Annotated in this window: 192 protein-coding genes, 6 tRNA genes, 2 rRNA genes, 4 pseudogenes and 1 riboswitch (1 of these 205 cut by a window edge); of the genes and pseudogenes, 123 read left to right on the top strand and 81 right to left on the bottom strand. The window is 64.3% G+C overall.

Annotated elements, in window-relative coordinates; all coding sequences use genetic code 11:
* Positions 1-44 precede the first annotated feature (44 nt).
* Positions 45-3,201 (top strand): 23S ribosomal RNA (locus tag ASH04_RS07845).
* Positions 3,202-3,336: 135 nt separating this feature from the next.
* Positions 3,337-3,453 (top strand): 5S ribosomal RNA (rrf, locus tag ASH04_RS07850).
* 602 nt (positions 3,454-4,055) lie between these two features.
* On the opposite strand, the gene ASH04_RS07855 is transcribed toward rrf, so the two are convergent.
* Positions 4,056-5,645, bottom strand: coding sequence for an adenylate/guanylate cyclase domain-containing protein (locus ASH04_RS07855; RefSeq protein ID WP_057473446.1), 1,590 nt, complete (start codon positions 5,643-5,645; stop codon positions 4,056-4,058).
* 42 nt (positions 5,646-5,687) lie between these two features.
* On the opposite strand from ASH04_RS07855, the gene nucS reads away from it, so the two are divergent.
* Entirely contained in the window at positions 5,688-6,359 is a 672-nt protein-coding gene (gene nucS, locus ASH04_RS07860; protein WP_027497682.1) for an endonuclease NucS, read from the top strand.
* Between the two features lie 41 nt (positions 6,360-6,400).
* A complete protein-coding gene (locus tag ASH04_RS26100) occupies positions 6,401-6,718 on the top strand; it encodes an ATP/GTP-binding protein (protein WP_082519195.1) in 318 nt (105 codons plus the stop codon).
* 28 nt (positions 6,719-6,746) lie between these two features.
* Here the strand turns inward: ASH04_RS26100 and ASH04_RS07865 are convergent, their stop codons facing one another.
* Positions 6,747-7,709 (bottom strand): hypothetical protein, encoded by a 963-nt coding sequence (locus ASH04_RS07865; protein ID WP_057473228.1) that lies wholly within the window; start codon positions 7,707-7,709, stop codon positions 6,747-6,749.
* A gap of 59 nt (positions 7,710-7,768) precedes the next feature.
* Complete coding sequence (gene mce / locus ASH04_RS07870; protein ID WP_057473229.1) at positions 7,769-8,245, bottom strand: methylmalonyl-CoA epimerase; 477 nt, start codon at positions 8,243-8,245, stop codon at positions 7,769-7,771.
* A 112-nt stretch (positions 8,246-8,357) separates the two neighbouring features.
* Here mce and ASH04_RS07875 point away from each other — a divergent pair, with 112 nt between their 5' ends.
* The 3 genes from ASH04_RS07875 (at position 8,358) to ASH04_RS07885 (ending at position 10,980) form a co-directional block, all read left to right on the top strand.
* Complete coding sequence (locus tag ASH04_RS07875) at positions 8,358-9,548, top strand: acetyl-CoA C-acetyltransferase (RefSeq protein ID WP_027497679.1); 1,191 nt, start codon at positions 8,358-8,360, stop codon at positions 9,546-9,548.
* A 74-nt stretch (positions 9,549-9,622) separates the two neighbouring features.
* Positions 9,623-9,985: a DUF3817 domain-containing protein gene (locus ASH04_RS07880; RefSeq protein ID WP_032399482.1), complete on the top strand. Its 363-nt coding sequence runs from the start codon at positions 9,623-9,625 to the stop codon at positions 9,983-9,985.
* 47 nt (positions 9,986-10,032) lie between these two features.
* Complete coding sequence (locus tag ASH04_RS07885; protein WP_235579965.1) at positions 10,033-10,980, top strand: tetratricopeptide repeat protein; 948 nt, start codon at positions 10,033-10,035, stop codon at positions 10,978-10,980.
* 5 nt (positions 10,981-10,985) lie between these two features.
* Here the strand turns inward: ASH04_RS07885 and ASH04_RS07890 are convergent, their stop codons facing one another.
* The 3 genes from ASH04_RS07890 to ASH04_RS07900 are packed head-to-tail and all read right to left on the bottom strand — an operon-like array spanning position 10,986 to position 16,654.
* Positions 10,986-12,434 (bottom strand): hypothetical protein, encoded by a 1,449-nt coding sequence (locus ASH04_RS07890; protein WP_057473230.1) that lies wholly within the window; start codon positions 12,432-12,434, stop codon positions 10,986-10,988.
* Positions 12,435-14,636, bottom strand: coding sequence for a 1,4-alpha-glucan branching protein GlgB (gene glgB, locus ASH04_RS07895; protein WP_057473448.1), 2,202 nt, complete (start codon positions 14,634-14,636; stop codon positions 12,435-12,437).
* Between the two features lie 11 nt (positions 14,637-14,647).
* Positions 14,648-16,654, bottom strand: coding sequence for a maltotransferase domain-containing protein (locus ASH04_RS07900; protein WP_027497674.1), 2,007 nt, complete (start codon positions 16,652-16,654; stop codon positions 14,648-14,650).
* A gap of 204 nt (positions 16,655-16,858) precedes the next feature.
* On the opposite strand from ASH04_RS07900, the gene glgP reads away from it, so the two are divergent.
* The gene (gene glgP, locus ASH04_RS07905) at positions 16,859-19,396 is read left to right on the top strand and encodes an alpha-glucan family phosphorylase (protein ID WP_057473231.1); all 2,538 of its coding nucleotides are present in this window, start codon (positions 16,859-16,861) and stop codon (positions 19,394-19,396) included.
* Positions 19,397-19,403: 7 nt separating this feature from the next.
* Here glgP and ASH04_RS07910 read toward each other — a convergent pair whose 3' ends face one another.
* Complete coding sequence (locus tag ASH04_RS07910; RefSeq protein ID WP_032368391.1) at positions 19,404-21,452, bottom strand: ATP-dependent DNA helicase; 2,049 nt, start codon at positions 21,450-21,452, stop codon at positions 19,404-19,406.
* A 50-nt stretch (positions 21,453-21,502) separates the two neighbouring features.
* On the bottom strand, positions 21,503-22,759 hold the full coding sequence (locus tag ASH04_RS07915; protein WP_235579983.1) for a nicotinate phosphoribosyltransferase: 1,257 nt from the start codon (positions 22,757-22,759) through the stop codon (positions 21,503-21,505).
* Between the two features lie 150 nt (positions 22,760-22,909).
* On the opposite strand from ASH04_RS07915, the gene clpS reads away from it, so the two are divergent.
* From clpS to ASH04_RS07955, 8 genes are all read left to right on the top strand, one after another.
* A complete protein-coding gene (gene clpS / locus ASH04_RS07920; protein WP_228139244.1) occupies positions 22,910-23,269 on the top strand; it encodes an ATP-dependent Clp protease adapter ClpS in 360 nt (119 codons plus the stop codon).
* A gap of 48 nt (positions 23,270-23,317) precedes the next feature.
* Entirely contained in the window at positions 23,318-23,887 is a 570-nt protein-coding gene (aosR, locus tag ASH04_RS07925; RefSeq protein ID WP_027497669.1) for an oxidative stress transcriptional regulator AosR, read from the top strand.
* 9 nt (positions 23,888-23,896) lie between these two features.
* Complete coding sequence (locus tag ASH04_RS07930) at positions 23,897-24,982, top strand: P1 family peptidase (RefSeq protein WP_057473233.1); 1,086 nt, start codon at positions 23,897-23,899, stop codon at positions 24,980-24,982.
* A 100-nt stretch (positions 24,983-25,082) separates the two neighbouring features.
* Positions 25,083-25,664 (top strand): rhomboid family intramembrane serine protease, encoded by a 582-nt coding sequence (locus ASH04_RS07935; RefSeq protein WP_288124427.1) that lies wholly within the window; start codon positions 25,083-25,085, stop codon positions 25,662-25,664.
* Between the two features lie 112 nt (positions 25,665-25,776).
* A complete protein-coding gene (locus ASH04_RS07940) occupies positions 25,777-26,535 on the top strand; it encodes a cyclic nucleotide-degrading phosphodiesterase (protein WP_027497666.1) in 759 nt (252 codons plus the stop codon).
* A gap of 21 nt (positions 26,536-26,556) precedes the next feature.
* A complete protein-coding gene (gene rph / locus ASH04_RS07945; RefSeq protein WP_027497665.1) occupies positions 26,557-27,342 on the top strand; it encodes a ribonuclease PH in 786 nt (261 codons plus the stop codon).
* A complete protein-coding gene (gene rdgB / locus ASH04_RS07950; RefSeq protein WP_032370160.1) occupies positions 27,335-27,949 on the top strand; it encodes an RdgB/HAM1 family non-canonical purine NTP pyrophosphatase in 615 nt (204 codons plus the stop codon). The genes rph and rdgB overlap by 8 nt, the downstream gene beginning before the upstream one ends.
* 2 nt (positions 27,950-27,951) lie before the next feature.
* Complete coding sequence (locus ASH04_RS07955; RefSeq protein ID WP_057473235.1) at positions 27,952-28,761, top strand: esterase/lipase family protein; 810 nt, start codon at positions 27,952-27,954, stop codon at positions 28,759-28,761.
* 2 nt (positions 28,762-28,763) lie between these two features.
* Here ASH04_RS07955 and ASH04_RS07960 read toward each other — a convergent pair whose 3' ends face one another.
* The 4 genes from ASH04_RS07960 to ASH04_RS07975 all read right to left on the bottom strand — a co-directional run bounded on the left by ASH04_RS07960 (position 28,764) and on the right by ASH04_RS07975 (position 30,417).
* Positions 28,764-29,117 (bottom strand): DUF3817 domain-containing protein, encoded by a 354-nt coding sequence (locus ASH04_RS07960; RefSeq protein WP_027497662.1) that lies wholly within the window; start codon positions 29,115-29,117, stop codon positions 28,764-28,766.
* Positions 29,114-29,515, bottom strand: a complete 402-nt coding sequence (locus tag ASH04_RS07965) for a glucitol operon activator (protein WP_032368537.1) — start codon at positions 29,513-29,515, stop codon at positions 29,114-29,116. The genes ASH04_RS07960 and ASH04_RS07965 overlap by 4 nt, the downstream gene beginning before the upstream one ends.
* An 89-nt stretch (positions 29,516-29,604) precedes the next feature.
* Complete coding sequence (locus tag ASH04_RS07970; RefSeq protein ID WP_032384564.1) at positions 29,605-30,264, bottom strand: maleylpyruvate isomerase family mycothiol-dependent enzyme; 660 nt, start codon at positions 30,262-30,264, stop codon at positions 29,605-29,607.
* A gap of 71 nt (positions 30,265-30,335) precedes the next feature.
* Positions 30,336-30,417, bottom strand: a tRNA-Leu gene (locus ASH04_RS07975).
* 83 nt (positions 30,418-30,500) lie between these two features.
* Here ASH04_RS07975 and ASH04_RS07980 point away from each other — a divergent pair.
* Positions 30,501-31,262 carry a TetR/AcrR family transcriptional regulator gene (locus ASH04_RS07980; RefSeq protein ID WP_027497659.1) on the top strand — a complete coding sequence of 254 codons (762 nt, stop codon included), beginning with the start codon at positions 30,501-30,503 and terminating at the stop codon, positions 31,260-31,262.
* A gap of 10 nt (positions 31,263-31,272) precedes the next feature.
* Here ASH04_RS07980 and ASH04_RS07985 read toward each other — a convergent pair whose 3' ends face one another.
* Complete coding sequence (locus ASH04_RS07985; protein ID WP_057473236.1) at positions 31,273-31,956, bottom strand: hypothetical protein; 684 nt, start codon at positions 31,954-31,956, stop codon at positions 31,273-31,275.
* A gap of 481 nt (positions 31,957-32,437) precedes the next feature.
* Between ASH04_RS07985 and ASH04_RS07990 the strand changes: the two genes are divergently transcribed.
* Both ASH04_RS07990 and acpS read left to right on the top strand, forming a co-directional pair.
* On the top strand, positions 32,438-41,737 hold the full coding sequence (locus ASH04_RS07990; protein ID WP_057473237.1) for a type I polyketide synthase: 9,300 nt from the start codon (positions 32,438-32,440) through the stop codon (positions 41,735-41,737).
* On the top strand, positions 41,737-42,129 hold the full coding sequence (acpS, locus tag ASH04_RS07995; RefSeq protein WP_008715184.1) for a holo-ACP synthase AcpS: 393 nt from the start codon (positions 41,737-41,739) through the stop codon (positions 42,127-42,129). The genes ASH04_RS07990 and acpS overlap by 1 nt, the downstream gene beginning before the upstream one ends.
* 77 nt (positions 42,130-42,206) lie before the next feature.
* Here acpS and ASH04_RS08000 read toward each other — a convergent pair whose 3' ends face one another.
* Positions 42,207-42,845, bottom strand: a complete 639-nt coding sequence (locus ASH04_RS08000) for a TetR/AcrR family transcriptional regulator (protein ID WP_080729227.1) — start codon at positions 42,843-42,845, stop codon at positions 42,207-42,209.
* Positions 42,846-43,203: 358 nt separating this feature from the next.
* Here ASH04_RS08000 and ASH04_RS08005 point away from each other — a divergent pair, with 358 nt between their 5' ends.
* Together ASH04_RS08005 and ASH04_RS08010 are read left to right on the top strand one after the other, a co-directional pair.
* Positions 43,204-44,490 carry a hypothetical protein gene (locus ASH04_RS08005; protein WP_057473238.1) on the top strand — a complete coding sequence of 429 codons (1,287 nt, stop codon included), beginning with the start codon at positions 43,204-43,206 and terminating at the stop codon, positions 44,488-44,490.
* A gap of 74 nt (positions 44,491-44,564) precedes the next feature.
* Positions 44,565-45,929 carry a dipeptidase gene (locus tag ASH04_RS08010; protein ID WP_057473239.1) on the top strand — a complete coding sequence of 455 codons (1,365 nt, stop codon included), beginning with the start codon at positions 44,565-44,567 and terminating at the stop codon, positions 45,927-45,929.
* On the opposite strand, the gene bcp is transcribed toward ASH04_RS08010, so the two are convergent.
* On the bottom strand, positions 45,918-46,391 hold the full coding sequence (bcp, locus tag ASH04_RS08015; protein WP_057473240.1) for a thioredoxin-dependent thiol peroxidase: 474 nt from the start codon (positions 46,389-46,391) through the stop codon (positions 45,918-45,920). The genes ASH04_RS08010 and bcp overlap by 12 nt on opposite strands.
* A gap of 78 nt (positions 46,392-46,469) precedes the next feature.
* Between bcp and ASH04_RS08020 the strand changes: the two genes are divergently transcribed.
* From ASH04_RS08020 to ASH04_RS08045, 6 genes are all read left to right on the top strand, one after another.
* The gene (locus ASH04_RS08020; protein WP_027497653.1) at positions 46,470-46,691 is read left to right on the top strand and encodes a DUF3618 domain-containing protein; all 222 of its coding nucleotides are present in this window, start codon (positions 46,470-46,472) and stop codon (positions 46,689-46,691) included.
* Between the two features lie 92 nt (positions 46,692-46,783).
* Positions 46,784-46,857: transfer RNA gene (locus tag ASH04_RS08025), tRNA-Lys, on the top strand.
* Between the two features lie 580 nt (positions 46,858-47,437).
* A complete protein-coding gene (locus tag ASH04_RS08030) occupies positions 47,438-48,250 on the top strand; it encodes a hypothetical protein (RefSeq protein ID WP_057473241.1) in 813 nt (270 codons plus the stop codon).
* A gap of 7 nt (positions 48,251-48,257) precedes the next feature.
* Positions 48,258-48,950, top strand: a complete 693-nt coding sequence (locus ASH04_RS08035) for a hypothetical protein (protein ID WP_235579966.1) — start codon at positions 48,258-48,260, stop codon at positions 48,948-48,950.
* Positions 48,951-49,315: 365 nt separating this feature from the next.
* A complete protein-coding gene (locus ASH04_RS08040) occupies positions 49,316-49,915 on the top strand; it encodes a hypothetical protein (protein WP_156394502.1) in 600 nt (199 codons plus the stop codon).
* A gap of 95 nt (positions 49,916-50,010) precedes the next feature.
* Positions 50,011-50,388 carry a histone-like nucleoid-structuring protein Lsr2 gene (locus ASH04_RS08045; RefSeq protein WP_057473244.1) on the top strand — a complete coding sequence of 126 codons (378 nt, stop codon included), beginning with the start codon at positions 50,011-50,013 and terminating at the stop codon, positions 50,386-50,388.
* A gap of 656 nt (positions 50,389-51,044) precedes the next feature.
* Here ASH04_RS08045 and ASH04_RS08050 read toward each other — a convergent pair.
* Positions 51,045-55,082, bottom strand: coding sequence for an NACHT domain-containing protein (locus tag ASH04_RS08050; protein WP_156394503.1), 4,038 nt, complete (start codon positions 55,080-55,082; stop codon positions 51,045-51,047).
* 436 nt (positions 55,083-55,518) lie between these two features.
* On the opposite strand from ASH04_RS08050, the gene ASH04_RS08055 reads away from it, so the two are divergent.
* The 11 genes and pseudogenes from ASH04_RS08055 (at position 55,519) to ASH04_RS27430 (ending at position 66,414) form a co-directional block, all read left to right on the top strand.
* Positions 55,519-57,117, top strand: a complete 1,599-nt coding sequence (locus ASH04_RS08055; RefSeq protein WP_156394504.1) for a hypothetical protein — start codon at positions 55,519-55,521, stop codon at positions 57,115-57,117.
* A gap of 531 nt (positions 57,118-57,648) precedes the next feature.
* A complete protein-coding gene (locus ASH04_RS08060) occupies positions 57,649-59,547 on the top strand; it encodes a hypothetical protein (protein ID WP_156394505.1) in 1,899 nt (632 codons plus the stop codon).
* A gap of 570 nt (positions 59,548-60,117) precedes the next feature.
* Entirely contained in the window at positions 60,118-60,300 is a 183-nt protein-coding gene (locus ASH04_RS26105; RefSeq protein WP_082519196.1) for an antitoxin VbhA family protein, read from the top strand.
* A pseudogene (locus ASH04_RS08065) lies at positions 60,233-60,975 on the top strand (Fic/DOC family protein). Before ASH04_RS26105 ends, ASH04_RS08065 begins: the two are co-directional and overlap by 68 nt.
* Before the next feature lie 1,207 nt (positions 60,976-62,182).
* Entirely contained in the window at positions 62,183-62,530 is a 348-nt protein-coding gene (locus ASH04_RS08080; RefSeq protein ID WP_057473250.1) for a carboxymuconolactone decarboxylase family protein, read from the top strand.
* Between the two features lie 46 nt (positions 62,531-62,576).
* Positions 62,577-62,978: a (R)-mandelonitrile lyase gene (locus ASH04_RS08085; protein ID WP_048318543.1), complete on the top strand. Its 402-nt coding sequence runs from the start codon at positions 62,577-62,579 to the stop codon at positions 62,976-62,978.
* 131 nt (positions 62,979-63,109) lie between these two features.
* Positions 63,110-63,571: a lipocalin-like domain-containing protein gene (locus ASH04_RS08090; protein WP_228139243.1), complete on the top strand. Its 462-nt coding sequence runs from the start codon at positions 63,110-63,112 to the stop codon at positions 63,569-63,571.
* On the top strand, positions 63,568-64,140 hold the full coding sequence (locus ASH04_RS08095; RefSeq protein WP_057473251.1) for a cyclophilin-like fold protein: 573 nt from the start codon (positions 63,568-63,570) through the stop codon (positions 64,138-64,140). Before ASH04_RS08090 ends, ASH04_RS08095 begins: the two co-directional genes overlap by 4 nt.
* Positions 64,141-64,642: 502 nt before the next feature.
* Complete coding sequence (locus ASH04_RS08105) at positions 64,643-65,380, top strand: SDR family NAD(P)-dependent oxidoreductase (RefSeq protein WP_048318546.1); 738 nt, start codon at positions 64,643-64,645, stop codon at positions 65,378-65,380.
* Between the two features lie 24 nt (positions 65,381-65,404).
* Entirely contained in the window at positions 65,405-66,172 is a 768-nt protein-coding gene (locus tag ASH04_RS08110) for an SDR family NAD(P)-dependent oxidoreductase (RefSeq protein ID WP_057473252.1), read from the top strand.
* Positions 66,173-66,285: 113 nt separating this feature from the next.
* Positions 66,286-66,414 (top strand): hypothetical protein, encoded by a 129-nt coding sequence (locus ASH04_RS27430; RefSeq protein ID WP_255032538.1) that lies wholly within the window; start codon positions 66,286-66,288, stop codon positions 66,412-66,414.
* Positions 66,415-66,439: 25 nt separating this feature from the next.
* On the opposite strand, the gene ASH04_RS08120 is transcribed toward ASH04_RS27430, so the two are convergent.
* Entirely contained in the window at positions 66,440-67,303 is an 864-nt protein-coding gene (locus tag ASH04_RS08120) for a helix-turn-helix transcriptional regulator (RefSeq protein WP_048318549.1), read from the bottom strand.
* Positions 67,304-67,399: 96 nt separating this feature from the next.
* On the opposite strand from ASH04_RS08120, the pseudogene ASH04_RS27495 reads away from it, so the two are divergent.
* Positions 67,400-67,637, top strand: a pseudogene (locus ASH04_RS27495) (XdhC family protein); the annotation flags it as partial.
* Here ASH04_RS27495 and ASH04_RS08125 read toward each other — a convergent pair.
* Positions 67,638-68,684 carry an NAD(P)-dependent alcohol dehydrogenase gene (locus tag ASH04_RS08125; RefSeq protein WP_048318551.1) on the bottom strand — a complete coding sequence of 349 codons (1,047 nt, stop codon included), beginning with the start codon at positions 68,682-68,684 and terminating at the stop codon, positions 67,638-67,640.
* A gap of 570 nt (positions 68,685-69,254) precedes the next feature.
* Between ASH04_RS08125 and ASH04_RS27435 the strand changes: the two genes are divergently transcribed.
* Entirely contained in the window at positions 69,255-69,389 is a 135-nt protein-coding gene (locus tag ASH04_RS27435) for a hypothetical protein (RefSeq protein WP_268793673.1), read from the top strand.
* On the opposite strand, the gene ASH04_RS08130 is transcribed toward ASH04_RS27435, so the two are convergent.
* Together ASH04_RS08130 and ASH04_RS08140 are read right to left on the bottom strand one after the other, a co-directional pair.
* On the bottom strand, positions 69,384-70,634 hold the full coding sequence (locus tag ASH04_RS08130; RefSeq protein WP_235579967.1) for an MFS transporter: 1,251 nt from the start codon (positions 70,632-70,634) through the stop codon (positions 69,384-69,386). The genes ASH04_RS27435 and ASH04_RS08130 overlap by 6 nt on opposite strands.
* A 913-nt stretch (positions 70,635-71,547) precedes the next feature.
* A complete protein-coding gene (locus tag ASH04_RS08140) occupies positions 71,548-72,123 on the bottom strand; it encodes a DUF6461 domain-containing protein (protein WP_057473255.1) in 576 nt (191 codons plus the stop codon).
* 92 nt (positions 72,124-72,215) lie between these two features.
* Here ASH04_RS08140 and ASH04_RS08145 point away from each other — a divergent pair, with 92 nt between their 5' ends.
* Complete coding sequence (locus ASH04_RS08145) at positions 72,216-72,674, top strand: SRPBCC family protein (protein WP_057473256.1); 459 nt, start codon at positions 72,216-72,218, stop codon at positions 72,672-72,674.
* A gap of 160 nt (positions 72,675-72,834) precedes the next feature.
* Positions 72,835-73,305: a hypothetical protein gene (locus ASH04_RS08150; RefSeq protein ID WP_057473257.1), complete on the top strand. Its 471-nt coding sequence runs from the start codon at positions 72,835-72,837 to the stop codon at positions 73,303-73,305.
* Positions 73,306-73,375: 70 nt separating this feature from the next.
* Here ASH04_RS08150 and ASH04_RS08155 read toward each other — a convergent pair whose 3' ends face one another.
* Genes ASH04_RS08155 through ASH04_RS08165 form a run of 3 tightly spaced genes read right to left on the bottom strand, consistent with a single transcriptional unit; the run spans position 73,376 to position 76,202 of the window.
* Positions 73,376-74,395: an ABC transporter substrate-binding protein gene (locus tag ASH04_RS08155; protein ID WP_057473258.1), complete on the bottom strand. Its 1,020-nt coding sequence runs from the start codon at positions 74,393-74,395 to the stop codon at positions 73,376-73,378.
* Positions 74,392-75,165: an ABC transporter ATP-binding protein gene (locus ASH04_RS08160; protein ID WP_032389284.1), complete on the bottom strand. Its 774-nt coding sequence runs from the start codon at positions 75,163-75,165 to the stop codon at positions 74,392-74,394. Before ASH04_RS08160 ends, ASH04_RS08155 begins: the two co-directional genes overlap by 4 nt.
* Positions 75,165-76,202 (bottom strand): FecCD family ABC transporter permease, encoded by a 1,038-nt coding sequence (locus tag ASH04_RS08165; protein ID WP_057473450.1) that lies wholly within the window; start codon positions 76,200-76,202, stop codon positions 75,165-75,167. The genes ASH04_RS08160 and ASH04_RS08165 overlap by 1 nt, the downstream gene beginning before the upstream one ends.
* A gap of 126 nt (positions 76,203-76,328) precedes the next feature.
* A riboswitch (cobalamin riboswitch) is annotated at positions 76,329-76,552 on the bottom strand.
* 176 nt (positions 76,553-76,728) lie between these two features.
* Here ASH04_RS08165 and ASH04_RS08170 point away from each other — a divergent pair.
* Positions 76,729-77,757 (top strand): LLM class flavin-dependent oxidoreductase, encoded by a 1,029-nt coding sequence (locus tag ASH04_RS08170; protein ID WP_032370179.1) that lies wholly within the window; start codon positions 76,729-76,731, stop codon positions 77,755-77,757.
* 17 nt (positions 77,758-77,774) lie between these two features.
* On the opposite strand, the gene ASH04_RS08175 is transcribed toward ASH04_RS08170, so the two are convergent.
* Entirely contained in the window at positions 77,775-78,482 is a 708-nt protein-coding gene (locus ASH04_RS08175) for an enoyl-CoA hydratase-related protein (RefSeq protein WP_057473259.1), read from the bottom strand.
* A gap of 116 nt (positions 78,483-78,598) precedes the next feature.
* On the opposite strand from ASH04_RS08175, the gene ASH04_RS08180 reads away from it, so the two are divergent.
* A complete protein-coding gene (locus ASH04_RS08180; RefSeq protein WP_057473260.1) occupies positions 78,599-78,868 on the top strand; it encodes a DUF7218 family protein in 270 nt (89 codons plus the stop codon).
* A gap of 2 nt (positions 78,869-78,870) precedes the next feature.
* Here ASH04_RS08180 and ASH04_RS08185 read toward each other — a convergent pair whose 3' ends face one another.
* Both ASH04_RS08185 and ASH04_RS08190 read right to left on the bottom strand, forming a co-directional pair.
* Positions 78,871-79,359, bottom strand: a complete 489-nt coding sequence (locus tag ASH04_RS08185; protein ID WP_037146609.1) for an SRPBCC family protein — start codon at positions 79,357-79,359, stop codon at positions 78,871-78,873.
* A 48-nt stretch (positions 79,360-79,407) separates the two neighbouring features.
* Positions 79,408-81,096 (bottom strand): nitroreductase family deazaflavin-dependent oxidoreductase, encoded by a 1,689-nt coding sequence (locus ASH04_RS08190; RefSeq protein ID WP_057473261.1) that lies wholly within the window; start codon positions 81,094-81,096, stop codon positions 79,408-79,410.
* Between the two features lie 113 nt (positions 81,097-81,209).
* Here ASH04_RS08190 and ASH04_RS08195 point away from each other — a divergent pair, with 113 nt between their 5' ends.
* Together ASH04_RS08195 and ASH04_RS08200 are read left to right on the top strand one after the other, a co-directional pair.
* Positions 81,210-81,806 carry a TetR/AcrR family transcriptional regulator gene (locus ASH04_RS08195; protein WP_230591484.1) on the top strand — a complete coding sequence of 199 codons (597 nt, stop codon included), beginning with the start codon at positions 81,210-81,212 and terminating at the stop codon, positions 81,804-81,806.
* Positions 81,807-81,884: 78 nt separating this feature from the next.
* A complete protein-coding gene (locus ASH04_RS08200) occupies positions 81,885-83,507 on the top strand; it encodes an MFS transporter (protein WP_032382703.1) in 1,623 nt (540 codons plus the stop codon).
* Here ASH04_RS08200 and ASH04_RS08205 read toward each other — a convergent pair.
* From ASH04_RS08205 to ASH04_RS08215, 3 genes are all read right to left on the bottom strand, one after another.
* Entirely contained in the window at positions 83,500-84,396 is an 897-nt protein-coding gene (locus ASH04_RS08205) for a glucose 1-dehydrogenase (RefSeq protein WP_057473262.1), read from the bottom strand. The genes ASH04_RS08200 and ASH04_RS08205 overlap by 8 nt on opposite strands.
* Before the next feature lie 144 nt (positions 84,397-84,540).
* Positions 84,541-84,894: an STAS domain-containing protein gene (locus ASH04_RS08210; protein WP_027497637.1), complete on the bottom strand. Its 354-nt coding sequence runs from the start codon at positions 84,892-84,894 to the stop codon at positions 84,541-84,543.
* Between the two features lie 185 nt (positions 84,895-85,079).
* Positions 85,080-86,009: an aldo/keto reductase gene (locus ASH04_RS08215; protein WP_057473263.1), complete on the bottom strand. Its 930-nt coding sequence runs from the start codon at positions 86,007-86,009 to the stop codon at positions 85,080-85,082.
* Positions 86,010-86,162: 153 nt separating this feature from the next.
* On the opposite strand from ASH04_RS08215, the gene ASH04_RS08220 reads away from it, so the two are divergent.
* The 6 genes from ASH04_RS08220 to ASH04_RS08245 are packed head-to-tail and all read left to right on the top strand — an operon-like array spanning position 86,163 to position 93,420.
* Positions 86,163-87,179 carry a LacI family DNA-binding transcriptional regulator gene (locus ASH04_RS08220; protein ID WP_057473264.1) on the top strand — a complete coding sequence of 339 codons (1,017 nt, stop codon included), beginning with the start codon at positions 86,163-86,165 and terminating at the stop codon, positions 87,177-87,179.
* Positions 87,176-88,183 carry a 2-hydroxyacid dehydrogenase gene (locus tag ASH04_RS08225; RefSeq protein WP_051365189.1) on the top strand — a complete coding sequence of 336 codons (1,008 nt, stop codon included), beginning with the start codon at positions 87,176-87,178 and terminating at the stop codon, positions 88,181-88,183. The genes ASH04_RS08220 and ASH04_RS08225 overlap by 4 nt, the downstream gene beginning before the upstream one ends.
* The gene (gene manD, locus ASH04_RS08230; protein ID WP_032390914.1) at positions 88,180-89,397 is read left to right on the top strand and encodes a D-mannonate dehydratase ManD; all 1,218 of its coding nucleotides are present in this window, start codon (positions 88,180-88,182) and stop codon (positions 89,395-89,397) included. The genes ASH04_RS08225 and manD overlap by 4 nt, the downstream gene beginning before the upstream one ends.
* 4 nt (positions 89,398-89,401) lie before the next feature.
* Positions 89,402-90,919 carry a mannitol dehydrogenase family protein gene (locus ASH04_RS08235; protein ID WP_057473265.1) on the top strand — a complete coding sequence of 506 codons (1,518 nt, stop codon included), beginning with the start codon at positions 89,402-89,404 and terminating at the stop codon, positions 90,917-90,919.
* A gap of 52 nt (positions 90,920-90,971) precedes the next feature.
* Positions 90,972-92,336, top strand: a complete 1,365-nt coding sequence (locus ASH04_RS08240; RefSeq protein ID WP_057473266.1) for an MFS transporter — start codon at positions 90,972-90,974, stop codon at positions 92,334-92,336.
* 31 nt (positions 92,337-92,367) lie between these two features.
* Positions 92,368-93,420, top strand: a complete 1,053-nt coding sequence (locus tag ASH04_RS08245) for a zinc-binding dehydrogenase (RefSeq protein ID WP_057473267.1) — start codon at positions 92,368-92,370, stop codon at positions 93,418-93,420.
* A gap of 7 nt (positions 93,421-93,427) precedes the next feature.
* On the opposite strand, the gene ASH04_RS08250 is transcribed toward ASH04_RS08245, so the two are convergent.
* The 10 genes from ASH04_RS08250 to ASH04_RS08295 form a co-directional block, all read right to left on the bottom strand.
* On the bottom strand, positions 93,428-94,012 hold the full coding sequence (locus ASH04_RS08250) for a hypothetical protein (RefSeq protein ID WP_027497630.1): 585 nt from the start codon (positions 94,010-94,012) through the stop codon (positions 93,428-93,430).
* Between the two features lie 94 nt (positions 94,013-94,106).
* A complete protein-coding gene (locus ASH04_RS08255) occupies positions 94,107-95,192 on the bottom strand; it encodes a glycosyltransferase family 4 protein (protein ID WP_032368234.1) in 1,086 nt (361 codons plus the stop codon).
* Positions 95,193-95,231: 39 nt separating this feature from the next.
* Entirely contained in the window at positions 95,232-96,497 is a 1,266-nt protein-coding gene (locus tag ASH04_RS08260) for a hypothetical protein (protein WP_057473268.1), read from the bottom strand.
* Positions 96,484-97,593, bottom strand: a complete 1,110-nt coding sequence (locus ASH04_RS08265) for a glycosyltransferase (protein WP_057473269.1) — start codon at positions 97,591-97,593, stop codon at positions 96,484-96,486. Before ASH04_RS08265 ends, ASH04_RS08260 begins: the two co-directional genes overlap by 14 nt.
* Complete coding sequence (locus ASH04_RS08270; protein WP_230592963.1) at positions 97,583-98,848, bottom strand: hypothetical protein; 1,266 nt, start codon at positions 98,846-98,848, stop codon at positions 97,583-97,585. Before ASH04_RS08270 ends, ASH04_RS08265 begins: the two co-directional genes overlap by 11 nt.
* Positions 98,849-99,091: 243 nt before the next feature.
* Complete coding sequence (locus ASH04_RS08275; protein WP_057473270.1) at positions 99,092-100,618, bottom strand: flippase; 1,527 nt, start codon at positions 100,616-100,618, stop codon at positions 99,092-99,094.
* Positions 100,618-101,670: a glycosyltransferase family 4 protein gene (locus ASH04_RS08280; protein WP_057473271.1), complete on the bottom strand. Its 1,053-nt coding sequence runs from the start codon at positions 101,668-101,670 to the stop codon at positions 100,618-100,620. The genes ASH04_RS08275 and ASH04_RS08280 overlap by 1 nt, the downstream gene beginning before the upstream one ends.
* On the bottom strand, positions 101,580-102,953 hold the full coding sequence (locus ASH04_RS08285; protein WP_048318571.1) for an O-antigen ligase family protein: 1,374 nt from the start codon (positions 102,951-102,953) through the stop codon (positions 101,580-101,582). The genes ASH04_RS08280 and ASH04_RS08285 overlap by 91 nt, the downstream gene beginning before the upstream one ends.
* A 40-nt stretch (positions 102,954-102,993) precedes the next feature.
* Entirely contained in the window at positions 102,994-104,472 is a 1,479-nt protein-coding gene (locus tag ASH04_RS08290; protein WP_235579968.1) for a sugar transferase, read from the bottom strand.
* Positions 104,473-104,626: 154 nt separating this feature from the next.
* Positions 104,627-105,334 carry a GAF domain-containing protein gene (locus ASH04_RS08295; RefSeq protein WP_027497622.1) on the bottom strand — a complete coding sequence of 236 codons (708 nt, stop codon included), beginning with the start codon at positions 105,332-105,334 and terminating at the stop codon, positions 104,627-104,629.
* Positions 105,335-105,483: 149 nt separating this feature from the next.
* On the opposite strand from ASH04_RS08295, the gene ASH04_RS08300 reads away from it, so the two are divergent.
* Complete coding sequence (locus ASH04_RS08300; protein WP_037219422.1) at positions 105,484-106,593, top strand: cellulase family glycosylhydrolase; 1,110 nt, start codon at positions 105,484-105,486, stop codon at positions 106,591-106,593.
* Positions 106,594-106,637: 44 nt separating this feature from the next.
* Positions 106,638-107,570 (top strand): alpha/beta hydrolase, encoded by a 933-nt coding sequence (locus ASH04_RS08305; RefSeq protein ID WP_057473452.1) that lies wholly within the window; start codon positions 106,638-106,640, stop codon positions 107,568-107,570.
* Here the strand turns inward: ASH04_RS08305 and ASH04_RS08310 are convergent.
* A complete protein-coding gene (locus ASH04_RS08310) occupies positions 107,564-111,745 on the bottom strand; it encodes a bifunctional nitrate reductase/sulfite reductase flavoprotein subunit alpha (RefSeq protein ID WP_057473272.1) in 4,182 nt (1,393 codons plus the stop codon). The two genes, ASH04_RS08305 and ASH04_RS08310, sit on opposite strands and share 7 nt — an antisense overlap.
* A 223-nt stretch (positions 111,746-111,968) precedes the next feature.
* Between ASH04_RS08310 and ASH04_RS08315 the strand changes: the two genes are divergently transcribed.
* The gene (locus tag ASH04_RS08315) at positions 111,969-113,162 is read left to right on the top strand and encodes a L,D-transpeptidase (protein WP_032370364.1); all 1,194 of its coding nucleotides are present in this window, start codon (positions 111,969-111,971) and stop codon (positions 113,160-113,162) included.
* Positions 113,163-113,172: 10 nt separating this feature from the next.
* Here ASH04_RS08315 and ASH04_RS08320 read toward each other — a convergent pair whose 3' ends face one another.
* From ASH04_RS08320 to orn, 3 genes are all read right to left on the bottom strand, one after another.
* Positions 113,173-113,925: a M23 family metallopeptidase gene (locus tag ASH04_RS08320; RefSeq protein ID WP_027497617.1), complete on the bottom strand. Its 753-nt coding sequence runs from the start codon at positions 113,923-113,925 to the stop codon at positions 113,173-113,175.
* Positions 113,926-114,243: 318 nt separating this feature from the next.
* Positions 114,244-114,319: transfer RNA gene (locus ASH04_RS08325), tRNA-His, on the bottom strand.
* 78 nt (positions 114,320-114,397) lie between these two features.
* Positions 114,398-115,009, bottom strand: coding sequence for an oligoribonuclease (gene orn / locus ASH04_RS08330; protein WP_027497616.1), 612 nt, complete (start codon positions 115,007-115,009; stop codon positions 114,398-114,400).
* A 94-nt stretch (positions 115,010-115,103) separates the two neighbouring features.
* Between orn and ASH04_RS08335 the strand changes: the two genes are divergently transcribed.
* Positions 115,104-116,831, top strand: a complete 1,728-nt coding sequence (locus ASH04_RS08335; RefSeq protein WP_057473273.1) for a helicase HerA-like domain-containing protein — start codon at positions 115,104-115,106, stop codon at positions 116,829-116,831.
* Positions 116,832-116,879: 48 nt separating this feature from the next.
* Here ASH04_RS08335 and cmrA read toward each other — a convergent pair whose 3' ends face one another.
* Genes cmrA through ASH04_RS08350 form a run of 3 tightly spaced genes read right to left on the bottom strand, consistent with a single transcriptional unit; the run spans position 116,880 to position 120,276 of the window.
* Positions 116,880-117,683: a mycolate reductase gene (gene cmrA, locus ASH04_RS08340; RefSeq protein WP_057473274.1), complete on the bottom strand. Its 804-nt coding sequence runs from the start codon at positions 117,681-117,683 to the stop codon at positions 116,880-116,882.
* Positions 117,684-117,706: 23 nt separating this feature from the next.
* Positions 117,707-119,752, bottom strand: coding sequence for an NADPH-dependent 2,4-dienoyl-CoA reductase (locus ASH04_RS08345; RefSeq protein ID WP_235579969.1), 2,046 nt, complete (start codon positions 119,750-119,752; stop codon positions 117,707-117,709).
* The gene (locus ASH04_RS08350; protein WP_045194555.1) at positions 119,749-120,276 is read right to left on the bottom strand and encodes a PadR family transcriptional regulator; all 528 of its coding nucleotides are present in this window, start codon (positions 120,274-120,276) and stop codon (positions 119,749-119,751) included. The genes ASH04_RS08345 and ASH04_RS08350 overlap by 4 nt, the downstream gene beginning before the upstream one ends.
* A gap of 83 nt (positions 120,277-120,359) precedes the next feature.
* Here ASH04_RS08350 and ASH04_RS08355 point away from each other — a divergent pair, with 83 nt between their 5' ends.
* Positions 120,360-121,682 carry an MFS transporter gene (locus tag ASH04_RS08355; protein WP_027497611.1) on the top strand — a complete coding sequence of 441 codons (1,323 nt, stop codon included), beginning with the start codon at positions 120,360-120,362 and terminating at the stop codon, positions 121,680-121,682.
* On the opposite strand, the gene ASH04_RS08360 is transcribed toward ASH04_RS08355, so the two are convergent.
* Complete coding sequence (locus ASH04_RS08360) at positions 121,679-122,500, bottom strand: alpha/beta fold hydrolase (protein WP_057473453.1); 822 nt, start codon at positions 122,498-122,500, stop codon at positions 121,679-121,681. The genes ASH04_RS08355 and ASH04_RS08360 overlap by 4 nt on opposite strands.
* A 35-nt stretch (positions 122,501-122,535) precedes the next feature.
* Complete coding sequence (locus ASH04_RS08365) at positions 122,536-123,162, bottom strand: TetR family transcriptional regulator (protein WP_027497609.1); 627 nt, start codon at positions 123,160-123,162, stop codon at positions 122,536-122,538.
* Between the two features lie 195 nt (positions 123,163-123,357).
* On the opposite strand from ASH04_RS08365, the gene ASH04_RS08370 reads away from it, so the two are divergent.
* Genes ASH04_RS08370 through ASH04_RS08380 form a run of 3 tightly spaced genes read left to right on the top strand, consistent with a single transcriptional unit; the run spans position 123,358 to position 125,960 of the window.
* Complete coding sequence (locus tag ASH04_RS08370) at positions 123,358-124,470, top strand: ferredoxin reductase (protein ID WP_032384515.1); 1,113 nt, start codon at positions 123,358-123,360, stop codon at positions 124,468-124,470.
* A 45-nt stretch (positions 124,471-124,515) separates the two neighbouring features.
* Positions 124,516-125,700: a fatty acid desaturase family protein gene (locus ASH04_RS08375; protein ID WP_032368223.1), complete on the top strand. Its 1,185-nt coding sequence runs from the start codon at positions 124,516-124,518 to the stop codon at positions 125,698-125,700.
* Positions 125,701-125,723: 23 nt separating this feature from the next.
* The gene (locus tag ASH04_RS08380) at positions 125,724-125,960 is read left to right on the top strand and encodes a hypothetical protein (RefSeq protein ID WP_027497606.1); all 237 of its coding nucleotides are present in this window, start codon (positions 125,724-125,726) and stop codon (positions 125,958-125,960) included.
* A gap of 68 nt (positions 125,961-126,028) precedes the next feature.
* On the opposite strand, the gene ASH04_RS08385 is transcribed toward ASH04_RS08380, so the two are convergent.
* The 3 genes from ASH04_RS08385 to ASH04_RS08395 form a co-directional block, all read right to left on the bottom strand.
* The gene (locus tag ASH04_RS08385) at positions 126,029-127,138 is read right to left on the bottom strand and encodes a methyltransferase (protein ID WP_057473276.1); all 1,110 of its coding nucleotides are present in this window, start codon (positions 127,136-127,138) and stop codon (positions 126,029-126,031) included.
* Complete coding sequence (locus tag ASH04_RS08390; RefSeq protein ID WP_057473277.1) at positions 127,135-128,277, bottom strand: N(5)-(carboxyethyl)ornithine synthase; 1,143 nt, start codon at positions 128,275-128,277, stop codon at positions 127,135-127,137. Before ASH04_RS08390 ends, ASH04_RS08385 begins: the two co-directional genes overlap by 4 nt.
* A gap of 70 nt (positions 128,278-128,347) precedes the next feature.
* Positions 128,348-128,420, bottom strand: a tRNA-Arg gene (locus ASH04_RS08395).
* 146 nt (positions 128,421-128,566) lie between these two features.
* Between ASH04_RS08395 and ASH04_RS08400 the strand changes: the two genes are divergently transcribed.
* Together ASH04_RS08400 and ASH04_RS08405 are read left to right on the top strand one after the other, a co-directional pair.
* A complete protein-coding gene (locus ASH04_RS08400; RefSeq protein WP_057473454.1) occupies positions 128,567-129,724 on the top strand; it encodes an XdhC family protein in 1,158 nt (385 codons plus the stop codon).
* A gap of 209 nt (positions 129,725-129,933) precedes the next feature.
* Complete coding sequence (locus ASH04_RS08405) at positions 129,934-131,847, top strand: cytochrome c oxidase assembly protein (RefSeq protein ID WP_371827926.1); 1,914 nt, start codon at positions 129,934-129,936, stop codon at positions 131,845-131,847.
* Between the two features lie 7 nt (positions 131,848-131,854).
* Here the strand turns inward: ASH04_RS08405 and ASH04_RS08410 are convergent, their stop codons facing one another.
* Entirely contained in the window at positions 131,855-132,280 is a 426-nt protein-coding gene (locus tag ASH04_RS08410; protein ID WP_057473278.1) for a MarR family winged helix-turn-helix transcriptional regulator, read from the bottom strand.
* Positions 132,281-132,362: 82 nt separating this feature from the next.
* Between ASH04_RS08410 and ASH04_RS08415 the strand changes: the two genes are divergently transcribed.
* From ASH04_RS08415 to ASH04_RS08450, 8 genes are all read left to right on the top strand, one after another.
* A complete protein-coding gene (locus ASH04_RS08415) occupies positions 132,363-134,159 on the top strand; it encodes an ABC transporter ATP-binding protein (RefSeq protein WP_057473279.1) in 1,797 nt (598 codons plus the stop codon).
* A 50-nt stretch (positions 134,160-134,209) separates the two neighbouring features.
* Positions 134,210-134,866: an IMPACT family protein gene (locus tag ASH04_RS08420; RefSeq protein ID WP_057473280.1), complete on the top strand. Its 657-nt coding sequence runs from the start codon at positions 134,210-134,212 to the stop codon at positions 134,864-134,866.
* 165 nt (positions 134,867-135,031) lie between these two features.
* The gene (gene ssb / locus ASH04_RS08425; RefSeq protein WP_057473281.1) at positions 135,032-135,520 is read left to right on the top strand and encodes a single-stranded DNA-binding protein; all 489 of its coding nucleotides are present in this window, start codon (positions 135,032-135,034) and stop codon (positions 135,518-135,520) included.
* Between the two features lie 125 nt (positions 135,521-135,645).
* Positions 135,646-137,325 carry an energy-dependent translational throttle protein EttA gene (ettA, locus tag ASH04_RS08430; RefSeq protein WP_032368469.1) on the top strand — a complete coding sequence of 560 codons (1,680 nt, stop codon included), beginning with the start codon at positions 135,646-135,648 and terminating at the stop codon, positions 137,323-137,325.
* A 1-nt stretch (position 137,326) separates the two neighbouring features.
* Positions 137,327-137,743, top strand: coding sequence for an acyl-CoA thioesterase (locus ASH04_RS08435; protein ID WP_027497596.1), 417 nt, complete (start codon positions 137,327-137,329; stop codon positions 137,741-137,743).
* A 135-nt stretch (positions 137,744-137,878) separates the two neighbouring features.
* Positions 137,879-142,711, top strand: a complete 4,833-nt coding sequence (locus ASH04_RS08440; protein ID WP_057473282.1) for an NAD-glutamate dehydrogenase — start codon at positions 137,879-137,881, stop codon at positions 142,709-142,711.
* A 42-nt stretch (positions 142,712-142,753) separates the two neighbouring features.
* Positions 142,754-143,218, top strand: a complete 465-nt coding sequence (locus tag ASH04_RS08445) for an acyl-CoA thioesterase (RefSeq protein WP_045841282.1) — start codon at positions 142,754-142,756, stop codon at positions 143,216-143,218.
* Complete coding sequence (locus ASH04_RS08450; protein WP_057473283.1) at positions 143,211-143,900, top strand: hypothetical protein; 690 nt, start codon at positions 143,211-143,213, stop codon at positions 143,898-143,900. The genes ASH04_RS08445 and ASH04_RS08450 overlap by 8 nt, the downstream gene beginning before the upstream one ends.
* A 41-nt stretch (positions 143,901-143,941) precedes the next feature.
* Here ASH04_RS08450 and ASH04_RS08455 read toward each other — a convergent pair whose 3' ends face one another.
* A complete protein-coding gene (locus ASH04_RS08455; protein WP_442971189.1) occupies positions 143,942-145,549 on the bottom strand; it encodes a glycoside hydrolase family 13 protein in 1,608 nt (535 codons plus the stop codon).
* A 189-nt stretch (positions 145,550-145,738) separates the two neighbouring features.
* On the opposite strand from ASH04_RS08455, the gene ASH04_RS08460 reads away from it, so the two are divergent.
* The gene (locus ASH04_RS08460; protein WP_027497591.1) at positions 145,739-146,200 is read left to right on the top strand and encodes a cupin domain-containing protein; all 462 of its coding nucleotides are present in this window, start codon (positions 145,739-145,741) and stop codon (positions 146,198-146,200) included.
* Positions 146,201-146,248: 48 nt separating this feature from the next.
* Here ASH04_RS08460 and ASH04_RS08465 read toward each other — a convergent pair whose 3' ends face one another.
* Entirely contained in the window at positions 146,249-146,644 is a 396-nt protein-coding gene (locus ASH04_RS08465; RefSeq protein ID WP_027497590.1) for a globin, read from the bottom strand.
* A 50-nt stretch (positions 146,645-146,694) separates the two neighbouring features.
* On the bottom strand, positions 146,695-147,654 hold the full coding sequence (locus tag ASH04_RS08470; protein WP_045841372.1) for a mechanosensitive ion channel family protein: 960 nt from the start codon (positions 147,652-147,654) through the stop codon (positions 146,695-146,697).
* Between the two features lie 231 nt (positions 147,655-147,885).
* On the opposite strand from ASH04_RS08470, the gene ASH04_RS08475 reads away from it, so the two are divergent.
* From ASH04_RS08475 to ASH04_RS08485, 3 genes are all read left to right on the top strand, one after another.
* Positions 147,886-148,548, top strand: coding sequence for an HNH endonuclease (locus ASH04_RS08475; protein ID WP_174557300.1), 663 nt, complete (start codon positions 147,886-147,888; stop codon positions 148,546-148,548).
* An 81-nt stretch (positions 148,549-148,629) separates the two neighbouring features.
* The gene (gene ctaJ / locus ASH04_RS08480) at positions 148,630-148,881 is read left to right on the top strand and encodes an aa3-type cytochrome oxidase subunit CtaJ (protein WP_027497587.1); all 252 of its coding nucleotides are present in this window, start codon (positions 148,630-148,632) and stop codon (positions 148,879-148,881) included.
* Positions 148,868-149,347 (top strand): DUF5130 family protein, encoded by a 480-nt coding sequence (locus tag ASH04_RS08485; RefSeq protein WP_032368213.1) that lies wholly within the window; start codon positions 148,868-148,870, stop codon positions 149,345-149,347. Before ctaJ ends, ASH04_RS08485 begins: the two co-directional genes overlap by 14 nt.
* Positions 149,348-149,464: 117 nt before the next feature.
* On the opposite strand, the gene pepN is transcribed toward ASH04_RS08485, so the two are convergent.
* A complete protein-coding gene (gene pepN / locus ASH04_RS08490) occupies positions 149,465-152,038 on the bottom strand; it encodes an aminopeptidase N (protein ID WP_045841279.1) in 2,574 nt (857 codons plus the stop codon).
* 157 nt (positions 152,039-152,195) lie between these two features.
* On the opposite strand from pepN, the gene ASH04_RS08495 reads away from it, so the two are divergent.
* Entirely contained in the window at positions 152,196-152,813 is a 618-nt protein-coding gene (locus tag ASH04_RS08495; protein WP_032370209.1) for a mycothiol-dependent nitroreductase Rv2466c family protein, read from the top strand.
* A gap of 97 nt (positions 152,814-152,910) precedes the next feature.
* Here the strand turns inward: ASH04_RS08495 and ASH04_RS08500 are convergent, their stop codons facing one another.
* Complete coding sequence (locus ASH04_RS08500; protein ID WP_057473455.1) at positions 152,911-153,570, bottom strand: DUF429 domain-containing protein; 660 nt, start codon at positions 153,568-153,570, stop codon at positions 152,911-152,913.
* A gap of 19 nt (positions 153,571-153,589) precedes the next feature.
* Between ASH04_RS08500 and ASH04_RS08505 the strand changes: the two genes are divergently transcribed.
* A complete protein-coding gene (locus ASH04_RS08505; RefSeq protein ID WP_032374451.1) occupies positions 153,590-154,069 on the top strand; it encodes a ribose-5-phosphate isomerase in 480 nt (159 codons plus the stop codon).
* Complete coding sequence (locus ASH04_RS08510) at positions 154,070-154,864, top strand: Fpg/Nei family DNA glycosylase (RefSeq protein ID WP_032368209.1); 795 nt, start codon at positions 154,070-154,072, stop codon at positions 154,862-154,864.
* A 10-nt stretch (positions 154,865-154,874) separates the two neighbouring features.
* On the opposite strand, the gene ASH04_RS08515 is transcribed toward ASH04_RS08510, so the two are convergent.
* Both ASH04_RS08515 and ASH04_RS08520 read right to left on the bottom strand, forming a co-directional pair.
* Positions 154,875-155,669 (bottom strand): hypothetical protein, encoded by a 795-nt coding sequence (locus ASH04_RS08515; protein ID WP_057473456.1) that lies wholly within the window; start codon positions 155,667-155,669, stop codon positions 154,875-154,877.
* Between the two features lie 111 nt (positions 155,670-155,780).
* Positions 155,781-155,854: transfer RNA gene (locus tag ASH04_RS08520), tRNA-Gly, on the bottom strand.
* A gap of 170 nt (positions 155,855-156,024) precedes the next feature.
* Between ASH04_RS08520 and ASH04_RS08525 the strand changes: the two genes are divergently transcribed.
* From ASH04_RS08525 to clpX, 5 genes are all read left to right on the top strand, one after another.
* Positions 156,025-156,098: transfer RNA gene (locus tag ASH04_RS08525), tRNA-Pro, on the top strand.
* Positions 156,099-156,199: 101 nt separating this feature from the next.
* Positions 156,200-157,579 carry a trigger factor gene (gene tig / locus ASH04_RS08530; RefSeq protein ID WP_057473285.1) on the top strand — a complete coding sequence of 460 codons (1,380 nt, stop codon included), beginning with the start codon at positions 156,200-156,202 and terminating at the stop codon, positions 157,577-157,579.
* Positions 157,580-157,662: 83 nt separating this feature from the next.
* A complete protein-coding gene (locus ASH04_RS08535) occupies positions 157,663-158,313 on the top strand; it encodes an ATP-dependent Clp protease proteolytic subunit (protein WP_072692168.1) in 651 nt (216 codons plus the stop codon).
* Positions 158,314-158,360: 47 nt separating this feature from the next.
* The gene (locus ASH04_RS08540; protein ID WP_008715342.1) at positions 158,361-159,002 is read left to right on the top strand and encodes an ATP-dependent Clp protease proteolytic subunit; all 642 of its coding nucleotides are present in this window, start codon (positions 158,361-158,363) and stop codon (positions 159,000-159,002) included.
* A 296-nt stretch (positions 159,003-159,298) separates the two neighbouring features.
* On the top strand, positions 159,299-160,579 hold the full coding sequence (clpX, locus tag ASH04_RS08545) for an ATP-dependent Clp protease ATP-binding subunit ClpX (protein ID WP_027497577.1): 1,281 nt from the start codon (positions 159,299-159,301) through the stop codon (positions 160,577-160,579).
* 91 nt (positions 160,580-160,670) lie between these two features.
* Here the strand turns inward: clpX and ASH04_RS08550 are convergent, their stop codons facing one another.
* The 3 genes from ASH04_RS08550 to ASH04_RS08560 all read right to left on the bottom strand — a co-directional run bounded on the left by ASH04_RS08550 (position 160,671) and on the right by ASH04_RS08560 (position 163,685).
* The gene (locus ASH04_RS08550; RefSeq protein WP_032406767.1) at positions 160,671-161,474 is read right to left on the bottom strand and encodes an N-acyl homoserine lactonase family protein; all 804 of its coding nucleotides are present in this window, start codon (positions 161,472-161,474) and stop codon (positions 160,671-160,673) included.
* Between the two features lie 6 nt (positions 161,475-161,480).
* Positions 161,481-162,842, bottom strand: a complete 1,362-nt coding sequence (locus tag ASH04_RS08555) for an MFS transporter (RefSeq protein WP_032368463.1) — start codon at positions 162,840-162,842, stop codon at positions 161,481-161,483.
* A 168-nt stretch (positions 162,843-163,010) separates the two neighbouring features.
* Positions 163,011-163,685 carry a TetR/AcrR family transcriptional regulator gene (locus ASH04_RS08560; RefSeq protein WP_027497575.1) on the bottom strand — a complete coding sequence of 225 codons (675 nt, stop codon included), beginning with the start codon at positions 163,683-163,685 and terminating at the stop codon, positions 163,011-163,013.
* A 109-nt stretch (positions 163,686-163,794) separates the two neighbouring features.
* On the opposite strand from ASH04_RS08560, the gene ASH04_RS08565 reads away from it, so the two are divergent.
* Both ASH04_RS08565 and ASH04_RS08570 read left to right on the top strand, forming a co-directional pair.
* Complete coding sequence (locus tag ASH04_RS08565) at positions 163,795-164,685, top strand: shikimate dehydrogenase (RefSeq protein ID WP_057473286.1); 891 nt, start codon at positions 163,795-163,797, stop codon at positions 164,683-164,685.
* A complete protein-coding gene (locus ASH04_RS08570; protein WP_057473287.1) occupies positions 164,682-166,574 on the top strand; it encodes a sugar phosphate isomerase/epimerase and 4-hydroxyphenylpyruvate domain-containing protein in 1,893 nt (630 codons plus the stop codon). The genes ASH04_RS08565 and ASH04_RS08570 overlap by 4 nt, the downstream gene beginning before the upstream one ends.
* 7 nt (positions 166,575-166,581) lie before the next feature.
* Here the strand turns inward: ASH04_RS08570 and ASH04_RS08575 are convergent, their stop codons facing one another.
* The 6 genes from ASH04_RS08575 to pcaH are packed head-to-tail and all read right to left on the bottom strand — an operon-like array spanning position 166,582 to position 172,500.
* Positions 166,582-167,793 carry an acetyl-CoA C-acetyltransferase gene (locus ASH04_RS08575; RefSeq protein WP_057473288.1) on the bottom strand — a complete coding sequence of 404 codons (1,212 nt, stop codon included), beginning with the start codon at positions 167,791-167,793 and terminating at the stop codon, positions 166,582-166,584.
* A complete protein-coding gene (locus tag ASH04_RS08580; protein ID WP_027497571.1) occupies positions 167,786-168,604 on the bottom strand; it encodes an IclR family transcriptional regulator domain-containing protein in 819 nt (272 codons plus the stop codon). The genes ASH04_RS08575 and ASH04_RS08580 overlap by 8 nt, the downstream gene beginning before the upstream one ends.
* Positions 168,601-169,764 (bottom strand): bifunctional 3-oxoadipate enol-lactonase/4-carboxymuconolactone decarboxylase PcaDC, encoded by a 1,164-nt coding sequence (pcaDC, locus tag ASH04_RS08585; RefSeq protein WP_057473289.1) that lies wholly within the window; start codon positions 169,762-169,764, stop codon positions 168,601-168,603. The genes ASH04_RS08580 and pcaDC overlap by 4 nt, the downstream gene beginning before the upstream one ends.
* A complete protein-coding gene (pcaB, locus tag ASH04_RS08590; protein WP_057473290.1) occupies positions 169,764-171,110 on the bottom strand; it encodes a 3-carboxy-cis,cis-muconate cycloisomerase in 1,347 nt (448 codons plus the stop codon). Before pcaB ends, pcaDC begins: the two co-directional genes overlap by 1 nt.
* A 42-nt stretch (positions 171,111-171,152) precedes the next feature.
* Entirely contained in the window at positions 171,153-171,791 is a 639-nt protein-coding gene (pcaG, locus tag ASH04_RS08595) for a protocatechuate 3,4-dioxygenase subunit alpha (RefSeq protein ID WP_032389268.1), read from the bottom strand.
* The gene (pcaH, locus tag ASH04_RS08600; protein WP_027497567.1) at positions 171,784-172,500 is read right to left on the bottom strand and encodes a protocatechuate 3,4-dioxygenase subunit beta; all 717 of its coding nucleotides are present in this window, start codon (positions 172,498-172,500) and stop codon (positions 171,784-171,786) included. The genes pcaG and pcaH overlap by 8 nt, the downstream gene beginning before the upstream one ends.
* A gap of 109 nt (positions 172,501-172,609) precedes the next feature.
* On the opposite strand from pcaH, the gene ASH04_RS08605 reads away from it, so the two are divergent.
* Positions 172,610-173,359, top strand: coding sequence for a CoA transferase subunit A (locus ASH04_RS08605; RefSeq protein WP_179271310.1), 750 nt, complete (start codon positions 172,610-172,612; stop codon positions 173,357-173,359).
* A pseudogene (locus ASH04_RS08610) lies at positions 173,356-173,988 on the top strand (CoA transferase subunit B); the annotation flags it as partial. The gene ASH04_RS08605 and the pseudogene ASH04_RS08610, both read left to right, overlap by 4 nt.
* A 33-nt stretch (positions 173,989-174,021) precedes the next feature.
* On the opposite strand, the gene fdhD reads toward ASH04_RS08610, so the two are convergent.
* Together fdhD and malQ are read right to left on the bottom strand one after the other, a co-directional pair.
* Positions 174,022-174,861, bottom strand: coding sequence for a formate dehydrogenase accessory sulfurtransferase FdhD (fdhD, locus tag ASH04_RS26115; RefSeq protein ID WP_082519199.1), 840 nt, complete (start codon positions 174,859-174,861; stop codon positions 174,022-174,024).
* Between the two features lie 60 nt (positions 174,862-174,921).
* Entirely contained in the window at positions 174,922-177,081 is a 2,160-nt protein-coding gene (gene malQ, locus ASH04_RS08620; protein WP_032368459.1) for a 4-alpha-glucanotransferase, read from the bottom strand.
* 183 nt (positions 177,082-177,264) lie between these two features.
* Between malQ and ASH04_RS08625 the strand changes: the two genes are divergently transcribed.
* The 12 genes from ASH04_RS08625 (at position 177,265) to proB (ending at position 193,234) form a co-directional block, all read left to right on the top strand.
* Entirely contained in the window at positions 177,265-177,696 is a 432-nt protein-coding gene (locus ASH04_RS08625; RefSeq protein ID WP_027497563.1) for an ATP-binding protein, read from the top strand.
* On the top strand, positions 177,696-178,481 hold the full coding sequence (locus ASH04_RS08630; protein WP_032368200.1) for a SigB/SigF/SigG family RNA polymerase sigma factor: 786 nt from the start codon (positions 177,696-177,698) through the stop codon (positions 178,479-178,481). Before ASH04_RS08625 ends, ASH04_RS08630 begins: the two co-directional genes overlap by 1 nt.
* Before the next feature lie 49 nt (positions 178,482-178,530).
* Positions 178,531-180,531, top strand: a complete 2,001-nt coding sequence (locus ASH04_RS08635) for a S9 family peptidase (protein WP_057473292.1) — start codon at positions 178,531-178,533, stop codon at positions 180,529-180,531.
* Between the two features lie 9 nt (positions 180,532-180,540).
* A complete protein-coding gene (locus tag ASH04_RS08640; RefSeq protein ID WP_057473293.1) occupies positions 180,541-183,210 on the top strand; it encodes a valine--tRNA ligase in 2,670 nt (889 codons plus the stop codon).
* Positions 183,211-184,641 (top strand): bifunctional tetrahydrofolate synthase/dihydrofolate synthase, encoded by a 1,431-nt coding sequence (gene folC / locus ASH04_RS08645; RefSeq protein WP_052053192.1) that lies wholly within the window; start codon positions 183,211-183,213, stop codon positions 184,639-184,641.
* Positions 184,638-185,027, top strand: coding sequence for a DUF4233 domain-containing protein (locus tag ASH04_RS08650; RefSeq protein WP_027497558.1), 390 nt, complete (start codon positions 184,638-184,640; stop codon positions 185,025-185,027). The genes folC and ASH04_RS08650 overlap by 4 nt, the downstream gene beginning before the upstream one ends.
* A 67-nt stretch (positions 185,028-185,094) precedes the next feature.
* Positions 185,095-185,514, top strand: coding sequence for a nucleoside-diphosphate kinase (gene ndk, locus ASH04_RS08655; protein WP_027497557.1), 420 nt, complete (start codon positions 185,095-185,097; stop codon positions 185,512-185,514).
* 487 nt (positions 185,515-186,001) lie between these two features.
* The gene (locus ASH04_RS08660; RefSeq protein ID WP_057473294.1) at positions 186,002-189,601 is read left to right on the top strand and encodes a translation initiation factor IF-2 N-terminal domain-containing protein; all 3,600 of its coding nucleotides are present in this window, start codon (positions 186,002-186,004) and stop codon (positions 189,599-189,601) included.
* 233 nt (positions 189,602-189,834) lie between these two features.
* Positions 189,835-190,146 (top strand): 50S ribosomal protein L21, encoded by a 312-nt coding sequence (gene rplU / locus ASH04_RS08665; protein WP_027497555.1) that lies wholly within the window; start codon positions 189,835-189,837, stop codon positions 190,144-190,146.
* A gap of 59 nt (positions 190,147-190,205) precedes the next feature.
* Positions 190,206-190,469, top strand: coding sequence for a 50S ribosomal protein L27 (rpmA, locus tag ASH04_RS08670; protein ID WP_027497554.1), 264 nt, complete (start codon positions 190,206-190,208; stop codon positions 190,467-190,469).
* A 171-nt stretch (positions 190,470-190,640) separates the two neighbouring features.
* On the top strand, positions 190,641-192,092 hold the full coding sequence (gene obgE / locus ASH04_RS08675) for a GTPase ObgE (protein WP_032368196.1): 1,452 nt from the start codon (positions 190,641-190,643) through the stop codon (positions 192,090-192,092).
* A gap of 62 nt (positions 192,093-192,154) precedes the next feature.
* Complete coding sequence (gene proB / locus ASH04_RS08680; RefSeq protein ID WP_371831437.1) at positions 192,155-193,234, top strand: glutamate 5-kinase; 1,080 nt, start codon at positions 192,155-192,157, stop codon at positions 193,232-193,234.
* Here the strand turns inward: proB and ASH04_RS08685 are convergent.
* The 5 genes and pseudogenes from ASH04_RS08685 to ASH04_RS08700 form a co-directional block, all read right to left on the bottom strand.
* Positions 193,207-194,025 (bottom strand): Sir2 family NAD-dependent protein deacetylase, encoded by an 819-nt coding sequence (locus ASH04_RS08685; RefSeq protein ID WP_032368456.1) that lies wholly within the window; start codon positions 194,023-194,025, stop codon positions 193,207-193,209. The genes proB and ASH04_RS08685 overlap by 28 nt on opposite strands.
* Positions 194,026-194,179: 154 nt before the next feature.
* Entirely contained in the window at positions 194,180-194,578 is a 399-nt protein-coding gene (locus ASH04_RS08690) for an ectoine synthase (RefSeq protein ID WP_027497550.1), read from the bottom strand.
* Positions 194,579-194,616: 38 nt separating this feature from the next.
* Positions 194,617-195,894 (bottom strand): diaminobutyrate--2-oxoglutarate transaminase, encoded by a 1,278-nt coding sequence (gene ectB, locus ASH04_RS08695; RefSeq protein ID WP_045841368.1) that lies wholly within the window; start codon positions 195,892-195,894, stop codon positions 194,617-194,619.
* 48 nt (positions 195,895-195,942) lie between these two features.
* A pseudogene (gene ectA, locus ASH04_RS27150) lies at positions 195,943-196,605 on the bottom strand (diaminobutyrate acetyltransferase); the annotation flags it as partial.
* A gap of 36 nt (positions 196,606-196,641) precedes the next feature.
* Entirely contained in the window at positions 196,642-198,759 is a 2,118-nt protein-coding gene (locus ASH04_RS08700; RefSeq protein WP_057473295.1) for a RecQ family ATP-dependent DNA helicase, read from the bottom strand.
* 45 nt (positions 198,760-198,804) lie between these two features.
* Here ASH04_RS08700 and ASH04_RS08705 point away from each other — a divergent pair, with 45 nt between their 5' ends.
* The gene (locus ASH04_RS08705) at positions 198,805-199,218 is read left to right on the top strand and encodes a CrcB family protein (protein WP_080729950.1); all 414 of its coding nucleotides are present in this window, start codon (positions 198,805-198,807) and stop codon (positions 199,216-199,218) included.
* Positions 199,215-199,589, top strand: coding sequence for a fluoride efflux transporter CrcB (gene crcB / locus ASH04_RS08710; protein WP_027497547.1), 375 nt, complete (start codon positions 199,215-199,217; stop codon positions 199,587-199,589). Before ASH04_RS08705 ends, crcB begins: the two co-directional genes overlap by 4 nt.
* 19 nt (positions 199,590-199,608) lie before the next feature.
* Here crcB and ASH04_RS08715 read toward each other — a convergent pair whose 3' ends face one another.
* The 3 genes from ASH04_RS08715 to ASH04_RS08725 are packed head-to-tail and all read right to left on the bottom strand — an operon-like array spanning position 199,609 to position 201,377.
* On the bottom strand, positions 199,609-200,013 hold the full coding sequence (locus ASH04_RS08715; RefSeq protein WP_027497546.1) for a VOC family protein: 405 nt from the start codon (positions 200,011-200,013) through the stop codon (positions 199,609-199,611).
* 9 nt (positions 200,014-200,022) lie between these two features.
* Positions 200,023-200,493, bottom strand: coding sequence for a helix-turn-helix transcriptional regulator (locus ASH04_RS08720; RefSeq protein ID WP_027497545.1), 471 nt, complete (start codon positions 200,491-200,493; stop codon positions 200,023-200,025).
* Positions 200,490-201,377 (bottom strand): ribokinase, encoded by an 888-nt coding sequence (locus tag ASH04_RS08725; RefSeq protein ID WP_082519200.1) that lies wholly within the window; start codon positions 201,375-201,377, stop codon positions 200,490-200,492. The genes ASH04_RS08720 and ASH04_RS08725 overlap by 4 nt, the downstream gene beginning before the upstream one ends.
* A 105-nt stretch (positions 201,378-201,482) precedes the next feature.
* Here ASH04_RS08725 and ASH04_RS08730 point away from each other — a divergent pair, with 105 nt between their 5' ends.
* The 9 genes from ASH04_RS08730 to ASH04_RS08770 all read left to right on the top strand — a co-directional run bounded on the left by ASH04_RS08730 (position 201,483) and on the right by ASH04_RS08770 (position 214,264).
* Positions 201,483-202,748, top strand: coding sequence for an aspartate aminotransferase family protein (locus ASH04_RS08730; protein WP_057473458.1), 1,266 nt, complete (start codon positions 201,483-201,485; stop codon positions 202,746-202,748).
* On the top strand, positions 202,745-205,657 hold the full coding sequence (locus ASH04_RS08735; protein WP_082519201.1) for an FAD-binding and (Fe-S)-binding domain-containing protein: 2,913 nt from the start codon (positions 202,745-202,747) through the stop codon (positions 205,655-205,657). The genes ASH04_RS08730 and ASH04_RS08735 overlap by 4 nt, the downstream gene beginning before the upstream one ends.
* The gene (locus ASH04_RS08740; protein WP_057473296.1) at positions 205,654-207,129 is read left to right on the top strand and encodes an NAD-dependent succinate-semialdehyde dehydrogenase; all 1,476 of its coding nucleotides are present in this window, start codon (positions 205,654-205,656) and stop codon (positions 207,127-207,129) included. The genes ASH04_RS08735 and ASH04_RS08740 overlap by 4 nt, the downstream gene beginning before the upstream one ends.
* 14 nt (positions 207,130-207,143) lie before the next feature.
* Positions 207,144-207,857 carry a GntR family transcriptional regulator gene (locus ASH04_RS08745; protein WP_230590991.1) on the top strand — a complete coding sequence of 238 codons (714 nt, stop codon included), beginning with the start codon at positions 207,144-207,146 and terminating at the stop codon, positions 207,855-207,857.
* A 221-nt stretch (positions 207,858-208,078) separates the two neighbouring features.
* Positions 208,079-209,257: a M24 family metallopeptidase gene (locus ASH04_RS08750; protein ID WP_057473460.1), complete on the top strand. Its 1,179-nt coding sequence runs from the start codon at positions 208,079-208,081 to the stop codon at positions 209,255-209,257.
* Positions 209,258-209,260: 3 nt separating this feature from the next.
* Positions 209,261-210,574: an aminotransferase-like domain-containing protein gene (locus ASH04_RS08755; protein WP_235579970.1), complete on the top strand. Its 1,314-nt coding sequence runs from the start codon at positions 209,261-209,263 to the stop codon at positions 210,572-210,574.
* Positions 210,571-211,767 (top strand): M20 family metallopeptidase, encoded by a 1,197-nt coding sequence (locus tag ASH04_RS08760; RefSeq protein WP_057473297.1) that lies wholly within the window; start codon positions 210,571-210,573, stop codon positions 211,765-211,767. The genes ASH04_RS08755 and ASH04_RS08760 overlap by 4 nt, the downstream gene beginning before the upstream one ends.
* A 110-nt stretch (positions 211,768-211,877) precedes the next feature.
* Complete coding sequence (locus tag ASH04_RS08765; protein WP_051365181.1) at positions 211,878-213,308, top strand: MFS transporter; 1,431 nt, start codon at positions 211,878-211,880, stop codon at positions 213,306-213,308.
* Positions 213,308-214,264 carry a D-2-hydroxyacid dehydrogenase gene (locus tag ASH04_RS08770; RefSeq protein WP_082519203.1) on the top strand — a complete coding sequence of 319 codons (957 nt, stop codon included), beginning with the start codon at positions 213,308-213,310 and terminating at the stop codon, positions 214,262-214,264. The genes ASH04_RS08765 and ASH04_RS08770 overlap by 1 nt, the downstream gene beginning before the upstream one ends.
* A 20-nt stretch (positions 214,265-214,284) precedes the next feature.
* Here the strand turns inward: ASH04_RS08770 and ASH04_RS08775 are convergent, their stop codons facing one another.
* Positions 214,285-215,403: an NADH:flavin oxidoreductase/NADH oxidase gene (locus ASH04_RS08775; RefSeq protein WP_057473462.1), complete on the bottom strand. Its 1,119-nt coding sequence runs from the start codon at positions 215,401-215,403 to the stop codon at positions 214,285-214,287.
* A 114-nt stretch (positions 215,404-215,517) separates the two neighbouring features.
* On the opposite strand from ASH04_RS08775, the gene ASH04_RS08780 reads away from it, so the two are divergent.
* The 11 genes from ASH04_RS08780 to holA all read left to right on the top strand — a co-directional run bounded on the left by ASH04_RS08780 (position 215,518) and on the right by holA (position 226,264).
* On the top strand, positions 215,518-216,798 hold the full coding sequence (locus ASH04_RS08780; RefSeq protein WP_057473299.1) for a glutamate-5-semialdehyde dehydrogenase: 1,281 nt from the start codon (positions 215,518-215,520) through the stop codon (positions 216,796-216,798).
* 51 nt (positions 216,799-216,849) lie between these two features.
* Entirely contained in the window at positions 216,850-217,731 is an 882-nt protein-coding gene (locus ASH04_RS08785; RefSeq protein WP_057473300.1) for an AAA family ATPase, read from the top strand.
* A gap of 1 nt (position 217,732) precedes the next feature.
* A complete protein-coding gene (locus ASH04_RS08790) occupies positions 217,733-219,148 on the top strand; it encodes a vWA domain-containing protein (protein WP_032370229.1) in 1,416 nt (471 codons plus the stop codon).
* Positions 219,149-219,255: 107 nt separating this feature from the next.
* Positions 219,256-219,969 carry a nicotinate-nucleotide adenylyltransferase gene (gene nadD / locus ASH04_RS08795; protein ID WP_027497530.1) on the top strand — a complete coding sequence of 238 codons (714 nt, stop codon included), beginning with the start codon at positions 219,256-219,258 and terminating at the stop codon, positions 219,967-219,969.
* The gene (gene rsfS / locus ASH04_RS08800; RefSeq protein ID WP_027497529.1) at positions 219,966-220,355 is read left to right on the top strand and encodes a ribosome silencing factor; all 390 of its coding nucleotides are present in this window, start codon (positions 219,966-219,968) and stop codon (positions 220,353-220,355) included. The genes nadD and rsfS overlap by 4 nt, the downstream gene beginning before the upstream one ends.
* Entirely contained in the window at positions 220,352-221,005 is a 654-nt protein-coding gene (locus tag ASH04_RS08805) for a histidine phosphatase family protein (protein ID WP_032384542.1), read from the top strand. Before rsfS ends, ASH04_RS08805 begins: the two co-directional genes overlap by 4 nt.
* Positions 220,992-221,744 (top strand): diglucosylglycerate octanoyltransferase, encoded by a 753-nt coding sequence (gene octT / locus ASH04_RS08810; protein ID WP_048318610.1) that lies wholly within the window; start codon positions 220,992-220,994, stop codon positions 221,742-221,744. Before ASH04_RS08805 ends, octT begins: the two co-directional genes overlap by 14 nt.
* Positions 221,741-222,589: a DegV family protein gene (locus ASH04_RS08815; protein WP_057473301.1), complete on the top strand. Its 849-nt coding sequence runs from the start codon at positions 221,741-221,743 to the stop codon at positions 222,587-222,589. Before octT ends, ASH04_RS08815 begins: the two co-directional genes overlap by 4 nt.
* 107 nt (positions 222,590-222,696) lie before the next feature.
* Entirely contained in the window at positions 222,697-223,653 is a 957-nt protein-coding gene (locus ASH04_RS08820) for a ComEA family DNA-binding protein (protein ID WP_082519204.1), read from the top strand.
* Positions 223,650-225,236 carry a ComEC/Rec2 family competence protein gene (locus ASH04_RS08825; protein ID WP_094694966.1) on the top strand — a complete coding sequence of 529 codons (1,587 nt, stop codon included), beginning with the start codon at positions 223,650-223,652 and terminating at the stop codon, positions 225,234-225,236. The genes ASH04_RS08820 and ASH04_RS08825 overlap by 4 nt, the downstream gene beginning before the upstream one ends.
* 50 nt (positions 225,237-225,286) lie before the next feature.
* The gene (holA, locus tag ASH04_RS08830) at positions 225,287-226,264 is read left to right on the top strand and encodes a DNA polymerase III subunit delta (protein WP_179273972.1); all 978 of its coding nucleotides are present in this window, start codon (positions 225,287-225,289) and stop codon (positions 226,262-226,264) included.
* A gap of 75 nt (positions 226,265-226,339) precedes the next feature.
* On the opposite strand, the gene rpsT is transcribed toward holA, so the two are convergent.
* Positions 226,340-226,600, bottom strand: coding sequence for a 30S ribosomal protein S20 (rpsT, locus tag ASH04_RS08835; protein WP_027497522.1), 261 nt, complete (start codon positions 226,598-226,600; stop codon positions 226,340-226,342).
* A 355-nt stretch (positions 226,601-226,955) separates the two neighbouring features.
* On the opposite strand from rpsT, the gene ASH04_RS08840 reads away from it, so the two are divergent.
* Genes ASH04_RS08840 through ASH04_RS08850 form a run of 3 tightly spaced genes read left to right on the top strand, consistent with a single transcriptional unit; the run spans position 226,956 to position 230,329 of the window.
* Positions 226,956-228,515: a circularly permuted type 2 ATP-grasp protein gene (locus tag ASH04_RS08840; protein WP_235579986.1), complete on the top strand. Its 1,560-nt coding sequence runs from the start codon at positions 226,956-226,958 to the stop codon at positions 228,513-228,515.
* Entirely contained in the window at positions 228,516-229,490 is a 975-nt protein-coding gene (locus tag ASH04_RS08845; RefSeq protein WP_032368183.1) for an alpha-E domain-containing protein, read from the top strand. It begins immediately after the preceding gene.
* On the top strand, positions 229,487-230,329 hold the full coding sequence (locus ASH04_RS08850; protein WP_196248540.1) for a transglutaminase family protein: 843 nt from the start codon (positions 229,487-229,489) through the stop codon (positions 230,327-230,329). The genes ASH04_RS08845 and ASH04_RS08850 overlap by 4 nt, the downstream gene beginning before the upstream one ends.
* A gap of 48 nt (positions 230,330-230,377) precedes the next feature.
* Here the strand turns inward: ASH04_RS08850 and ASH04_RS08855 are convergent, their stop codons facing one another.
* On the bottom strand, positions 230,378-230,686 hold the 3' portion of the coding sequence (locus ASH04_RS08855; RefSeq protein ID WP_027497518.1) for a type II toxin-antitoxin system PemK/MazF family toxin. Its footprint extends 261 nt past the window's final position; only the last 309 of its 570 coding nucleotides appear in the window; its start codon lies off the right edge, out of view; the stop codon is at positions 230,378-230,380.

A 230,686-nucleotide genomic window follows, 5' to 3' on the forward strand; every position in this document is an offset into this window, starting at 1 on the left:
GTGTGTGTTGTTTGAGAATTGCACAGTGGACGCGAGCATCTTTGTTGTAAGTAATGAAGAGCGTACGGTGGATGCCTTGGCACCAGGAGCCGATGAAGGACGTAGGAGGCTGCGATAAGCCTCGGGGAGCTGTCAACCGAGCTGTGATCCGAGGGTGTCCGAATGGGGAAACCCAGCACGAGTGATGTCGTGTTACCCGCATCTGAATATATAGGGTGTGTGGAGGGAACGTGGGGAAGTGAAACATCTCAGTACCCACAGGAAGAGAAAACAATAGTGATTCCGTGAGTAGTGGCGAGCGAAAGCGGATGAGGCCAAACTTTGTGCGTGTGATACCCGGCAGGGGTTGCGTATGGAGGGTTGTGGGGTTTGCATTGTCGATTCTGCCGGATCGGCCGACAGTGAGAAATTGTGGTGTTAGTCGAAGTGGTCTGGAACGGCCTGTCGTAGAGGGTGAGAGTCCCGTAGACGAAAACATTGCAACTGTCGTTGTGGATACCCAAGTAGCAGCGGGCCCGTGAAATCTGCTGTGAATCTGTCGGGACCACCCGATAAGCCTGAATACTCCCTGGTGACCGATAGCGGACTAGTACCGTGAGGGAAAGGTGAAAAGTACCCCGGGAGGGGAGTGAAATAGTACCTGAAACCGTGCGCTTACAATCCGTCAAAGCCGTCGAGCAGTTTATTCTGTTGGTGGTGATGGCGTGCCTTTTGAAGAATGAGCCTGCGAGTTAGTGGCATGTCGCGAGGTTAACCCGTGTGGGGTAGCCGTAGCGAAAGCGAGTCCGAATAGGGCGTATCCACSTTGTGTGGTGTAGTGGCGTGTTCTAGACCCGAAGCGGAGTGATCTACCCATGGCCAGGTTGAAGCGACGGTAAGACGTCGTGGAGGACCGAACCCACTTAGGTTGAAAACTGAGGGGATGAGTTGTGGGTAGGGGTGAAAGGCCAATCAAACTCCGTGATAGCTGGTTCTCCCCGAAATGCATTTAGGTGCAGCGTCACGTGTTTCTCACCGGAGGTAGAGCTACTGGATGGTCTAGGGGGCCTACAAGCTTACCGAAATCAGCCAAACTCCGAATGCCGGTGAGTGAGAGCGTGGCAGTGAGACTGCGGGCGATAAGGTTCGTAGTCGAGAGGGAAACAGCCCAGATCGCCAGCTAAGGTCCCTAAGCGTGTACTAAGTGGAAAAGGATGTGGGGTCGCGAAGACAACCAGGAGGTTGGCTTAGAAGCAGCCACCCTTGAAAGAGTGCGTAATAGCTCACTGGTCAAGTGATCCTGCGCCGACAATGTAGCGGGGCTCAAGTACACCACCGAAGCTGCGGCACTCACACAATAGCCCCATTCAGGTCTGCGGATCTGTGTGCAGGTGTGTGGGTGGGTAGGGGAGCGTCGTGCAGCCATGGAAGCATCGGAGTGATCCAGGTGTGGAGGCTGCGCGAGTGAGAATGCAGGCATGAGTAGCGAAAGACGAGTGAGAAACTCGTCCGCCGAATGACCAAGGGTTCCTGGGCCAGGTTAATCCGCCCAGGGTGAGTCGGGACCTAAGACGAGGCCGACAGGCGTAGCCGATGGACAACGGGTTGATATTCCCGTACCCGTGTAACCGCGCCCATGGTGAATCAGTGACACTAACCACCCTGAATCCATATGACCGATCTCTTTCGAGAGTGAGGCGTGTGGTGGATGCGTGGGACCTGATCTGGTAGTAGCCAAGCGATGGGGTGACGCAGGAAGGTAGCTGGGCCAGTCAGTGGTTGTACTGGTGTAAGCCTGTAGGGCGAACGGTAGGCAAATCCGCCGTTCAYMWAGCCTGAGAGGTGATGCGTAGCCGATTGAGGCGAATTCAGTGATCCTATGCTGCCGAGAAAAGCCTCTAGTGAGTTGTTACACGGCCCGTACCCCAAACCGACACAGGTGGTCAGGTAGAGAATACTAAGGCGATCGAGATAACTATGGTTAAGGAACTCGGCAAAATGCCCCCGTAACTTCGGGAGAAGGGGGGCCCCTGCCGGTGATCACTCTTGCAGTGTGAGCTGGTGTGGGCCGCAGAGACCAGTGAGAAGCGACTGTTTACTAAAAACACAGGTCCGTGCGAAGTCGTAAGACGATGTATACGGACTGACGCCTGCCCGGTGCTGGAAGGTTAAGAGGACCGGTTAGCCAGTAATGGCGAAGCTGAGAATTTAAGCCCCAGTAAACGGCGGTGGTAACTATAACCATCCTAAGGTAGCGAAATTCCTTGTCGGGTAAGTTCCGACCTGCACGAATGGCGTAACGACTTCTCAGCTGTCTCAACCATAGACTCGGCGAAATTGCATTACGAGTAAAGATGCTCGTTACGCGCGGCAGGACGAAAAGACCCCGGGACCTTCACTACAGCTTGGTATTGGTGTTCGGTTCGGTTTGTGTAGGATAGGTGGGAGACTGTGAAGCGGTGACGCCAGTTACTGTGGAGTCGTTGTTGAAATACCACTCTGATCGTATTGGATACCTCAACCTCGGACCATGATCTGGTTCAGGGACAGTGCCTGGTGGGTAGTTTAACTGGGGCGGTTGCCTCCTAAAATGTAACGGAGGCGCCCAAAGGTTCCCTCAGCCTGGTTGGCAATCAGGTGTCGAGTGCAAGTGCACAAGGGAGCTTGACTGTGAGACTGACAAGTCGAGCAGGGACGAAAGTCGGGACTAGTGATCCGGCACCGGCAAGTGGAAGCGGTGTCGCTCAACGGATAAAAGGTACCCCGGGGATAACAGGCTGATCTTCCCCAAGAGTCCATATCGACGGGATGGTTTGGCACCTCGATGTCGGCTCGTCGCATCCTGGGGCTGGAGTAGGTCCCAAGGGTTGGGCTGTTCGCCCATTAAAGCGGCACGCGAGCTGGGTTTAGAACGTCGTGAGACAGTTCGGTCTCTATCCGCCGCGCGCGTAAGAAACTTGAGGAAGGCTGTCCCTAGTACGAGAGGACCGGGACGGACGAACCTCTGGTGTGCCAGTTGTTCCACCAGGAGCACCGCTGGTTGGCTACGTTCGGAAGGGATAACCGCTGAAAGCATCTAAGCGGGAAGCCTGTTCCAAGATGAGGTTTCTCACCCCCTCGAGGGGGTAAGGCCCCCGGCAGACCACCGGGTTGATAGGCCAGAACTGGAAGTACAGCAATGTATGCAGGTGACTGGTACTAATAGGCCGAGGACTTACCACAAAGAAGCTACGCGTCCACTGTGCAATATCTGAAACAACACACGAGTAGTTGTTCAGYAAGCACAACCGAATACACGAATCCGCCACCCACACGWGTGTGGGTGACAGGTTCGCTCGTGACACTGTTTCGCAGAGTTACGGCGGCCATAGCGGAGGGGAAACGCCCGGTCCCATTCCGAACCCGGAAGCTAAGCCCTCCAGCGCCGATGGTACTGCACTCGACAGGGTGTGGGAGAGTAGGACACCGCCGAACACAGCTAAGCCCTCCAGCGCCGATGGTACTGCACTCGACAGGGTGTGGGAGAGTAGGACACCGCCGAACACAACATCCCAAAATGCCCCTGACCACCCGTGGTCAGGGGCATTTTGCATTCGAAACCATGGACAGCCGCAACAGGATTCAGGCGGTCGAGCTGAATGCGTAGGCGCCGGAATGCGCAGGCATCGACACCTGCACCCCCAGTCCCATCATCGCCATACGGACCCCCTTCCCCTCGCCCCCGGGGCGCGAACGCGCGCGCACTCGCCACACGCGAGCAGAACAGCGACACCAGACCGCGCGCACCCGACAAACGCGCGCGCGTTCGCGGGCCGTCGAACAGAACCCAACCCCAACAAGTCGACTACTGCCATCGAAGCTTGGCGACCAAGCGTCAGTCGGCTCACTCGACACCTGAAATCTGCACATGCGCTCGCATTCGCGAGGCGCGCGCAGAATCGTCAGCGATGTCGTGAGCGTTCGACAAACGCGCGCGCATTCGCGAGGGGGACCGGTCACAGGACGGCCGAGTCGTCAGTGATGAAAACGGCAGGTGCACAGTGCACTACACGTACTGCGCCCAGTGATCGGGTGGATCAGACGTGAACGGATTCGGCCTCGTCTGCGGAAACCTTCACGTCCTTGGGGTTCGCCAGAACTGTCTCTGCGGATCGCCCTCGAAGGGTTACTCGATCACCGAATTCCCAGCGGTCCGCTTCGTTCTTGGCAGCACCGTCTACCGCTGTCTTGGAAGCGAGTATCGCACCGGGAGCACTCTTGGCCAGTTCCGATAATCGCGCAGCCTCGTTGACCGGATCGCCGATGACGGTGTACTCGAATCTCGACTTTGCTCCCACATTGCCGGCAACGGCTCGGCCGGCTGCAACGCCGACGGCTGCGCTGCACTCGGGTACTTCGACCAGCAATCGGCGGGCAATGGCACGTGCGGCCGAGAGTGCCGATCCGCAGTGATCCGGAATGTCGTTCGGTGCTCCGAAGATGGCGAGCGCCGCGTCGCCCTCGAATTTGTTGATGAAGCCGCCGTGTTCGTCCACCTCGTCCACGACGACGGCGAAGAAGCGGTTCAGTAGATCCACCACCTCGGTCGGCGGTCGTGATGCGGCCAATTCGGTGGAGCCCACCAGGTCGATGAAGAACACTGCAATATCGCGCTCCTGGCCCCCGAGTTCGCTCTCGGACTGCAGGGCCTTCTCGGCTACCTCGTGTCCGACGTGTCGTCCGAACAGGTCGCGGATCTTCTCTCGATCGCGCACACCGTCGGCCATGCGGTTGAAACCGCTCTGCAGTTCGCCGAGCTCGGTGCCGTCGTACACCGCGAGTCGGACATCCATGTTGCCCTTCTCGACTTCGGCCATGCCCGCCCGCACGTTGTTGATGGGGGAGGTGGTCGCGAAACCGCCCAGGACGGTCAGCGCGAATCCGAAGACGATGGTGATGCCGCCGAGCGCGAGGATGGACACAGCGAGCTGGTTTGCACTGGTCTCGGGTCGAAGGAAGCGGAACACCGCGATCATCATTAGTCCGGAGACCGGAACGCCGGTTCCCAGCAACCACGACAGGATGGAACGCCCCATGACACCGGCGATCCGGATGCGCCGTGGGTCGCCCGCTTGCAGGGCACGAGCCGCGATGGGCCGCAGAGCGAACTCGCTGAGCAGGTAGCTGAAGGCACATACGACTGTGCCGCCCGCGGCGATGGTGAACGCCACCTTCGGGATTGCCTGGGGGTCGATGATGCCGTCGATCGTGGTGAGCAGAATCAGTCCACCGGTCCACAGCGCAATCTGCATGCGCGTCAGGCGCCAGGGCATTGCCAGCGTCGCAACCTGCTCGGATCGGGTGGGTTCGCGATCCTCGATGCCCCACCGCAGACTGCTGAGCGCACGTGTGGTGCCCCAGACGACACCGACCAGGAATGCCAGAAAGACGTACACCGGGACGACGATGAAGTTGACCCACCAGTAGCGGTCCATCTTCAGAACGTCCGGGCCTGGAACGACGACACTGATGAGGACACCGACGATCACCGCACCGATCAGGTTGGACAGGACCAGGAACACCGTCAGCAACAGCTGGATTCGGATCCGGCGTCGGCGCGGCGATTCGGTGGTGTCTCCGAGCAGCCGGGAACCCAGCGGAGCGGCAGATCGTCTGAATTGGGGCATGGTGGTCACAGAGTAACGGCCGTGCTGCCTTATGGTGGTCGAGTGCGTTTAGTTATTGCTCGTTGCCAAGTGGACTACATCGGCCGCCTCACCGCACATCTCCCTTCCGCTCGACGCCTGCTGCTCGTCAAGTCCGACGGATCGGTCAGTGTGCACGCGGACGACAGGGCGTACAAGCCCCTCAACTGGATGTCTCCGCCCTGTTGGATGGTCGAGACCACCGAGGACGAGACCATCAAATGGGTCGTCACCAACAAGGCGGGCGAAGAACTTCGCATCACGATCGACGACGTCGAACTCGATTCCAGTCATGAATTGGGGATCGATCCAGGGTTGGTCAAAGACGGTGTCGAGGCTCATCTGCAGGAGTTGCTCGCAGAACACGTCAACACCCTCGGTGAGGGGTACACCCTGGTGCGGCGTGAATACATGACGGCAATCGGACCGGTGGATCTGTTGTGCCGCAACGCAGATGGTGGCACTGTCGCCGTCGAGATCAAGCGTCGCGGTGAAATCGATGGTGTGGAGCAGTTGACTCGGTACCTCGAACTGCTCAATCGTGACCCGTTGCTGGCACCGGTCAGCGGTGTGTTCGCCGCACAGGTCATCAAGCCGCAGGCGAAGACTCTGGCCACCGATCGCGGTATACGTTGTCTGACGCTCGACTACGACGTTCTCCGCGGCACCGACAGCACCGAGTTCCGGCTCTTCTGACGTCTGTCTGCCGAAGCGGCGCGATTCTCTACACTGGATGCGTGCCTCGTCGCAATCAGCCCCGCAAAGCGAGTCGGAGTGGTCCGAGCAGTCTCGGCCCGGCTACCGATTCCGTCCTGGGCGGCAATCGCGTCGAGGTGGGTCCTGACGGGGACACGTACACGACTCGGATGATTCCCGGTGCCAAGGCCGTCAAGACCTACCGTTGCCCAGGCTGCGATCACGAGGTGCGGCCAGGGGTCGCCCACATCGTGGCGTGGCCGGCGGACGACTTCGGGGGAGCCGACAACCGCAGACATTGGCACACCGGGTGTTGGAGCGGCAGAAACACGCGAGGCCTCACCCGTAGATGGTCCTAGCGGGGGAGGCCGAGCGTGTGCTGCGAAGTCAGGACGCCGAGTCGGCGGATTCCGTCTCTTCGTCGTTGTCCTTCTCGGCCTTCGCCGCAGCCTTCTCTTCTTCTTTCTTGAGGATGGCCGTCGGGTCGGGGTTGTCCAGCAACTCGCTTTCGCGGTTGACCGAGGCCAGCATGGCCGGTACCGAATCGAGCTGGCCCCGGATACCCAGTAGCTGAGCGAGGACGCGACTTCGCAGCACGCGCAGCTCCTCGGCCAATTCCTTCGAGTGCGCGATGCGGCGCTCGGCCTGCTCGCTGGCGGACTGCAGCCGGCGTGCGGCCTCGGTCGTCGCCTCTTCGATACGGCGAGCAGCATCGGCCTTGCTCGACGCTTCCAGTTCTTCGAGCGCGGTGAGCACCTTGGTGCGGCGCTCGGCCATCGTGATCTCGAAGTCTTCCTGAACCTCGGCGCGCTTGGCCTCGGACTCGGCAGCCAGCTTGTCGCGCTCAGCCTGTGCGGCCTCGACGACGCGCGCAGCCTCGGTGCGTGCCTGAGCCATGGTCTGCTCGTGCTCGGTTTCGAGTGCCGTGCGGCGCTCCTCGAGTTCTGCGACCAACGACTCGTGACGGCTTCGCAGGCGAGTGCTCTCCTGCTGCGCAACCGAGATCATCTCCTCGGACTCCGCATGTGCCTTCGCGCGAACCTCGGAGGCCTCGTCCGACGCCAGTCGCAACATGCGGGAGATGCGATCGCTCATGCCTTCCGCGGTGGTCGGCGGCACCGAGAGACGGTCGATGTCCTTGCGCAGTTCGTCGATCTCGTCGCGAGCGTCGTCGAGTTGCTTGGCCAGATCACGCGCCTGTGCCGCGGCGGCATCACGGTCGGCCGTCGTCAGCCGTAATTCGGCGTCGAATCGCTCGAAGTAGTTGGTGACTTCGTCGCGATCGAACCCCTTCCGAACGATGGAAAAGGGGAGTTGCACCGTGGAAGTGCGTTCATGATCGATGGCCATGGCCGTCAATTTACCGGTGAGTCAAGTGGAGAGCCATACGGCGTAATCACCGAGTTCGGTCAGTGCGCGTTGTGGTTCGGTTCGACCAGTTCGATCAGTACTCCGCCTGCGTCCTTGGGGTGTACGAAGTTGATACGCGAATCGGCCGTACCGCGGCGGGGGGCGTCGTAGAGCAATCGAACGCCGCGGGCGCGCAACTCGGAGGAGATCTCCTCGATGTCGGTGACCCGATACGCCAACTGTTGGAGTCCGGGGCCGTTTCGGTCGATGAACTTCGCGATGGTCGAGGATTCGTCGATGGGCGCGAGCAACTGCAGTGCTGCCGACTTTTCGCCTGCCCCGGGGAACGAGAGCATCGCCTCGCGCACGCCCTGTTCCTCGTTGACTTCCTCGTGCACCGCAACCATCCCCAGGTGGTCGGTGTACCAGGCGATTGCGGCATCGAGATCGGGTACCGCGATGCCGACGTGGTCGATAGCCGTCACCAGGTCGGAGCGGAGTGGGGTGCCCGTGTAAGACTGCGTGCTGGAGGTCATGGACAAGACGTTAGCGTCAGCTGCGTCACGGTGTTCCGCCAGGCTGGTATCGGTAGGGAGCCTGGCGAGCGTTGATCTCCACAAGGCCGTCTTCACACTTTCGGAGGAAATCGTGACCACAACAGTCATCGTCGCCGGTGCTCGTACGCCCGTCGGGCGCTTCTCGGGTGCGCTCAAGGACTTCTCGGGTTCCGACCTCGGCGGAATTGCCATCAAGGGCGCACTCGAGAAGGCCGGCGTCGCTCCGGATCAGGTCGACTACGTCATCATGGGCCAGGTCCTCACTGCGGGTGCCGGGCAGATCCCGGCCCGACAGGCCGCCGTCGCTGCAGGTATCCCGATGACCGTTCCGGCCCTGACCATCAACAAGGTGTGTCTCTCCGGCGTCGACGCCATCGCGCTCGCTGACCAGCTCATTCGCGCGGGGGAGTTCGAGATCGTCGTCGCCGGCGGCCAGGAATCGATGACCCAGGCACCGCACATGCTGGAGAAGTCGCGGGCGGGATTCAAGTACGGCGATGTCACCATGCGCGACCACCTCGCATACGACGGTCTGTACGACATCTTCACCGACCAGGCCATGGGCGCGCTCACCGAGCAGCGCAATCAGAGCTCCGAAGCCATCAGCCGTGAGGAGCAGGACACCTTCGCGGCCGGATCGCATCAGAAGGCTGCCGCGGCGTGGAAGAACGGGGTCTTCGACGACGAGGTAGTGCCCGTGTCGATTCCGCAGCGCAAGGGTGAGCCCATCCAGTTCACTGCCGACGAAGGAATCCGGGCCGACACCACGGTCGATTCCCTCGGCAAGCTTCGCCCCGCGTTCGACAAGGCGGGCACAGTCACTGCCGGATCCGCGTCGCAGATTTCCGACGGTGCCGCCGCCGTCGTCGTGATGAGCAAGGACAAGGCCGAGTCGCTCGGTTTGACCTGGCTCGCCGAGATCGGCGCGCACGGTGTGGTGGCCGGCCCCGACTCCACCCTGCAGTCGCAGCCCGCTCGCGCCATCGCCAAGGCCTGCGCGAAGGAAGGCATCGACCCGAAGGACCTCGACGTCGTCGAGATCAACGAGGCGTTTGCGGCGGTCGGAATCGCGTCGACGCGTGAGCTCGGCATCGATCCGGAGATCGTCAACGTCAACGGCGGTGCGATTTCGATCGGTCATCCCCTCGGAATGTCGGGCGCTCGCATCGCACTGCACCTGGCTCTGGAGCTGCAGCGGCGCGGTGGCGGAGTGGGTGCCGCAGCATTGTGCGGCGGCGGCGGACAGGGCGACGCGCTCATCGTTCGAGTCCCGAAAAGCTGAGTCGGTAGTGGCTCTGGTCCGATGAGACCAGAGCCACTACGTTCTGTCGTAGCAAACCGGGCACAATAGCGGGCATGACGAATTTCTTCGACCTGAGCAGCACGGCCAAACGCTTCCGTTTCATTGCCGTGCTCGAAGCGTTCACCTGGCTCGGACTACTGGTCGGCATGGCGTTCAAGTACCTGCCGGCCGACGGCAACGAAATCGGCGTGAAGATCTTCGGGCCCATCCACGGTGCGGTGTTCATCGTGTACCTTGCCGTTGCCGTCCTGACGGCGGTGAAGCTCAAGTGGGACATCAAGGCCACGCTGCTGGCGCTGGTCGCGGCATTCCCGCCGTTCGGCACCGTGGTCTTCGAAATCTGGGCCGTGCGTACCGGACGCCTTGCCGAGCTGAGCACCGGCCGACCCACAGCCGACGCGAAGGTTCCGTCCTGACCGCCCGCCAGTGGATGACGCATCGCGTTAGTGACAAACTGTAGGACGTGACTCGACCCGGTTCCCGTCCTCCTGTCCGCCCGTCGGCCGCCGTCCCCGCATCCATTGCCGGAGCCGTCGACCTGTCCGTTCTCAAGGACCGTCCGGCACCTTCTCCCGCTGCCGAAGCCAGTGGCGATGCGGGAGGGTTGGCTCCGATCGTCGACGTGACCACGGCCAATTTCGAAGCCGAGGTTCTGCAGCGATCGATGCAGGTACCGGTCATCGTCGACCTGGGATCGGCTCGGTCGCCGCAGTCCCAGGCGTTGACGCGTCAGCTCGGGCAACTTGCCGTCGAGGCCGGCGGCACGTGGATACATGCCCGCGTCGATGTCGACTCGAATCCGCAGATCGCGCAGGCATTCGGCGTGCAGGCCATTCCCACGGTGGTTGCCGTTGCGGGTGGGCAGCCGCTCGCCGATTTCCAGGGCACGCAATCCGACGAGCAGTTGCGTCAGTGGCTGCAGGCAATCGAGCAGGCAACCGCCGGAAAGCTGTCCGGTCCACCCGGGTCGGCTCCCGCCGCCGAGCCGGAACCCGAGGTCGAGGATCCGCGCATCGTCGCTGCGGAAGAGGCGATCGACGAGGGTGACTTCGACAAAGCAGCGGCGGCGTATCAGGCAATCATCGACGCCGAGCCGAAGAACACCGACGCGGTCGCCGCGCTGCGTCAGGTCAAGTTCTTGGCTCGGGTGCAGAACGTTGCACCCGATGCCGTCGAGGTGGCCGACGCCGATCCCAATAATGTCCAGGCCCGCATCGATGCGGCCGACGCGGAGATGGCCGGGCAGCAGCCGGAACAGGCTTTCGCACGGCTCATCGACGGAATCAAGATCAGTGCAGGGGACGACCGCACGGCCCTGCGTACCCGCCTACTGGAGCTGTTCGAGTTGTTCGACGCCGCCGATCCTCTGGTGGTCTCGGCGCGTCGTAAACTCGCGTCCGCTCTGTACTGAATCCCTCAGCTGTAGCGCGAATCGCACAGGGGTTTGCCGCCGAGAACTCCCGAGCGGAAAGCGTCGACTCGGGAGAAGCCGGACGGCAGCGTCGTTCCGTTGACGTCGCTGGCGGCCAATCCGTCGCTGAGTAGACCGGAGACGGCTTCGTCGAGATCGCCGGGAGAGAGCCGGATTTCGAGAGCGGCCTCGTTGGATTCGGCGCTCAACGCTGCGGTGATGACTCCGGACAGGCATGCGGATCGAAGTGCGGTCTGCGGGTCGTCGAGCGTCTGGCCCGCTTCCTTCTGTACTGCGAGGGTGTAGCGAGACGCGAACAATACGTACGCGCTGTAGTCACCGGATACGTTGAGTGGCAGGATGTCTCCGCGCTGAGGTGTCTCGGGTTGCCCTATTTCGGCCAGGTCCTCCACATCGACACCGATGGTGTTGCTCGACGGGCAGTACGACACCGGAGTGGTGGCCTCGGCGTCCGTGCACCCGGTGTCCGATCCCGAATAGTCCACGGTCGGGGGATCGGCGACGGGAAGCGCCGTCTCGAACGATCGCGTGAATGCGCCCAGGGAGTCCTCGGTGACCGGTAGCTCGCCGGAATTGTCGGCGCTGTCGAACTTCTGCGGCAACGACGCTCGGCGTGAATCGATTTCGGCCTCGTCGATGCGTGTGCAGGTGGCCGCGCCGTCCCTGAATCCGATCTGCACTGCCGTGACGCGCTCGAATGCGGACCCGTGAACCGATTCGGGATCGTTGGGGTCCACGTCGCGCACCGCGACGGTCGCAGCAAGAACACCGTTGAGCCCATCCGAGGTGTTGATGGTGAAGTGCTGCGAATCGCCTTCTGCGACATGGCGGATGAATGCGCCGGCGAAACAGTCGGCTTGCTGCTCGGCCACGATGGTCGGGGTGTCGTCGCCGACGAGTCCCGACTGATGCTGGATCGCGTGGCCGTATTCGTGCGCGATCACCATGACCACCGACATCGGCCCGAACGCGTCGACCAACGCCGGAAGCAGAATGGTGCGGTCCCACCCGATCGAGTCGTCGCGAGTGCAGTACGCGGCATTGGGGACTCCACCGGTTCTGTCTCCACAGAACCGGATGCCGGATCCCTCGTCCTCCGACGCATCCCACGAGGTCAATGTCGAGACCGGCGTGAACGAGCCCTTGAACAGGGCCGGATACTGCTCGGCCCAGAACTGCTGGATGTCGTCGATCGCGTTGGTTGCCAAGATGTCCGAGTCGGTGCCTTCGGCGTTCTCGACGGCGATGGTCGAATCCGGTACTCCCGGACGCGGTCCGCTCGGTCCGCTGGTGACCGGAAGGCCGGCGACCGTGAACGGATTCTCGTAGATCGACACTGCATTACCGCCGACGGTGGCGGCGCACGATGTCAACAGTAGTAACCCTGCAGTGGCGGCCGCAGCCAGAAGTCGTGGTCTGCGGCCGCCGGTCATCTACTGCTCCAATTTGATCCAGATCGCCCCGTTGGCGGGAAGTGCAACCTGGCCTGATGCCGGTCGACCGTGCCACGAGTGCGATGTTGCCGTCACTTCACCCAGGTTGCCCATTCCGGAGCCGCCGTACTCCGTTGCATCGGTGTTGAGGATCTCGATCCAACGGCCTGGTTCCGGTAGTCCCACACGATAGCTGCCGTGCTCGGAACCGGAGAAGTTGAAAATACACGCGACGACCGAACCGTCGGAGCCGTACCTCAGAAAGCTGAGCACGTTGTTCTCGGTGTCGTTGGCGTCGATCCACGAGTAGCCACTGGGCGAGGTGTCCAGCGTCCACAGTGCCGGATGCGACCGGTACGTCGAGTTCAGATCTGCGACAAGCGATTTCACACCTCGGTGCAACGGCTCCTCGTCGATCTGGTACCAGTCCAGGCCTCGCTCCTCGGACCATTCGCGAGTCTGACCGAACTCCTGGCCCATGAACAGCAACTGCTTGCCCGGATGTGCCCACATGTAGGCGAGCATTCCGCGCAGCCCTGCGGCCTTGGCGTAGTCGTCCCCGGGCATGCGGGTCCACAGCGTGCCCTTGCCGTGCACCACCTCGTCGTGGCTGATGGGCAGCAGGTAGTTCTCGCTCCACGCGTAGACGAGCGAGAACGTGATCTCGTGGTGGTGGTAGCTGCGGTGGATGGGATCGCGCCCGACGAAGCCGAGGGTGTCGTGCATCCACCCCATGTTCCACTTCATGTTGAACCCGAGCCCGCCGACGTTCGTCGGGCGAGTGACGCCCGGCCAGGCGGTCGACTCCTCGGCAACGGTGACCACTCCGCGGTGCTTCTTGTGCACCGTGGCGTTCATCTCCTGCAGGAAGGACACCGCTTCGAGGTTTTCTCGGCCACCGTAGATGTTGGGCGACCAGCCGCCCTCGGGACGCGAGTAGTCCAGGTACAGCATCGAGGCGACGGCGTCGACGCGCAGTCCGTCGATGTGGAATTCGTCGATCCAGTAGAGCGCGTTCGCGACCAGGAAGTTGCGGACCTCGCGTCGGCCGAAGTCGAAAACCAGTGTGCCCCAGTCGAGTTGCTCGCCTCGCTGCGGGTCTCCGTGCTCGTAGAGCGGCCCACCGTCGAAGCGGGCGAGGGCCCATTCGTCCTTGGGGAAGTGAGCGGGGACCCAGTCGACGATGACGCCGATGCCGGCGCTGTGCAGGTGATCGACGAAGAACCGGAAGTCGTCCGGACTGCCGAACCTGGACGTCGGTGCGTAGTAGGACGTCACCTGGTAGCCCCAGGATCCGCCGAACGGGTGCTCGGCGACCGGGAGCAACTCCACGTGAGTGAAGCCGGTCTCGATGATGTACTCGGCCAGTTGCTCGGCCAGCTCCCGGTAACCCAGGCCCGGTCGCCACGACGCCAGATGGATCTCGTAGACGCTCATCGGAGCCTGCGTGGGTTCGATGCCGGCTCGGGTGTCGAGCCACTTCTCGTCGTTCCAGGTGTACGTCGACGCGGTCACGACCGACGCGGTGGACGGCGGAACCTCGGTGGCGAAGGCCATCGGGTCGGCCTTGTCCTTCACCGAACCGTCGGAGCCGTGGACGCGGAACTTGTACAGGGCACCGGGTTCGATGTTCGGGACGAACAGCTCCCAGACTCCGGTGGAGCCGAGGACGCGCATCGGCCAACTACGGCCGGTCCACCCGTCGAAGTCGCCCACCAGCGTGACGCCCTGGGCGGCAGGGGCCCACACCGCGAACGAGGTGCCGGTGACGGGACCGTCGGGAGTGGCGTACGACTGCTGGTGCGCTCCGAGGATGTCCCACAGACGCTCGTGGCGACCTTCGCCGAACAGGTGCAGGTCGAGTTCACCGAGGGTCGGTAGGAACCGATACCCGTCGGCGGATTCGGACACGTGCCCACCTGGCCAGGTGACCACGAGCCGGTAATCGATCAGGTCCTCGACCGGCACCAGCGCAGAGAAGAGGCCGTGGGCGACGTGGGTCAACTCGTGGTCGACACCCCCGACGCGCGCGATCACTTTCTCCGCGTCGGGCTTCAGCGCACGAATCGCTGTTCCGCCGGGCGCGGGGTGCGCGCCGAGCACGGAATGCGGGTTGTAGTGCCGACCAGCGGCGAGGAGATCGAGGTCGTTGTCGGACGGGGCTGCGACGGTGTCTTCGGGCGTCGTCGGATTCTTGGTCACGTTGAATCCACTCACTTTCGGTTGCCGCGGTAGGCCAGTTCGATTCGTGCCGGATAGGGAATGTGGGGGAGCGTGAATATGTGCGCCACCGAGGTCCAGGGCTCGAGTCGGACGAAGTTGGTGTGGCCCCAGTCGTAATGGATGCCGCTCACCTCGTCCTTGATCGTCAGGGTGTCCTGCCAGTCGTGACCGAGCGCGGGCATGTCCAGATGGACGGTGCCCTCCTCGGCTCCGAACGGGTTGAGGTTGATGACCACCAACACCGAGTCGCCGGTCTGCGGATCGAACTTGGAGTATCCGATCAGCGCTTCGTTGTCGATCGTGTGGAAATGGATGTTGCGCAGTTGCTGCAGGGCCGGATGCGCACGGCGGATGGAATTGAGGGTGGTGATCCACGGCTCCAGCGATTCGCCGCGGGCGAGCGCACCCTCGAAGTCGCGCGGTCGCAACTGGTACTTCTCCGAGTCCAGATACTCCTCGCTGCCCTCGCGCACGGCCTGATGTTCGTACAGCTCGTATCCGGAGTACACGCCCCACGTCGGAGCCAGGGTGGCGGCCAGAGCTGCTCGCAGAGCGAACATTCCGGGTCCACCGTGCTGCAGGCTCTCGTGCAGGATGTCCGGGGTGTTGACGAACAGGTTCGGTCGCGCGTCGTCGGCGCGTCGGGCATGCTCCTCGGCGAACTCGGTCAGCTCCCACTTCGCGGTACGCCACGTGAAGTACGTGTACGACTGAGTGAACCCACGTTGCGCGAGACCGTACATGCGCACCGGCCGGGTGAACGCCTCGGCCAGGAACAGCACGTCCGGATCGGTCTTCTTGACCTCGGCGATGAGCCACTCCCAGAAGTCCGGTGGCTTGGTGTGTGGATTGTCGACTCGGAAGATCTTGACACCCAACGAGATCCAGTATCGGACCACGCGTAGCACTTCCTCGTAAATGCCACGACGGTCGTTGTCGAAGTTGATCGGGTAGATGTCCTGGTACTTTTTCGGCGGATTCTCGGCGTAGGCGATCGTGCCGTCCGGCAACACCGTGAACCACTCGGAATGTGTTGCGGCCCATGGATGATCCGGAGCGGCCTGCAGGGCGAGGTCGAGCGCCACTTCGAGCCCGTGCTCTCGCGAGGCGTCGACGAACGCACGGAAATCGTCCTCGGTCCCCAGCTCGGGATGGATCGCGTCGTGCCCGCCGTCCTTGGATCCGATCGCCCACGGCGAACCGACGTCCTCGGGGCCCGGAGTCAACGTGTTGTTCGGGCCCTTGCGGTTGATCGTGCCGATCGGGTGGATCGGAGGCAGGTAGACGATGTCGAAGCCCATGCGCGCGATGCGCGGCAACTGCTCGATGGATGTCGCGAACGTGCCGTGCCGCGGTGATCCGTCCTCGTTCCACCCGCCCGTGGAGCGCGGGAAGAACTCGTACCAGGCACCGTTGAGGGCCAGGTTTCGGTCGACCCACACGTTCACGGCCCGTGATCTGGTCACCAGCTCGCGCAGCGGGTGCTGGAACAGCAGTTCGGTGACCGACGATGCGAACGCCGAGGACACGCGCGCGGGCAGCGGGCGGTCGGTGTCGCGCAGGCCGGCGGCGACGTCGGCGAGCAGCTGCCTGCTCTCCGCAGGAACGCCGGTGGCAGCGCGGAGGAACAGGCGCGCCCCGATCTCAAGGTCGTTGGCGAGTTCGTGGGCACTCTGGCCCACTCCGAGCTTCGCTTCGACGGCGTGACGCCAGGTGCTGATCGGGTCGCTCCACGCCTCGATACGGCAGATCCAGTAGCCGGGCCGGGATGGGACGAACACCGCGTCGAACGTGTCCGGCTCGTGGCCGGGCGTCATCGGGATGCGTTCGAGCTTGCCTCCCGGTCCACGCACCGACAGCGTCGCGGCCACTGCGTCGTGACCCTCGCGCCAGACGTCGGCGGAAACTGGAAACGTCTCGCCCACCACCGCTTTCGCGGGGTATTTCCCGGTCGTCGTATCTGGAAGGACATTGTCGATACCAAGTCGACCTGTCACTTCACACTCCATTCTTCGTTAGAGGTATGGCTGCGCGGGCGCAACCTCTGATCGAACCGATATTTGGTGTGCTTCTACTCGTCAACCGTAGTGCAGCAGCGCAGATGGCGCGTGCGCCGACGCATACTGACCGCGACGGGCGCACGAGGAAATCTTCGCCGAGCGCCCCATCGACACAGGTATCCGTGGGTAGGGTTCGGCTCTGTGAAAGCCTTGCGTCGATTCACCGTCCGAGCCCACCTTCCCGCCCGTCTGAATGCCCTCGCCGAGCTGTCGACAAACCTCAGGTGGTCGTGGCATTCGGCCACGCAGGATCTTTTCGAGCACATCGATCCGCTGCTGTGGACCGAACTCGAACGCGATCCGGTGGCCGTGCTCGGTGCCGTCGCACCCGGCCGGCTCGAAGAACTCGCCGAAGACGCATCGTTCCTGGCCGAACTGGACGCCGCCGAGGCGGATCTACACGACTACCTCGCCCGACCCCTCTGGTACCAGAACGAGCTCGCCGAGGGGAGAGCTCTGCCGTCGGGCATCGGTTATTTCTCGATGGAGTTCGGGGTCACCGAGGTACTGCCGAACTACTCGGGTGGGCTCGGCATTCTGGCCGGTGACCACCTCAAGGCGGCGTCGGATCTCGGGCTACCGCTGATCGGCGTCGGACTGCTTTACCGCTCGGGGTACTTCCGGCAATCGCTGACGGCCGACGGCTGGCAGGCCGAGCGTTACCCGTCCCTGGACCCGCACGGTCTGCCGCTACGACTGCTCACCGACGACAACGACTCACCGGTGTTGATACACGTGTCGATGCCGGGATCGCGCGTGCTGCGGGCCCGCGTGTGGATCGCTCAGGTGGGACGCGTTCCGCTGCTGCTGCTCGATTCCGACATCGCCGACAACGATCCCGAGCTCAGAGGAGTCACCGACCGTCTGTACGGAGGCGATCAGGACCACCGCATCAAGCAGGAGATCCTCGCCGGTATCGGCGGAGTACGCGCGATCAGGGCCTACACGCGCGCGCACGGTCTGCCCGATCCCGAGGTGTTCCACATGAACGAGGGCCACGCCGGCTTCCTCGGGGTCGAACGCATTCGTGAACTCGTCACCGGTAGCGGGCTGGACTTCGATTCGGCGTTGGCCGCCGTCCGGGCGGGCACGGTGTTCACCACCCACACCCCGGTGCCTGCCGGCATCGACAGATTCCCCGCCGATCTGGTGCGGCACTATTTCGGCGGTAGCGACGGTGCACCGGACTCGGCTTTGTTGCCGGGATTGCCGATGAGCCGAATTCTGGCGCTGGGCGGCGAGAGTGATCCGTCGGTGTTCAACATGGCGCACATGGGTCTTCGCTTGGGCCAGCGCGCCAACGGAGTGTCGAAGCTGCACGGAATCGTCAGCCGCGAGATGTTCAACGGCCTGTGGCAAGGATTCGACGCGTCGGAGGTGCCGATCGGATCGGTGACCAACGGTGTCCATGCGCCGACGTGGGCGGCGCGGGAATGGGCCGAGGGGGAGGCCGAGACAGGTGGGCCGTTGTCCTCGGAGCAGGTGTGGTCCACTCGAAACGCGTTGCGCGCGCAGTTGGTGGACGAGGTGCGCCGAAGGGTGCGCCGCTCGGCACTCGAGCGAGGGTCGACCGAGGCCGAGATAAGCTGGACTGCAAATGTTTTCGACCCCAACGTGTTGACCGTCGGCTTTGCTCGACGCGTACCGACGTACAAGCGTCTGACGCTCATGCTGCGCGAACCCGAGCGATTGCGGGCGATGTTGCTCGATCCCGTCCGCCCGGTTCAGCTGGTGGTAGCCGGAAAATCGCACCCGGCCGACGACGGAGGAAAGGCGCTCATCCAGCAGATCGTCAAGTTCGCCGACGAGGCCGATGTACGACACCGCATCGTGTTCCTGCCCGACTACGACATGTCCATGGCGCGCTTTCTGTACTGGGGATGCGATGTGTGGCTGAACAACCCGCTGCGACCCCTAGAGGCCTGCGGTACGTCCGGAATGAAGTCGGCGCTCAACGGCGGCCTCAATCTGTCGATTCGCGACGGATGGTGGGACGAGATGTACGACGGCGAAAACGGGTGGGCGATCCCGACGGCCGACGGCATCACCGACGACAATCGCCGCGACGATCTGGAAGCCGCTGCCCTCTACGAATTGCTCGAGCAGGCGGTGCTGCCGAAATTCTACGATCGCGGGGAGGATGGTGTGCCGGCGCGCTGGATCGAGATGGTCCGGCACACACTGGAACAGCTGGGACCGAAAGTGTTGGCATCGCGAATGGTGCAGGACTACACGCTCGGCTACTACGCGCCCGCTGCGCACTCCGCCCGCGCGGTGTCGGCCGACGGCTACCACGGCGCCAAGGATGTCGCGTCGTATCGCGGCCGCGTCGAGCAGGCGTGGCGCAACGTGAAAGTCACCCGAGTCGACAGCGAGGGGTTGCCGGACACCCCCGTCATCGGTGCCGAACTGTCGCTGCGCGCCATCGTCGACCTCGGCGGTATGGAACCGGGTGCCGTCGTGGTGCAGGCCGTGGTGGGACGCGTCGACGAGGGCGAGGACCTCAGCGACATTCGCACCACCGAGATGTCGCACGTGGGCAGTGAGGGCGGCGAGCACGTGTACGCGGGCGAGACACGGCTACCGCACAGTGGAGCGGTGGGCTACACGGTGCGGGTGTTGCCGCGGCACCACGGGCTTGCCTCCGATGCCGAGCTCGGTCTGGTGTCGACGCCGTAGGGAGCAGCTACTTTCCGGCCAGGCGGGTGAGGGCCTTGCGGACCACCTCCGGGTCGGAGGTCTCCCAGAACGGCGGTAAGGACGCGCGCAGATAACCGCCGTACCGGGCGGTCGCCAGGCGCGAATCGAGCACGGCGACAACACCTTTGTCGTCGACGCTACGGAGCAGTCGACCGACGCCCTGCGCCAGTAGCAGGGCAGCGTGGTTGGCGGCCACCGCGAGAAAGCCGTTGCCGCCACGTGATTCGACGGCCTGCTGCCGAGCCACCAGTAGCGGATCGTCGGGCCGGGGGAACGGAATGCGGTCCAGGATCACCAGGCTCAGCGACGGACCGGGCACGTCGACGCCCTGCCACAGCGACAGCGTCCCGAACAGTGAAGTGGCCTCGTCGTCGGCGAACTTCTGCACCAGTGCGCCGGTGGAATCGTCACCCTGGCAGAGGATCGGGGTGTCGAGTCGTTCGCGCATCTCCTCTGCCGCGGCCTTGGCGGCGCGCATCGACGAGAACAGCCCGAGCGTCCGACCACCGGCTGCCTCGACGAGCGATTCGATCTCGTCGAGCGAGGACTTGGACAGGCCGTCGCGTCCGGGCGGAGACAGATGTTTGGCGATGTACATGATGCCGGCGCGAGCGTGATCGAACGGCGAGCCCACGTCCAACGAATTCCAGCGAATGGATCCGTTGTCCGAGGGTGGTTCCACTCCCGACGCCATGGCTGTGTCACTGCGAGAGGGCTTCTCTGCGGGCAGGCCCCAGTTGACGGCCAGGCCGTCGAAGGATCCGCCGACGGTGAGCGTCGCCGAGGTCAGCACCACGGTGGATTCGGCGAACAACCGCGCCCGCAGCAGCCCGCCCACCGAGAGCGGAGCAATGCGAACGGTGCGCTTGACGTTTCCTCGGAAATCGTCGACGGCGTGCCAGACGACGTCCTTACGCTTGGCCGGGTCGGGCTCGTCGAAGGCAGTGAGCACTCGTACGGCGCTGTCGTGCACCTCGTCGACTGCGACGAGTGCTGCGCTGCGGGCCGCGGCGGCCTCGGGATCGCTGCTCGCCATGCCCTGTTTGTTCGGGCCGATCGCGGTGCGCACGGCCCAGGCGGCGTCGCGGACGGACGCCAGGGCCGGTCCGACGCCGTCGGGAAGAGACTGCCATCGACCGGGCGGTAGTTCGTCCAGAATCGCGGCCCAGTTCTCGGCAGCTCCTTCGAGCTGATCGACGGTCTCTTCCTCGATGAGCTTGGCGCTACGGCGTGCGGCCGCGGTGACGGTGGCGGCCGAAAGCTCTTCAGTGGCAACGCCGGTCACTCGGTCGACCAATTCGTGGGCCTCGTCGACGACCACGACGTCGTGCTCGGGCAGGATCTGAATTCCGGTGATCGCGTCGATGGCGAGCAGCGCGTGGTTGGTCACGACCACGTCGACCTGTGCGGCCTCGGTGCGGGCGCGCTCGGCGAAGCAGTCCTCGCCGACGGGGCACCGCGATTTCCCGAGGCACTCGCGAGCGGTGACGCTGACCTGACGCCACGCCTGGTCGCTCACGCCGGGCACCACGTCGTCGCGATCTCCCGTTTCGGTCTCCGAGGACCACTTGGTCAGCCGGACCACCTCGCGGCCCATCCGCGAGACGGCGAACGGGTCGAACAACTCCGCGTCCGGTGCCTCCTGTGCGGCACCGGTGTGAATCTTGTTCATGCACAAGTAGTTGTTGCGGCCCTTGAGGATCGCGAACTTCGGACGCCGACCCACAGCCTCGGTCAGTGCGTCGGACAGACGTGGAAGGTCGCGGTCGACCAACTGTCGCTGCAGCGCGATCGTGGCCGTCGAGACGATGACAGTCTTCCCCGATTCGACCGCATGCCTGATGCTGGGCACGAGGTAGGCAAGGGACTTGCCGGTGCCCGTGCCCGCCTGCACCGCGAGATGCTCACCGGTGTCGATCGAATGCGCCACGGCAGAGGCCATCGTCAGCTGATTGCTGCGTTCCTTGCCACCGAGCGAGTGCACCGCAACCTGCAAGAGAGCGGGAACGGTGGGCAACTCGGTCTTCGACGGCACCGAAGCAGACTACTGCCGATCGCCCACCGCGTTCGGCACCGACACCGCCCCTAGCCCAGGGCGAACCGGGTCGGTATCGCCGGTTCGCCCTGGGACAGGGCGAGCCCCTCCCACGGCAGGCTGACCAGGCGTCGCGCGAGGAGGTCCCGGCCCTCAGCGAGGGTCGGTAGATCGGCGACGCGCCGGCCGCCACGCATCAGCGGCGTGGTCAACGTCTCCACCGTCAGACCGTCCTCGACCGTCGGTACAGCGTCGAACGGGTGCACTATTTCCTCGACGGCCGTACCGGTCCCACGTGCGGTCCGCAGCGCTGCCTTGGTACCCCCGCGCGATTCCTTGTGACTGCTGCGCTTGGCGACGGGAATGCCGTCGACGGTGACCAGCTTGTAGACCATTCCTGCTGTCGGCGCGCCGGAACCGGTGACCAGCGACGTGCCGACGCCGTACGAATCGACGGGTTCGGCGCGCAGCGCGGCGATCGCGTACTCGTCGAGGTCTCCGGAGACGACGATCCGCGTGTTCGGCGCACCGAGAGCGTTCAATTGGGCGCGGACCTGACGGGCGAGGACACCGAGGTCGCCGGAGTCGATGCGGACACCACCGAGCTCCGGACCGGCCACCTCGATCGCGTTGGCCACGCCCTGCTTGATGTCGTAGGTATCGACCAGCAGTGTCGTTCCCACCCCGAGCGCTCGGACCTGAGCGGCAAAAGCGGCCTTCTCGTCGGGGCCGTCGGCGGTGGTGTGCAGCAGCGTGAACGAGTGGGCCGACGTGCCTGCTCCGGGGACGCCGTGGCGTCGGACTGCTTCGAGGTTGGAGGTCGCGGTGAAGCCGGCCAAGTAGGCCGCGCGCGATGCCGCGACCGCCGCCTCCTCGTGGGTGCGCCGCGATCCCATTTCGATGATCGGCCTGGCCTCGGCGGAGGCGACCATGCGCGCTGCCGCAGAGGCGATTGCGCTGTCGTGATTGAGAATCGACAGCACCACGGTTTCCAGGACCACGCACTCGGCGAACGTGCCGCGGACCGTCAGGACGGGGGAGCCGGGAAAGTACAGCTCGCCCTCGCGGTAACCGTCGATGTCGCCGGTGAAGCGGTAGTTGCGCAGCCACTCGACGGTGTCGGCGTCGAGAAACTTCGACACGACACGCAGCTCGTCCGGGCCGAATCGGAAACGATCGACGGCGTCGAGAATGCGCTCGGTGCCGGCCACGACGCCGTATCGGCGGCCGCCGGGTAGCCTGCGGGCGAAGACCTCGAAACTGCACGGTCTGTCTGCATAGCCGCTGGCCAGGGCCGCGGACAGCATCGTGTACTCGTACTGGTCGGTCAGCAGTGCAGTGCTGGCTCCGTCGCTGGAAAGCGTGTGATCGGTGGTCGCGTCATTGCTCACCTCGATCACACTACGAGCGCAGGGGCGAACGTGTGGGGTCGGCCCGACACGCCGTACCCTGTTGCCATGCCTTGGTTGACGGTGGATGGATCGCTTCTGCCCGTGGACGGCTTCTCGGCACTCGAAGTCGCGGCGGCGTCGCCGCAGGCGGTGCCGGCCGAAACCGAGGCCGTTGCTGCCGACGAAGCGCACGACACTCCGTGGGTCACCATCGTGTGGGACGACCCGGTCAACTTGATGCACTACGTGACCTACGTGTTCCAGAAGCTCTTCGGCTACAGCAAGGCCAAGGCCACCGAGTTGATGATGCAGGTGCACTCCGAGGGCAAGGCGGTCGTGTCGAGCGGCGAGCGCGATGCGATGGAGAACGACGTCAAAAGGCTGCACGCGGCGGGCCTGTGGGCCACCATGCAGCAGGACAAGTAGTCAGCAGTCAGTTCGCCACCTCTACGTCAGAGAAGGACATCACCGACAGTGCGCACGTGGACGAGACGGAATTCGTTGTCCGGGGTCAAGATCAAGTCCGAGATCGACGCTCGTGAGGCGGCGGTGCTCAAGTCCCTGGTCGCATCCGTTCTCGGCCTGCTACGTGATCGTTCCGCCGCGGCACCCACCGACGAGCTCGCCGCGCTGACCGGGCTGCGTACCGGCCACAACAGCCCGCCGGACGATGCAGCGCTGGCCCGGTTGCTGCCGGACTTCCACCGCGCCGATCCCGAACACGACGATCAGGATCCGGCCGATCTGAACGGTGCCCTCCGCGGGTTGCACGAGCCCGAGATCATCGACGAGAAGTTGGCTGCCGGGGCAGTGATCCTCGCGACCCTGCCCGATTCCGGCGGAAAGATCGTGCTCACCCAGGAACAGGCCGATGCGTGGTTGACGGGTCTCAACGACGTGAGGCTGGCGCTCGGGACCACACTGGGCATCAGTGCGGACACTCCTGACGTACTCGACGAGGGCGATCCTCGTGCTCCCCATCTGGACGTGTACCACTGGTTGACCTGGATGCAGGATTCCCTCGTCCAGGTCCTCGTTCCCTAGGGTGCCGACGTGACCGCAGCCTTCTCGAAGCCCGGCCCCCGGGACTGCTTGACCGATGTGGCATGTCTGTTGGTCGGCCATCATCACGAACTCGACGACGACGCCGCAATGGGGTCCGGTTCGGCCACCGGCTGCACTGTGGTGCGCGTTCTCGGTGGGGCGACGGCGGCCGTCTACGTGCGAGGCGGCGGACCGGGAACGCGCGAGACCGATCTGCTCGATCCGAGCCATTCCGTTCAGCAGGTCGACGCGATCCTGTTGACCGCGGGCAGTGCGTACGGGCTCGCGGCCGCCGACGGCGTCATGCGGTGGCTCGAAGAGCACGAACAAGGCATTCCGATGGGCAGTCCGGCTCACGTCGTGCCGATCGTGCCGGCTGCGGTGATCTTCGACCTTCCGGTCGGCGACTGGGCCGCGCGCCCCACCGCGGAGTTCGGCTACCGTGCTGCGGCCACGGCAGCGACCGAGTTCGCGACGGGATCGGTCGGGGCAGGAGTCGGTGCTCGCGCCGGCGTGCTCAAAGGTGGGGTGGGCACCGCGAGCACGGTGATCGAGGGCGGTCCGGCCGACGGAGTGACGGTCGCAGCTCTGATGGTCGTCAACCCTGTGGGCGCGGTGTTCGATCCGCGCACCGGGTTGTTGTGGGGCACCGGCACACTGGGGCCTGCGGAATTCGGCATGCGCAATCCCGAAGTCGACGACTTGCGGGCCGCGGCGGCGCTCGAACCCAAGGCCACTGCTCTGAACACCACGATCGGCGTGGTTGCGACGGATGCGCCGCTGTCGTCGGCGTCGTGCAAGCGGATAGCCGTCGCGGGTCACGACGGACTCGCGCGGGCCATCCGGCCTGCGCACTCGCCACTCGACGGCGACACCGTCTTCGCCGTGTCCACGGGTACCAGGGCCGTCACCGCCGAGTCCTCTGTGCCCGCAGCATTCTCCCCGGAACTACCGGTACTGGCCGCGGTCACCGAAGCCGCGGCGATCGTCGTCGAGCGAGCCATCGTCCGGGCCCTGCTCGACGCCACCTCGGTGGCCGGCATCCCCACTTACCGCCAGATCTTCCCCTCCGCATTCACGGCATCGCGTCTCTGACCGGCAGGTAGCCGCTACCGGTACCGTGGAGAGACCGAGGTTGGAGGCGATCATGAGTGAGACCGGCAAGCTTCCCGGTGAGCGAGAGCGGCCCGCGTGGATGCAGGCAGCCGTCTTCGTCGGAGGATTCGTGGCGCTGCTGTGGATCATCGAGATCATCGACGTCGCGAGCGGATCACGGCTCGAGCAGAACGGTATCGAGCCTCGTTCCGCCGACGGCTTGTGGGGCATCCTGTTCGCGCCCGTGCTGCACGACGACTGGCAGCACCTGATCGCCAACACGGTTCCCCTGATCGTGCTCGGATTCCTGGTGTTGCTCTCGGGCATCGCGCGTGGTCTGGCTGCCACCGGGATCGTCTGGGTGATCGGCGGCGTCGGTACCTGGCTCACGGCCGGCACCTACAGCAACACGATCGGCGCGTCGATTCTGATCTTCGGCTTCATCACGTACCTGCTCGTTCGTGGATTCTTCACTCGACAACTCGGCCAGCTCGCGATCGGGGTCGTGGTGTTCGTGCTGTACGGCAGCGCGCTGTGGGGCGTGCTGCCGAGCGATCCGAACATCTCCTGGCAGGGCCATCTGTTCGGCGCAGTGGGTGGGGTCGTCGCAGCTCGGCTGCTGTCCGCCGACGCCCGGGCCGACAGAGCGCGCGCCAGAGCACTCGATCGTCCCACTCCGTAGGCGGTAGGTAACCGCGAGCACAGCTGTGTTCGGGCGTGAAATTCGCCGACTCGCGCGGTCAATACTGCCCGAACGTTTCGAGTGACGCGCTCGGCGTGGCAGCATGGCTTACATGCGAATTACCGTCCTGGGATGTTCGGGCAGTGTGTCCGGACCCGATTCACCCGCGTCGGGTTACCTCCTGGAAGAAGAGGAGACCGCGCCGGTCGTTCTCGACTTCGGGCCCGGCGTCCTCGGGGCGTTGCAGCGTTATGTCGATCCGGGTGACGTGAGCGTTCTGCTTTCGCATCTGCACGCCGATCACTGCCTCGACGTTCCCGGTCTGCTCGTGTGGCGTCGCTACCATCCGAACCCGCCGGAAGGGCGCGCGATCGTCTACGGACCGAAGGACACTGCGTTTCGGCTCGGAGTGGCGTCGGCCGAGTGCGGCGGTCAGATCGACGACATGTCCGACACCATCGATCTACGCCGCTGGGTGGACGGCCGGACCATCGAATTCGGACAGCTGTCGATTCTGACCCGGCAGGTGTTCCATCCGCCGGAGTCGTACGGCATGCGGGTCACCACCGGTGGCGGAAAGACATTCGCGTACAGCGGCGACACCGGTATGTGCCAGGCGGTGCAGGATCTGGCTCAGGGTGCCGATGTCTTTCTCTGCGAGGCGTCGTGGACCGACAGCCCGGATCGGCCCGAGGGCGTCCACCTGTCCGGTATCGAGGCCGGTCGCATCGCTCGGGAAGCCGGAGTGGGGGAGCTGCTGCTCACCCACATTCCGCCCTGGACGTCTCGCGAGGATGTCATAGCCGAGGCGAAGGCAGAGTTCAGCGGACCGGTGCATGCCGTCGAGCCAGGGGACGCCTTCACCGTATGACGACGCGCTAGGCTTCGAGGCGTGTCCAGACGAGAAGACGGCAGAGCGGACGACGAGCTCCGCACCATCAAGATCACCCGCGGATTCACCACTCACCCGGCAGGGTCGGTGCTGGTCGAATTCGGCAACACCAGGGTGATGTGCACGGCCAGCGTCGAGGAGGGCGTACCGCGCTGGCGGAAGGGATCCGGCCTCGGCTGGCTCACCGCCGAGTACGCAATGCTTCCCGCTGCCACCCACACGCGTAACGGACGCGAGTCCGTCAAGGGCAAGGTCGGCGGACGCACGCAGGAGATCTCCCGACTGGTCGGACGCTCACTGCGCGCGTGCATCGATCTGGCAGCGATCGGCGAGAACACGATCGCCCTCGACTGCGACGTGTTGCAGGCCGACGGCGGCACCCGTACTGCTGCCGTGACCGGGGCGTTCGTGGCTCTCAGCGACGCCGTCACCTACCTACGAGCAGCTGGACGCCTGGCCGACCCGCAGCCGATCTCGTGCATGATCGCCGCGGTCAGTGTCGGCGTCGTCGACGGCCGGGTGCGTCTCGACCTTCCGTACGAAGAGGATTCGCGAGCCGAGGTCGACATGAACGTCGTCGCAACCGATACCGGCACTCTGGTCGAGATCCAGGGAACCGGCGAAGGCGCGACCTTCCCGCGCACCACCCTCGACAAGCTTCTCGACTCGGCGTTCGTCGGCATCGACAAGCTGTTCGAGGTGCAGAGGGAGGCGCTGGCGTTGCCGTACCCGGGGGATCTGCCCGAGCCTGCCACCGCAGAAACGAAGAAGAAGTTCGGTGCCTGATACCAAGCTGCTGGTAGCCAGTCGTAACGCCAAGAAGCTGCGAGAACTGCGCCGGGTACTCGACGCCGCCGGCCTCGTGGGTATCGAGTTGGTCGGTCTCGACGAGGTGCCGCCGTTTCCCGAGGCACCCGAAACCGGAGCGACGTTCGAGGACAACGCGGCGGCCAAAGCGCGCGACGGTGCGGCGGCAACCGGATTGCCCTGCGTCGCAGATGATTCCGGGATCGAAATCGACGCACTGAACGGAATGCCCGGGGTGCTCTCTGCGCGCTGGTCCGGAACTCACGGGCAGGACGAGGCCAACACGGCGCTCGTGCTGGCGCAGCTGAGCGACACCCCCGACGAAAGGCGCGGGGCGGCTTTCGTATCGGCGTGTGCGTTGGTGGTCCCGGGCGGAGCCGAGACCGTCGTTCGAGGTGAGTGGCGCGGCGTTGTAGCGCGAGAGCCGTTGGGGGAGAACGGATTCGGATACGATCCGATCTTCGTGCCGGAGGGAGACGGTCGCAGTGCCGCGCAGTTGGCTCCGGACGAGAAGGACGCGGCCTCTCATCGCGGCCGCGCGCTGCGCAAGCTGGTTCCTGCTCTCGAAGCGTTGACGGGGCGATAGTCGTGGCGGCGCGGGCAGTGTTGACGAGAACCACGGTCGTGCTCGCGGCCGCTGCCCTGTGTTCGGTGGGCATCCCCGCTTCGGCAGCGCCGGTCGCGGGATCGTTCGCCGAGGCCTTGGTCTACTCGGTGGCTCATCCAGGTGCGACGCCGGCGGGCGCGAACGATTACTCGTGCGTTCCCAGCGCTCGACATCCCGAACCGGTCATCTTGGTACACGGGTTCCTGGAGAACTCCTACGCGAACTGGTCCTCGCTGTCACCGGCCCTGGTCGACGCCGGATACTGCGTGTTCGCACTCGACTACGGCAACACCGGGCCGGTGCCCGCGTTGGGAGCGCTGGGAACGATTCCCGAGAGTGCCGCGGAGCTGTCCACGTTCGTCGATTCCGTGCTCGCGGCGACGGGTGCGCAGAAGGTGTCAATCGTGGGTCACTCGAAGGGCGGGACGGTGCCGCGCTACTACGCCCGCTTCCTCGGCGGTGATCGCACCGTCTCGCGCATAGTGGCGCTGTCTCCGCCGAACTATCCGACCGCCGGTCCGCCGGTGCAGGACGACGTGCTCGAGCGGTTGAACGAGGGCAGTGACACAGTCGCGGGAATCGATTACACGACGATCGTGACCCGATACGACCAGGTTGTCGTTCCGTACACGGCGTCGCTCCTCACCGGAGCGGGAAATACGAACGTGGTGCTGCAGGACGTGTGCCCCGGCAATGTCGTCGAGCACACAGGAATCTCGTACGATCCGCTGGCGCAGCGGCTGGTGGAGAACGCGCTGGATCCGGAGAACGCACAGCCGATCACCTGCTGACGTCAGACGCCGAAGTCGGCCTTGACCTGCTTGGTGCGCTTGTGTTCGACGTAGAACGACAGGAACGGAACAGTTCCGGCGAGCAGCGTGCCGATGGTCCGACCGGCCGGCCACCGCACCTTGATGGCAAGGTCGATCGTCAGGATCAGGTATACGAGGTAGACCCAACCGTGCACTACCGCAATCCAGTTGGGCACATTCTCGACCTTGAAAATGTACTTCGCGACCATTTCGGTCACGAGGACGAGCAACCAGATACCGGTGACGTAGGCGAGCACGCGATAGCGCAGCAGCGCCGACGCGATCTTCCGAGTCTTGTTGGTGGACGCCTTGGTCTTGTCCGGTGCCGAACTCACGTGGTGCTCCTGTCGGTCCCGCGGGATTCGTTCAGCTCCGCGAGGTAGCTGTTGTACTCGAGAAGTTGCCTGGCCTCGGGGTCGTCCAGATCGCCGACGTCCGGGTCTGCCACGCGGCGCTGGGGGAGCAGATCGAGAGGGACCTCGGTCGGTCCTTCGGGCTGCCCGGCTTCGGGCTCGTCCTGGTCCTCGTCTTCGAGGCGGACGAACTTGCGGTAGGCGTAGACGACGAACGCCGCGAACAAGGGCCACTGGAACGCGTAGCCGAGGTTCTGGCCGTTGCCGCCGACCGCCTCGAAGCGTTCCCACTGCCACCAGCCGAGACCGAGACACACCGCCGCGGATACGATCACCAGCGCAATGAGCGCGGGTCGACGCTTCGGGCGGGATGAGGTCACCACTCGACGGTACCGGAGCAACTACTACCGAAGGTAGTCACGTCGGGTGGCCGGCCGGTGATTCTCACCATGGACGAGCCGGGTGCGACTCACGACCGACGACGGTTCGCCCGTGCTTCGGCAAGTTGCTCGGCACCGGGGCCGGTGATGTCGGCGAGAGCGCTGCTGCGCCCCGTCAGCACCAACGCCAGGGTGCCCGCCGATCCTTCGACGACGGGGCCCTCGCCCCGACTCCAGTCCAGATCGGTTGCGCGCCACTGCAGTCGAAGATCGGGTCCTTTGAACGGTGCCGCACCGCTTTCCGGCACCAGGAAGTCGAGCATCGTAACCATGCGGTGCTCGGGAACGTGGTGCTCGATTCCCAGCGGCCTGCACACATCGAGCCCGTGCACGATGACGTCGGACAACGGGGCCAGCGGACCGTGGCCCGGCGGGGTGAACTTCTTGTCCGCGTGAGCTGTCAGGAGCGCAGGTAATTCGTCGCCGTGCTTGCGCTTGATTCGCTGGGTCATCATCTGATTGGCCCGATCGAAGTTCCCTCGAGTGCGCACCATGGCGAGTCCGAACTGCCAGAGCGGGACGATCAGGGGCACCACGAGATGGGCGGCGACGTCGCGGACCGTCCAGGCGTCGCACAGCGATGGGGTGTCCCACTGTTCGGGTGTCAGGGTGTCGAAAGTGCGTGCGAGAGAGCGTCGTTCGTCGGAAGTTTCGGCGAAGATCGCGTCGTCGTCGAGATCGCTGGACATACGAGCCACCTTCACACGTTGAAACCGGTAGATCTGGGAGTCTCGAGAAGAGCCGGGTCGAACGACCGTTGTGCGCGAGGGGGGACTTGAACCCCCACGTCCTGAGACACTGGAACCTAAATCCAGCGCGTCTGCCAATTCCGCCACTCGCGCGTGCCGGTGAAGTCTACAGCCGATGCTGCTGTGCGTGCGACGCGGTTCTTCGAGCCACGTCGACGTCCGATTAGGCTCGCCGGGTGGTGAAGAAGGAGAACTCGTTCGATCCGGCGCGCATCCTCGAACTGCTGTGGCGGGTCGACGCGAAACCGAGCCGAACCGGCCTGAGCGTCGACGCGATCGTCGACGCGGCCATCGAGATGGCCGATGCGAACGGGTTGGAGTCGGTGTCGATGCGCAATGTGGCCGAGCATCTCGGGGTCGGTGCGATGTCGCTGTACACCCACGTGCCGGGGCGTCAAGAGTTGACGGACCTGATGATCGATCGGTCTCTGGCAGATCTGTACGCACACGTCGACGAGCCGGCATCGGTTCCCGGTGGGTGGCGGTCCGCGTTGCGATTCGTTGCCGAGCGCAATTGGGAACTCTATCAACGACATTCGTGGCTGCTCGACGCCGTCGGTGCGCGTCCGGTGCTCGGTCCGCACACCAACGACAAGTACGAGGCAGAGCTGCGCACCCTCGTCGGTACCGGGCTCGGTGACGTCGAGATCGATTCGGTGTTGACACTGGTTCTCACTCACGTCTCGGGGACCGCGAGGGCCTCGGCCGCGGTCGATCGGGTGAAGAAGCAGTCGGGGATGTCCGACGCTCAGTGGTGGGCGGCTACTGCACCCGTCATCGAGCGGGTGATGACGCGGGAGCGTTTTCCGGTGTCGTCCCGCATCGGGACGGCCGCGGCGACGTCGTACGACGCCGCCAGCGACCCAGTGCATGCCTATCGTTTCGGTGTGGAGTGCATCCTCGATGGCGTCGAGGTGATGATCTCGCAGAGGTCATGATCTCGCAGAGTCAGCTCGCCGATCGGAGCGCAGCCTCGGAGTGACGCTGCGGCGGTCTGCGCAGCTTGTGCTGGAAACGCCAGAGCGCGTGCTCGAGCGAGGCGAGATCGACGTGGAGTGCGTCCGCTGCGGCGTCGAGAATCACGGGGGAGCGTTCCTCGGCGATGTCGGCGGCCAGGTCTCGATGGAGTGGTTCGAGAGCGTCGGCAACGAACGCGGTCAGATGTGCGGTCGCCTTGTCAGTGCGCACGCCCAGATGCATGAGCATGCACTCCCAGGTCGTCTCGCCGAGGCCAGGGATCGCGCGGAACGCATCGAAATGTTCCTTCGTGTGCTGCTCGAAATCGGTCGAACAGCTCAACCCCGACGCGATCAGCGTCTGCGCTGCCACAGCGGCTGCCGCCGCCTTGGTTCGGCTGTTTCCTGGAACGAGCTGACGGTTGGACAGGATCTGCACGAGCTGATCCGGATCCGAAGTCAGTTCTGCAAGGGTTGTCAAGTCGTCGAGTCGGTTATCGCCGCGGTGTGACCGCCACCGTCCGATGACCGCTCGCACCCCACTGGTCGGTCCTCCGTAAGGAGCGCGCGCGGAGAAGATCGCGTCGAGTAGCGCCGCCTCGGATTCGCCGCGCCACCCCGGTGTCCAGTGCGGCGAATTCGATTGCGAGGCAACTAATTCGATGTGCGACAGCATTGCTTCGAGCTCGCCCGTCGTGCAAGTGTCCGTAACCGATGAATACATGAATTCCCCCCGGAGTTCGTCGACCGCCCTATCGGATGCGGTTCGTAGGAGAAAGCTAGACGACCCCACCGACAGGTCACCGGACGCTCACGGAGTGCTCGAGATCACATCACAAAAAGATAACGAAAAATGCGAGGGTTCCCTCATGTTTCGCCGTCGCCGCCGAGTCTCCCGCCAGGGTGGATGCGGGTTACTCGCGAGTTGGGTAAACAAAAAGTAAAGGCGCTTGCGCGGACGTACTCGCTGGTAGCACTCGGACGTCCGAGCAAACCTGAGGATTTCCTCATGATTTTGTGTCAACCTGGAGCAGCGCGAAGGAGACCTGTCGACGAAGACAGGCTCACGCTTTGCCCTGTTGCCCACGACGCACCACGGCAGTCATCACAGCGAACGCCTCGACCCCCCGAGACGTCCACGAGAGGAATCTTCAGCCTTGACGATCAACGAGAGCACACCATCACACGGACGCGGCTCGCGAAGCACAGGCAACGCAGGCAAAGCCCCTAGAAGCAGTGGCGGCTCTCGGACTCTGGCAGATCGATTCGCCGCGGGCGAGCCGTACGCCCTGGCGTTCGGTGGTCAGGGTGCGCCCTGGCTGAGTTCGCTCGAAGAGCTCGCGCGCGATTCCGCACTCGAGCCCGAACTGACCGATCTCGTCAACGAGGCCGCAGCAGTGCTCGCGCCCGTGTCCGACGAGCTGCTGGTCGTCCGCTCGGTCGGCTTCGACCCGATCGGTTGGATGCTCGAGCAGGACCTCGCCGACGACGACACCGCCGGCTCCTACGGGCCCTCCGAAGCGGCACTGACCTCGGCTGCGGTGTCTCTGCCGGGCGTCTTCCTCACTCAGGTCGCCGCGTTGCGCGCGCTGAAGTTGCAGGGCCTCGACCCCGCCCAGACCCCGCCGGTCAAGGTGGTCGGACACTCGCAGGGCCTCATCGCCGCCGAGTCCGTCGCCGCGGACGGCGCACAGGACGCCAACTTCCTGGCCATCGCGCAGTTGGTCGGCGCTGCTGCCGGACTCGTCGGACGTCGCCGCGGCATCATCGGTGCCGGTGACCGTGCTCCGATGGTCTCGGTCGGCAACGTCGAGCCCGAACGTCTGCAGGCAATAGTCGACGAGCTCGCGCTACCGGGAGCACCCGAACGCTCCGCTGCTCTGGCCATCCGCAACGGTCGTCGCCGCGTCGTGCTGTCCGGCCCGCCGGCTCAGTTGGCTCGCGTGCAGGAGAAGTGCGAGCAGATCGCGGCTCGGGAAGAACGTGAGCGCGATGCCAAGAAGCGCGGCGGCGCGGTGTTCGCACCCGTCTTCGAGCAGCTCCCGGTCGAGATCGGCTTCCATCACCCCGCATTGAACGACGCCGTGGAGCTCGTCGACGCCTGGGCGCAGCGGTGCGGTCTCGACGCCGCCCTGGCCCGCGAACTGGCGCAGAAGATCCTCGTCGATTCCGTGGACTGGGTCGACGCCATCGACGGTGTCGTCGAGGCCGGCGCGGACTGGATCCTCGACCTCGGACCCGGTGACCTCCTCACCCGCATGACCACCCCGGCGCTGCGTGGACAGGGCGTCGGCATCATCGCGGCATCCTCACGCGGCGGCCACCGCAATCTGCTCACTCCCGGTGCCGCTCCCGAGGTGCAGCCGGCATGGTCGGCATTCGCGCCCAAGCCTGTGACGCTGCCCGACGGCCGTGTCGTCGTGGAAACCTCCTTCACCAAGATGACCGGACGTTCGCCGATCCTGCTCGCCGGCATGACGCCGACGACCGTCGACGCGAAGATCGTCGCGGCCGCAGCCAACGCAGGCCACTGGGCCGAGCTCGCCGGTGGCGGCCAGGTCACCGAAGACATCTTCACCGACCGCGTCGCCGAGCTCTCCACGTTGCTCGAGCCCGGCCGCGCCATCCAGTTCAACTCGCTCTTCCTCGACCCGTACCTGTGGAAGCTGCAGCTCGGCGGTCGCCGCATCGTGCAGCGGGCCCGTGCAGCGGGTGCGGCCATCGACGGCGTCGTCGTCACGGCAGGCATCCCCGAACTGGACGAGGCAGTGGCTCTCATCGAGGAGCTCTCCGAGGCCGGCATCAGCTACGTCTCGTTCAAGCCGGGAACCGTCGCGCAGATTCGTGCCGTGATCCGCATCGCCAACGAGGTTCCGACCTACCAGGTCAACGTCCATATCGAAGGTGGCCGCGCAGGCGGACACCACTCGTGGGAAGACCTCGATGACCTGCTGCTGACCACCTACGCCGAGCTCCGCTCGCGTCCCAACCTGGTGATCTGCGTCGGCGGCGGTATCGGAACACCCGAGCGGGCCGCGGACTACCTGACCGGAACCTGGTCTGCCGTGCACGGATACCCGAAGATGCCTCTCGACGGCATCCTCGTCGGTACCGCTGCGATGGCCACTCTGGAAGCCACGACCGCTCCCGAGGTCAAGCAGCTTCTCGTCGACACTCCGGGAACCCCCGACTGGGTCGGTGCCGGAACCGCCAACGGCGGAATGGCGTCGGGCCGCAGCCAGCTCGGTGCCGACATCCACGAGATCGACAACGCGGCATCACGTTGCGGTCGGCTGCTCGACGAGGTCGCCGGCAACGCCGACGCCGTTGCCGAGCGCCGCGACGAGATCATCGCCGCACTCGACGGCACCGCCAAGCCGTTCTTCGGCGACGTCGCCGAGATGACCTACCAGCAGTGGCTGAGCCGCTACCTGGATCTGGCCATCGGAACGGACTCGCGCAGCGAATTCGATTGCGGCGGTGAGTTCACCGATGCCGTGACCGAGGCCCGTGAATCGGTGTGGCTCGACGTCACCTGGCGCACCCGCTTCCTCGAAATGCTGCAGCGCGCCGAGGCACGTCTGCACCCGGTCGATCGTGGACCCATCCCCACCCTGTTCGCCGACGCCGAGGTACTCGAGCGTCCGCGCGCAGCACTGAAGTCACTGCTCGCTCAGTTCCCCGACGCCGGTGACGTGGTGCTGCACCCTGCCGACATCACCTTCTTCACCTCGCTGTGCCGCATGCCCGGCAAGCCCGTCAACTTCGTTCCCGTCGTCGACGGTGACGTGCGCCGCTGGTGGCGCAGTGACTCGCTGTGGCAGGCACACGACGCTCGCTACTCGGCCGATCAGGTCTGCATCATCCCCGGAACCGTTGCCGTCGCCGGTATCACTCGCGTCGACGAGCCGGTGGGCGAACTGCTGAACCGCTTCGAGAAGGCCACCGCGGACCAGCTTCTCGCCGAGGGTGTCGAGCCGGCGGCCATCGCCAGCCGACGCCACGCCGAGATCGCACCGGGACTGCTGGGCATCGTGCTGGCAGCTCCCGACGTCACCTGGGCCTCGCGCATGACGCAGAACCCCGTTGCACGCCTGGGAGATCCGGCCGACTGGACCGTCGACTCCGATACGGTCGCCTCGCACCCACAGACCGGCTCCACGTTGACCGTGCTCGACACCGAGCACGTCGAACTGCTGGTCCCGCTCGCCCCGGGCAAGGAAGTACGCATCCGTCTGACGGTGCCCGCCTCCACCATCGACGGCGGCGCTCCGGTCGTCACCGCAGAAGATGCACAGCAGGCCATGTCGGCACTGCTCGGAGTTGCGGCAGGACAGGACCTTCCGACGGTCAAGAACGGTGTCGCGCGGCTGAACATCGCGTGGATCCCCGATCTGATCGCCGACCACGCCGGCGTCACCGGATCCGGACTGCCCGACACACTGACCGTCAGCGGCAAAGCCGTTCCCGACGTCCTCGTCGGCGCCTGCTGGCCCGCCGTCTTCGCTGTTCTGGGTGCCACGCGCAACGCCGAGGGCATCGACGTCATCGAGGGCATGCTCGACCTGGTGCACCTCGATCACAGCGTCAACCTCGTCGGTGAATTGCCGACCGACACTTCGATTCTCGTGGTCAAGGCCGCTGCAGGAGAGGTGCTCGACACCGATCTCGGTCGCGTCGTCGAGGTCACCGTCGAAATCGGTGCCATGCTCGGTGAGGGGCTCGACGCCCCGGCCGTCGCAACTCTGGTGGAGCGCTTCGCCATTCGTGGACGCACCGGCAAGGGCGAGTTGGTGGATCCGGCTCGCGCCGGCGGTTCGCTGAGCGCCGACGCCAAGGACACCCCGCGTCGTCGCCGTCGCCAGGCCACCATCGTGGCCCCGCGAAACATGGCCGCGTTCGCCCAGGTCTCGGGCGATCACAACCCGATTCACACCTCGGATGCCGCGGCGTTGCTCGCCGGCCTCGGTAGCCCGATCGTGCACGGCATGTGGCTCTCGGCTGCGGCGCAGCAGACCGTCACCGCAGTCGACCATGAGGACACCAAGACTCCTCCGCGTCGTCTCACTGCCTGGACTGCTCGTTTCCTCGGAATGGTCCGTCCCGGAGCGGAGATCGACGTTCGCGTCGACCGCACCGGATTCGATCAGGGTGCCGAACTGGTCGAGGTGTCCTGCCGAGTCGGCGGCGAACTGGTCATGGTCGCCACCGCACGCACCGCCGCGCCGAAGACCGTCTACGCGTTCCCCGGCCAGGGCATCCAGCGCCCGGGTATGGGACTGGACGCACGCGCTCGCTCCAAGGCCGCGCGTGAGATCTGGGAGCGAGCCGACAAGCACACCCGCAGCGCGCTCGGCTTCTCCATTCTCGCTGTCGTGCGCGACAATCCGACGTCGCTCAAGGCCCGCGGGGTCACGCACAAGCATCCCGACGGTGTGCTGCACCTGACGCAGTTCACCCAGGTTGCGATGGCCGTTCTCGGTGTCGCACAGGTTGCCGAACTGCGCGAATCCGGAGCGTTCGTGGAGAATTCGATTCTCGCCGGCCACTCGGTGGGTGAGTACAACGCTCTGGCCGCCGTTGCCGGTGTGCTCCCGCTCGAGGCCGTTCTCGAGGTCGTCTTCCAGCGTGGCTCGGCCATGCACGCACTCGTTCCCCGTGACGAGAACGGCCGCAGTGACTACCGTATGGCTGCCATCCGCCCGTCCCAGATCGGCCTGGCCGACGAGGACGTGCAGGGCTTCGTCGCCGGTGTCGCAGAAGAGTCCGGTGAGTTCCTCGAGATCGTCAACCTCAACTTGCGTGGCTCGCAGTACGCCATCGCAGGCACCGTTGCCGGCCTCGGGGAGCTCGAGAAGAAGATCGCCATTCGCCGGGCAGAGTTCGGCGGCAAGGCCGCCTACATCATGGTTCCGGGCATCGACGTGCCGTTCCACTCGACGGTTCTGCGCGGTGGAGTCGACGATTTCCGTAGCCGCCTCGAGACCCTGCTGCCCGAGCAGCTCGATCCCGCGATCCTGGTCGGTCGCTACATTCCGAACCTGGTGCCCAAGCCGTTCTCGCTCGACCGGGCCTTCGTTCAGGAGATCGCCGACCTCGTACCGTCCGAGCCGCTGAACACCGTTCTCGCAGAGTTCGATTCGTGGGCCGCACGGCCGAGCGATCTGTGCCGCGTGATTCTGACCGAATTGCTCGCATGGCAGTTCGCCAGCCCGGTCCGGTGGATCGAGACTCAGGATCTGCTGTTCGCAGACGAGTCCGACGGCGGTATGGGCGTCGAGCGTTTCGTCGAGATCGGGCTCGGTGCAACACCGACCGTGGCCAACCTCGCGTCGCAGACTCTCAAGCTGCCCGGCCGCTTCGGCCACCCGGTCGAGGTGCTGAACCTCGAGCGCGAAGCCGCGATCGTCTACGGCACCGATACCGACCCGGCTCCGGCCGACGAGGACGAGGCAACACCCGCTCCCGAAACCGCTGCTCCGGCAGCCGCAGCTGCTCCGGCTGCAGCACCCGCTCCGGCCGCTGCACCTTCGGGCGGACCGCGCCCCGACGACATCGCGTTCGTCGCCGCCGACGCGACGAAGATTCTCATCGGACTGTGGACCAAACTGCAGCTCGATCAGATCGGGCCCGCCGACACCATCGAGGCACTGTGCGACGGCGTGTCCTCACGTCGTAACCAGCTGCTCGTCGACCTCGGCTCCGAGCTCTCGCTCGGTGCCATCGACGGCGCAGCCGACGCCGACATGGGCGCGCTCTCGGGCACGGTGAACAAGCTGGCTCGTACCTACAAGCCGTTCGGCCCGGTGCTCAGCGACTCGATCAACGACCATCTCCGCAAGGTCTTCGGCCCCTCGGGACGACGCCCGGCCTCCATCGCCGACCGCGTCAAGAAGACCTGGGAACTGGGCGACGGCTGGGCGCACCACGTCACCGCCGAGGTCGCTCTCGGTACCCGTGATGGTGCCTCGGTCCGCGGCGGTGCACTCGGTGGCCTGGCCGACGGCGCTCTCGCCGACGGCACTGCTGTCGACAACGTCATCGACGCCGCGGTTGCGTCGGTTGCCGCTCGTCGCGGAATCGCAGTGTCCATGCCTCAGGCAGGTGGCGGGGCCGGCGGAACCGTCGACGCTGCTGCTCTGGGCGAGTTCACCGAGCACATCACCGGTCGCGACGGCGTTCTCGCCTCCGCAGCCCGGTTGGTGCTCGAACAGCTCGGCCTGGCGGACGCACCCAACGCGCTGCTGGCCGAGAACCCCGATGCTGCTCTGGTGGAGCTGGTTTCGGCCGAGCTCGGCTCCGACTGGCCTCGCCTCGTCGCTCCCGCGTTCGACGCCAAGCGCGCAGTGCTGATCGACGACCGGTGGGCCACCGCCCGTGAGGATCTGGCTCGGTTGTGGCTCGGTACCGCAGGTGACGTGGCCGTCGAGTCCTTCGCCGGTGCAGGCAATGCCGTTGCAGCTCAAGCACAGTGGTGGAAGGCCAAGGCCGACTACGAGAACAAGACCGTGCTCGCCGAGACCTTCGGACGCATCGCAGACATCGCGGTCGCATCCGAGGACAAGGGGCAGTGGGCCGACGACGTCGCAGTCGTCACCGGTGGCAGCAAGGGATCCATCGCCGCGGCCGTGACCGCTCAGTTGTTGGCCGGGGGAGCGACGGTCTTCGTCACCACCTCCAGGCTCGACGACGAGCGCCTGGGCTTCTACCGCTCGCTCTACCGCGACAACGCTCGCAACGGAGCGTCGCTGTGGGTGGTTCCGGCCAACATCGCGTCGTACACCGACGTCGATGCCCTCATCGAGTGGATCGGCAGTGACTACATCGACACTGCCGGTGGCGCAAAGACATTGGTCAAGGCAGCTGCCACTCCGACGATGCTGTTCCCGTTCGCCGCACCCCGGGTCATGGGCGAGATGTCCGACGCCGGAGCTCGCGCCGAGATGGAAATGCGCGTGCTGCTCTGGTCGGTCGAGCGTCTGATCACCGGACTGTCGAAGGTCGGCTACGACAACGACATCGACACTCATCTGCACGTGGTGCTACCAGGATCGCCGAACCGTGGAATGTTCGGTGGCGACGGTGCCTACGGTGAGTCGAAGGCCGCACTCGATGCAGTCGTCGCGAAGTGGGGCTCGGAGAAGAACTGGGCCGAGCGGGTGTCCATCGCGCACGCTCACATCGGGTGGGTTCGCGGAACCGGCTTGATGGGCGGCAACGATCCCATCGTCGAGGCGGTCGAAGCCGAAGGTGTCCGTACCTGGTCGACCGAGGAGATGGCGACCGAGCTGCTGCGCCTGTGCACCTTCGACGCACGTCGTCGGGCTGCTCAGGAGCCCATCGTCGCCGATCTGGCAGGTGGCTTGGCCAACACCAAGCTCAACCTCGTCGAGCTTGCTCGCGACGCGGCGGCTGCTGCGGCCGAGAAGACCGAAGAGGCCGTGGACAGTTCGGTCATCGCCGCGCTGCCTGCACCTCCGCGGCTAGCCCCGACGACCGCTCCGGCGTGGCCGACCCTCGATGTCGATCCGAAGGACCTGATCGTCATCGTCGGTGCGGGTGAGCTCGGGCCCTACGGTTCGGCGCGTACTCGCTTCGAGATGGAGGTCGACGAGCAGCTCTCTGCCGCAGGCGTTCTCGAACTCGCGTGGAACACCGGCCTGATTGCCTGGGAGAACGATCCCAAGCCGGGCTGGTACGACATCGAGTCCGGTGACCTCGTTCCCGAGGAGGACATCGCCGACAAGTACCACGACATCGTGGTCGAGAAGTGCGGTATCCGCACGTACGGCGACGACGGCGCAATGGTCGGTAACACCGCTCCGCTGATGACCTCGATCTTCCTCGACAACGACCTCACGTTCGTCGTCGGAACCGAGATCGACGCACGGTCGTTCGCGGCTGCCGATCCCGAGCACACGCTGATCACACCGGTTCCCGATTCGAGCGACTGGCAGGTCACTCGCAAGGCGGGCACCGAGATTCGCGTTCCGCGCAAGATGAAGCTCACCCGTACCGTGGGTGGTCAGATTCCGACCGGATTCGATCCCACCAAGTGGGGCATCTCGCCCGACATGGCGAGTTCGGTGGATCGTGTTGCCCTGTGGAACATCGTCACCACGGTCGACGCCTTCATCTCCTCGGGCTTCAACCCGTCGGAACTGATGCGCTGGGTGCACCCGACGCTAGTCGCCAACACTCAGGGCACCGGCATGGGCGGCATGGAGTCCATGCGCTCGCTGTACATCGACACCCTGCTCGGCGATGCTCGTGCGAACGACATCCTTCAGGAGGCTCTGCCGAACGTCGTTGCTGCACACGTGGTTCAGTCGTACATCGGTAGCTACGGCGCGATGGTTCACCCCGTCGCCGCCTGCGCCACCGCGGCCGTCTCGGTCGAGGAGGGCGTCGACAAGATCAAGCTGGGCAAGGCGCAGCTCGTGGTCGCCGGCGGATTCGACGACCTGAGCACCGAAGGCATCATCGGCTTCGGCGACATGTCGGCCACCGCGGACTCGGCAGCGATGTCCGCCAAGGGAATCAGCGATCGACGCTTCTCCCGGGCCAACGACCGCAGGCGTGGAGGGTTCGTCGAATCGCACGGCGGCGGAACGATTCTGCTCGCTCGCGGCGATCTGGCACTCGAGATGGGCCTGCCCGTCCTCGGAGTGGTGGCCTACGCACAGTCGTACGGCGACGGAGTGCACACCTCCATCCCGGCTCCGGGACTCGGCGCACTCAGCGCCGGTCGCGGCGGCAGGGATTCGGCACTTGCGCTCTCGCTCAACGCACTCGGCGTCAGCGCAGACGACGTGGCCGTGATCTCCAAGCACGACACCTCGACTGCAGCCAACGACCCCAACGAGGCCGAGCTGCACACCCGCCTGGCCAAGGCCATCGGCCGATCGGACGGCGCTCCGCTGTTCGTCGTCTCGCAGAAGTCCCTCACCGGCCACTCGAAGGGTGGAGCGGCTGCCTGGCAGCTGATCGGCCTGTGCCAGGTGCTGGCCAACGGCGTCATCCCGCCGAACCGCAGCCTCGACTGCGTCGACGACAAGATGACCGGTTTCGAGCACTTGGTGTGGGCTCGCGAGCCGCTGCGCTTCGGTGACTCGGTTCCGCTGAAGGCGGGTCTGCTCACCTCGCTCGGCTTCGGGCACGTGTCCGGACTCATCGCGTTGGTGCACCCGCAAGCATTCCTCGAGGCCGTTCCGGCCGAGCGGCGTGCGGAGTACATCGCGAAGGCGAACGAGCGTCGTATCGCCGGTCAGCGCAGGCTGATCTCCGCGATGGTGGGTGGCGACTCCCTCTACGAGCGGCCCGACGATCGACGACTGGGACATGACGGGACGCCGGCCAAGGCGTCACGCGAACTGGAGGCCAACGTGTTGCTCAACGAGTCCGCTCGCCTCGGCGAGGACGACGTCTACTCCTCCGGTCTGCCGGGTGCCATCTGATGGCAATCCTGGGAGTGGGTTTCGACCTGGTGACGGTGTCCGACTTCGCCGAGCAGATGGAGAAGGTCGGCACGACGATGATCCGCGACAGCTTCACCGCGGGTGAACGTCGGCACGCGGCGACCAAGAGCTCCGACCCGACGCGGCACTACGCAGCACGGTGGGCAGCCAAGGAAGCAGTTCTGAAAGCTTGGGCGACATCACGTTTCGCGCGGCCGCCGCAGATCGGCGACAATCCGTACCCGTTGATCGAGGTCGTCAACGATGCGTGGGGTCGACCGTCCATCAAGCTGCACGGCATGGCACAGGAGTTTCTGCCGACGGTCAAGATTCACCTGTCGCTGACGCACGACGGCGATATCGCCGCCGCGGTGGCGATCCTGGAGGAGTAACTCCGCGCTGAACGACGACGAAGGCCCGTCCGATCCACGAGATCGGGCGGGCCTTTCGTATGGGTGAAGCGGCTGGGTCACGCGTCGTCGGTGTTGACCGACCCACCCGAGCGCCTGCTTTCCTTCTCTGCGACGAGCAGATACGCCATCATGATTCGCTTGAGTTCGGCCACGGCATCTTCGTGGCTCTGGCCGTCCTGCACCGAGAAGTTCAGCATCGAGTAGACGATGTGCACCAACACCTGGGCCATCAGATTGCGACGATGCCGCGGTGTGCGCGGCGTCAACGGTCCGAGCATGCGTGAGACCTGATCGGCGAACTCGCGCTCGTGAATGACCCCGGTGGCGCGGGTGGACGGTGTCGACTGCATCGCGAGCCATACCTCGCGGCGCGACGGGTCCGTCATCCACATGCCGGCCATGTGGTCGACGAAATTGTTCAGGAACCGCACCCAGTCCAGGGACGGGACCTCGCCGTCGAACTCTGCCAATTCCTGTTGGACGCCCACGAGGTCCTGACGATTGAGTTCGCAGACGATGACGTACTTGTTGGCGAAGAACTGATACAGCGTGCCGATCGGCAGCTCTGCCCGTGACGCGACTTCTTCACAGGTGAACGACTCGAAGCCCACGTCGCTGAGCAGTTCACGCGACGCCTGGAGCAACGCGTCGAATTTGCGTTGGCTGCGTTCCTGCGTGGGACGGCGCCTCGGCATCAGCTCCTGAGTCTGCGCCGTCGACTCGAGCGCGGCGTCGAGACGGCGCGAGGACTGGGCACGAGCAGAGGATTCCACCCGGTCAGGCTATCCGTCGCGGGTGCACGGTATCCACTTCTGTCGTGCGGGTCGCATCGCCCACTCCGGATTCGGGCGTTGTTGTGGGGGAGCGCTGTGTGCGTCGACAGCTGTCGGGCCGTCTTACTGTGACAATCCCCAAGTCCGATATCGGCCAGCCAAACGGGCAGCAGGTATGGTTATGGATAACGAATCAATTTCCGTGCAGGGTGGCCGTCGTTCGTGTCCGTGGGACGACGTTCATGGTCGGGAGCCTCACCCCGAGCACAGGGAGACTGCAGTGGCAACAATCGGTACAGCGATCGAATCCGGCTCGATGCAGACGGTCCTGCTCGAGCCGACCTCGGGGGAGGTGCTCGCGCACTCCACCACCTCGCTCGACCCCGACGTGACCGCCGTTCTGCCGCGCGCGATCTCGGATATGCGTGCCGAGGCAGCAATGCTCGACGTGTCGGTCGACGCCGTCGCCGTCGTGCATCGGTCCGAGTCCGAGCGCGCCGAACTCGCCACGGCAGTGACCGACGAGTCGACGGTGTTCGTCTCGGCATCCCAGTCGTTCTTGTCCTGGTTGGGCCGTACGAAGGATCTCGCCGACGCGATCACGGTGCTGCTCTATTACATGGGCGAACGCGGCGTATCCATCTCTCTCGCCGACGCAGCCGATGCCACACTCACGCCCGCCAAGAATGCTGCCCTGGACTCGATGTCCCCCGAACGAATCGGCAGCACGATTCCGCTGGCCTGGGAAGTGGTCGACGAATCCGGCAAGAAACCACAGGCGGTGGCGCTGTTCGGAGACAGATCGAGCAACCGGGACTTGATCGACATTCTCTCCCTCGGTCTCGGTGTGCCCGTCGTGCGGGTGTGTGCCGCTGATCGGGTCGCTGCCTGCGGAGCGGCCTGGCTCGCATCGGTTTCGGCCGAGGATCAGGCCGCTCTCGTGGAAACGGAGAGGGCCGACGACGCGGAAGAAGCCGCAGGGCCGGAGACGATCCCTTCGGTGGTGCCGGCGTCCCCGGTGGCAGCAACGGGCAGGTCGAGTTCAGCGACCGGCGGCCGCAAACTGATCTTCGCTGCGGTGCTGCTCGCCGGGGTGGCCTCGGCCGGTGTCGCCGTTGCAGCCACGCTGCCGAGTAATGGGGATGCGACCGCCGGGCAGAGCGTCGACCGACGCAATGACGGTGCCGATTTGGCCGGCGCAACGCGATACGTCGATCCGACGACTATTGCGCCTGTACTGCCGGTCGACGCCCTGCCGAAGACGCTCCCGCCCACGGCGGATTCGGCCGTCGAGCCGACGACCACCTCGCCGACCGGTACGACACAGCAGTGGACTACACAGCAAGGGACTCCGCAACAGTGGACGCCGCAGCCCTGGGTGCCGCAGGACGTTTCGCCTGCAGGTACCCCGAAGCCCGCTGCGGTGACTGTGGATCCGCCGCAATTGACTGTGCCCACCGTCGTTCCCGAGCCGGGCAAATCCCAGGAGCAACTCGAGCAGGAAGCCTGGGATCGGCACTGGCAGCACACAGGTGAGTGGATCGCGCAGGAATTGGCCGGAGGCTGACGTGTCGCTTCGGTAGGTGCGAGCAAATGACAGACTGGCGAGAGCCCGTCTGTCATTTCTCGTCTGGAGGAACCATGCCGACCGATGCACGCCCCGCCGACATTCGATCCGCGATCGCGAAGTCGATGCCTCGCGCGAAATCGGAGCTGGCAGAACTGGTCCGGTTCCGATCTGTGCACGATCCTCGGCAGTTCCCGGTGGAGGAATGCGTCGGCGCAGCGCAATGGGTGCAGCGGGCGTTCGTCGACGCCGGAATCCCCGACGTGCAGTTGATCGAGACCAACGACGGCTCACTGGCTGTCGTCGGTTCTCGGCCGGCACCGGCGGGAGCACCGACCGTTCTGTTGTATTCGCACTACGACGTCCAGCCTCCCGGCGACAGAAGCTACTGGGACAGTGAGCCTTTCGAGCTGACCGAGCGTGACGGTCGGTGGTACGGCCGAGGTGCAGCCGACTGCAAAGGCAACGTCTTGATGCATCTGCTGGCGCTGCGCGCGGTGGGGGAGTCGCTCGACGTCGGCGTGCGCATCGTCTGCGAGGGTTCTGAAGAGATGGGCACGGGCGGTCTCGAAGCACTCGTCGACGAGCGGCCCGAGTTGTTCGCTGCCGATGTCGTGGTGATCGGGGACACCGGCAGCACTGCGGTGGGTCTGCCGACGGTCACCACCACCCTGCGTGGGATAGCCAACGTCGTCGTACACGTGGAAACGCTTGCCGGAGAAGTGCATTCGGGAATGTACGGGGGACCGGCACCCGATGCGCTCGGCGCGCTGATCCAGGTGCTGGCCACACTGCGCAACGAGCACGGTGACACCACGGTCGACGGTCTCGATGGCACGCAGACCTGGGATGGGGTGCCGTACGACGCCGAGCAGTTCAGATCCGACGCCGGGGTGCTCGACGGAGTCGCGCTGGCGGGTTCGGGCACCGTGGCCGACGCCGTATGGGCACGGTCGGCTCTGACCGTTCTCGGAATCGACTGCCCACCCGTCGTGGGCTCGGCCGCCGCCATCTCCCCTCGAGCCTCGGCACGGCTCAATTTGCGAGTTCCGCCAGGGATGGATCCGCAGCAGGCGCAGGATGCGTTGGTGGCGCATCTGGAGGCACGCACGCCGTGGAATGCGCGCGTCACCGTCGAGCGTGAGGCGATCGGTTCGCCGTTCCGGGCCGGAACGGATGGCCCGGGCTACGCGGCGTTGTCAGGTGCCTTGGAAGAGGCATTCGGACGTCCCATGGGGACGGCGGGGCAGGGCGGGTCCATTCCGTTGTGCAACGCGTTGGCGGAGGCGTTGCCGGACGCCGAGATCGTGCTGATGGGCGTCGAAGAGCCCCGATGCCGGATCCACGCCCCGAACGAGAGCGTGGACCCGACGGAAATCGAGAAGATGGCCGTCGCCGAGGCATTGTTCCTGCAGCGATTGGCCAGATCACACCGCTAGGTCGCGGCGGAGCTTGGCGACATGGCCGGTGGCGCGCACGTTGTACTGCGCCACCTCGATCTTGCCGGCCTCGTCTACGAGGAACGTGGAGCGGATGACGCCCTCGTAGACCTTGCCGTAGTTCTTCTTCTCCCCGAACGCACCCCAGGCCTGCAACGTCGTCTTCTCCTCGTCGGAGAGCAGGGGGAATGTCAGATCCTCCTTGTCGCGGAACTTGGCGAGCTTGGCCGGCTTGTCGGGGGAGATGCCGATGACCTCGAGGCCTTCGCCGTTGAGCTCGGCGAGACTGTCGCGGAAGTCGCAGGCCTGCTTGGTGCAGCCCGGGGTGCTCGCGGCGGGGTAGAAGTACACGATCACCTTCTTGCCGGCGTAGTCGGCGAGGGAGACGTCGTTGCCGTCTGCATCGGGCAGGGTGAACGCCGGAGCGGTGTCGCCCGGCTCGAGCTTGCTGTATTCGGTCACCGCACGAGAGTATCGAAATACCACCGTGCTCTAGGCTCGAGTACGACCAAGACTATTTGCAGACAAGTTGGAGGACACGTGGCCAAGGACACCGACCGAATCGAGCGCGAGATCGAGGCCGCTCGCAATCAGCTGGCCAGCACGCTGGACGAGCTGAGCGTCCGTGCCAGCCCCAAGAACATCGTCGCCAACACCAAGCAGACGGTGGTGGCCAAGCTCAACGAGCCGGCCGTGAAGTTCACTCTGCTCGGAGTCGGCGCAGTGGTAGCAGTTCTCGTGGTTCGCAGGATCTTCAACTGACGCAACAGGTGCCTTGACCAGCCGATTTCACATCTGGCCGCATCTGCTGTTAATGTTTCTCCCGCACCGCAGAGAACACGCGGTGCGGATCGGCGCCATTAGCTCAGTTGGTTAGAGCAGCTGACTCTTAATCAGCGGGTCCGGGGTTCGAATCCCTGATGGCGCACACCAAGTGCCCCTGAACAGCGTAATCGCTGGTCAGGGGCACTTTTTGTTGTCCGGGTACGCGTAGGCGACCGCAAGCTTCGCGAAAATCGACAACTCCCTGACCTGCGGGTTTTGAAGCGGCGGAGGGCGTTTCGGAGACTTGACTCTTAATTGCAAATACTGGGATTCAAGTTCGGGCAGCTATGCCGCTGACCTGCGAGTTGTGTGCCGGATTCGCGCCGCCGGTAGCTGATGGACATCTGTGGATGCTCCAGTCATCACTTACTCATCTTTTTGAACCCTCGCAATCGAACGCAAGTGAACCGTGCAAGGGTGACTCACCCAGGTGGACCTACAGGCCATTCGGACTACCCCCCACCGATCCCGTCCCGCCTGACAGCGACAGAGTGAACCCGCCCGCGCCCAGAATTTGATGCGCCTGCCAACACGAGGCAACGGTGCGGCAACTGACGAGGGCGGGCTGACCACGACGCCTCGGGCCGTGCTTGTGGAGAAATGGCCGGGCGTGTTTACTGGCGTTCGGTGACCCCGCGCCCGTCGGCTTCGTCCGGCGGTCTTCCTAGTTCGCGGGTTTTCATATGTGGTTGCAAGAAGTAGAGGGTCGAGTCCTCGAACAATTCATCTACGACGGTGTCTCGTTGGCCGACGCGAACGCGATGCGTCGCTTACCGCCGGTGCACCGAGATCTGTTCGACGACTTCGTGTTTGCCGCCACGGCCGTAGCGGTGGGGGAGAGCGACTGGAGCAGATTTGCCATCGCTTGCTTGGGCTATATGTCGGCCGTGCACGGCGACCTCACGTTGGTGCCGCCATTGATACCTCCCGACGCCGCCGACGTGGTGGCGGACGTGCTCTCACGTTTCACACCGTTCAAGTCCGGAGATGAGCGCGTTGCGGATGGGTCGCGGATCAACGAGGACCAGTACCGACTTGCGGTGGAATTGTTCACCCGTCTCGGGGGTGATCGTGGGGACGGCGCAGGTGCTGCCGGGGCGAGAGCGCACAGCAGGATGATGTCCGCGCGTATTGCAGATGGGTTCGTTCATCCTGTGATCGGTTCGCACATCTGGAGCGGTGTTCCTGCCGCTCCGCGGGCACACCCGGGCAGCGGCCCCGAGGTCACCGTGCTCGAACTCGTTCAGCAGCTTCTCGCTCGGTGGCGCTTGTTCCCGGCCGAACGTGCTGGTGTCGAACGCGACATCCTCGCCGAAGCTCGTTCTATCGGCTGGTCGGGGGTTCGCGCGCCGATGGCTACGCTCGGTCTCAGCGGCTGGTACGCACACTTACCCGAAGGCACCGGCGTTACCGGCCGCGAGGCGCACGATACCAGTGACGATCCCGCGCGTCGTGTGGTCGACGAGCAGGCGCGACCGCGACACGAAGATCGGTGACCGCACTGTGACGGTGAACCGGCTCGCTGTGCGTACGGGTCGTGGGGGACTGGTCGCTCACGTCAGCGTTCTGGTCGAGGCAATCGCGTGTGGGGATCGGTGGGCTGTGGCGCGCCGCGCGACGGGCCCACTGCTGGTGCAGTTGCTTTCGGGTGATTACGACGACACGTTCGGAACGGCATCGGAATCCGATCGATCCGTGGGTCTGGGCGGAGCGCCGGTGGTGGTGATCGACGGCAACGTGGCGATTGTGGTTGCGCCGGTGACGAACTCAGGATCGGGGTCGGTGGGCGCGGTGACGGCGCTGCTGATCCGGGCTTCTACAACTGGCACGGTGAGGCCGTGGTTCGTAGCGTCGCTGACTCAGGACCAGATGCTGGATAACGAGTTTCAGCGGCGGGTGCAGCACGAGTCATTTCCGGTCGACGCCGACCTCGACATCATCGCCGCCCACGGACCCCTCGATGTACGCGCTGCCTCGATCGACTGGGACGACGACTCGGTGATCCTTCGACGCTCTGACACCGGCGTGGTGACCGTGGCAGACGCGCTCGCCGAGGCGGCAACGTGGCCGCGGGAAAGTTGGCATTGGCTTGCCGACGAAGCGCATACCTTTACCGGCCTGTACCTGCGCGGGCGTCGTCCGGAGCTGGTGCGCGAGTTCCCACCCCAACACCCTTGCGGCGAAGGTAGTGGATGAGGGCACTGCCTTTACTCCGGTACGGGTTGGTGTCGGGAAGAGTCGACGGGTTCCCGCTCGACGTGGCAGTGACTGCGACCGTCACGAGGAATGTGCCGTGGTCGGCCAGTGGGCTGGCTTGCTCAGCCCACGGACGTCGCGGCTGGCCGCGACCGGCGCGAGGCTGGCGACCAGGAGTGCGGAACCGATGAACATCGACGCTGGCCCGCCGGCAGCGGAGGTACGCACCCCAATTCCAATCAGGGTGCGTACTTTGCTGTGTCCGGACCCGACAGCTGCCCTGGGTGAAAGAGTGCGGCCGGGTGGAATTCGCGACCCTGCTCGGGGAGGTCGAAGCGAACGAGGCCAGGTGTAAATTCGAGACGGTGACTGCACCGACATGGCCACAGCTCACAGCGCGCAACACTGCGGCGACCGACCTTAACCTGTCAGGCTCACTGCACGTCGTCGGTGAGACCGATAAAGGCTTCGTCGACGATCACTTCGAGTTCCGCTACGGCCGGGGTGACCGCTGGTGGGTCGAACGCAACGGCGAGATCGTCTACGCATCGTCGAGCTCCACCGACACAGCCCCCGTCGCCCGCATCGATGGACAGATGGTCCATCAACGCACCACCAGCCTGATCCGCCTCGGCGCACTGTTCACCCCGCGAGATCTCTGCGGCCCGCGATCACTCCTGACTCGGCGCGTACCAGCTCAGTACGTCACCCAGGGCCCGACAGCGGTCGACCACGCTGGCCGTCCGGCATGGTCGACCGAGCTGACATCGCCCACTGGACTCACCACGACAATGATCATCGACGGCGGAACCGGACTCATCGCGAGCCTAAGCAGCCGCGATCACAGCAAGTCGCTTCACCTCGAGAAACTGACCGAACACGCCGAACTACCCGACGATCAATTCGTATGGGACGGCAGCACTATCGATTCGAGTGAACTGAAGAGCCTCCGAATGTCCTGGTAGTCGTAGGGAAAGGGGAAGGCCGAATATCAGCGGGCAGCTACGCTGTCCGGGGCCTCATTCATGAGGTTTTGATTTCGACGAAGGGTTGCCTGGCGGTGGCGAGGATAGAAACGATTGAGCTGGTCGACGACATCGATGGGACGGTTATCGAAGAAGGCGCGGGTGAGTCGGTCGAGTTCGCCGTTGGCGGTGTCGAGTACGTCATCGACTTGAATACGAAGAACGCCAACGAGTTTCGTCGTAGGTTCGACTACTGTAGTCGCTATGCCACGCGTATAGGCGGCCGGAAGCGGAAGCCCTCGTCGCGCGGCGTGGCCGCGTCGTCGCCGGCGACAGTGAAGGTTGCTGCCAAGCGAGATGCTGCACAGGTGAGGGCAATTTGGCAGTGGGCTGCGGACAATGGCTATCGAATCAGTGACCGTGGCCGAATCCCCGCCCATATCGAGGACGCATTCAACGACGCCCATCGTTAGCCGAGCCGAACCACTCTGTGCTGCCTTCGATCCACCATTCGCCGAGACTTCGCCCATCCAATAAAAGTTGTTATCAGATAGCGGTATTCACTTCCACCGTCGAGCCAGGCGTCGATGTCGGCTTGCTTGGCTGTGGACCGGGAAGCATTCGGCGTTCGCTGCCAGGGAAGATTCGCGTGTCGTGTCGACAAGCTGGACAATCCTTTGACACTTGCGTGCGGTCAGGTGCTGCCGAACCCGATCACGAAGGCAGCCTCGAGCCCGATCTAGTCCACCTGCTCGGAGTGGCGCTGAGGGAGTGCGACAGCAACTTTGTGAACCAGCCGCCCGTTTTGATGTCGTCGCCGGTCAACTGCTTGACAAAGTTGTAAATTTCAGACCGATCACCCTCAATTCGGTGGCGCTCTTTCGACCCATCGTCGAGAGACTCGTCGGTCTCACGAGCCCCCTGGGCATTCCTCGGCACGGGCGCTCCTATCAAGGGTTGGCGGTGGCTGGCCTTAGTCACTTCAGGTGTTCAGCTCAGATCGGCCCTTTTTGGACACTACTCATGTGGTCAGGCTGCTTCGGTTACGGAGCGGGGTGGGGCGTCACGGAGCCGCCGGTTGTTCGTCGGGTGATGACCGGTGCATTGTGCACAGGGTTGCCGATCTTGCCTAGACTGCAGGTAGAGGCCCCACATCAAGTACCACGACTTCGATCTGGGTCGGTTGCTGACTTCGAGCCTGCGCTCGAAGTATTTCTGCCAGTATGTCGGCGTCCGGTTGCATTTTTTCTCGCCTGTACTCTGCTGCCGTCCAATAAACGATGTATATGGCGTGAGTTAATCCGGTCGGCGTTAGGTACTGATCGACTAGCTGATCGCCGATTGCAGTCAGTAATTCGCGATTGGTTACCAGTTTCGCCTCGAAGACAACTCTTCCCACCTCAGCGCCTGAAGAGGTTGCTGTGATGTCCATTCGTGTACCGACGCCCCGAGGTTTTGGTCGAGTTACTTGAATCTCCCGATCAATCACCACAGAACTTAGCAGTCGCAGGCGGAGTTGATCTTTTAGCCAATCCGAGATTGTGTCCTCGTTCTTGAGCTTTGCGTCTTTCGTGCCGGGTTCTCCGTCCCACAGACTTCGATATGCGGATAGGTCACGGATATCATGCTGGATCTGCTCCAGCTGTTCTAGTAAGACTATGAGTAAATCGCTGCTGTCGCGGATGAGGCGTGCGTCGCCCTTGGCGAATAGCTCCATGAGTGTCGAGGGGGTTATCGGTTTCCAATTTATGATGGCCTCACGTGTGGTGGCTTCCTGCAATAGATGACGGATGTGTTCGACGTACTGGTCGGAGCTTCCCGACTGAAGCGACCGTAGGGCAGCGACCAATCCGCGGCTGGCCATCGTCTGCAGCAGTGCTCGGATTGTGCTATGAGCTGTCGAGCCGTGGGTTCGCTCCGCGAAGCCTAAAGTTGGTTTGGGGTTGTCCTCGGACTTAATGCCCTTCAACAATTTCTCGGTTAAGTGCGTGAGAGAGAAGTCGGAAAGAGCTTCGCTCCTTATTGAATCGAGCTCATCGATTCTGTCAATATGCCCGTGCTGAGTCCATGCCGCCACCAATTCGTCAGGAGCCGATCGCGCGAGCATCCTGAAGGCGGTCGGTGGAACTTGATCTTCCGTAATCATCGCCTTCGCGATTTCAAGACCAACACCAGGTGCCTGTTCACCCAGTACTTTCAGAGCCTCGTCACGACGTTGAACCGGTTGTTCGCTACTGCGGGCAATGTGTTCGATCGAGGTGAGAAGGCACGCTACCGAATAATCAGCCAGCGGGTTGTCCGCGAAATACGCGGTATCCGTCCTCTCAATTCGTTCGCGCAGTACTCTGTCGATGGCGACTCGCCCGGCTTCGGTAGAGATTGTTCTAATTCGGCGCTTCCAAGTGGTGTCGGCGGTTTGGTCTGGCATCAAAATAATTGCTTCAGTCCAAATCGCGAGGGTGGCAGGCTCAATGACAAGAAATGTGTCAGGATAGTGCGCAGCCAGGGTTCCTACGAGGAAAACACCGGCCCAGTCCGGCATCGCGTCGTCGAGATTGAACCGTTCTGCCCCGTGCCAATTCGTCAAAACAGGCCGGATTGAGGAGATATAATCGAGCCCGTCTTTGAGTGTGGCATCCTTAGCCCCCTCAGTAAGCGTGGACCACATTGGCTTGAGCGTGAGGTCCCAGCCCGACATCAAGTCGGTGTCGACAGTATGGAGATCCCCGAGTAATGCAACTGGAACTCTCCACCAGCAGGTAGAATCCACGTGAGCCGCGGCCATTGCGTTATCGAGCAACGACGCCAGCTCCGGTCGCGGTGGAGTATCAGGCCCGGGTTTAATTTTGATGTCGTACGGACGAGTCGAGACTGCTTGGTGCCCCTGAAAGGCAGAGAGTACTTCGTATGCTAGATGGTCGTCGCCGATGTCGAGGACTCGTTCCGCAGCAGACGAACCATCGATATTCCAAGCCAAGTGCCGTAGCACCACGAGGGCCGGCCTAATTGCCTCCGGTGGCGCGTCTTGTACCCAATCGATCAGCCATTCGACGTCTTCACCGGTCAGCATTTGCAATTCGAGAACCGTGTAGTAGCTGTTCTCGCTGGCGCTTAGCGATGCTGCCGCCATAGCGCGGCGTTTGCTAGTATCCGGATGTACCTGCCACGGCACATCCAACGCTTGGAATACGTCGCCGACACTTAGAAGCTCAGGACTCAGCAGGATACCAACGAGTTCGGCAGCTTCACGGTTCATCGTCGTCCACACGCGTTCGAGCAAATTTCCAATTAGATAGCCGAAAACCCGGTCATCATGGCCCGTTTGCTGGTGCAGTACGTGGGTCAATGTGGGGATCAGGGTGCCGATCGGCAGCAGTTTGGGTAGACCGCTCAAAATTCTGAAGTAGTTACCGATAAAATTCGGGCTGCGCCGCGGTCGGATTGCTTCCCGAACAAGGTCATAGTTGTTTACTTCCTGCGCCATTACACTCATGGTTGCAGCAAGGATTTCGTCCTGCGGATCCTGGTCGGAACCCAAGGTCAACAGGGGGTTCAAATCGATCGTTCGATCGGCGGATGCTATCTCACCGAAGGACGTTACCGCCTCGGCACGAATGTAATCGGGCCACCTCGAGTCGAGGGCTATGGAAAGCACGTTGTCGGCAGAGTCGATGACCGTGCACTGTCTGGCAATTCGCGCTATCCAGTAGACAACCCATTCGTTCGTCGCGCAGGTGGCCGCGTTTGCGAGTTGTGATGCTAGGCCGGGGTGAGCGAGCGGCGATGTGTCAGTCCGCCATCCTTCGTCTATCTGACCGCTGGCAGCGCCGTCGATTAGCGCACGAACTACTGCTTCCTTAACCGAATCAGGGGCCAGTTCCAAACCGGACGTGCTCAGAAGCTGCTTGGCGTTGTCGGCGACGAGCGATGAAGGAACGGGGTTACCGAGCGTGAGCATCCACCCTAGGACTTCGAGTAATGATTCCGGCACTCGTCCGTTGGTGTTCGCGCCCAGAATTGAGACGAGCCGGGTTCCGGTCACTCCGCGTCGCGCAAGGTAGCGCGCTGCAAGGTACTCCGAGTACGACTGGTGGATGAAGGATACGGAACTAGATTCGCGGGTCGTGAATAGAGGACTGTGAAGTACTTCGCGAATTGAGTCCACGTCAAGATGGTGCAGGTCCGGCTCAGATTGAGTCGGTACGGATGTCACAGCAGTACTTCGGTGCAGGGCCAGCGCTGGAGTTGCTTCGGCAACTGATCGGGCGGTAGGACCAAGGGTGTAGGCACTGACACCGCACAGCATCGATATTGCTGCCAGTCTTTCCGCAATGAGAAGCCTGCGGTGGTCGTCGAGCTTTCCGGGAGTCCTGGTGGTACTGGTCTCTGCAAGCATCTCGGTCACGGCATATTGCATGGCTGCGCCACGGTCGACTGGAAGCCTGTTCGATGTGCGCCATTGGTCGAGTAGGTTTGTGGCGTGGAGGGGTTGGGCGAGCAGATGCGTGAGGCGGGCACCCTCGACGGCCGTCAGAAACTCTGCCGCGTCAGAACCAGCAAGTTCACGGATGTCTGCGACTCCTAGGGGAAGCAACTCCAACTGCTCGAAGCCAGGTAGCGAAGCCATCCCGGACGCCAGATCCGGCGTCCAGGAACCGGGCCTGCATGCGAATCGCCACTTGAACCGGTTAGATTCTGGTCGCTTCAGTTGGGTGGTCAGAATGTAACCGACGTTCGGATCGACCTGGAGAGCCTCGTCGATGGCGTCGATGAATACGGTGTCGGGCATTCCTGAGGCGGAGACTGCATCGCCGACGAATAGGCGGTCGAATTCTTCCAGCAAGGAGCGTCGGTCATGCAACCTCAGGTCGATACTCAGACTGTCTGGTGCACAAGCCTTCAGATCATCGAAGAGCGTGGTCTTACCTGCACCACCCGGTGCGAGCACGACGTACGAGTAGACAGCGTCGATGAGATCCTCCGCGCGACGCGGGTGGTTGCGCTCATCTAAATCGCGGCTAACCGCTTCCGCGCCGAGCAGCCCATGTTGGGTCCTCGGTACACGACTCTGGACCGGGGCAACCCATCTAGTGATGGAGTCACTGACGAATAGCTTGGGCGGAGTGCAAGTGCGTTGGGGCGTTTCCGTTATCTCGGGGCGCGTCATAGCGTTAACAGAATACGGTGCAGCTGCGCTGTGTACTCAACTATGGGCGATGTTCGTTGGCTACCTACCTCATCCGTTCGCTACGGGCGATGCTCAGGTCCTGGTTCCGCTGCGCCATTCGCTCACCTTAGTGAGAGGTGCCCAGCGTTAGTGAAATCTGGGAGCATGGCGGGCACGAGCGGCCGTCGACATGCTGTGCCAATAGTGGGCCCCGCAAAGCCGCTCGCAAGGATGACGGTTGCGACCGCGAGGACCGCGAACGCGCCGAGGGGCAAGTCTGAGATCGGCAGCCCCGCGGCCGGCAGCAGGCCGCCGGAAACTTTGGCACGATTGCGGCGAAAACCGGCCCAGGAGCGATGCAACGCGCGATCACACCTACGCTGTGGACTCACCACTCGAATCGAGTCGTCGCGGGGTCCGCATGATTTAATGAGTCATGTTTTCTGACCGATCTGTTGGCAAGGTAATCGCCGAGCGTGTCGCTGAACTCCTTTCCGCTGAAAGCAAGTGGAACGATAGGCAATGGCGTATTGGAACCGTCGAATCAATGAATGAATGCATCGCTGGTGCATCATCAAATGCGTCGGAAACAAGAATGCAATATGTAATAGGAACAGCACGTCGAATTATCGAGCGAGACCCGTTTTTGAAGGGTCGAGCGCGCGGAGGAGTGCTGCGGTCGATTCCAAAATCGAGCCTACTCAAGCCCGGTAGTCATTCATTTTTCGTGCTAAAGCATGAAATAGTTGACTTAACATCGAAGTACTTTGAAATGATCGACACAGGTGTTTCTGAACTTAATGAGTCGGATGCGGCCAGTGGTGCGAATGTCGACTTTAATCTATGGGCCTCCTATATTGCCGGTCATCTGCAAAGCTCGGGTCTTTCAAATGAATGGATCGTCAACCACCTCAACTACCACCTCAAGCACGATCCGAATGTCGTGACCCTCCAGCATACGTTGGCGCTCATTGGAGACTTGTGGAAGAAGGGGAAAGGCCCGTACACCTTTCTGATTCCCCTAACTGTCCGCGCTCGGTTTGATCCTCAAACCCCTCCTCCCTGGCTCTCGAAAGATGACTTTGAGAATGCTTTTAAAGAATATTTTCCAGATAAATCAAGTCCGTCACACGTTGGAGGATTTATCCTGACTGTAGACTGTTACGACAAGTACATGGCAGTGTCGGTCTTGATGGAGAAGTTGCAAACAATTGTTATGAAGGTCCGGGTCGCAGGCGAAACACGGAAAGCGTTTATGGATAATACAGCTTTCATGCATCCAGGCCAGGTTGAGGTTGATCTCGCATCTAATCAGAAAAGCGCAGCGGTGAACGTGCCAGCTCTGGACGTAGATGGTGGTATCAAGCTACTTCGCCCTCTTGAGGGCAAGCTTGAGGCAGCTCTTGATTTGCTTGCGTCAGTCGACGGTGTATCGAGAAGGTCTGCGTGCGTCACAGCTTGGGCGATGGTTGAGACACTATTTGCTGACGCCGACGACTTCGGGGGTTTGGCTATGATTGCCGACCGGGCCGCGGACCTCCTTGCATGCATGTATGTTGTTGACCTCTTTAACGGAATTGGGACTGGTCACCGAAAGACTGAGCATGATCATCTGGCGGACGATCTCAACGCTGCGAGCGAGAGTGAACGGATGGGTATAGTAGTCGACGCTTTCGTTTCCGGAGTGTCGATTCCGGGAGATTGGGAACTTGGGGCCGTGGAGTGTAGGACAGCAAAGGGGTTGATTGAAGATGTGAAGGGATTGACTGCGCTCAGGACTGAGTTTTCGGACGCGCTGAGGCGGTTGTATGACGTGCGCAATCAAATTGTCCATGCGGGTATTAAACAACCGCATGGATTGAGATTCATTTTTAACTCCGCGCTCAGCTTGCAGTCGGCGATCATGAACGAGGCGGTTCGCAACGCTTCGACGTCGAAGGAATCTACTGGGTTACTAGCTGCGAAATGTACGTGGTTGCTGAATCGAGTAGACGATGGTTCTAAGATCTCATCCCTTTCGGTCTTTCGGCAGTAGTCTTATACCGCAGCAATCTCCATGAACGCCCGGATTATCGGGACGGAAACGTAGACGACTAGAGAAACTTCTGATTGTCCGAAGGGAAGCCAGGGGTATGCTAGAAAGATTGGCCTCGTGGTGAGGACAAAGATCCGGAACCATTCCTCAGGCTTCGTTTTTGGCGAGGAGCGCGATTTTTTTCCGAAGGCCCGATCAGATTCTAACGCTTACCATTGAAATCGCCAGCTGCAACTCATCGCTGAGGTTGAGTCACCCTGATTGACGCTGCTTCCGGCACTTGAGAATACACCACTCTGGGTAGATTGATGTCGCTCCGTCCGCCGCATCTTTATGGTCTGACTGAAGTTTCCTCACCGTCGGACGGACGGTGACTGCAGCCAAGACGGAGCCTGGACGGTTCAGTGAGTACTGATGCAGAATTTGATTGCCGGTCCACAGGCCCCTCTGTTGGAGTCTATGTCATACAACTGCTGGAGACCTGTGTGCAGCTGCTCCAATGTTGTCGGTGCCCCGCGTAATAATGAAGCCGTGAACATCGAAAGTATGCTCCGAATGGATGACGGCAGCCCCCATGTCGTCCGGTCTGAGGACGTGCCGGCGCTGAGATACCTCGACGTAGCCGCGCGCGGTGAACTCTGGCAACGGGTCGGCCTCGTGCCTACACTCGAATGGCTGTCGCGCCTCTTCGCAGATTTGGATCTGTCGCGGATGACCGACAGCGACGACGACGTCGTGTTGGAGTTTCTATCGGGCGTGAGTGAACCTGCTCGCTCGCAAACCACGGAGATGCTCGCTCGTGGGCATGCAGTGCTTCACCCCGTGCCCTTGTTTCTCGCGATCAAGGAGGTCGTAGTCAGCGCCGATACAGACGGTGAGCTGAAACCGGCTAGTGATGAGATCCTAGCTGCTTTCCTGAGCCTGTCAGCTGAAGCGCACGAGGCGGCTATGCCAACGGCAGGTGCAGGATTCGACCAGACACTGGCCGAGATGACGATGAACCGCGTAACCCAGGCCGCGCTACTCCACTCTGAGCCGTTGGAGTTCCTGTCCGCGTCCACGGAGAGTACTTGGTTCCGAGGCTGGTCCGACAGGACCACGGCCAAGACCAAGCGTGATCTAGCTCTACACCCCGCTGCTCAGTGGGCCGAAATCACAGATGTGAAACTCGATGACTTTCTTAGTTTAGGTTGGCTCTTCTACAATCTTTGGAAACATGAAGGATTTACACGCATCGATCGAGACTTTTTTGTTCTTCACGCTGTCGCGCCGGAAGCAGTGCAGTTCCTCATCGATCACTGCACGATTTCGCTTGTGGAGCTGAGGGATCAGCTGACGATGGAGCGTAGTGCGGGTGCTTCATTGTGGACTCGATACAAATTACAGCAGACGCCGTTTGTTCGGATGGACGACGGCACCCTTTTGCCGATCAGGTTTCAATTTGTGGTGCAGCGAATCTTCGGTGACCACCTTTACCTCGAGACAGAGCATATGCTGAGGTTAGTGGATAAGAAGAAGGCAGATCACTACGCCGCGGCAATGCGAAATATTTTCGAGGAACGAGTTGGTGAAGTCTTACTGCGTATTTGTGAGTACGACGCAGACGGAGAAACAGTTCTCGTCGAAGAAGACGAAATGAAACGGGGCTGGCGTACAGCTAAGTCGAAGTTGCCGAAGATCTGCGACTTTGCGCTATTCCGCGGAAATGGATGCATTCTTGTCGACGCAAACATGAGACTGTTGCCGCAGCCATTCGCCGAAGGGCAAGCAACGATCGAATCGTTGGAGCAGGAGATCGAGCAACGGTTCACAACCACAAAGTTCCGGCAGCTGCTGAGCACGGTTGAGTTGTTCACGAACAGAGGGTGGAACAAGCTTCGCACGGCTGTAACAAGTCGGACGAGATTCGTCCCGATAGTCGTAGTTCCGGATGCGGGTGTACCAAGCGAGATAACCATGGAGAATGCGGTTTTCACTAGGGCGTTCGAGCTTGTTCGAAAGTACAACGACGGCCTGAATTACTTTAAGGTCCATGTGCCGGCCATTCTGACTTGGCGCGACTTGCTCATGCTGGACGGGTTGGCTGAACGAGGGATCGATATCTTTGCGGAGCTGAAGCGTTGGCGAAATATTCACCCGTTGGGAGCTGATGGGCGGGAGCGTCTTCCCGTGCCATTGCGAGAGTTCCTCGAAGGTCGCGACCTTACACCTCCGTTGAGTCAGGCGGAGCATAGGCGTGGTTGGGATCTATTCGAGCATCTCCGCAACCACGTCGAACAACGCGTGATCGACGCGGCTCCGCCGCACGTCCGTGACCACCTGACGAGAGAGTCCGCTGAGCGTCGAAGCCATATGCCAACATTCGAATCCCGTCACGAGTTCATCGAACTCAATGGTCGAGCCGTGCGTCGGACGGCTCGGGAACGGTAGAGTCTCGCGCCTGATTGCAGCTCTAGCCGCGAGGTAATCCGATCCGCGAGCTTCCTTGCGCACGAAACCGTGCGATTCGGAAGACACCATGTGGAGGCTCGACGGCCCGTTTAGGGTGGGACCGGGTCGGGACCTTGCAAATCGGCGACCACAAGGTCAACCTGTATCCCTCGTGTGTGCGACACGGACACGTGATCAGCCCGCAGAACCAGCGTTTCGCGCGACATTTGGTCGCCAAGCTGTCCAGACAGTGTCGGGACTGGTCTGCAGGTTCAGCGCTGGCTGCGACGGCGGCTCGTCTACTGCCGCGAAACCACGGCCTTGAGGCCCTCCCATATGTGGTGCCGCGGTCGTGGTCTTGCTCACTTTCGTGGGTAGAGGCTGGTTCTCTGGGGTCGGTTTGTCTCGCGATGGCGCGGACTGATGTTCGCGCGCAGTAGGTCAGCGCGGCGTCCAGCGTGTTCAATCACTCCGTCAGTGGCGGGAGGTCGGATCGCAACGGGTGTTGTGGCGGCGGTTGAGTTGGCCGAGTCGGCAGTTAGTATGGGTTTGGAACTGAGGAGGCGTCGGATGTCGATACGACGACCGTCAGGTGATCGCGCGCGGGCTATCGATGCTGCCCGCACCAACAGTGCTCTTGAGGGTGCCCATAGTACCGACGCGACCCGTGCGGACCAGGATGCCTATGTTCGCGGCGAGATCGACATCGCCGAGCTCGGGCATCGGGTGCGCAGCCGGTACAACCTCTCCTGATCCGGACCGCCTCGCGGTGGACGACGACGCACCCCCATGGGATACCGGTGACTACGACCTCAATTCGGCCGGGTATTTCATTCCGGGCTCTTCTGTGCTCGAAACCGCGTGGGAGCGACAACTAGGGAAACACTGGCCGCCGCCGAGAACGATCTCGTCGAAGTGCGGGTAGCCGAACTGCGGAACAACCCCAGTGCCGTGATGCGAACGTACGACCTTGATCACTTGAAGGCGTTGCATCAGCACCTGTTTCAGGATGTATACCTGTGGGCCGGTGAACTGCGGACGGTAGGTATCGAGAAAGAAAATGAGTCCTTCATGACGCCGGTCGACATTGGGCGGCCGGTCGCCTACATCGCTGCGCAGATCGCCGAGACGAAGCAGCTCCGTTCGATCTCGAACGTAGACCTACCCGGCCGTCTCGCGGAGATGTACGACTTCGTGAATTTTGCCCATTCCTTTCGGGAGGGAAACGGCCGCACGCAAAGAGAGTTCTTCGATCAGTTGTTGTCCGAGTCGGGGCGTGGTCTGGCGTGGGATGCGATCGAGCTGACTGAACTGCACCGCGCATGCCATCTTGCGCGGGCCGAGCAGAACATAGAACCGCTGCGAATGATGTTCGCGAAAATCGTCGATGACGATCCGGCATACCTTTTCGGCCGTGATATTTCGTGAACGGCGGTCATCGGGATTGGTGTTGCCTGCGGTTCGCAGTCCACGGCAATGGGCACTGCACGGGCAAGTTCTCTTCGGTGCGGCGTGTCCGGAGCGTGTCCTCGTCCTAATGCTGGGGTTCCAAGCAGTTCGAAGGAGCTCATCACCTTGAATCGTGGTGGAGTCGAATGTCCACGGCAGTCCGTTTAGCCGATGGGGGACCATACGGGACTCAGATGGACCGGGAGCAGGTCGCCGGTGGTCATCGTTTACTCATCACTTTGCGGCGCACCCGGGTGGATTCACGCGGACGCCGATGGTCACTCGATTCGCCGAACACCCAGCTCAACGGGCCAATGGTGGACGCGGGTGCATCCACTTGAATTGTTATCTCTTGTACAGCGGGTCCGGGGTTCGAATCCCTGATGGCGCACAACGAGTGCCCCTGAACAGTGTTTACGCTGGTCAGGGGCACTTTTTGTTGTCCGGATATGTCTGGGAGTCGGCGAGCTTCGCGAAAATGGACAGCTCCGTGACCTGCGGGTTCTCAAGCGGCGTAGGGAGTTTCGAGGACTTGACTCCCAATCGCAAATACTGGGAGTCAAGTTCCGGCAGCGATGCCGCTGACCTGCGGATTGTGGGCCGGATTCGCACCGCCGGGTAGCTGATGGACGCCTGTGGACGCTTGAGTCATCACTTACTCATCTTTTTGAGCCCTCAGAACCGAACGCGGCCAATACCCGTAGGCATCCTGCGGGAGGTGTTCGAGCAGTATCGGCATTGAGACGACGGACGAGCACGAGAAGAAATTGGCAATTCCTGCGGTGTCGAGACGGTTCTCGTGTTCGGTGGTGCCCACCTCGGGAAGTTCGAGGGTGTTGTTCAGTCCGCAGTCACCACGTGGAAATGATGGCTGCACCGACGGCTCGACGAGCTACATGTCGACAGGTGCCGCCGCGAGAACCGACGCTAGGCACCGGGCTTCGAAGATCGAGCGGCGAGGTAGCTGCCGACGTCCGGGGTCAGTGCCCAGGTCAGGAGGAGGTCCGGAGCTCAGCGAGGCCGACCGCCGGGATCGAATCAAGCGGATCGGATCGGATCGGACTGGCAAGAGGTGCCCTGCTGGTGCACCCCTCGACAGTGACTCCCCGACACAGGGTTTTGGCGATTGACTGGTCCATGTGAGTCGCGCTGAGCGCGAACGATCCGACGCGAGACGAGGAATGTGATGACCGATCGACCCAGGCAGGTAGGAGGTGGGCGGTCGATGTTCGGAGATTTCGCTCCGAAGCTCGCTGAGCTCACCGACGACGTACTTTTCGCGGACGTGTGGAACAGGCCCGAGCTCGCCGCCCGTGACAGGAGTCTGGTGACTGTGGCCGTACTCGCGGCGGGAGGCGACACCGCGCAGCTCGAGTTCCACCTCGGCCGCGCGATCGAGAACGGCGTGACGCAGAGCGAACTGATCGAGACGTTGACGCACGTGACGCTGTACGCGGGCTGGCCCAAGGGTATGGCGGCAATGGGCGTTGCCAAGAAGCTCTTCGGTGAGAATGGCAGCTCGGACGCGTCCTGAGGTCCAGCCCCTCTTGGGTAGGTATACGACAGAAAGTAGGCCCTCGATGAACATCGAACCCGCAGTTCCCACCACCAAGAACCCCGCCGAGCAGTTCGCCGGCGATGTGTGGCTGGACCCGATCGCGATGCCGCACGAAGCGAATCAGACGATGGTCGTTGCGACGGTTCGATTTGCACCCGGCGCTCGCACGGCCTGGCACTCACACGAGAACGGACAGTACCTGCGCGTCACGCAGGGAATCGCGCGATTCGGAAGCCGCGACGGCACGATCATCGAGGTTCATCCAGGCCAGACCCTCTACACCCCTCCCGGCGAAGAACATTGGCACGCAGCAGCTCCCGGCGTGTACATGGAGCACATCGCGATGCTTCAGAACGGTGAGGATCCGGCCACCACGACGACGTGGGCCGAGCACATCACCGATGAGCAGTACGAGGGCCGCTGATCGCAGCGGGGCCCCAACGATCGAGTCGGTCTCGTCGAGGACGTGGGAGGTATTCCCTGACAGGGGATCCCACTGTCCGGTTCGTCCGAACAACTCATGTCTCATCCAGCCGAAAACGTAAAGAGGTAAGCATGGTGAAGAAACTCTTGATCTCCTGGGTCGCAGCAGTCGGACTGTTGATCACGACCGCCGCCTGCTCGCAAGCATCGGACGAGGCAGGTAGTGACGGCCTGACCGGCGAGTGGCGGATGACCTCGCTCGAGGTCGGAACAGAGGGCGATCTGACACCCACACCGTATTCGGGGCAGGTCATCTTCACGGACGAGACGATGTCGGTACAGGCGATGAACCCGGACACGTCCGCGCCGGACACCCCCTTGACGGTCCAGGGATACGAGGCATACTTCGGTGACCTCACCACCGACGCTGATGCCGGAACCCTCACCGTCACAGTGGAATCGGCGGCAGTGCGCGATTTGATCGGGCAGACGTTCGAGCGGAACTACGAGGTCGACGGTGACACCCTGGTGCTGACACCGCGCGATCCCGCCGAAAGATTTCGCGTGACCTACGAACGACAGTCCGCGTCGTGACGGCATCGGCCGTGCGGAGCCGAGTCTTTTCAGGTCTGGTCGCGGCGTCCTCGGTTCTCGCGCTGGCGGCCTGTTCCGCCGGGACAGCCTCGGAGTCGACGGCTGAAAGGTCCAGCTCCACCAGCGCGAGCGTCACGATCCCGAATGTCACCAGTGCGAGTGTCCCCGCCACGGTCGACGCTGCGAACGAGCAGGTCGAGAACGGAGAAGCCATGCAGATCGACTTCCAGGTCGGCGAACGGATCTTCGTCGGAACGTTGAACTACACCGCGGCCAGCCGTGACCTCGTGGCCCAACTCCCGCTGACGCTGAATCTGTCCGACCACGGTTCGGTCGAGAAGACCGGGCCGCTGCCGGCAGAGTTGTCGACCGACGGAGCGCCAGGCAGCGCAGACCCGAACCCGGGCGACATCGGCTACTACGCACCGGGAAACGACTTCGTCCTCTACTACGGCGATCAGAGCGAGTTCCCAGGCATCGTCATTCTTGGCAGCATGGACGAAACAGGTTCGGACACTGTCGGTTCCATCGACGGTGATGTGACGGTGACCGTTTCACGTTCGGAGTAGCTCACTGCTGCGCAATCGGCACACATATCCCATCGATCAGACGGCTTCATCGGCCCCGATGGGATATGACGCGTCGGGCCTAGGGTGCGCAGATCTCGAGATCCTTGGAGTATCGAGGCGGTATTCAGCTCCAGTCGAGCAGGAACCGAGCGTTGATTGGCAACCCGTTCTCCACAGACGGTGCGCCAATATTCGCGAATACCGAAGAAGAGTTGAGAGACAAAACCTTTCGCGGGCTGTTGATCTGGGGAATGTCGGTGATCGCCATCGCCCCGCTAGTGGCCTGGATTCTCTCCGTTCTGCCGACCTGATCACGGACGGGCTCCGAGTCCACCGCAACAGGGCCGGAACGCAAGACCACGGAGCACGTACTCGCAGGGCCTCCCTCGCACGCTGACGACGCTCTACCGTCGAGGGTAAGGACCTGGCGCGGTATCTACGAGATGACGTGAGCTGTGATCGCGTGCCGTAGTTGTAACGGTAGGACAGAGAGAAGGAATTCGTGTCGCGTGTATTGATCACCGGATCGACCGACGGCATCGGCCGCGCCGCTGCCGAATCGCTGCTCGATGCCGGACATGAGGTGGTTGTTCACGCCCGCACACGGCAACGGTTGTCCGCCGTGGAGGACCTGACCTCCCGCGGTGCGTTCGGCGTTGTCGGCGACCTCGCTCACCTGGATCAGGTTCAGGACGTCGCTGAGCAAGCACACCGTATCGGTTCCATCAGCGCTGTCATCCACAACGCCGGTGTCATCGACGGGGCCTCGCTTCTGCCGGTCAATGTTGTGGCACCGTACGTGCTCACCGCCCTGCTTCGCGATCCGGGGCGGCTGGTCTTCCTCAGCAGCAGCATGCACCGGAGCGGGCATGCTGACCTCGTCGGCGCGGACTGGTCCGGATCGAAGGAAACGGCCTCGTATTCGGACAGCAAGCTGCTGATCACCACGCTCATGGCCGCGGTGGCCAGGCTGTGGCCCTCGGTGCTGGCGAATGCGGTCGATCCCGGTTGGGTGCCGACCAAGATGGGCGGACCGTCTGCCAGCGATGATCTCGAACTTGGCCACGTGACCCAGGCATGGCTTGCAATCACCGACGATTCGCAGGCTCATGTCTCGGGGCGCTACTGGCACCACCAGCGCACCGAAGCGCCCCACCCCGCGGTGCACGACGAACGATTCCAGAACGAACTGCTCGCTGCTCTCGCTCAGCACACCGGAATCGACCTGCAGCACAGCTAGATCGACCTGAAGGAGAACACCCTCATGACCGTCACGTACGACTTCACCGGCAAGACCGCATTCGTCACCGGTGCCAGCGCCGGAATGGGCGCGGCAACGGCCCGCGCGTTCGCCGAAGCCGGTGCCGAAGTCGCCATTGTCGACCTCGACGGGGACGCTGCCCAGCACCTCGCAGACGAGTTGAACGCCAATGGTTTCACGGCGATTGCAGTGCAGTGCAACGTCTCCGACGAGGATCAGGTTGCCGCGGCAGTCCAGGCCACCGTCGAGGCTTTCGGCACCCTGGACATGGCGTTCAACAATGCCGGAATCATGCTTCCGCCCGTCGATTCCGCAGACGAAACTGCCGACGCATTCGACAAGATCGTTGCCGTGAACCTACGGGGTGTGTGGGCGTCGATGAAGCACGAACTCGTACAGATGCGTGAGCAGGGGTCCGGTGCCATCGTGAACTGCTCCTCGCTCGGTGGTCTGGTCGGCGGAGCTGGTCGCGCCACGTATCACGCAACCAAGCACGGCGTCATCGGTTCCACCAAAAGCGTTGCGCTGCAATACGGCCAGCATGGAGTGCGAGTCAACGCGGTGTGCCCCGGAACCATCAGTACACCCATGGTCGAACGAATGATCGCGGGCGGAGAGCTCGATTCCGACGCTGCCGCGAGCGGCGTTCCGTTGGGGCGGCTCGGGCGGCCGGAGGAGATTGCGTCGGCAGTGCTGTGGCTGTGTAGCGATGCCGCGAGCTACGTCACCGGCGTGGCTTTGCCCGTCGATGCGGGGTACACCGCGCAGTAGAGCTCGGCCACCGTCCACGGACTCGTGGGGTGGTCCACAGACCACTGTTCAGCTCGACCTTTCGGGACCTTTACAAATCGACCAACCCCGAACGTATCGCGCAGAATTCCGACGTGTTCGATTTCGAGCTCGACGACGACGAGCTGGCCGCCATGGATGCTCTCGACCGAGGTGTACGCGGGGGACCCGACCGCGACGGGGTGGACCCGACAACATTCGACGTCGAGATCACCGAACCCTGACCGCCATGCGTGCCGGGGGCTACGTTCAAGCCTCTGCGTGTTGCGCGGCCCATGATCCGAGTAGATGCAAGCGTTCGGCGCTCGGCGAGCCTGGCTCCGCGGTGTAGACCATGAGGATGGATCCGGGATCAGCGGTGACGACGAGCTCCTCGTAGGCGAGGTGAATTTCGCCAACGACCGGGTGGTTGAAACGCTTCTTGCCCGCCCCGTGCGTCCGGACGTTGTGGGCACCCCACAACGTCCGGAATGTCTCGTCGCGCGTGGAAAGTTCACCGACGAGATCCTGGAGGCCCTTGTCGTGAGGGTCGCGTCCGGCCTCGGCACGCATGATGGATACACACATTTCGGCGAAGGTGTCCCAGTCGGGGTAGAACTCCCGGGACAACGGATCGAGGAATTGGAATCGAGCGAGGTTGGGCGTTCGTCCACCGTCTCCGATTATCGGGGCGTAGAACGCCCTACCGAGTTCGTTGGTCGCCAGCAGGTCTTGACGCTGATTGCGAACGAAAGCAACGCCTTCCGTTATCGAGTCCAGCGCCCACTGCAGACTGATTCTCTGGTTGATCGGGCGCGAGGCTTTGCGACGTGGGCGGCCGGAGTTCGGAATTCCGTCAGCGGCTCGTGCGAGGTCGAGTAGATGTGCGTGTTCAGTGTCGTCGAGCTGCAGGGCGCGTGAGAGTGCATCGAGCACGGACGCCGACGCACCGCCGATCGCGCCGCGCTCGATGCGTGCGTAGTACTCGACGGAGAGGCCGGCCAGGGACGCGACCTCGCTGCGTCGCAGTCCGGCGACCCGGCGGTTGATTCCGCCTACGATGCCGGCCGCGTCGGGCGTCAGCCGGGCCCGGCGCGTCATGAGGAACTCACGTACCTCGGCTTTGTTGTTCATAAATCCAAGGTTAAGGCTGAGCGTGACCTCGCGCGAGGCCCTGTCGGGGCACCCTTCGCGACGACGCCGGCCGTGAAGCCCCGGGGAGTGAGGCTCCTGGCGTTCATCGGTGCGCTGGGTTCACGGCGTACGCACCGCGATCGTGTCGAAAGACTGCAATGCTGCAGGGATTTCCGCGCAGGCGATCCAGCGCGTGCAGTCACCTCTCGGACTCGATCTGGATGCGCAGTCGCCGGAGGAAACCGCGGTATCCATTTCGGCGCAGAAAGCCGCCTGTGCACGCACATCGTGTGCGTGCACAGGCGGTATTCGTTCTATCGTTGTGCCGGGCTGATCAGGCCAGTGTCGCCGTGTCGATGACGAATCGGTATCGGACGTCGGAGGCGAGCACGCGCTCCCAGGCGTCGTTGATCTTGTCGGCGGAGATGACCTCGATCTCGGCACCGAGATGGTGCTCGGCACAGAAGTCGAGCATTTCCTGGGTCTCGGCGATGGAGCCGATAGCGGATCCTGCGAACGTCCTGCGAGAGGGAATGAGCGAGAAGATCTGCAGCGGAAGTGGTTCCGCAGGAGCCCCCACGTTGACCATCGCGCCGTCGACGGCGAGCAGCGACAGGTGTGCGTTCAGATCGATTGGGGCGCTGACGGTGTTGATGATCAGATCGAACGTGGACGCGAGCGTCTCGAAGGTGTCGGGGTCGCTGGTGGCGTAGTAGTGATCTGCTCCCAGACGAAGTCCGTCTTCCTGCTTCTTCAGCGACTGCGAGAGCACGGTGACCTCGGCACCCATGGCATGGGCGATCTTGACGGCCATGTGGCCCAATCCGCCCATACCGACCACGGCGACCTTCCTGCCGGGTCCGGCACCCCAGTGGCGGAGGGGGGAATAGGTGGTGATGCCGGCGCAGAGGAGTGGCGCGGCGGCGTCGAGGGCGATGCCCTCGGGGATCTTGACGACGAAGTGCTCGGTGACGACGACCTGCTGGGAGTAGCCGCCCTGGGTTGTGGTGCCGTCGCGGTCCGTGCTGCCGTAGGTCTGGATGTTGCCGACGAGGCAGTACTGCTCGAGTCCTTTGACGCACTGGGCGCACTCGCCGCAGGAGTTGACCATGCAGCCGACTCCGACGCGATCGCCGACGGCGTGTTTGGTGACCTGGGAGCCGATCTCGGCAACGATGCCGGCGATTTCGTGTCCGACGACCTGGGGGTAGCTGATCGGTCCCCATTCGCCGCGTGCGGTGTGGATGTCGGAGTGGCAGATGCCGGCAAATTTGATGTCGATGCGGACGTCGTGAGGTCCGACGGCACGGCGCTCGATTGTGTTGGGGGAAAGTGGCTTGTCGGCTGCGGTGGCGGCGTAGGCCTTTACGGAAGTTGTCATACTCCGATACAACAACAGCGGATCCGATCGAACCAGTGTCTGATGAGAGGTGTACCGAAAGGGCACCCCTCGGTTGTCTCAGTCCGGGAGCAGAAAGATCTATGACCCCCGGTGCCGCCATCACGTTGGAGACCGCGGCGAGCGACAGGTCCGAGGTGATCCGCGGCATCGTCGGTCACCGACAGCTTCTAGTGTGGTGGAACCATTGATAAGGCAACACAGTTCGGGGGCTAGCCGACGGCGTCGGGCAGTGAGATTCGTTCGCAGTCGTCACTTCCCCTGAAGTCATCGATGACCGGGCGGACGTTTGTCGCTGCTACCGACCCCACGCCTTGTCACGGAAATCCTCCGTATGAAACGGGGAAACGGGGGAAGCCCTGGCCATTACCTACGGGCGGATATTTGAGATACGCAATGCAGCAACGATATTGGGGCTCCTCAACTGTCGAAGTTTCGGTGATCCACAGCGTCTCGTTCAACTCGACATCATCGGGGACCGGGGAGGCGAGGTCGCGTTTCTCGCCGCGGGTAGGCGCGGCTGAACACCGGTGCGGTCGAGGGACGAGTACTGTGATCTCACTACTGGCCGTGTCCGGCGGGGCTGCCGCGCTTCGAGCTCTCGGAAGCACGTTCAACTATGCCGAGCTCCGAATCGTCGTCGGCATTCACAGTCCAGACGACCGCCGCACTGCGGCGCGTTCATGACTGGATCGGTCGGCGAACTTCGACTTCGTGGCCGGCGACCGACTTCGACGGTGCAGACGCAGCATCGCTATCCCGACGTGCCCGGTCGATGATCACGAGCGCGGCCAGCGGAACCACGAGCAGCACTGCGAACAGTGCACCCACTACAGGAATCGCGGCGGGTCCGTATTCGCTGATCGCTTGCGCTGTGAGCCATGTGCCGACGGCGGTGCCGAGGTTGAACATCGACGTGCACAGCGATGTGGCCAGAGTCGGCGCGCCCTGTGCGAATCGGACGGCCATCGACATGAGCACTGGGTTCGTGCCCAAGCCGGCCATTCCCACGACAGCGAGAAGGGCGATCGATGGCGCAGCGTACGACGAGAAGACGCTCAGCAACCCGAGTGCGATCACGACTATGCCGCCACCGGTCAGCGCGGTGACGTAGGGCGCGCGGTCTGCGAACCGACCGCTGTTGAGAGTGCCGGTGACGGCACCGACACCGAAGACGGCGAGACCTACGGGAAGAAGCCCGGCGGACAGGCCGGAGCGTTCTGTGAGCAGGGGTGCGATGAACGAATAGGTGGACATGACGGCCGTCGAGATCAGCACGCACGCTGTCATGACCACCCAGAGTCGTGCGGTGGCGATCGATGCGAGTTGTGAGCGCAGAGGGATGACCGTCGACGACAAACGACCACCGGGAACGACGCGGGCGATCGGCACTGATGCGAGTACGGCAAGTACCGCGAGGATCCAGAACGGACCGCGCCAACCCACCAGCTGGCCGGCGACAGAGCCGAGGGGCACCCCGATCACCGTCGCGAGAATACCGCCACTGAGGACCAGGCCGATGGCGCGCGCACTGGCGTCCGGACCCGCAACGCGGGACGCGACAGATGCGGCGATCGACCAGAATGCGCCCGTTGCGAGCGCGGTCACGAAGCGAGCCACGAGGACGATGGAGAGGTCGTCTGTGAGTGCAACCACGATGTGTCCGGCGGAATAGACGGCGAGCGCGAGCAGAACAGTCGTCCGTTCGGGCATCTCGAGTGCCGCCACCGCGATCAACGGGGTGGCGATCATGCCGATCGCGAACGCAGTGACCAGCAGCCCGGCTTCGGAGATGCCGATTGCGAGGTCGGAGGCAATGTCGGGCAGGAGTCCGGCAACGACGAATTCCGACGTGCCCATAAGGAACGTACCCAGTGCGAGGACGTAGACGAGGTACGGCAAGGACTTTCGTTCATTGGTGGAATTAGACATAGCTGAGTTCTTTCGGGTGGGGTCGTATTGTGTCGAGCTCGGACCAAGTGCAGGCGAGGTCGGCGGCCTACTCTGGGTGCGATGCCTACTTACCCCTCTGGAGGCGCAAACGTCGTGGCTCGATTCGTCTTCGACACTATTGCCCACGAAGCGCTGCTAGAAGGCACGGACAGGGAACCCCACCTGTGTCGATCGAGTAGATGGCGCGCGGCGCGGGTGGTGGCAGGGATGCCGAGATTCGAGTTCACTTCATCCGCTCGCGAGCATGAGAGCGTAATCGGTTTGCAGTCAAAAGTTTTGACCGGACAATGCTTGCGATCTCCCTGACTTGTTCACTCGGTGCCGGGGCGAACTTGCGAGAATTTTTTGCGCGGCTGCATGCTCGATGTCAGACGTGAGTGACCTAATTCTCGATGCAGGTGGCAAGTTACGTCGCCAGCAATCAAGTAGCTGATACGAGCCGCAACTGGGACGGCAACGGCTTGCGTTCTACAGACCGAGGTGATGACCGGGAGCTGGTCGACGGAAGTCATCTTTAACTCATCACTTTGGGTCGTATTCGTGTGGATTTACACGGACGCCGACGGTCACTCGATTCGCCGAACACCCAGCTCAACGGGTCGATGATGGACGCAAGTGCACCCACTTGAATTGTCATCTCTTGTACAGCGGGTCCGGGGTTCGAATCCCTGATGGCGCACAACGAAATGCCCGTTCACCAGAAGTTGGTGAACGGGCATTTTTGTTCGGTAGCCCGCGTCGTCAACCCACTCGACCGTCTCCGCCGCGGAGTGCTCGGATCCAGTCGAGCGGCAGGAGAAACCGTCAGCAACTCGGCCGGCCACCACACCCCTTCGAGCCGCTCATCCCTCGGCATCTCGCAACAGCCGGCTGTACTCGGCTGAGCCCTCCACTATTCGAGGGAGTCGCCGACCTGAAACTGTCCGCTGCGCAACAGCTCTTGCGTCAGAACGATTCCAGTGTGGTTGACGATCATTGCTATGTAGACCTCCAGCGTGTGAAACAGGCCGTCGGGCATCGGACCCTCGCCGTCGGGGTCATCGCCAGCTTCACGCATGCGATCTCGCCAGGGGCTGTCAGGTTCGTCGAAACCCGGCCCGTCCTTCAGGAGCGCATCGAACATTGCTGTTCGAGCACCGTCGACCCACTGAGCGAAATTGCTGTGGCCGACCTGAGTGGCGAACGTGAGGGCCTCGCCACCGATCGACAGCGGTGCCATCAGCTCATCGGCCAACCCTGCCGCCGACGGTGCGACCGCCAGAACCCAATCACCCACCTGTGCAACGCCGACGACCTCGACGTCGGCGTTGACACCTTCCAGGCCGATCACGGTGCCGGCCCTCGACGTGGTCAGCGCATCGAGTACCGCTTCTGCATCGTCGTGACGGACGACGGTGAAAGACACACCGTCCGGTGCCCACGGGTAATCGTCGGGGATCCACGTGAACTCTTCCCAGGTTGCAGACATGGCCCAATCCTCACACGGTCGACCCAGCGATTTGCGCCTTCGTAGACGGTCCTTCCGACGTGACGAAACGGATTTGCTGCAAAGCTGTGCTCATGGCGTTCACCATCAGGCTCACGACTTCGATCGCGGCGAACCCCGCTGACGTGTTCGATCTGGAGTCGGATGCTGTCGTTCACGCCGAGTCTCAGGGAGCGTACGGAGAGAGCGTGCGAGTCGATTCGAAGCGGAGTGCTCTGCGTTTGGGCGATGAAATCCACATTCGTTCCAGGCATCTCGGTGTGTGGTTCACCTTGACCAGCCGCATCACCGAATACGAGCCCGCGAGATATTTCGTGGACGAGCAGGTCACCGGACCCTTTGCCTCGATGCGCCACGAGCATTTCTTTCTCGCACGCCGGGGTCACACGCAGATGGTCGACATCATGTCGGTCGAATTCCGTGGCGGACGACTCGGCGCTGCAATCCTGGATATTCCAGGCAAGCTGTATCTCCGGCGCGTCCTGTGCGTTCGGAATGCGTACATCAAGGAGCGCGCCGAAGCGAAGCGTTGAAGCGACGGCCGGCAGGGGTCTGCAAACTTACACCGACACAACGGTTCTCGACCCTGTTTCTCGCCCCGTTCGGCTGCATTCGGTTCGAAAGATGCTGATCGGTATTTTTTGATGCAGACTGACAACCCGGACATAGTTCACGCGAACCAGGAGGATTGCCATGCGATCGACCAGTCGGATTCTGATCGGAGTGCTGCTCTGTGCGCCAGCACTAGCGGCGTTCCCGGCGACGGCATCAGCGGCGCAATCGACAGACGTGACGTATGCGTTCGAGGTCGACGGATCGACGGTGACCAACACGATCACCAACAACTCCGGTAGCGGCCTGACCTGCCGCACATCGTTGGCTCCGGCACCGGGCGGAGTGCTGCCGCCGGTGTGGGAGGTCGTCGGCAACGGACAGTCGCTGTATTCGACCGACGACGGGGGCCAGATCGGAATCAGCACCCAACACGTCACCGATATCCCGGCCGGCACCTATGTCGCGCTCGCATCGTGCGGTACCGAAGGCGTCGATCCGACCACAGCGTGGGTCTCCGACTATCCCGGGCTGTCCGACGTCCTCGCGACCCTGCCGTGGAACTCTTATACGGTGCAGCAGGCTTCTCCGATCGTGACGATCGAAGACTGAGCGCCTGCACTGGATTCGAGCCTCGGAAGCCGCAACCACCGAGGTGTCGCTGCCCCGTTCTTGTGGACGGTCAGCGGCCCTTGGATCGGAGGAAGTCCGCCACCGTGGTGACGGCGGCGGGGTTGCGTGGTCCTTCGACGAGCGCTGCGTAGGGGAGGGCAATGATGTTGTTCTCACGTACGGCGGTGGTGCCGGACATCAGTGGCTGTGCGCGGAGTTGCGCGATCTTGGCGTCCACCGAATTCGACGGTCCGGCACCGTAATCGACGATGACGATGAACTCGGGGTCGCGTTGGGCTGCGGCTTCCCAAGACGCGGTGGTCCAGGAATCGTCGAGGTCGTCGAAGATGTTGCTGCCACCGGCTTCTCGGATGATCTGCGACGGAGCTGCGGTGCGGCCGGAGGTGAAGGGCTCGGGATCGGCGCTGTCGAACAGGAACACCCGCGCCGGGTCTCGGCCGTCCGGAGCCCCGGCGTTCGCGGCACCGATCTGGTTCTCGTAGTCGGTGACGAGTCGGTCGGCCCGGTCACGAACTCCGAAGAGGTCGCCGAGGTTTCGTAGGTCGGTGTAGAGCGCGTCGAGGGGCTCCATGACTCCGCGTGCAATACTGCCGGGTTGCCGGCATGCTTCGGTGAGTTGGTAGGGAACCGCGCCTATGCTGCGAATCCAATCGGGAGTCACACCGGTCGACTCCTTGTAGCCATAATTCCAGCCGGCGAAAACGAAGTCCGGGTTCGCCGACTGAATCACCTCACGGGTGAAGGCGTCGGCCAGTTCCGGTGCCGCGTCGAAGTCGCTCTTCCACGGCGAGGAGTCGATGTCTCGCTCCTTGCCCGGGTAGCTGGTGTATCCGACGAGGCGGTCGGCGAGGCCGAGGGCGAACATCATCTCGGTGATGCCGGTGTCGTTGGTCAGTACCCGCTGTGGGGTACCGGTCACGGTCAGCGGCTCGCCGCAGTTGGTGACCGTCACCTGATCGCCACCCTGCTCGGTGGCTGTGTCGACCTGGGCTCCGCACGAACTGACCAGTGCTGCAACAGCGGTCGCGGCAATGGCGATCGTGCGAGGCCGGCGAAAGAGGTGGGTCATCGAGTGTCCTTGTCGTCGAAGAGAACCTGGGGAACTCCCAGGCGTGGGTGGGTGACGATGTGTCCGCCGATCCCGAACCAGGTCGAGAGCACCTTCTCGGTCACGACTTCATCGGGTGAACCCGCACAGACGATGCGGCCGGCGTGAAGTACGACCAAGCGGTCGCAGAATTGGGCGGCGATGTTCAGATCGTGAAGCGCGGCGATCACGGTGATCTGCAGGCTCGCAGCGGCGCTCAGCACTGCGTATTGGTGTCGTATATCGAGGTGATTGGTGGGTTCGTCGAGCACGAGCACGTTCGGTTGCTGGGCGAAAGCCCGTGCGATCAGAACACGTTGGCGTTCGCCTCCGGACAATGACAGGAACGATCGGTCCAACAGATGTTCCACGTCGGCGACGGTCGAGGCACGAGCGCACGCGTCGTCGTCGCGGGTGCGGTTGCGTCCGAACGTGGAGTTGTGTGGAAGACGTCCGGTGGCGACGACCTCGCGTGCGGTGAAGTCGAAGTGCATCGAGGAGTCCTGGGTGAGTGCTGCAACCTGACGTGCGTTCTCTCGCATGGTGATTGCGGTGATGTCGCGGCCATCTACCTCGATGCGTCCGGTCGAGGGCTCGGTTGCTCGATACAGACACCGCAGCAGTGTCGACTTGCCGCTCCCGTTCGCGCCGACGATGCCGACGATGCTGCCGGCGTCCAGGCTCATGGTGATGTCGTCGATGATGCGGGTGCCGCCGATATCGACTGCGACGTCGTCGTAGTCGACGCGCATCAACGGTCGCCGATCATCGCGCCGCGGCGACGCATCAGCAGTACGAACGCCGGAACTCCGACTGCCGCGGTGATCGCCCCCAGGGGGAGCTCTTGCGGCGGTAGAACCGTTCGGGACACCAGATCCGCGGTGACGAGGAAAGCCGCACCCAGGACCGGGGTGATCACGACAAGCCTGCTGTGGTCGGCCCCGACCAGTAACCGTGCTAAGTGAGGGACGACCAGACCGACGAAGCCCACTGCGCCACAGATGGATACGTAGCACCCTGTCATCGCCGCGGATGTCACGAAGAGAGACAACCGTAGACGTGTCGCGTTCAAGCCCAGGGCCGCACTGACTTCGTCTCCCATCGACAGCGCGTTGAGTGTGCGTGCCGTCAGAGCGGTCGCGGCTACTCCGGCCGCGGTGACGGCGGCGGCCAGCGGGACGCTGGCCCAGGTGGCACCGGCGAGGCTGCCGAGCAACCAGAACATCACACTGCGAGCGCCGTCGCCCTGAGGTGCCAGGAAGATCAGCACGGTGGTCATTGCAGAGAATCCGTAACCCAACGCGGTACCCGTCAGGACCAGGCGCAGTGGCACCAGCCCTACCGGGGAGCGTGCCATCAGATACACGAGGGCGGTTGCGGCGAGTGCGCCGAGGAACGCTGCGCTCGAGAGCGCGTAGATGCCCAGGGCACCGAAGGTGCCGAACAGGACCACCGACGTCGCGCCTACCGATGCACCCGACGAGATTCCGAGAACGTAGGGGTCTGCGAGTGCGTTGCGCACCATCGCCTGCACCACCAGTCCGACCACAGCCAGACCTGCTCCGATGACCGTCGCCAGCAACACCCGAGGCAGCCGAGAATCGACGACGATGCGGTAGTCGGGGACATCGCTGACGGCGATCGTGCCGCCCGACAGCTGTGCCCACAGGTAGCCCATCGCGTCGGTTGCCGGGATGTGCGCGGCCCCGAACATCAGTGCCGACAGGGCTGACACCGCCCAGATCGCGGCGGCGAGCACAGTGAGGGGCAGGACCGATCTGGACTGCATGCGCAACTTTCTCCGCTGATCCCTGACCTGGCGACCTGCGAAAAGCACGGCTTCCGAGGCGAATCCGCGCAGCGCGAACGACGACCTCGTCGACCGTGTCCCTCGGGATCGACAGGCGACCACGCCGGCGGCGCAGCCGCGGTGGCAGGTCTTCGGACTCGCGGACGCGCCGTCCGACCACGTGCTCGGACGATTCCTACTGGCGGTCGCTTCCCGGGACGAATCCCAGTGCTCGATGACCGCGGTCGTTTCCACTCACCGCTGCGGGGCAGTTCCGGATTTTCACCGGATTCCCTCTTACGATCCGATGACCAGCACGGCCATCGAAAACCAACGCCCACGCACGATAACAGCTCATGCGTGACGCGTTGCGTCGGTCGGCTTCGGTGCAAGTAATCGGATGTACTTCGCGGCGGATGAGGCGAAGCGTTGGGGAGAGTAGTAGTTTTCTGCCCACCGTCCACTGGAATAATTGAACCTTCATCGACGCTGATGGGTTCGTCCATCCCGAATCGAGAGGTACCCAATGCACCTGGGCGTAGACAGCTTCGTCTCTTCCGTGACCGATCCGACCGACGGCCGCGTCATCGCGCCGGAGGAGAGGATGGGGCACCTACTCGAGGAGATCGCCCTCGCGGATCAGGTCGGTCTTTATTCGTTCGGCATCGGTGAGCACCATCGCAGCGAGTACTACGACTCCGCTCCGTCGATCATTCTGGCCGCAGCAGCCGCGCGCACCGAGAACATCCGGCTCGGCAGCGCGGTCAAGGTACTCAGTGCCGACGATCCGGTGCGAGTGTTCCAGGAGTTCGCCACTCTCGACCTGATCTCGAAAGGCCGGATCGATTTGGTGGTCGGCCGAGGCTCGTTCACCGAGTCTTTCCCACTGTTCGGACTCGACTTGGCCGATTACGACTCCTTGTTCGCCGAGAAGCTGGATCTCCTTCTGCAGATTCGCGACAACGAGGAGATCACGTGGTCCGGCCGGCACCGGCCGGCGCTGAACCGTCAGGGGATCTATCCGCGTCCGCTGCAAGATCCGCTACCCATCTGGGTCGGTGTCGGCGGAACCCCCGAATCATTCGCTCGTGCAGGGCTTCTGGGCCTACCCCTGATGATCGCCATCATCGGCGGAGAGCCGCGCCAGTTCGCGCCGCTCGTCGACCTGTATCGACGCGCGGGCGCGCAAGCGGGTCACTCGCCGGAGAAGCTGAAAGTCGGATTGCACGTGTTCGGATTCGTCGCCGACACCACCGAGGCGGCAGCCGACACCATCTACCCGGGCTGGAACGAGATGTTCACCAAGATCTCTCGCGAGCGCGGGTTCGCTCGACCGAGCCGGCAGCAGTTCGACGCCACGTCGGGCCCCAACGGTGCGTTCTTCATGGGAGACCCGAAAACCGTCGCCGACAAGATCGTTCGAGTAAGCGAACAACTCGGCGGTGTGGATCGACTGTCGCTGCAGATGACCAATCCGCGCCTCGCCCACGGTGACCTGTTGCGCGGCATAGAGCTACTCGGTACCGAAGTCGCTCCGCTGGTAGCCGACGCGTAAGCGGCAGCGAGCGAGAATCAGTTTGCGGCCCATTCCATTTCGTCCACACCGGCGACCGGAGTGGACAGCGAACGTATCTCGCTCGCATACATCGTGCGCTTGATTTCGCCGAGGACGGGGCCGCGGGTTCCGATCAAATCCGTTGCCCGCGAGAGTGCGTCGTCACGCAGCCGATCCTCGGTGGACACTGCGTCCACCAAGCCGAGGGCGGCTGCGTCCACTCCGCCGTAGCGTCGGCCCGTGGTCAGTGCTTCGTGGAACGTGTGCGGGGCGAGCTTGGCTCGGACCATGTCGACTGTTCCCGGGCTGTAGGTGGCACCGATGTTGACGCCAGGAAAGCACAGGAAGCCGCGATCGGAGCGCATGACGCGGTAGTCGTGTGCCATGACGAAAAATGCGGCACCCCCGTAGGTGTGCCCCTGCATGGCCGCCACCGTCTGCATCGGGAGGGTCAAGAACCGCACCAGCAGTTCCTGCACCGTTCCGATGAACCGGTTGATCTGGTCCAGGTTCTCGGCACCCCAGGACAAGTCGACTCCGGTGGAGAAGTACTTGCCGGTGGCCGTCGTGACCAGTGCAGTCGGGCCACTACTGGCTTCTACCTCGTCGAGCTGAGCGTTGACCTCGGCCACCCAATCCGGCCCCATCCGGTTCTCGGTGTCCTCGACGTCGCGAGTGCCGAGATTCAATACGAACACGTCCGCGACACGATCCAGGTATGGCATGTCCCGAAGGTACCCAGCTTTCGTTGTTCTACCCCACAGCGACAGAAGGCAAGTGTGTTTGCCGGCGGGAGCACCGGGTAGTTGTATCAGTACAAACGATCGAACGGAGGACCAGCATGCCCACCAACGATGACCAGCCCCAGCTCAAGGACCGGGATCTGTACGAGAAGCTCCGTGACGAAGGAAACTCGAAGGAGAAGTCGGCGCGCATCTCGAATGCTGCGGCCAACGAGGGCAGGAAGAACGTAGGCAAGAAGGGCGGCGAGTCCGGATCGTACGAGGACTGGACCGTCGACGAACTGACCGATCGAGCCAAAGAGATCGGCCTGGAGGGCTACTCCAAGCTGAACAAGAAAGAGCTGATCGAGGCGCTACGCAATCACTGACGTCATTCCGGCCGCAGAGACGAGTAGTACTCCTGCTGTGCGGGGTAGTAGTCGTCGAAGCTCGGCAGCGGTGCGGCGTCCCTGGATGCGATCAGCATGTCCAGGTAGTACTCCCAGCCCGGACCTATGTCGCCGATGCCGTCCGTGCTGTCGAGGCCGTGGGTCAGCACGACGAGTGTGTCGCGGCCCTTCTCGGTGAGCCTGACCTCGAGCGGCCAGCCGCCCTCGTCCGACATACGGACGGCCAGTCGTTGGGGCGGCTCGCAGGCGTCGATCGCCATGTCGGCGACGGGTTCGCCGTCCTCGAAGATCATGGTGACGCGGATGCTGTCGTCCGTCACCCGTTCCCAGGGCCCGAACCACAACGCGGTCCGAGAGGATTCGGTGAGGCTGGCCCACACATCCTCTCGTGACGCGGCGACGGTTCGGCTCAGCTCGAGGGCGTAGCCGGTCTCGGTCTCGCGCAGCGTGCCCGTGGGTATCGGTGCCATCGGGTCATTATGCGTCGTGCGACGATCCACCGTCGAGCACTCATCCTGTCAATCGGTGAAATCGATCCGAACAGATATCGGGTCGGTCTGGAGGGCGCGAAAACCTGCGCCGATGAGCCGCCCGAACAGTGGGTTCGCGGAAAAGGAACGCGCTCGCGCACTGACGTCGTCCTCGGGCACGAACGTAGCTGTGCCCGCTCGCCAGCGATCGCCGACGCGAATCCTGATACGCGGCTCGTCGCCGATGTTGGCTCCCCAACCGGACCTGGTTCCGTGCTGGGAGATCACCCACGCTCCCGCCCGGTCGAACGATGCAGAGACCGGCACCTGCCGGCGCAGACCGGATCGACGGCCCACGGTCTCGATATCGGTGACCAGCGATGTCCTGACTCCGACGGACGCCAGCCCGTTCACGAGCGGGTTGGCGATGTGCTTTCCGATCCACCGCTCCCGGCGGAACTTCGCAGCTGCGGCGGACGCCGTCTTGGTGCCCCCGGCGCGCCGACTGCGAAACGCGTCCCAGCCGTTGCGCTGCACCATTGCTATCGCTGTTCGCCAGGCGGGGCGTCCCGAATCGGGTTGCTTTCCATCGCCGATGAGCTGCAGTTGGTCGGTGTGCCACTGCAAGTCCAGAGCGCCGTTGATCTGTTTGAAAGCACCAGCTTTCGACGGAACTCGCAACGCGACGAGCGGAGTCTCGACCCGATCCAGTGAGCCGTCGACCAGTGAACGGGCTACTGCCGGGGCGAGAGCAGTCGGGCGACCGAGACCGACGACGTCGCACTCTCCCGATCGTACGGCCGCACTCATCACCGAGCGGGTGCGGAAACCACCGGTCACTGCAAGTGGAACGCTCCCGGCTGCGTCGCGCACCGTGTGGGCGTATTCCAGGAAGTAGGCTTCGCGATTGCGAGTGCTGGAGGTGCCCATCATCGCGGGTGATTCGTAACTGCCGCCACTGATTTCGATCAGATCGATCGCTTCCTCGACGAGATGCTCGACGGTGATGCGAGATTCCTCTTCACTGAATCCGCCGCGCTGGAAGTCTGCAGAGTTCAGTTTGATTCCCACTGCAAAGCCGGGGGACACGGCCGCTCTGATGGCGCGCACGACGTGAAGAACGAATCGCATCCTGCCGTCGAGGTCTCCGCCCCACGCGTCCTCGCGTCGGTTCGACAGGGGTGAGAGAAACTGGGACACCAGGTATCCGTGGGCACCGTGGAGTTGCACTCCATCGAAGCCGGCCGCCTCCGCTACCGACGCGGCCAGGGCGAACCTGTCGATGATGTCTCGAATCTCGTTCTCGCTCAACGCACGCGGTGTCGGTAGTCCGGGAACGCCGGACGCGATGGCAGACGGGGCCACGGGCGTAGCACGGGTGACAATCGGATTGGCCTGCCTGCCAGGGTGATTGAGTTGTACCCAGATGGGGACGCCACCGTCGGAGGTCGATTTCGCCCAGCGCGCCAGCGCATCGTGGTCGCGGTCGTCCTCGATGACGACGTTGCCGGGTTCGCCCAGGTGAGATCGGTCGACCATCACGTTGCCGGTCACCACCAATCCGTAGCCACCCGCGCCCCAACGGCGGTACAGCCTTTCGAGCCGGGTATCGGGTGCGTGCTCGGCAGTCCCAAGGCCCTCGCTCAAGGCCGCTTTCATCACGCGGTTCGGAAGGGTCTGCCCGCAGGGAAGTGGGAGCGGGGTGCTCAGTTCGACGACGTCGGTCTCGGTGGGCATGGCGTGACTCCGGTTCAGCGATAGCGTGACGGGATATGATTGCCGTCATAGTCACACGCGACTGTAGATGTAACGCAGTGTCACGTCAATGATCGTGTTCGGAAAGGTGATGGATGGCGAATCGAAGCAGTGCTCGTGAGGACATGCTGCGCAGTGCGGCGCAGTTGTTTCGGCAGCGCGGAGTCGAAGCGACTTCGTTGGCCGACGTCATCGAGCACGCAGGTGCGCCGAGAGGCTCGATCTATCACCACTTTCCACGGGGCAAGCCTCAACTGGTCGAGGAGGCCACGCGAACGGCCGGCGCGGTGATGGGGGCCATGATCTCCGAGGGGTTGGCCCAGGTCGGGCCGGCGGCGACGGTGCGCGCGATCATCGAGGGCTTTCGCAGTGAACTGTCGAGCACCGATTTCGTGTCCGGTTGCCCCATTGCTCCTGCCGCACTCGAGGGGGCGAACGCCCCCGGTGCCGTCACCGCGGCCGGGGAGTCGTTCTCGTCGTGGGAAGACACGATCGCCGCATCGCTCTGGCAGCACGGGTTGACGAGAGAGCGGGCCCAGGCGCTCGCGACGTTCTCCATATCGGCGATCGAGGGTGCGCTGATCGTGGCGAAAGCGCAGCGATCGACCACCGCGCTGGATCGGACCGAGGGGGAGTTGTTGGCTCTGCTCGACGCGGTCCTGGACGCAGCGGGCGGGCAGAGTTACCGATAGCGACTATTGCTATAACGCCGAGTTATAGTTACTTTCCCTTCAGGAACTATGTCATCCGTCATAGCCGGAGGGGATCTCATGCCGTCACTCACCACTTCTCGACACCGCGTAGAGGGTACGAAGCTTCGCGGCCGATATCTGGCTCTACTCGTGATCTGCGCAGCGGAGCTGCTCGTCGTACTGGACAACACCGTCGTCAACGTCGCCCTGCCGTCGATGGGGCTACAGCTACGCGCCGACATCAGCGGCTTGCAGTGGGTGGTCGACGCCTACACGCTGACGTTCGCGGGATTGCTTCTCGCTTTCGGCCACCTCGGAGACCGATACGGGCGCAAGAAGGTGATGATCATCGGCCTGGCGGGCATTGCGCTGATGTCGGTGGGCGGCGCGGTCGCCGCCGACCTCGGGCAGGTCGTCGCCGCCCGCGCCGCGATGGGAGTCTGTGCGGCGGCGGTCTTTCCGGCCACGTTGGCTCTCATCATCAATATCTTCACCGACGCCAAAGAGCGAGCGCTGGCCATCGCAGCGTGGACGGCGATGGCAGGTTTCGCCATCGCCATCGGTCCGACAGCGGGCGGCTTTCTGCTGGAGCACTTCTCGTGGCATTCGGTGTTCTGGATCAATGTTCCGGTTGCCCTGCTCGTTCTGGTGGCCGCACTGGCCTGCGTTCCGGAGTCGAGGGCCGAACATGTGGGCAAGTACGACCCTGTCGGAATCGTGCTGTCCTTGACGGGCATCACGGTCGTGGTGTGGGCGATCATCGAAGCGCCGCACAACGGTTGGTTGTCACCGGCGAGCATCGGAGGCTACATTGCCGGATGCGTCGCGCTTGCTGCGTTCGTGTGGTGGGAGTTGCGAACACCGTCTCCGGTACTGGACCTGAATCTGTTCCGAATCAGACGATTCTCGCTGCCCGCCTTGGCCATTGCTGTGGGGTACTTCAGTATGTTCGGCTTCCTGTTCATGATCACCCAGTATTTTCAGGGTGTCATGGAACTGACGCCGTTGCAGTTCGGCGTTCATTCACTGCCGTTCGCGGTATCCATCGCGGTCGGAGCACCACTGGCCACACTGATCGCGCAGCGAATCGGAACGACAGCCGTCATCGTCTTCGGACTCGTCGTGATGAGCATCGGCATGTTCATTGCGGGCCAGGTAGAGGTCGAAACCCCGTACCTGGGACCGGTCGTCGTCTCGATGATCTTGATGGGCCTCGGGTTGGCGATCGTGCAAGGCCCGGCCACCGAATCCATCATGTCGTCGGTGACGCTCGACGAAGCAGGTGCGGGCTCGGCGGTGAACGACACCACCCGTGAGGTGGGTGGAACACTCGGCGTCGCGGTGCTGGGCTCGATCGTCGCGTCGATCTACACCACGAAAGTGGGCCCCCGAATCGACGCCATTCCCGACGCAATCATGGAGCCCTACCAGAAGGCCTTTGCCCGTGAGACCGTCGTCAGCGTCATCGAAATCGTCAAAGCGCCGACCAACCCGATCTTCGCGACGCAGAAGGCGGAGCTCGTGTATGCAATGAAAGCCGCGTCTCTGGAGGGATTTCAGCTCGCGTCGTTCGTCACCGTCGGGGCCGCCATGGCATGCGCGATCGCTGTGGCGCTCTTCCTGCCATGGCGGCGACCCGAAGGAGACGGGGTGCTGTTGGCGTGGCGGGCACCGAAGTCCGAAGACCCCGAGATCAGTTGAACGGGGTGCCCCCGGTGACCGCAATGGTCTCGCCTGTGATGTAGCTGGACTCGTTCGAGGCCAGGAAAACGTAGGACGGAGCCAATTCCGCGGGCTGGCCCGGGCGGCCCAACGGAACCGTCTCGCCGAACTCGCCGTACTTCTCGGCAGGCATGGTCGCAGGAATCAGGGGAGTCCAAATGGGTCCGGGCGCAACGGCATTGACTCGAATGCCCTGGCCGGCGAGGTCGCCGGCCAGGCCCTTGGTGAAGGCGACGATGCCTGCCTTGGTGGTGGCGTAGTCCATCAACTCCGGTGACGGATTCGATGCCTGAATCGAGGTGGTGTTGATGATGGTGGAGCCCGCACCCATGACGGCGGCGGCGTGCTTCGAAATCCAGAACAAGGCATACAAGTTGGTCTTGAGCACACGGTCGAACTGGTCGGTGGTGATATCGGCGATGCCGCCCATCTGGGCCATCTGGAACGCGGCGTTGTTGACGACGATGTCGAGGCCTCCGAGAACCTCCACGGCAGTGTCGACCAACTTGGTGCACTGCGTTTCGTCGGTGAGGTCGCAGGCGATCGCTCGGCCCGACCGTCCAGCGGCCTCGATCAGGTCGACGGTCGCTTGGGCATCGGGGCCCTCGGATTCGAGATGAGCAATGACGACATCGGCACCTTCTCGTGCGAATGCCAGCGCCACCGCTCGTCCGATCCCGGAATCACCACCGGTGATCAACGCTTTTCGGCCGTGCAACCGATCCGAACCCCGGTACGACTTCTCGCCGTGATCCGGTGCGGTGACCATGTCGCGAGTCAATCCCGGATGCTCGAGCTCGGGCTGGTCGTCCCGATCGGGCATGGAGAAAGCAATGGTGGGGTCGCTCTTGGTGAACTGGTCGGACATTGTCGATCCTTGCCTCGTGTGAAGAGGACCCATTGCGGCAAAACCAAAGCCGCCCCAGTTCTCGAGACGATTCACGGTCGTTACCGACTGGAGTCGCTGTCCACACGAGGTTTGCCGGTTGTACCGGCACGCAAACCTTGCGAATCAGCGCGCGGAGGGATCTTCCCCGATGAAGCTCGCACCCACCGCATCGAGCACCCGGCGCGCCGGCCGGGTAGGAGCGAAGACCTCGACGCGTCCGTCGGAACGTTCGACAGCATCGACGATCACGCTCGCGGCACCCGAGTACATGAAGTCCACCGCCGACAAGTCCAGCAGCACAACTGCATTGCCCCGTAGGGCGCCGTCGAGGGCGTTCACCAGATCTGCTCGTGCACTCATGTCCAGCTCGCCGACGGCGCGAACAACGGTCAGATCGGGGGAGTAGGACTCGATACCGATCGAGTGGCGTCGGGCGGGGGCGGTGGAGCGAACATCGGTGAAATCGGAAACAGTCACGGTGCGAACCTCTCAGTTCGGGTGGCCTATCGAACCGGCGTGCTCGGTGTGGAACCCGAGGGCTGCAGGTTCCGGTGCACGCTGTCCCGTAATCCTGACAGCGCAACATCACCGAACCGAGCCTGCAACATCACGGATTCGTCGCTACTTGGTAACGGCAAGGTAACGCAGTTCGATGCCCGGCATCAGGGCAGTGTGTGACCCGCTGCGCGGAACAGGCCGTACCATTCTGCCCTGGTCAGGCGGATGTCCGACCCCGTAGCGGCCTCTACTATCCGATCCGGCGTGGTGGTCCCAAGGACCACCTGAATGTCGGCCGGGTGGCGTGTTATCCACGCGACCGCTATCGCAGCCGGTGTCGTGTCGTATCGGCCGGCAATGTCGTCGAGCGCATCGTTGAGGGCCGGGTAGTTTTCGCGATCTCCGACGAACACACCCGACGGGGTCCCGCTCTGGAGTGGCGACCACGCTTGCACGGTGATGCCGCGTGCCCTCGCGTAGTCGAGCAACCCGTTGTCGCGATCCACCGACTGGTCCAGCGCGCCGATGTTGGCGGTCAGGCCCGCAGCGATCAGCGGTGAATGGACGACGCTCAACTGCACTTGGTCGAACAGAAGTGGTTGGGTGACGGCTGTTTTCAGCAATTCGATCTGACCGGGAGTGTGATTGGAAACGCCGAAACCGAGCACTTTGCCCGACGTGTGCAGTGTGTCGAATGCCGCCGCGACCTCGTCGGGCTCGACCAGGCTGTCCGGTCGATGCAGCAGCAGGGTGTCGAGATGATCGACGCCGAGTGCCGAGAGCGAACCCTCGACGGTCGACACGATGTGGTCTTCCGAGAAGTCGAAATAGCCGTCGCGAATGCCGACCTTGCTCTGAATGCTGACGCGCTCACGCTGCGACGGAGTGAGTGTCACCGCTTGTCCGAAGCGCTCCTCGCACCCGTGGGGTCTGCCGCCGTAGATGTCGGCGTGATCGAATACGGTCACTCCCACGTCCAGGGCGGTGTCGACCAACTTGCGAATCCTGTCGTCGTCCAGGTCGAGGATGCGCATGAACCCGAGGACGATGCTCGACACGGTTGTGCCGGTCTGGGGGTGCGAAAAGGTGCGCAAGGTGAGTCTCCCTCTGTGTGGACGTGATCGCAGTCGAGTGTGTCAAACCCGGTCCCGGTTCGGACGAGGCCGCTATTGCGCAAGGCGTTGACAATATTGCGCAACTTCTGTCATCGTTGTGCTCGGCATCACAACGAACCCAGGAGGTGAACCGTGGCACCCACGCTCACGCAGGTTGCGCAACGTGCAGGTGTGTCGCTGTCGACGGCATCGCGCGCCTTCAGCAACCCCGATCGGATCGGGGCGGACACGTTGGCTCGGATCATCGCCGTCGCCGACCAGATCGGCTACGTCGCGGCCTCTGGTCGGTCCTCCGACACCAGGGTCGCGGCAACGACGGTCGCAGTCGTGGTACCCGACATCGGCCACACTGTCTTCGCGAGCTTCGTCAAGTCTGCGCAAGCGCAGGGCTGGCATCGCAGGCAGACCATCGTCCTCACCGACACCGACGGAAGCGCCGACCGTGAGCGTGAAGTGATCGGTGACCTGCAGGGCCGAGTCGACGCTCTGATCGTCTGTGCTCCACGACTACCGGCCGAGGACATCGTGCAGCTGGCGGGCGACACACCGCTGGTGCTCGTCAACCGATCATCGAGCGAATGTGATTGTGTCGTCGCCGATTCCGAGGACGGTATCCGGCAGGCCGTCGATTACCTGGCAGCTCTCGGTCACACGCATATCGCGTACGTCCAGGGATCGCCGCAATCGTGGTCCAACGAGCGACGCGTCGACGCCGTCGAACAGTTCTGTGCGGCGCGAGGAATCGTGCTCGATGTACTGGGGTGGCAGCAGGAAACCTTGGCCGGTGGCCATGCTGCGGCTGCCAGCGTCGTTGCCACGGGTGCTACCGCCGTCATGACCCACAACGACCCCATGGCCATCGGCGTCATGAACGGGGTTCGGTCGATGGGCCTGGCAGTACCGGAAGACCTCAGCGTCATCGGCATCGACGATTCGCCCCTGGCCGAACTCGCGCATCCCGCTCTGACGAGTATCAACGTTCCGATGGGCCGTGCAGGTCTGGTGTCCTCCGATCTGGTGTTCCAGCGGGCAGCCGAACCGGAGTCGCCGCCCAGAACCATCCATCTCCCTACCCAACTCGTGGTCCGCGGCTCATCGGGGCCCGCTCGGATTCGCACTCTCGCACCAGGAAAGGACGACTCGAAATGAAGGTCGTCATTGCAGATTCCAACCTCCTACCGCACCGTGGCCGCTTCGAGAGCCGAGTCGCTTCCGATATCGAGCTGTCGTGGCACGAGAAGTTCGACGTCGATGCACTCGTCGCGGACATCGCCGATGCGACCGTGTATGTCGGCGGAAAGTTCCCGGCCGTTCTGGCGGAGGCGGCACCCGATCTGCAGCTGGTGCACGTTGCGGGGGCAGGCACGGACGGCGTTTCCTTCGACGACCTGAGCGCTCGGACATTGGTGGCCAACACTTTTCACCACGAGCGCTCGATTGCCGAATACGTCGTAGCCACCGCCGTCGTGCTCCGGCGCGGGTTTCTCGGCCAGGACCGCCTCATGCGGGAGGATCGGTGGGCGTCACCGGTGTACGACCGCACGCTTCGGCAGTCGACTTCGCTGGGTTCGGCAACGGTGGGATTCGTGGGCTTCGGTCATATCGGTGCGCAGTCGTGGCAGTTGCTGCGGGCCTTCGGTTGCCGGGGCATCGCGGTCACAGGAAGCGGATCGGTGAACGCTGCCGAGAACGGATTGGCCTGGGCCGCATCGACCGATCGTCTGTCCGACCTGACGACCGAAGCAGATGTCGTCGTGGTGTCCGCACCACTGAACGAGCGCACCACCGGCATGATCGGCGACACCGAACTCGCAGCTCTCGGACCGGACGGCGTGCTGATCAACGTCGGGCGCGGCCCCCTAGTGCAGCAGGATGCACTGTTCGACGCCCTGTCCGCCGGATCGCTCGGCAGCGCCGCCATCGACGTCTGGTACGACTACCCGTCGGCCGACGGCATCGGTTCCCCCTCTCGTCATCCGTTCCACACACTGCCCAACATCCTGATGACACCCCATTCGTCCGGCATCACACGCGAAACCTTCGAGGGTCGGGTCGACGACATCACCGCCAACATCGGTCGACTCGCCGCGCGCGAACCGTTGACCGATGTCGTTGCCGGAGAGAACTTCACGGAGAAAGCAGAGCACTCGTGACCGACAAGATCGTTGCTGCGGACGTCATCGTCTGCAGCCCTACTCGTAATTACGTCACGCTGAAAGTGACCACCGCAGACGGCGTCGTCGGCTACGGCGACGCGACCTTGAACGGCAGAGAACTCGCGGTGGCGTCGTACCTGCGAGATCATGTCGCGCCGCTTCTCATCGGCCGGGATCCCGCACGCATCGAGGACACCTGGCAATACCTCTACCGCGGTGTCTACTGGCGCCGTGGGCCGGTGACGATGGCCGCGATCGGTGCCGTCGACCTCGCCTTGTGGGACATCAAGGGCAAATCCCTCGGGCAACCCGTCTACCAGCTGCTCGGTGGAGCCGTCCGCGACCGCATTCTCTCGTACACCCACGCCACCGGCTGGGACACGTCGGAATTGATCGATTCCGTCGATCGTCGTCGAGCACAGGGTTTTCGCGCCGTGCGGGCCCAATCGGGTGTTCCCGGCCTGGAGTCCGTGTACGGAGTGCACCGAGGCGCGCAGGGATACGAACCCGCAGGCCGTGGTGCCGTTCCCGTCGAGGAGGTCTGGGATACCGATGCGTATCTCAATCACGTTCCCAGGGTGCTCGCAGCGGTGCGTGACCACGTGGGATCCGAGCTCAAGCTGTTGCACGACGCGCACCACCGACTGACACCGCAACAGGCAGCGCGACTGGGCAAGTCGCTCGAGGACGTCGATCTGTTCTGGCTCGAGGACGTCACCACCGCCGAGGATCAGAGCGCCCTGCGGCTGGTGCGTCACCACACCACGACCCCGCTCGCGATCGGTGAAGTGTTCAACACCATCTGGGACTGCCAGCAATTGATCTCCGAGAAGCTGATCGATTTCATTCGGGTGGCCATCGCCCATGCCGGCGGTATCAGTCATGTCCGAAAGATCTTTTCGCTGGCCGAGGTACACCAGGTTCGTTGCGGACCGCACGGGCCCTCCGACGTCTCGCCGATCACCCTCGCCGCGAGCGTGCACCTCGGAATGGCCACCCCGAACTTCGGCATTCAGGAATTCATGGGCTACGACCCACTGGTCGACGAGGTGTTCCCACACGCATGGTCGTTCGCGGACGGCTACCTGACCCCCGGTGACGCCCCCGGCCTGGGCGTCGACATGGACGAGTCGTTGGCCGCGCGGTACCCGTACGAGCCCGCGTATCTCCCCGTCGCTCGTCGCCTCGACGGCTCGATGACGGACTGGTGACGAGATGAGCGAATCCAGACTGTCTCGTTCGGCACTCGCTGGCTCGGGGGCCGTCCCAGCACGACTGGACGGCACCGGAATCGTCCATCTGGGGCTGGGTAACTTCCATCGCGCGCATCAGGCTGTGTACACCGCTGCGGCACTGGCACAGGACGGCGGCTCGTGGGGAATTCTGGGTGTAGCGAACAGATCTCGCACGATTGTCGATGCCATGCTCGCTCAGGAACTGCTCTACGGCGTCGTCGAGATCTCGCCGTCGGGTTCGAGGGTGAGCGTGCCCGGAGCACACACGGGAGTCATGGTCGCCGCCGACGACCCCGTCGCCGTCGTACGGGCCATTGCGGACGAGGACGTCCGAATCGTGACGATCACCGTCACCGAGTTGGGCTACACGCTGTCGTCCCGGACGGGCTCCCTCGACCTCGAATCGACTGCAGTGCAACAGGACCTGCAGCGGCCGGAAACGCCGACGACCACGGTGGGGCAGCTCGCGAGGGCTCTGGCGATGCGGGCACGAACGCACGGGGCTCCGATCACCGTGGCCAGCTGTGACAACCTGCTGGGGAACGGTGATCGCACCGCTGCACTCGTGCGTCAGTTCTTGGACCGTTGCGGTGCGGACGATGTGCTCGAGTGGCTGGCCGCGGCAGTGACGTTCCCCAACTCCATGGTCGATCGCATCGTTCCGTCCAGCAGTGCGTTGTACGACGCCGAGTCCACCGCCGAGCTGGGCGCTGTGGACACCATTGCCGTGCCGGCGGAGCCGTTCACGATGTGGGTGATGGAGGACGAGTTCGCCGCAGGACGTCCCCGCTGGGAAGCCGGTGGTGCCGTGTTCACCGAGGATGTCGAACCGTACGAACTGATGAAGGTTCGACTGCTCAACGGAACCCACTCTCTCATTGCCTATCTCGGCGCACTCGACGGTCGCGCGACAATTCCGGACTCGATCGGTCGCCCGTTCGTGGAGGCCGCAGCTCGAGCGGTGTTGGTCGACGAATACCTCCCGACCGTGCCCGTTCCGGACGGGGTGGATATCGACGACTACATCGCCCAGCTGTTCGTGCGGTGGTCCAACTCCGCTCTGGGGCACAAGACCGCGCAGGTCGGTTCGGACGGCTCGGCGAAGCTCGCGCAGAGGATCCCGGACCCAGCGCTCCACCACCTACGAAACGGTGTTGTACCGCAACACCTTTCCTTGACCATCGCCGCCTATCTCTGCTGCGTGTGCCCGCCCGACGGTTTCGACCCGGGCCCGCATGCGCATGCGATGGCCGACCCTGCACGTGCGCGTTTGGCAGGACTTGCCGCTTCGGCAGCGTCCAGTGAGGATTTCGTCCACTCGGTTCTCGAACGCGGCGACATACTCCCCATCGAGTTGGCGCAGTTTCCCGAATTCATCACACGCACAGCGGAATTGATGGATACTGTTGTTCGTCACGGTCCGATGGCCGCAGCCGTCGAAGCGGCGAGTTCTTCGCTCCGCCCCGTCGTCACGGCATCCCGGACGACACTCGACTGACTCATTCTCCTTCCTTCGTTCGGCCGAGGCCGAAACTCACCCGAGGACAACCATGGACACGACCACAGAACCGTCAGATTCTCCCAGAATCGCTCCGGCCCAACATGATCCTTCCGCCGTACGACGCGCAGCGTGGGCCGGCCTCATCGGAACCACACTCGAACAGTACGACTTCGTCATCTACGGCACGGCGTCCGCGCTGATCTTCAACAAGTTGTTCTTTCCCAACATCTCTCCGGCGGCCGGCATCATCGCCAGCTTCAGCGCGTACGCCGTCGGATTCCTCGCCCGGCCACTGGGTGGACTGTTCTTCTCACGCTACGGTGACCGGCTCGGTCGCAAGTGGGTTCTGGTCGCCACGCTGATGCTGATGGGCGGCGCGACCATGGCCATCGGTCTGCTGCCGACGTTCGAGCAGGTGGGACTACTGGCCCCGGTGTTGCTGGTCCTGTGCCGATTCTTCCAGGGCTTCGGCGCTGGTGCCGAACAATCAGGTGGCGCAACACTTCTGACGGAAACGGCCGCGATCGGAAAGCGTGGCAGATTGGCCGCTCTTGTCATGACCGGCGCGGCGCTCGGCACCGCTCTCGGAGCAATCGCCTGGATCCTCGCCCAGTTGCTTCCCGACGACCAGCTCATGTCCTGGGGCTGGCGGATGGTGTTTCTGAGCAGCATCCTGGTCACCGTGGCCGCGTTCATCATCAGACGCAAGCTCAACGAGTCACCGGTGTTCCAGGAACTGAAGGCAGCACAGGAGCGACCCAAGGCGCCGGTGAAAGAGGTGTTCACCAACGGCAAGCGACCGCTGTTCATCGTCATGTTCATGACCGTCGGCATCAGCGCTCAGTCCTACACGTACCAGGTGTTCATGGCCTCCTACATGAAGAACGACATCGGCGTCGATCCCACGTTCATACCCAAGGTTCTGCTCATCGGCGCAATCTGCGGCGGCATCGCGGCCTGGGGCTTCGGATGGTTGTCGGACAAGGTGGGTCGTAAGCCCGTGTACATCGGTATCGTCAGCCTGCTCGTCGTTCTTCCGGTTCCCACGTTCATGGCTCTCAGCACCGGTTCGCACGTACTGATCACCCTGGTGATGATCATCGGATTCATCCTGGCGTGCCAGGGGGCCGTCGGTGTCACGATGAGCTACTTCCCCGAGATCTTCGGGGCTCGATACCGGTACGCCGGAGTCACTCTCGGCCGCGAGTTCGCGTCCGTCTTCGGCGGCGGAATCGCTCCGTTGCTGTGTGCGGCACTGATCACCGCGTTCTCCGGATCCTGGGTGCCGGTCGCGGTCTACATGATGATCATGGCCGTCTCGGTGCTCGTCGCCGCAACCTTCGCACCGGAAACTCGGGATCGCGATCTGACCGATCCGGCCAACGCAACCGATCCGGTGCTCGACCGGGTCTGACCTGCCCACCTCGAACGGAACGGACGACACGATGACCACCGAACCGAATCCTGTGCCCGACAGAACGGTCGCCCTGATCGCGTACGGCACCGATGACATCCGCGTCGAAACAGTGGCGGTGGCCGACCCCTCGCCGGACGAGGCCATCGTCGCAATTGCCTACGGCGGAATCTGCGGCTCCGATCTGCACTACTGGAAGCACGGGGCGGCAGGGCAATCGGTACTGAAGGTGCCGATGCGATTGGGGCACGAGGCGTCGGGCACCGTGGTTCGGCGCGCAGGAGACGGCAGTGGCCCCGGTGAAGGCACCCCGGTCACTGTCCATCCGGCGACTCCCGCCGCCACCGGCGCGAAGTATCCGGTCGATCGTCCGAACCTGTCTCCCGGATGCCGCTACATGGGAAGCGCCGCGCAGGTACCGCACGACGACGGTCTGTTCATCGGTCACGTCGCCGTCCCGACACGAATGCTCAGAGTGTTGCCCGACGGTCTGGATCTGAGAATTGCTGCGTTGGCCGAGCCGGCGAGCGTCGCATGGCATGCCGTCGAGCGTGCTGGGGCGGTGTCCGGCAAGACGGTTCTCGTCGTCGGGACCGGTCCGATCGGTGCCCTCATCGTGGCGGTCGCTCGCCGAGCCGGAGCAGCTCGGATCGTCGCGGTCGACCTCGAGGACTACGCCCTGGAAGTGACGCGTCGACTCGGAGCGCATCGAACAGTCGACGCCCGAGACGGGACGGCAGTCGCGGCGGTCGAGGCCGACGTGACGTTCGAGTGCTCGGGCAACCACCATGGTCTGGCGTCGGCAATTAACGGCACGGCTCGCGGCGGTCGTGTCGTCATGGTCGGGTTACCTGCGGCGGGGCCTCAGCCGGTGCCGCTGTCATTGGCGATCACCCGGGAGATCGACCTGATCGGCTCGTTCCGGTTCAACACCGAGATGGACGACGTGATCCAAGCTCTGGCCGACGGTTCACTCGATGTGGCACCCGTCATCACCGCGGAGTATCCGGTGGCAGACGCCCTCGACGCGTTCGCGCTCGCCGCCGATGCATCCCGATCGAGCAAAGTCCTGTTGACGTTCTGACGGGCTACTACTCGAATTCGGTTCGTATCGACTGTGTCGTGAGCTGCAGCATCAGCACGAAGCCGGTCAGCGTCACCACGATCGGGGCCCACAGCACCACCGCCACGAAGGTGTCCACATCCCGTTCCAGCACTATGTACACCGCGACGATCGACGTTCCCAACAGGCACAGGGCGATGTGAGCAGCGAGTCGCCATTTGTCGAAGAAGAACCCGGCCAACATTCCCATCGGGATGAGGAAGGTGCATTTGCCGAGGGTGACTTCCGGCGCGAAATTCGCGGTGATGGTGGCTCCGAAGATCGACAGATCGGCGATGACGACGAAGGCGAAGGCTTGCCCGAGCGTCGGCCACGGTCCGAACCACCAGAACGCGCCCATGACGTACGCGGCGATCATGCACGTCCATTGCACGATCGCGGGGATGGGGGTGGTCGCGCCGTACCCGAACGCCAGCTCGAGGGTGACCACGACGGCCATGGCCAGGGCGGCGGCGGACACGATCCGCTTGACGAGCGTCGTGACAGCGAGCGACGTCATCACGCCCATGCCCCATTGGTAATGCTCGTTGGACCTCGTCAGTGCGCGAGTCACAGTGCCCCCTCGTTCCAATCGGGAGTCGATTGAAACACAGTCGCACCGCTCGACGTTCGGCTTTCACCGTGTTCCGGCCGACGGTGCGGCACGATCAGCTGGTCAATTGGTGTAACAGCTCCGGCAGTGTCTCGCTGATGTCGTGCCGGCTGGCCACCCGATAGCGGGCGGCCTCACCGAGCAGCCGCCGTCGATCGGCGTCGTCGACCACCGCCGAGACGGCGGCAGCGAGAGCATCGGAGTTGCCGGGCTCGACCAGAATTCCAGCACCGTCGGCGAGGAATTCGTGCGTGCCACCGTGATCGGTTCCGATCACCGGCAATCCGTGCGACATCGCTTCCAAGACCGACAACGGACCTGCCTCGGGAGAAGTACTGGCCGACACGACGACATCCCACCTGCGAAGAGCGGACTCGGCATCGGTGTGCCCGAGGAACTCGACACGTCCGGCAAGATCCGGTTCCGCGGCGCGCGCGCGGAGTTCGTCGACGTATTCGCGATCACCGGGGAAGCTTCCCCCGGCCAATTCGACTCGGACGTCAGGGAGCATGGCGACGGCGTCGAGCAGCACGCGGTGCCCCTTCCACGGCGTCAACAACGCCAGCATCCCGACGACCGGCGGAGAGTGCAGCGCACCGCCGAACCGCGGAACCGGCCACGGCACGCCGTTGTGTGACACCACCACGGGGAGGCCGGCCTTTCGGAGCGGTTCTGCGGTGGCCTCGGACACCGATACCGCAACGCGAACGGCCGGCCGGGCGAACCGGACCACCACACGCTGCTTGAGAGAGGTCATCGTGTCGTGTACGAGCCACGACGCCCCGCGAGCGGGCCGCGCAAACCGCGCCACCGGAAGCGCGAACAGCGAGTTGACGACCGTGGCGGTGCCCGGTGCGCGGGCGATCGTGCGCACGGCGCGCGCCGCCCCGACCCATCGTGCGACCATCCTGATCGCCGCGATACCGCGCGCGGCACCACGTTGCCCACCCAGTCCGAGCTCGTCGATGCGGACGTGCCGCGTCGTGTCGGGCAGGCGATCTGCCAATGGGCCTGCGGGGCAGGCGATCACGGTGGCATGGCCGCGGCGCGTGGCCTCGTCGATCAAATCCAGCAGCACCTTCTCGGCACCGGACACCTGGCCGGTGTGCGCGAGGAAGAGAACTGTCGATTCGTCGGTCATGTATCGGCCCGTCTGTGCGGCGAAGGTGGTTCTGGCGGATCAGTACGCATCGCGGAGCAGTGCCACTGGGTCTTCACACATTCTGCGTAGCGCTGCATCCATGACGGCCACATCGACCATCTTGCTGCAGAACGAGGCCGTATAGGTTCGGCCACCGGCGATTTCGGCGATGAGCATCGTGCAGCCGTCCGGACCGTCCGGTTCGAGCGACGCGGCCATCTGCGGGGGCCTGCCGTCGTCGGCCCAGTCGAGGTGGTCGAACACCCGCACTTTTCCGAGGTCGCTCACGGCCAGCCGCAAGGCCTCGGGTACCTCGACGACCGAATTCTTGTCCTGCGACGGTGCAGACGGCCGAATGCGTGACGCCACATCGCGAAGATGTGACATGCCCAGTACCGCGATGGGCCAGCCGGATTCGATCACCTCACGCATCGATGCGGTGATTCGGACGGGTGTCGTGTCGGCAGGAAGATGCAGTGGGATGCCGACGGCAAAGTTCCCGTGCGCGCCCTGCTGGGCCGGATCGAGATAGCGGCGGCTGTTGAACAACACCATGATGTGCTCGTCGATGTCGACGAATTCCGCTCGTAGCGCCGCGCTCCACAGGGCAATCGAGATCGACGCAGCGGTCGCTCCGGGCAGGTTCTCCGCAGTCCAGTTCTTCAGCTCGTCCACGTCGGCTTTGCTCATGTACCCGGCCCGGCTGACCTTTCCGGCTTCCCAGTTCTCGATCCGACGACGGGGACCGGACCCGCCGTCCGCTGCGCGCCGGTGTCGAGCACGCAGGGACCAGAAGTCCGCCAGCGTCTTCGGATGCCGAGAGTAGTGCCGCCACAGAGCTTTCCAGGTCGTGCTCGGTGGCAAGCCTGCGGCGAGGCCGGGAACCAGTGATCCGTCGGCATCGTCGCAGAATGCCGCCAACATCAGGACGCCGATCTGGCCGTCCCCGATTCCGTGCGAATAGTCGATGGCGAGGTGATCGTCGAACACGACCACCTCGAGTGGACCGCGAGCACCTTGTCGCGACCGAATGTCGGTGAGCATCTGCCCCAGGTCTTCGGTGCCGCCACTGCTCGTGGTGACATTGTCGCCGGCGATGTTGCTGCGGTAGCGCCACCGTCGAGCATCGGAGCGTGGTTCCAGCGCGATGTGCGGCTCCGCGTCGACGTGTTCGGCGGCGGTGAGCGTTCGACGCGTCCGCTCGATGTCGAGACCGCGGACGGGCCCGACCGCGGTGACTATCCGGGTGTCGGCAAAGACGCGATCCAATGCAGTCGAGCGATAACTACGCTCAGCGGACGGCATCGACGACCTCCTGCATTCGACTGCGGAAGTTGGCCCGTGAGAAGCCTTCCGCCCATCTACGAATGGCGGCGCGATCGTAGTCGGCCGGGTCGAACGAGCGCATGGCCTCGGCGAACCCGGCGATGACGGCCTCGTCGGAGCCCGGCTGTACATGCAAGCCGGTCTCACCGGGAATCACCGAGTCCACGGCCCCGCCGTCTCCCAGTGCGATGACCGGTGTTCCGGTCGCCATGGACTCGACCGGGACTATGCCGAAATCCTCCACTCCGGGCATCAGCAGGGCGCGCGTCGTGCGGTGCAGTTCGAGAAGCTTCTCGTGCGAAACCCGTCCCAGGAAGGTCGTTTTGGGTCCGGCCAGTTCCCGGCAGGCGTTCATTGCACGGCCGTCTCCCGCCACGACGAGGGGAACGTCGGCCTCGGCGGCCGCGCGCACCGCGATGTCAGGACGCTTGTAGGGGACCAGGCGGCCGGCAAGCAGGAAGAAATCCTCACGCTCGATCGACGGATCCGGAGTGAAGCCCTCGGTGTCGACCGGAGGGTGGACCACCACGGCGTCGTCTCGGCCCCACCAGTCTTCGATGCGCCGAGCGACCGCTGTCGAATTGGCCACCACGGTCGTCAGTTTCGGTGCGGCGGCGATCTCGCATCGACGGGCAACGGCCGACAGTGCCGTCAGTATCGCTGCTCCGGCTCTGCCGCCGCCTTCACCTGCGCGAAGTTCGGGATCCCAGGCCCATCGTGCGGGACTGTGCACGTAGGCGATCACGGGGGAGTCGGTGGCGAACACGGCCTGAGTCGCGAAGGCATGATGGCTCACCACGACGGCGTCGTAACCGCGCAGTGGCATCCGACGAAAGGCCAACGGCATCATCGGAAGAACGGGTGCGTACGACCGTTGGCCCAATGCGTTGTACACCCGATTGAGGGCGGACGTGTGTGGCGCGCGGCTGATTCCGGACGGAACCCCGGACGGGCGGGAGATCGGTGCGAACACTTCGGCAGCGGGCCAGTGCAAGGCCAGCTGTTCGATGACGTGCTCGGATCCTGCGATCTCCGTGAATCTTTCGTGTACGACGGCAATTCTGTCAGCTGGCATGGCGTTGGCCTTCCGGCGCGATCGTCTGCGCGGTCTGTTCTGCTCGTCGGGTCGAGTTCTTGTTCTGCAATACCAGGTGTACGGGAATGTCGAAGTCGTCGAGCCGTCGCAGCGCCGCAGTTGCTGCCTTCTTGTCCCGTCCACGCTTCGACACCAGCACGACGACGGTCTCGACATCACCCACGTCGGTGTACTGCCACCACTGCTCCGACAGGCCGAATTCGGCGGTGGCTCGATGGTGGCCGGTGGTCGGTCCGTCGCCGTGCGTCGACTCGAAGACTGCACCGTCGCCGACCAGGACGAGAATCACGCTGTCGCCCTTCGGAGCTGCGTGTCGCGCACTTCTCGATGCCGGTCGGTCGCCACGCTCGAGAGCAGCGATCCGGGAAGCCACGACGGGCGGTACCGTGTCGCCGGTTGCCGGGTCGAAGTGTGCACCGTATTTTCGGGACACCCGACGAGCCCAGGAGCGAGAGGGCTTGCGGCCGAGTCTTCCTCGAAGCAACACGATCAGTTCGGCCGCGACGATGAGTGCAGCCAGAGCTGCGACAAGTGCCTCCGAGACCGGTTTCGGTGAGACCGGAGTTGTGCTCTGCTCTGGTTTCGACAACACGACCAGTCGATCTCCGCTGGCAGCTGCTTCGAGTTCGCTCTGCTGGGTGCGTAGTTGGGCCAGTTCGGACAGTGCCGCAGGTCGACTCGGATCGTCGGCAGGCAGGGCGTCCACCCGAGCCTGTTGCGCGTCGACGGTGGACTGTCCCTCGGCCGTTCGTTCCTGCGAGTCGCGGATCGCGTTGGCGGAGGACGTACTTGCCATCGTCGACACCATCGCCTCGGCCAGTTCCGCGGCGAGTTCGGGAGATCGGGTCGTCACGGTCACTGTCAGCAGCGCGGGTGAGGTGCCAGGAGACAGTTCGACGCTCGAGGCCAGTTGCGACGCGTCCATATCGGCGTCGACCTGTTCCAGGACCTGATCGAGAACGCCGCGATCGGTGGCCAATTCGATGAACGGTGCGCGCATCTGCTCGATGAACGCGTCACCGGGAACGAGCGTTTGGGCAGGTTCGATCTCCGCGACGATCGACGCGGCGTACTGCTTGTCGGTGAGTTCGCTCCTGAGGTAGAACATGCCTGCACCGACCAACACGGCAATGATCACGGCGGGCAGCAATGCCCGGCCGAGTTCGCGCATGTGTCCTGCGAGGTCGATCGGTGGGGGCACGTCGCCCCGGTGTACGGCATCGTGGACGGACATCAACCGCGTACCCTTCCGTCGTCGATGCGAGCGGATGGACCGCTTCGGTGGTTCGTGGAGCCGACAGGCTCGATGATAGCTGGGTGTGGATACAGTCCGCGTAGCCGTGCCGACTGCGAATGACACTGCATCTCAACGACATTGGAATAGCAGGGGCGGTGGTCGGAAAAGATCGTGAAACCAAACTTCGGCTCCGAAGGCTGCCGCCGGAATCGGGCGATTCGTCTGTTGTGTGTCCGCTTCTCACTGCACGTGCGCACGGTGTCGTCCTTTCTCGGCTGATCCCGGCATCGGTGACTCGACGACTCCGATGGCAACGAACGCGGCGAGCGAGGTCGCGACCAGTAATGCCGCCCCGACGGATATGAGCAGCCACAGGCCGGGGTAGTGCTGTACCAGGAGCCAGCCGCCGACGGTGGCGGCCGCGGTGATCACGACGACGACCGAAAGGGACTGCACCGGAAGTAGTCCGGGGATGGGCATGCTTCGCGCTATCACGATCCACAGCAGGACGAGGGTGGTTCCGATCGTCGCGACCGTGGAGATGGCAGCTCCGTCGTACGACATCCGTGGGATCAGCACGACGTTCAATCCGATGTTCAGGGCCAGGCCGACCAACGCAACCACGGGGTAGTGGCGCTGCATCCCGGCCGAGGCCAGCAGAAAGATGCCCAGCATCACCAACGACATCAGTGCCGCGCCGATGACGAGCAGCCGGGCCGCGTGCGCTCCGTCCACGAATCTGTCGCCGTACAGGAGGCCGATCAACGGCTCGGCCGACGGTACGAATGCCGCCACGGCCATTGCACCGAAGACTGCGAACAGCAGTGCGGCCGAACGGGTGCGCGCTCGAAATGCAGTGGTGTCGTGAGGCCACGACGCCACGAGCAGGGTGCTGATCGGTGCCACTGCCGCCAATACGAAGGTGTCGATCATGTCGGAGAATTTGTAGCCGATCGAGTACAGACCGACGGCCTCGAACGTGTCGAGGAGGCTGAGCATCAGCATGTCGATCTTGAGCATGGCAATGGTGAGGGCGAAGCCGATGGCGAGGGGCACGGCCTCCCTCAGGTACGGACCCCAGCGGCGCACCTCGATGTGCCTCGACGGTCGCAACCCCATGGAACGGTTGCCGATGCCGAACCCCTTGGTGATCAGTTTGAACACTTCGTTGACCACAGCCGGCAGCACGAAGATCAGCAAGGTGGGAGCGAGCACGGCCGCCAACACGGTCAAAGCCAACTGGATTGCCTGACCGGCACTTTCGGCCACCGCCACCAGGATCAGCCGGTGACGACTCTGGAAGAGGACGCTCATGGCGTGGCCCGGTGTGGCGAACACGACCACCAGTCCACCCAGCACCGTCGCGAGGACCACCTCGCTCGGATACTGCAGCAGGAGAACGTATGCCACGGCCAGTGCGTAACCCACCAGTCCGAGGGCAGTACGCAGGGCCAGAAACGACGACGCGGTTCGACCGATTTCCTCGGGATCGTCGTCCATCAATTTCGCCAGCACGACGCGTCCGACTCCCAGGTCGGTGACGACGGACATCAGGCCCAGCAGTGCGAAGACGAAACTGAACTGACCCCAGTCGTCCGCTCCGAGGGACCTCGCGACGACGACACTGCCGACCCAGCCCAGCGCCGCGATGATCACTCTGCTGATCAGAACGGCAATCGTCGCCTTGGCTGCGGCCTTCGGATCCGCTGCGATCGCGCGGTAGTCCGGGGGCTGCTCGGTGCCGTCGAGCGCGAGCTCGTCCGGCATCAGACCACGCCCGCGGCTCGATACGCGTCGGCAGTGAGCTCAGCCGTTCGACGCCAACTGATCTCGCGGGAAGCAATCGCTGCCGCGCCGACGAGGGCTGCGCGTGCGTCCGCGTCGAAAGCGATGGGTTTCATCGCGTCTACCCAGTCGTCCACGTTCTCCGATGCGACGAGCACGGCACCGTCGCCGACGACGTCGGGGAGGGCACCGACTGCACTGGCGACGACCGCGCCGCCCGAGGCCATGGCCTCGACGGGTGGGAGCCCGTAGCCCTCGTAGCGAGAGGCGTACGCGGTGACGGTCGCAGCTGCATAGAGGGCAGGCAGGTCCTCGACATCGACGTACCCGAGCCCGCGGGAATTGCGGGGAGCGTGGGGCCCGGTCGAGCCGGCTCCGGCCAGCAGGCACGGGATACCCAGACTCTCCGCTGCGTCGGCCACCAGCTGGACGTTCTTGCGAGGCTCCACCGTTCCGACCTGCATGACGAAACGGTCCGGAAGGTCGTACTTGGACCGAACAGCGTCCACTCGGCTGTCGGTAGGAACTTCGGCCCAGGCTGCGGGTGCCAGGCCGACGACGGTGGCGTCGCGGCCGCTGACGGCCTTGATCCGGTCGGCGGTGAATTGCGAGACAGCGATGAGCAGATCGGCGCGGCGCAGAGCTCGCCGCACCAGTCTCTGTTCACCGAGCGCGCGAAATCTACTGGAGGCCGACGGCATGTCGATGACCGAAAGATCGTGCACCGTGGCGACTGTGAAGGCCTTCGTGAGAAACGGAAGGTCGACGTCCAGGCCGTGTACGACATCGCACCGGCCGACGGGGAGTGCGCCGAGCACCGCCCGAGCCGCACCGCTGGTGACAGGCCGTTCCATCGCCCGAACCGAGGGTGGCAGCTCGCCGACGGCATCGCGCTGCACGACCGCGGTGAGATCGGCGTCGGGCAGACGATCCGGTAGCTCGTTCAGGAGCTCGCGAATGTAGGTCTGTACTCCACTTCCGCCGGGCCTGAGGGCGAGCGCCCCGAAGACGATTCGTGTTGCGCTGCTGCGCATCCCACCACTCCTAACAAGAGCCAGAAATAGACATCGATCGGAAAGATCTCGAAATACGTGGAGACCAGACTGGCGAACATGGCAGCGACGATCGATGCGCCGACGCCGAGAGCGAGCGCCCCGTCGTCGCCCCGTAGTGCCCGGGACAGGCGTGTGCACCACAGCAACGACGTCACCAACAGCGCCACCACCGCCCAGAGGCCGATCGGCCCCAGTTCGAGCAGGGCCTTCACGTAGTAGTTGTCGGGTTGGTAATTGGTCGAGAGTCCTGATTGCGTGAACGCTCGGCCCTCGGCGGTGGAAATGCGGTCTGCCGCAGATCCACTCGATCCCAGACCCGTGCCGAAGGGATGAATCAGGATGCTGGCGATGATGTTGGCCCAACCGTCACCGCGTTGACCCAGACTGCTGGACGAGAAGAAGACCGACGTGATCTTGGGTACGAAGGGGACCGTGACGGCGACGGCCAGAGCCGCCAGAGCAAACGGCGCGGCGAGGTATCGAAAACGCACGGCGATCAAGTAGATGACCCCGACCGCGAGCCCGAGAATCGCTCCACGCACGATCGAACTGGACATCGCGACCACCATCATCGGAGACGCGCACAGAAACAACAAGTTTCGACGACGGCGCGGATCGGCCAGTGCGACCGCACCGCCGACAAGCAACGCCAACATCACGTACAGCCCGAACGGGAACGGCAGGTTGAACGTGCTGAACGTGCGCAGCAGCCCGCCCGATGTTCGGACCTGCGTGCCGTATTCGTAACCCAGCGACACCAGTGCGGCGGGCCCGGCCACCAGTTGAGCGATGCCGACGGCAGACGTGAACACACCCATGCCCATCAGAACCGAGACGAGGTGATCACGGTCCCTGGCGTCGAACGGCGCGAGCCACATGACGACCACCAGCAGAACGTAGAAGAAGGTGACCTTGATGCCGAAGAGACCGACTATTCCGAACGTGGCGAATGCAGACACGCTGCCGAACACGACGAAGACCGCGGCCGCCGGCCACCACGGCACGAACACCCGAGCCGGCGAGCCGGGGACATGTCGTGGTCGGCGTAACCACGCACACAGAACCGTGAAGACGACAAGGCCTTCCTTCCAGCCCGACACGACCCCGGGAAGGGGAACGAGAACCAGAAGTCCGTGCAGTGGAACCAATCCCGCCAACAGCAACACTCCACGTTGCGGGCGGCGGTAGATGGCCGATGCCACCGCGCAGCCGAGCACGAGGACCACCGCTGCGCCGAAAGCAAGCGCAACGTACGTGATCACGGGGTGACCCGAACGTGGCGGTGTTCGGCGTAGACCACGATCAGTCCTCGGCGCGTTTCAGAACGGCCAGCACGGTGAGAAACAGGATCTTGACATCGAGCCAGATGGACCAGTTCTCGATGTAGTAGTTGTCCCACTCCGCGCGGTCGGCAATGGAGGTCTGGCCCCGAAGACCGTGCACCTGCGCCCATCCCGTCACGCCGGCCTTGACTCGGTGCCGTTCGCCGTACCGACGGATCTGCATCTCGAACAGGTCCACGTATTCGGGCCGCTCGGGCCTGGGGCCGACCAAGCTCATGTCGCCACGAAGGACATTGAGCAGCTGGGGCAGCTCGTCCAACGAGGTCTGTCGCATGATCTTTCCGATACGGGTTCTCCGGTCGACACCCTCGACGCCGCCGGGCGCGTCCCCGGCCTTCCGCTCGAACGCCGCGTCGGACGCCCGCGGGGGCCGCATGGACCGAAACTTCAGGCAGTCGAACGGCAACCCATCGCGGCCGATTCGCTCCTGCGCGAAGAAGATCGGGCCGGGGGAGCTCAGGCGCACGAGCAGCATCAGCGTCAGGAAGACGGGGGAGAGCAGCAGGAGTCCGAATGCCGTCAGGACTCGATCCAGTACACCCTTCAGGGCGAACTGCCACCCCTTGGGATTGACGTGTGGCAGCACCATCAGCGGCAAGCCGCCGATGTGTTCGACACGAGTGTTGACGCCGACGGCGTCGTACAGCCTGGGCACCACCCACACCCGCATGCCGAGTCGGTGCGCAGTCCTGATCGCGCCGACCAATACTCGGTCTTCTGTCGGAGCGAACGCAACTATCAGCTCTTCCGCACCGGTCCTGCGCGCAATTGCCTCGAAATCACTCGGGAGTCCGAGGTGCGGCAGATCGGGGAGCTCGCCCCCCGGCGAGACGTCGGCGATCGGGGCTTCGCCGACGTAGCCCACCGGAGTGAGGCCGTACTCGGGGAATTGTCTCGTGCGAGAAACGAGTTGGTGCGCAATCGGATCGTTGCCGAGCACGATGGTGGGGGCCGCGGAGCCGAACCTGGTGCGCAGCATGCGCTGGACGACGATGCGAATCAGGCGGGCGATCGCGATAGTGAATGCGCTCAACAGCCACAGACGCAATACGACCGCGCTGGGCCGGTAGTCGGTATCGGCCAGAAACATCACTACCAAAAGCGCGAGCGAAGCGAACGCAACAGCCGTTTCGGCCGGGCCGATCTCGTCGAGAAAGTTGCGTCGAAGGCTGCGCCTGTACATCGACTTGCCGGCCAGAATCGCGATGAGCAGCGGCAGGAAGAGCCATGGCAGCCAGCCGGTCTCGACGAGACTGCCCGAGTACCACAGCAGCGCTCCGGTCACCGCGACCGCGGCACCGAGCACGTCGACCGCGACGTTGATCGTGGTGTTCAACGGATCGGCCCGTAGTCGGTCCGCGAGTGTGCGACGGGCTACGACGACGTCGGGCTCGGCAGCCCGCGGGCGAGTGTGGGGTGATTCCAGTGTTTCGGGCACGGCTTCTTCCGGAGGTTAGTTTCGAATGAGGTCGGTCCTGAATATCCCAATTAATGTATACCGCCACGAAAGTGGACACCCGGTCGACTTCACGAAAAAAACTCGAAGTCGGTTGTAGGTCGAAAATGCTAATACTTGTCGGGGAAAGCGCCCCTTATTCGAAAACTCGCTCGCGAATAATCCAGGCCAAGTCCTGCAGTATCTGAACGTGGCCGGTGGTCCACTGCCGCGGCTGTCGATCCCACACGCACAGGGTTCCGACGGAATGGCCGTCATCGTCGGTGAGCGGAACTCCGAGGTAGGAAACAAACAGGTTGCTCTGGACCGACGGATGATCCTTGAGGGCGTCGTTGAGTCTCGCGTCTTCCACCACCAGCGGCTGGCCTAGATCGATCGCATAACGGCAGATGGACGCTTCGAGAGGAACCTCCTGCGCGCCACCGAGTTCCGACGGCAGTCCGAGTGCACTCTTGAAGTACTGACGCTTGTCGTCGAGAAGCGAGAATGCGGCAGACGGAGCGCTCAATGCATCGGCGACCATCGCGACGATCCGGTCGTAGCCGGAGTCGGATCCGGTGTCCATCAACCCTGTCCGAGTCACTGCTGCCAGCCTCTCGGGGTCGTCGATCGGCGTACCGAATGCCCGCGTCACCTCGGCCGGTTCGACGCCCTTCTCCGAAGCGGCCTGCAAAGCCCGGAGCAGAGCACCGACCTCGGAATCCTGATCGTCGGACAGTTCACGAACGAGTCGATCGACCACGGCCCGCCGAATGAATTCATCGGTCCCGAGGCCGGATTTCTCCGCCTGCCGGGCGAGTAACTCGTTGAGACGCTCGTCGAAACCGGGAAATCCTGTTGTCATTGGGCATATGGTAGTACAGGCAATGTCGTCCTACCGATGACTGCGGGGTCGAATTCTGCGTCAATCCGAATCGTTGCCGTAATTGCCACAAAGCGTATGACAATCCGTTTCGGCGAAGATCGCCTACCGGTGTTGCTATCATCCCGCAGATGAAAGCAAATGCTCCTCTGCGGGTGATGGCCGTTCTTGCGGCTCTGGTGTTGCCGTTCGCTGCGACGCCGGCAGTGGGTGCATCTCCCGTCGTGCGGGCTCAGGCCGGTCCGGTGAACTGTGGCGGGCAGTCCGACGCCATCCGGATCGGAGTCTCGCCGGGCGCGTCGATAGGTAGCCTCTCCCCAGCAGATCTGGATCGCGAACTGACGCTTGCCAAAGCCGCGGGAGCCTTCGCGGTTCGTCTCGACATCGATTGGTCCGCAATCGAATCGACACGGGGCGCTTTCGATTGGAGTCGAACGGACCGAGTGATCGATGCCGTCGTGGCCCACGGGATGTGCCCGCACGGGATCATCGCCTACACCCCCAGATGGGCGCGAGTAGCTGCCGCGGTCAACGATTCTCACTCCCGTCCTGCAAACCCGTCCACTTACGCGGCTTTCGCCAAGACGGTGGTTCAGCGGTACCAGAACCGCATCAAGATCTGGGAAGTATGGAACGAGCCGAACATCGTGACGTTCTTCAAGCCCGTTCCCGACGTCACGGCGTACTCGGCGCTGCTTCGAGCGGCCTACACGGCGATCAAACAGGTGCAGCCCGGTTCGACCGTGCTCGTCGGTGGGATGGCACCGTCCGAGGACACGAACGGCAACATCGCGGGCACGTCGTTCCTGTCGAAGATGTACGCGCAAGGATCCAACAAGTACTTCGACGCCTTCAACGTGCATCCCTACACGTGGCCGTACCTACCCAACGACCCCAGCACAGCGTCATGGAACACCGCCATGAAGATGTGGTCGATGCGAGACACCATGGTTGCCGGCGGTGACAGTGGCAAACAGATCTGGATCACCGAATTCGGCGCACCGACCGGGACCAACCCCAACAGCGTCAGCGAGCAGGTGCAATCGGACAGCATCGGGATCGTTCTCGACGCCGTCCTCGGCAACGATTGGCTCGGACCGGCTTACGTCTACAGTCTCCGAGACGCCGGGTCCGACACCGCCGACACCGAACAGAACTTCGGCTTGGTTCGTAGAGACTGGACCCCCAAGATCGCCTACGGTCGCGTCGATGCCTACGCCGCGGAGCATTCGGCACCGTAGATCGACCGATTCCGCTGCCGGTGTTCGTGGGCTATGGTTCGCCCATGAATTCGCAGCCGGGGGGCGCGGTCCCTGATCGTAAGGACATCACGTTCGACTCGAACGGCGTCGACTGTGCGGCGTGGCTGTACCTGCCCGACAGCACCGAGCCGGCCCCGGTGATCGTCATGGCGCACGGTCTCGGCGGAACCCGGGGAATGCGACTCGACGCCTACGCAGAACGATTTCGCGCCGAGGGCTACGCGTGCCTGGTGTTCGACTATCGGTACTTCGGAGACAGTGGCGGGCGACCGCGACAATTGCTCGATATCGAGTCCCAGTTGCAGGACTGGGCCGCAGCGATCGCGTGCGCCCGGGGTCGGCAGGGCGTGGACGGTTCGCGAATCGTGTTGTGGGGCTCGTCGTTCGGCGGTGGCCACGTCATCGTCGCGGCAGCACGGGATCAGCGTGTCGCCGCGGTGGTCGCGCAGTGTCCGTTCACCGACGGCATCGCCTCCGGGCTCGCTTCGAACACATGGACCTCGGTCAAACTGTCCGTGCGGGCCGTGCGCGATCTGCTGGGATCGGTGATCGGGCGGCCGCCGGTGATGGTGGCGACCGCCGGACGACCGGGGACTACCGCATTGATGACGTCACCCGACAGTTACGACGGGTACCTCGCGCTCGCTCCGGACTCCGACGAGTCGTTCCACAATCGGGTTGCCGCCCGCTTCGCGCTGCAGATCGTGCGCCATCGGCCCGGACGTCGAGCGAAGGACGTCCGCTGCCCGATACTCTTCGTCGTCTGCAACACGGATTCTGTGGCGCCGGCGAAGGCCACCCTGCGATACGCCCGGACAGCCCCGCTCGGGGAGATCGAAACCTATGACGCAGGCCATTTCGACATCTATCTCGGTAATGACTTCGAGCAGGTGGTCGCAGACCAAATCGCCTTCCTCCTGCGCACTGTCCCGCCGCTGGTGGCTGCGGATCAGTAGACGTCGCGCACGTACCGCTTCTCCGCAGCGAGAGCCTTGACGTAAGCCTCGGCACTGCTCGGGGCCAGTTTCCCGTGCTGTGCGACCACGCCTTTCAGGGCCGCATCCACGTCTTTGGCCATTCTCGACGCGTCGCCGCAGACATAGAAGTGGGCACCTCGGTGAATCCAGTTCCAGAGCTCGCTGCCGTGTTCGCGCATACGATCCTGCACGTAGACCTTGTCCTTCTGATCCCGGGAAAAGGCGACGTCGAGACGGTCGAGCGACCCGTCGCTCAGCATCGCGGTGAGTTCGTCGCGGTAGTAGAAGTCGGTGTCCGCGTGCTGTTCGCCGAAGAAGAGCCAGTTCGGGCCGGTGTGCCCGAGCGCGCGCCGCTCGTGCAGGAACGCCCGGAACGGTGCAATGCCGGTGCCGGGACCGACCATGATCATCGGCGTGGCGGGATCCTCAGGCGGTTTGAAATGGGTCGATTTCTGTACGAATATCCCGATGTCATGGTTGGCGGCATGGTCGGCCAGATACGTCGAGCACACCCCGCGTCGAGCGACACCGTGCACGTTGTATCGCACAGCCGAGACGGTCACCTGCACCTCCTCGGGATTCTCCTTCGGGCTCGACGAGATGGAATACAGACGCGGCTGCAACGGCTTGAGAACGCCGAGCCAATCGTCCACCGACGCGCGAACCGGATGTGCGGCAAGTACATCGATCGATTGCCGTCCCCACATCCAGTCGGCGAGCGTGTGTCTGTTGTCCGGATGCAACATGGCCTCGAGGTCGTCGTCCGCGGTACGCCGGTGTACGAACTTCAACAGATCCGGTGTGGCACGGGCGATCTCGAGGTGCCGACCCAACGCCGTACGGAGCGGCATTTCACCGTGCTCGGCCAGTTCGACGACGGCGTCACCGTCGAGTCCGGTGGCACTGAGCCACTCCTGCACGTACTGGTCACTGTTGCGAGGCCAGACCCCGAGTGCGTCACCCACCTCGTATTCGAGGGTGCCCGCGGGAAGGTGGAATCCGAGTTGACGGACGTCCTTGAGCGATCCGCGTGCGGTGAGCACTCGATTCCGAACGAGAGTGGTCACGAGGGGCGACTTCTTGCTGTACCGCGGTTCTACGTCAGCAGCCGCAGGCCGACGCGCGGGTGCCGCAGGCGCGGTCGCGGGGTCGGACGTTGGCGAGTCACCTGCCAGCAGCGCGCTCACCGAGTCGAGCCACTCGGCGGCCTCGTTCTCGTAGTCGGGCTCGAGGTCGACCCTGCCGAGTAGTCGCCGCGCACCGAGTTGCTCGAGGCGTTCGTCGATCTTGCGGCCGTGCCCGCAGAAGTCTGCGTAACTCGAGTCGCCGAACGCCAGCACGGCGTAACGGATTCCGTCCAGTGCAGGTACCGAATCTGTTGTCAGGCTCTCCCAGAAGGTTGCGCCGTTGTCGGGTGCTTCGCCGTCCCCGGTGGTACTGCTGACGATCAACACGTCGGCCTCGGCCGGTAGTCGGTCTGCGGTGAAGGAGTCCATGGAGTGTTCGGTGACGGCAGACCCAGCAGCTCGCAGATGAGAAACACTGGTCTGGGCGAACTCCTCGGCAGTTCCCGTCTGCGAGGCCCACAGCAGGAGCAGTGGTCTGCCCGCTGCCGACGAGGTGTCCCCGGCGGTTCCTTCGGTGCCCGGCGAGGGAGTGCGCGAGAACAGGCCTGCGAGAACACCGTCGAGCCACGCGTGCGTCTCGGGAGTCAGCGGGGTCCGTTCGGGCAACGTGGGGATTCCCGGCGCGGAGCGACCTGCGTCGGTCCGAAGTCCCTCCAGCAGGCCTGCCATGTAACTTTGCTCGATGACGGTGAAAGGTTCTGCGGGTCGGCTCGGGCGGCCGACCAACACGGCGAGAGCGTCGACCGGATCGTGCACGTCCTCGGACGTATCGGGCGAATCCAATTGAGCAGCAGATACTTTAGTCAGCGACACGGCGCAGGCCTTGAATTCGGGTTGCTGCGAGTAGGGATCGACGGCGTCATTGGTCACCGCGTTGATCGCCAGGGATTCACCGAACTCGTCGTTCCAGTGGAACGGTGCGAAGCAGCCGCCGGGCAAGACGCGATCGGTGACCACGGCGGGCAGTACCGCACGGCCTCGACGCGACGACAGTTCGACGGTATCGCCGTCGGACAGATCGAGCCGGCCCGCATCGTTCGGGTGTATTTCCACGAACGGGCCGGGGTTCAGTTTGTTCAGCTTCGCGACTTTGCCGGTCTTGGTCATGGTGTGCCACTGATGGGGGAGTCGCCCTGTGTTGAGCAGGAACGGATAGTCGTCGTCCGGCATTTCGGCCGGTGCCATGGCGGGTCGGGCGAGAAACTGCGCTCGACCGCTCGCGGTGGGGAACGACAGGGCAGGAATCGAGCCGTCCTCCGACACCCGCAGGGTTTGGCTCACTCCGTCGTTGAGGTACCGGATGGGGTGTCTGGTGGTAGTCGACCCGGGCGGGCACGGCCACTGCATCGAACCATCGCGGAGCCCGTCGTAGGTGACGCCGCGAATGTCGTAACCGGTGGCGGGGTTCGAGAACTGCTTGATCTCCTCGAAGATCTCTTCGGCACTGGAGTACGTGAACGACTCGGAATAGCCGAGAGCGCAGGCCATGTCGGCGATGATCTTCCAGTCGGGGAGTGCTCCGCCGGGTGCTTCGACAGCCGGCTGGAACAGCGTGAGGTTCCGCTCGGAGTTGACCATGACGCCATGGGCCTCGGTCCACAGCGCAGCGGGCAGCATGACATCGGCGTATCGGTTGGTCTCGGTGTCGGCGAAGGCGTCTTGGGTGATCACCAGTTCGGCACGTTCGAGACCGTCGATCACGGTTGTTCGATTGGCGACGGACGCAACAGGATTGGTGCAGATGATCCAGCAAGCTTTGATGTCGCCCGCAGCCAACTTCGAGAACATCTCGATGGTTCCACCACCGACGTCGGTGCGCAGTGTTCCGGGCGGGATTTTCCAGGCCTGCTCGACGAACGCGCGGTCGGTGTCGTTGGTGACCGCCCGTTGGCCCGGCAGTCCGGGGCCCATGTACCCCATTTCCCGGCCACCCATCGCGTTCGGCTGACCGGTCAACGAGAAGGGGCCGCTTCCGGTCCGGCAGATAGCACCCGTGGCCAGGTGGAGATTGCACAGTGCGTTGGTGTTCCAGGTGCCGTGGGTGGACTGATTGAGTCCCATCGTCCAACAGCTCATCCAGTTCTCTGCAGTCCCGATCATCTCCGCTGCGGCACGCAGATCTTCCTCGGCGAGACCAGTTGCAGCGCAGACCTTCTCGGGGGTGTAGTCGCGAAGAAACTCCGGCATCGCGTCCCAGCCGTCGGTGAACTGGGCGATGAAGTTGGGGTCTGTGTTTCCGCTGTCGACGATCAGAGCCAGCAGGCCGTTGAGCAGCGCCAGATCGGATCCCGGTTCGAGCATGAGGTGCAGGTGCGCCTTGTCGGCGGTGGCGGTGCGCCGCGGATCGACCACGATCAGTTTCGCACCGGCCTTGACCCGGTCCATCATTCGCAGAAACAGGATGGGGTGGCAGTCGGCCATATTGGAGCCGATGACGAGGAACACGTCGGCGTTGTCGAAGTCTTCGTACGACCCCGGCGGACCGTCGGCTCCGAGTGACTGCTTGTAGCCGGTCCCCGCGCTGGCCATGCACAATCGTGAGTTGGATTCGATCTGATTGGTACCGATGAACCCTTTGGCCAGTTTGTTCGACAGGTACTGAGCCTCGATCGACATCTGCCCCGATACGTACAGCGCAACGGAATCGGGTCCGTGTTCGTCGAGGATCGTGCGGAGCCTGCGGGCAGTATCGGTGATGGCCACCGAGGTGTCCGTACTCTCCGGCCGGTCACCGCGCCGGTGGCGAATCCGAGCCTTGTCGAGGCGGCCCGGCGCGGCAAGCATGTCTGCGGTGGTGCTTCCCTTGGTGCACAGTCGGCCGAAGTTCGCCGGGTGGGTCTTGTCGCCGACCGACTTGGTGACCGTGGGCCCGATCGGCAGCGTCGACCGGGAGCTCGACTGGGACTTCGCCGCCGACGGCCCACCGACCTCGAGCACCATGCCGCATCCCACGCCGCAGTATGCGCAGAGCGTCTTCACCGTGGTGACCATGGCTTCCACAGTGCCCGGTGCAGTGTGCGCGGCCATTACACATCGGTTAGCCGGATATGACGTTGTCCTCACCGGGCGTCGAACGAGGCGGTGATGTGCGTTCGCGGCACCGCTCTGTGTGGCAGGGAGGTAACACCAACTTTCTGCAGTGCGATTGGTACTCGAACGTTATTCGTCGAACGGGCTGTCGAGTGGAATGTGTGGATTCTGCGCTGGCAGAATCGTCCGGGTCGGGCTCGAAGTGGGAAGTGGTGTGTTCATGAGGGTGTCTCGAGGATTCGTTCTCGCCGCGGTGGGAGTTGTCGCTTCGGTGGCGGTGCTGTCCGGGTGCAGCTCGCAGACGGACATCTCCGAACCCTCCGTTCCGATCGATTCCAATCCGATGACCGAACTGATGAAACCGAAGCTGACCGCGAGCGTGCTCGACGGAGCAGTCGGATTCTCACCGGCGGACCCGGTGACCGTCTCGGTTGCCGACGGCAAGTTGTCCTCGGTCACCATGCTCAACCCCGATGGCGAGCCGGTATCGGGAGCCATTGCTCCGGACGGGCTGTCGTGGACCAACACCGAACCCCTCGGCTACAACCGCGAGTATCGAGTGCAGGCCGATGCGTACGGACTCGGAGGATCATCGAGCACGGTGTCGAGCTTCACCACCAGCCAGCCGGGCAATTTCACCAAGCCCTACGTTCTGCCGAACCCGGGCGACGTGGTGGGTATCGGGCAGCCCGTCGCGGTCCAGTTCGACGAGGCGATCACCGACAAGCTTGCTGCCCAGAATGCGATCACGGTCACCACGACGCCGGCCGTGGAAGGTGCGTTCTACTGGGTGAACAACAAAGAGGTTCGCTGGCGACCGCAGAACTACTGGGCACCGGGCACCAAGGTCGACGTGGCCGTCAACGTGTACGGGCGTGATCTCGGTGACGACATCTACGGCCAGGAGAATGCGACGACGTCGTTCACGATCGGCGACGCGGTCATTGCCACTGCGGACGACAACACCAAGCAGGTGACGTTCAACGTCAACGGCCAGGATGTCATCACGATGCCGACGTCGATGGGCAAGGACTCCACCCCGACGGACAACGGCGTCTACATCATCGGTGATCGATTCGAGCATCTCGTCATGGATTCGTCGACCTACGGTGTGCCGGTCAACTCGTCCACCGGGTACCGCACTCCGGTCGACTGGGCGACGCGGATGTCGTACAGCGGCATCTTCTTCCATTCCGCACCGTGGTCGGTGGGGCAGCAGGGCTACTCCAACGCCTCGCACGGGTGTCTGAACCTCAGTCCGACCAACGCCAAGTGGGTCTACGACAACACCAAGCGCGGTGACATCGTCGTGGTCAAGAACACCGTCGGTGGAACGTTGTCGGGCACCGATGGTCTCGGCGACTGGAACATTCCCTGGGACGAGTGGAAAGCGGGCAACGCCACCACTGTCTGATCGGTGTCGATCAGCTTCGATCGCGGGTTTGGTAGAGCGAAGGATCTATCCCGAGTGTCTTCAGGTACGCGACCGGTTCGATGCTCGAGCCGTTGTTGCGGACCTCGAAGTGCAGATGCGGTCCCGTCGAATTGCCGGTGCTGCCGACCGCCCCGAGGACATCTCCCGGTGCCACCTCGTCACCGACGGACACAGCGAGGCTGGACTGATGGCCGTAGTAGGTCTCGGTGTTTCCGCTCTTGACCCGAACGAGCTTGCCGTAGCCGTCGCCCGCGTCTCCGGCCTGAACGACGGTTCCGCCGGTCACCGCATGGATCGGGGTTCCGCTGTCGGCAGCCAGGTCCACACCCTGGTGGTACTGCGCGCCGTTGCCGGTCGGGTTGTTGCGTCCGCCGTAACCCGAAGTGATGCGATATTTGCCTGCGTCGATCGGGAGCACTGCGCCGCCGAGACCGACGGTGGGCGGCGCACTCGGAAGTTCGATCTCGGGTACATCCGCGGGAGTTGCGGTATCCGGCACCGACAGCACGTCGCCGTCGAGAACGATCGCCGCGACCTGGTTGATGAGCACACCGGTGGCGTCGAGCACCGCGGCGAGTATTGCGGCCCGCTGCTGAGCATCGGGCTGGGGGATCGGGATCTGAGGTAATTCGATCGTGGGTTGAGCGGTGGCCACCGCTGGGCTGAGCAAGCCGGTTGTGCCGATGCACAGTGCTGCCGACAAGATCGAACCCGCTATGACTCTGTGCATTCTGCGACCCACGAAAAGCCTCCTCGTCTGCGTCCACCGGGCACCCGTCGGATGGGCGCCCACAGGACGTAAGAACATGTTCGGTGACGCTTCGGGGCACGCTGAACTCACGTAGCAGAAAACACATGAATCACATTGGTACTTTTCTTCCCCAAAAGTGCCATTGGTAACCGTACGTCACAGAAACCCCATAAGAAACTCGAAAACTGAATTACAACAACGTAATTCGAGGTCAGGGTGGGTACGCACCGTCCGCTCGAACACCCTTACGAAGGGTGGAGTGAATACACGAAAAAGGCCGGTCTCGCGAGGAGACCGGCCTTCTTCGTGTGGGGTGAGCGACGGGACTCGAACCCGCGACATCCAGGATCACAACCTGGTGCTCTACCAGCTGAACTACGCCCACCATTGCATGCGTCCGCAGAACCTTTTCGGGCTCTGCATCAGCAGCGTCGACAATACTAGCGGGTTGAATCCGAGGTTGCTAATCCGCCCCCGATTGCGTGTCGAGTTCGGCAACAACTGCTGCGATGTCGCTGGTAGAGGGCCCCGGCGGAGCCACGAAGGCCGTCCGGCGGTAGTACTGCAACTCTTTGATCGACTCCTTGATGTCCGCGAGGGCGCGGTGCGCAAGGCCCTTGGCCGGCTGCCCGTAGTAGATCCGTGGGTACCACCGTCGAGAAAGTTCCTTGATCGAGCTGACGTCGATCATTCGGTAGTGGAGGTAGGTGTCGAGCGCGGTCATGTCGCGAGAGATGAATCCACGATCGGTCCCGATCGAGTTTCCCGCGAGCGGAACCGTTCCGGCCACCGGGACGTGCTCCTTGATGTACGCGAGCACGCGCTGCTCGGCTTCCTCCAGGCTCACCGTCGACGCGCGCACCTCGTCGGTCAAGCCCGACTTGGCATGCATGTCGGTGACGACGGCCGGCATGTTCGCCAACGCATCGTCGTCGGCGTGGATGACGATGTCGACACCCTCTCCGAGGATGTTGAGCTCACTGTCGGTCACCAACGCCGCGATTTCGATCAGCTTGTCCTTGCTCAGGTCCAAGCCGGTCATTTCACAGTCGATCCACACGAGTTTGTCCTGCACTCGCTCCACAGTAGTGCGCCCACCACAGCCACTAGGGTTTGCGGTGGCGATCGACCCCGTTCACTTCAGCGCACGTTCACGAAAGGATGCGGACATGACAGGCGACCCGACGCAGCCGGCACCCACGCTCAGCCCTGCCGAGAAGGCGAAGGCGGCCAAAGCGGCGGCCGTGGAAGCCGCACGGGTGGCTGCCGAAGCTCTGGCTGCGGCCGACGCCGCCGAGGCCGAGGCGCGTGCCGCAGAGCAAGGGTCGGCACCGGCGGTGCACGGTAAAGCAAGCGAGATCGCCGCCGGATACACATCGGCAGGTGCGGCATTGGAACTGGGAACCGTCGTTCTGGACGGTGTCACCGACCCCGCTGCCCGCATTCGTATTCCGTTGGCCACGTTGAACAGGCACGGTCTCGTTGCCGGGGCCACCGGAACCGGCAAGACCAAGACGCTCCAGGGGATAGCCGAACAGCTTTCTGCCGCAGGGGTTCCCGTCGTCATGGCCGATGTCAAAGGAGATCTCTCGGGCTTGTCCGCGCCGGGCGAAGACACCGACAAGATCCGCAGCCGCGCTGCGGACACCGGCCTGACGGACTGGGCTCCAGCCGGACACCCGGTGGAATTTCTCTCGCTCGGCACTGAGGGAATCGGGGTGCCGGTGCGGGCCTCGATCACCGCGTTCGGACCGATTTTGCTCAGCAAAGTGTTGGGGCTCAACAACACTCAAGAGTCGACCCTGGGGCTGATCTTCCACTGGGCCGATTCCCAGGGACTTGCCTTGCTCGATCTCAAGGACCTGCGGTCGGTGATCATGCATCTGACGAGTGACGAAGGCAAAGCCGACCTGAAAGGCATCGGCGGTGTCTCGTCGGCGACCGCCGGAGTCATCCTGCGCGCCTTGGCCAATCTCGAGGCCGACGGCGGCGACACCTTCTTCGGCGAACCGGAACTCGAGACCGAGGACCTGCTCCGCGTCGGACCCGACGGACGAGGCGTCATCACCCTGTTCGAGCTCGGTGCTCAGGCGTCACGCCCGGTGATGTTCTCCACCTTCCTGATGTGGGTACTGGCCGATTTGTTCCAGACGTTGCCCGAGGTCGGTGACGTCGACAAGCCCAAGCTCGTGTTCATCTTCGACGAGGCGCATCTGCTCTTCGCCGACGCGTCGAAAGCCTTTCTGCAGCAGGTGGAACAGACCGTCAAGCTCATTCGCTCGAAGGGCGTCGGCGTCTTCTTCTGCACGCAGCTGCCCACCGACGTCCCCAACGACGTTCTCTCCCAACTGGGTGCGCGAATCCAGCATGCTCTGCGCGCCTTCACTCCCGACGACCAGAAAGCACTGAACAAGACGGTGCGCACCTACCCCAAGACCGACGCGTACGACCTCGAGAAGGCACTGACGTCGTTGGGAACCGGCGAGGCGATCGTGACGGTGCTCTCGGAGAAGGGGGCTCCGACGCCCGTGGCGTGGACGAAGATTCGTCCGCCCCGGTCCCTGATGGACACCATCGGCAACGACGCCATCGCGGCCGCCGCGTCGTCGAGCACCCTCTCCGCCAAGTACCGCGAGACAATCGATCGCGAGTCCGCCTACGAGCGGATGAACGCTCGCGTGGCCGACGTGCCCGCTCCGGCAGAGAAGTTCGATATCCCACCGCTGCCCGCCGATCTGCCGGATCTACCCCCGAGCGAGCCGGACGGGCCGTCGGCCGCGGAGCGCATCATGGGCAACCCAGCGGTCAAGAGCTTCCTTCGATCGGCTGCCTCGGCCGCCGGGCGGGAAATCTCGCGCAGCATCTTCGGAACCGGACGACGGCGTCGGCGGCGCTGAGCTTGCTCAGTCGGGAGAGGAGCCCGCAGAACGACCAGGATTCGGGTGCTAGTTGCCCAGCTTCTTGTAGAAGCTGCCGATGATCGGTGCCGAAATGCTGCGCGGGCTGTACTGCCCGGCGACCGACATGCCCTTGCTCAGCAGGCCCGGAACGACGCGCATCTTGTTCTTCGCCAGGCCGTCCAGTGACAGCTTCGCGGTATAGGCGCTGTCGATCCACAGGAAGTCGGGAACCATCTTGTCGACGATCGACGCATCGGCCGGGTCGGGTGTCTCGGTGCGGACCGGGCCTGGAGCGAGCAGGGTGACGTTGACGCCGGTGCCCGCGAGCTCACCGCGCAGTGACTCCGAGAACGTGTTGACGAAGGCCTTCGTCGCGGCGTAGGTCGCGTTGTTGGGGATGGCCATGTTGCCCGCCGCAGAACCGGTGATGAGGATGCCGCCTGCTCCGCGACCGATCATGCCGGGCATGACCGCCAACGTGAGGTCGTGTACGGCAACGGCATTGAGCTCCACCTGATCGCGCTCGTACGCGGGATCGAGCCCGGCCACGGGTCCGAACGTCGCGATGCCTGCGTTGTTGCACAGGATCGAGATCTCACGCTCGGAGAGCTCGGTGACCAGCTCCTGGCGCTGCTCGCGGTTGGACAGATCCGACGCCCGCACCTCGACGGTGACGCCGTGCTCGGCGGCGAGCTTCGCGGCCAGCGCCTCGAGCAGTTCACCACGTCGGGCCACGACGATCAACGAGTGACCACGGGTGGCGAGTTCGGTGGCCAGGGCTTCACCGATACCGGAGGAGGCTCCGGTGACGACGGCGCGGGCATCGGGGCTGGGCTTGGGCAGGCTCACGGTGAGACAGGCTAGCGGACAGATCAGATCGTGGCCGCGAGCCGGGTGCCCTGCTCTATCGCCCGTTTGGCGTCCAACTCTGCCGCCACGTCCGCACCGCCGATGATGTGTGTGGTGGTGCCCGCGGCCTTCAGCTCGTCGACCAGATCGCGGACCGACTCCTGGCCCGCGCAGATCACGATGGTGTCGACATCGAGCAAGCGTGGGCGTTCGTGCTTCTCGCCGAACGAGATGTGCAGGCCCGCATCGTCGATCTTCTCGTAGTTCACCCCCGAAAGCTCATGCACGCCTTTGGCTTTCAACGCTGCGCGGTGGACCCACCCGGTGGTCTTCGCGAGACCGGCCCCGATACGTCCCGGCTTGCGTTGCAGGAGGTAGACCTCCCGAGGAGATGCGGCAGGCACCGGGGTGGTCAACGCGCCCGGCGCGGCCTCGGGCTCGGTGACTCCCCACTCCTGCTTCCATTCCTTCAGGTCCAGCGTGGGGGAGGCGTCGGTGGTGAGGAACTCGGAGATGTCGATGCCGATGCCGCCGGCACCGATGACCGCGACCCGGTCGCCGACGGCCCTACCGTCGCGTACCAGTTCCGCGTACGAGAGCACGGACGGGTGATCGATACCTGGGATCTGCGGCATCCGGGGAGTGACACCGGTGGCCAGGACCACCTCGTCGAATTCGCCCGCGGCGAGTTCTGTGGCGGTGACCCGAGTATCGAGGTGTACCGCAACATCCGCGTCGCGCAGAGCGGTGGAGAAGTAGCGAATGGTCTCGGCGAACTCTTCCTTGCCGGGAATCAGACGGGCGATACCGAATTGGCCGCCGATCTCGCTCCTGGCCTCGAACAGGCTGACGGCGTGTCCGCGTTGCGCAAGGGTGAGCGCCGCAGACAGTCCGGCGGGCCCGGCCCCGACGACCGCCACCTTCTTGGTCTTCTTCGTCGGCAACAACTGCAGGTCGATCTCGCGACCGGCGCGAGGGTTGACCAGGCACGAGACCTTCTTGTGTACGAAGGCATGGTCGAGGCAGGCCTGATTGCAGGCGATGCAGGTGTTGATTCGATCTGCGGAATCGGAAGCAGCCTTCTCGACCCAGAACGGATCGGCGAGCATCGGCCTGGCCATGGCGATCAGCTGCGCGTCGCCGCGGGCGAGGATGTTCTCGGCGATCTCGGGCATGTTGATGCGGTTGGACGCGGCGACGGGGATGCTCACGTATTTTTCGAGCTTGCCGGTGATGTCGGCGAACGCCGCCCTGGGGACGGAGGTGACGATGGTCGGCACCCGCGATTCGTGCCAGCCGATGTCGGTGTTGATGATGTTCGCGCCTGCGGCCTCGACGTCCTCGGCGAGGGCAACGATGTCGTTCCAGCTCTGGCCCTCCTCGACGAGGTCGGCCATCGACAGCCGGAACACGATGAGGAAGTCCGGGCCAACCGCAGCCCGCGTCTGTCGCACGATCTCGACTGCCATTCGGCGACGGTTCTCCGCAGAACCACCCCATTCGTCGCGTCGCTTGTTGGTGCGCTCGGAGAGGAACTGGTTGATGAAGTAGCCTTCGCCGCCCATGATTTCGACGCCGTCGTAGCCGGCGCTCTGTGCGAGTCGGGCGCACCGCACGAAGTTTCTGATCTGCCAGCGAACGCCCCTCGAGGTCAATCGCCTGGGCCGAAAAGGATTGATGGGAGCTTTGATCGACGATGCCGACACACTCAGCGGCTGGTAGGAATAGCGTCCGGCATGGAGGATCTGGAGCGCGATCTTGCCGCCTTCGCGGTGCACGGCAGTGGTAATCCTGCGGTGCCGACGGGCCTCGATGCGGTTGGTCAGCTTGGCCCCGAACGGCAACAGCCACCCGGTGCGATTGGGGGCGTAACCCCCGGTGATGATGAGTGCGACTCCGCCGCGGGCACGCTCGGCGAAGTAGGCCGCCAGGCGGCCGGTGTCGCGGGCGCGATCTTCGAGGCCGGTGTGAATCGATCCCATGATCACGCGGTTCTTCAGCGTGGTTGCGCCGACGTTCAACGGCGACAACAGAATCGGGTACGGACCAGTGGTCTGCTCGGTCTTCACAGTTTCTCCAATACCTCGGTGCACCATTCGGTGAATCCTTCTTCGACACGAATCCCGCCGCGGAGCACCAGGTATTGATGCAGCGCGGTACCGGTCAGGGCAGCGGGGGCCGGAAAGTCCTGCTTCTCGATCAGTCGATACACGTCGAGACGGGTGGCATGTACGTCGCGGTGGCGGGCGACTTCGACTTTCAACGCTTCGATGTCACCGTTGGCCGCACCGCGAATCTTCACGGCGAGCTCCTCGCGAAGCTGCGAGGGATCGGTCGGTGCGGCGATCCAGCGATCGAGCTCGGCGCGGCCCGCGGTGCTGACCGAATAGACCTTCTTGTCGGGACGGCCGTCCTGCGCGACTGCCTCGCCGGTGATCCAGCCCGCTCCATCCATCCGCGTCAGAGTGCGGTAGATCTGCTGGTGAGTTGCACTCCAGAAGAAGCCGATGGACTTGTCGAACCGTCGGGCGAGCTCGTACCCCGAGCCACTCAGCTCGGTGAGGGAGACCAGAATCGCGTGTTCCAAAGCCACACCCGAGAGTATGTATGCAACGTGGTGACTATGCAACTAGGTGCACCCAAACATGGGCCCGTCGCGGGCTAGTGTTGGCAACCATGGGAACCCAGCCGGAGGCCGCTGTCGTCGGAGTCGCCACAACGCGTAAGCAGGTCACCGCCTGGGGGTTCTGGGACTGGGGATCGGCCGCGTTCAATGCCGTCATTCTCACGTTCGTGTTCTCGGTGTATCTCACCGATGCCGTCGGTGACGACCTACCCGGATCCATCTCGGCGACCACGTGGTTCAGCTGGTCCATCGCGCTGTCGAGCGTCGTCATCGCACTGCTGGCACCGGTGTGCGGGCAGTACTTCGACGCCCGAGGCAAGAGAAAATGGCTGCTGGGGCTATTGACCGCATTGACGGTCGTGGCCATGGCCGGCTTGTTCTTCGTACAGGACGACTACCACTATCTGTGGCTCGGGCTGCTGCTGCTCGGTCTCGGATCCATCATGTTCGAGCTGGCCAGTATTCCGTACAACTCGATGCTGCGGCAGGTCTCCACCCCGGCCAATATCGGACGCGTGTCCGGATTCGGTTGGGCGATGGGCTATTTCGGTGGAATCGTCCTACTGCTTCTGTGCTACCTCGGTTTCATCGTCGGGGACGGCGACACTCGGGGCCTGCTGGGGCTGAGCACCGACGGAGGGCTCAACATCAGGCTCGTCGCCGTGCTGGCGGCCGTCTGGTTCGCGGTCTCGGCCATCCCGGTGATGTTCGCAGTTCCCGAAGTACCCAGGGCCATCGCCGATCCCGAGGCGGCACAGGCCGGCTTCGCGGAGTCCTATCGCGTTCTCTTTCGCGATGTGCGCGAGTTGTGGAGCGCAGACCGGCGTGCCGTCTACTACCTGATCGCCAGCGCACTGTTCCGGGACGGGCTGGCGGGCGTGTTCACTTTCGGCGCCGTTCTCGCCGTCAGCGTCTACGGCATCGGCGCGGCGGACGTACTGCTGTTCGGCGTCGCCGCCAATGTCATCGCAGGCCTCGGTGCCATCGTCGCCGGGCGGTTCGACGACAGAATCGGACCCAAGAAGGTCATCGTCTTCTCGCTCACGTCCATGATCGCGGCCGGGACCATTCTGCTGTTCGTGTCGGGACCGACGATGTTCTGGATCTTCGGGCTGATCCTGTGCCTGTTCGTGGGGCCCGCGCAATCGTCTGCGCGTACCTTCCTGGCCCGACTGGCACCGCCCGGGCGCGAGGGTCAGTTCTTCGGACTGTTCGCGACGACGGGTCGGGCCGCGTCGTTTCTCGCGCCCTCGCTGTTCGGGCTGTTCGTGTGGATGTTCGACGCCGACCGCGCAGGTATCGCCGGGCTGATCATCGTCCTCGCCGCCGGGCTGCTGGCACTGCTCAAAGTTCGCGCCCCGGAACAGGTTTAGACCGACCCGATACGATCCAAGATCTCGGCTGCGAGTCTGTCGGGGGCTTCCTCGGGGATCCAATGGGAGATGCCGTCGAGTTCGACGAATCGGTACGGCGCATCGACGAATTCGCCGCAGCGCTCGGCACCGGCTCGGCCGATGGCGGTGTCGCCGTTGCTCCACACGTAGGTGGTCGGCACCGTCACTGCGGGTAGGTTCGCGAACTCCCGCGTCATCGCGGCATACCAACTCGACGCAGCCGTCAGTGCTCCCGGCACCGTCAGATGGCGAACGTATTCGTCGTCGAGGCTCTCGGCCCCGAACATCGCGCGTAGCCGTTGCGCGTTGTTCTCGGTCAGCACTCGTTCGGCCTTCTCGGGTTCGCGAAGCAAGCCGAAGTACTGTGACCGCTGTTGCTGGTCCGGGTCCTCGCGAATGGCCCAGTTGAACGCCGCGGAATGCGGAACGGATGCGGTAGTGAGGCTTCGGACTCGGTCGGGATGCTCGGCAGCGACATGCCAGGCGACCACAGCACCCCAGTCGTGGCCCACCAGGTGCGCCGAGTTCAGGTCGAAGGCGTCGAGCAGACCGAGGACGTCCTCGGTGAGACGCTCGATGCGGTAGTGCTCGACGCCGATCGGGCGGGCACCGGGGGAGTAGCCCCGCTGGTTGGGGGCCAGGACGCGGCAACCCGCGGCCGTCAATTCGGGGGTCACCCGCGACCACGACGCGTTGGTCTGTGGAAAGCCGTGCAGCGCAACGACGGGTACGCCGTCGACAGGGCCTGCCTGCGCCAGCTCGAACGTGTACTCGCCGATGTGTACCTCGGTGGTCATAATGCTCCTTCGCGGCTCGCGCTCGTGCCCGACGGTCAGGCCCGTCGCGGTTCCCATTTGCTCATCCCCAGCATGATCATCCGGATCTGCTTCTCGGTGCGTTCGATGAGGTCTTTCTCGTTCTGACTACCCGGCCGGTCGATCTCCAACAGACCGACCACCGCCGTCAGCATCGTCGAGACCAGGAGGTCGGCCGTCATCTCGAGATCGGAGACGTCCCATCGTTCGAGACCGGGCATGCGAGAGAGGTCGATAGTCAGCTCGCTGACGAACAGCCGGAGCTCGGTGGCGAACGCGCGACGTACCTCGGTGACTCCGCCGTAGCGCTCGCGACTGAGGAAGCGGAACTGATCCTCGTGGCTGCGGACCTGACGAACCAGGATGCCGAAGGATTCGGTGGCCGTCTTGGTACTCGGGTTGCGTCTGGCATCGCGCAGCATCTGGCGCAGCATGCGCATGCTGTCCTCGACCAACGCGACCCCGAGGTCTTCCATGGACGCGAAGTGTCGATAGAACGCGGTGGGGACGATGCCGGCGGACCGCGCGACCTCACGCAGGCTCACGCTCGCGAACGACCGTTCGCGAAGCAGATCGAGTGTGCCGTCGATCAAGGCCTGCCGCGTGCGCTCCTTGCGCTCCGCGCGGGTACCCGGTTCTGTCACGGCGTCCAGTTTATGGGCGGGCACTCTGTGATCTCCCCTCCGGTTGCTTCCGCGGTCCCCGTGAACTTCACATGAGGTCTGTAATGGCGGTCACATAAACGTTGACAGGTACCGGTGTCGCTCTGTCACACTCATGTTAGTGCACAATCGTTCACTGAATGGGTCGTAGGGTTCGATCCGGTTAGGGAGGATGGAATGACGCTTCAAGAACGTCCGACGCGACCCACGGGTTCGCGCAAGTTCTCGCTTCTTTCCCTGTTCGAGGCCATGGCCACGCCCCACGCGCTCGATCGGTACCTGGAGCTGGTCGACCCCATGACGACCGTTCGTGATCTGCGCGGTGAAGTGACCGAGATACACCGGTCCACCGAAGATTCGCTCACGCTCACCATCCGCCCCACCCGACAGTGGAAGGGCTTTCAGGCCGGCCAGTTCGTTCAGGTCGGGGTGGTCATCGACGGCGTACGTCAGACTCGCTGCTACTCGCCGGCCTGTTCGCAGTACCGCAAGGACGGCCGAATCGAGCTGACGATCAAGGCGCACCCCGAGGGGCTGGTCTCGCAGTATCTGCACAAGAACGCCCACGTCGGCCTCGTCGTCAGCCTGTCGCAGGCGGACGGCACCTTCAAGCTTCCCCAGCCACGCCCGGCGCGCACGCTGCTGATCAGCGGCGGCAGCGGCATCACGCCCGTGCTGTCCATGCTCAGGTCGCTGCTGGACGAGGGGTACAGCAGCGACCTGACCTTCCTGCACTACGCGTACACCGAGAACGACGTCGCGTACAAGCAGGATCTCGAGAAGATCGCCGCCGAGCACGACAATGTGAACCTCGTCTTCGCATACACCGAGCAGACGACCGGCGGGGACCTGCACGGGTTCTTCGGCAAAGAGCATCTCGACGCCGTGGCACCGTGGTTCGCAGACGCGGACACCTTCCTGTGCGGTCCGCCCGGGCTGATGAAGGGCGTGACGTCGTTCTTCGACGACGCAGGGCTCGGCGACCGACTGCACCTCGAGGAATTCACACCGTCCTTCGCCACCGTGAGCGACGACGTCACCGGAACCACCACGTTCTCCGGAAGTGACGTCGCCGCCGAGAACGACGGTGCAACGTTGCTCGAACAAGCCGAGGGAGCCGGTCTGTCGCCGGCCAACGGGTGCCGAATGGGCATCTGCTTCACCTGCACCTCGGTGAAGAAGTCCGGCTGCACCAAGAACATCAAGACCGGTGAGACCGACACCGAATCCGACAAGAAGATCCAGCTCTGTGTGTCCGTTGCCGTCGGCGACGTCGACATCGACATCTAGTCCCGGAGCTCCCGCCCACCACCCGATCGAATTGGAGATCAGCAGATGCTCGGAACGATTCTCTCGATCCTGCCCACCGCCGTCATTCCCTTCCGACGCAACGAAACGTTGCCCGACGAGCCGACCGTACTGACGTACGAACAGGTCGAAGAGCTCGGCCGCGAACTCGACGACCTGCGTGCCCGCACCGTCGCCAAGCTCGGCGACGAGGACCGCGAGTACATCTACAAGATCATCAAGGCGCAGCGCGGGCTCGAGATCACCGGACGCGCACTGATGTATCTGCCTTTCGTCCCGCCGGCATGGCTCGCCGGCGTCGGCGCACTCGGCGTCGCGAAGATCCTCGACAACATGGAGATCGGCCACAACGTCATGCACGGCCAGTACGACTGGATGCGTGAGCCGGGCCTGAACTCCGAGGTGTTCGAGTGGGACACCGTCTGCCCGGCAGACCAGTGGAAGCACTCGCACAACTATATGCACCACACATTCACCAACATCGTCGGCATGGACCGCGACATCGGGTACGGCATCCTGCGCATGGATCAGGACCAGAAGTGGAACCCGTACTACCTCGGCAACCCCGTCTACGCATTCCTGCTCATGACGTTCTTCGAGTGGGGCGTCATGCTGCACGACCTCGAGACCGAGAACATCGTCGCCGGTAAGCGCAAGTGGCACGACGTCAAGCCGTTGCTGCAGGGAATGTGGCGCAAGGCGGGCAAGCAGGCTCTCAAGGATTACGTCATCTTCCCCGCTCTGACCGGGCCGTTCTTCGCCTCGACCGTGGTCGGCAACGTTGCTGCGAACCTGATCCGGAACGTGTGGACGTACTCGATCATCTTCTGCGGCCACTTCCCGACGGGGGTGCAGACCTTCAGTCAGGAAGAGACCGCCGACGAGAGCCGGGGCGAATGGTACGTCCGTCAGATGCTCGGATCGGCCAACATCGAGGGTTCGCCATTGTTCCACATCATGTCCGGCAACCTCTCGCACCAGATCGAGCACCACCTCTTCCCGGATCTTCCCGCGCACCGCTACCCGCAGATCGCACCCGAGGTCAAGGCTCTGTGCCAGAAGTACGACCTGCCGTACAACACCGGCGGCTTCTTCCACCAGATCGGTACCGTGTGGGGCAAGATCTTCAAGCTCGCTCTGCCCAACTCGCTCACCGGATCGGCGGCTCCGGCCAGTGTTATCGTCGAGCGTAAGAAGACCGACGCAGCGTGACGACTTCGAAGGGGGCGGTCCTGGTGGTGGGAAGGTTCGAGCGCAACAAGGACACCGTGCAGGATTTCACCGAGTCTGCGGCGACACACGTCGGCAGAATCGTGGTGATCATCGCCGGAGCGGTCCGTGACGTCACTCGCGAGATCGGTGATCTGATCACCGATGGAATCGAAATGCGCGAGGCCGCGAAGAAGGCCGAGCGTGACGCGCCGCTGGGCACCGTGATCAACGGAGAGTTCGAGACCCGCGACCGGCACTGACTCACCGCGCGATCGACGAAGCCGCCCGAGCATTGCTCGGGCGGCTTTCTCGTGTCGGGCGTGGATGGCTAGCGGCGGCGCAGTCTCCACAGCGACGTGGTCTCGCGCGACCGGGCTTCGTGCAGAACATCGGAGGCGTCGGTCGCTCGAGAATGCGATGGCACGGTGTCCATCCGGTCGACGACGGTCAGGCCGGCTTTGTCGATCGACGCGAGAAGGTCTGTGCGCGTGACCAATCCGAGCAACTCGGCGAGGTCGGACAACACCAACCAGGCCTCGCCGTCGGGCGTCAGATGCCCGCCGAGGCGGCTGAGGAACGATTTGAGCATGCGAGAACCGGGATCGTAGACGGCATGCTCGATCCCCGACGTCGGCTTGGTGGGGATCCACGGCGGGTTGCAGACGATCAATCCCGCGCGGCCGCTCGGGAAGATGTCGGTCTGCACCACCTCGACCCGATCGCTGTACCCGAGTGCGTCGAGATTGGCGCGGGCGCACGCGACCGATCGGGGGTCCTTGTCGGTCGCCACCACTGCAGGTACGCCCCGGCGCGCGAGTACCGCAGCCAGCACACCCGAGCCCGTCCCGATGTCGAAAGCCCGGTCCGTGGCAGGTAGCGGTGCTTCGGCGACGAGCTGGATGTACTCACCGCGGACAGGCGAGAACACTCCGTAGTGGGGATGAACGGACGCGTCCAGCGCCGGCACGAACACTCCCTTGCGGCGCCACTCGTGTGCGCCGATGATCCCGAGGAGTTCACGGAGTGACAGCACGCAGGCCGAGGCATCGGGACCCAGTGCTTCCGCTACGGCCGATCGCACCTCCGGCGCTCGGCCGAGATCGAGCCGTAGATCCGAATCAAGTTGCACCAGAAGCATTCCCAATACCCGTGCGCGCCGCGCCTGGTACTGACGATGCAGGTGGAACCGCTCGGCGGGCGACGCGTTCTCGGGCTGTGTGGCCGGTGGTACCCGCCGCGTCATGGCCGACAGGAGCTGGCGAGCGTTGTTGTAATCGCCACGCCACAGCAGGGACTCGCCGATCGTCGCCAGCTTGTAGGCCACGTCCGCCGTCGTCGCGTCGTCGACGATCCGTATCACCCGCGGTGGCGGCGCACCGTTCTCCGACTGCCATCGCGCGGACCGTTCGACGCCGTCCTCGACCCACGTGACGCTCATGCTGCAGTGTGCGGGTACTCCGCACTGCGATGTTGGAAGGCAAGGATATTGGGGTTCACGATGACACCCTCCCTGATTTCGATGGAACGCTCGATGGTGACGTCCTCACTCCACGCTGCGGGCCCGTCGAGAACCACGCGAAGGTAGGGCAGCAACGATTCGCTGATCTCCCACGTCGCCGAATTCCACAGATAGGACGGGCTGTGGTCGACGGCGTAGTAGTGCACGTTGTCACCGACGGTGAACATCGGGTCGGCGAACGACGTGGGCCGAGCCCATTCGAATCCCATTCCCTCGTCACACGAGACGTCCACGACCAGGGTGCCCGGAGTCAATGTGGGCAGGTCCTCGTTCGTCAGGAACGTCAGTGGTGAGTTCGTATCCTGCAGTACGCAATTGACGATCACATCGTGGTCGGACAGAAACTGCGAGAGTGGGATTCGACCGTCGGGAGTCAGAGCTCGGCTCTGGCGGGGATCGGCGTCGTCGAGATCGAAATTGACGATGTTGGCCGAGTGGATCGGCGAACCCACCGCCGTGACCCCACGCTGAGTGAGGACATCGACGTCGTGAATCCCGTGTGCACTGAGCGCGGTGACCGCGCCGCGAGCCGTGGCTCCGAAACCGATGACAGCGGCCCGCAACCTGCGGCCGTAGTCCCCGGTGGAACCGATCAGCTGCAATGCGTGCAGCACCGAGCAGTACCCGGCCAATTCGTTGTTCTTGTGGAACACATGAAGATTGAACCAGCCGTCCTGCGTCCAGTGGTTCATGGCCTCGAAGGCGATCAGCGTGAGCTTGCGGTCGACGGCGATCTGGGTGAGCCTTTCGTCCTGCACACAGTGCGGCCAACCCCAGAGCGTCTGGCCGGGTCGAAGAGACTCGAGATCTTCGGCCTGAGGCTTCGGCAGCAGAATCACGTCGCACCGAGCAATGAGCTCGGCGCGGGTGCCGATGCCCGCGACCTGCGTGGCCAGGTGCTCGTCGGTGATTCCGAACGGTTCGCCGTAGCCGGATTCGAGGAACATTCGGCCTCGAATGTCGGCGTCGATGCGATCGAAATGAAGAGGATGAATCGGTAGTCGACGCTCATCGGGCTTGCGCGAACGTGAGAGGACTCCGAGAGTGAGCTGATGCACGTGTAACCCTTCGTTACGCGAAGTCAACCACAGTAACGCGAGTCGGCCAGCGTTCGCGCTGGTCAGAGGGTGCCCCCGGCAGGATTCGAACCTGCGACCAAGGGATTAGAAGGCCCTTGCTCTATCCCCTGAGCTACGGAGGCTGGCACGCGCGGACAGGCCCGCTCGAGCACGGTTGACGAGTGTACCTTTCCGCCTACGGCGATCACACCGGCATGGGTTGAGGGAGCAGTGCAGGGGGAAGCCTGTGATGTCGTATACGTTCCGGCCGGCACCCGAAGGAGGTTCGATGCACGACATTCTGGACGAGCTGCTGCACGCCTGGCAGACCGGCGACGCGGCCGCGGTGGCAACGGTCGTGCAGACATTCGACTCCGCGCCGCGTCCTGTGGGTGCGTCGATGATGGTCGGCCAGGACGGTGCGGTCGCCGGTTCGGTGTCCGGCGGCTGCGTCGAGGGTGCCGTGTACGAGTCGGCGCAGGACGTGATGCAGTCCGGTACGCCGATACTCACTCGATACGGAGTGTCGGACGACGACGCATTCGCAGTCGGGCTCACGTGTGGGGGAACGCTGGATGTGTTCGTGCAGGCGGTGTCGAAGCACACCTTTCCCGAGTTCGGTGACGTCGTGGCGAACGTGCGCCGCAACGTCCCGGTTGCAGTGGCCACCGTGATCGCTCATGCCGACGCAACACGGGTCGGTCGGAGAGCAGTTCTGACGGAGTCGGGTATTCGCGGTTCCCTCGGCAGCTCGCGGGCCGACGCCGCCATTGCCGACGACGCGAAAGGGCTACTCGCAGCGGGACGTTCGGCTGTTCTGACGTACGGAACCGACGGCCAGCGCCGCGGTCGGGGAATGCAGGTGTTCGTGTCCAGTCATGCGCCGTCGCCGAGAATGCTCGTGTTCGGTGCCATCGACTTCGCTGCGGCGGTTGCGCAGCAGGGTGCCTTTCTGGGCTACCGCGTCACCGTCTGCGACGCCCGATCCGTGTTTGCGACCCCGCAGCGCTTTCCCGCTGCCGAGCAGGTGGTGGTCGCGTGGCCGCACGACTACCTGAACCAACAGTGGGCGGCGGGGGAGTTGGACGAGAGGACCGTGGTCTGTGTGTTGACTCACGACCCGAAGTTCGATGTGCCACTGCTCGAAGTGGCGTTGCGGATTCCGGCCCTGGCGTTCGTCGGAGCGATGGGCTCGCGGCGAACCCATGACGACCGCATCGCCCGGTTACGGGCGGCAGGAGTGACCGAGACCGAACTCGCGCGATTGTCGAGCCCGATCGGACTCGACCTGGGTGCACGCACGCCGCAGGAGACCGCGGTGTCCATTGCGGCGGAGATCATCGCCCAGAGATGGGGCGGGAGCGGCACGCCTCTCCGGCAGCAGCACGGACGCATCCACCACGACTCGCTGGACGCCGAGGACGGGGCAAAGTACGACGCTGTGTAGGACTCGCGTTTCGAGTACTGCCGAACACCTCTTACTCTGGTGGTATGGCCACACCGGATCTCGACAAGACCGACCCGTCGCACGCCGGGGACTCCACCGGCGATGTGCGGTCGGACGAGGGTACGGGCAGTGCAGATCCCCGCTCGACAACCACGTCGGTGTTCGTCACTGCCGGCGTCATCGCCGGTGTCGTCGCTGCCCTGATCGTCATGCTGTCCGCGTCGGACGCGTTGGTCCTGCTCGGTATCCCTGATCCCGGCCCGGCCACCACCTACGGACTGCCCGCCCTGCGTGCGATCGGTGAGATCGCAGCGGTCATCGCGGTCGGCTCGTTCCTGCTGGCGGCGTTCCTGGTTCCGCCGCAGAAGAACGGCGTGCTCGACGTGGACGGTTACCGGGCGGTTCGCACCGGCTCGGTCGCATCCATCGTCTGGGCCGTATGTGCGCTTCTCCTCGTGCCGTTGACGCTGTCCGACACCTCCGGCCAGCCGTTCGCCGAGGCCGTGAAGCCGGCGAATCTGTGGATCGCGCTGGATCAGGTGGAGATCGCCAGTGCATGGCGGTGGACGGCCATCATGGCCGTCGTCGTCGCCATTGCATCGAGGACGGTACTGCGGTGGTCCTGGACGCCTGCGCTGCTCGGATTCTCGCTGGCCACCCTGCTGCCCATTGCGCTCAGTGGTCATTCCTCGGCGGGCGGATCGCACGACATCGCGACCAACTCGCTGATCCTGCACCTCGGTGCCGCGTCGTTGTGGGCGGGCGGGCTGTTCGCATTGCTTGCACATGTTCGCAGACGCGGCGCGCACACCGACGTCGCTGCTCGGCGGTTCTCCACGATCGCCGGCGTCTGCTTCGTCGTCATGGGCATCAGCGGAGTCATCAACGCCCTGGTTCGGGTGTCTCTCGCCGACCTGTTCACCACGACGTACGGCCTGCTGATCGTGGGCAAGATTCTCGCGTTGATCGTGCTCGGCGGATTCGGCTGGATGCAGCGGCGTCGCGCTCTGCCCGCACTGATCGCCGATCCCACCGCCCGTGGACCGCTGCTCCGGTTCGCCGGGGCCGAGGTGCTCGTTCTCGCCGCGACCGTCGGTCTGGCCGTCGGGCTCGGGCGAACACCTCCGCCCGCCGAGATCGACCCGAACCTGACGCCGACCGAGGCCGCGCTCGGATACGACCTCAGCGGACCGCCGACGTTCGCTCGTATGGCTTTCGATTGGCGCTTCGACCTGATCTTCGGCACCGCCGCGATCGTGATGGCCGTGGTGTATCTGATCGGGGTCCGTCGGCTGCGACTGCGCGGCGACGCGTGGCCCGTCGGTCGCACCGTCGCCTGGGTCCTGGGCTGCCTCACACTGCTGATCAGTACGTCGTCGGGCATCGGACGGTATTCCACGGCAGTGTTCAGCGTGCACATGACCGGACACATGATGCTGTCGATGCTCGCGCCGGTTCTGCTCGCGCTCGGTGGTGCACTGACGTTGGCGTTGCGTGTCCTGCCCGCGGCAGGCAAGGACGGCGTCCCGGGGATGCGCGAGTGGTTGCTGATGGGCCTGCACAGTCGACTGTCGCAGTTCGTCACCCACCCGCTCGTCGCGGCGCTGATCTTCGTGGGCGGCTTCTACGTGCTCTATCTCGGCGGAATCTTCGGGGCCGTACTGGACAGTCACGGAGCTCATCTGTTGATGAACCTGCACTTCGTGCTCAGCGGATACCTGTTCTACTGGACGGTCATCGGCGTCGATCCGTCTCCGCGCAAGATTGCTCCGGTCACCAAACTCGCCGTGGTGTTCGGCTCACTGCCGTTCCATGCGTTCTTCGGTGTGGCGCTGATGAGCATGAACACCGTCATGGGTGCCTGGTTCTACCGCACGCTCGGCCTCGACTGGAACTCCGACCTACTGGGGGACCAGAAGCTCGGTGGCGGCATCGCGTGGGCAACCGGCGAGGTGCCTCTGGTGCTGGTCATGCTCGCACTGCTGATCCAGTGGTCCCGCAGCGACGATCGCGACGCCAGGCGCGGCGACAGAGCCGCCGAGCGTGACCACGACGCCGACCTGGCCGCGCACAACGCGATGTTCGCCGAGCTGGCCCGTCGTGATCGGGACGGCAGGCAGTAGCTTCTCGTCAGTCGCTGCCGGCGATCTTGTGCAGAAGCCGGTCGAGTTCGGTGCGTTCGGCCGGCTCGAGGCCGTCGAACATGTCCGCGGACACCTGACGTCGTGCCTCGTCGACGCGGTCGAGCAGGGCGCGGCCGGCGTCGGTCAGCTCGACCAGAACAGCGCGTCGATCACTCGGGTCCGGCGCTCGCGTCACCAGTTCTGCCGCTTCGAGTGAGTCGACGATGTCGGTGGCCGATCGCGCGACGATGCGGAGGTGCTCGGCCAGATCACGCAATCGGACCGATTCTCGTTCGCGGGCCAAGACGTGCATGGCCCTGCTCTGCGACGGGTTGAGTCCGAACGGTTCCAGCGCAGTCATGTGGCTTCGCCGAATTCTTCGGGCAACGGCCATGAACGAATCGCTCAGGTTGGGCGAGTGTCCGGTGTCCATACGACGGATCATAGCGAGGCTTGCTCGCAACCTCATAGTGAGGTAACCTCTGCATATTACTTCAGCTACCACGGAGGTCTACTTGGAAAGCAGTCCCGAACGCGTACCACTCGCTTCCGATCCAGCGCCCGTCCGACGAGTCCTGGCTCTGTTCACGCCCTACCGGCGCAAGATCGCTGTCGTCAGCGCGATCATCGTGGCCAGCGCCATCATTGCGCTCGCCTCTCCTCTACTTCTTCGCGAACTCCTCGATCATGCAATTCCCGACCGCGACGTCACGCTCGTCAGCCTCATCGCGGTCGGCATGATCGCTGTTGCAGTCGCCACCAACACTCTTGGCGTGGTGCAGACCTGGATGTCCAACGGCGTCGGTCAGCAACTCATGCACGATCTGCGCGTGCAGGTCTATTCGCACCTGCAGAGACAGTCCCTCGGATTCTTCGCGCGAACGCGCACCGGTGAGGTGCAATCGCGTATCGCGAACGACATCGGCGGCATGCAATCCGTCGTCACCAACACCGCGACGTCCATCGCGCAGAACGCCACGACGGTCGCTGCGACCGTGGTCGCGCTCTTCCTGCTCGATTGGAAGCTCGCCACGTTCTCGCTGATCATCCTGCCGATCTTCGTGCGAGTCGCTCGACGTATCGGCGACGAGCGTCGCAGGATCTCGACCAAGCGGCAGAAATTGCTCAGCGATCTGTCCGTCCAGATCGAGGAATCACTGTCCGTCAGTGGAATTCTTCTGGGCAAGACCACCGGTTCCGCCCAGGCGTTGACCGACAAATTCGCCGACCGATCGCACGAGGTGGCCGGTGTCGAACTGGCCGCGATGATGGCGGGCAAGTGGCGGATGGCGACAATTCAGATCAGCTTCGCCGTGATGCCCGCTCTGGTGTACTGGTTCGCCGGCATCACCATCGGTCAGGGGAGTGCATTGACGATCGGCACCCTGGTCGCGTTCACCGCATTGCAGACCCAATTGTTCCGGCCCACCATGCAATTGCTCAACACCGGCGTCGAAGTACAGGCATCCTTGGCGCTGTTCGGCAGAGTCTTCGAGTATCTCGACCTGCCCATCGATGTCGCCGAACCCGAGCACCCGGTCACACTCTCGCGAGAGAGCGTGCGCGGCGATGTCGCTTTCCGCGGCGTCGACTTCACCTATGCCGCCGCGACTGTCCCGACGTTGTGCAACATCGATCTCGACGTACCGGCCGGGAGCACGCTCGCGCTCGTCGGCGCAACCGGATCGGGCAAGACCACGCTGGGATACCTCGTTGCCCGCCTGCATGATCCGACAGCCGGCTCGGTGACCATCGACGGTGTCGACTTGCGGCACCTGGCGTCGGAGAACATTGCCGACCTGGTGGGCGTCGTCTCTCAGGAGACCTACCTGTCCCACGCCACCATCAGGGAGAACCTGCGGTTCGCCAAACCCGACGCCACCGACGACGAGATCGTGGCTGCCGCTCGGACGGCCCAGATCCACGACTTCATCGACGGCCTCGACGACGGTTACGACACGATGGTCGGCGAGCGCGGCTACCGATTCTCCGGTGGTGAGAAGCAGCGCATCGCAATCGCCCGGACTGTCCTGCGCAACCCGCCGATTCTGGTGCTCGACGAGGCGACGAGCGCCCTGGACAATCGCACCGAACGTGCAGTGCAGACAGCGCTCGACGGTTTGATGCACGGCCGTACCACCATTCTGATCGCCCATCGCCTGTCCACCGTGCGAGCAGCAGACGCCATCGCGGTACTCGATCACGGCATCGTGCGCGAGGTCGGAAGCCACGAGGCTCTGCTCGCCGAAGACGGTATGTACGCCCAATTGGTCCGTGCCGCAGACGATGTCGTGGACAGCGTTGCTGCATGAGCAGGGTTGTTGCATGAGCAGGGTTGTTGCATGAGCTGGGCTGCCGCGTGATGGCGCTTCGAACGATCGCCGGCCGGGTTGTGTGCGAGACCGAGGTCAAGAGATCGCGGTTCGTCACCGTGGTGGACAGGGCGAGCACCGAGGCCGACGCTCGCGCGGTCATCGCAGCGGCGCGGAAAGCGGATCCGACTGCCGGACATCACTGTTCGGCATTCATCGTCGAATCCTCGGCTGCAGGCATCGTTGTCGTCCACGAAGACTCGACCCACCGCATCGAGCGATCCAACGACGACGGCGAACCCAGCGGCACGGCAGGAACGCCGATGCTCGAGGTGTTGCGCGGTCATGGGCTGACCAACGTGGTCGCGGTGGTCGGCAGATATTTCGGTGGCACCAAGCTCGGTACCGGCGGATTGGCCCGCGCCTACGGCGGTGCGGTCACCGAGGCACTTGCCCGGGCTCGGTTTCTCACCCGAGAGCGACGCGACGTGCTGACCCTCGAACTCGACCATGCCGAGGTGGGACGGGTCGAATCGGAGCTACGCGGACACGGGGCCTTGGTGCTCGATACCGCCTACGACACTCGAGCCGTGCTCACCGTCGCCGTCGCAGACGCCGATTCGACTGCAGCGCTGGTGGCGTCGCTCACCGCCGGACGGGTGGTGCCGGCTCTCGGTGGGCATGTCTACGTAGAGACAGCCGAGTAGCACACCGGTCCGACACGAGTGGCGTCATGACCAGCCGATCCTGGACGTTCATCCACAGGCTCAGCGGTTGTCCACATTTCGCGAACACGTCCGTCACGGGTGGCTCTGGCGTAGCAGTGTCGATCTCGATCGCAATCACGCGACATCCATCGAGAGGAAGACACCATGTACGAAGCTCAGTGCGCTGTTGTGGGCACCGTCATCACCAATCCCGTCAAGCGCTCCACGCCCACCGGCGACGAGGTCCTCAGCTTTCGGATGGCGAGCAATGCCCGACGGCAGGACCGCAACACCGGTGAATGGACCGACGGCGGCACCCTCTATCTCACGGTCACGTGCTGGCGTCGACTCGTGCGCGGCGTCGGCGCATCGTTGATGAAGGGCGATCCGATCATCGCCTACGGACAGCTGCGCACCAACGAATACACCAATCGCGACGGCGTCGAACGATCCGACCTCGAGATGCGGGCCAGCGCCGTCGGGCCGGACCTTGCGCGCTGCAACGTGGCAATCCATCGGACCAGGACGGTGGCGCCCGAAGTACCTGCAAACGAGGCACTCACCGACGACGATCGGGGTGCCGCCGAACCACCGGAGGACGAGCCGGATCGCGATCGAATCGGTGACGACGTCCGCGAGGCGGTACCCGCCTGACGGCCCGCCGACATCCGTCGTCCCCGGTGGATGCAACCCGCGCACGACCGCGGACGACGGATGTGGGCTCGGCGCGGACTCGGTCGATGGTGTTCCGACGCGGCCGCACCGATAAGCTGGGCGGCATGGCTGAATTCATTTACACCATGAAGAAGGTGCGCAAGGCGCACGGCGACAAAGTCATCCTCGACGACGTGACGATGAGCTTCTACCCGGGAGCGAAGATCGGCGTCGTCGGCCCGAACGGCGCCGGTAAGTCGAGCATCCTCAAGATCATGGCGGGAATCGATCAGCCCGGAAACGGTGAGGCGTTTCTCGATCCCGGTGCCTCGGTCGGCATCCTCATGCAGGAGCCGATTCTCGACGACACCAAGACCGTTCGCGAGAACGTCGAGGACGGTCTCGGCGAGACGATGGTCCAGCTCAAGCGCTACAACGAGATCGCCGAGCTGATGGCAACCGACTACTCCGACGAGCTCATGGAAGAGATGGGCGAGCTGCAGGAAAAGCTCGACCACGCCGACGCCTGGGAGATCGACTCCCAGCTCGAGCAGGCGATGGACGCGCTGCGCTGCCCGCCGCCCGAGTCCCCGGTCACCAACCTCTCCGGTGGTGAGAAGCGTCGCGTGGCCCTGTGCAAGCTGCTGCTCAGCAAGCCCGACCTGCTGCTGCTCGACGAGCCGACCAACCACCTCGACGCCGAGAGTGTGCTGTGGCTCGAGCAGCACTTGGCCGCCTACGCCGGTGCCATTCTCGCCGTGACTCACGATCGATACTTCCTCGATCACGTCGCGCAGTGGATTTGCGAGGTCGACCGCGGTCGACTGCACGCGTACGAGGGCAACTACTCGACTTACCTGGAGCAGAAGGCAGCGCGCCTCGAGGTCTCGGGCAAGAAGGACCAGAAGCTGCAGAAGAGGCTCAAGGACGAACTCGCCTGGGTTCGCTCCGGTGCCAAGGCTCGTCAAGCCAAGAGCAAGTCTCGTCTCGCGCGCTACGACGAGATGGTGGCCGAGGCCGAGAAGACCAGGAAGCTCGACTTCGACGAGATCCAGATCCCCAACCCGCCGCGCCTCGGCGACGTCGTGGTCGAGGTCAAGAGCCTGGACAAGGGCTTCGACGGCCGCGTGCTGATCAAGGATCTGTCGTTCACGTTGCCGCGCAACGGAATCGTCGGCGTCATCGGACCCAACGGTGTCGGCAAGACGACGCTGTTCAAGACCATCGTCGGGCTCGAGGAGCCGGACGGCGGCGAGGTGAAGATCGGGCAGACCGTCAAGCTCAGCTACGTCGACCAGAACCGCTCGGGCATCGACTCGAAGAAGACGGTCTGGGAAACGGTCTCCGACGGCCTGGACTTCATCACCGTGGGCAACTCGGAATTCCCGTCGCGCGCGTACATCAGCTCGTTCGGATTCAAGGGCCACGATCAGCAGAAGCCCGCCGGAGTTCTCTCCGGCGGTGAGCGCAACCGTCTGAACCTGGCAATGACGCTCAAGCAGGGCGGCAACCTGATCCTGCTCGACGAGCCGACCAACGACCTCGACGTCGAGACACTCGGATCGCTCGAGAACGCGCTCGAGGAATTCCCCGGTTGCGCCGTGGTCATCTCGCACGACCGGTGGTTCCTGGACCGCACCTGCACCCACATCCTGGCGTGGGAAGGCGGCTTCGGAGACAACGAGGCTGCCTGGTACTGGTACGAGGGCAACTTCGAGGGCTACGAGGCCAACAAGGTCGAGCGGCTCGGTCCCGACGCGGCGCGTCCCCACCGCGTCACGCACCGGAAGCTGACCAGAGACTGACATGTCGGCACAGACCTTCACCTGCACACTTCAGGTGCGGTGGGGTGATTCCGACCGCCTCGGGCACGTAAACAACACCCGGTTCGTCGAGTACCTCCAGGAAGGCCGCGTTCAGTTTCTGAACGCGGTCCTGGGGGGCTCGAAAGGTCGCGGCGCGGTGGTGGTTCGTACGTTGACCACCAACTTCTTGCACCCGATCCTCGACGACTCCGGCCCGCTGGTGATCGAGCTGTGGATCACTCGTATCGGAACCACCTCGTACGGCGTTCGGCACGTCGTCACCGATCGAAACGGAACGGTGTGTGCAGACGCGGAGGCACTGATGGTGGCCTTCGATCTCGACACCTCCTCGTCCAGGCCGCTGCGCGAACACGAACGAACTGCACTGAGCGAGTATCTCCACAGCGATTCGTCGTGACTGCCGGATCGGCCTGACGCGCTGGTTCCCGAGATCTCTGCGGTTGCGGGGTCACCCGCACTAGGGTCGAGGGGTCATCGACGACCGGCGATCGGCGGGCGTCGGGAAATCCTCACGAGGGAGTACTCGAAAACAATGTCACGCTCGCTTGACCTGACCGACGACGACTGGGCCGACGGGCTCGACGACAGGCTTGTGGCCGAGTTGGCGACATTGCGTACGGAGTATTTCGAGCACACCGACGCCACTGCGGTCGCAGTGTCCGCGCATACCCCCGACATCGCCTCTTTTCGGCGGCACGTTCGGCTCGCCGCAGAGCGGCTGCCGGGGACGGCGAATGTGGCGGTCCACCGACCGAACGAGTCTGCAGCACAGCAGGTAGCGGGAAGCTACCTACAAATCGTCACCGACGACATGCCGTTGCTGGTCGAATCGATCATGTCGCTGCTCTCGCGTCTCGGCATCGAATACACCGACGTGGTTCATCCCATCCTCACCGTCGATCGGAACGCAGAAGGAGTGCTCGTCGGGCTGAGCTCGGCCGGCATCGCCGAGTCCTGGATACACGTGCAGCTGCACCCGTCCACCTCCGACGATGCCGTCGCGCATTTGGAAGAGGAGACGAGTCGAGTACTCGCCGATGTGCGTCAGGTCGTCGGCGACACCGACGAGATGCGTCGCGTGCAGGCTGCCGTGGCCGATCGGTTGGACGGTGTCGCCGCGACGTCCGGCGACACCGACTCCGAACCAGCCGTCGCACACCGGGATGCGGCTGCCTTGCTGCGTTGGCTGGGCGACGGCCATTACACCTTGCTGGGTTACCGCAGATACACGATCGACGGTAGCGACGGTGACCGAACCGCAACGGGTGTGGAATCGAGCAGCCTGGGTGTGCTGCGCGATGCCGGTCAACATGGAGACGGACCCGAACCGGTCGGTGAGCGCGACCTGGTTGCTCTGACGCAGGGTCCGAACCCCGCCACGGTTCATCGTGCTGTCTACCCCTATTTCGTCAGTGTGATCGACGCCGACGACTCCGCCGAGCATCGATTCGTCGGAGTCTTCACCGTCACCGCGCTGCACGAGAACGTCCTCGACATTCCGGTGATCGAGCGTCGAGTGCGGTCGGTGATCGCCAAGGCCGGCCATGATCTCGGGTCCTTCTCCGGCCAGGCCATGCTCGAGGTGCTGCAGTCGATGCCGCGGTCGGAACTGTTCGCGACCTCTGCTTCGTGGCTGTTCGAAACGGCGAGTGCTGTTCTGGCGCTGGGTCGCCGGCGCAAGGTCAAGCTGTTCGTGCGACCCGATGCGAGTGGGTCCTTCGTCAGTGCTCTGGTGTACCTGCCGCGAGATCGCTACACCACTCGCGTCCGACTCGCGATCCAGGACCGACTGCTCCGAGAGCTCGGTGGCACCTCGCTCGACTACACCGCACGCGTCACCGAATCGGATCTCGCGCTGCTGCACGTGACGGTGCGCCGCGCACCGGGCACCGTCTCTCCCCACCTGTCCGCCGACGACATCACCCGGATCGAAGCGGCGCTGACCGAGACCACCCGGACGTGGGAGGACTCGTTGGGTGACGCCGTGTCCCTCGACCGAGCCGTCGACCCGGCGCGCATTCAGCGCTACACCGAGGCTTTTCCCGAGGCGTACAAGCAGGACTTCAGTCCGGCCAGGGCCGTCACGGACATTGCCCGCCTCGAAGCACTCGGCGACGAAGCGATCGACATGCAGCTCTACCGAAACGAGCGTTCGGCCGTGGGGAGCTGGCGCTTCTCGCTGTACATCGGCGGTGCGGGCGTATCACTGTCCCAGGTGTTGCCCATTCTGCAGAGTCTCGGTGTCGAGGTCGACGACGAGCGGCCGTACCCGGTGGTGCGTCCGGACGGAATGTCTTGCTGGATATACGATTTCGGCCTCTCCGCCTCGCGTGAGATGTTGCGCTCGGCCATCGACGGCGACCTCGACGCCGAGCTGTCCGAGGCAGGCACGGCCGATCGCGAGAGCCGGGTCCAGCACCGATTCACCGACGCATTCGCGGCCGTGTGGAGCGGCGCGGCAGAAGCGGATCGTTTCAACGAACTGGTGATGCGCGCAGGTCTGCACTGGCGGCAGGCCGTGGTGTTGCGTGCCTACGCCAAGTACCTGCGGCAGGCGGGTTTTCCCTACAGTCAGTTCAACATCGAGGGCGTCCTCCTGGCGCATCCGCGCACCGCGCGGCTGCTCGTCGGACTGTTCGAGGCGCAGTTCGATCCCGAGACCAGTGCCGAAGCGGACGCGCAGGCCATCGGCACTCAGCTCGGTGAGCTCATCGACGAGGTCGTCAGCCTCGATGCCGACCGCATTCTGCGCAGCATGTTCGAGCTCATCCGAGCGACGTTGCGCACCAACCACTTCGTGGTGGGATCCGACGGTGCACATCGCCCGTACCTCTCGCTCAAGTTCGACCCGCAATCCATCGCGGAGCTACCCAAACCGAAGCCCACGTTCGAGATCTTCGTGTACTCCCCGCGCGTCGAGGGGGTCCATCTCAGGTTCGGTGCGGTGGCCCGAGGCGGGTTGCGCTGGTCCGATCGACGGGAGGACTTCCGGACGGAGATTCTCGGGCTCGCCAAGGCTCAGATGGTCAAGAACGCAGTCATCGTGCCCGTCGGGGCCAAGGGTGGATTCGTCGTCAAGCGTCCTCCGGTGACCACCGGTGAAGCCGACCGAGATCGACAGGCATACGCCGAGGAAGGCAAAGCCTGCTACCGACTGTTCATCGCCGGGTTGCTCGACATCACCGACAATCTCGACCGGGCCACCGGGTCGGTATCGGTACCTACCGGGGTGGTGCGCCGCGACGGAGACGACACCTACCTCGTCGTCGCGGCGGACAAGGGCACCGCGACCTTCTCCGACATGGCCAACGGCATCGCTGCCGAGTACGGATTCTGGCTCGGTGACGCGTTCGCGTCCGGTGGATCCGCCGGATACGACCACAAAGCCATGGGAATCACCGCCAAGGGTGCGTGGGAGAGCGTCAAGCGGCACTTCCGTGAGCTCGGGATCGACACTCAGAGTCAGGATTTCACGGTCGTCGGCGTCGGCGACATGAGCGGAGACGTATTCGGTAACGGCATGCTGTTGAGCCGACACATTCGCTTGCTCGCGGCGTTCGACCACCGGCACATCTTTCTCGACCCCGATCCCGATCGGGAGTCGTCGTTCGCCGAGCGGGAGCGCTTGTTCGCCCTGCCGCGGTCGTCGTGGGCGGACTACGACACCTCGCTCATCAGTGCCGGCGGAGGGGTGTGGGAGCGGACCCGCAAATCCGTACCCATCAGCGCCGCAGCACGTTCGGCCCTCGGGTTGGACGAATCGGTTGCTGCACTGTCACCACCCGAGTTGGTGAACGCGATTCTGAAGGCCCCCGCCGATCTGTTGTGGAACGGCGGAATCGGCACCTACATCAAGGCATCCAGTGAGAGCAACGCCGAAGTCGGCGACAAGGCCAACGATGCAGTGCGGGTCGACGGCGTGGATGTGCGGGCGGCCGTGGTGGGGGAGGGCGGAAACCTCGGTGCCACCGCACTGGGCAGGATCGAATACGCCGCAGCCGGCGGCAAGATCAACACCGACGCCGTCGACAACTCGGCGGGCGTCGACTGTTCCGATCACGAAGTCAACATCAAGATCCTGCTCGAGACTGCCATCACCAACGGAAACCTGGCGCGCGAAGACCGCGATGAGCTGCTTGCGTCCATGACCGACGAGGTCGGGCGATTGGTGTTGTGGGACAACATCATGCAGAACGAGTTGCTCGGTACGTCCAGATTCGACGCACCACATCTGGTGACGGTGCACAGCCGGGTCATCGAGGATCTGGAGACGCGTCGAGGGCTCGACCGGGAGCTCGAGGCTCTGCCCACCGAGGCCGATCTCCGTCGTCGCAAGCAAGACGGGCGTGGACTGACGTCGCCGGAACTCGCGACGTTGATGGCGCACGTGAAATTGGCACTGGAAGCTGAACTGCTCGACAGCGAGCTTCCCGACAGCGACGTCTTCGCCCCCCGGCTACCCAAGTATTTCCCCGAGCCACTGCGGGATCCGTACGCAGATGCCATCAAGGCGCATCCGCTACGGCGTCAACTGGTGGCGACGACGCTCGCCAACGAGGCCATCGACTGTGGCGGAATCACCTACCCGTATCGGTTGACCGAGGACTCCGGTGCCGCAGGCACCGACGCCATCCGCGCATTCGCCGCGGCCACCGAAATCTTCGGCCTCGACGAGGTGTGGGATTCGATTCGCGCGGCCGACGTACCCACCGCAGTGTCGGCCGAGCTGCTGCTCGAATCGCGTCGCATGCTCGATCGAGTATCCCGGTGGCTGTTGGCCAATCGGCCGCAGCCGTTGGCGGTCGGGGCCGAGATCAGTCGCTATGCCGGGCAGGTTCGCGCTCTGCAGCCGCGGGTCGCGTCGTGGATCTCCGGTCACCAGGCGGTCGATTTGGACCGGCGTTCGGGGGCCGCGATGGAACGAGGTGCTCCGGCCGAGCTGGCACGTCGGATCTACGGCTTGCTCGACGTGTACTGCCTGCTCGACATCATCGATATCGCCGACATCGTCGACCGAGACGGGGCGGAGGTGGCCGAGCTCTACTTTGCGCTCGACGCGCACATCGGCATCGACTGGTTGCTCACCGCGGTCTCGAAGCTTGCCCGCGGCGATCGATGGCATTCGTTGGCGCGCTTGGCTCTTCGTGACGATCTGTACGCCTCCCTTCGCGGAATCACCAAGGCCGTGTTGGCCGCGGGCGAACCGGACGAGTCGGTCACGGAGAAGATCGCCGAATGGGAATCGACCAATTCGTCGCGGTTGGCCCGCTCGCGTGCAGCGCTCACCGAGATCGCCGAGACGGGGACGCTGGACCTGGCGACACTCTCGGTTGCCGCCCGACAGGTGAGAAACATGGTTCCCTGACAGCATGGAACTTTCGTTCGATCGAGAAGAGGTAGTAAGCGCGTGAGTGTGCCCGACGACCATCTGTCCGACAAGCGACCCGCCACCGAGCGGGTGGGCTTTCACGCCGCTGTGGATGTGCGGTGGTCGGATATGGATGTGTATCAACACATCAACCACGCGCGAATGGTGACGTTGCTCGAAGAGGCGCGGATCCCGTGGCTGCTGGTGGACGGCAGGCCGACTGCGAATCTGCGTCACGGTGCCGTCATTGCCGATCTGCACGTGAAGTATCGCGGGCAGCTGCGACACGAGGACGGACCCCTCGACGTCTTCATGTGGATCGATGCGGTCCGCGCGGTGGACTTCGTCGTGGGGTACGAGGTGCGGGCACGCGGGGCGTCGCTGGATACGCCGGCAGCGGTGGTGGCGTCGACGCAGATCGCGGCGTTCGACATCGATGCGCAGCGACTGCGCCGGCTCACTCCCGCCGAGCGCGAGTTCCTGGTGAGTTGGCAGCGTGTATGAGCGCGTTCTGACCGTTCCCGATGCGGTCGAGCGGGAGAACCTCCAGACGTTCTGCAGCAGGGCATTGCGCTTGGACGAGGCTGCTGTCGTTCGGTTGCGCACTCGGGCCGGCGGGGGCGTGTCGTGTTGGGCGGCAACCGGTTTCGATGCGCTCGCCGCGCGGGTGATTGCGGGAACCATCATGCCCGACGACACCAGTGCGGGTGCCGATGTGTTGGTGTCCGCTCTGCAGAACGCGGACGACGGCGTGATCGACCCGGGTTTCTCGATGGACTCCGCCTGGCGTGGCACCCTTCCTCCCGACGGCGGATTCGAGCATCTCGACGACGTCCCCGCGCGGGTGCTCATCGGACTCGCACAGCGCGGTGCCGCACTGGCGAAGGAACACGGCAGCAGTCACGGGCCGCCGAGCTCGTTGCTCGAACAGCAGGTGTTGCACGTGACCGGTGACGGCGACGACGTCTCGGTCACCATGCGCACCGTATTCGGGTTGACCGCAATGGGTTTCGTGCCGCACGACGGTAACGATCCGTTGACGATCGACGTCGACCCGGAGAGGATCGCCGCCGCAGAGGTGGTACGAGTACGCGCCACCAAGGTGTGGTTGCGCCTCGATGCCAGGTTCGGGTCGGTGTTCGTTCGCCGCCCGGGCCAACAGTTGTCGCTCACCGTCGAACGCTGAGCGTGGCCGGTCGGCCGGTTCGGACGAGCCGGCCGGCCGGCTCAGACGAGCCAGGCGGCCGCGTTCGCGGGAAGCATCCCGTCGACCAGCGGAGTGCTGGTCAGCAACACTTCGCCGGGTGGGAGTGGGATCGACTCGTCGGAGGCGTTGAGGGCGCAGATCAAGCCCCCGCGGCGCCGGAAGGCCAGGCACCCGGGAGGGGCACCGTACCAATCGATTCCGCCGCCGGTGAACTCCGGCCGCAGGGTGCGCAATTCGAACGCCGTGCGGTACAGGCTGAGCATCGAATCGACCTCTTCGAGCTGCGCCTCGGCGGTCAGCCCCTTCCACTCCGGCGGCATCGGCAACCAGGTGCGATCGGTGGTGGAGAACCCGAACGGAGGGGCATCACCCTCCCAAGGCATGGGGACTCGGCAGCCGTCGCGTCCGCGCTCGGTGTGCCCGGACCGCTCCCACACCGGGTCCTGCAGGGCGCTGTCGGGCAGCTGCACGTTCGGTAGCCCGAGCTCGGCACCGTTGTATACGAAAATTGTTCCAGGAAGGGCCAATTCGACGAGAATCATGGCCCGGGCCCGGTGGTAGCCCAGGTCTCCGTCGCCGTATCTGGTGACCTCGCGTTCGACGTCGTGGTTCGACAGTGTCCACGTCGGCGTGCCGCCGACCAGTTCGACGGCCGCGAGCGAGTTGGAGATCGCATCGCGGATGGTCTCGGCGTCGAAATCGACACTGGCCAAGCGGAAGTTGAAGCCCAGGTGCAGCTCGTCGGGGCGGATGTATTCGGAGAACCGGACGTTGTCCTGGACCCAGATCTCGCCGACCGTCACCGCGTGGGGGTATTCGTTCATGACGGCTCTGATGCGGCGGTGCAGTTCGTGGACTCGGGGGTTGTTGAACCGGGGATCGTCGTCGTCGTTCTTCATCAGTGCGTTGAACTCGAGGCTCATGTCGGCCAGCTCGGCAGGTTTTGCCATGCCGTGGGCGACGTCGAGTCGAAATCCGTCGACGCCTCGGTCCAGCCAGAACCGAAGTGTGCGCGCGAAGTCGTCGAAGACCTCGGGGTTGTCCCAGTTCAGGTCCGGTTGTTCGGGCGCGAAGATGTGCAGGTACCACTGACCGGGGGAGCCGTCCCTCTCGTCGACTCGCGTCCAGGCGGGACCCCCGAAGATGCTCGGCCAGTTGTTCGGCGGCTGCGAACCGTCGTCGCCGAGCCCGTCTCGAAAGATGTAGCGCGCTCGCTCGGCGCTGCCGCGAGGGGCGTTCAGAGCCGCCTGGAACCACCGGTGTTCGTCACTGGTGTGATTGGGCACCAGATCCATCGTGACCTTGATGTCGCGGGCGTGCGCCTCGTCAAGCAACGCGTCGAAGATCTCGAGACTGCCGAACATGGGGTCGATGTCGCGGGGGTCGGAAACGTCGTAGCCGTGATCGGCCATGGGCGACCGCGTGATCGGTCCGATCCAGATGGCGTCGATACCGAGCAATTCGAGGTAGCCGAGCTTGTCTCTGATGCCGTCGAGATCACCGATTCCGTCACCGTTCGCATCTGCGAACGACCGGGGATAGATCTGGTAGAAGACGGCGTCCTGCCACCACGACAACTCGGTGCTTTCGATCGGATCGGTCACAACTGGCAATAGTGCCAAACGAATGGGCTGCGAACGATTCGAGGGCGCTGGGGTGCACCCGGCACCCTGCACTGGCGGTCGATCCGAAGGTAAAGGATTGTGCTCATTCACATGACCGACACGTATCCGCACGTTTGGAAAGTGTTGTATGTTCTGCAACGTAAAACGTGCAGCGGCCGGTGCCGCGCCCGACGGTGAGGACGCGACGACACCATGAGAACCTCGACCATAGAAGCCGTGCGGCTGGAAGATGTTTCGCTCTCCGACAGTCCCATCGAACCCACGTGGATCCTCGAAGGAAACCCGCGGGCTCGCGTCGCGGAGTGGTCCAGGAGTACCGACGGCACCACGACCACCAATGTGTGGGATTGCACGGCCGGACGCTTTCGGTGGTACTTCGCGGTCGACGAGATCGTCCACATCATGGACGGGTCGGTCGTGGTGTCCAGCGAAGATCACGCGCCCCGGACTCTGGTCCCCGGCGACGCGGCGTTGTTCCGCGCCGGCACCTGGTCGGAATGGCGCGTCGACAACTACGTGCGTAAGCACGCCATCTTGCGGCAGCACCTGCCCGCGCCGCTGAGCTTCGTGCTCGGGGTAGCCGGCTCGCTCCGCCGACGGCTCGGCCGCCTCAGAGGTGGCGCAGCGGGCCCTCGGCGAGGCGCATCGCTGTAGTTCGTGACGCTGTAGTTCGTGACGCTGTAGTACGTGACGCCGTAGCTCTCAGATTGCCGAGTTCATCATCGAATTGGCGGCCATCTCCATGTAGTCGACGAGTTGCGTTCGGTGCGCAGAATCCAGGACGGCCGGGTCGATCGAGGCGATCGCGATGTGCATGCATCGAAGCCAGGCGTCACGTTCGAGCGGCCCGATCCGAAACGGGTTGTGACGCATCCGCAATCGTGGATGACCACGTTCGTCGGAGTACGTACGAGGCCCGCCCCAGTACTGCTCGAGGAACATTCGCATCCGCCGTTCGGCCGGTGCCAGGTCCTCCTCTGGATACAGGGGCCGCACGATCTCGTCCTTGGCCACTTCCTCGTAGAACTTCGCCGTGAGCAACCGGAACGTCTCCGCACCGCCGACCGCGTCGTAGAACGTCTGCTGCGGTTCGGTCATCACACTCTCTCTGTTCGTTCCTCGTCGGCGTCGGTCACGCTCATTGTCCCTCAGCTGCTGCTCTCGACTGCAACCCCACCCGGACGGCCCAGCGCATACGGGGCTTTGATACCGGCATCGTCGAACGACTGCAGGATGTCGCGGTGGAGGCGACGCTGCACCGCCCATTGGCGGCCGGGTCGGGTCTTGATCGTGATCCGGATGGTCACGGTATCGGCGCTGACGGCATTGACGCCGAGCATCTCCGGGGGTTCGAGGATGTCACTGTCGAAGTCGCCGGAGTCCACGACCTCGTTGGTGGTTCTCTCGGCCACCGCGCAGGCCTCGTCGATGTTGGCCGTGTGGGAGACGGGGAGGTCGAGGACAGCTACCGCGAACCCTTGGCTCATGTTGCCCACCCGCAGAACTTCACCGTTTCGGCAGTACCACACGGTGCCGTTGACATCTCTGATCGTGGTGACGCGCAATCCCACGCTTTCGACCGTGCCGATCGCCTCACCGAGATCGACGACGTCGCCGACCCCGTACTGATCCTCGAGAAGCATGAAGATTCCGGACAGGAAGTCGCGGACGAGGTTCTGCGCACCGAAACCGAGGGCGACACCGACGATCCCCGCCGACGCGATGAACGGGGCGACGTTCACACCCACGACGTCGAGCACCGACAGCACGAACCAGGTCAGGATCATGACCGACACCGCAGATCGGAGTACCGAACCGATCGTGTTGGCCCGCTGTCTGCGCCGTTCGTTGAGTATCTCGCCCTTCACCGTTCCCGAGGACCGGTCGCGTAACGGCCGGAGAAGTGCAGGTGATCGGCCGGCGTCGTGTCGAGTGAAGCGGTCGATCATTCGGTGCAACACGAGCCTGAGCACGATCGCCAGAACCAGATAGCCGAGGATCTGCAACGGACGGTCGACCAGCCAGTCGCGTCCGGTGTCGGTCAGTTCGAATGCTCGGGTGTCGAGCTCTCGCAGCAGCGAAGGTTCGGGTAACGGCGATACGGACAGAAGGGTTGATACAGCCACCCGAAAAGTCTACGGAGACACAGAAATCTTGCCAGTCGCGCAGCGCATAGCGGTATCGATCCTCGAACTCGCCGATCGGAAACCGGAATGTTCACCGATCGGCAACAGAAAATGCGCAGAAAAAGGCTGTGCGCGGGCGGTGTATTCGTGTTCCACTGTGAACCGTGTTCCACGCAAGCCATGCGCGGGCGCCGACACTCCCTGGAGTAATGCATGAAGAACTCTCAACACCGCCACCGACAACTCCCGCCCACTGAGGGCCGCACCACGCACGACCAGCGTGAGACGGCCTCGGGGGCTTCTCCGCTGCGCGTGGTGCCGACGGCCCACAACGCCACGGGCGACGACGCCGTCCCGGCGTGGGTCAAGCGCCGTGTGCTGCTCCTCAACGCAACTTTCGAACCACTGACCGCGCTTCCGATGCGCCGGGCGGTGGTTCTTCTCGTTTGCGGCAAGGCCGACGTGATCCACGACGATCCGGAGGGGCCGTTCATCCGGTCGGCCGATTACTCCGTCCAGGTGCCGTCGGTGATTCGATTGCGGACGTTCGTCCGAGTTCCCTATCGAGCGCGGGTGCCGATGACGCGCGCGGCACTGATGCATCGCGACAGATTCCGCTGCGCCTATTGCGGCAGCAAGGCCGAGACCGTCGATCACGTCGTGCCTCGCAGCCGCGGCGGCGGCCACTCGTGGGAGAACTGCGTGGCGTGCTGCGCCTCCTGCAATCACCGCAAGGCGGACAAGCTGCTCAGTGAGATCGGGTGGACGTTGCGAGCCCAGCTCGTGCCGCCGAAGGGCCCGCACTGGCGTCTGCTGGCGACCACCAAGGAGTTGGACCCGAGCTGGTTGGCGTACCTCGGCGAAGGTGCTGCCTGACTGTCGGCCGTTGGCTCTTTTCGGTCACAACACCGGCCCCGACGTGGTCCGACGGGCAATTGTCGACTAACGTCACACCCCGTGAGCATTTTGGAGACCACGCTGATATTCGGGGTGATTCCGGTTGCGGTGATCGGAATCGTCGGCGCGCTGTCCTACTTGACCGACAAGCAGCCGGGGATGGACGTCGCTCCGTACCGGCTGACGGACGAGTGGACGCGCGAGCCATTGCTGTGGAGCGCTACGGACGAGGTGACTCCGTTCGGGGGCCACGGATCGCACGACGCGGACACAGCCGATTCGATCGGAGGTGCTGCAAGTGGCAAGTGGTGAACTGGTACGTGGCGGTGACATCCGAGAAGAGGACCTGCCGTTCGGGGCTGCGCTGACGGCGAGTGGTCGCGTATCGGTGGCACACGAGTTCGGCACGCCGAGCCCGGAGCACCTGCCTTTCGCGACGCAGGATCTGGTCGCGCTCGACGACGCACTGAGCGAGGCGACCCGGAAGACGAAGATTCGGTTCAACATCTACGTCGGTGACCTGGGAGTCGATCCGGCTGCGGGAGCGGATTCGGTCTTCCCCGGCACCCCCGATGCGATTCGTTCGGTTCTGATCGCTGTCGACCCCAACCGGCACGCGCTCGAGATCCGCACCGGAAAGCGGGTCTCGAACCGTGCTACCGATCGGGTTGCTCAGCTCGGCGTCACCGCTGCGCTCGGCCCGTTCCGCGACGGCAACCTCATCGACGGTCTCGTGACCTCGGTCCGCGTGATGGCAGCATCCATCCTCGCGCCGTAGCTCGTCGCGCTCCATCCCCGTAGTTCTCGGCCGGCGGTCCCGGCGACGACGAGGGCCGGCTGCATCTCACCTTCGCGGGTGAGACGCAACCGGCCCTCGTCGTATGTGTACCTGCGATCAGCCGGCGTCGTATGCCCGGGCGGCGAGTGCCCGAACGACTCCGGCGCGGCCTTCGATCACAAGTCGGCGCAGAGCAGGTGGAAGGTCGCCATCGAGGAACCTGTCGGCTGCGGCCAACGACTGCTCGCTGATCGACCACGATGGGTAGAGGCCCACCACGACGGTCTGTGCGACTTCACTCGATCGACGAGCCCACACGCCGTCGATCGCCTCGAAGTAGCGGTCGACGTACGGCTCGAGCAGTTCGCCCTGGCCGGGGCCCGCGAAACCACCGATTATCGACCGCGCCGTGATGTTCGGAACCGCGTCGTCGTCGACGACGGTCGTCCATGCCCGCTCCTTCACCTCGGCACTGGGACGCGCAGCTCGTGCAGCGGCAGCCGACCGCGCTCCGGCGGCGGTGTTGTCCTTCTCGGCTTCGGCGTCGATGACCGGCGAATCGAGCCCGTCGGCATCGATGGCTCCGGCCGCCGCAAGGGCGGTGACGATGCGCCACCGCAGATCCGTATCGATGTCGAGTCCGGCCAAGGACTGCCCCTGGGCGTCACCGTCCAGGAGAGCGCGCAATACCTCGACATGGCGCTCGCTGAGTTCGGTACCGGTGAGGGCGTTGACGAACGCCAACTGGTGATCCGAGCCCGACTCGGCACCGCGGGCCAGCTCGAGCACTGCGTCGGCGAACTCCGGGACTCCGTGTTCTGCCGCCCACGCCGGATCGGCGTAGCTGGTGACAGCCGTCTGCGCCTGGAGCAGAAGGCGTTGCACCACACCCACTTCGGTCTCGCTACCGATTCCGCGCTGGACCAGAGCCACGAAGTCGCGTGCCTTCATCTCGGCGGACCGAGTCATTTCCCATGCGGCCGACCAGGCGAGAGTGCGGGGGAGCGACTCGGCGATGTCGCCGATCCGATCGACGAGAACACCGAGCGAATCCGGATCGAGCCGCACTGCGCAATACGTCAGGTCGTCGTCGTTGACCAGCACGAGCTTGCCGCGCGATACACCTACGAGCGCTTCGACATTCGTCGATTCGGCAGCATCGAGGTCCAGCTCGACGCGGTCGGTACGCACCAACTTGCCGTCGACGTCGTCGTAGATGCCGATTGCGATGCGGTGTACGCGATGCTCGCCCGCGCCCGGTGCTGCGCCGGTCTGCGACACTGCGAACCGGGTGAACCTGCCCTCCGAGTCGACGTCGAAATCGGGGCTCAGAGTATTCAGGCCGGTGGTCCGCAGCCACTGCGCACCCCAATCGGAGAGATCGCGACCCGATGACTTCTCCAGTGCCGCAAGCAGATCCGAGAACGTTGCGTTGGCGAAGGCGTGATCGACGAAGTAGGCCCGCAACCCGGCCAGGAAGTCTTCCTTACCGACGTACGCAACCAGCTGCTTGAGCACGCTGGCACCCTTGGCGTACGTGATGCCGTCGAAGTTGACCTCCACGGCGGCCAGATCGGGGATGTCCGCGGCGATGGGGTGCGTCGAGGGCAGCTGGTCCTGTCGGTATGCCCAGGCCTTCTCGACGTTGGCGAACGTCGTCCACGCGTTGGTGTACTCGGTCGCCTCGGACTGGCACAACACGGAGGCGAACGTCGCGAACGACTCGTTGAGCCACAGGTCGTCCCACCATGTCATCGTCACCAGATCGCCGAACCACATGTGCGCCATCTCGTGCAGCACGGTCTCGGCGCGTCGCTCGTAGGAGTACCGCGTCACCTTGGACCGGAAGACGTAATCCTCGAGGAACGTGACGGCCCCGGCGTTCTCCATGGCTCCGGCGTTGAATTCGGGCACGAACAGCTGGTCGTACTTGCCGAACGCATACGGGGTGCCGAAGTTCTCGTGGTAGAAACCGAAACCCTGCTTCGTCTCGGTGAACAGTCGCTCGGCATCCATGTGTTCGGCAAGGGATGCGCGGCAGTAGATTCCGAGAGGGATGGTGCCGTGATCGTCGGTGTACGAATCGGTCCACTCGGCGTAGGGACCGGCGATCAGAGCAACCAGGTATGTGCTCATCAGCGGCGTCGTGTCGAACACGTGCTCACCTGCGGCCGGCTCGGCACCGTGCGCTGCGTTGGAGATGACGGTCCAGCTCTCGGGAGCGGTGACCTTCAGGTCGAACGTGGCCTTGAGATCGGGTTGATCGAAGCACGCGAACATGCGCTTGGCGTCCGCAGTCTCGAACTGCGAGTACAGGTACACCGAACCGTCCGACGGATCGACGAAACGGTGCAGGCCTTCGCCGGTGTGCGAGTAGACGCAGTCGGCATCGACCACGAGTTCGTTGTGTTCGGCGAGATCGACCAGAGCCAGCCCCGTCGACTCGTCGTAGTTCGTCGTGTCGAGCGCTGTGCCGTTGAGCGTCGCCGACCGGATGGTGCCTGCGACGATGTCCACGAAAGTCGACGCTCCGGCGGTCGCGGCGAACGTGATGGTGGTGAGCGAGCGGAACGTCTTCTCGCCGGGATTGCCCTCGCCGTCGGTGAGATCGAGAACGATCGCGTACTTCGTTTCCCCGATGATCGCCGAGCGCTCGGAGGCTTGGTCACGCGTCAGGTTGGGAGCAACCACTTCAGTCGACACCTCTTCGTGTAGTTATGGGTAGTGCCGTCCATCCCATCACGTCCGCCGTGTCGCGCGCTGGCTGACGGGTCGCGTGGAATGTCCGCGCGGTGGCCGGGTGTTACGACATGAAGAGACAGCGACATCGACTTTCGAGGAGCAGACAGTGGCCGGTTCAGGACAGAAAGACACCGCTGATTTTTGGTTCGACCCGCTGTGCCCATGGTGCTGGATCACCTCACGTTGGATTCTCGAGGTCCAGCAGGTGCGCGACATCGACGTCAATTTCCACGTCATGAGCTTGGCCGTCCTCAACGAGGGCCGCGACCTGCCCGAGGAGTACGCCGCGATGATGAAGAAGGCGTGGGGTCCGGTGCGGGTGGCGATCGCCGCGGCGAAGAGCAACGGCGACGAGATCCTCGCGCCGCTGTACGCGGCCATGGGCACGCGAATTCACAACGAGGGCAACAAGGATTTCGACGTCGTCATCCGGGAGTCCTTGGCCGAACTCGACTTGCCCGCCGATCTCGCCTCGGCAGCCGAGAGCACCGATTACGACGAGGACCTGCGCACCAGCCACCACGCAGGAATGGACAAGGTCGGCCCCGATGTGGGCACTCCCACCATTCACGTCAACGGCGTGGCGTTCTTCGGCCCTGTGCTCTCGCGGATTCCACGCGGTGAAGAGGCAGGCAAGTTGTGGGACGCGTCGGTGATCTTCGCGGCGTACCCTCACTTCTTCGAGCTCAAGCGCACCCGCAACGAGGACCCGCAGTTCGACTGATCGCGAGACCCTCGTGCGTGGAAACTCGTAGCAGGAGCCGAACTTTCACGCACGAGGGGCCAGTCCACGCACGAGGGGCTAGTTCACGCACGGGGGATCAGGCGACGATTCGATCCGAGCCGTTGTCGGTGCCGAACGTCAGATGCTCGCCGAAATGGAAGCGCCTGGCCGACCACGCCGCTGCGGCGGCATCGAGGATGTCGTCGACGAGCGGCCCGTTCGGCAGGTCGTCCAGATCGAGATCCCCGGTCCATCGTGTCAGTGCGGCCAACCGTTGCCCGACGCCGCGGCCGGTCTTCTTCGATGCGTAGACCGTGGTCGGTGACATCGCCCTGAACGAGCATTCGGGATGCACTTCGACGTACCGTTCCGGATCGAAGTCCGAATCTCGCCACGCCCGGACCGCGGGCAAGATGTGCCACGTTTGTTTACTGATCGCCTTGCCGGTCTTCGACCGCGAGATCGAGCACGCCTGTTCGTACGACACCGCGTCCAGAACATCCGCGACCGGGGTGTGAAAGATCGAACTGCGCGCCGTCCCCAGGAACTTCTTCGCCTCCAGTTCGCTGACGCGATAACCGTCCACGGGTAGCGACAGCGGCATGTCGACGCCCACTCGCGCGCAGTCTCGGGTGTGCTCCAACACGTCGGAGACGGAGGAGCAGGCCGTCCACGTCACTCTCGTGCCGTCGAACAATGCGACCACCCACGCACCCTTCGCGCCGTCGACACCGGCGAATTTCTCGGCTCGTGACATCACCTGTCAGACTCTAGGCATGCGCGTATACCTGGGTGCCGACCACGCCGGCCTCGAGTTCAAGAATCAGATCATCGAACACCTGACGGCAACCGGGCACGAGCCCGTCGACTGCGGTGCCTTCGACTACGACCCTGTCGACGACTACCCGGCCTTCTGCATCGACGCAGCACGTCGCGTCGTCGCCGATCCGGGCAGTCGCGGCCTCGTGCTCGGCGGATCCGGAAACGGCGAGCAGATCGCCGCGAACAAGGTGCCGGGCGCACGCTGTGCCCTCGCGTGGAGCGTCGAGACGGCGAAGTTGGCTCGCGAACACAACGATGCGCAGCTCATCGGCATCGGCGGCCGCATGCACACGTTGCCCGAAGCACTGGCCATCGTCGACGCGTTCCTCGGCACCCCGTTCTCGGGCGAGGAGCGCCACCAACGGCGCATCGACATCCTGTCCGAGTACGAGCGCAGCGGCGAAGCACCCGAGGTTCCGGGAAAGCCCGAGTAAGTGCCCGAAGGGCATACCCTGCACCGACTCGCTCGGTTGCATCAACGTCGGTTCGGCGGGGCACCGGTGGAGGCGAGCAGTCCCCAGGGACGGTTCGTTTCCGGTGCCGCGCTGATCGACGGCCTCGTCCTCGAGAAGGCCGAGGCGTGGGGCAAGCATCTGCTGCACCGCTACGAATCCGACCTGATCGTGCACATTCACCTCGGCCTGTACGGGAAGTTCACCGAACACGCTGTGCCACTGGATGATCCGGTCGGCGCGGTGCGTCTGCGCATCGTGGGGGAGAAGTACGGTGCCGACCTGCGCGGCCCGACGGCCTGCGAGATCTACACCGAGCAGCAGGTCGACGCCCTCCTGGCGCGTCTGGGGCCGGACCCGCTCCGCAAAGATGCGGACCCCGACGCGGCCTGGGCACGAATATCCAAGTCACGCACGGCCATCGGCACGTTGCTGATGGATCAGAAGGTGCTCGCCGGCGTCGGCAACGTCTACCGCGCCGAGATCCTCTTCCGGCACGAGATCAACCCGATGCGCCCCGGAAAGGACCTCGACCGAGCCGAGTGGGACGCCATCTGGCTCGATCTCGTGGACCTCATGGCCATCGGTGTCCGACGCGGTCGCATCATCACCATCAGGCCCGAGGACGATCACGGCGACACCTACGGTGCCCGCCGACCGCGTTCGTACGTCTACCGCAGGGAAGGCCTCCCGTGCCGCGTGTGCGGAGCCGAGATCCTGCACTCGACGATGCAGGCGCGAAACCTGTTCTGGTGCCCCGTCTGTCAGGCGACCTAGGGCCGGCGAGCTAGAACCCGCCGAAATCCCCTCCGCCTCCGCCGCCGTCGAAGAAGCCACCGCCGTCTCCGCTGTCGAAGAAGCCGCCGCCGTCATTGCCGTCGTTACCTGCTCCGGCGTCGCCACCGTCGTAATTGTCACCAGCACCCCCGTCGGAACCGTCCGCACCCAGGTCGCCACCCGCTGCGGTCTCGTCCGGAACCCCGGCCATGCCGGAGAACATCGCCGAGAACAGGAACATCGAGCCCATTCCCCATGCGCCGGCGACCAAGGCCGGACGCCACCACGGCTCGGAGTACCAGCCTGCGGGGACGGGTCGGCCCGCCACCCGTCCGCCGGGGTAGTAGTTCGGGGTCCGGTCCGACGGTTCCGGTGAGGCCGCGATCTCTCGTCCCTCGAAGTCGACCTTGCGTTCCTCGGTGACACGGCCTGCCTGCTGTTGGCCGTCGATGCCCTGCACCTCGGGGCCCGGGTCCATGCCCATCGCCAGGCGCGCTGCGCGAATGTAATAGAGCCCTTCCAACGCGGTCTGCTTGGCCAGCCTCGCCTGTTCGACGGTTGTCGCCTGGTCGATTTGCGAGCCTGCTGCGATATTGCGCTCGGATGCGTCGGCCAGGGCCTGCTTGGATGCGGTGTCGGAGCCCACGAGGTTGTAGATCTGGCCGCCGAGCCGTTCGATCGACTGACGGGCGTCGGCCTTCGCATCGGCCAGTGCGGTGGCCGCGGCTGCGGCGGAGTTCTTCTTGCTGCGAAGCACCAGCAGTGCCACTACGGCCACGACGATGACGATCAGGACGATTTCCACTTCTGAGCCTTCCATCGGCGATACATGTCCAGTTCGTCCGATTCACTCGAACACTGTCGACGATACGCGGACACGAAAAAGCCCCGCACTCGTGAAGTGCGGGGCTTTCGATGGAGCCGATGACGAGAATCGAACTCGCGTAGCCTGTTTGGAAGACAGGGGCTCTACCATTGAGCTACATCGGCGTGCAAACAACAGTCGTGGGATCGCCAGTTCCGTCGCCTGCGTTTCAAGACTGTACCCAAAGCGGTTGCCGGATTCCAAACCGGCCCGTCGAGCCCGGTCTCACGGAACGTCATGGGTGGGGCGCCCATGAGGGGCTACTATCGGTTGCTGTTCAATGGTGTCCGTACGACGGGGTGTGGCGCAGCTTGGTAGCGCATCCGCTTTGGGAGCGGAGGGTCGCAGGTTCAATTCCTGTCACCCCGACAAATGAGAGCCGCGGGCACGGCTCACCGTGCTCGTGGCGAGCGGAAGACAGCAAGCCAGAACTGCCAGCAAGCAAGAATCACCACAAAGGAGCATGTCCCGTGAAGAGCACCGTCGAGCAGCTGAGCCCGACGCGAGTCCGTATCAACGTTGAGGTGCCCTTCGAGGAGCTCAAGCCTGATTTCGACCGCGCGTACAAGGCTTTGGCTCAGCAGATCCGCCTCCCCGGATTCCGTCCCGGCAAGGCTCCGGCCAAGTTGCTCGAGGCGCGAGTCGGCCGTGGTGCAGTACTCGAGCAGGTCGTCAACGACGCTCTTCCCTCTCGCTACTCCGAGGCCGTGACCAACGAGAAGGTCAAGGTCATCGGCCAGCCCGAGATCGAGATCACCAAGATCGAAGACGGCACCGAGCTCACGTTCACCGCCGAGGTCGACGTGCGTCCCGAGATCGAGCTGCCGGATTACTCGACCATCAGCGTCGTAGTCGATCCGCTCGAGATCAAGGACGAAGCCGTCGACGAGCAGCTGCAGTCGCTCCGTCAGCGTTTCGGAACCCTCACCGGTGTCGATCGCCCGGTTCAGTCCGGCGACTTCGTGTCCATCGATCTCTCGGCCACGGTCGACGGCGAGAACGTCGAAGAGGCAACCGCGAGCGGACTGTCCCACGAGGTCGGCTCCGGTCAGCTCATCGAGGGCCTCGACGACGCGATCATCGGCGTCTCGGCCGGCGAGTCGAAGGAGTTCACCTCCACGCTCGTTGCCGGTGAGTACGCGGGCAAGGAAGCCGTCGTCACGGTCAAGGTCGTCTCCGTGAAGGAGCGCGAGCTGCCCGAGGCCGACGACGAGTTCGCCCAGCTCGCCAGCGAATTCGACACGTTCGACGAGCTGCTCGCCGATCTGAAGACGCGCGTCGAGCGAGTCGCGAAGGTCGAGCAGGCCGGTCAGATCCGCGACAAGGTGCTCGAGACGCTGCTCGAGACCCTCGAGATTCCGGCTCCCGAGGCCGTCGTCATGGCCGAGGTCGATTCCCAGGTGCACGAGGCCATCCACGGCCTCGATCACAACGAGGAAGCGCTCGCCGAGTTGCTCGAGTCGCAGGGTTCGAGCCGCGAGGAGTTCGACAAGGACGTCAAGGAGGGTGCCGAGAAGTCGGTGCGCACCCAGCTCCTGCTCGACGCCATCGCCGAGGCAGAGAACACTCAGGTCGGCCAGGACGAGCTGACCGAGCGAATCATCTTCCAGGCCCAGCGCTACGGCATGCCGCCCGAGCAGTTCATCCAGCAGGTGCAGCAGGCCAACCAGCTCGGTGCCGTGTTCGCCGACGTCAAGCGCGGCAAGGCGCTTGCCTCGGTTGTCGAGCGCGTCACGGTGACCGACACCAACGGAGCCAGCGTCGACACCGCCGAGCTGTTCGGCAGCCCCGCCGATGCTCCCGACGAGGTCGAAGCAGCTGATTCTTCCGAGGGCGAACAAGAGAAGTAACGCTCACAGCGAACGACGGCGGTTCCGGGACTCCGGAGCCGCCGTCTTTCGTTAGTGTCTGTGTCAGGAACCAACGATTTGTTATGGAAAAGGCAGGTACCGTGACTGTTCAGAATCCGGCGGCTTCGCACGAGCAGAGTCCCGTCATGACTTCGGCCGCAGCAGGGCTGAATCTCAGCGACTCCGTGTACGAGCGTCTGCTTCAAAACCGCATCATTTTCCTCGGTACCCAGGTCGACGACGACATCGCCAACAAGTTGTGCGCGCAGATCCTGCTCCTGTCGGCCGAGGACCCCACCCGCGACATCTCGCTGTACATCAACTCGCCCGGTGGCTCGGTCACCGCAGGTATGGCGATCTTCGACACCATGGAATTCGCCGAGTGCGATATTGCCACCTACGGGATGGGCCTGGCTGCCTCGATGGGCCAGTTCCTGCTCTCGGCCGGCGCGAAGGGCAAGCGGTACGCCCTGCCGCACGCGCGCATCATGATGCATCAGCCTTCGGCCGGTATCGGCGGCAGCGCTTCGGACATCGCGATCATGGCCGAGCAGTTCGCGCACACCAAGCGTGAGATGGCCGAGCTCATCGCTCAGCACACCGGCCAGACCGTCGAGCAGATCACCGAGGATTCCGACCGTGACCGGTGGTTCACGGCACAGGCGGCCAAGGAATACGGGTTCGTGGATCACGTCGTCAGCCGCGCGCGGCAGGCCGGCGGAGTCGGCGAGTAATTCGGCCGCTACCGGCGACCCTCGATCACTCACATCTTGGAGAAACGATGACAAACCTGTTCGATCCCAACCAGTTGCCGTCCTCGCGGTACATCCTTCCGTCCTTCGTCGAGCACTCGAGCTACGGCGTCAAGGAGTCGAACCCGTACAACAAGCTGTTCGAGGAGCGCATCATCTTCCTCGGCGTCCAGGTCGACGATGCGTCTGCCAACGACGTCATGGCACAGCTGCTGGTGCTCGAGGGCCTCGACCCCGACCGTGACATCACGATGTACATCAACTCGCCCGGTGGCTCGTTCACCTCGTTGATGGCCATCTACGACACGATGCAGTACGTCCGCGCCGACGTGGCGACAGTGTGCCTCGGCCAGGCGGCTTCGGCTGCCGCGGTACTGCTCGCAGCCGGCACCCCCGGCAAGCGCGCGGCTCTGCCGAACGCACGAGTGCTGATCCACCAGCCCTCGAGCGGCGGCATCCAGGGCCAGGTCTCGGACCTCGAGATCCAGGCCGCCGAGATCGAACGTATGCGTCGACTCATGGAGACCACCCTCGGCCGCCACACCGGCAAGGATCCCGACGTGATCCGCAAGGACACCGATCGCGACAAGATTCTCACCGCCGAGCAGGCCAAGGACTACGGCATCATCGACACCGTGTTCGAGTACCGCAAGCTCTCGGCTCAGAAGTAGCACGCAAGTACCACCGGTCGGATCGCCTCGCGGTCCGGCAGACGATCGGACGCCGGGCACGAGTGGACAACTCGGCCCGGCTGTCTCGATTCACGCCCCGAATGCCGTGATTGGTGAAAACGGGCGGCGAATCACCGGAAACAACCCGCCCATGTTCGGCGAACACGGGTAGCGTCGCATCCAAGAACTCGGTCGAAGCATCTCGAACTCGGCATGCCATCGATCGAGAAGTAGCCCGTCCTTCCGCGTATGCGGTCGGCCGGGTCGTACGCGGACAAGGAAGTAGGAACCTCCGAATGGCACGCATCGGTGACGGTGGCGATCTGCTGAAGTGCTCGTTCTGCGGCAAGAGCCAAAAGCAGGTCAAGAAGCTCATTGCAGGACCAGGGGTGTACATCTGCGACGAGTGCATCGACCTGTGCAACGAGATCATCGAGGAGGAGTTGGCCGAATCGAGCGAAGTCAAGCTCGACGACCTGCCCAAGCCTTCCGAGATCAAGGACTTTCTCGAGAACTACGTGATCGGCCAGGACGCTGCGAAGCGCACGTTGGCCGTCGCTGTCTACAACCACTACAAGCGCATTCAGGCCGGCGACAAGGCGCGCGATGTGCGCGGCGAATCCGTCGAGCTGGCCAAATCGAACATCTTGATGCTCGGTCCCACCGGGTGCGGCAAGACGTATCTGGCCCAGACCCTCGCCAAGATGCTCAACGTGCCGTTCGCGATCGCCGACGCCACCGCACTGACCGAAGCCGGGTACGTGGGTGAGGATGTCGAGAACATCCTGCTCAAGCTCATCCAGGCCGCGGACTACGACGTCAAGCGGGCCGAGACCGGCATCATCTACATCGACGAGGTCGACAAGATCGCTCGTAAGAGCGAGAACCCGTCGATCACCCGCGATGTCTCCGGTGAAGGCGTACAGCAGGCACTGCTGAAGATCCTGGAAGGTACCCAGGCCAGCGTCCCGCCGCAGGGCGGACGTAAGCATCCGCATCAGGAGTTCATCCAGATCGACACCACCAACGTGCTCTTCATCGTCGCCGGTGCTTTCGCCGGTCTCGAGAAGATCGTGTCCGACCGCGTCGGTAAGCGCGGTCTCGGCTTCGGAGCCGAGGTGCGTTCCAAGGCCGAGATCGACACGCAGGATCACTTCGCCGAGGTGATGCCCGAGGATCTGATCAAGTTCGGTTTGATCCCCGAGTTCATCGGTCGTCTCCCGATGATCGCGTCGGTGACCAACCTGGACAAGGAATCACTGGTCACCATCCTGTCCGAACCGAAGAACGCGTTGGTCAAGCAGTACCGTCGACTCTTCGACATGGACGGCGTCGAGCTCGAGTTCACGTCCGAGGCACTCGAGGCAATTGCCGATCAGGCGATCCTGCGTGGCACCGGTGCTCGTGGGTTGCGCGCGATCATGGAAGAAGTGCTGCTTCCGGTGATGTACGACATCCCGAGCCGGGACGACGTGGAGAAGGTCGTGGTCACGGCAGAGACGGTCAACGACAACGTCCTGCCGACCATCGTTCCGCGCAAGCCCGAACGCCCGGAGCGTCGCGACAAGTCGGCCTGACCAGCTCCGGCACGACACCGAAACGAGCCCCGATCATCGAACGCGATGATCGGGGCTCGTTCTGTGTTGTGGAGGTTCTCGATCGAGGGTGTCAGCCGAGGACCGAGATGTGCGGGTGCAGGTCCGGGTCGACCGCGGCACACCGCTGCGCCACCAACGGGTCGTGGCCCGGCACGACATGCTCGGGGCTGTCGGCGAGTTCCTTGATCCGGTCGAACGCGCCGAACATGTCCGGCAGGCAGTGCAGAATCGCGAAGGGACTGTCGGATTCGATGTTCTCGTAGAAGTGACTCGCATCCGACGCCAGCACCAGGGTCCCGCGCTCGGTGTGCACGCTGACTACCTGCATGCCCGCGGTATGTCCGCCCACCGCATGCACCGAGAGTCCCGGTGCCAGTTCGCGGTCGCCGTCGACGATGTCGAGACGCGGACTTCCCGTGACGTGGTCGATGTCGGACCGCGAGTGCAACCAGCGTTCCTGCCCGACGCGGGTCGCCCACGGACCGTTCCAGTAGTCGAGCTCTTTCTGCTGGACGACGTAGCGGGCCGACGGCAGATCTGCGACGACTCCGGTGTGGTCGTAGTGCAGATGGGTCAGCACACATACGTCGATGTCACCGGGGGAGATTCCCAGCTCTCCGATGAGGTCCACGGGGGAGCCGACGTAGTCCAGTCCCTTCATCCGTGACGCCGTCGCCGGTGCGAGACCGGCGTCGACGAGGACGGTCTCGGTGTCCGACAGCGCGAGCCACACGTAGTACGCGGTGGGGTGCGGCTCGTGGCCGCGCTCGTCCGCATAGTGGAAGTGCGTGCTGCGCAGGGATGTTCGGCTCGCATAGCGCACGGCGTACACACGCCATTCACCGCTACGGTCCGGTCGCAGTCCGTCGATCATCGCGGGTCAGTTCGACGTCGTACGAGCGACCGACTCGCGCCGAGTCGTTCGAGTGGATCGCCCGAGCTCGTCGGTGGGCGTGCGATAGGTCTCCTTGGACGTGGACACGATCGCAACGTTGACGGCGCAGAACACGGCGGTGACGATGGCGACCGGCAACCACGCACCGATCTCGGCCCCGGCGATGGCACCGGCAATGGTGGGCGCGAATCCTGCTATGGCGAAACCGATCTGGGTACCCAGCGCAGTTCCGGTCAGACGGACCCGAGCCGGGAACATCTCGCCGTAGAACGAGGGCCACACACCGCCCGTCGCGCTGTGGACGAAACCGAACATGACGATGCCGAAGACGAAGATGAGCGCGTAGTTTCCGACCGAGATGGACCAGAGGTATCCGAACATGAGGATTGCGCAACCGATCGATCCGAACAGGAACACCGGCTTGCGACCGACACGATCGGACAGCGACCCGAAGAACGGGAGTGCAAACAGCGCGACGACGTTGGCGAGTACGCCGACCCACAGCATCGGAGTTCGTTCCAGGCCGACTGTGTTGACTGCGTACGACAGCGCATAGACGGTGAATATCGTACTGACCGAGGCGATCACGGCGGCAAACATAACTCGAAGAACGGCGGGCCAGTGCTCGGACAGCAGTTCGGTCAGCGGGAGACGCTGCGGCTCGGCGGACGCCACCTCTTCCTCGAAGACTGGGGTCTCGTCGAGCGAGCGCCGGATCAGGAATGCGGCGACAACGACGAATGCGCTGAGGAAGAACGGGATTCGCCAGCCCCAGCTGAGCAACTGGTCCTCGGGGAGCATGGCGACCGGGAGAAAGACTGCGGTGGCAAGGATCTGACCGCCCTGGGTGCCGCTGAGGGTGAAGCTGGTGAAGAATGCCCGTCGGTGGTCGGGTGCGTGCTCGAGGGTCATGGAGTTGGCACCCGCCTGCTCACCGCCCGCAGAGAAGCCCTGGGCCAGGCGCAGCAGGACCAGGATTATCGGGGCCGCGAGGCCGATGGATTCGTACGAGGGAAGGACGCCGACTCCGAGGGTGGCGACTCCCATCAGCAGGACGGTGGCAACCATGACCTTCTTGCGGCCGTAACGGTCACCGATGTGACCGAGCACCAATGCGCCCAGTGGGCGGGCCAGGTATCCGACCCCGAAAGTCGCCAGGGCCAACAACGTTCCGGTGGCGGGGTTGGAACCGGGAAAGAACACGCGGCCGAAGACCAGCGCAGCGGCGGTGCCGTAGATGAAGAAGTCGTAGTACTCGAGGGCGCTGCCCACCCAGGCCGCGGTTGCGGCTTTACGCGGGTTGGCTCCGGGGCGCAGGGGCGGGTGACCGGACGTGAGGGGATCCATCGGTGTCGTCTCTTTTCGTGTGACGGGAAGCCGGGCGCACAGTTCGACATCCACGACCCGATCGGCCGCTAATGTACGAAATAGTTAACTCCGGGCGCTCTTAGATATTGAACGTGATCCATGCCACGTGTCAACCCCCGATGCGATGCGGGTCGCTCGATCTCGGTGTCAGGCGTCGGTGGAGGTGAGGAACGCGATGATCATGTCGCCGAGCATGGCCCGCAGTCGTGTGCGGTGCGCCGGGTCGGTGAGGTCGCGCCCGAACAGTGCCTCGAACGTGTATCGGTTGGACAGCCGGAACACGCAGAAGCTGCTGATCGCCATATGGATGTCCAACGCGTCGACATCGGTTCGAAAGAGCCCGTCGGCCTGCCCGCGCGCAAGAATGTCGGCCAACAGCTCGGCGGCCGGATTGCCGAGATTGCTCAGCGCCTCGGAAGTGCCGATATGTTCGCCGCGCAGAATGTTCTCGGTCGATACCAGCCGGATGAAGTCCGGGTTCTGCTCGTGATGGTCGAACGTGACCGATGCGATGGCGCGGATCGCCTCGACCGGACCGAGTCCTTCGACGTCCACGGCTCGTTCGCGCTCGCGGATGCGGAGGTAGGACCGCTCCAGAACGGCCTTGTACAGGCCTTCCTTGTCGGTGAAGTAGTAGTACAGCATCCGCTTGGTCGTGTGTGTTCGTTCGGCGATCTCGTCGATGCGTGCGCCCGCGAAGCCCTTGTCCGCAAACTCCTCCGTGGCTACCTCGAGGATGTTGTGTCGGGTCAGATCGCTGTTGCGCCGACGTTTGACGGCCGGTCCGCTGTCGTCGGAGGTGTCGGTTGTACGCGGAGCCATGGGTCGACTCTATCGCCGCGAATTGCGGAGAAAGGGTGTGTGCGTGCCGTCACCGTAGTACCGTCGAGCTAACTCACCAATTAGTACATTAAAGCTCGAGGAGATCGACATGCCGGAATCCCTGCTCTGCGGGCTGATCGGGACGGGTATCGGCAAATCGCTCACGCCCGCGATGCACGAGCGAGAGGGTGCCGAGCACGGTCTGACCTACCTCTATCGGATCATCGATCTCGATCGGCGCGGGCTGTCCGTGGACGACCTACCGCGGCTGGTGGCCACGGCAGCCGACCTCGGATTTCGCGGCCTCAACATCACCCACCCGTGCAAGCAACGGGTTCTTCACTGCCTCGACGATCTCTCGGAGGATGCCGCGCGTCTGGGTGCCGTCAACACCGTTGTGTTCTCCGACGGGCGCGCGATCGGTCACAACACCGACTGGTCCGGGTTCGACCGAAATTTCGGACGTGGCTTACCGGGAGCCGATCTGAGTGATGTGGTGCAACTCGGAGCCGGGGGAGCAGGTGCGGCCGTGGCATACGCAATGGCACGCCGGGGAGCCGCCAAGCTGACACTCGTCGATGCCGATCGTTCTCGGGCGCAGCAACTCCGAGACTCGCTGGCCTCGATGTTCCCCGAGTCCGAGATCTTCTCGACCGGACTCGATCGGCTCGGCGACGTGCTGAGCGCAGCGTCGGGGCTGGTGCACGCAACGCCGGTCGGAATGCTCGAGCACCCGGGATCTGCTGTGCCGCAGGAATTTCTGCGTCCGCAGATGTGGGTTTCGGAAGTCGTGTACAGGCCGGCCGAGACCGAATTGCTCATGCAGGCAGCGCGAGCGGGGTGCCGAACCCTGAGTGGCACCGGCATGGCCGTGTTCCAGGCAGCGGACGCCTTCGAGATATTCACCGGCCGAATTGCGAACGCAGATCGGATGATCGCGCACATGGGCACCCTCATCGACAGCGAAGATCGCGTCGCTGCCGCCGGGGCCTCCGCATGACGGCCATTGCCACGTCGGTGGCCACTGTCTCGCTCAGTGGGTCTCTCGACGAGAAGATGCGCGCCATCGCCGAAGCCGGGTTCGACGGCTTCGAGGTGTTCGAGCCGGATCTGATCAGCTCACCGGACCTGCCTGCAGACATTGCGAAGAAGGCTGCAGACCTGGGTCTGACCGTCGATCTCTACCAACCCTTCCGTGACGCCGACTCCGACGACCCGGACCAGTTCGCGCGCAACCTCGTTCGCGCCGAACGCAAATTCGACGTGATGGAACAGCTGGGATGCGACCTGCTGCTGGTCTGCTCGTCACCGTTGGCCGGTGCAGTGCGCGAGGACGACAAGTTGATCGAACAGATGGCAACTCTCGCCGAGCGTGCACATCGCCGCGGACTGCGGCTGGCCTACGAAGCGCTCGCCTGGGGTAGCCACGTCGACACCTACCGTCATGCCTGGGACATCGTCCGGCAGGTCGACCATCCAGCGCTCGGGACCTGTCTCGACAGCTTTCACATCCTCTCCCGCGGCGACGACCCATCCGGCATCCGCGAGATAACCGGCGAGAAGATCTTCTTCTTGCAGCTGGCCGACGCCCCGCACCTGGTGATGGACGTCCTGCAGTGGAGTCGCCATCACCGATGCTTCCCCGGTCAGGGGAACTTCGATCTGGCAACCTTCGGAGCCGACGTCGTGGCCTCGGGCTACACGGGCCCGTGGTCGCTCGAGATCTTCAACGACGTCTTCCGGCATTCGGACACCGGCCGAACGGCGTCGGACGCACACCGTTCGCTGCTCCACCTGCAGGAGAAGGTCCGCGGCGTCGACACCGTCGTGCCGAATCCCGATCTGTTCTCCCCGCCTCCGCCCGGCCCGATCGAGAACATCGTGTCCCTACGTATCGCCGCGGGCCCTGCCAAGGCCGCCCAGTTGGGTACCACCTTGCGTCACCTCGGCTTCGACCTCACCGCCGCGCACAGCGAACACGGACTGTCGCTGTTCACCCAGGGCCCACTCGCCGTCGCGGTCGACACGACCGTCGACACCCTGTGGACGGCACCGGGCGTCCCCGCCCACCTGCCCGCACTGGCCCAGATCGGGGTCCGCAGCGAGCGGCCCGATCTGTGGTTGACCAGAGCCCGCGCTCTGGGGGTCCCCGCCGCGACGGTCACCATGCCGGGCGTGGCCGACGCGACCGACGCGGTGGTGCGGCTCGCCGTCACCGGTGCAACCTCGCTCGACCTACGCACCCGAGACAGCGCCGGTGCCTGGCAGTCCGCATTCGACCTCGCTCCCAGAGTGCCTGTGCCGCAGGACAAGCCCCTGGTCTCGCACGTGGACCACATCGCCCTCGCGGTCCCGGCGGAAAGCTGGGACGGCGTGATGCTGTTGCTCCGCTCGGTGTTCGGCATGGTGCCCCGGGACGGTCAGGACGTCGTGGACGCGATCGGACTGGTGCGAAGCCAGGCCCTCACCCTGACGACCACGAACGGCACCATTCGCCTGTCGCTCAACATGGTTCCCGGTCGCCCGTCCGATGCCGACCCCCTGCCCGCCGCCCGCCGCGGAGGCGTCGGACATGTGGCGTTCGGATGCGAGGACATCTACGCCGCGGCCGAGGCAATGACCGAACGCGGTCTCACGCCGTTGCGCATCTCGCCCAACTACTATCGCGACCTGAACGCACGGTTCGGCCTCGGTCAGGACACCCTCGACGCGATGCAGCGGCTCGGCATCCTGTACGACGCCGACTCCGCAGGCGGCGAGTTCTTCCACTTCTTCACCGGCACCGTGGGCGACGACCTCTTCTTCGAGGTGGTGCAGCGGGTAGGCGGGTACGAAGGCTACGGGGAGACCAACTCGGCTGTGCGCCTGGCTGCGCAACTACAGCAGTGAGTAGCGATCAGGACAGTCGCTCGAACACCGCGGCCAGGCCCTGTCCGCCGCCGATGCACATCGTCTCGAGTCCGTAGCGGACTTCTCGGCGGTCCATTTCACGGAGCAGGGTGGCAAGGATTCGGGCACCGGTGGCCCCGACCGGGTGGCCGAGCGAGATGCCGGAACCGTGCGGATTCAACCGCGGGTCGTCCGACTCGATACCCCAGGACCGAGTCACGGCGAGCGCCTGGGCGGCGAAGGCTTCGTTGAGTTCGATGACGCCCATGTCGTCGAGAGTGAGCCCGAGGCGTCCGAGCGCTTTCTCGCTGGCGGGCACCGGGCCGATTCCCATCGTGCGCGGAGCGACTCCGGCAACGCCCCAGCTCGCGAGCCGCGCCAGTGGTCGAAGTCCCAGCGCCGCAGCCTTTTCGGGGGTGGTGACGATGGCGATCGCGGCGCCGTCGTTCTGCCCGCTGGCATTGCCCGCGGTGACCGTCGACTCGGGATCGATCGATGCACGGATTGCCTTCAGCTTCGCCAACGACTCCACGGTCGTGTCGGCCCGTGGATGCTCGTCGGTCGAGACCAGAACCGGTTCCGACTTACGCTGGGGGACGGACACACCCACGATCTCCTCGGCGAACACGCCGCTGTTCTGCGCGGCGACCGCCCGCCGATGCGACTGCACGGCCAGCGCGTCCTGATCGGCGCGGCTGATGGAGAACTCCTGGCGAAGATTCTCGGCGGTCTCGATCATGCCGCCGGGCACCGGAAAGTTCTTGCCACCCGCCGTCACTCGGGCCCGCGCAAGTCGGTCGGAGAGGGCGACCGCCTCGGCCTTGACGCCCCACCGCATGCCGGTCGCGTAGAACTCGGTCTGGCTCATACTTTCGACGCCGCCTGCCAGAACCAGGTCGTTGCCGCCGGACTGCACCTGCATGCACGCCTGCAGTACTGCTTGTAGGCCGGAGCCGCAGCGTCGGTCGATCTGCATGCCGGGCACATCGATGCCGAGATCGGCGTCGAGGGCGGCGATTCGACCGATGGCCGGTGCATCACCGTTAGGTGACGCCTGGCCCAGGATCACGTCGTCGATGTCCGCTCCGGAGATGCCCGTTCGCGCAACGACTTCGGTGATGACCGTGGCAGCCAGGGCCTGGGCGGAAATGTCACGGAACTGGCCACCGAAACGGCCGACGGGGGTACGCAGGGGTTCGCAGATCACGGCTTCAGGCATGGGTGTTTCCTCGCTTGTCGTTGGCTCCGGTACTTACCCGGAGCAGATCGGTCTCGATGGCGCGGGTGGCGTCGAGCAAGGCCGGGAGTAGTTCGGCGCGCACGGCGTCCGCAGAATGACGTGCAGCTTGGGTCGAGACGTTGGCTGCGGCGACAACCACGCCGGCGCTGTCGCGGATGGGTGCGGCGATCGAACGCAGTCCCTCTTCGAGTTCTTGGTCCACCAGGCAGAAGCCGTCGACCCGCACTCGTTCGAGTTCCCGCGCGAGCGAGGCCGCGGTCGTGATGGTCTTGCCCGTCAACGGCGTCAACCGCACTCGCTCCAGGTACGCATCCAGCTCGTCCTCGGGAAGACCGGCCAACAGCACCCGGCCCATCGAGGTCGCGAACGCCGGAAATCTGGTGCCGATGTTGATGCCGACGGTCATGATGCGGCTGACCGGAACCCGGGCGACGTACACCACATCGTCACCGTCGAGTATCGACACCGAGGACGATTCACGCACTCGTTCGGCGAGCGCCTCGAGATGGGGGCCCGAGACCTCGGGGAGCGAGAGACTCGACAGATAGCTGTACCCCAATTCGAGTACGCGCGGGGTGAGCCAGAACATCGAGCCGTCGGTACGCACGTATCCGAGTTCGACGAGCGTGAGCAGAAACCGTCGGGCGGTGGCGCGGGTCAGGTCGGTCGCTCGGGCCACGTCGGCCAGCGTTCGACGCGGATGCTCACCGTCGAAGGCTCTGATCACTGCCAAGCCGCGTCCGAGAGACTGGACGTAATCCGAGGACGGCGGTGTGTCCGCGGCACTCACGAGGTTTCGCTCTCGGTGATGGCGGCCTGAGCCAATGCGAAAGCGTTGTTGCTGTTCGGTACTCCCGCGTAGACCGCGGTGTGCAAGAACACCTCGGCGAGTTCGTCGGGTGCGATACCGGCACGCAACGCCGCTCGGATGTGCATGTCGAGTTCGTGGTGGTTACCCAGGGCCGTCAGAACGGCCAGAGTCAGCAGTCGGCGGGTGTGGTGGTCGAGTCCGGGACGAGCCCAGACGTCGCCCCACGCAGTTCGGGTGATGAAATCCTGGAACGGTGCCGTGAATTCGGTTCTCGATGCGATGCTGCGGTCGACGTGGGCGTCACCGAGCACACTGCGCCGCACTGCCATACCGGTGTCGTGGGCCGCCGACCGTCCGGCGGAGTACGCGTCCGCTCCGACGTGAGCGGCAATGGCCGCCGTGACGCGGCCTGCCTGTTCGACGTTGGCCAGATGTGCGGCCGGGTCGAGTGTCAGGAACGTCGATCCTGCAACGCCGTCGGCGATGAAGCGCAGATCGTCCGGAGTGGTCGACGGATCCTGTCGGCCCGCGATCACGAGGGTGGGAGCGGCGATCCTGGCGAGGTCCGCGCGAGAATCCCACTCGGACAACGCCTCACAGCATGCCGCGTACGCCTCGTCGGAGGTCTCGGCGATCATGCGTCGACACCGTGCGACGAGATCGGTGTCGCGGGCGGCGAGTTCGGGCGTGAACCACCGTGCGAGTACAGCGTCCGCGAGTGCGGCTGTCCCCGAGGCGCGGACGGTCGCGGCACGGTCGATCCACTGAGCGGCTTCACCGAACTTGGCGGACGTGCACAGCAGTGTCAGAGTGCGCACCCGCTCGGGGCGATGAATCGCAATCCATTGAGCGACGGCACCGCCGAGGGAGAGTCCGACCACGTGGACGCGTTCCAGAGCGAGTGAATCCAGCAGTGCAAGAACGTCACCGGCGAGATCGGCCACGGAATAGGGGCCGGGGGGTACCGGTGATCGACCGTGTCCCCGTAGATCGACCGTCAACACGTGGACGGAAGCCGACAGTGCGCCCACCTGCGGGTCCCACATCGATCGGTCCGAGCCGAGCGAGCCGATCAGCACGACGGTATCCGCACCGGGGTGCGGCCCCTCGGTGCGGTGGTGAGCCAGAGTGACTGTCATCAGATGTCCTTCGAATCCGTGGGGCGTTCGGTGTCCGGTGCACACGCAGCGAGGATGTCGTCGACCAAGTCGGGTGCGTGACCCACATAGCCTGCTGGATCCAACATCTCGCGCACCGCTGCCGGCGTCAAAAAGGCGGTGATGGCGGGATCCGTGTCCAGTGGCGCACCTGCTGCGCATCGGTCGGTGACGATGTCGCGGGCGCGCTCGGTGTGCGGTGCCAGCGCCGCCGTGACCCGTTCGGCGAGAAGTGCACCACCCGTCGCTTCGAGGTTGCGCGCCATGGCATCTGGATGCACATGCAGACCGGTCAGGCTCGTCGCTATACGATGCGCACCGCCGCCGGTGAGTCGTAGCAGATCGGTGACGGTCTCCCATTCGGCGTGCCACGGGCCAGCGGCGCGCTGCTGCTCGTGGTCCATGTTCGCCAGCACTGTCGCAACGGCTCCCGGCACCCGGCGGGCCGCAGCCCGCGCGGTGACGGCGGCGATCGGGTTGCGCTTGTGTGGCATTGCCGACGAACCTCCCGGCGCGTTCTCGGACACCTCGGCCAGTTCGGTGGCGGACATCGACACGATGTCCCCGGCGATCTTCGCAGTGGAGCCCGCGGCAATACCCAACGCGCACGCCAGATCTGCGACAGTGACGCGGTCGGTGTGCCAGGGCGCAGTCTGTGGTGCCAGACCGAGGGCGTCCGCGAGCGCGGCGGCAATGGCCGGACCGTGCGGATGTACGGCGGCCATCGTTCCGGCGGCACCTCCGTATTGCACACAGCACGACCGCCGAACCGCAGCGAGACGGTGACTCGAACGATGCAGCGCCCCAGCCCAATTGGCGGCCACCAGCCCGAAAGTAGTGGGTAACGCCTGCTGGCCGAGGGTGCGCGCGACCATAGGAGTGGTTCGGTGCGCCAGCGCCAGGCCTCGCGCCGCGGTATGTGCATCACCGAGCGACGCCTCGACGACCGTGAGTGCGTCACGTGCGACGAGCATGGACGCGGTGTCCATGATGTCCTGGCTGGTCGCCCCAGGGTGCACTGCAGCAGCAGGAACTCCGCGCTCGGACACCGCGTTTCGCAGTACTTTCACCAGTGGTATCACCGGATTTCCACCGGCCGCTGCAGCCGCTCCGAGTGCTGTGATGTCCAGAGATTCACCCAGCTCTGCCGCGACCGCGGTGATGATGTCCGCATGCTTCGCGTCGACCACGCCGACAGAGGCAGCGGCCCGGGAGAGGGCTGCCTCGACGTCGAACATCGCCCGAACCCAGCCTCGGTCGCCGACGATCGGTGCGATGATCTCGCTGCCGAATGTCGGATCGAACAGTGCCCCTCTATCGGAAGCCATGGTCCTCTTTCACCGCATCGTCGATCAGTTCGGGAGCGTGCATCACAGCGCGAAGAACGGGGTCTCGTCTCCGTCCGGATCGGTGTTCTGTAACACGATATCGAGGTGGTAGCCGCCGTCCACTGTGGTGGCGACGAGTCGGGCTCGCTTGTCGGCGGGCAAGGCGGACAGCACCGGATCGATTTCGTTGGCCTCGGCCTCGTCCGGGAAGTACATCCGCGTGACGACCCGCTCGAGCATTCCGCGGGCGAAGATTCCGACGTCGATGTGGGGTGCTTCGACGAGGTCGTTCTCGGCGGGCAACGGCCCCGGCTTGATGGTCGTAATCGTCATCGTTCCCCGTGCATCGGCAAATGCTCGACCGAAGCCGCGGAAACCTGCGACACGTGGTGCCACGGCACCCCGGGGATCGTCCGGATGGTCGAAGCGACCGTCGGAGTCGGCCTGCCAGGTCTCGATCATCGCGTCGGACACCGGTTGACGAGCCCCGTCCACGAGGGTGAACGTCAGGATGATCGCCTCGGCGGTGCCGGGAGGTACCACGTCCTGTCCGTCCGGCCACAGCAGACCGATGTGGACGTACGGCCCGACCGTCTGAGAAGGCGTCTGACCGAACGGTGCGGTGGTGAAATCGGCACCGGTCACCACCGGGTACCGGGGAGCGAACTCGGGGTCAGTCATCGTGGTCGTCCTCCTCGAACGGGGTGGCGTTGCGTCCGCGCAGAACGATGTCGAACCTGAACCCGAGAGCCCAGTTCGGTTGTGTTGCTTCGTAATCGAAGGTGCTGATCATGCGAGCGCGCGCGTCTTCGGGGGCTGCGTTGTAGATGGGATCCTGGAAGAACATGGGGTCGTCGGGGAAGTACATCTGCGTCACCAACCGCTGGGTGAATGCGTGACCGAACAGGGAGAAGTGAATGTGGGCAGGCCGCCATGCGTTGTGGTGGTTGCCCCAGGGGTACGCGCCCGGTTTGATCGTGGTGAACCGGTATCGGCCGTCGGCATCGGTGAGTACTCGGCCCACGCCGTCGAAATGCGGGTCGAGAGGTGCAGGCCAGCGATCACCCGAGTGTCGGTAACGCCCGCCCGCGTTGGCCTGCCAGACCTCGACGAGGGTGTTCGGGATCGCTCTGCCGTCGCTGTCGAGCACTCGTCCGTGCACGATGATGCGTTGCCCCTGAGCTTCACCACCTCGCGCGAGAGTCAGGTCGGCGTCGGAGTCGGTGACCCGTCCCTCGCCCAGAACCGGACCGGTGATCTCGGTCAATCGTTGGGGGAGAAGCGTCAACGGCTGCGCCGGATGCCGCAGGGCAGTGGTCCGGTACTCGGCGAAGTCGCGTGGTGCATGGACACCCGTCTGGTCCCGGTACTCGGGCGGGAGATGAAGCATCGACAGCTCCTGACGATCGTGGTGATCAAGCGCACTCGTCACCGTATACATGTGTTCGCATGGTGGCAATCTGTTCACATAACGCACATTGTCGGGTACCGTCGCTGCCATGTTGGACAAAGTCGTGGCCAGTGCCACAGAAGCGGTAGCGGACATCCCCGACGGGTCGTCGATCGCCGTGGGCGGGTTCGGGTTGGTGGGAGTGCCGGAGATCCTGATCGCCGCGGTGCTCGAGCAGGGAGCTACCGACCTCGAAACCATCAGCAACAACTGCGGGACCGACGGCTTCGGTCTGGGAGTGCTGCTGGCGCAGCACCGCATTCGGCGCACGATCAGCTCGTACGTGGGATCCAACAAGGAATTCGCACGGCAGTACCTCGGCGGCGAACTGGAGGTGGAGCTGACCCCGCAGGGCACCCTCGCCGAGCGGCTGCGAGCCGGTGGTGCCGGTATTCCGGCGTTCTTCACCCCCGCGGGTGTCGGGACGCAGGTGGCCGACGGCGGTTTGCCGCTGCGCTACGACGGCAGCGGCGGCATCGCCGTGGCGAGTCCGCCGAAGGAGACCCGGGAGTTCGACGGGGTCACCTATGTGATGGAGCGCGGCATCGTCGCGGACTACGCCTTGGTCCACGCCTGGAAGGGCGACAGGCACGGAAACCTGGTGTTCCACGCCAGCGCACGGAATTTCAATCCACCCGCCGCCGCGTCGGGTCGGATCACCGTGGCGCAGGTCGAGCACCTGGTCGAGCCGGGGGAGATCGGTCCGGACGAGGTGCACACCCCGGGTATCCATGTGCAGCGGGTCGTGCATGTCGGCCCGGTCGAGGTCGGCATCGAGCAGAGGACGGTACGAGCATGAGCGAGAAGATGTCCCGCGAACAGATGGCCGCCCGGGTGGCGCAGGAGCTCGGCGACGGGCAGTACGTCAACCTCGGAATCGGCATGCCGACCCTGGTGCCCAACTACATTCCGACCGACGTCTCGGTGATTCTGCATTCCGAGAACGGCGTGCTCGGCGTCGGCCCCTATCCCACCGAGGACGAACTCGATCCCGAGATCATCAACGCGGGCAAGGAAACCATCACGGTGCTTCCCGGCTCGTCCTACTTCGACTCGTCGCAGTCGTTCGGAATGATCCGCGGCGGCCAGGTCGACGTCGCCGTGCTGGGTGCGATGCAGGTCAGCGCCACCGGCGACCTCGCGAACTGGATGATCCCCGGGCACATGGTCAAGGGGATGGGTGGTGCCATGGATCTGGTGCACGGTGCCCGTCGCGTGATCGTCATGATGGAGCACGTCTCCCGGAAGGGTGAACCAAAGATTCTGCAGTCCTGCACTCTGCCGCTGACCGGAAAGGCCTGCGTGCACAGGATCATCTCGGACATGGCGGTTCTGGACGTCACCGACGACGGACTGCGCCTCGTCGAGACCGCGCCGGGAATCTCGGTGGACGACGTCAGGAACGCCACCGCAGCCGAAGTACTCGTCGATGTCGCTGGGGAGTGGAGCCTGCGGAACGACTCAGGAGATACCGTCCGACACAAGGACGCGGTCGGCGCGGGAGTAGATGTTCATCGACCGGCCGCGGAGAAAGCCGATCACCGTCAGTCCTGATTCGGTCGCGAGATCGACCGCGAGAGACGACGGTGCGGACACCGCAGCAAGTATGGGGATCCCGGCCATCACGGCTTTCTGCGCCAGCTCGAACGAGGCGCGGCCACTGACCATCAATATCGTGCCGCGCAGCGGAACTCGATCGTGCTCGGTGGCCCAGCCGACGACCTTGTCCACCGCGTTGTGGCGTCCGACGTCCTCGCGGAGGACGAGCATGTCGCCGTCCGCAGTGAACAGTGCCGCAGCGTGCAAGCCGCCCGTGGTGTCGAAGACCTTCTGCGCTGCGCGCAGGGTGTCCGGTAGCCCGGCGAGTGTATCGGACGTCACCACGACGTCGTCGTCGTCAGGAGAATGCTTGGTGCGCAACCGAATTGCGTCGAGTGATCCCTTGCCGCAGACCCCGCACGACGAGGTCGTGTAGAAATTGCGTTCCACCCCGGACTCGGGGGCTGCCACGCCCGGTGCCAGCGTGACGTCCAGGACGTTGTAGGTGTTCGCGCCCTCGTCGTCGACGCCGTCGCAGTACCGCGCCGCAGCGATATCGACACGCGATGCAATGACGCCCTCGGTCAGCAGAAAACCGTGGGCCAGTTCGACGTCGTGGCCCGGCGTACGCATCGTGACGGCAAGGGCTCTGCCGTCGACGCGCAGTTCCATCGGTTCCTCCACCACCAAGGTGTCGGGACGGTCGACTCGGTGTTCGCCGCGTATTCGGACGACGGGTCTGCGAGCGGTGATCCGGCCCATCAGTGCCGACTCGATACGCGGCGACGTCGAAAGCTCATGCCTCGATTGTGGACCCTCGTGTCATCGGTCCGACGACTCGGTTGCCATTGCCCGCACGAGCGACACCAATCGCGGGTGTTCGGCGAGGTCGTCGACCAGCACTGCCGAGCCGTCGGAGTCGGCGAGCGGGACCTTCCAGTTGCCGTACTGGGTCTCGTCCGTACCCGGTTGGTTCTGAATGCGATGTTCACCGACCGCGTCGACGAGAGCGACGCCGATCAGCAGTGACGGGCTGCGCTGGACCAGCCGGTGCAACGCCTCGACGGTCTCGTGGTTGTCGGCATCGGCAGCGAGTAATCCACGGGTGCGGGCCAGGTTCAGAACCGCCTCTCGCGCACGGGAATCCACTTCCTTTTCGGCATCGATGTCGCGCTCGAGCAGGCCGAGTCGGGACCGCAGTTCGATGTGCTCGCCCTCGAGGTATCCAGCGGTGGGAGGCAGGTCGTGCGTCGTCACCGACGTCAGGCACAGAGTCCGGTAGTCCTCGGGCGGGATGGGTCCGGAATCATCGGCCTCGAACCACAGGATCGAGGTGCCGAAGATTCCGCGCTCGGTGAGGTATTCCTGCACCATCGGCTCGAACACCCCGAGGTCCTCGCCGACCACTACCGCACCCGCGCGCTCGGCTTCGAGGGCGAGGATGCCGATCAGCGCCTCGTGGTCGTATTCGACATACGTTCCGCCGCCGGCGTTCTCGGCCTCCTGCGGAATCCACCACAACCGGAACAGGCCCAGGATGTGGTCGACGCGGATGCCCCCGGCGTGACGCAGAATCGTGCGCAGCATGTCTCGGTACGGGACGTAGGCCATCTCGCGCAGTCGATCCGGATCCCATGGCGGTTGATTCCAGTTCTGGCCCTGTTGGTTGAAGTTGTCCGGCGGCGCTCCCACGGTGACTCCGGACACCAGTACGTCGCCGAGCGTCCACGCATCGGCGCCGCCGCGGGCGACTCCCACCGCGAGGTCGTGCATGACGCCGATATCCATCCCGGCGTCGAGCGCGGCCCGCTGGGCAGCGGCCAGTTGCTCGTCACAGATCCACTGCAGCCACATGTGAAAGTCGATGCGCCCGGCCAGCTTTGCGCGTTGTTCGAGGACGAAATCGGTGCGTGGGTGCGCTGCGCGATCGGTCCATGCGGGATCGTTCGGGCCGAACTTCTCCGCCAGCGCGCTCCACACCGCAAAATCCCGGAGCCCGGTGCCCTCACGTTCGACGAACGCCCGGAACGCGGACTCGCGGGCAGGACTGCGCTCGACCTTGTGGACGCGTTCGAGGGCGCGGAGCTTGGCCTTGAACGTCGCGTCCCGGTTCAGCTTCTTGGTGCGAACGTTCGCCTTGTCGAATCGAGCCGCGGCATCCTGGATCTTGCCGAACTGCTTGGGCGAGAGCAGCGCCGTCTCCCGAATGTTCTCGACACGGATGTACAGCGGATTGAAGAAGCGTCGCGTGGTCGGTAGATACGGAGAGGCCTCCACGGGCGTCGTCGGCCGGTCGGCGTGCAGCGGATTGACCAGCAGATAGTCGAATCCATGCACGCGGCCGGCGATGTCGACCATGTCCTCGAGGTCGGCGAGATCACCGATGCCCCACGAACGCGTCGAGCGCACCGAATACAGCTGTGCCAGCAGACCGGTACGTTGCCTGTCGGCAAGTTCGGCATTGGGCGACAACGACTTCGGTGTGACCACGACGACCGTGTCCGAGGTTCGGACGGTGTTGTCCTCACCGATCGTCGTCGCTGTGAGGCTGTGCCATCCCAGCGGGGCATCGCCGGGCACCACGAACGTGGCACGTCCGATCAGCCGTCCGTCCACCTCGCGCGGATCGACCCAGACGTCGGCCTGCGGTACCTCGATGGCGTCGCCGTCCTCGGACACCATCGACACTTCCACCGGATTGCCGTGTGGCACATGCACCCACACCGTCGCTTCGGTGCCCTGGGTCGTGACGACCACGGGCGGAAGCAGGCGACGCCACGGTGCGTTCTCGATGTCCTCCAGTGCGCGATCGACATCCTCGGTGGTTTCGGTCGCGTAACCGCGTGCAGCCAAGACCTGCCGCAGGGTCGCGTCGCTCACGTCGTGCTCGGTGTCGTCCCAGCCTCGGTACGACGTCGACGTACCGAGCCGCTGGGCGAGAGTTCGTAGGGCCTGCGAGTAATCCTCATCCGAATGTGCCACGGTGTCGATCGTGCCAGTTCGACGGGCGCACGTCACCCGCACCGGTCGGCCGTTCACCGCAGGTTCGTTCCGCGGTGTGTTCGGGGGCGACACCCGTGTACTGCGAGGGTTGAAAGCTTCCCCGCTGGGTAGTCTTGCTCGGCACACGTGAAACGAACTGCTTGGCGACGATGGGAAGTGCGGATGGCTGGGGTCAGCAAGATCGAAGAACTGGAGCGAGATTCCGGTGCACCGGTCGAGCTGAGGGTGCGCGCCGAAGCCGACCAATTGCCGGTGGTGCGGGCCGTCGCGGAGACTCTCGTGGTGCTCAGTGACTTCACTCTCGACGACATCGCCGACGTGAAACTCGTCGTAGACGAGGTGTGCTCCCAGCTCATCAAAGGTTCGGTCGCCGACGCGGAACTCTCGTGCAGGTTCTCCGTCAACGATGCCGGGATTCGAATCGTCGTGACGTCCACGCTGACTCCGACGTCGGTCCCGAAGCAGGACAGCTTCGGCTGGCACGTATTGCAGACTCTCGCAGACTCCATCGAACTCCGCGCCGACGACGCGATCGACGACGTTGCCGGCCGCACCGTCGCGATCGACGTGGTCAAGCGGAGGAGCAAGGTCTAGTGCCGGTGCCGCAGGAACGAAGCACACGGCGAGAGTCCGACGATTACAGCGACGTGGTCGCGCTGATCCAGCAGATGCAGGCGCTGGACGAGAACTCACCGCAGCGTTCCGTGCTGCGTGACCGCATCATCACGCGCTGCCTTCCTCTCGCCGAACACATCGCGCGCCGATTCGGTGGGCGCGGTGAAGCACACGAGGACCTCTTGCAGGTGTCCAGGCTGGGTCTGGTCAATGCAGTCGACCGGTTCGACATCGAGCGTGGGTCGGATTTCGTCTCGTTCGCGGTCCCCACCATCATGGGCGAAGCCCGTCGCTACTTCCGTGACGCCGGCTGGTCGGTACGGGTGCCGCGACGCATGAAAGAGCTGAATTCGATGATCTCGCAGGCGGTGGGATCGTTGTCGCAGAAGCTCGGTCGCGCCCCGACCGCGAGCGAAATCGCCGCCGAGCTCGGGATCGACGTCAAGGAAGCATCGCAGGCACTGCTTGCCCGCAGCGCGTATCAGACCGTGTCGGTCGATTCGGTGGTGAGCGAGGATCGCCTCCCGCTGATGGACACGCTCGGTGCCGACGACCCGGAACTCGAGAAGATGGAAAGCTACCTCGCTGTGCGGCCCGCACTGGAGAAGCTGCCCGAGCGCGAGCGTCGCATCGTGGTGCTCCGGTTCTTCGGGTCCATGACTCAGACGCAGATCGCCGAAAAGGTCGGAATTTCGCAGATGCACGTGTCGCGCATTCTGGCGCGCACGCTCGCTCAGTTGCGTGAGGATCTCGGCGAGGACTGAACCGGACACAGCCGACGCGGAACGATCTGTTGCCACTACTGTCGTTCGCATGAGTGTCTACGACAACATCGACGAGTACATCGCGGCCCGACGTGTCACGGGGTTGGCGGTGGATCGCAGTGGTTCTCGTGCGGTCGTTGTCGTTGCCGCTCTGAGTGATTCGCGCACCGAGTACCGAACGTCGCTGTGGGAGATCGACGTGGACGGACGTTCCCCGGCGCGGCGAATCACCCACGGCGAGCTGGGCGAGAGCGCGCCGGTGTTCACCGCGTCCGGGGATCTGATGTTCTCGCGCCGCTCCAGCGAGGATGATCCGGCACAGTTGTGGATACTGCCCGCCGCCGGCGGGGAGGCCCACGTGGTCGAGACCCGGTCGGCGGGAATCGGTGACGTGCGAGCGGCTCGGTCCGTCGATCGGTTCGCCGGCTTCTCGCCGGTGTTCGGCTCGTCCACGACAGACGAGGACGACGACGGCCTGCGTACCGAGCGCAAGACGAACAAGGTGGATGCAATTCTGCACACCGGTGTGCCGGTGCGTTTCTGGGATCACGATCTCGGTCCCGCAACCCCGCATCTGTTCGCAGGCGAGACGGAAACCGACCTCGAGTCGGCACCACTGCGTGATCTGACGCGTGACGCGGCAGGCGCTCTGCAGGAAGCGGCCTTCGACATCAGCGCCGACGGCACTTTCGTCGTCTCCACGTGGTCGGTGCCCGGCCCGCTGGCAACCGTCCGCACGATACTGGTGCGCATCGACACCGGTACCGGAGAACGGACCACGATCGTCGACGACGCGGATGCCGATCTGGGTGCACCGGCCATCTCGCCCGACGGCCGTGCCGTCGCGTTCGTCCGTGAATCGATCTCGACTCCCGAACAAGCGCCACGAATGACGTTGCAGCAGTACGAGTTCGGTACGGACTCCGTCACCGATCTCGCACCGGGCTGGGATCGATGGCCGATCGGTCCGGTCTGGCTGCCGAACGGGTCCGGCGTGTTGGTCACCGCGGACGACGACGGCCGGTCGCCGATCTTCGTGATCGAGGCGGGTGCGGAGCCGCGTCGTCTGACGCATACCGACGACGCGTACACCCACATCCATGTGTCGTCGGACGGCAAGCGCGTAGTCGCTGTGGCCGCCTCGTATCTGGCCGCCCCGCACCCGGTCTCGATCGACCTGTCCGACGGCACCGTGGTCGACCTCGACGCCGGAATCGACAACGGCCCGCTGCCCGGCACGTTGACCGAGATCGAGACCGTCGTCGAGGACGGCAGTCGAGTCCGAGGATGGCTGGCGTTGCCGCACGGTGTGTCGGACGATTCGCCCGCGCCGCTGCTGCTGTGGGTGCATGGCGGCCCACTGGGTTCGTGGAACACGTGGTCCTGGCGGTGGAACCCATGGTTGATGGTGGCGCGAGGGTACGCGGTGCTGCTCCCGGATCCGGCGTTGTCCACCGGCTACGGTCAGGACTTCGTGCAGCGTGGTTGGGGCGCGTGGGGCAGCGCCCCGTTCACCGATCTGATGGCGTTGACCGATGTCGCGGTCGCCCGAACCGACATCGACGACACGCGCACCGCCGCTATGGGTGGATCGTTCGGCGGGTACATGGCCAACTGGATCGCCGGGCACACCGACCGATTCGACGCCATCGTCACCCACGCCAGTCTGTGGGCACTCGATCAGTTCGGACCGACGACCGATGCACCGTGGTACTGGGCGCGTGAGATGTCCCCCGAGATGGCGGTGGAGAACTCTCCGCACCTGTTCGTCGCGGACATCTCGACGCCGATGCTGGTCATCCACGGTGACAAGGACTATCGCGTGCCGATCGGCGAGGGCCTGCGGTTGTGGTACGAACTGCTCAGCGAATCGGGATTGCCCGCCGACGACGACGGTGAGACCGAGCACCGGTTCCTGTACTTCCCCGGCGAGAACCACTGGATTCTGACGCCTCAGCACGCCAAGGTCTGGTACGAGGTGGTACTGGCATTTCTGGCGGGGCATGTCCTGGGCGAGAGCGCGTCGATGCCGCGAATACTGGGCCACTAGAATCGACCGGTGACCAGTTCAGCGCCAGAGACCCCAGACAACCCAGCCGACCGTTTGCCCAAGAGCTGGGACCCCAGCGAGGTAGAGGCCGAGCTGTACCGGGGTTGGGTGGATGCCGGTTATTTCGAGGCCGATGCCACCAGCGACAAGCCGCCGTACTCCATCGTGCTGCCGCCGCCCAACGTCACGGGCAGCCTGCACATGGGCCACGCCCTCGACCACACGTTGATGGACGCGCTGAGTCGGCGCAAGCGCATGCTCGGGTACGAGGTGCTGTGGCTCCCGGGAATGGACCACGCGGGCATCGCCACGCAGTCGGTGGTGGAGAAGCAGCTCGCCGCCGATGGAAAGACCAAGGAAGAGTTCGGTCGCGAACTGTTCATCGACAAGGTGTGGGACTGGAAGCGCGAGTCGGGCGGCACGATCGGCGGCCAGATGCGTCGTATCGGCGACGGTGTCGACTGGAGCCGTGAGCGATTCACCATGGACGACGGCCTGTCCGAGGCCGTGCAGACCATGTTCAAGCGCATGTTCGACGACGGTCTGATCTACCGCGCCGAGCGGCTGGTCAACTGGTCGCCGGTGCTGCAGACGGCCATCTCCGACATCGAGGTGAAGTTCGAGGACGTCGAGGGCGAACTCGTCTCGCTTCGATACGGGTCGCTGGACGACTCCGAACCGCACGTCATCGTGGCCACCACTCGAGTGGAGACGATGCTCGGCGACACTGCTGTGGCGGTGCACCCCGACGACGAGCGCTACCGGGCTCTGGTGGGCACCACCCTCGAGCACCCGTTCACCGGACGACGAATACCGATCATCGCCGACGACTACGTCGATCCCGAATTCGGTACCGGCGCAGTGAAAATCACTCCGGCGCACGACCCAAACGACTTCGAGATGGGCGTTCGGCACTCACTGCCGATGCCGTCGATCATGGACAAGGCCGGCCGCATCGCCGATACCGGAACGCAGTTCGACGGTATGGACCGTTTCGAGGCGCGTGTCAAGGTCCGTGAGGCCCTGGCCGAGCAAGGCCGAGTGGTCGCCGAGAAGCGCCCGTACCTGCACAGCGTCGGACACTCCGAGCGCAGCGGTGAGCCGATCGAGCCGCGTCTGTCGCTGCAGTGGTGGGTCAAGGTCGACGCCCTGGCCAAGGCGGCCGGTGACGCAGTTCGCAACGGCGACACCGTCATTCATCCCAAGAGTCAAGAGCCGCGCTGGTTCGCCTGGGTCGACAACATGCACGATTGGTGCATCTCGCGTCAGCTGTGGTGGGGCCACCGAATTCCGATCTGGTACGGCCCCGACGGCGAGACGGTGTGCCTGGGACCGGGGGAGACCCCACCCGAGGGGTGGGAGCAGGACCCCGACGTCCTCGACACCTGGTTCTCTTCCGGCCTGTGGCCCTTCTCGACGATGGGCTGGCCGGAGGCCACCCCCGAACTGGAGAAGTTCTATCCGACCGGCGTACTCGTCACCGGCTACGACATTCTGTTCTTCTGGGTCGCCCGGATGATGATGTTCGGCACCTACGTCGGAGCCGACGACGCCATCACCGCAGGAAAGCAGGGCCCACAGGTTCCGTTCCGAGATGTCTTCCTGCACGGACTGATTCGCGATCAGTTCGGTAAGAAGATGTCCAAGTCTCGGGGCAACGGCATCGATCCGCTCGACTGGGTCGACCGCTTCGGCGCGGATGCACTGCGGTTCACGCTGGCCCGCGGTGCCAACCCGGGTGCCGACATGTCCGTCGGCGAGGACCATGCGCAATCCTCGCGCAACTTCGCCAACAAACTGTTCAACGCCACCAAGTTCGCCCTGATGAACGGCGCAGCGCCGGCCGAGCTGCCGTCGCGCGCCGCACTCACCGACGCCGACCGTTGGATCCTCGACCGACTCGATCAGGTTCGAGCAGAGGTGGATTCGGCGTTCGATCGCTACGAGTTCAGCAAGGCGTGCGAGGCGCTCTACCACTTCACGTGGGACGAGGTCTGCGACTGGTACCTCGAAATTGCGAAGGTGCAGTTCGCCGACGAGAGCATCGCCGAATCCACCCGTGGAGTCCTGGGCAACGTTCTCGACGCGGTGCTACGCCTGCTGCACCCGGTCGTCCCGTTCGTGACCGAGACCCTGTGGAAGGTGCTGACCGGGGGAGAGTCCCTGGTGGTCGCCACGTGGCCGACCCCTGCCGCCGATCCGGTCGATCCTGTTGCCGCGCAACGCATCGAGGACATGCAGAAGCTCGTTACCGAGATACGACGTTTTCGAAGTGATCAGGGTCTAAAGCCGTCACAGAAGGTTGCGGCAAATATCTATGGGGTAGCTGAGGCGTCGCTCTCTGAGCAACTTCCGGCGGTACGTTCCTTGGCGCGGCTGACCAGTGCTGGCGAGGACTTTAATATGACCGCAAGTTTCGGCGTGACTTTAAGTCGGTCGATGGTGACCGTCGAACTCGATACCTCGGGAACTATCGATCTTGTCGCCGAGCGTGCGCGCCTCAACAAGGATCTCGCTGGCTTTGAGAAGGACTTGGCGCAGACCACCGCGAAACTGAGCAACGAGGCATTTCTGGCCAAAGCCCCGGACGCGGTGGTGGACAAGATCAGAACTCGTCAGACGATCGCTCGCGAAGAGATCGCGCGCATCGGCGCGCGCCTCGAATCGATGGGAAGCTAAGTGACCGAGCCGGACGACGCCCTGCCGTCACCACCACCGACCCCGGTCGACCTGGCCGAGCTCGCACTCGTCGAGGCCGAGCTCGACAAGCGTTGGCCCGAAACGAAGATCGAGCCGTCCACCGCCCGAATCTCGGCGCTGATGGACCTGCTCGGTTCTCCGCAGAAGGCGTATCCGTCGATCCACGTGGCCGGAACCAACGGCAAGACGTCCGTCACCCGCATGATCGATGCGTTGCTGACCGCTTTCCATCGGCGTACCGGCCGCACCACCAGCCCGCATCTGCAGATGGCCACCGAGCGGATCAGTATCGACGGCCGTCCGGTGTCCCCGCGCACCTACGTGGACACCTACAACGAGATCGCACCGTTCGTCGAGATGATCGATGCACAGTCCGAGGCCGCCGGTGGACCGCGGATGAGCAAGTTCGAGGTCGTCACCGCCATGGCATTCGCGGCCTTCGCCGAGGCACCGGTCGAGGTCGCCGTCATCGAAACCGGGCTGGGCGGCCGCTGGGACGCCACCAACGTGGTCGACGGTGAGATCGCCGTCATCACCCCGATCGGTCTCGACCACGTCGAATTCCTCGGGGACGATCTGTCCACGATCGCGGGGGAGAAGGCCGGCATCATCAAGAAGGCACCGGAACTACTCGTGCCACGGGACACGGTGGCCATCCTCGCCAAGCAGGAACCCGAGGTGTCCGAGGTCCTGCTTCGTGCGGCGGTGCAGGCAGACGCTGCCGTGGCACGGGCCGGATCGGAGTTCACCGTTCTCGGTCGGCAGATAGCCGTGGGCGGACAACAGCTGGAGTTGCAGGGGCTGGGCGGTGTCTACACCGACATCTTCCTGCCGTTGCACGGAGAGCACCAGGCGCACAACGCCTCTCTCGCTCTCGCAGCAGTCGAGGCATTCTTCGGGGCGGGCCCGGACCGTCAACTCGACCAGGACACCGTGCGCGAAGCCTTTGCGACCGTGGTCAATCCCGGTCGTCTCGAGCGAGTACGCAACGCGCCCACGGTGTTTCTCGATGCCGCGCACAACCCGCACGGGGCCGCTGCACTGGCGGCCGCCCTGACCGACGAATTCGACTTCCGCAAACTCGTCGGAGTCGTCAGTGTCATGGCGGACAAGGACGTCGGCGCGATCCTCGAAGCATTGGAACCGGTGTTCGACGACATCGTCGTCACCCACAACGGGTCCGGTCGAGCGATGGATGTCGACGCGTTGGCCGACATAGCCGTGGCCAAGTTCGGCGACGAGCGGGTCGTGGTGGCGTCGACGCTGCCCGATGCGCTCGAAACGGCGATCGGGTTGGCCGAAGAAGTGGCCGAGCCCGGCGAAGCCGTGTCCGGTGCCGGGGTCGTCGTCACCGGCTCGGTGGTGACCGTGGGCGCAGCGCGCACGTTGTTCGGAAAGGATCCCGCGTGAGCGAAGCAGAGTTTCGACCACCGACAACCGACCCGTGGAAGGGATTTCGCGGTGTGTCGGCGGGCACACTGGTACTGGAAGCGATCGTGACTCTGCTCGCTCTTCCGGTCGTGGCGACTCTCGGCGGCGGCGCAACGTGGTTCTCGACCACCTATATCGTGGCGCTCGCCGTGGTGATGATTCTGGCCGCGGGGAAACAGGGCGAACCCTGGGCGATGAAGCTCAACCTCGCCTTGCAGTTCTTCGTGATGGCCGGGGCCGTGTTCCATCTGTCCATCGGCGCCGTGGGTCTGATCTTCCTTGCCGTGTGGCTGTATCTGCTCTATCTGCGCCGGGACATCACCGAACGCATTCGACGCGGCATGCTGCCCGGGCAACGCGACTGACACCGGACCGGTCGGTTGGGGCCATGCGCCGCGCGACCGGGTGCCGGTGTCCATTACTGTCGTCGACGTGACCGATCGCACCCTAGTACTGATCAAGCCAGACGGAGTTGCCCGGCGTTACGTAGGAGAGATCCTCGGCCGCGTGGAGAAGAAGGGTCTGAGCATCGTCGCCCTCGAGCTCAAGACCGTCTCTCGCGACGTGGCCTCGGCTCACTACGCGGAGCACGAGAGCAAGCCGTTCTTCCCCGACCTTCTCGAGTTCATCACCTCCGGGCCCGTGGTGGCCGCGGTTCTCGAAGGCCCCCGTGCCATCGAAGCCTTCCGTCAGATCGCCGGCGGCACGGATCCGGTTGCCAAAGCAGTTCCCGGCACCATCCGAGGTGACCTGGCCCTCGACGGTCAGCAGAACCTGGTACACGGATCCGATTCGGTGGAATCCGCAGAGCGCGAGATCGCCCTGTGGTTCCCCGACCTGACCGCCTCCTAGAAGCCCGTCGCAGAGCACTTCCGCAGTCACGCCGCACCCGCTCGAAGTCCGATCGGTGCGGCGTGGCTCGTACGGATCATCGCGTGTGGGATACTCGACGGAGATCGACCCCACAGCACTTGTACGTTCACACGCTCCACCTCTGTTCAGCTCCACCGAAGTTCGCTAGAGAAAAAGTGCTCGTGGGATCGATCGGATGACTGTCGTCGACCCGCTGCCCGTCATCGCAGAGTCGCGAACGAGAGACAGGCTCGTTCGCGTTCATGCTTGATGATCAGGCGCTCGGATCGCCGAGACACCACCATCCAGCCAGGCACTGCACACGCCGTCGTCGGCCACCGAGATTCACGAGGTGGCTCACACGATTTGTGGAGAGCGAGACCGAACAGCTGACGTCCAACCCGACGTGAGTACACAAGGATTGCCCTCGCGTGGCCGCGTCACACCCGATTTCGGATGAACGCGCCCGGGGGCCCGAGGAGACTACGTGGCCGATCAAAGCCCGCCCGAAGATGTACAGAGCACGAACGCAGGAAATCCGGAGGACACCGACGCGGTGTCGTCCGCGAAATCCGACGCGGTTTCCGTGCAACCCGACACCATCGAATTGCCGACCAGGCTGCGTGTGCATGCACTGGCGAAAATTCTGGGCGTGACCAGCAAGCAGTTGCTCGTCACTCTCGGTGAGCTCGGCATCGAAGCCCGCAGCGCGCAGTCGAGTCTGAGCCGAGACGTTGCCGAGTCGGTGCGCGATTCGGTGAACGGGCCGACCGCACCCGCCCCCGATGCCTCCGCAGCGGAGTCGCCGGCACCGGATGCGTCGACAGACCAGCAGCCCGGGCCCGCATCGGTAGAGGTGCCGGCCGAGACGGCTCCCTCGGTAGAGGTCCCCGCTGCCGAGGCAACGCTGTTCACCAGCGCGCCCACGGCCGAGCCCGAGGCCGCCCAACCCACGGCCACGACCTTCGCGACGCCGGTGTTCCTGCAGCCGGCAGCGGCAGAGCCCGCAGCAGAATCGGCGGATGCTCCGTCCGAGGCCCCCGCACGGCGTCGACGTAGTCGCAAGGCCGCACCCAAGGACGAGGCACCGTCCGACAACAACGCTGCGTCCGACAAGGCCGCGGACGAGCCCGCGAACGGCGAGTCGCCCGTCGCCGAGAACGTCTCGACGGTCGCCTCCGACACCGCCGCGCAGGACACCGCTGTGTCCGGTGCTCCCGTGTCCGAGTCCGGTGCATCGGATGCGTCGTCCGACGAGTCCGGGGCTTCCTCGGCAGCGGACGGCTCGGGAGACGACGACGACCAGTCTCAGCCCCGTCGCCGTCGGCGCGGTCGCCGCGGTCGTGGGCGTGGACGCGGAGAGCAGTCGTCCGACGACAACTCGACCGACGAGAACTCGACCGACGAGGATTCGGACGACACCGACTCCGAGACGGACAGCGGCACGTCCGCCTCTTCGGCAGACGGCGAGTCCACCGGGGCGGACGCAACCGACGATTCCGATGCGGACGAGACCTCCGGCGACGACCAGCCCTCGAGTTCGGGACGGCGTTCGCGTCGATCGCGGTCACGCGGCCGCGGGTCCGATCGGCAGAACTCCACGACCGACGCCACCGCCGACGGGTCGGACAACCAGGGTGAGGACAGTGACGACGAGTCCGAGTCCGGCGCTCAGGACAACTTCGGCGACTCCGACAACGGTGATTCCGACAACGGTGATTCGGACGGAGACGGCTCGAGCCGTCGTCGTCGGCGCCGCCGCCGTCGTAAGACCGGAGCCGAGGCCGCGGCAGAAGCAGCTGCCTCGTCCGAGGACGACCCGCCCAACACCGTCGTGCACGAACGCGAGCCGCGCAACAAGAGCCGCGCACCGCGCGACGAGGTGCAGGGCATCTCCGGTTCGACTCGGCTCGAGGCCAAGCGGCAGCGTCGCCGTGACGGCCGCGATGCCGGGCGACGTCGTCCGCCGATTCTGACCGAATCGGAATTCCTCGCTCGTCGCGAGTCGGTGGACCGCGTGATGGTCGTTCGCGAGAAGGCCACCCCGGACCATCCGTTGACCACGCAGGTCGCCGTGCTCGAAGACGGCGTTCTGGTGGAGCACTTCGTGACCAGTAGCGCCACCGCCTCGATGGTCGGCAACGTCTATCTCGGCCGCGTGCAGAACGTCCTGCCCAGTATGGAAGCAGCGTTCATCGACATCGGACGTGGTCGTAACGGTGTGCTGTACGCAGGCGAGGTCAATTGGGACGCTGCCGGTCTCGGCGGAAGCGCGCGCAAGATCGAGCAGGCCCTCAAGCCGGGCGATCAGGTTCTGGTGCAGGTCAGCAAGGACCCGGTGGGCCACAAGGGCGCTCGCTTGACGACGCAGCTGTCGTTGGCCGGACGCTTCCTCGTCTACGTTCCCGGTGGCAGTTCCACCGGCATCAGCCGCAAGCTGCCCGACACCGAGCGCAAGCGACTCAAGGAAATTCTGCGCGACATCGTTCCCCCCGAGGCCGGCGTCATCATCAGGACCGCAGCCGAGGGCGTCAGCGAGGAAGAACTCGCGCGTGACGTGACGCGGCTGCAGGCCCAGTGGGCCAGCATCGAAGAGCGGTCCGCGAACGCCGAAACAGGCAAGGGCGTGCAGCCGCAGACGTTGTACGAAGAGCCCGACATGCTGGTGAAGGTCATTCGCGACCTCTTCAACGAGGACTTCTCGAAGCTCGTCATCGAGGGTGACAAGGCGTGGACGACCACGTCGAACTACGTGGAAACCGTGGCTCCGGACATGATGGAGCGCCTGCAGCGATACGAGGCCAACGGCAGCTCCGTGGACGTGTTCGCAGCTCACCGCATCGACGAACAGCTGGCCAAGGCCCTCGATCGCAAGGTGTGGTTGCCCTCGGGCGGCACGCTGGTGATCGATCGCACCGAGGCGATGACGGTCGTCGACGTCAACACCGGAAAGTTCACCGGCTCCGGCGGCAACCTGGAAGAGACCGTCACCCGCAACAACATCGAGGCGGCCGAGGAAGTCGTTCGGCAGATGCGTCTGCGCGACATCGGCGGCATGATCGTCGTCGACTTCATCGACATGGTGCTGGAATCGAACCGCGATCTGGTGCTACGCCGCCTGACCGAGGCGTTGGGCCGTGATCGGACCCGTCATCAGGTGTCGGAGGTGACCTCGCTCGGTCTGGTGCAGATGACGCGCAAGAAGCTCGGCACGGGGTTGGTCGAGGCCTTCTCCACCACGTGCGAGCACTGCCAGGGTCGCGGAATCATCGTGCATCCGTTCCCGATCGACGCCAAGCCGGACTCCGACGGTGGACGCCCGAGCTCGTCACGTTCGGACTCGAACGGTTCGGGCAACGGCAGCAGGCGTCGACGCGGCAAGGACGCCAAGTCCGATGGAAACGATCGGTCCGACAACACCGAGCGGTCGACGCCGAACGGACAGTGGGGCACGACGGACGGGACCGACCACCCGGTGGTCGACCCGTCGATCAAGCGGGCACACCCCGTGGCCCTGGCGATGGCAGCGCACCACGACGACGTGGTCGCCGATGTCAGCCCCGCAGAGGTCTCGCAGGCACCGTCCGGCACCGCCGGCGACAAGGACGAGTCGGTCACCGTGGTCTCGGCGGAGGACGTGGCTGTCGCGGCAGCGGCGAACGAGGACGCGGACGTCGCGCAAGCAACCGTGGACAGCGCGCAGGCTCACGAGCCGGTGCCGGCTGCAGAATCCGTCGGCGACGGCGGTTCCGCGGATACCGGGGCGACGCAGTCCTCCGACGACACCCCCGCCCAGCCGGAGCCGGTGGTGGCCACCCCACGACGGGGCCGACGGGTGGCTCGGAAGGCCGCCGCGCCGACCAGTGCTGCGCCGGATGCCGGTGTGCTGATGGTGGTTTCGGCCACGGCAGACGCCGACGATGGTGCCGACGCAGGTTCGGGTAGCGGTGACACGGTGGCCGATTCAGCGCCGCTGACAGCGGCGGCGGAGCAGCCTGTCGAGCAGGTGGACGTGCCGACCGCACGTCCGCGCAGGAGACGGGCAGCGGCACGTCCGGCAGGCCCGCCGGTGGACATCGATGTGTAGGGGTCGAGGCGGTTTGACCCTGGCCGTCTCTCTGCCGTAACCTTGATAAGTCGCTCCCGGTGACACTGTCTTGTTGTGCCTAGCGGTCCTGCAAGTGGAAACAGTTCTCGAGTGGTTCGGATGCAGTTCGGTCCGGATCGGCCGAATGGGAGCAAGCAAACACGTTTTACCAGACCAGTCGCGGTGCCATGCGCAACGCGAGCAAGTTCGAAGAAGCAAGGGGTAGCCCTCCGATGGCAACGTACGCGATCGTCAAGACCGGCGGAAAGCAGTACAAGGTCGCTGTTGGTGACCTCGTCAAGGTCGAGAAGATCGAGGGAGCGCCCGGCACTGCTGTCTCGCTTGCTCCGGTCCTCGTCGTAGACGGATCCGACCTGACCACAGATGCAGACAAGCTGGCAAAGATCTCGGTCGCCAGTGAGATCGTCGAGCACACCAAGGGCCCGAAGATCCGCATCCACAAGTTCAAGAACAAGACCGGATACCACAAGCGTCAGGGACACAGGCAGAAGCTGACTGTCCTCAAGGTCACCGGCATCAAGTAACCAGGTCTTACCGGACCCGAGTTCTTTTCAGCTGATTCACCCCGAGGAGGGTATGCAACATGGCACATAAGAAGGGTGCATCAAGCTCCCGTAACGGTCGCGACTCGAACGCACAGCGCCTCGGCGTCAAGCGTTTCGGCGGCCAGACCGTCGGCGCAGGCGAGATCCTGGTCCGCCAGCGCGGCACGCACTTCCACCCCGGCGTCAACGTCGGCCGTGGCGGCGACGACACCTTGTTCGCACTCGCTCCCGGCGCAGTCGAATTCGGTGCCAAGCGCGGACGCAAGACCGTGAACATCGTTCCGGTCACTGTAGAGGCCTAGTCCTTCTGCAGCTCGCGCTCACGATGACCGGCACGGCAGGCAACTGCCCGGGTCGGACGTCCACCGCGCACGTTCACAGCTCCCGATAGGGGCGGACCAGGGTCACGAGACCGGTCCGCCCCTATCGCTTTTTTCACCCCGTTTTTCTTCCAGAAAGGATCGAAGACAGCTATGTCACGATTCATCGACCGCGTGGTGCTGCACGTCAGCGCCGGCAAAGGTGGCAACGGCTGCTCTTCGGTTCACCGCGAGAAGTTCAAGCCTCTCGGCGGCCCGGACGGCGGCAACGGCGGTCAGGGTGGCGGAGTCATCTTCGTCGTCGACAGCAACGTCCACACATTGCTCGACTTCCACTTCTCCAGTCATGCGAAGGCCGGCAACGGAACTCAGGGCATGGGCGGAAACCGAGAAGGGGCCAACGGAGAGGACCTGATTCTCAAGGTCCCCGACGGCACCGTCGTGCTCGACAAGAAGGGCAACGTCCTCGCCGACATGATCGGTGAGGGAACGCGTTTCGACGCCGCTCCCGGCGGGCGCGGCGGGCTCGGCAACGCAGCACTGGCGTCCAAGGCTCGTCGAGCGCCCGGTTTCGCTCTGCTCGGCGAAGAGGGCATCGAACGCGAACTCGTCCTCGAACTCAAGTCCGTCGCCGACGTCGGCCTCGTCGGATTCCCGTCGGCCGGTAAGTCCTCGTTGGTTTCGGTTCTTTCCGCAGCGAAGCCGAAGATCGCCGACTACCCGTTCACCACACTGGTGCCCAACCTCGGTGTCGTCTCCAGTGGAGACACCACGTTCACCGTCGCCGACGTCCCCGGACTGATCCCCGGCGCGAGTCAGGGCCGCGGTCTCGGACTGGACTTTCTGCGTCACCTCGAGCGATGCGCTGTGCTCGCACACGTAGTCGATTGCGCGACACTGGATCCGGGCCGTGACCCGATCTCCGACGTCGACGCTCTCGAAGCGGAGCTGGCGGCCTACAAGCCGGCCCTGTCCGGTGATGCCAGCCTCGGTGATCTCGCCGACCGGCCCCGCATCGTCGTACTGAACAAGGCAGACATTCCCGAGGGTGCCGAGCTCGCCGAAATGGTCACCGCGGAATTCGAGTCTCGCGGCTGGCCGGTGTTCACCATCTCCGCAGTGACGCGCGCCGGTCTCAAGCCTCTGACGTTCGCGTTGGCGAAGCTCGTCGAGGATTACCGCACAGCGCACCCGGCACCGGAGCCGCGGCGTCAGGTGCTGCGTCCCGTCGCACGAAACGACGACAGCTTCAAGGTCGTCAAGGATCCGGACATCCCGGACGGCTTCATCGTGCGCGGTACCCGTCCGGAACGGTGGGTGCGCCAGACGCAGTTCACCAATGACGAGGCTGTCGGCTACCTCGCGGACCGCCTCGCGCGGCTCGGCGTCGAGGATGCACTGATCAAGGCGGGCGCTCAGCCGGGCGCGTCGGTCACCATCGGCGACGTGTCCTTCGATTGGGAACCGCAGACCCCGGCCGGTGTCGAGATCACGATGACCGGTCGCGGCACCGATGCTCGACTCGATCAGGTCGAGCGCATCGGTGCCTCCGAGCGCAAGCACGCCCGTCAGGTTCGCCGCGGGCTCGATACCGAACAGGAGTAGACGAGGTGTCGGTGCGTGAATCCGATTCGCCCGCAGAGGCTCTCACCGATACCCGTCGTACGATCGCCGACGCCAAGCGCATCGTGGTCAAGATCGGATCCTCGGCGCTCACCAGCCTCGATGCCGGTCTCGATCTGGCTCGACTGGACCTGTTGGCCGACGCCATCGAGTCGCGGATGCGTAGCGGCACCGACGTGGTCGTCGTCTCGTCGGGCGCGATCGGTGCAGGCATGGCACCACTCGGCCTCACCAGACGCCCGCGTGACCTCGCAACGAAGCAGGCTGCGGCGAGCGTAGGGCAGCTTGCTCTGGTCCACGCCTGGAGTTCGTCGTTCCACCGGTACGGCCGCACGGTCGGGCAGGTGTTGCTGACCGCCGAGGACATCGCGCGGCGAACCAATCACCGTAATGCGCAGCGCACCTTGGATCGGCTACGGTCGCTCGGCGCAGTAGCGATCGTCAACGAGAACGACACCGTGGCCACCGCCGAGATTCGGTTCGGTGACAACGATCGGTTGGCGGCACTCGTGGCACACCTCGTCGGTGCCGACGCGCTGTTCCTGCTCTCGGATGTGGACGGGCTGTACGACGGTGACCCGCGTAAGGGCTCGGCCACGTTGATCCCCGAGGTGACCAGCCCGGAGGATCTGGACGGCGTCGTCGCCGGGTCCGGGGGAGCGCTCGGTACCGGCGGTATGGCCTCCAAACTCTCTGCTGCGCGCCTGGCGGCCGACGCCGGGGTTCCGGTGCTGCTGGCCGCGGCATCCGATGCTGCTCACGCTCTGACGACATCCGCAGTGGGCACCGCCTTCGCGGCGCGCCCGACGCGGTTGTCGGCACGAAAGTTCTGGGTGCGGCATGCGGCCGACGCGGCAGGTGAGCTACACCTCGATGCCGGTGCCGTGCGAGCAGTCGTCGAGCGGCGCAGGTCGTTGTTGTCTGCGGGGATCACGGCCGTGTCCGGTTCTTTTCACGGCGGAGACGTCGTCTCTCTCGTCGATACCGACGGTGTACTGGTGGCCCGTGGGGTCGTCGCCTACGACTCCGGGGAGTTGTCCGGAATGCTCGGGCGGTCCACGGGGGAGTTGGCCGCGGAGCTACAGCGTCCGGTGGTTCACGCGGACGATCTCGTCCGCGCCTGATCGGACGCGTCGGCCAGCGCTGTCGCTGTTTCCGAACAGCCGGTATGCAGTGTGAGAGAGGCGAATTCGTCGCCACGGGTAGAACCCCGATTGACGATGACAACGGGCGTGCCGGTCTTGAACGCGTGTCTGACGAATCGCAGGCCCGACATCACGGTCAGCGAGGACCCCAGCACCAGCAGCGCGTCGCTGCGATCGACGAGGTCGAAGGCCTCGGCGACGCGCGGTTTGGGGACACTCTCGCCGAAATAGACGATGTCGGGTTTGAGTATGCCGGAACAGGATTCGCAATCGACCATCCGAAAATGCGCGGTGGACGAGATGATCGCGTCGGCGTCGGGTGCGATCTCGACGCCCTCGGCCGGAGCAACGGATTCGACGAAGCCGGGGTTGGCTCGATCCAAGCGTCTGGCCAACTCGAACCTCGACACCAACCGCTCGCAGTTCAGGCAGCGCACGCGGGCGTAGACACCGTGGAGATCGATGACGTTGCGGCTGCCGGCCTTGGTGTGCAGCATATCGACGTTCTGGGTGATGATGCCGGTGACGACTCCTGCGCGTTCGAGACGGGTCAGGGCTCGGTGGCCGTCGTTGGGCACTGCCGCGTCCATGTGTCGCCAACCCACGTGATTACGCGCCCAGTAGTGCCTTCTGAACTCGGCATCACCGATGAACTGCTGAAAAGTCATCGGATTGCGCGGTGGTGACTTCGGACCCCGATAGTCCGGAATTCCGGAGTCGGTCGACATGCCGGCACCGGTGAGCACTGCAACAGTTCTTCCGTCCAGCATCGAGAGCAATTGCCGATACGTTTCCGCGGGCGCGGTCGGAGCATTCACCTCGTCCAGGATAGCGAAGAGTCGTGTCACGCATCGACCGACAACGACGACACCGGGCCCGCACCGACGATGCGTCGGTGCGGGCCCGGTGTTGTGACGAAATGCGTTACGCAGGTACCTCGACGAGGGGGTACACGCCGTTTTCGTCGTGCGTCTCGTTGCCGACGACCGGCGGGTTGAACACACACAGCATGCGCATTGTCGTGCGCGGCTCCACGGTGTGACGCTCGTGCCCGTTGAGCAGGTACATCGACCCCGGTCCGAGCTCGTACGTCTGTCCGGTCTCGCGATCGGTCAGCGTTCCTTCACCCTCGATGAGCCACACCGCTTCGACGTGGTTCGCGTAGTGGAAGTTGTTCACCGTTCCGGGCTGGATGGTGGTCTCGTGGAACGAGAAGCCGACCTTGTCACCGCCCAGAATGATTCTCTTGCTGCGCCAGTTGCCGTCCTCGCTCGAGATGTCGCGGTCGGTTCCGGTGATTTCTTCGGTGGTGCGAACGATCATGCGATGTCTCCTTCGATGTCGGTGTGTGCTGGACGCGGCTAGGACAGAACTTTCGCCACTGCACTTTCGATGATGTCCAGGCCGCGGTCGAGCTCGTCGATCGTCGTGGTCAACGGGGGAAGAAGCTTGACGACCTCGTCCTTGGGGCCCGCGGTCTCGACGAGCAGACGCTCGTCGTAGCACAGCTGAGACACCTTGCCGGCCAACTCCGCGTCGTCGAACACCAGAGCCTGGACCATGCCGCGACCGCGAGTCGAGATGCCGTCGAACTTGGCGCACAACTTCATGAACCGATCCTGGATGTGCTCGCCCTTGGCGAGGGTTTCCTTCTCGAACTTGTCGTCGGACCAGTAGTGGTCGATGGCTGCCTTTGCCGTGACGAACGACGGGTTGAAGCCGCGGAAGGTGCCGTTGTGCTCACCCGGTGCCCAGACGTCCAGCTCGGGCTTGAACAGTGTCAGCGCCAGCGGCATGCCGTAGCCGCCGATGGACTTCGACAGGGTGACGATGTCCGGGGTGATGCCGGCTTCCTCGAACGAGAAGAACTGGCCGGTGCGGCCGCAGCCCATCTGCACGTCGTCGACGATCAGCAGAATTTCGCGTCGCGAGCACAGTTCGGCCAACGCGCGCAACCACTCCGGTCGTGCGACGTTGATTCCGCCCTCGCCCTGAATGGTCTCTACGATCACCGCGGCCGGTCGGTTGAATCCACTGCCCGAGTCGTCGAGAACGCGCTCGAACCACTGGAAGTCCTCGGTGACGCCGCCGAAGTAGTTGTCGTACGGCATCGGAGTGGTGTGCACCAATGGAATTCCGGCGCCAGCTCGCTTCATCGAGTTGCCGGTGACCGACAACGCGCCGAGTGTCATGCCGTGGAATGCGTTGGTGAAGTTGATGATTGCCTCGCGCCCGGTGACCTTGCGAGCGAGCTTGAGCGCTGCCTCGACGGTGTTGGTGCCCGTCGGACCGGGGAACTGAACCTTGTAGTCCAAGCCGCGGGGGTCGAGGATGTTCTTCTTGAACGACTCGAGGAACTCACGCTTGGCGACGGTGGACATGTCGAGTCCGTGCGTGATGCCATCGCTGGTGATGTAGTCCACCAACGCGCTCTTGATCATGTCGTTGTTGTGGCCGTAATTGAGTGCGCCTGCGCCACCGAAGAAATCGAGGTAGTCGTTGCCGTTCTCGTCGGTGATGACCGAGTTCTTCGCTGTGGTGAATACGGCGGGCCACTGGCGACTGTAACTACGCACGCCGGACTCGACGGTCTCGAAGACGTCGGGCTTCTCTGTTGTCACTGTGTTCTTTTCGGTCATGTTCTGCTTGTTCCTTTCGTAATTCCGCGATGCGTCCGGGCCTACGGTGTAGAGCTCTTCTGCTTCGTGGCTATCAGGGAAATCGTTGGGCGCGAACAAATCCGACTTGACGATGTCGGTACCTCGCTTGCGTGCGAGGCTGGTGAAGGTTGCGATGGACGCTTCGTTGTCCGGGCTGATCGTGGTTTCGAGGTGCGTGATGCCCTGTGGCTCGAGGCGGTCGAGCAGCTCCATGAGCATGCGACCGGCAAGTCCCTTGCCGCGCTGGTCCGCATCCACGGCGACCTGCCACACGAACAGCGTTCGAGGGGCGTCCTGGCGGATGTATCCGGTGACGAAACCGACTGCGCGGCCGTCGATGTCGGATACGACAGTGGTGGCCGCGAAATCTCGGCACCACAACACGTACGAGTAGCTGGAGTTCAGATCCAGAACTCGTGAATCTCTTGCGATCTCCCAGAGCCGGACTCCGTCGGAGATCTGTGGCTTACGAAACTTCACTGCGTCCGGCGCAGTGAGCGGGGTACCTCTCAGCAATGCAGGCTTCATAGGAAATACGACCGTAACAAGGAGGCGGGAGCATATCGAGTGCGTCGGAGAATCGACGCCCGAATCGGACATGCTTTGCCTGGTTAACCGCCGGTTGTGATGGTGCTCACATATTTCGGGATCGGTTGGCGGTACCCACCTGGCGCGTTTCCAAACCCGCATTCCGAGAAGGCCCTGGTTCGGCGTTGCCGCTATGCCCTATTTGGGCGTTGCCAATGCAAAGGGGAGGATCGCATCCGCTCCCGCAGCCTGCAGTGCAGCGGTTGCACACGTGAACGTCCAGCCGGTGTCGGTGAGCAGATCGACGAGCAGAATCGGCCCGTCTACGGACGATACGTCCGGAACCTCCCACGAGTCCACCAGGCCGGCAACTCGGAAGGCCGAATTCGCGGCCGATACCGAGGGATGTCCCGGTCTGACCTGCATCACTCCCAGGTTCTCCAGCTTGCCGACGGTTGCCAGGCGCTCGGCTACCGAGCGCACCAGCAGCGGGTGGGTGGGGGAGTCGAGGGCCAGCACGGCGGTTGGCCGGTCGGCCCAGTCCCAGTTGGCCAGCACCGAGATGCAGGCCTTCTCCAGCGCCTCAGTGACGGGAGCGTCGGGTGCATCCAGCAGGGCTCGCAAGCGTCCACCCCACCCGAGGTCGGTGAGGCGGCCGAGAACGCGACCCGGTCGGTGCGGGTTGCCGATCTTGCCCGAGAGCGATACACCGAGCTTTTTCATTCCACTGGGCCACTGCTTTCGGGGCTGGAGATCGAGTCCGGGGCGATCGAGCCGGGCCCTCGCAGAGTCGACCGACGTGGCATCGACCGCGGACGAGAGATGCTCGCCCGTGCAGTTGTCGCATCGGCCGCAACGGTCGGACTCGGTGCCGGGTGCGCCGAGATCGGGGTCGTCGAGCTGCCGACGAAGAAATTCCATCCGGCACCCATCGGTGCTCTGGTAGTCGAGCATCGCCTGCTGCTCACGGTCCCTGGCTTGCTCGAGGCGTTCGTAGCGGCTCGCGTCGTACTTCCACGACTCACCGGTGGCCATCCAACCGCCACGGACGCGTCTGACGGCCCCGTCGACGTCCAGGACCTTGAGCACCATCTCGAGCCTGCTGCGATTGAGCTCGACCAGTGGCTCGAGAGCTTGGGTCGACTGAGCCTTGTCGGTATCGAGTGCCTCGATGACCTGTCGCACGAGATGTTCCCGCGGGAATGCGACGGAGGCGAAATAGCTCCAGATCTGCCGGTCCTCGTGGCCGGGGAGTAGTACGACGTCGGCGCGTTCGGTGGCGCGGCCGGCGCGACCGACCTGCTGGTAGTAGGAGATCGGCGAGGACGGTGCCCCCATGTGCACGACGAAGCCGAGGTCGGGTTTGTCGAACCCCATGCCGAGTGCGGAGGTCGCGACGAGCGCCTTGACCCGGTTTGCGAGTAGGTCGGCTTCGAGTGATTCGCGTTCGGTGGGGTCGGTCTGACCGGTGTACGACGCCACGACGTGGCCCTGGTCGGTGAGCAGCGCGGCGAGATCCTTGGCGGCCGAGACCGTCAGCGTGTAGATGATTCCGGAGCCCGGCAGGGTCTTCAGGTGATCGCCGAGCCACGCTGCGCGCTCGGTGGCGTTCTCGATCCGCACCACCGACATCCGTAGTGAGTCTCGTGCGAGTCCGCCGCGTAGGACCAGGGTGTCTCCGCCGCCGACCCCGAGTTGGGCGGCGACGTCGTCGACCACCCGGTCGTTCGCGGTCGCGGTGGTGGCCAGCACGGGTATGCCGTCGCGCAGTTCGGCGATGAGGGTTCGGATCCGCCGGTAGTCGGGCCGGAAATCATGTCCCCAATCGGAGACGCAGTGGGCTTCGTCGACCACGACCAGGCCGGCGTCACCGGCCAACGACGGCAGCACCTGGTCGCGGAAGTCGGGATTGTTCAGCCGCTCGGGGCTGACCAACAGCACGTCGAGCTCACCCGAGTTCACCTGTTGATGGATCTCGTCCCACTCGGTCATGTTGCCCGAGTTGATGGTCGCCGCCCGCACCCCGGCGCGCTGCGCAGAGGCGACCTGGTTTCGCATCAACGCCAGCAGCGGCGACACGATGACCGTCGGTCCCAGACCCTGGGCGCGCAGTAGTTTCGCGGCGATGAAGTAGACAGCCGACTTACCCCAACCGGTCCGCTGGACCACCAACGCCCGCCGACGGTGCACGACCAGCGCCTCTATTGCCGTCCACTGGTCCTCGCGCAACACCGCATCGGGGCCGGCGAGCTCACGCAGCAGCCTTTCGGCGTCTTCGCGCAAGTTGCCTACGGTCGCGTGCGTCGCTGTCGTCATACTGTTCATCGTGCAGCATCGGTACGACAGAGAGCAGAGCCGGCGGTGAGCGACCCGGCATCGCATCGCAACCTCGCGGCCTTGGCAACGGTATTCGTCGGCGGCGCGGCAGGCACTGCTGCTCGCTATGCGATCGAGGAACGTCTCCCGCACACGACGTCGCAGTGGCCTCTCGCCACCTTCGGAATCAACATCGTCGGTGCGTTCGTGCTGGGGTTGCTGCTCGAGTCGCTGCTGCGCAGTGGTCCCGATACGGGTGGACGGCGTCGGCTCCGGTTGCTCGGCGGTTCGGGGTTCTGTGGCGCGTTCACCACGTACAGCACCTTCGCCCTCGAAACGGTCGAGGGTGTCCGGGGCGGATTCACCGGACTGGCGTCGGCATACGCCGTCGTCAGTGTGGTGTTGGGAGTTGTGGCGGCCGGAGCCGGAATCATGTTCGCCAACAGAGTGATCCGATGATCGCGGCCCTGGTGATCCTGGCCGGCGCGCTCGGGTCGGTCGCGCGATTCTTCGTCGATGCGGAGGTGAAGTCACGGCTGAGCTCGCGCACGAGCTTCCCGTGGGCAACCGTCGGTATCAACATCTCGGGCTCGTTCTTGCTCGGGTTGCTGGCCGGCTGGGTGATGCTGCGCGCCGGCTCCACCGATGCGCAGGCAGTTCTCGGAACCGGGTTCTGTGGGGGCTACACCACCTTCAGTACCTCGACCGTGGACACCGTGCGGTTACTGCAGCAGGGCCGTCGGGTCGACGCCGCCGTCAACGCGATCGGCACGCTGGTGGCGTCCGTACTCGCGTGCGGTGGCGGTCTGGCGCTCGCCTCGGCTCTGTAGTCGAGGCGGGCGCCACACTTCAGGCTTGGCTGACGCGCACCATGTTTCCGGCCGGGTCACGGAACGCGGCATCGCGGGCACCCCAGGGCTGACTCGTCGGCTCCTGCAGTATCTCGCCCGTACCCGCCGCGCGGATCCGCTCGAACGCGGCGTCGAGGTCGTCGGCGCGGAACAGTAGTCCCGGCAACTCGCCCTTGGCCAGCAGCGCGGCGAGCTGATCGCCCAGTTCCCGAGAACGGCCTGCGTGCGGCTGCGACAGCACGACCTCGATTTCGGGTTGTTCGCTGGTGGACAGCGTGATCCAGCGGTAGCCGTCGTTGGCCACCTCGCTCTTGACCTCGAGTCCGAGAGCGTCCCGGTAGAACGCTACCGAGGCATCGGGGTCGTCGGTGTAGACGTGAACGTGGCTCAGTGAAAGTGTCATGGATGAAGGCTAGGACGCCCCGGCCGCAGATGCTTCTTCGATTCTGCTCGGCTCGGTCACCGCCGCCGTCGGGGATGTGGGCCCTCGCATCGGGCGTCCGAGAACCATCGCGGTGCAGCTGGGTACGGCGTGGCTGCCACGATGATCGCGGGCGCGGTAGGCGCTCGGTGTCTCGCCCACGATCTCGGTGAATCTCGAGCTGAACGACCCGAGACTGGTACAGCCGACGGCGAAGCATGCCTCGGTGACCGTGACGTCTCCGCGTCGCAGCAGCGCTTTGGCGCGCTCGATCCGTCGTGTCATCAGATGCGCGTACGGCGTCTCGCCGTAGGCCTCCCGAAACCGGCGACTGAAATGTGCAGTGGACATCAGCGCGGTTCTGGCGAGTGAGGGGACGTCGAGCGGTTGCGCGAAATCGCGATCCATTCGATCGCGTGCGCGGCGCAGCAGGCGGAGCTCGGTCGGGTCGTACGCAGTCATCGCGCGTCCGCACCGCGGAGGGATTCGATCTGGGCCCTCGTTCCCGAGGACGCGCTCGCGCCGGCTCCCGTCGCAGCGAAAGCACCTGCGGCGACGGCCCATTGGATGGCAGCGCGGGGTCCGCTCGACCAGGATGCCGCGAGTGCTCCGGCGAATGCGTCACCCGCTCCGGTGGTGTCGACCGCCTCGACCTTCGGCGCGGGTACTTCGAACGATTCCGAGCCGCGATATATCGCGCCTCGTGCGCCGAGCGTGGTGACCACATGTTCTATGTTCTTCGCTCGGCTCCCGATGCGCGCTTCCTCGGCCTCGTTGACCACCAGGACGTCGGTGGCGGCAACGAGAGCGTCGGGCAGATCCTGGACGGGGGACGGGTTGAGCATCGTCACGACGTCGTGGGAGTGTGCGTACTCGAACGCGGCGAGTACGGTCTCGAGGGGAATCTCCAGCTGGCACAGCAGGATATCGGCCTCGTCGATGATTGCCAGGTCGTCGTCGGTGAGCTCGTGTACACCGCCGTTGGCTCCGGCGACGACCACGATGCTGTTCTCGGCTCGGTCATCGACGGTGATGGCGGCGATACCGGACGCTCCCGCTGCGGTTCGCAGAGCATGGTCGTCGACGCCTGCGCTGGTGAGTGTGTGCCGCAGTGTCGGCCCGAATTCGTCGTCGCCGACCGCCCCGACGAAGCTCACGCGAGCTCCCGACTTCGACGCCGCGATCGCCTGGTTGGCACCTTTGCCGCCGGGTGCGGTGTCGAACGAGGTCCCCAACACGGTTTCGCCCGGTTCGGGCAGGGCGGGGGTCCGAGTGATCAGGTCCATGTTGATGCTGCCCAGTACGACGATGCGCGGGCTGCTCGAGCGGGGGTTCGATGCGGACACGACCGAACCCTATCGCTCTCGGCTCGACCGAACGGGTCGATCCCGCCCGGAATTCACAATTGCAGATTGTTGACAATCCGGAATCGGTGGGTGACGATGGCGTCCATGACAGCGTCGACTCGCACCCACCTCAGCCCCGCACTCAAGCAGGCGACCCCGATCGTCGTCGACCACGGAAAGGGCAGCTGGATCATCGGGACCGACGGGCGCAAGTACCTCGACTTCACGACCGGCATCGGCGTCACCAGCACCGGTCACTGCCATCCCCGCGTGGTCGAGGCAGCTCGCGAACAGGTGGGCAAGATCATCCACGCCCAGTACACGACCGTCATGCATCAGCCTCTGCTCGCGCTGACCGACAAGCTCGGAGAAGTGTTGCCTGCCGGGTTGGACAGTGTGTTCTACGCGAACTCGGGATCCGAGGCAGTCGAGGCGTCGATCCGATTGGCGCGCATGGCAACCGGTCGACCGAACATCGTTGCATTCCACGGCGGCTTCCACGGGCGAACGGTGGCGGCTGCATCGCTCACCACGGCGGGAACCAAGTTCCGATCGGGATTCTCGCCGATCATGGGTGGGGTGCACATCGCACCGTTTCCGTATGCATTTCGGTACGGATGGGACATCGACACCGCAGTCGCCTTCGCGCTGAAGGAACTCGACTACCTGTTGATGACGATGTCCAGCCCCGCCGACACGGCTGCGTTCATCATCGAGCCGGTGCTGGGCGACGGCGGGTACCTGCCCACGCCCCCTGCATTCCTCGAGGGCTTGCGCGAACGCGCCGACACCCACGGCATCGTCCTGATCGTCGACGAGGTGCAGGCCGGAGTCGGACGCACCGGAACGTTCTGGGGCCATCAGCACTCGTCGATCACTCCCGACATCCTCATTACCGCAAAAGGACTCGCCAGCGGGTTCCCGATCTCGGCGATCGCCGCATCGGCAGAGCTGATGGGCAAGGCATGGCCGGGGTCGCAAGGCGGAACCTACGGCGGCAACGCCGTCGCTGCTGCGGCGGGAGTCGCTACCCTCGACGTCGTGCGCGAGGAAGGGCTGGTCGACAACGCGGCAGCGCAGGGCCGAGTTCTCCTCGACGGCCTTCTCGCGCTGAAGGAACAGCACCCGGCCATCGGTGATGCTCGGGGACTCGGATTGATGCAGGCGCTCGAATTCGTCGACAGCTCGGGCAATCCCGACGCCGCCGCTGCTCTGCGGGTGCAACAGGGTGCCATCGACGAAGGGCTGCTGTTGCTCACCTGCGGTGCGCTCGGCAACGTGGTTCGTATCATTCCAGCACTGATCGTGAGCGACGACGAGATGACGTTCGGACTCGACGCGTTGTCGCGGACATTGAAGAACGTGCTGTGACAGCAGCCCCTGTTCGTTCCGAGGTGCCCGCACTCGTACAGCGAGTGCGAAGACTGGGCATCGACGTCGACGATTCGTCCCGACGGTTGGCCGAATACTCCTACGACGCGTCGAACTACCGAGTCCCGCCGGCCGCTGTCGTCTTTCCGCGCAGCGCCGACGAAGTGGCTACGGTCGTGTCGCTGTGTGCCGCCGCCGACGTTGTCGTCATCGGGCGTGGCGGCGGTACCTCCATGGCGGGCAACGCAATCGGCCGTGGGATCGTCCTCGACTTCTCGCGCCACATGAACCGGGTGCTCTCGGTCGACACCGAGTCCAGGACTGCCGTCGTCGAGCCCGGAATCGTCATCTCGGAGTTGCAACGTCAGCTGGTGACGCGGACCGACGGTGCCTTCACCTTTGCGCCCGATCCGTCCAGCAAGACCCGCGCGACGGTGGGCGGAGCCGTCGGCAACGACGCGTGCGGTAACCACTCCGTGCGGTACGGACGCACCGCCGACCACACGGTGGCCATGGACGTGGTGACCGCCGACGGATACCTGCTGCGAGTCACCCGCAGTGGTGTGCAGGCGCTGCGAACCCAGGACTCGGCGGCTGTCGCTGCAGCCGAACGTATCTCGAACGAGCTGCGCTCGCTGGTGTCCGACAACCTGGCCCTCCTGCGGGTCGAGTTGGGTCGCATCCCGCGTCAGGTATCGGGATTCCACCTCTCGCATCTGTTGCCGGAGAACGGTTTCGACGTCGCCCGGGCTCTCGTCGGAAGCGAAGGTGCCTGCGCGGTGATCGTGTCGGTGACCGTCGCCGTCGTGCCCGTACCCCCAGCCGCACTGCTGCTGTGTCTCGGATACGACGACGTGGTGGCCGCCGCGGCGGACGTGACGACCATTCTCGAGTTCTCACCCGCCGCCGTCGAAGGAATCGACGACAACATCGCCGGCACGATGGAGTATCGCCGCGGACCGGACTCGGTACGGGGGCTCCCTGCAGGAAATGCCTGGTTGTACGTCGACCTCGACGGGGCCGATGCGACAGAAGTGCAGGACAAGGCATCTCGGTTGCTCGAGGCGCTCGGTCGGCTCGGGCGCGTCAAAGAGGGTCGTATCGTGACCGATGCGGCCGATCGCGCAGCGTTGTGGCGGGTGCGCGAGGACGGTGCCGGTTTGGCGACGCGCCTGGCGAGTGGAGTCGAGTCCTGGGGCGGTTGGGAAGACGCCGCCGTGGCACCGGAAAACCTGTCGGCGTATCTCGCGGACCTGAATTCGCTACTGGCCGAACACGACTTGACCGGAGTGATGTACGGCCACTTCGGTGCCGGCTGCATGCACGTACGGATCACCTTCGACCAACGCACCGACGCCGGACGACGAGTGATGTACGACTTCCTGCGCGCTGCCGCACGCGTCGTCGTCAAGCACGGCGGCAGTCTTTCGGGCGAGCACGGTGACGGCCGCGCGCGCTCGGAGTTGTTGCCGGTCATGTATTCCCTTCGCATGCTCGACGCCTTCTCCCGGTTCAAGCGCATCTGGGACCCCGCGGGAATCCTGAACCCAGGATCGATCACCGACCCCGAACCCCTGATGGACAACCTGATGCTTCAAGGCATTCCGGCCCGGGAGTGGAAGACCAGCTTCGATCTGCACCAGATAGGGTCGCGATCCGATCTGGACCCGTTCGTCCATGCCACCCAATCCTGTGTGGGCGTGGGGAAATGTCGAACGACAACCGGTGGCGTCATGTGCCCGAGCTACCGTGCGACGGGTGACGAGAAGGATTCGACGCGGGGCCGGGCGCGGGTGCTGCAGGAGATGGTGCGCAGTTCTCCGACGGTGGCCGACGGATGGGCATCGAAGGACGTTGCGGAGTCGCTCGATCTCTGCCTGTCGTGCAAGGCCTGCTCCTCGGACTGTCCCGTCGGCGTCGACATGGCCACGTACAAATCGGAGTTCCTCGACCATCACTACGCGAGGCGGCTGCGGCCGCTGTCGCACTACTCGCTCGGGTGGTTGCCTCGATGGCTCGCGGTGACGAAGCGAACGGCACCGCTGCTCAATCGTCTGCTGACACCCCGGGTGTCGGCAGTGGCGGCACGTCTGGGTGGGCTGACCACCGAACGCGCATTGCCTCGGTTCGCGTCGTCGAAGGAACTGGCCGATGCCGTCCGAGTCGGCGGTGGCCGCGACGCCGATGTGGTGCTCGTCGTCGACACGTTCACACAAGGTTTTCGCCCCGAGGTCGCGGGTGCGGCACAACGCGTTCTCGAAGACTCCGGACGCACCACCGAATGCCGAACGGATGTGTGTTGCGGTTTGACGTGGATTTCGACGGGTCAGCTGAAGTCCGCTCGCAAGCAGCTGACGAAAGCCGTTGCGGCGCTGGACGACGGTACCGACAGGCCGATCGTCGTGACCGAACCGAGCTGTGCGGCCGCGTTCCGTAAGGACATGCCCGAACTGGTCCCCACGGACGCGGCGAGGAGGGTCGCGGCACGCGTCCAGAGCTTCGCCGGAGCGGTGATCGATCAAGCAAGCGCGGGCTGGCAGCCCTCGGGCGACATGCCGGCTGCGGTCACGGTGCAGACTCACTGCCACGAGTACGCCGTCTTCGGCGATGCAACGCAGCGCCGAGCCCTCTCCGCCGTGGGCATCGAGTCGGTACGTGAGGCCACCGGATGTTGCGGTGTAGCAGGTAATTTCGGTTTCGAGAGTCGGCATTACGAGCTCAGCATGGATGTCGCCGAGCAGGCTCTCGCGCCCGCGTTGCGGGCCACCGAACCCGACACTCCTGTTCTGACCGATGGATTCAGCTGTCACATGCAGGTGCGCCAACTGACCGGTGACTCGGGCGACGATGCATCCGTACACCTGGCACAGATACTCGATCCACGTTCGACGAAAGGACCGCGGCCATGACCGCCAGCTCGACCACCAGCCTCACGCGTCCGCGCATCACCTCTCCCACAGACTGTTTCATCGGTGGTGAGTGGGTGCCGTCGGTATCGGACGCCCGATTCGATGTCGTGGACCCGGCCACGGGCGAGGTCATCGCCACGGTTGCGGACGGCGGTATCGCGGACGCAGAGAAAGCGCTCGCTGCAGCCGTCGACTCCGCGGCGGAGTGGGCGGCCACTGCACCGCGAGTGCGAAGCGACATACTGCGGACGGCATACGAGATGATCATGGCCCGCTCGGAGGAGCTCGCTGCGATCATCACCGCCGAGATGGGTAAACCGCTCGCCGACGCGCGCGGCGAGGTGGCGTACGGAGCCGAGTTCTTTCGCTGGTTCTCGGAGGAAGCGGTACGCATCTCGGGTGATCACACCCTGACCGGAGACGGGAAGAACCGCATCGTGGTCACCCGCGCGCCGGTCGGGCCCTGCATTCTCGTCACGCCGTGGAATTTTCCGCTGGCCATGGGAACTCGCAAGATCGGGCCTGCCCTTGCGGCAGGCTGCACCGTCGTGTTCAAGCCCGCCGAGCAGACGCCGCTGACCGCACTTGCGCTGGTGCAGATTCTGCACGAGGCGGGAGTGCCTGCGGGCGTCGTCAACATCGTGCCGACCACCGATGCGTCGGGTGTCGTGGGGTCGTGGATGAGCAGCGGCGCTGCCCGCAAGATCAGCTTCACCGGATCCACGGCGGTGGGCAAGATTCTGCTCGAACAGGCAGCGGCGACGGTGATGCGGACGTCGATGGAGCTGGGCGGGAATGCACCCTTCGTCGTCATGGACGATGCAGACCTCGACCGCGCCGTCGACGGAGCCATGGTTGCCAAGATGCGCAACATGGGCGAAGCATGTACCGCAGCGAACCGGTTCTTCGTTCACCGCAGTGTGGCACAACGCTTTTCGGGTGCTTTGGCCGACCGAATGGGCGCGCTGAGGGTGGGCGCGGGCGCTTCTCACGGGACCGAGGTGGGGCCGCTGATCGACGACGCAGGCCGGGGCAAGGTCCAGGCTCTGGTCGACGATGCTCTCGCGCGCGGTGCCCGCGCCGTCGTCGGTGGTGCGGCCCCGGACGGGCCGGGCTACTTCTACCCACCGACCGTCCTGACCGATGTCGATACCGAATCGGATCTGATGTCCCAGGAAATATTCGGACCGGTGGCCGCCATCGTTCCCTTCGACACCGAGGACGAGGTCGTCGCGCTGGCCAACGACACCGAATGGGGACTGGTCGGATACGTGTTCACCCAGGACATCGATCGGGCTCTGCGAATGGGGGAGCGCCTCGAGGTGGGCATGGTGGGGCTCAACACCGGGCTGGTGTCGAATCCGGCAGCCCCGTTCGGTGGTGTCAAACAATCGGGACTCGGCCGCGAGGGCGGGAAAGTCGGAATAGACGAGTTTCTGGAGTACAAATACTTCGCGATTCCCCGCAGCTGAGGAAGGTTCTGATCATGCCCGGTTCGAGACGCCTGACACCGATCGACGCACGCAACACGTCGATGGTGATCGCGGATCAGATTCGCGATCGCATCATCGACGGGTCCTACGCGCCCGGAGAACAGATCAACGAGGCGAATGTCGCGGCGGAGCTGGAGATTTCACGTGGCCCCGTGCGAGAGGCGTTGCAGCGTCTGAATCAGGAGGGACTGCTCGTCAGCTACCGCAACCGCGGTGTGTTCGTCGTCGAGCTCAGCAGCGGCGACGTCGCGGAGATCTACCAGTCTCGCGCAGCGATCGAGGTCGGTGCGGCATGGACTCTGGTACATGGCGATCGTGCGCAGCTGATCAAGACCGCCGACGAACTCTCGGCCATCGTGATGCAGATGCAGCCGTTCATCGATCGGGCGGATTGGCGTGGCCTCGCCGAACGCGACCTTGCCTTTCACACTGCCCTGGTAGCGGCCACGAGGAACAGTCGGATGTCGCGTATGTACGCCACGCTGGCGGCCGAGGCACGCATTTGCATGGCAAATCTCGAAACTGCTTACTACCGTCCCGAGGCTCTGGTCGAGGAACATCAGCTGATCGTCGATCTGCTGCTGGGATCGGATTGGGATGCGCTCGAGAAGGGCGTCCACGAACACATGGACACTGCCGTGCACGATCTGACGCGAGCCATGGTCGACGAACACTCCGAGCAATCCGTACTCGCATCACCCGGGTAGAGCCTTCGGGCGCAACACAGCTTTAACACGGCAGCCCTTGCTCCCCGCCGGCACCGGCGGATAGCCTGATTGTCAACAATCTACTAAAAGACCTCCCGAAGGGGGTGCCCGTGAACGCCTCATCCGACGATGCCTACGTCACCGCAATCGGACCCGTGCAGACTCCAGGACGGGCTGCTCCCGGCCTGGCCCGCTACCCGGACGTACCGAACAGCACGCCCATCACGTTCACCGACGAGGAATACGCCGACCGGCTCGCAGCCGTCCGTCGGCGCATGGCGTCGCAGAACCTGACTGCGCTGATCGTCACCGACCCCGCGAATCTCTACTATCTGCTGGGCTACAACGCACTCTCGTTCTATACCCCGCAGATGCTGTACGTGCCGCTGGACGGCGAGCTGTACTTCTTCGCTCGCGAGATGGATGCCAACGGTGCGTTCCGTACATCGTGGTTGCCGCAGGACCACACCTTCGGATACCCGGAGACGTTCGTTCAGCGCAGAGACACCCACCCGTTCGTCTGGGTAGCCGCCAAGCTACGAGAGTTGGGGTTGGTCAACAACTTCGAGCACGGTCAAGTGGGACTGGAGATGGACTCGTACTACTTCAGCCCCAAGGCCTTCGAGGCGCTCGTCAAATCGCTACCCGAGTACCGATTCACCGACTCCTACGAGTTGGTCAATTGGATCCGCGTGGTCAAGTCGCCGGCCGAGATCGCGTTGATGCGCGGTGCGGCGACGGTGTGCGAGGCCGCGATGTCTGCTGCGCACCACGCGATTTCGGTAGGAGAACGGCAGTGCGATGCCGCTGCCGCCATCATGAACGCACAGGTACGCGGCACAGCCGACTTCGGCGGCGATCACCCAGCCATCGTGCCGATGCTGCCGACCGGGGCAGGAGCGGACACTCCGCACCTGACGTGGTCGGATCAACGGTTCGTCCGCGGCGAGACCACCGTCGTCGAACTGGCCGGCGTGTTCCGGCGGTACCACATTCCGATGGCCCGCACGATCGTGCTCGGCAAGCCGAGTCCGCGTCTGAAATACCTCGCGGAATCCACCGGTGAAGCGCTGAACGAGGTACTGGCAACGGTCCGCCCCGGGGTCACCGCAACCGAGCTGGCTCAGGTATGGAACACCAGCCTGGCCAAGCACGGCCTCCACAAGCCGTCGCGCATCGGCTATTCGATCGGCGTTGCGTACGCCCCCGACTGGGGCGAGCGCACGGTGAGCCTACGCACCGACGACGAGACCGTCCTGGCCGAGAACATGACCTTTCACATCATCGGCGGAATGTGGATGGACGACTACGGATACGAGGTGTCCGAAGCAGTCCGAGTCACCGACACCGGCGTCGAAACATTCACCGCATACCCCCGAGAACTACTGACGAAGGAGTGAGACATGACCACCTCCACCGCAGGCTCCACTCCTGCAATTTCGGGTCGTTCCGCAGGCTCCACTCCTGCTATTTCGGGTCGTTCCGCAGGCTCCACTCCTGCCATTCCCTGGGCCCTGCGCACCGACCAACTGGTGGGATCGGTGATCGACTCGTCTACGTCGCTTCTCGCCGCCCAGAAACACGACATCGTCAGGTTCGCGATGGGATCTCCTGCAGCCGAGACGGTTCCGGCTGCCGCGTTCACCGAGATCGCCGGCAGTGTGCTCACAGCGGACGCCTTCGATTACGGTGCCACCGAGGGTGATCCGGGTCTGCTCGACGCGTTGTTGGCGTATCTCGAGTCCGTAGGCGAACCCACGTCCGAGGATCGGGTCGTCATCACCTCGGGCGGCATGCAGGGTCTCGACATCGCCTGCAAGCTGTTCGTCGATCCCGGTGATCTGGTCATCGTCGAAAGTCCCACGTACACCAACGGAACTGCCACCGTGCTGAGCTACGGCGGCGATATTCTCGAGGCACCGATGGACAGTGGCGGTCTCATCGTCGAGGCGTTACCCGAACTCGTCGAGCGAGCCGGGCGTCTACCGAAGATGATCTACGTGATTCCCAACTTTCAGAATCCGTCCGGGGTCACGCTCTCGCTCGAGCGTCGACTGTTGTTGATCGAGTTGGCACACCGATGGGGCTCGGTGATTCTCGACGACGATCCTTATGGCCTGCTGCGTTTCTCGGGGGACCCGATCCCGAGTTTCGGGGCGCTGAGTCCGAACGATCCGCTGATCTTCTCGGTGCGGACTTTCTCGAAGATGATCGCTCCCGGTCTGCGCGTGGGGTGGGTGGACGCGGCCCCCGAAGCGCGTCGGTTGATCGTCAACGCCAAGCAGGCAATGGACACCTGTACGAATCTTCCGGCCCAGAGGATGGTGGCCGAGTACATCCGGCGCGGGCTGCTCGAGGAGCACCTGCGGTCGCTGGCTGCGGTGTACCTACCGCGAAAGACGGCGATGCAGAACAGTATTGCGACACACTTCGGTGACGCGATGTCCACCACGGATCCCGACGGGGGCTTCTTTCTGTGGGCGACGTTGCGCGGAAACGACCACGATTTCTCGACGCAGGATCTGTTCGAAACCGCACTGGCCGAGGGAGTTGCCTACATTCCCGGACCGGCGTTGTCGGTGGGCGGCAAGTTTCACGATTCGCTACGGCTGTGCTTCGCCTCGTCGACACCCGAGCGCATCGAGGAAGGCATCAGGCGGTTGGCCGTCGCGGTGGAAAAATCGAAGCATCTGCTCGCCTCCGACCCCACGCGATGACCGTTCCGAGTGCCCAGCAGTCTCTGCTCGACGCCGTCGACGAGAACGAGATCGTTTCTCTCACAGCCGCGTTGATCGAGGCGGGCGGTGAAAATCCGGGCGACACCGAAGAAAAGTGCGCGAAAGTACTCGCGGAGCGATGTCGCGCACTGGGATTCGACGTTCGCACGATCGAGGTCGCTCCCGGCAGACCGAACGTGATCGCCTCGATCGGACCCGATGACACCCCCGGGGTCCTGTTCGTCGGCCACTCCGACGTCGTTCCGGCGGGCACCGGCTGGACCACGGATCCGTTCACCGCGGTCGTGCGAGAGGGGCGCATGGTCGGGCGGGGAGCATGCGACATGAAGGGGGGAGTGGCCGCAGTGGTGGCCGCTATGGATGCGGTGAACCGTGCCGGTCTTGCAGATCGCTTCCCGATGACGTTGGCGTGTCTGGTGGACGAGGAAGACACGGGCTTGGGTATTCGAGCATTCGTGGCCGACCCGGGACCCCGTCGTTTCCAGTGTTGCGTGGTGGCCGAGCCGACGGACCTGGTGACCATCGTCGGTTGCCGAGGAGCCGCGAATATCGAGATCGACGTGCGCGGGCGTTCGGCTCATGCAGGTCGTCCGCGAAACGGTGCCAATGCGATATCCGCTGCCGCCCGCATCGTCGCCGTCATCGAGGACTGGCAGATCGAATTGGACGAGGATCCACACGCCGAACTCGGTCCCGCTACCTGGAACGTGGGCACCGTGACAGGAGGCACCGGTACGTCGATGGTTGCCGACCGGTGCGTGCTCACGGTCGACCGTCGGCTGCTACCCGGTGAGAGCGCCGCGGAGGTGGTGGACGACCTGCGTTCGCGGATCGACGCGGCAGGTATCACTGGTTCGGGAATCCAGGTGCAACTCGAGGTGTCGATGGAAATGCCGGGCTTTCTGACCGCTGCGGATGACGGATTGGTCACCACTGCAATGCAATCGGTTCGCGACATCGGATCTGCCGGTTTCACTGACATCTGGACGGCTTCGTGCGATGGTGGTTTCGTGGCACAGCAGATGGGTATCCGCACCGTCGTGCTCGGTCCCGGGGAGATCGAAAACCAGGCGCACCGGCCGGACGAGTCCGTCGCCGTGCAGCAATTGACCGACAGCGCAAAGGCGTACGCGTTGATCGCCACCAGAATCGCTGCGCCACCTGGTCTTTAGTTTTCAAGAGGGGGTTGTTCGAGACGTGCGCCCGGCGTCGACGTAAAGTCGGACGCTGCGAAGTACCAAACCGACGCTCCACGTTGTCATAAAGCGAGAGGTATTGGACCGTGACCGAAACTTCAGGGTCGGCAGCTTCGCCGACCGGGTATCCGCCGAGTACCGACACACTCAGCGCGAACGAAACGAAAATTCTGCATCGCGCGATCGGCGGGTCCGCACTGGGCAACGCCGTGGAGTGGTTCGACTACGCGGTGTACGGCTACCTCGCCGTTTACATCGCCGCCAACTTCTTTCCGTCGGACGACGGTGGAGCGAGCCTGCTCTCCACGTTCGCCGTGCTGGCCGCGTCGTTCATCATTCGCCCCATCGGCGGCATCGTGCTCGGCCCGCTCGGCGACCGCATCGGTCGTCAGAAGGTCCTCGTCCTGACCGTCTCGATGATGACGTTGGCCACGGCGGCGATCGGTGTGCTGCCGACGTTCGACACCATCGGTATCGCAGCGCCGTTGCTGTTGCTCGTCTGCCGACTGGTGCAGGGCTTCTCCACCGGCGGTGAGTACGGCGGCGCAGCAGTGTTCATGGCCGAGTACGCGCCCGACAAGCGCCGCGGATTCTTCGGGTCGTTCCTCGAATTCGGCACCCTCGCAGGCACGGTGGGCGGTGCCACCCTGTGCACCCTGCTCAACGTCGGGCTCGGAGACGAGACCATGGAGGCCTGGGGCTGGCGAATTCCGTTCCTGGTGACGCTCCCGCTGGGCATCGTCGCGTTGTGGCTGCGGACCCGGCTCGAGGATTCTCCTGTGTTCGCCGAGGCCAAGGAAGACGGCGGCACGGTCGAAGAAGGTGCAGGTGGAGCAGTCACCTCCCTCAAGGCCACCCTGACGTACTGGCAGCGAATCCTGATTCTGATGGGATTCGTGCTGCTGCTCAACATCGCGTACTACACGGTGCTCACGTTCTTGCCCTCGTACCTCAGCGACACGTTGGGGCACAGCACGACTCAGTCGAACTTCACCCTCGTGGCCATCATGATCATCATGATGTTGATCATCAACCCCATCGGCGCTCTGTCCGACCGGGTGGGTCGAAAGCCGTTGCTGCTGGTCGCCTGCGTGGGGTACTTCGTGTTCAGCGTCCCGCTGTTTCTGCTGATCATCAACACCGGACTGATCGGCCAGAGCATCGGCCTGCTCGGTCTCGGAGTGTTGCTGGTCATCATGTGCTCCTGCGTGTCGTCGACGCTGCCCGCACTGTTTCCCACTCAGGTGCGCTACGGAGCGTTCGCCATCGGATACAACGTCTCGACGGCGCTCTTCGGTGGCACGGCACCGCTGATTCTGACGTTCCTGATCGACCGAACGGGTTCCAACCTGATCCCGGGTTGGTACATGATGATCGCAGCTGCCATCGCGTTCGTTCCGATCCTGTTGATGCCCGAAACCGCCGGCCGGTCGTTGCGCGGCACCCAGTGCCCCGGTGACAACGACGACGAGGTCGCTGCGTCCGGCGTCGAGCTCGTCGGATACAAGTCGAAGTAGTGCGTCCGGTTCTGGCCGTTCTGCATGCCGGCGACCTTCCCGACGGACTCGATTCCGTCGCGAAGGTCGCAGACATCAGATATGCCACCGCCGACACGCTCGCCGAGGCCGTCGACGGCGCCGATGCCCTGCTGCTGTGGGATTTCTTCTCGCCCGCAGTCGAATCCGCGTGGCCGCGGTGTGGTTCGCTGAAGTGGATCCATATCGCCGCTGCCGGCGTGGACTCGTTGTTGTTCGACGAACTGGTGGAATCCGATGTGGTCGTGACCAATTCGCGTGGAGTGTTCGACCGACCTATCGCGGAGTTCGTGCTGGCTCAGATCCTCGCGTTCGCCAAGGACTCCGAACGTTCGCGCACACTGCAGCATTCGAAGACCTGGCAGCACCGCGAGACCGAACGCATCGACGGTGCACACGTGATGATCGTGGGCACCGGAGCAATCGGTCGTGCCATCGCGACTCTGCTGAGTGCTGTGGGAATGTCGGTCTCCGGTGTGGGTCGAACAGCGCGAGGCGGCGACGGAGACTTCGGCACCGTGTACGCCAGTGATGATCTGGTGGACGAGGTAGGGCGGGCCGACTACCTGGTTCTGGTTGCCCCGCTGACCGAACAGACGAGGGGCCTGGTCGACGATTCCGTGTTGGCCGCGATGAAGCCCGGATCGAGGGTGATCAACGTCGGTCGCGGCGAGCTACTCGACACCGATGCACTCCTCACGAATCTCGCTTCCGGACACCTCGCCGGGGCTGCGCTCGACGTCTTCGAGACCGAGCCGCTCCCGGCCGACCATCCGCTGTGGGCGGCCGAGAACGTGGTCGTCACTCCGCACATGAGCGGGGACGCGTCGGGGTGGAAGAGTCGTCTCGCCGACGTCTTCGTCGACAACGCGCAGCGATACTTTCGCGGCGAACAGCTGCGCAATGTCGTCGACAAGAAGCTCGGTTTCGTGGTGTGACCGGTCTCGTTATGTGACTGTCAGTAGGCCCGCTCGTACTGCGGTGCCACTGCCGGTGTCATCTCCACTCCGAGTTCGCGGGCCGCGCGCCGTGGCCAGTACGGATCGCGCAGCAGCTCGCGGGCGAGGAGCACCGCAGTCGCCTCGCCGAGCGAAACGATGTCCTCGGCCTGTTTCGGTTCGGTGATCATCCCCACCGCTGCGGCCGGCATCGTGGTCTCGTTCTGGATACGCCGTGCGAACGGCACCTGGTAGCCGGGTTCGACCGGAATCTCGGCGCGTACGTTCCCGCCGGTGGACGTATCGACGAGATCCACGCCGTGCTCGGTGAGTATCTGCGCCAGCGCGACAGTCTGATCAGAGGTCCAACTCGGAGCTTCCAAGTCGGCTGCAGCATCGGACTTCTCGGGTTCGTCGAGCCAGTCCGTTGCCGACAGACGGACGAACACCGGAAGCTCGGCCGGCCACACCTCACGGACCGCGTCGACCACCTCGATCAGCAGGCGAGTCCGCCCCGCGAAGTCGCCGCCGTAGGCGTCGGTGCGGGTGTTGCTGGCTGGCGAGAGGAATTGGTGCAGGAGGTATCCGTGCGCGCCGTGTATCTCGGCTACCTGGAACCCGGCCTTCAGTGCGCGCTGCGCAGCGTTACGAAAATCGTCGACGATCTTTGCGATGTCGTCGGCTGTCGCTTCCCGTGGTGTCGCGTAACGACCGAACGGTACGGCGCTCGGGCCCACGGTTTCCCAGCTCCGGGGATCCTCGGCGGGCAGTGATGTGCCACCGAGCCAGGGAGCCGCCGTCGAGCCCTTCCGGCCCGCATGCGCCAGCTGGATGCCCGGGACGGTACCGAAGGACGAGATCTCGGTGACGATCTCGGCCAGTGCGTCGGCCTGTGTGTCGTTCCAGATGCCCAGGTCAGACGGGCTGATTCGGCCCTCGGGGCTGACCGCTGTGGCCTCGGTGATGATCAGGCCGGCTCCGCCGATCGCGCGGCTCACCAGGTGGGTGCGATGCCAGTCGCCCGCGACGCCGACGTTCTCGCCCGTCTCGTCGGCCGAGTACTGGCACATCGGTGCCATCCATACCCGGTTGGGAAAGGTGAGCTCGCGCAATGTCAGGGGCTCGAACAGGGCACTCACAGGTGGTTCCTCCGGTCTGTCGGTCTCGACGTCGGTGACGTCGGCGATGTCCACGCTGTGCTGCAACGACGTGGAGATGCAGCTTCATTCCCCGGCCCTATTAGTGTGTAGTGCATGACTGCTTCCGTCTCGGCCGCTTCGGTGCCGTCCTCTGCCGACGAGCGCGAGAACGTGCACTCGGCTGCTCGCCGAGCCCGCGTCGCTTCACGTGCACAGGCGTTGCTGACCACTGCGGAGAAGGATTCGCTGCTGCATGCCGCGGCCGACGCCGTGCTGGCCGCAGCGGAGCCGGTGCTCGCAGCCAACGCCGCCGACATCGAGATCGCCCGCGCTGCGGGAACGGACGAGGGTCTGCTCGATCGGCTGCGGCTGACGGCACCGCGCATCGACGGTATTGCCGCCGGGCTGCGGCAGGTGGCGGGCCTACCCGATCCGATCGGCGAGGTCATCCGCGGATCGACGCTTCCCAACGGGCTCGAGATCAGGCAGATGCGGGTTCCGCTGGGCGTCGTGGGCATGGTCTACGAGGCGCGTCCCAACGTGACCGTCGACGCGTTCGGTCTGGCGTTCAAATCCGGGAACGCAGTGCTGCTGCGGGGGTCCTCGTCCGCGGCGCAGTCGAACGCAGCCCTGGTCGAGGCGCTGCAGGGTGCGCTCACGAGCCACGGGCTGCCGGAATCGGCCGTACAACTGCTCGGTAGTGCTGATCGGTCGACGGTCACCCACCTCATTCAGGCCCGCGGGCTGGTGGATGTCGTGATCCCGCGTGGGGGAGCGGGTCTGATCGCCGCGGTCGTGCGTGATGCCACGGTTCCCACCATCGAGACCGGGGTGGGTAACTGCCACGTCTATCTGCATTCCTCTGCCGACGCGGAGACGGCCGAGAAGATCGTGCTCAACGCCAAGACCCGCCGGGTGAGCGTGTGCAACGCCGCCGAAACGGTGCTGGTCGATGCCGCGATCGCCGAGACCATGGTGCCGAGGTTGTTGCAGGCGTTCCAGATGCACAGCGTCACGGTGCACGGTGATCTGCCGGGGTTGGTTCCTGCAGGCGACGACGATTGGTCGCAGGAATACCTCTCGCTCGACATCGCGCTGAAGGTGGTCGACGGCCTCGACGAGGCAATCGACCACATCGACCGATACGGCACCGGCCATACCGAGGCGATCGTCGCGTCGGACATCGGTGCTGCGCGCGAATTCACCCGACGAGTCGACGCGGCTGCGGTGATGGTCAACGCCTCCACCGCGTTCACCGACGGCGAGCAGTTCGGCTTCGGTGCCGAGATCGGCATCTCCACCCAGAAGCTGCACGCCCGCGGCCCCATGGGCCTGCCCGAGCTGACCTCGACCAAATGGACGGTGTGGGGCGACGGGCACGTCAGACCCGTCTGACCGGCCTGCAGCCACTCGACCCGCCAGACCCGATCTTCCAGGAGTTGTGACGTGGACCGTGCCCTACCGACGACACCACCGTTGTTCGCGAGCGTGAACGATGTTCAGGCCCGTCTGGCCGAGACGGGGTATCTGGCCGACAAGGCCACGGCCACATCGGTCTTTCTCGCCGATCGCCTCGGCAAGCCGCTGTTGATCGAGGGTCCCGCCGGAGTCGGCAAGACCGAATTGGCGCGCGCGGTCGCGCAGTCGACCGGAGCCGAACTGGTGCGACTGCAGTGCTACGAGGGCGTCGACGAGGCGAGGGCTCTGTACGAGTGGAACCACGCCAAACAGATCCTGCGTATCCAATCCGGCTCGAGTGCCGACTGGGACTCGACGAAGCTCGACGTGTTCTCCGAGGAGTTTCTGCTGGCTCGGCCGTTGCTGCAGGCCATTCGCCGAACCGAGCCGACCGTGCTCCTGATCGACGAGACCGACAAAGCAGATGTCGAGATCGAGGGCCTGCTGCTCGAGGTGCTCAGCGACTTCGCGATCACCATTCCCGAGCTGGGCACGATCACGGCGGAGCGCACCCCGTTCGTCGTGTTGACGTCCAATGCCACGCGCGAACTGTCGGAAGCTCTCAAGCGCCGCTGCCTGTTCCTGCACCTCGACTTCCCCGACGCGGACCTCGAGCGTCGAATCCTGGCCAGCCGCGTTCCCGAACTGCCCGAGGTGATCGCGGAGCAGATGATCAAGGCCGTCCGCGTGCTCCGAGGGATGCAGCTCAAGAAGTTGCCGTCGGTGGCCGAGACGATCGACTGGGGTCGCACACTCCTGGCCCTCGGCATGGACACCCTCGACGACGACGCGGTCCGGTCGACGCTCGGAGTCGTGCTCAAGCATCAGTCGGATCAGGTGCGCGCCGCCGCCGAACTGCGGCTGAACTGACATGCTCGCCCCACACGGAATTCCCGGGCATCTCGTCGGTTTCGTCGAGGCGTTGCGTAAGCGTGGGATCTCGGTGGGGCCGTCGGAGACCGTCGATGCCGGACGCGTGCTGGCGGTGTTGGATCTGTTGGACCGAGAAGCGGTCCGCGAGGGGCTGGCCTGCGCGCTGCTGCGACGTCCGACGCACCGCGGGGTGTTCGACGCGTTGTTCGACCTGTGGTTTCCGGTGGCATCGGGTACCAGGGATTCGGGGCAGATCGACACCGCGCTGCCTCGCACCGAGACAGGCGAGGTCGATATCGATGCGTTGCGTGAACTGATCGTCGAACTGCTCTCGGACGACTCGGCGGAGGCTGCCGAACTGACCCAGATGCTGGCGGCCCAGATGGTCGAAGAGCTCGGTCAGTACAAGTCTTCGAACGGGCCGTCGTTCTCGGCCTATCAGGCGTTGCGTGATGTTGCTCCCGACACGCTGCTTCGCAAGATCCTCGACGGCCTGCTGGGCCGGAGTGACGACGCGCCGGATCGGCCCACCGACGACTACGAGTCGGAGGTGGCCAAACGTACTGCAGCGCAACGCATTGCCGACCTACGCAAGATGGTCGAGAGCGAGACGAGGCGACGGTCGGCCGAGAAACTGGGCCGCGACCGGGTAGCGAGCTACGGCGTGCCGAAACTGGCGGAGGAAGTCGATTTCCTGCGTGCCTCGGACGCGGAGATGGTTGCATTGCGGCGTAATGTCGCACCGCTGGCGCGGTTGCTGGCCTCGCGACTTGCGGTGCGCCGCAGTCGAAGCAGGCACGGCTCCATCGATCTGCGACGCACGCTGCGCAAATCCATGTCGACCGGCGGTATTCCCATCGATCTGGTGGAGCGTAAGCCGCGTCGTGCCCGGCCGGAACTGGTTGTGCTGTGCGATGTCTCGGGGTCGGTGGCCGGATTCAGCAACTTCACCCTGCTGCTGGTGCACGCTCTTCGTGAACAGTTCTCCCGGGTGCGAATCTTTGCGTTCGTCGACTCCACCGACGAGGTGACGCGGTTCTTCGATTCCGGGGCAGACCTCGGGGCAGCCATGAGCCGGATCGTGCGGGAAGCGGACCTCGTGACCTACGACGGTCATTCGGATTACGGGCATGCCCTGACGACGTTCGACGAGAAGTACGCGCAGGTCATCACCAGCCGCAGTTCGGTTCTCGTTCTGGGCGATGCCCGGACGAACTATCGCGAACCGAAGCTGCCGGCGTTGGCCCGAATCGTCTCGGTGGCCAAGCACGCCTACTGGCTCAACCCCGAGCCCAAATCTCAGTGGGGATCCGGTGATTCGGCGGCCAAGGTGTATGCGGACGTGATTGCGATGCACGAGTGTCGGTCGGCCCAACAGCTCGCGACGGTGGTCTCACGACTGTTGCCGGTATGAGGCGTGTAACCGGCGTCGCTGCCACGGACGTAGAATCGTCGGTTGTGCAGCACGAATCCGGCCCCGGTGAGGACACGAACACCACGCCGACTCTCCGGTTGGGGGTCATGGGCGGCACTTTCGACCCCATTCACCACGGTCACCTCGTGGCTGCGAGCGAGGTGGCGGCCACGTTCGGTCTGGACGAGGTCATCTTCGTTCCCACCGGGACCCCGTGGCAGAAGGAGGGCCGGTCGGTCAGCCCGGCCGAGGACCGCTACTTGATGACGGTCATCGCCACCGCGTCGAATCCTCGGTTCTCGGTGAGCCGGGTCGACGTCGACCGGGAGAAGTCGACCTACACCGTCGACACCCTGAGGGATCTTCGAGCGCAGCACCCCGATGCCGAGTTGTACTTCATCACCGGTGCCGATGCGCTCGAGTCCATCCTGACGTGGCAGAACTGGGAGGAGCTCTTCGAGCTCGCGAAGTTCGTCGGAGTGACGCGGCCGGGGTTCGAGCTCGGCGTCGATCATCTGGCCAACCATCTACGATCGTTGCCCGCCGACACTCTCACATTGATGGAAATCCCGGCACTCGCGATATCGTCGACGGACTGCCGACGTCGTGCCGGTGAAAATCGGCCGGTCTGGTACCTCGTCCCGGACGGCGTCGTGCAATACATCTCGAAGAGGAACCTCTATCGACCACGGGGCGCGCAGCGCCTCGACGGATCCGTCACCATGTCGGAACCGGCGCCACAGAAGAAGCAACCGGCCGGGTCGGTCACCAGCGCAGTGACCGCGAACCCGAGCCATACGAGTGGGAGTACACCGAAGTGACTGCAACAGCCGAAGCCGCCGAGATGGCGCGTATCGCCGCGCTCGCGGCCGACGACAAACTGGCCAGCGACGTGGTGATCCTCGACGTCTCCGACCAGCTCTACATCACCGATTGCTTCGTGATCGCCTCCGCGCCCAACGAGCGTCAGGTCAACTCGATCGTCGAGAACATCGAGGACCAGCTTCGTGAGGCCGGACACAAGCCGGTGCGTCGCGAGGGCACCAGAGAGGGCCGCTGGGCGCTGCTGGACTACTCCGACATCGTGGTGCACGTCCAGCACAACGAGGAGCGCAACTTCTACGCGCTCGAGCGGCTGTGGAAGGACTGCCCGACGATCGAGGTTCCGGGCCTCGGTCAGCATCCGGCACCGGAACCGGAGCAATGATCCGGCGGCTCATCCTGCTTCGCCACGGTCAGACTGACTACAACGCCACCGACCGTATGCAGGGCCAGCTCGATACCGATCTGTCCGAGCTGGGCCGCAGTCAGGCGAAGACGGCTGCGGCCGAACTGGCTGTGCGCGCGCCCATCCGCATCGTCTCGTCCGATCTCAAGCGCGCTCTCGACACTGCGGAAGCTCTCGGGGATGCGGCTGGAGTCGCGGTGTCCACGGACGAGCGGCTGCGGGAGACGCATCTCGGCGACTGGCAGGGACTCACCCACACCGAGGTGGACGACATCGCCCCCGGTGCGCGTCCGGCCTGGCGTGCCGACGCAACCGTCGCCCCGCCCGGTGGGGAAAGTCGCATCGACGTTGCGAACCGCAGCGTGCCGCTGGTGCGTGAGCTCCTCGGCGGCGTCCCCGAGTGGGGTGCCGACGGCGACCAGCGACCACTGGTGCTCGTGGCGCACGGAGGGTTGATCGCTGCCCTGACCGCAGCGTTGCTCGCACTGCCGACCGATCGCTGGCCGGTGCTCGGCGGCCTCGCCAACACCAGCTGGGTACAGCTCGGTGCGCACGGACCCGGTGACAACCCGTCCTGGCGGCTCGACGTCTGGAACGCCTCGGCGCGGGTGGCCAGTGACGTCCTCTGAGGAGGCCGCCGCGCGCCCCGTGCTGCTCGTGCTGGCGGACTCGCTGAGCTATTACGGACCCGAGGGCGGGCTGCCGGTCGATGATCCTCGACTGTGGCCCAATATCGTTGCTGCAGAGCTGGATTGGGATGTCGAGCTGGTAGCCCGCATCGGCTGGACGAGCCGCGATGCGTGGTGGGCTCTGACCCAGGATCCGCGAGTGTGGGCGGTCATACCGCGGGCCGGTGCCGTCGTACTCGGAATCGGCGGCATGGACTCGTTGCCGTCGCCGCTACCGACCGCGTTGCGTGAGCAGATCCGCTACATCCGTCCGCCCGCACTTCGGCGGGTCGTTCGCGCGGGTTATCAAGCGGTGCAGCCGGTTCTGTCACATCTGGGTTGGCCGGTGGCGCTTCCGCCACGACTGAGTGTCGACTACCTCGAGCAGACCCGCGCCGCATTGGCCTACGTGCGGCCGGAATTGCCCGTCGTCGGTACCTATCCGTCGGTGCATCGGTGCGACGCCTACGGGCGGGTGCATTCGGGGCGCGAGCCCGCGGTACGAGCGCTGCGTGCCTGGAGCGACGAAAATAGTGTTCCCATGGTCGATCTCGCGGAGGCAGTTCGTCCGAACATCGAGTCCGAGAACGCCAACCCCGACGGAATCCACTGGGGGTGGGACGCACACGTGGCCGTGGCCGACGCAATGCTGACGGTGTTGCGACCGGTGGCAGCGGCGGCAGCGATCCGGCACCCATGACCGTCGCCGTCGTCACCGACTCGTCGTCCTGCCTGCCCGCGTCCGTAGCCGCCGAGTGCGGTATCGCGGTGGCACCGCTGCATGTGTTGGTGGACGGCGTCGACCATCGTGAGGGAATCGACGAGATTCCCGAACGATCGACCGACGGAAAGCCGGTGACGACCGCGGGGGCGTCTCCGGGCGAGCTGACCGAGGTCTATGCCGCAGCTCTCGAACGCAGTCGCGGGGCGGGCGTCGTCGCACTGCACATCTCCCGGGGCCTGTCGAGCACCTGGGAGGCTGCGCGGCAGGCCGCCGATCAGATCGGATCGTTGGTGAAGGTGGTCGATTCCGGTTCTGCCGGAATGGGATTGGGCTACCCGGCGCTGGCAGCAGCGTATGCCGCAGCGGGTGGAGCCGGACTCGACGAGGTCTACGACGATGCTGTTCGCAGGTCTGCCTCGTCGAGATGTTTCATCGTCGTCGATCGATTGGATCACCTGCGCCGCGGCGGTCGTATCGGCACTGCCGCAGCCCTGCTCGGTACCGCCCTGGCGATGAAGCCGGTGCTGCACATCAGCGATGGTGCGCTGGTGTTGCGCGAGAAGACGCGAACCTCCTCGAAAGCACTGAGCAAGCTGGTGGACGCGGCGGCTGCCGCGGCAGCCGACATCGGTACGCAATCCGGGGTTGTCGTGGCTGTGCATCATATGCAGTGCGCCGAGCGAGCCGAGGACGTCTCAGCCATGCTGATGGCGCGTATCCCGGACCTGACCAGCGTCGACGTGCTGCCGTTCGGTGCGGTGCTCGGTGCACACGTCGGTCCCGGTGCCGTCGGCGTAGTCGTCGCTCCTGGTCATCGGTAGGGCGTATCGAGCCGCGTCATCCACAGACTCTCGGTTGTGCACAGGGCAGTTCGCGACCACCGTTCGCCCCGGTCGGGTCCGTCCGGAGGGCGCTAGCGTCCTGAGACATGGGCGGCGACGACGATCGGGCACACACGGTGGCACGATTGAATTCCGTGCGGAGACAGAGTGATTCCGCGCGCGCCGAGCCGCGCCGAGTCGACGAATTCGATGACCCCCAGGGCGAGCCGCCGATCGGGCAACCGCAGGCCGGCGTCGTGCATCCCGATCCGGAGTGGCTGCTTCCTGCCGCGCAGCGTCCCGAATCACCATGGTCGTCGTTGTTACCGCAGCGGTGGCGATTCGCGCGGATGGATCCCGGCCGACCCGGTGTGAAGGCGTTGGCGGCGGCGGGTTTGTTCGTGGTCCTCGTCGCCGGCTTCGCGGTGTTTCGAGATGCGCCGACGCCTGCGCCCGCACCACCACTGGCGGTGGTCTCCACCGACGCCGCCGATGCCCGCGCGCCGGACTCGGCGTTGTCCGAATCCGGATCGTCGAGCCGGCCGCCGGACAGAACGGCCGGCACGGCACCGGTTGCCGAAACAGAACTTGTCGTCAGTGTCGTCGGACTCGTCGCGCATCCCGGTCTCGTTCGGCTGCAACCGGGCTCGCGCATCGCCGACGCCCTGGCCGCAGCGGGAGGGGCTGTGGAGGGTGCCGATCTGTTGGCGCTGAACATGGCAGCTCGGGTGTCGGACGGCGATCAGATCGTCGTGGGGCTGGTACCGGCTCCGGCGGCCCCTCCGGTCAGCGGCACCACATCGGGTCAGGGTGCAGGGCCGGGCGGAGTTGCCGGTTCGACGACGGACCAGGCGGGCCCTGCCGCCGGCGGAGCAGTGGACCTCAATACGGCCACGGTCGCAGAATTGGACGCGCTGCCCGGTGTGGGACCGGTGACGGCAACGTCGATCGTGAGCTGGCGCGACACGAACGGCCGCTTCGTATCGGTCGATCAGCTCGCCGAGGTCGACGGTATCGGCCCGGGCCGGCTCACCAAGATTCGCGACCTGGTCCGAGTCTCGTGACCGGGGTGCCGTCGTCGACGGACTCCGAGGAACCAGTTCCTTTCGACATCCGCCTGATTCCGGCGGCGGCGGCATCCTGGTCTATCACTGCGACCGGTATTCTCGCCGGTCCGAGCGCGGCGGTGACGGCCACGGTGGTGACGTGCGCGATCGTGGTGCTGGGAGCCGTTGTGCTGCAAAGGATCTCGACGGGTCGAGCGGACACTGCGAGACACGTGTGGTCCGGGGCGGCCGCGGTGATCGTCGTGGCGTTGTGTTTCGGCGGTGCGATCTGGCTTCAGATGCGCTCAGTGGCGGAGCATCCAGTGGCTGCGGCCGCGCAGAATCGGGCATGGATCACGGCAGTGGTCGATCTCGAAGAAGACCCGCGACGCCTACCCGCGCCCGGGCCGCGGATGGTGATGTTGCAGGCGGAGATGACCCGCGTCGATGTCGGCGGCGAGGCGCTCTACGTCGGCGGCCGGGTATCGATCGTGGCGCCGGAGTCGACATGGTCGGCACTACTTCCGGGCCAGCAGATCACGGTCCGAGGCCGGCTCGGGGTGCCCACCAGGTCCGATATGACCGTGGCCGTCATCCGAACGACCGGTCCGCCGGTGGCAGTAGGTGAGCCCGGACCGGTCTCGTCGGCGGCGGGCTCGTTTCGCTCGAATCTGGCAGACGTGGCGCAGAATTCGCTCCCGTCGGACCGGGCAGGTCTACTGCCGGGCCTCGTCGTGGGCGATGTCTCACGATTGGACGAGCAGGTAGTCGAGAACTTCCGAGCCGCGGGCTTGACGCATCTGACGGCGGTGTCGGGTGCGAACTTCTCGATCCTGATCGGTGCCGTGCTGTTGGTGTTGCGCGGCATAGGGATAGGGCCTCGCGCCACCGTCACGATTGCCTTCGTCGTTCTGATCGCCTTCGTCGTCGTGGCCCGACCGTCCCCCAGCGTGTTGCGCGCCGCGGTGATGGGGTCGATCGGTTTGCTGGCCTTGGTGACCGGCAGACGGAAGCAAGCGGTCCCGGCCTTGTGCGGCGCGGTGTTGGCACTACTCGGGTGGTGGCCGCGGCTCGCCGTGGACGTCGGATTCGTGTTGTCTGTGTTCGCCACCGCGGGGCTGGTGCTGGTGGCACCGATCTGGGTGGACTGGCTGCGGGCCCGAGGATGGCCCCGGGCAGCTGCGGAGGTGGTGGCGGTCGCCGCGGCGGCCCACGTGGTGACGGCACCCGTCGTCGCGGCAATGGCGGGAACGTTCAGCGTGGTGGGTGTGGTTGCGAACGTACTGGTCTCGCCGGTGGTCGCTCCCATCACCGTGGTGGGCATCGTGACTGCGGTGTTGGCTGTGGTCAGCACCTCGTTGGCCGACGTGACGGCGCAGCTGGCGTCGGCACCGTTGTGGTGGTTGATCACGGTGGCCGAGCGTGCCGCGTCGGTGCCGGCAGCATCGGTCGTCGTTCCGGAGGGTGTCCGTGGAATCGCGGCGGCGATCGTCGGCACTGTCGTGCTCCTGGGCGCGCTGCGATGGGCGTTGTTCCGCTGGGTGTCGGCCACGTTCGCGATTGCACTTCTGGCGCTGTGGACGGCCCATGTCGTGTGGTGAGTGACGGTCCGAAGCGGATGTCCGTGGTGTCGGCGGCGCATGGCACGATCATGGTCGTGACTTCGAGTGTGGCTCCTCTGCATCTGGTACTCGGCGACGAGGAACTACTGATGGATCGTGCGGTGGCCGCGATCGTGACGCAGGTGCGTGCGAATGCGGCGATCCCGGGGGAGGACCTCCCGGTGACCCGGTTGCGGACCGGTGACGCAAGTGCTCCCGAGCTCGCCGAACTGCTGAGTCCGTCTCTGTTCGCCGAAGACCGTGTCGTCGTACTCGAGGCGGCGGCCGAGGCCGGTAAGGATGCAGTCGCTCTGGTGCTCGACGCGGCTACCGATCCACCCGAGGGTGCCGTCGTGGTGGTCATGCATTCCGGCGGCGGCCGCGCCAAAGCGATGGTCGGTGCCCTCCAGAAATGCGGGGCTCAGGTCCACGAATGCGTCAAGCTCACCAAACCGGCCGAGCGGATCGATTTTGTCCGGGGCGAGTTTCGCGCGGCGGACGTCCGCGTCAGCGGCGAGGTGATCGAGGCTGTCGTCGAGTCCGTCGGTAACGAACTCCGCGAATTGGCCTCGGCGTGTTCACAGTTGGTCTCCGACACCGGAGGCAAAGTCGATCTGGCCGCCGTGCGTCGGTACTACTCGGGCAAGGCGGAGGTATCGGGATTCGACGTCGCGGACAAGGCCGTCATCGGTGATCGAGCCGGCGCTCTCGAAGCCTTGCGGTGGGCGATGCACCGGGGAGTGGCCCACGTTCTTCTCGCGGATGCGCTCGCCGATGCCGTGCGCACAATCGCGCTCGTCGGCTCGGCCGGTCGCGGTGACCCGTTCCGGATGGCAGGCGAACTGGGAATGCCGCCCTGGAAGATCAAGAAGGCGCAGGGCCAAGCGCGCGGCTGGAACGGCCGCTCGATAGCGCAGGCCCTGCGCGTGGTGGCGCAGCTGAACGCCGACGTCAAAGGCCAAGCAGCGGACGCGGACTACGCGGTGGAGCGAGCTGTCGCCGAGGTCGCCTCGTTGGGTGACCGCTAGCGGGGTGCCCGGCGCACGACAAAGCCCGCTGCGTCCTCATCGGATGCAGCGGGCTCGATCGAGCTCAGTACGAGATCAGAGCTTGTTGACTGCGAGAGCCAGTGCCGACTTCTTGTTGGCGGCCTGGTTCTTATGGATGACGCCCTTGCTGGCGGCCTTGTCGAGCTTGCGGCCGGCATCGAGGAGAATCTCGGAAGCCTTGTCCTTGTCGCCCGCAGCCTGTGCCTCGCGGAACGAGCGGATGACGGTGCGAAGGGAGGACTTCACCGACTGGTTGCGCAGGCGTGCACGCTCGTTGGTGAGAATCCGCTTCTTCTGGGACTTGATATTGGCCACGCGTAAAATCCTTGTCGTCTTCGTCGGTATTCCGGTCAGGGCGATCCATGCTGGAATGCCCGAAGTCTGCTGCTGAGCGTTGAGCCCTGCGCCGAAGATCGAGAATACCAGCACAGGACGGCAGAACCCAATCCGGCGTCGCCCTCCACAGCCGTTTCAAGAATTTAACGCTTCTACCGCGCCTAACTCCTGTCTCTGTAGCAACATTGCCAGGATGAGTCCGCGATCGGCAACGCATGCCGCCTCCAAGGCCAAAGCGACCAGAACGAAGTCAGCGGATCGTGTCGAACCCGATGCAGACGGGGTGTTCGGGGGGTACTCCGACGTCGGAAAGTACAGCCTCGCCTTCGACGAGATGTTCGACTCGGACGGTCGTACTCGAACGCCGTACAAAGGAATCCACACGGCGCTCGCCCCGGCGAACGCCGTGGACCTGGACGCCAGATCGGATGCGCTCGGACGCGCGTTCGTCGACCAGGGCATCACGTTCTCGCTGTCCGGCCAAGAACGCCCGTTCCCGCTCGATCAGGTGCCCCGCGTCATCGCAGCAGGGGAGTGGTCGCGTCTCGAACGCGGCATCAAGCAGCGCGTCAAGGCTCTCGAGATGTTTCTCGCCGACATCTACGGAGACCAGGAAATCCTGCGGGACGGCGTCGTTCCGAAACGCCTGATCACGTCGTGCGAGCACTTCCACCGTGAGGCCGTCGGCATCACCCCGCCCAACGGCGTACGTATCCACGTTGCCGGAATCGACCTCGTGCGCGACGCGCAGGGCACGTTCCGTGTCCTCGAAGACAACCTGCGCTCACCCTCGGGCGTCTCCTACGTCATGGAGAACCGCCGGACCATGGCCCGGGTGTTCCCGGACCTGTTCGCCAGTCACCGCGTGCGTGCCGTCGGCGACTACGCCTCGCATCTGCTGCGGGCACTGCGCGCATCGGCCGCCCTCAACGAGGCCGACCCGACCGTGGTGGTTCTCACTCCGGGCGTGGCGAACTCGGCGTACTTCGAGCACTCGCTGCTCGCTCGGCTGATGGGCGTCGAGCTCGTCGAAGGTCGAGACCTGTTCTGCCGAGACAACATCGTCTACATGCGCACCACCGAGGGTGAGCGTCAGGTCGATGTCATCTACCGACGAATCGACGACGACTATCTCGACCCCATGCAGTTCCGTCCCGACTCGGTGCTGGGAGTAGCAGGTCTGGTCAACGCCGCCCGCGCAGGCAACGTCGTCATCTCGAGTGCCGTCGGAAACGGCGTCGGCGACGACAAGCTCGTCTACACCTACGTTCCCACCATCATCGACTACTACATGGGCGAAAAGCCGCTGCTGGCCAACGTCGACACGTTCCGGTGCTGGCTCGACGACGAGTGCGAGGAAGTCCTCGACCGCATCGACGAACTGGTGATCAAGCCGGTGGAAGGTTCTGGCGGCTACGGCATCGTCTTCGGACCCGACGCCTCGCCGAAGGAACTCGCCACCATCAGCAAGAAGGTCCGCGCGGATCCGCGCGGCTGGATCGCCCAGCCCGTCGTACAGCTCTCGACGGTGCCGACGAAGATCGGCGATCGCTTGGTACCCCGCCACGTCGACCTGCGGCCGTTCGCGGTCAACGACGGCGACGACGTCTGGGTGTTGCCCGGCGGACTGACCCGAGTGGCGTTGCCGGAGGGGTCCCTGGTGGTGAACTCCAGCCAGGGCGGTGGCAGCAAGGACACCTGGGTGCTCGCCACTCGGACCTCTCAGGAGGAGCAGGAACTTGCTGGCGACGAGATCGTCAGCGTTCCGCCGGAGTCACCGATGGCCGAACAAGGCCCGGAGCTGACGATGGACCAACAAATGAATCAGCAGCAGCAGCAGCAGCAGCAACAGCAGCAGGCAACGAACTCGGACTCGAACGGCGGTGGACAGTAAATGCTCGCGCGCAACGCAGAGTCGCTCTACTGGATCGGGCGGTATGTGGAGAGAGCGGATGACACGGCCCGCATTCTCGATGTCACCGTCCACCAACTTCTCGAAGACGCCACAGTCGATCCCGACCACACTTCGCGAGTGTTGTTGCGAGTGCTCGGTTTCCAGCACGAGCCGGACGTCTCGCTCGACGTGTGGTCGCTTACCGAGGTCGTCGCCTTCAGCCGCGACGGATTGGGTTCGATCGTGGACTCACTGTCGAGTGCGCGCGAGAACGCCCGAGGTGCGCGTGAAGTCACGTCCAGTGAGATGTGGGAGTGCTTGAACACCACGTACAACGGATTGAACGAGCGCATCAGGGCGTCCAAGCGCACCGGCCCGGCCGAGTTCTTCAGCTACATCGAGGAGCGCGCCGCGATGTTCGCCGGTCTCGCGGACTCCACCCTCAGCCACGACGACGGCTACCGCTTTCTCCTGCTCGGTCGCTCGGTCGAGCGCATCGACATGATCGTTCGGTTGTTGCTCTCGCGAGCCGGTGACCGGCCGTCGTCGCCGGCTTGGGTCACTGTGCTTCGCTCGGCCGGTGCCCACGACACCTACCTGCGCACCTACCGCGGCGCGCTCGATGCCCAGCGAGTACTGGAATTCATGTTGTTGGACAGACTCTTTCCGCGTTCGGTGTTCTACGCACTGACCGAGGCGGAACGGTCTCTCGACCAGCTCGATCATCAGCCGAACAGTCGCGTCGGTGCCCGCGCCGAGGCGCAGCGCCTACTCGGTCGCGCTCGAAGTGAGCTCGAATTCCTGCGTCCCGGTGCAATTCTCGAGGACCTGCAGGATCGGCTGCTGGCATTGCAGGAAACCTGCCGCGAACTCGGCGAGGCGATCTCGAAGCAGTACTTCCATGCCGCGCCGTGGGTGGCGTGGACCGATGCCGGGTCCGGCACATACGAAGATCAATTGGAAGGTGAACTGTGAGCTGGCGTATGCGTGTCGTGCACACCACGGGCTATCAGTACGACGCACCGGTGACGTCGTCGTACAACGAGGCTCGACTGACGCCGCGAAGTGACAACCGGCAGAACGTCATTCTGAACCGAGTCGAGACCAACCCGGTGACCCGCTCCTACCGGTACACCGACTACTGGGGAACGGCGGTGACGGCATTCGACCTGCACGCGCCGCACACCGAGCTCGAGGTGACCGGTTCGTCGGTGGTCGAGACCGACCCCTTCGTCTACCCCGACGAGAACGCCTCATGGGAGGAGCTGGCCAGCGACCCGATCACCGACCGCTTCAACGAGGTGCTCGACAACACCGAGTACGTGCCGAAGAACAGGCAACTCGCGTCGGTCGCGAAAAAGCTGTCGAAGGGTCTGCCGCCGCAGGAATCGGTCGTCGAGATCTCCAACTGGGTCAACCAGGAGATGTCGTACGTTCCCGGTACCACCGGTGTGCACACCTCGGCGGTGGAGGCCTGGTCGGAGAAGAAGGGTGTGTGTCAGGACTACGCCCACCTGACGCTGCTGATGCTGCGCAGCGTCGGCATCCCCAGTCGGTACGTCTCGGGCTACCTGCACCCGAAGAAACAGGCCGCGATCGGTGCGACGGTAGAAGGCCAGAGCCACGCCTGGATCGAGGCCTGGACCGGGGCGTGGTGGGGCTACGACCCGACCAACGCCATCGCCGTCAACGAGCAGCACGTGTCGGTCGGACTCGGCCGTGATTACGCCGACGTCCCGCCGCTCAAGGGCATCTTCTCCGGCGGCGGTTCAACGGCTCTCGACGTGGTCGTGGAGATCACGCGACTGGCCTAGCGTCGTGCGCGTTTTGCGTACCCAGGGATACGCAAAACGCGCACGAGGTCAGTTCCAGCCGTAGTCCCGACGCAACCGATCTGCCACGGACTCGAACTGAGCTCTACCGAGGATTGCGCCTTCGCGACGAATACCGTCCTCGGGCACGTCGAGAACTCGGTCCAGACGAATCCAGCTCGGTCGCCCCTCGGCGTCCCACGCACCGGATCCGATCGACTGCCAGTCGCGGTCGCCGTCGCGGCTGCTCTGGCTCGACAGCATCAGGCCGAGCAGATCGTTGCCCTCACGCCCGATGACCAGCACCGGGCGGTCCTTGCCCTGAGTGGCGTCTTCCTCGTAGGTAACCCAGGTCCAGAC

The sequence above is a fragment of the Rhodococcus sp. Leaf233 genome, from assembly GCF_001426165.1.
Lineage (GTDB): Bacteria > Actinomycetota > Actinomycetes > Mycobacteriales > Mycobacteriaceae > Rhodococcoides > Rhodococcoides fascians.

Excerpts from the sequence above, each read along its gene's own strand:
- ASH04_RS08740 (WP_057473296.1), top strand. The coding sequence starts at position 205,654 with ATGACCGCCAGCTCGACCACCAGCCTCACGCGTCCGCGCATCACCTCT.
- ASH04_RS08055 (WP_156394504.1), top strand. The coding sequence starts at position 55,519 with ATGTTTTCTGACCGATCTGTTGGCAAGGTAATCGCCGAGCGTGTCGCT.
- ASH04_RS08375 (WP_032368223.1), top strand. The coding sequence starts at position 124,516 with ATGCTCGGAACGATTCTCTCGATCCTGCCCACCGCCGTCATTCCCTTC.
- rpmA (WP_027497554.1), top strand. The coding sequence starts at position 190,206 with ATGGCACATAAGAAGGGTGCATCAAGCTCCCGTAACGGTCGCGACTCG.
- ASH04_RS08335 (WP_057473273.1), top strand. The coding sequence starts at position 115,104 with ATGACAGGCGACCCGACGCAGCCGGCACCCACGCTCAGCCCTGCCGAG.
- ASH04_RS08685 (WP_032368456.1), bottom strand. The coding sequence starts at position 194,025 with ATGCTGGACGGAAGAACTGTTGCAGTGCTCACCGGTGCCGGCATGTCG.
- pcaB (WP_057473290.1), bottom strand. The coding sequence starts at position 171,110 with ATGGCTTCCGATAGAGGGGCACTGTTCGATCCGACATTCGGCAGCGAG.
- ASH04_RS08120 (WP_048318549.1), bottom strand. The coding sequence starts at position 67,303 with ATGAACAACAAAGCCGAGGTACGTGAGTTCCTCATGACGCGCCGGGCC.
- ssb (WP_057473281.1), top strand. The coding sequence starts at position 135,032 with ATGTACGAAGCTCAGTGCGCTGTTGTGGGCACCGTCATCACCAATCCC.
- ASH04_RS07865 (WP_057473228.1), bottom strand. The coding sequence starts at position 7,709 with ATGGCCATCGATCATGAACGCACTTCCACGGTGCAACTCCCCTTTTCC.
- ASH04_RS08535 (WP_072692168.1), top strand. The coding sequence starts at position 157,663 with ATGGAAAAGGCAGGTACCGTGACTGTTCAGAATCCGGCGGCTTCGCAC.
- ASH04_RS08265 (WP_057473269.1), bottom strand. The coding sequence starts at position 97,593 with ATGCCAGCTGACAGAATTGCCGTCGTACACGAAAGATTCACGGAGATC.
- ASH04_RS08570 (WP_057473287.1), top strand. The coding sequence starts at position 164,682 with ATGACGGCCATTGCCACGTCGGTGGCCACTGTCTCGCTCAGTGGGTCT.
- ASH04_RS08550 (WP_032406767.1), bottom strand. The coding sequence starts at position 161,474 with ATGATCGACGGACTGCGACCGGACCGTAGCGGTGAATGGCGTGTGTAC.
- nadD (WP_027497530.1), top strand. The coding sequence starts at position 219,256 with ATGGGCGGCACTTTCGACCCCATTCACCACGGTCACCTCGTGGCTGCG.
- ASH04_RS08755 (WP_235579970.1), top strand. The coding sequence starts at position 209,261 with ATGACCACCTCCACCGCAGGCTCCACTCCTGCAATTTCGGGTCGTTCC.
- ASH04_RS08140 (WP_057473255.1), bottom strand. The coding sequence starts at position 72,123 with ATGTCTGCAACCTGGGAAGAGTTCACGTGGATCCCCGACGATTACCCG.
- ASH04_RS07855 (WP_057473446.1), bottom strand. The coding sequence starts at position 5,645 with ATGCCCCAATTCAGACGATCTGCCGCTCCGCTGGGTTCCCGGCTGCTC.
- ASH04_RS08270 (WP_230592963.1), bottom strand. The coding sequence starts at position 98,848 with ATGTCCGTCCACGATGCCGTACACCGGGGCGACGTGCCCCCACCGATC.
- ASH04_RS08780 (WP_057473299.1), top strand. The coding sequence starts at position 215,518 with ATGACTGCTTCCGTCTCGGCCGCTTCGGTGCCGTCCTCTGCCGACGAG.
- pcaH (WP_027497567.1), bottom strand. The coding sequence starts at position 172,500 with ATGCTTCATCTCCCGCCCGAGTACCGGGACCAGACGGGTGTCCATGCA.
- ASH04_RS08355 (WP_027497611.1), top strand. The coding sequence starts at position 120,360 with ATGGGAACCCAGCCGGAGGCCGCTGTCGTCGGAGTCGCCACAACGCGT.
- ASH04_RS08410 (WP_057473278.1), bottom strand. The coding sequence starts at position 132,280 with ATGGACACCGGACACTCGCCCAACCTGAGCGATTCGTTCATGGCCGTT.
- ASH04_RS07935 (WP_288124427.1), top strand. The coding sequence starts at position 25,083 with ATGCAGGCAGCCGTCTTCGTCGGAGGATTCGTGGCGCTGCTGTGGATC.
- ASH04_RS08275 (WP_057473270.1), bottom strand. The coding sequence starts at position 100,618 with ATGCCGGACGAGCTCGCGCTCGACGGCACCGAGCAGCCCCCGGACTAC.
- ASH04_RS08280 (WP_057473271.1), bottom strand. The coding sequence starts at position 101,670 with ATGCGCAGCAGCGCAACACGAATCGTCTTCGGGGCGCTCGCCCTCAGG.
- ASH04_RS08360 (WP_057473453.1), bottom strand. The coding sequence starts at position 122,500 with ATGACCACCGAGGTACACATCGGCGAGTACACGTTCGAGCTGGCGCAG.
- ASH04_RS08605 (WP_179271310.1), top strand. The coding sequence starts at position 172,610 with ATGTTGGACAAAGTCGTGGCCAGTGCCACAGAAGCGGTAGCGGACATC.
- ASH04_RS26105 (WP_082519196.1), top strand. The coding sequence starts at position 60,118 with ATGTCGATACGACGACCGTCAGGTGATCGCGCGCGGGCTATCGATGCT.
- ASH04_RS08150 (WP_057473257.1), top strand. The coding sequence starts at position 72,835 with ATGCGATCGACCAGTCGGATTCTGATCGGAGTGCTGCTCTGTGCGCCA.
- ASH04_RS08200 (WP_032382703.1), top strand. The coding sequence starts at position 81,885 with ATGCCGTCACTCACCACTTCTCGACACCGCGTAGAGGGTACGAAGCTT.
- ASH04_RS08195 (WP_230591484.1), top strand. The coding sequence starts at position 81,210 with ATGGCGAATCGAAGCAGTGCTCGTGAGGACATGCTGCGCAGTGCGGCG.
- ASH04_RS08165 (WP_057473450.1), bottom strand. The coding sequence starts at position 76,202 with ATGCAGTCCAGATCGGTCCTGCCCCTCACTGTGCTCGCCGCCGCGATC.
- ASH04_RS07940 (WP_027497666.1), top strand. The coding sequence starts at position 25,777 with ATGCGAATTACCGTCCTGGGATGTTCGGGCAGTGTGTCCGGACCCGAT.
- ASH04_RS08175 (WP_057473259.1), bottom strand. The coding sequence starts at position 78,482 with ATGCCATACCTGGATCGTGTCGCGGACGTGTTCGTATTGAATCTCGGC.
- ASH04_RS08625 (WP_027497563.1), top strand. The coding sequence starts at position 177,265 with ATGGCTGGGGTCAGCAAGATCGAAGAACTGGAGCGAGATTCCGGTGCA.
- ASH04_RS08295 (WP_027497622.1), bottom strand. The coding sequence starts at position 105,334 with ATGACAACAGGATTTCCCGGTTTCGACGAGCGTCTCAACGAGTTACTC.
- ASH04_RS08245 (WP_057473267.1), top strand. The coding sequence starts at position 92,368 with ATGACCACCGAACCGAATCCTGTGCCCGACAGAACGGTCGCCCTGATC.
- ASH04_RS08125 (WP_048318551.1), bottom strand. The coding sequence starts at position 68,684 with ATGACAACTTCCGTAAAGGCCTACGCCGCCACCGCAGCCGACAAGCCA.
- holA (WP_179273972.1), top strand. The coding sequence starts at position 225,287 with ATGGTCGTGACTTCGAGTGTGGCTCCTCTGCATCTGGTACTCGGCGAC.
- ASH04_RS08745 (WP_230590991.1), top strand. The coding sequence starts at position 207,144 with ATGCCCGGTTCGAGACGCCTGACACCGATCGACGCACGCAACACGTCG.
- ASH04_RS08715 (WP_027497546.1), bottom strand. The coding sequence starts at position 200,013 with ATGACACTTTCACTGAGCCACGTTCACGTCTACACCGACGACCCCGAT.
- ASH04_RS08720 (WP_027497545.1), bottom strand. The coding sequence starts at position 200,493 with ATGACTGCGTACGACCCGACCGAGCTCCGCCTGCTGCGCCGCGCACGC.
- ASH04_RS08170 (WP_032370179.1), top strand. The coding sequence starts at position 76,729 with ATGCACCTGGGCGTAGACAGCTTCGTCTCTTCCGTGACCGATCCGACC.
- ASH04_RS08560 (WP_027497575.1), bottom strand. The coding sequence starts at position 163,685 with ATGGCTCCGCGTACAACCGACACCTCCGACGACAGCGGACCGGCCGTC.
- ASH04_RS08635 (WP_057473292.1), top strand. The coding sequence starts at position 178,531 with ATGAGTGTCTACGACAACATCGACGAGTACATCGCGGCCCGACGTGTC.
- ASH04_RS08475 (WP_174557300.1), top strand. The coding sequence starts at position 147,886 with ATGAAGAACTCTCAACACCGCCACCGACAACTCCCGCCCACTGAGGGC.
- rplU (WP_027497555.1), top strand. The coding sequence starts at position 189,835 with ATGGCAACGTACGCGATCGTCAAGACCGGCGGAAAGCAGTACAAGGTC.
- ASH04_RS07985 (WP_057473236.1), bottom strand. The coding sequence starts at position 31,956 with ATGCTGTCGCACATCGAATTAGTTGCCTCGCAATCGAATTCGCCGCAC.
- ASH04_RS08820 (WP_082519204.1), top strand. The coding sequence starts at position 222,697 with ATGGGCGGCGACGACGATCGGGCACACACGGTGGCACGATTGAATTCC.
- ASH04_RS08790 (WP_032370229.1), top strand. The coding sequence starts at position 217,733 with ATGCTCGCCCCACACGGAATTCCCGGGCATCTCGTCGGTTTCGTCGAG.
- ASH04_RS08205 (WP_057473262.1), bottom strand. The coding sequence starts at position 84,396 with ATGTCCGACCAGTTCACCAAGAGCGACCCCACCATTGCTTTCTCCATG.
- ASH04_RS08405 (WP_371827926.1), top strand. The coding sequence starts at position 129,934 with ATGCTGTCCGCGTCGGACGCGTTGGTCCTGCTCGGTATCCCTGATCCC.
- ASH04_RS08000 (WP_080729227.1), bottom strand. The coding sequence starts at position 42,845 with ATGCCGAGGCGCCGTCCCACGCAGGAACGCAGCCAACGCAAATTCGAC.
- pcaDC (WP_057473289.1), bottom strand. The coding sequence starts at position 169,764 with ATGACAGTCACTCTGGCTCACCACCGCACCGAGGGGCCGCACCCCGGT.
- ASH04_RS08145 (WP_057473256.1), top strand. The coding sequence starts at position 72,216 with ATGGCGTTCACCATCAGGCTCACGACTTCGATCGCGGCGAACCCCGCT.
- ASH04_RS08760 (WP_057473297.1), top strand. The coding sequence starts at position 210,571 with ATGACCGTTCCGAGTGCCCAGCAGTCTCTGCTCGACGCCGTCGACGAG.
- ASH04_RS08465 (WP_027497590.1), bottom strand. The coding sequence starts at position 146,644 with ATGACCGAACCGCAGCAGACGTTCTACGACGCGGTCGGCGGTGCGGAG.
- ASH04_RS08420 (WP_057473280.1), top strand. The coding sequence starts at position 134,210 with ATGGCGCTTCGAACGATCGCCGGCCGGGTTGTGTGCGAGACCGAGGTC.
- ASH04_RS07970 (WP_032384564.1), bottom strand. The coding sequence starts at position 30,264 with ATGTCCAGCGATCTCGACGACGACGCGATCTTCGCCGAAACTTCCGAC.
- ASH04_RS08185 (WP_037146609.1), bottom strand. The coding sequence starts at position 79,359 with ATGGCACCGATACCCACGGGCACGCTGCGCGAGACCGAGACCGGCTAC.
- ASH04_RS08180 (WP_057473260.1), top strand. The coding sequence starts at position 78,599 with ATGCCCACCAACGATGACCAGCCCCAGCTCAAGGACCGGGATCTGTAC.
- ASH04_RS08540 (WP_008715342.1), top strand. The coding sequence starts at position 158,361 with ATGACAAACCTGTTCGATCCCAACCAGTTGCCGTCCTCGCGGTACATC.
- ASH04_RS08240 (WP_057473266.1), top strand. The coding sequence starts at position 90,972 with ATGGACACGACCACAGAACCGTCAGATTCTCCCAGAATCGCTCCGGCC.
- ASH04_RS08260 (WP_057473268.1), bottom strand. The coding sequence starts at position 96,497 with ATGCCGTCCGCTGAGCGTAGTTATCGCTCGACTGCATTGGATCGCGTC.
- ASH04_RS08155 (WP_057473258.1), bottom strand. The coding sequence starts at position 74,395 with ATGACCCACCTCTTTCGCCGGCCTCGCACGATCGCCATTGCCGCGACC.
- ASH04_RS08555 (WP_032368463.1), bottom strand. The coding sequence starts at position 162,842 with ATGGATCCCCTCACGTCCGGTCACCCGCCCCTGCGCCCCGGAGCCAAC.
- ASH04_RS08235 (WP_057473265.1), top strand. The coding sequence starts at position 89,402 with ATGAGCGAATCCAGACTGTCTCGTTCGGCACTCGCTGGCTCGGGGGCC.
- ASH04_RS08505 (WP_032374451.1), top strand. The coding sequence starts at position 153,590 with ATGCGCGTATACCTGGGTGCCGACCACGCCGGCCTCGAGTTCAAGAAT.
- ASH04_RS08225 (WP_051365189.1), top strand. The coding sequence starts at position 87,176 with ATGAAGGTCGTCATTGCAGATTCCAACCTCCTACCGCACCGTGGCCGC.
- ASH04_RS07915 (WP_235579983.1), bottom strand. The coding sequence starts at position 22,759 with ATGCTGTCCGCGGCCCTGGCCAGCGGCTATGCAGACAGACCGTGCAGT.
- ASH04_RS07880 (WP_032399482.1), top strand. The coding sequence starts at position 9,623 with ATGACGAATTTCTTCGACCTGAGCAGCACGGCCAAACGCTTCCGTTTC.
- ASH04_RS08575 (WP_057473288.1), bottom strand. The coding sequence starts at position 167,793 with ATGCCTGAAGCCGTGATCTGCGAACCCCTGCGTACCCCCGTCGGCCGT.
- ettA (WP_032368469.1), top strand. The coding sequence starts at position 135,646 with ATGGCTGAATTCATTTACACCATGAAGAAGGTGCGCAAGGCGCACGGC.
- clpX (WP_027497577.1), top strand. The coding sequence starts at position 159,299 with ATGGCACGCATCGGTGACGGTGGCGATCTGCTGAAGTGCTCGTTCTGC.
- fdhD (WP_082519199.1), bottom strand. The coding sequence starts at position 174,861 with ATGGGCCGGATCACCGCTCGCAGACCCGTCGTCCGAATACGCGGCGAA.
- ASH04_RS08690 (WP_027497550.1), bottom strand. The coding sequence starts at position 194,578 with ATGATCGTTCGCACCACCGAAGAAATCACCGGAACCGACCGCGACATC.
- ASH04_RS08440 (WP_057473282.1), top strand. The coding sequence starts at position 137,879 with ATGTCACGCTCGCTTGACCTGACCGACGACGACTGGGCCGACGGGCTC.
- ASH04_RS08565 (WP_057473286.1), top strand. The coding sequence starts at position 163,795 with ATGCCGGAATCCCTGCTCTGCGGGCTGATCGGGACGGGTATCGGCAAA.
- obgE (WP_032368196.1), top strand. The coding sequence starts at position 190,641 with ATGTCACGATTCATCGACCGCGTGGTGCTGCACGTCAGCGCCGGCAAA.
- ASH04_RS08460 (WP_027497591.1), top strand. The coding sequence starts at position 145,739 with ATGAGAACCTCGACCATAGAAGCCGTGCGGCTGGAAGATGTTTCGCTC.
- ASH04_RS08050 (WP_156394503.1), bottom strand. The coding sequence starts at position 55,082 with ATGACGCGCCCCGAGATAACGGAAACGCCCCAACGCACTTGCACTCCG.
- ASH04_RS08160 (WP_032389284.1), bottom strand. The coding sequence starts at position 75,165 with ATGCGCGTCGACTACGACGACGTCGCAGTCGATATCGGCGGCACCCGC.
- ASH04_RS08310 (WP_057473272.1), bottom strand. The coding sequence starts at position 111,745 with ATGGCCGCGCACACTGCACCGGGCACTGTGGAAGCCATGGTCACCACG.
- ASH04_RS08370 (WP_032384515.1), top strand. The coding sequence starts at position 123,358 with ATGACGCTTCAAGAACGTCCGACGCGACCCACGGGTTCGCGCAAGTTC.
- ASH04_RS08255 (WP_032368234.1), bottom strand. The coding sequence starts at position 95,192 with ATGACCGACGAATCGACAGTTCTCTTCCTCGCGCACACCGGCCAGGTG.
- ASH04_RS07890 (WP_057473230.1), bottom strand. The coding sequence starts at position 12,434 with ATGACCGGCGGCCGCAGACCACGACTTCTGGCTGCGGCCGCCACTGCA.
- ectB (WP_045841368.1), bottom strand. The coding sequence starts at position 195,894 with ATGACCGAAAAGAACACAGTGACAACAGAGAAGCCCGACGTCTTCGAG.
- pcaG (WP_032389268.1), bottom strand. The coding sequence starts at position 171,791 with ATGACTGACCCCGAGTTCGCTCCCCGGTACCCGGTGGTGACCGGTGCC.
- ASH04_RS08730 (WP_057473458.1), top strand. The coding sequence starts at position 201,483 with ATGACAGCGTCGACTCGCACCCACCTCAGCCCCGCACTCAAGCAGGCG.
- ASH04_RS08110 (WP_057473252.1), top strand. The coding sequence starts at position 65,405 with ATGACCGTCACGTACGACTTCACCGGCAAGACCGCATTCGTCACCGGT.
- ASH04_RS08300 (WP_037219422.1), top strand. The coding sequence starts at position 105,484 with ATGAAAGCAAATGCTCCTCTGCGGGTGATGGCCGTTCTTGCGGCTCTG.
- ASH04_RS08840 (WP_235579986.1), top strand. The coding sequence starts at position 226,956 with ATGTTCGACTCGGACGGTCGTACTCGAACGCCGTACAAAGGAATCCAC.
- clpS (WP_228139244.1), top strand. The coding sequence starts at position 22,910 with ATGCCTTGGTTGACGGTGGATGGATCGCTTCTGCCCGTGGACGGCTTC.
- ASH04_RS08305 (WP_057473452.1), top strand. The coding sequence starts at position 106,638 with ATGAATTCGCAGCCGGGGGGCGCGGTCCCTGATCGTAAGGACATCACG.
- ASH04_RS08085 (WP_048318543.1), top strand. The coding sequence starts at position 62,577 with ATGAACATCGAACCCGCAGTTCCCACCACCAAGAACCCCGCCGAGCAG.
- mce (WP_057473229.1), bottom strand. The coding sequence starts at position 8,245 with ATGACCTCCAGCACGCAGTCTTACACGGGCACCCCACTCCGCTCCGAC.
- ASH04_RS08500 (WP_057473455.1), bottom strand. The coding sequence starts at position 153,570 with ATGTCACGAGCCGAGAAATTCGCCGGTGTCGACGGCGCGAAGGGTGCG.
- ASH04_RS08815 (WP_057473301.1), top strand. The coding sequence starts at position 221,741 with ATGACCGTCGCCGTCGTCACCGACTCGTCGTCCTGCCTGCCCGCGTCC.
- ASH04_RS08805 (WP_032384542.1), top strand. The coding sequence starts at position 220,352 with ATGATCCGGCGGCTCATCCTGCTTCGCCACGGTCAGACTGACTACAAC.
- ASH04_RS08435 (WP_027497596.1), top strand. The coding sequence starts at position 137,327 with ATGTCGGCACAGACCTTCACCTGCACACTTCAGGTGCGGTGGGGTGAT.
- ASH04_RS08080 (WP_057473250.1), top strand. The coding sequence starts at position 62,183 with ATGACCGATCGACCCAGGCAGGTAGGAGGTGGGCGGTCGATGTTCGGA.
- ASH04_RS08030 (WP_057473241.1), top strand. The coding sequence starts at position 47,438 with ATGTGGTTGCAAGAAGTAGAGGGTCGAGTCCTCGAACAATTCATCTAC.
- acpS (WP_008715184.1), top strand. The coding sequence starts at position 41,737 with ATGGCAATCCTGGGAGTGGGTTTCGACCTGGTGACGGTGTCCGACTTC.
- ASH04_RS08700 (WP_057473295.1), bottom strand. The coding sequence starts at position 198,759 with ATGACGACAGCGACGCACGCGACCGTAGGCAACTTGCGCGAAGACGCC.
- ASH04_RS08090 (WP_228139243.1), top strand. The coding sequence starts at position 63,110 with ATGGTGAAGAAACTCTTGATCTCCTGGGTCGCAGCAGTCGGACTGTTG.
- ASH04_RS08315 (WP_032370364.1), top strand. The coding sequence starts at position 111,969 with ATGAGGGTGTCTCGAGGATTCGTTCTCGCCGCGGTGGGAGTTGTCGCT.
- ASH04_RS08130 (WP_235579967.1), bottom strand. The coding sequence starts at position 70,634 with ATGTCTAATTCCACCAATGAACGAAAGTCCTTGCCGTACCTCGTCTAC.
- ASH04_RS08400 (WP_057473454.1), top strand. The coding sequence starts at position 128,567 with ATGCACGACATTCTGGACGAGCTGCTGCACGCCTGGCAGACCGGCGAC.
- ASH04_RS08385 (WP_057473276.1), bottom strand. The coding sequence starts at position 127,138 with ATGAGCGTCACGTGGGTCGAGGACGGCGTCGAACGGTCCGCGCGATGG.
- ASH04_RS08845 (WP_032368183.1), top strand. The coding sequence starts at position 228,516 with ATGCTCGCGCGCAACGCAGAGTCGCTCTACTGGATCGGGCGGTATGTG.
- ASH04_RS08190 (WP_057473261.1), bottom strand. The coding sequence starts at position 81,096 with ATGCCCACCGAGACCGACGTCGTCGAACTGAGCACCCCGCTCCCACTT.
- crcB (WP_027497547.1), top strand. The coding sequence starts at position 199,215 with ATGATCGCGGCCCTGGTGATCCTGGCCGGCGCGCTCGGGTCGGTCGCG.
- ASH04_RS08010 (WP_057473239.1), top strand. The coding sequence starts at position 44,565 with ATGCCGACCGATGCACGCCCCGCCGACATTCGATCCGCGATCGCGAAG.